Annotated in this window: 210 protein-coding genes, 1 CRISPR repeat array and 1 other annotated feature (1 of these 212 running past the window's edge); of the genes, 53 read left to right on the top strand and 157 right to left on the bottom strand. The window is 35.5% G+C overall.

The window, feature by feature from the left end; translation table 11 throughout:
• The first annotated feature begins 17 nt into the window (after positions 1-17).
• Positions 18-668 (top strand): DsbA family protein, encoded by a 651-nt coding sequence (locus A5821_RS17475; RefSeq protein WP_086312221.1) that lies wholly within the window; start codon positions 18-20, stop codon positions 666-668.
• A 122-nt stretch (positions 669-790) separates the two neighbouring features.
• Here A5821_RS17475 and pepF read toward each other — a convergent pair whose 3' ends face one another.
• The 4 genes from pepF to spxA all read right to left on the bottom strand — a co-directional run bounded on the left by pepF (position 791) and on the right by spxA (position 5,235).
• A complete protein-coding gene (gene pepF, locus A5821_RS17470) occupies positions 791-2,608 on the bottom strand; it encodes an oligoendopeptidase F (protein ID WP_086312220.1) in 1,818 nt (605 codons plus the stop codon).
• Positions 2,609-2,643: 35 nt separating this feature from the next.
• Entirely contained in the window at positions 2,644-3,834 is a 1,191-nt protein-coding gene (locus A5821_RS17465) for a competence protein CoiA (RefSeq protein ID WP_086312219.1), read from the bottom strand.
• Between the two features lie 93 nt (positions 3,835-3,927).
• Positions 3,928-4,578, bottom strand: a complete 651-nt coding sequence (locus A5821_RS17460) for an adaptor protein MecA (protein ID WP_086312218.1) — start codon at positions 4,576-4,578, stop codon at positions 3,928-3,930.
• Between the two features lie 258 nt (positions 4,579-4,836).
• The gene (gene spxA, locus A5821_RS17455; protein ID WP_010760718.1) at positions 4,837-5,235 is read right to left on the bottom strand and encodes a transcriptional regulator SpxA; all 399 of its coding nucleotides are present in this window, start codon (positions 5,233-5,235) and stop codon (positions 4,837-4,839) included.
• A 362-nt stretch (positions 5,236-5,597) separates the two neighbouring features.
• Between spxA and trpS the strand changes: the two genes are divergently transcribed.
• On the top strand, positions 5,598-6,614 hold the full coding sequence (gene trpS / locus A5821_RS17450) for a tryptophan--tRNA ligase (RefSeq protein ID WP_086312217.1): 1,017 nt from the start codon (positions 5,598-5,600) through the stop codon (positions 6,612-6,614).
• A gap of 35 nt (positions 6,615-6,649) precedes the next feature.
• Here trpS and A5821_RS17445 read toward each other — a convergent pair whose 3' ends face one another.
• The gene (locus A5821_RS17445; protein WP_086312216.1) at positions 6,650-8,365 is read right to left on the bottom strand and encodes an ABC transporter ATP-binding protein; all 1,716 of its coding nucleotides are present in this window, start codon (positions 8,363-8,365) and stop codon (positions 6,650-6,652) included.
• 282 nt (positions 8,366-8,647) lie between these two features.
• Between A5821_RS17445 and A5821_RS17440 the strand changes: the two genes are divergently transcribed.
• Positions 8,648-8,995 (top strand): hypothetical protein, encoded by a 348-nt coding sequence (locus A5821_RS17440; RefSeq protein WP_086312215.1) that lies wholly within the window; start codon positions 8,648-8,650, stop codon positions 8,993-8,995.
• A gap of 522 nt (positions 8,996-9,517) precedes the next feature.
• Complete coding sequence (locus A5821_RS17435; protein ID WP_086312214.1) at positions 9,518-10,228, top strand: HAD family hydrolase; 711 nt, start codon at positions 9,518-9,520, stop codon at positions 10,226-10,228.
• A gap of 56 nt (positions 10,229-10,284) precedes the next feature.
• On the opposite strand, the gene A5821_RS17430 is transcribed toward A5821_RS17435, so the two are convergent.
• From A5821_RS17430 to A5821_RS17415, 4 genes are all read right to left on the bottom strand, one after another.
• Complete coding sequence (locus A5821_RS17430; protein ID WP_086312213.1) at positions 10,285-13,482, bottom strand: DEAD/DEAH box helicase; 3,198 nt, start codon at positions 13,480-13,482, stop codon at positions 10,285-10,287.
• A gap of 23 nt (positions 13,483-13,505) precedes the next feature.
• The gene (locus A5821_RS17425) at positions 13,506-16,649 is read right to left on the bottom strand and encodes an AAA family ATPase (protein ID WP_086312212.1); all 3,144 of its coding nucleotides are present in this window, start codon (positions 16,647-16,649) and stop codon (positions 13,506-13,508) included.
• Position 16,650: 1 nt separating this feature from the next.
• On the bottom strand, positions 16,651-17,790 hold the full coding sequence (locus tag A5821_RS17420) for an exonuclease SbcCD subunit D (RefSeq protein ID WP_086312211.1): 1,140 nt from the start codon (positions 17,788-17,790) through the stop codon (positions 16,651-16,653).
• A 154-nt stretch (positions 17,791-17,944) separates the two neighbouring features.
• A complete protein-coding gene (locus A5821_RS17415) occupies positions 17,945-18,568 on the bottom strand; it encodes a lysophospholipid acyltransferase family protein (RefSeq protein ID WP_086312210.1) in 624 nt (207 codons plus the stop codon).
• A gap of 169 nt (positions 18,569-18,737) precedes the next feature.
• On the opposite strand from A5821_RS17415, the gene A5821_RS17410 reads away from it, so the two are divergent.
• Genes A5821_RS17410 through A5821_RS17395 form a run of 4 tightly spaced genes read left to right on the top strand, consistent with a single transcriptional unit; the run spans position 18,738 to position 20,635 of the window.
• Positions 18,738-19,154 carry a GNAT family N-acetyltransferase gene (locus A5821_RS17410; RefSeq protein ID WP_086312209.1) on the top strand — a complete coding sequence of 139 codons (417 nt, stop codon included), beginning with the start codon at positions 18,738-18,740 and terminating at the stop codon, positions 19,152-19,154.
• Between the two features lie 19 nt (positions 19,155-19,173).
• Positions 19,174-19,908, top strand: a complete 735-nt coding sequence (locus tag A5821_RS17405; RefSeq protein WP_086312208.1) for a tRNA1(Val) (adenine(37)-N6)-methyltransferase — start codon at positions 19,174-19,176, stop codon at positions 19,906-19,908.
• Complete coding sequence (locus tag A5821_RS17400) at positions 19,898-20,161, top strand: GIY-YIG nuclease family protein (protein WP_086312207.1); 264 nt, start codon at positions 19,898-19,900, stop codon at positions 20,159-20,161. Before A5821_RS17405 ends, A5821_RS17400 begins: the two co-directional genes overlap by 11 nt.
• Positions 20,162-20,635: a GNAT family N-acetyltransferase gene (locus tag A5821_RS17395; RefSeq protein WP_086312206.1), complete on the top strand. Its 474-nt coding sequence runs from the start codon at positions 20,162-20,164 to the stop codon at positions 20,633-20,635.
• Between the two features lie 108 nt (positions 20,636-20,743).
• Here the strand turns inward: A5821_RS17395 and A5821_RS17390 are convergent, their stop codons facing one another.
• The 6 genes from A5821_RS17390 to A5821_RS17365 all read right to left on the bottom strand — a co-directional run bounded on the left by A5821_RS17390 (position 20,744) and on the right by A5821_RS17365 (position 25,162).
• Positions 20,744-21,841: a low temperature requirement protein A gene (locus tag A5821_RS17390; protein ID WP_086312205.1), complete on the bottom strand. Its 1,098-nt coding sequence runs from the start codon at positions 21,839-21,841 to the stop codon at positions 20,744-20,746.
• A gap of 158 nt (positions 21,842-21,999) precedes the next feature.
• Positions 22,000-22,548, bottom strand: coding sequence for a cysteine hydrolase family protein (locus A5821_RS17385; RefSeq protein ID WP_086312204.1), 549 nt, complete (start codon positions 22,546-22,548; stop codon positions 22,000-22,002).
• A 31-nt stretch (positions 22,549-22,579) separates the two neighbouring features.
• Positions 22,580-23,272 (bottom strand): 5'-methylthioadenosine/adenosylhomocysteine nucleosidase, encoded by a 693-nt coding sequence (locus tag A5821_RS17380; protein WP_086312203.1) that lies wholly within the window; start codon positions 23,270-23,272, stop codon positions 22,580-22,582.
• Positions 23,273-23,288: 16 nt separating this feature from the next.
• Positions 23,289-23,585 carry a cell wall synthase accessory phosphoprotein MacP gene (gene macP, locus A5821_RS17375; RefSeq protein ID WP_086312202.1) on the bottom strand — a complete coding sequence of 99 codons (297 nt, stop codon included), beginning with the start codon at positions 23,583-23,585 and terminating at the stop codon, positions 23,289-23,291.
• The gene (locus A5821_RS17370) at positions 23,582-24,166 is read right to left on the bottom strand and encodes an NUDIX domain-containing protein (protein WP_086312201.1); all 585 of its coding nucleotides are present in this window, start codon (positions 24,164-24,166) and stop codon (positions 23,582-23,584) included. Before A5821_RS17370 ends, macP begins: the two co-directional genes overlap by 4 nt.
• 300 nt (positions 24,167-24,466) lie before the next feature.
• Positions 24,467-25,162, bottom strand: a complete 696-nt coding sequence (locus tag A5821_RS17365; RefSeq protein WP_086312200.1) for a hypothetical protein — start codon at positions 25,160-25,162, stop codon at positions 24,467-24,469.
• Positions 25,163-25,437: 275 nt separating this feature from the next.
• On the opposite strand from A5821_RS17365, the gene A5821_RS17360 reads away from it, so the two are divergent.
• Entirely contained in the window at positions 25,438-26,100 is a 663-nt protein-coding gene (locus A5821_RS17360; protein WP_086312199.1) for a 5-bromo-4-chloroindolyl phosphate hydrolysis family protein, read from the top strand.
• A gap of 125 nt (positions 26,101-26,225) precedes the next feature.
• A complete protein-coding gene (locus A5821_RS17355; RefSeq protein ID WP_086312198.1) occupies positions 26,226-27,413 on the top strand; it encodes a toxic anion resistance protein in 1,188 nt (395 codons plus the stop codon).
• Between the two features lie 110 nt (positions 27,414-27,523).
• Here the strand turns inward: A5821_RS17355 and A5821_RS17350 are convergent, their stop codons facing one another.
• From A5821_RS17350 to A5821_RS17325, 6 genes are all read right to left on the bottom strand, one after another.
• The gene (locus A5821_RS17350; protein WP_086312197.1) at positions 27,524-28,675 is read right to left on the bottom strand and encodes a mannitol-1-phosphate 5-dehydrogenase; all 1,152 of its coding nucleotides are present in this window, start codon (positions 28,673-28,675) and stop codon (positions 27,524-27,526) included.
• The gene (locus A5821_RS17345; protein ID WP_086312196.1) at positions 28,672-29,106 is read right to left on the bottom strand and encodes a PTS sugar transporter subunit IIA; all 435 of its coding nucleotides are present in this window, start codon (positions 29,104-29,106) and stop codon (positions 28,672-28,674) included. Before A5821_RS17345 ends, A5821_RS17350 begins: the two co-directional genes overlap by 4 nt.
• Position 29,107: 1 nt before the next feature.
• Positions 29,108-31,189: a BglG family transcription antiterminator gene (locus A5821_RS17340; RefSeq protein ID WP_086312195.1), complete on the bottom strand. Its 2,082-nt coding sequence runs from the start codon at positions 31,187-31,189 to the stop codon at positions 29,108-29,110.
• Between the two features lie 105 nt (positions 31,190-31,294).
• Positions 31,295-32,740, bottom strand: a complete 1,446-nt coding sequence (locus A5821_RS17335; protein WP_086312194.1) for a PTS mannitol transporter subunit IICB — start codon at positions 32,738-32,740, stop codon at positions 31,295-31,297.
• A 271-nt stretch (positions 32,741-33,011) separates the two neighbouring features.
• The gene (locus A5821_RS17330) at positions 33,012-33,257 is read right to left on the bottom strand and encodes a hypothetical protein (protein ID WP_249921850.1); all 246 of its coding nucleotides are present in this window, start codon (positions 33,255-33,257) and stop codon (positions 33,012-33,014) included.
• A 70-nt stretch (positions 33,258-33,327) separates the two neighbouring features.
• Complete coding sequence (locus A5821_RS17325) at positions 33,328-33,873, bottom strand: biotin transporter BioY (protein WP_086312192.1); 546 nt, start codon at positions 33,871-33,873, stop codon at positions 33,328-33,330.
• A gap of 281 nt (positions 33,874-34,154) precedes the next feature.
• On the opposite strand from A5821_RS17325, the gene A5821_RS17320 reads away from it, so the two are divergent.
• The gene (locus tag A5821_RS17320; RefSeq protein ID WP_086312191.1) at positions 34,155-34,982 is read left to right on the top strand and encodes an NUDIX domain-containing protein; all 828 of its coding nucleotides are present in this window, start codon (positions 34,155-34,157) and stop codon (positions 34,980-34,982) included.
• A 25-nt stretch (positions 34,983-35,007) separates the two neighbouring features.
• Positions 35,008-35,529 (top strand): GNAT family N-acetyltransferase, encoded by a 522-nt coding sequence (locus A5821_RS17315; RefSeq protein ID WP_086312190.1) that lies wholly within the window; start codon positions 35,008-35,010, stop codon positions 35,527-35,529.
• Positions 35,530-35,722: 193 nt separating this feature from the next.
• On the opposite strand, the gene A5821_RS17310 is transcribed toward A5821_RS17315, so the two are convergent.
• The 7 genes from A5821_RS17310 to ilvD all read right to left on the bottom strand — a co-directional run bounded on the left by A5821_RS17310 (position 35,723) and on the right by ilvD (position 44,915).
• A complete protein-coding gene (locus A5821_RS17310; RefSeq protein ID WP_086312189.1) occupies positions 35,723-36,124 on the bottom strand; it encodes a VOC family protein in 402 nt (133 codons plus the stop codon).
• 140 nt (positions 36,125-36,264) lie between these two features.
• Positions 36,265-38,133 carry an acyltransferase family protein gene (locus tag A5821_RS17305; RefSeq protein ID WP_086312188.1) on the bottom strand — a complete coding sequence of 623 codons (1,869 nt, stop codon included), beginning with the start codon at positions 38,131-38,133 and terminating at the stop codon, positions 36,265-36,267.
• A 505-nt stretch (positions 38,134-38,638) separates the two neighbouring features.
• Complete coding sequence (gene ilvA, locus A5821_RS17300) at positions 38,639-39,892, bottom strand: threonine ammonia-lyase IlvA (RefSeq protein WP_170922915.1); 1,254 nt, start codon at positions 39,890-39,892, stop codon at positions 38,639-38,641.
• Positions 39,893-39,981: 89 nt separating this feature from the next.
• Entirely contained in the window at positions 39,982-40,977 is a 996-nt protein-coding gene (ilvC, locus tag A5821_RS17295) for a ketol-acid reductoisomerase (RefSeq protein WP_086312186.1), read from the bottom strand.
• A 54-nt stretch (positions 40,978-41,031) separates the two neighbouring features.
• Complete coding sequence (gene ilvN, locus A5821_RS17290; RefSeq protein WP_086312185.1) at positions 41,032-41,514, bottom strand: acetolactate synthase small subunit; 483 nt, start codon at positions 41,512-41,514, stop codon at positions 41,032-41,034.
• A 1-nt stretch (position 41,515) separates the two neighbouring features.
• Entirely contained in the window at positions 41,516-43,210 is a 1,695-nt protein-coding gene (gene ilvB / locus A5821_RS17285) for a biosynthetic-type acetolactate synthase large subunit (RefSeq protein ID WP_086312184.1), read from the bottom strand.
• A gap of 13 nt (positions 43,211-43,223) precedes the next feature.
• Positions 43,224-44,915 (bottom strand): dihydroxy-acid dehydratase, encoded by a 1,692-nt coding sequence (gene ilvD / locus A5821_RS17280; RefSeq protein WP_086312183.1) that lies wholly within the window; start codon positions 44,913-44,915, stop codon positions 43,224-43,226.
• A 537-nt stretch (positions 44,916-45,452) separates the two neighbouring features.
• Here ilvD and A5821_RS17275 point away from each other — a divergent pair.
• Positions 45,453-46,202, top strand: a complete 750-nt coding sequence (locus A5821_RS17275; RefSeq protein ID WP_086312182.1) for a hypothetical protein — start codon at positions 45,453-45,455, stop codon at positions 46,200-46,202.
• Positions 46,203-46,259: 57 nt separating this feature from the next.
• Here A5821_RS17275 and A5821_RS17270 read toward each other — a convergent pair whose 3' ends face one another.
• Positions 46,260-46,775, bottom strand: coding sequence for a hypothetical protein (locus A5821_RS17270; RefSeq protein WP_086312181.1), 516 nt, complete (start codon positions 46,773-46,775; stop codon positions 46,260-46,262).
• 307 nt (positions 46,776-47,082) lie between these two features.
• Between A5821_RS17270 and clpP the strand changes: the two genes are divergently transcribed.
• Positions 47,083-47,679: an ATP-dependent Clp endopeptidase proteolytic subunit ClpP gene (clpP, locus tag A5821_RS17265; protein WP_010760682.1), complete on the top strand. Its 597-nt coding sequence runs from the start codon at positions 47,083-47,085 to the stop codon at positions 47,677-47,679.
• Between the two features lie 103 nt (positions 47,680-47,782).
• Entirely contained in the window at positions 47,783-48,304 is a 522-nt protein-coding gene (locus A5821_RS17260; protein ID WP_086312180.1) for a DsbA family protein, read from the top strand.
• A gap of 14 nt (positions 48,305-48,318) precedes the next feature.
• Here the strand turns inward: A5821_RS17260 and A5821_RS17255 are convergent, their stop codons facing one another.
• The 7 genes from A5821_RS17255 to uvrB form a co-directional block, all read right to left on the bottom strand.
• Complete coding sequence (locus A5821_RS17255) at positions 48,319-48,519, bottom strand: hypothetical protein (protein ID WP_086312179.1); 201 nt, start codon at positions 48,517-48,519, stop codon at positions 48,319-48,321.
• Between the two features lie 47 nt (positions 48,520-48,566).
• Entirely contained in the window at positions 48,567-49,502 is a 936-nt protein-coding gene (gene whiA / locus A5821_RS17250) for a DNA-binding protein WhiA (protein ID WP_086312178.1), read from the bottom strand.
• Between the two features lie 31 nt (positions 49,503-49,533).
• Positions 49,534-50,532 (bottom strand): gluconeogenesis factor YvcK family protein, encoded by a 999-nt coding sequence (locus A5821_RS17245; protein WP_170922914.1) that lies wholly within the window; start codon positions 50,530-50,532, stop codon positions 49,534-49,536.
• Complete coding sequence (gene rapZ, locus A5821_RS17240) at positions 50,529-51,413, bottom strand: RNase adapter RapZ (RefSeq protein WP_086312177.1); 885 nt, start codon at positions 51,411-51,413, stop codon at positions 50,529-50,531. Before rapZ ends, A5821_RS17245 begins: the two co-directional genes overlap by 4 nt.
• 373 nt (positions 51,414-51,786) lie before the next feature.
• Positions 51,787-51,993, bottom strand: a complete 207-nt coding sequence (locus A5821_RS17235; RefSeq protein WP_086312176.1) for a hypothetical protein — start codon at positions 51,991-51,993, stop codon at positions 51,787-51,789.
• 442 nt (positions 51,994-52,435) lie between these two features.
• Positions 52,436-55,252: an excinuclease ABC subunit UvrA gene (uvrA, locus tag A5821_RS17230; RefSeq protein WP_086312175.1), complete on the bottom strand. Its 2,817-nt coding sequence runs from the start codon at positions 55,250-55,252 to the stop codon at positions 52,436-52,438.
• A gap of 38 nt (positions 55,253-55,290) precedes the next feature.
• The gene (gene uvrB / locus A5821_RS17225; RefSeq protein ID WP_086312174.1) at positions 55,291-57,285 is read right to left on the bottom strand and encodes an excinuclease ABC subunit UvrB; all 1,995 of its coding nucleotides are present in this window, start codon (positions 57,283-57,285) and stop codon (positions 55,291-55,293) included.
• A 428-nt stretch (positions 57,286-57,713) separates the two neighbouring features.
• Here uvrB and A5821_RS17220 point away from each other — a divergent pair, with 428 nt between their 5' ends.
• The 3 genes from A5821_RS17220 (at position 57,714) to A5821_RS17210 (ending at position 61,857) form a co-directional block, all read left to right on the top strand.
• Positions 57,714-59,873 carry an amino acid ABC transporter substrate-binding protein/permease gene (locus tag A5821_RS17220; RefSeq protein ID WP_086312173.1) on the top strand — a complete coding sequence of 720 codons (2,160 nt, stop codon included), beginning with the start codon at positions 57,714-57,716 and terminating at the stop codon, positions 59,871-59,873.
• A gap of 1 nt (position 59,874) precedes the next feature.
• Positions 59,875-60,612 carry an amino acid ABC transporter ATP-binding protein gene (locus A5821_RS17215; RefSeq protein ID WP_010773153.1) on the top strand — a complete coding sequence of 246 codons (738 nt, stop codon included), beginning with the start codon at positions 59,875-59,877 and terminating at the stop codon, positions 60,610-60,612.
• 141 nt (positions 60,613-60,753) lie between these two features.
• Positions 60,754-61,857: an SLC13 family permease gene (locus A5821_RS17210; RefSeq protein WP_086312172.1), complete on the top strand. Its 1,104-nt coding sequence runs from the start codon at positions 60,754-60,756 to the stop codon at positions 61,855-61,857.
• 113 nt (positions 61,858-61,970) lie between these two features.
• Here A5821_RS17210 and A5821_RS17205 read toward each other — a convergent pair whose 3' ends face one another.
• The 16 genes from A5821_RS17205 to A5821_RS17130 all read right to left on the bottom strand — a co-directional run bounded on the left by A5821_RS17205 (position 61,971) and on the right by A5821_RS17130 (position 76,172).
• A complete protein-coding gene (locus tag A5821_RS17205) occupies positions 61,971-62,912 on the bottom strand; it encodes a rhodanese-related sulfurtransferase (RefSeq protein WP_086312171.1) in 942 nt (313 codons plus the stop codon).
• 207 nt (positions 62,913-63,119) lie between these two features.
• Entirely contained in the window at positions 63,120-63,491 is a 372-nt protein-coding gene (locus A5821_RS17200) for a VOC family protein (RefSeq protein WP_086312170.1), read from the bottom strand.
• A gap of 172 nt (positions 63,492-63,663) precedes the next feature.
• On the bottom strand, positions 63,664-65,055 hold the full coding sequence (locus A5821_RS17195; protein ID WP_086312169.1) for an L-cystine transporter: 1,392 nt from the start codon (positions 65,053-65,055) through the stop codon (positions 63,664-63,666).
• Positions 65,056-65,282: 227 nt separating this feature from the next.
• Entirely contained in the window at positions 65,283-65,669 is a 387-nt protein-coding gene (locus A5821_RS17190) for a DUF1149 family protein (RefSeq protein ID WP_086312168.1), read from the bottom strand.
• Between the two features lie 136 nt (positions 65,670-65,805).
• Positions 65,806-67,149 (bottom strand): PFL family protein, encoded by a 1,344-nt coding sequence (locus A5821_RS17185; protein ID WP_086312167.1) that lies wholly within the window; start codon positions 67,147-67,149, stop codon positions 65,806-65,808.
• A 168-nt stretch (positions 67,150-67,317) separates the two neighbouring features.
• Complete coding sequence (locus A5821_RS17180; RefSeq protein WP_010773160.1) at positions 67,318-67,587, bottom strand: ACT domain-containing protein; 270 nt, start codon at positions 67,585-67,587, stop codon at positions 67,318-67,320.
• Positions 67,588-68,100: 513 nt separating this feature from the next.
• A complete protein-coding gene (locus A5821_RS17175) occupies positions 68,101-68,532 on the bottom strand; it encodes a hypothetical protein (RefSeq protein WP_086312166.1) in 432 nt (143 codons plus the stop codon).
• Between the two features lie 83 nt (positions 68,533-68,615).
• Entirely contained in the window at positions 68,616-69,503 is an 888-nt protein-coding gene (locus A5821_RS17170; RefSeq protein WP_086312165.1) for a helix-turn-helix transcriptional regulator, read from the bottom strand.
• The gene (locus tag A5821_RS17165) at positions 69,496-69,897 is read right to left on the bottom strand and encodes a DUF3224 domain-containing protein (protein WP_086312164.1); all 402 of its coding nucleotides are present in this window, start codon (positions 69,895-69,897) and stop codon (positions 69,496-69,498) included. The genes A5821_RS17170 and A5821_RS17165 overlap by 8 nt, the downstream gene beginning before the upstream one ends.
• Before the next feature lie 190 nt (positions 69,898-70,087).
• Entirely contained in the window at positions 70,088-70,645 is a 558-nt protein-coding gene (locus A5821_RS17160) for a YdeI/OmpD-associated family protein (protein ID WP_086314272.1), read from the bottom strand.
• Positions 70,645-71,574 (bottom strand): alpha/beta fold hydrolase, encoded by a 930-nt coding sequence (locus A5821_RS17155; protein WP_086312163.1) that lies wholly within the window; start codon positions 71,572-71,574, stop codon positions 70,645-70,647. Before A5821_RS17155 ends, A5821_RS17160 begins: the two co-directional genes overlap by 1 nt.
• 312 nt (positions 71,575-71,886) lie before the next feature.
• Positions 71,887-72,417 (bottom strand): hypothetical protein, encoded by a 531-nt coding sequence (locus A5821_RS17150; RefSeq protein WP_086312162.1) that lies wholly within the window; start codon positions 72,415-72,417, stop codon positions 71,887-71,889.
• A 23-nt stretch (positions 72,418-72,440) separates the two neighbouring features.
• Positions 72,441-74,450 carry an ATP-binding cassette domain-containing protein gene (locus A5821_RS17145; RefSeq protein ID WP_086312161.1) on the bottom strand — a complete coding sequence of 670 codons (2,010 nt, stop codon included), beginning with the start codon at positions 74,448-74,450 and terminating at the stop codon, positions 72,441-72,443.
• Positions 74,451-74,460: 10 nt separating this feature from the next.
• Positions 74,461-75,126 (bottom strand): hypothetical protein, encoded by a 666-nt coding sequence (locus tag A5821_RS17140; protein ID WP_086312160.1) that lies wholly within the window; start codon positions 75,124-75,126, stop codon positions 74,461-74,463.
• The gene (locus A5821_RS17135) at positions 75,110-75,814 is read right to left on the bottom strand and encodes an ATP-binding cassette domain-containing protein (RefSeq protein WP_086312159.1); all 705 of its coding nucleotides are present in this window, start codon (positions 75,812-75,814) and stop codon (positions 75,110-75,112) included. Before A5821_RS17135 ends, A5821_RS17140 begins: the two co-directional genes overlap by 17 nt.
• Positions 75,807-76,172, bottom strand: a complete 366-nt coding sequence (locus A5821_RS17130) for a GntR family transcriptional regulator (RefSeq protein ID WP_249921807.1) — start codon at positions 76,170-76,172, stop codon at positions 75,807-75,809. Before A5821_RS17130 ends, A5821_RS17135 begins: the two co-directional genes overlap by 8 nt.
• Positions 76,173-76,472: 300 nt before the next feature.
• Between A5821_RS17130 and A5821_RS17125 the strand changes: the two genes are divergently transcribed.
• Complete coding sequence (locus A5821_RS17125) at positions 76,473-77,024, top strand: Crp/Fnr family transcriptional regulator (protein WP_170922913.1); 552 nt, start codon at positions 76,473-76,475, stop codon at positions 77,022-77,024.
• 76 nt (positions 77,025-77,100) lie between these two features.
• Here A5821_RS17125 and A5821_RS17120 read toward each other — a convergent pair whose 3' ends face one another.
• The 4 genes from A5821_RS17120 to A5821_RS17105 are packed head-to-tail and all read right to left on the bottom strand — an operon-like array spanning position 77,101 to position 79,616.
• A complete protein-coding gene (locus tag A5821_RS17120; protein ID WP_010773172.1) occupies positions 77,101-77,355 on the bottom strand; it encodes a metal-sensitive transcriptional regulator in 255 nt (84 codons plus the stop codon).
• Positions 77,345-77,650, bottom strand: a complete 306-nt coding sequence (locus tag A5821_RS17115; RefSeq protein WP_010773173.1) for a rhodanese-like domain-containing protein — start codon at positions 77,648-77,650, stop codon at positions 77,345-77,347. Before A5821_RS17115 ends, A5821_RS17120 begins: the two co-directional genes overlap by 11 nt.
• Positions 77,650-79,302: an FAD-dependent oxidoreductase gene (locus tag A5821_RS17110; protein WP_086312157.1), complete on the bottom strand. Its 1,653-nt coding sequence runs from the start codon at positions 79,300-79,302 to the stop codon at positions 77,650-77,652. Before A5821_RS17110 ends, A5821_RS17115 begins: the two co-directional genes overlap by 1 nt.
• Positions 79,302-79,616 carry a rhodanese-like domain-containing protein gene (locus A5821_RS17105; protein ID WP_086312156.1) on the bottom strand — a complete coding sequence of 105 codons (315 nt, stop codon included), beginning with the start codon at positions 79,614-79,616 and terminating at the stop codon, positions 79,302-79,304. The genes A5821_RS17110 and A5821_RS17105 overlap by 1 nt, the downstream gene beginning before the upstream one ends.
• 303 nt (positions 79,617-79,919) lie before the next feature.
• On the opposite strand from A5821_RS17105, the gene A5821_RS17100 reads away from it, so the two are divergent.
• The 5 genes from A5821_RS17100 (at position 79,920) to A5821_RS17080 (ending at position 85,956) form a co-directional block, all read left to right on the top strand.
• A complete protein-coding gene (locus A5821_RS17100) occupies positions 79,920-80,489 on the top strand; it encodes a glycoside hydrolase family 73 protein (protein WP_086312155.1) in 570 nt (189 codons plus the stop codon).
• Positions 80,490-80,554: 65 nt separating this feature from the next.
• On the top strand, positions 80,555-81,181 hold the full coding sequence (locus A5821_RS17095) for an FtsX-like permease family protein (protein ID WP_170922912.1): 627 nt from the start codon (positions 80,555-80,557) through the stop codon (positions 81,179-81,181).
• A gap of 14 nt (positions 81,182-81,195) precedes the next feature.
• Positions 81,196-81,840: a response regulator transcription factor gene (locus tag A5821_RS17090; RefSeq protein ID WP_086312153.1), complete on the top strand. Its 645-nt coding sequence runs from the start codon at positions 81,196-81,198 to the stop codon at positions 81,838-81,840.
• Positions 81,824-83,230 carry a sensor histidine kinase gene (locus A5821_RS17085; RefSeq protein ID WP_086312152.1) on the top strand — a complete coding sequence of 469 codons (1,407 nt, stop codon included), beginning with the start codon at positions 81,824-81,826 and terminating at the stop codon, positions 83,228-83,230. Before A5821_RS17090 ends, A5821_RS17085 begins: the two co-directional genes overlap by 17 nt.
• A gap of 389 nt (positions 83,231-83,619) precedes the next feature.
• Positions 83,620-85,956 carry a glycoside hydrolase gene (locus A5821_RS17080; RefSeq protein WP_086312151.1) on the top strand — a complete coding sequence of 779 codons (2,337 nt, stop codon included), beginning with the start codon at positions 83,620-83,622 and terminating at the stop codon, positions 85,954-85,956.
• 45 nt (positions 85,957-86,001) lie between these two features.
• Here the strand turns inward: A5821_RS17080 and A5821_RS17075 are convergent, their stop codons facing one another.
• From A5821_RS17075 to A5821_RS17055, 5 genes are all read right to left on the bottom strand, one after another.
• Positions 86,002-87,084, bottom strand: coding sequence for an endonuclease/exonuclease/phosphatase family protein (locus A5821_RS17075; protein ID WP_086312150.1), 1,083 nt, complete (start codon positions 87,082-87,084; stop codon positions 86,002-86,004).
• 15 nt (positions 87,085-87,099) lie between these two features.
• On the bottom strand, positions 87,100-87,552 hold the full coding sequence (locus A5821_RS17070; RefSeq protein ID WP_086312149.1) for a hypothetical protein: 453 nt from the start codon (positions 87,550-87,552) through the stop codon (positions 87,100-87,102).
• 239 nt (positions 87,553-87,791) lie between these two features.
• Positions 87,792-88,184: a MerR family transcriptional regulator gene (locus A5821_RS17065; RefSeq protein ID WP_086312148.1), complete on the bottom strand. Its 393-nt coding sequence runs from the start codon at positions 88,182-88,184 to the stop codon at positions 87,792-87,794.
• Positions 88,181-89,035 (bottom strand): SDR family oxidoreductase, encoded by an 855-nt coding sequence (locus A5821_RS17060; RefSeq protein ID WP_086312147.1) that lies wholly within the window; start codon positions 89,033-89,035, stop codon positions 88,181-88,183. The genes A5821_RS17065 and A5821_RS17060 overlap by 4 nt, the downstream gene beginning before the upstream one ends.
• An 85-nt stretch (positions 89,036-89,120) precedes the next feature.
• Positions 89,121-89,669, bottom strand: coding sequence for a DUF1697 domain-containing protein (locus A5821_RS17055; protein ID WP_086312146.1), 549 nt, complete (start codon positions 89,667-89,669; stop codon positions 89,121-89,123).
• Between the two features lie 114 nt (positions 89,670-89,783).
• On the opposite strand from A5821_RS17055, the gene A5821_RS17050 reads away from it, so the two are divergent.
• The 4 genes from A5821_RS17050 to A5821_RS17035 all read left to right on the top strand — a co-directional run bounded on the left by A5821_RS17050 (position 89,784) and on the right by A5821_RS17035 (position 93,371).
• Positions 89,784-90,155 (top strand): iron chaperone, encoded by a 372-nt coding sequence (locus tag A5821_RS17050; protein ID WP_086312145.1) that lies wholly within the window; start codon positions 89,784-89,786, stop codon positions 90,153-90,155.
• Between the two features lie 239 nt (positions 90,156-90,394).
• Entirely contained in the window at positions 90,395-91,000 is a 606-nt protein-coding gene (locus A5821_RS17045) for a TetR/AcrR family transcriptional regulator (protein ID WP_086312144.1), read from the top strand.
• 102 nt (positions 91,001-91,102) lie between these two features.
• Positions 91,103-91,816 (top strand): ABC transporter ATP-binding protein, encoded by a 714-nt coding sequence (locus tag A5821_RS17040; RefSeq protein ID WP_086312143.1) that lies wholly within the window; start codon positions 91,103-91,105, stop codon positions 91,814-91,816.
• A complete protein-coding gene (locus A5821_RS17035; RefSeq protein WP_086312142.1) occupies positions 91,809-93,371 on the top strand; it encodes a hypothetical protein in 1,563 nt (520 codons plus the stop codon). Before A5821_RS17040 ends, A5821_RS17035 begins: the two co-directional genes overlap by 8 nt.
• Before the next feature lie 1,440 nt (positions 93,372-94,811).
• Here A5821_RS17035 and A5821_RS17030 read toward each other — a convergent pair.
• The 3 genes from A5821_RS17030 to A5821_RS17020 all read right to left on the bottom strand — a co-directional run bounded on the left by A5821_RS17030 (position 94,812) and on the right by A5821_RS17020 (position 97,210).
• On the bottom strand, positions 94,812-95,390 hold the full coding sequence (locus A5821_RS17030; protein ID WP_086312140.1) for a GNAT family N-acetyltransferase: 579 nt from the start codon (positions 95,388-95,390) through the stop codon (positions 94,812-94,814).
• A gap of 128 nt (positions 95,391-95,518) precedes the next feature.
• Entirely contained in the window at positions 95,519-95,743 is a 225-nt protein-coding gene (locus tag A5821_RS17025) for a helix-turn-helix transcriptional regulator (RefSeq protein WP_086312139.1), read from the bottom strand.
• 267 nt (positions 95,744-96,010) lie between these two features.
• Positions 96,011-97,210 (bottom strand): MFS transporter, encoded by a 1,200-nt coding sequence (locus A5821_RS17020; protein ID WP_086312138.1) that lies wholly within the window; start codon positions 97,208-97,210, stop codon positions 96,011-96,013.
• A gap of 391 nt (positions 97,211-97,601) precedes the next feature.
• On the opposite strand from A5821_RS17020, the gene A5821_RS17015 reads away from it, so the two are divergent.
• Positions 97,602-97,970 carry a MerR family transcriptional regulator gene (locus A5821_RS17015; RefSeq protein WP_086312137.1) on the top strand — a complete coding sequence of 123 codons (369 nt, stop codon included), beginning with the start codon at positions 97,602-97,604 and terminating at the stop codon, positions 97,968-97,970.
• A 141-nt stretch (positions 97,971-98,111) separates the two neighbouring features.
• On the opposite strand, the gene A5821_RS17010 is transcribed toward A5821_RS17015, so the two are convergent.
• From A5821_RS17010 to A5821_RS16930, 17 genes are all read right to left on the bottom strand, one after another.
• Positions 98,112-99,242, bottom strand: a complete 1,131-nt coding sequence (locus A5821_RS17010) for a sensor histidine kinase (protein ID WP_086312136.1) — start codon at positions 99,240-99,242, stop codon at positions 98,112-98,114.
• A gap of 8 nt (positions 99,243-99,250) precedes the next feature.
• Positions 99,251-99,943, bottom strand: coding sequence for a response regulator transcription factor (locus tag A5821_RS17005; RefSeq protein ID WP_086312135.1), 693 nt, complete (start codon positions 99,941-99,943; stop codon positions 99,251-99,253).
• A 115-nt stretch (positions 99,944-100,058) separates the two neighbouring features.
• The gene (locus A5821_RS17000; protein ID WP_086312134.1) at positions 100,059-100,724 is read right to left on the bottom strand and encodes an ABC transporter ATP-binding protein; all 666 of its coding nucleotides are present in this window, start codon (positions 100,722-100,724) and stop codon (positions 100,059-100,061) included.
• Positions 100,725-100,741: 17 nt separating this feature from the next.
• A complete protein-coding gene (locus tag A5821_RS16995) occupies positions 100,742-102,127 on the bottom strand; it encodes an ABC transporter permease (RefSeq protein ID WP_086312133.1) in 1,386 nt (461 codons plus the stop codon).
• Positions 102,128-102,424: 297 nt separating this feature from the next.
• Positions 102,425-103,033, bottom strand: a complete 609-nt coding sequence (locus tag A5821_RS16990; protein ID WP_086312132.1) for a MucBP domain-containing protein — start codon at positions 103,031-103,033, stop codon at positions 102,425-102,427.
• A 55-nt stretch (positions 103,034-103,088) separates the two neighbouring features.
• Positions 103,089-104,231: a YdcF family protein gene (locus tag A5821_RS16985; protein ID WP_086314271.1), complete on the bottom strand. Its 1,143-nt coding sequence runs from the start codon at positions 104,229-104,231 to the stop codon at positions 103,089-103,091.
• A gap of 318 nt (positions 104,232-104,549) precedes the next feature.
• Positions 104,550-104,678: a hypothetical protein gene (locus A5821_RS16980; protein ID WP_010773187.1), complete on the bottom strand. Its 129-nt coding sequence runs from the start codon at positions 104,676-104,678 to the stop codon at positions 104,550-104,552.
• 1 nt (position 104,679) lies between these two features.
• The gene (gene rlmD / locus A5821_RS16975) at positions 104,680-106,050 is read right to left on the bottom strand and encodes a 23S rRNA (uracil(1939)-C(5))-methyltransferase RlmD (protein WP_086312131.1); all 1,371 of its coding nucleotides are present in this window, start codon (positions 106,048-106,050) and stop codon (positions 104,680-104,682) included.
• Between the two features lie 107 nt (positions 106,051-106,157).
• Positions 106,158-106,799, bottom strand: coding sequence for a deoxynucleoside kinase (locus tag A5821_RS16970; protein WP_086312130.1), 642 nt, complete (start codon positions 106,797-106,799; stop codon positions 106,158-106,160).
• A 15-nt stretch (positions 106,800-106,814) separates the two neighbouring features.
• On the bottom strand, positions 106,815-107,504 hold the full coding sequence (gene pnuC / locus A5821_RS16965; protein ID WP_170922911.1) for a nicotinamide riboside transporter PnuC: 690 nt from the start codon (positions 107,502-107,504) through the stop codon (positions 106,815-106,817).
• 267 nt (positions 107,505-107,771) lie between these two features.
• Complete coding sequence (locus A5821_RS16960) at positions 107,772-108,830, bottom strand: diacylglycerol kinase (protein ID WP_086314269.1); 1,059 nt, start codon at positions 108,828-108,830, stop codon at positions 107,772-107,774.
• 16 nt (positions 108,831-108,846) lie between these two features.
• The gene (gene gatB / locus A5821_RS16955; protein WP_086312129.1) at positions 108,847-110,277 is read right to left on the bottom strand and encodes an Asp-tRNA(Asn)/Glu-tRNA(Gln) amidotransferase subunit GatB; all 1,431 of its coding nucleotides are present in this window, start codon (positions 110,275-110,277) and stop codon (positions 108,847-108,849) included.
• Positions 110,277-111,746 carry an Asp-tRNA(Asn)/Glu-tRNA(Gln) amidotransferase subunit GatA gene (gene gatA, locus A5821_RS16950; protein ID WP_086312128.1) on the bottom strand — a complete coding sequence of 490 codons (1,470 nt, stop codon included), beginning with the start codon at positions 111,744-111,746 and terminating at the stop codon, positions 110,277-110,279. The genes gatB and gatA overlap by 1 nt, the downstream gene beginning before the upstream one ends.
• Positions 111,746-112,051, bottom strand: a complete 306-nt coding sequence (gene gatC / locus A5821_RS16945; RefSeq protein ID WP_086312127.1) for an Asp-tRNA(Asn)/Glu-tRNA(Gln) amidotransferase subunit GatC — start codon at positions 112,049-112,051, stop codon at positions 111,746-111,748. Before gatC ends, gatA begins: the two co-directional genes overlap by 1 nt.
• Positions 112,052-112,248: 197 nt before the next feature.
• Positions 112,249-114,294 carry an NAD-dependent DNA ligase LigA gene (ligA, locus tag A5821_RS16940; RefSeq protein WP_086312126.1) on the bottom strand — a complete coding sequence of 682 codons (2,046 nt, stop codon included), beginning with the start codon at positions 114,292-114,294 and terminating at the stop codon, positions 112,249-112,251.
• An 81-nt stretch (positions 114,295-114,375) separates the two neighbouring features.
• Entirely contained in the window at positions 114,376-116,616 is a 2,241-nt protein-coding gene (gene pcrA / locus A5821_RS16935; protein WP_086314268.1) for a DNA helicase PcrA, read from the bottom strand.
• Positions 116,617-117,346: 730 nt separating this feature from the next.
• Complete coding sequence (locus A5821_RS16930; RefSeq protein ID WP_086312125.1) at positions 117,347-118,843, bottom strand: alpha-amylase; 1,497 nt, start codon at positions 118,841-118,843, stop codon at positions 117,347-117,349.
• Positions 118,844-119,027: 184 nt separating this feature from the next.
• Here A5821_RS16930 and A5821_RS16925 point away from each other — a divergent pair, with 184 nt between their 5' ends.
• The 4 genes from A5821_RS16925 to A5821_RS16910 all read left to right on the top strand — a co-directional run bounded on the left by A5821_RS16925 (position 119,028) and on the right by A5821_RS16910 (position 123,667).
• Positions 119,028-119,780, top strand: coding sequence for a DeoR/GlpR family DNA-binding transcription regulator (locus tag A5821_RS16925; RefSeq protein ID WP_086312124.1), 753 nt, complete (start codon positions 119,028-119,030; stop codon positions 119,778-119,780).
• Complete coding sequence (gene pfkB, locus A5821_RS16920) at positions 119,777-120,691, top strand: 1-phosphofructokinase (RefSeq protein ID WP_086312123.1); 915 nt, start codon at positions 119,777-119,779, stop codon at positions 120,689-120,691. Before A5821_RS16925 ends, pfkB begins: the two co-directional genes overlap by 4 nt.
• A 46-nt stretch (positions 120,692-120,737) precedes the next feature.
• Positions 120,738-122,660 (top strand): PTS fructose transporter subunit IIABC, encoded by a 1,923-nt coding sequence (locus A5821_RS16915; protein WP_086312122.1) that lies wholly within the window; start codon positions 120,738-120,740, stop codon positions 122,658-122,660.
• A gap of 260 nt (positions 122,661-122,920) precedes the next feature.
• The gene (locus A5821_RS16910) at positions 122,921-123,667 is read left to right on the top strand and encodes an SDR family NAD(P)-dependent oxidoreductase (RefSeq protein ID WP_139844030.1); all 747 of its coding nucleotides are present in this window, start codon (positions 122,921-122,923) and stop codon (positions 123,665-123,667) included.
• Positions 123,668-123,898: 231 nt separating this feature from the next.
• On the opposite strand, the gene A5821_RS16905 is transcribed toward A5821_RS16910, so the two are convergent.
• From A5821_RS16905 to A5821_RS16875, 7 genes are all read right to left on the bottom strand, one after another.
• Positions 123,899-125,230, bottom strand: a complete 1,332-nt coding sequence (locus A5821_RS16905) for a hypothetical protein (protein ID WP_086312121.1) — start codon at positions 125,228-125,230, stop codon at positions 123,899-123,901.
• 169 nt (positions 125,231-125,399) lie between these two features.
• Positions 125,400-126,635 (bottom strand): MFS transporter, encoded by a 1,236-nt coding sequence (locus tag A5821_RS16900; RefSeq protein ID WP_086312120.1) that lies wholly within the window; start codon positions 126,633-126,635, stop codon positions 125,400-125,402.
• Positions 126,636-126,769: 134 nt separating this feature from the next.
• Positions 126,770-128,137, bottom strand: coding sequence for an allantoinase AllB (gene allB / locus A5821_RS16895; RefSeq protein WP_086312119.1), 1,368 nt, complete (start codon positions 128,135-128,137; stop codon positions 126,770-126,772).
• Between the two features lie 128 nt (positions 128,138-128,265).
• Positions 128,266-129,726, bottom strand: a complete 1,461-nt coding sequence (allW, locus tag A5821_RS16890; protein WP_086312118.1) for an allantoin permease — start codon at positions 129,724-129,726, stop codon at positions 128,266-128,268.
• A gap of 176 nt (positions 129,727-129,902) precedes the next feature.
• On the bottom strand, positions 129,903-131,123 hold the full coding sequence (locus tag A5821_RS16885) for a dicarboxylate/amino acid:cation symporter (protein WP_086312117.1): 1,221 nt from the start codon (positions 131,121-131,123) through the stop codon (positions 129,903-129,905).
• 69 nt (positions 131,124-131,192) lie between these two features.
• Complete coding sequence (locus A5821_RS16880) at positions 131,193-132,461, bottom strand: MFS transporter (RefSeq protein ID WP_086312116.1); 1,269 nt, start codon at positions 132,459-132,461, stop codon at positions 131,193-131,195.
• Positions 132,462-132,675: 214 nt separating this feature from the next.
• Entirely contained in the window at positions 132,676-133,884 is a 1,209-nt protein-coding gene (locus A5821_RS16875) for a pyridoxal-phosphate-dependent aminotransferase family protein (protein ID WP_086312115.1), read from the bottom strand.
• Positions 133,885-134,242: 358 nt separating this feature from the next.
• Between A5821_RS16875 and A5821_RS16870 the strand changes: the two genes are divergently transcribed.
• Entirely contained in the window at positions 134,243-135,883 is a 1,641-nt protein-coding gene (locus A5821_RS16870) for a PucR family transcriptional regulator (RefSeq protein WP_086312114.1), read from the top strand.
• A gap of 59 nt (positions 135,884-135,942) precedes the next feature.
• On the opposite strand, the gene arcC is transcribed toward A5821_RS16870, so the two are convergent.
• The 8 genes from arcC to allC form a co-directional block, all read right to left on the bottom strand.
• Positions 135,943-136,881: a carbamate kinase gene (arcC, locus tag A5821_RS16865; protein ID WP_086312113.1), complete on the bottom strand. Its 939-nt coding sequence runs from the start codon at positions 136,879-136,881 to the stop codon at positions 135,943-135,945.
• 12 nt (positions 136,882-136,893) lie between these two features.
• Positions 136,894-137,742: a DUF2877 domain-containing protein gene (locus A5821_RS16860; protein WP_249921805.1), complete on the bottom strand. Its 849-nt coding sequence runs from the start codon at positions 137,740-137,742 to the stop codon at positions 136,894-136,896.
• 3 nt (positions 137,743-137,745) lie between these two features.
• Positions 137,746-139,014, bottom strand: coding sequence for a DUF1116 domain-containing protein (locus A5821_RS16855; RefSeq protein WP_086312111.1), 1,269 nt, complete (start codon positions 139,012-139,014; stop codon positions 137,746-137,748).
• A 14-nt stretch (positions 139,015-139,028) separates the two neighbouring features.
• Positions 139,029-140,786 carry an acyl-CoA synthetase FdrA gene (fdrA, locus tag A5821_RS16850; RefSeq protein WP_086312110.1) on the bottom strand — a complete coding sequence of 586 codons (1,758 nt, stop codon included), beginning with the start codon at positions 140,784-140,786 and terminating at the stop codon, positions 139,029-139,031.
• A gap of 147 nt (positions 140,787-140,933) precedes the next feature.
• A complete protein-coding gene (gene allD, locus A5821_RS16845) occupies positions 140,934-141,983 on the bottom strand; it encodes an ureidoglycolate dehydrogenase (protein WP_086312109.1) in 1,050 nt (349 codons plus the stop codon).
• Positions 141,984-142,202: 219 nt separating this feature from the next.
• The gene (gene allD / locus A5821_RS16840) at positions 142,203-143,270 is read right to left on the bottom strand and encodes an ureidoglycolate dehydrogenase (protein WP_086312108.1); all 1,068 of its coding nucleotides are present in this window, start codon (positions 143,268-143,270) and stop codon (positions 142,203-142,205) included.
• Positions 143,271-143,293: 23 nt separating this feature from the next.
• Positions 143,294-144,079, bottom strand: coding sequence for a (S)-ureidoglycine aminohydrolase (gene allE, locus A5821_RS16835; protein ID WP_086312107.1), 786 nt, complete (start codon positions 144,077-144,079; stop codon positions 143,294-143,296).
• A 21-nt stretch (positions 144,080-144,100) separates the two neighbouring features.
• Positions 144,101-145,327: an allantoate deiminase gene (gene allC, locus A5821_RS16830; protein WP_086312106.1), complete on the bottom strand. Its 1,227-nt coding sequence runs from the start codon at positions 145,325-145,327 to the stop codon at positions 144,101-144,103.
• A gap of 288 nt (positions 145,328-145,615) precedes the next feature.
• Here allC and A5821_RS16825 point away from each other — a divergent pair, with 288 nt between their 5' ends.
• Complete coding sequence (locus tag A5821_RS16825; protein ID WP_086312105.1) at positions 145,616-146,479, top strand: alpha/beta hydrolase; 864 nt, start codon at positions 145,616-145,618, stop codon at positions 146,477-146,479.
• A 217-nt stretch (positions 146,480-146,696) separates the two neighbouring features.
• Here A5821_RS16825 and tig read toward each other — a convergent pair whose 3' ends face one another.
• The gene (tig, locus tag A5821_RS16820) at positions 146,697-147,980 is read right to left on the bottom strand and encodes a trigger factor (RefSeq protein WP_086312104.1); all 1,284 of its coding nucleotides are present in this window, start codon (positions 147,978-147,980) and stop codon (positions 146,697-146,699) included.
• A gap of 533 nt (positions 147,981-148,513) precedes the next feature.
• On the opposite strand from tig, the gene A5821_RS16815 reads away from it, so the two are divergent.
• Entirely contained in the window at positions 148,514-151,609 is a 3,096-nt protein-coding gene (locus A5821_RS16815) for a hypothetical protein (RefSeq protein ID WP_139844029.1), read from the top strand.
• Between the two features lie 219 nt (positions 151,610-151,828).
• Here the strand turns inward: A5821_RS16815 and A5821_RS16810 are convergent, their stop codons facing one another.
• Both A5821_RS16810 and A5821_RS16805 read right to left on the bottom strand, forming a co-directional pair.
• Entirely contained in the window at positions 151,829-152,089 is a 261-nt protein-coding gene (locus A5821_RS16810) for a hypothetical protein (RefSeq protein ID WP_249921804.1), read from the bottom strand.
• A gap of 74 nt (positions 152,090-152,163) precedes the next feature.
• Entirely contained in the window at positions 152,164-152,610 is a 447-nt protein-coding gene (locus tag A5821_RS16805; RefSeq protein ID WP_086312102.1) for a hypothetical protein, read from the bottom strand.
• 185 nt (positions 152,611-152,795) lie between these two features.
• Here A5821_RS16805 and A5821_RS16800 point away from each other — a divergent pair, with 185 nt between their 5' ends.
• From A5821_RS16800 to A5821_RS16785, 4 genes are all read left to right on the top strand, one after another.
• Positions 152,796-153,191 (top strand): hypothetical protein, encoded by a 396-nt coding sequence (locus tag A5821_RS16800; protein ID WP_249921803.1) that lies wholly within the window; start codon positions 152,796-152,798, stop codon positions 153,189-153,191.
• A 119-nt stretch (positions 153,192-153,310) separates the two neighbouring features.
• The gene (locus A5821_RS16795) at positions 153,311-154,255 is read left to right on the top strand and encodes a hypothetical protein (protein WP_086312101.1); all 945 of its coding nucleotides are present in this window, start codon (positions 153,311-153,313) and stop codon (positions 154,253-154,255) included.
• Positions 154,239-155,516: a hypothetical protein gene (locus A5821_RS16790; RefSeq protein ID WP_086312100.1), complete on the top strand. Its 1,278-nt coding sequence runs from the start codon at positions 154,239-154,241 to the stop codon at positions 155,514-155,516. Before A5821_RS16795 ends, A5821_RS16790 begins: the two co-directional genes overlap by 17 nt.
• A 15-nt stretch (positions 155,517-155,531) precedes the next feature.
• Positions 155,532-156,179: an ABC transporter ATP-binding protein gene (locus tag A5821_RS16785; RefSeq protein WP_249921802.1), complete on the top strand. Its 648-nt coding sequence runs from the start codon at positions 155,532-155,534 to the stop codon at positions 156,177-156,179.
• A gap of 286 nt (positions 156,180-156,465) precedes the next feature.
• Here A5821_RS16785 and A5821_RS16780 read toward each other — a convergent pair whose 3' ends face one another.
• From A5821_RS16780 to A5821_RS16765, 4 genes are all read right to left on the bottom strand, one after another.
• The gene (locus A5821_RS16780) at positions 156,466-157,434 is read right to left on the bottom strand and encodes a DUF1002 domain-containing protein (RefSeq protein ID WP_086312099.1); all 969 of its coding nucleotides are present in this window, start codon (positions 157,432-157,434) and stop codon (positions 156,466-156,468) included.
• A gap of 165 nt (positions 157,435-157,599) precedes the next feature.
• On the bottom strand, positions 157,600-159,327 hold the full coding sequence (gene ptsP / locus A5821_RS16775; protein WP_086312098.1) for a phosphoenolpyruvate--protein phosphotransferase: 1,728 nt from the start codon (positions 159,325-159,327) through the stop codon (positions 157,600-157,602).
• The gene (locus tag A5821_RS16770; RefSeq protein ID WP_010773230.1) at positions 159,327-159,593 is read right to left on the bottom strand and encodes a phosphocarrier protein HPr; all 267 of its coding nucleotides are present in this window, start codon (positions 159,591-159,593) and stop codon (positions 159,327-159,329) included. Before A5821_RS16770 ends, ptsP begins: the two co-directional genes overlap by 1 nt.
• Before the next feature lie 173 nt (positions 159,594-159,766).
• Positions 159,767-159,958: a hypothetical protein gene (locus A5821_RS16765; protein ID WP_086312097.1), complete on the bottom strand. Its 192-nt coding sequence runs from the start codon at positions 159,956-159,958 to the stop codon at positions 159,767-159,769.
• A gap of 332 nt (positions 159,959-160,290) precedes the next feature.
• Here A5821_RS16765 and A5821_RS16760 point away from each other — a divergent pair, with 332 nt between their 5' ends.
• Positions 160,291-162,543: an ATP-dependent Clp protease ATP-binding subunit gene (locus A5821_RS16760; RefSeq protein ID WP_170922909.1), complete on the top strand. Its 2,253-nt coding sequence runs from the start codon at positions 160,291-160,293 to the stop codon at positions 162,541-162,543.
• A gap of 208 nt (positions 162,544-162,751) precedes the next feature.
• Complete coding sequence (locus A5821_RS16755; protein ID WP_086312095.1) at positions 162,752-163,066, top strand: DUF1827 family protein; 315 nt, start codon at positions 162,752-162,754, stop codon at positions 163,064-163,066.
• 126 nt (positions 163,067-163,192) lie between these two features.
• Here the strand turns inward: A5821_RS16755 and A5821_RS16750 are convergent, their stop codons facing one another.
• The 3 genes from A5821_RS16750 to A5821_RS16740 form a co-directional block, all read right to left on the bottom strand.
• A complete protein-coding gene (locus A5821_RS16750; RefSeq protein ID WP_086312094.1) occupies positions 163,193-164,452 on the bottom strand; it encodes an MFS transporter in 1,260 nt (419 codons plus the stop codon).
• A gap of 343 nt (positions 164,453-164,795) precedes the next feature.
• Positions 164,796-165,455, bottom strand: coding sequence for a CatB-related O-acetyltransferase (locus A5821_RS16745; RefSeq protein WP_086312093.1), 660 nt, complete (start codon positions 165,453-165,455; stop codon positions 164,796-164,798).
• A gap of 220 nt (positions 165,456-165,675) precedes the next feature.
• Complete coding sequence (locus A5821_RS16740; protein ID WP_086312092.1) at positions 165,676-167,253, bottom strand: peptide chain release factor 3; 1,578 nt, start codon at positions 167,251-167,253, stop codon at positions 165,676-165,678.
• A 509-nt stretch (positions 167,254-167,762) separates the two neighbouring features.
• Between A5821_RS16740 and A5821_RS16735 the strand changes: the two genes are divergently transcribed.
• Entirely contained in the window at positions 167,763-169,253 is a 1,491-nt protein-coding gene (locus tag A5821_RS16735; RefSeq protein WP_086312091.1) for a helix-turn-helix domain-containing protein, read from the top strand.
• A gap of 54 nt (positions 169,254-169,307) precedes the next feature.
• Here the strand turns inward: A5821_RS16735 and A5821_RS16730 are convergent, their stop codons facing one another.
• The 3 genes from A5821_RS16730 to A5821_RS16720 form a co-directional block, all read right to left on the bottom strand.
• Positions 169,308-170,684, bottom strand: coding sequence for a hemolysin family protein (locus tag A5821_RS16730; RefSeq protein ID WP_086312090.1), 1,377 nt, complete (start codon positions 170,682-170,684; stop codon positions 169,308-169,310).
• A gap of 167 nt (positions 170,685-170,851) precedes the next feature.
• The gene (locus tag A5821_RS16725; RefSeq protein ID WP_086312089.1) at positions 170,852-171,988 is read right to left on the bottom strand and encodes an AI-2E family transporter; all 1,137 of its coding nucleotides are present in this window, start codon (positions 171,986-171,988) and stop codon (positions 170,852-170,854) included.
• Positions 171,989-172,237: 249 nt separating this feature from the next.
• The gene (locus tag A5821_RS16720; RefSeq protein ID WP_069633953.1) at positions 172,238-172,426 is read right to left on the bottom strand and encodes a hypothetical protein; all 189 of its coding nucleotides are present in this window, start codon (positions 172,424-172,426) and stop codon (positions 172,238-172,240) included.
• A 147-nt stretch (positions 172,427-172,573) separates the two neighbouring features.
• On the opposite strand from A5821_RS16720, the gene A5821_RS16715 reads away from it, so the two are divergent.
• On the top strand, positions 172,574-173,008 hold the full coding sequence (locus tag A5821_RS16715; protein ID WP_086312088.1) for a GNAT family N-acetyltransferase: 435 nt from the start codon (positions 172,574-172,576) through the stop codon (positions 173,006-173,008).
• Between the two features lie 84 nt (positions 173,009-173,092).
• On the opposite strand, the gene bph is transcribed toward A5821_RS16715, so the two are convergent.
• The 3 genes from bph to recX all read right to left on the bottom strand — a co-directional run bounded on the left by bph (position 173,093) and on the right by recX (position 176,807).
• A complete protein-coding gene (bph, locus tag A5821_RS16710; protein ID WP_010773241.1) occupies positions 173,093-173,626 on the bottom strand; it encodes a biofilm phosphatase Bph in 534 nt (177 codons plus the stop codon).
• Between the two features lie 273 nt (positions 173,627-173,899).
• Positions 173,900-174,676: direct repeats of the CRISPR family, unit length 33 nt; unit sequence ATTTCAATCCACTAGCTCTAAACAGAGCTAGAC.
• 165 nt (positions 174,677-174,841) lie between these two features.
• Positions 174,842-176,017: an A/G-specific adenine glycosylase gene (gene mutY, locus A5821_RS16705; RefSeq protein ID WP_086312087.1), complete on the bottom strand. Its 1,176-nt coding sequence runs from the start codon at positions 176,015-176,017 to the stop codon at positions 174,842-174,844.
• The gene (gene recX / locus A5821_RS16700; RefSeq protein WP_086312086.1) at positions 176,007-176,807 is read right to left on the bottom strand and encodes a recombination regulator RecX; all 801 of its coding nucleotides are present in this window, start codon (positions 176,805-176,807) and stop codon (positions 176,007-176,009) included. Before recX ends, mutY begins: the two co-directional genes overlap by 11 nt.
• Positions 176,808-176,944: 137 nt before the next feature.
• Between recX and rlmD (A5821_RS16695) the strand changes: the two genes are divergently transcribed.
• Positions 176,945-178,315: a 23S rRNA (uracil(1939)-C(5))-methyltransferase RlmD gene (gene rlmD / locus A5821_RS16695; RefSeq protein ID WP_086312085.1), complete on the top strand. Its 1,371-nt coding sequence runs from the start codon at positions 176,945-176,947 to the stop codon at positions 178,313-178,315.
• A gap of 31 nt (positions 178,316-178,346) precedes the next feature.
• Positions 178,347-178,751: a VOC family protein gene (locus tag A5821_RS16690; protein WP_086312084.1), complete on the top strand. Its 405-nt coding sequence runs from the start codon at positions 178,347-178,349 to the stop codon at positions 178,749-178,751.
• Between the two features lie 122 nt (positions 178,752-178,873).
• Here A5821_RS16690 and A5821_RS16685 read toward each other — a convergent pair whose 3' ends face one another.
• From A5821_RS16685 to A5821_RS16670, 4 genes are read right to left on the bottom strand one after another with little or no spacing between them, the layout of a single operon-like run.
• Complete coding sequence (locus tag A5821_RS16685; RefSeq protein ID WP_086312083.1) at positions 178,874-180,298, bottom strand: glycoside hydrolase family 1 protein; 1,425 nt, start codon at positions 180,296-180,298, stop codon at positions 178,874-178,876.
• Between the two features lie 22 nt (positions 180,299-180,320).
• A complete protein-coding gene (locus A5821_RS16680) occupies positions 180,321-180,662 on the bottom strand; it encodes a PTS lactose/cellobiose transporter subunit IIA (RefSeq protein ID WP_086312082.1) in 342 nt (113 codons plus the stop codon).
• Positions 180,663-180,665: 3 nt separating this feature from the next.
• The gene (locus tag A5821_RS16675; RefSeq protein ID WP_086312081.1) at positions 180,666-181,919 is read right to left on the bottom strand and encodes a PTS sugar transporter subunit IIC; all 1,254 of its coding nucleotides are present in this window, start codon (positions 181,917-181,919) and stop codon (positions 180,666-180,668) included.
• Between the two features lie 20 nt (positions 181,920-181,939).
• Complete coding sequence (locus tag A5821_RS16670; RefSeq protein WP_086312080.1) at positions 181,940-182,260, bottom strand: PTS sugar transporter subunit IIB; 321 nt, start codon at positions 182,258-182,260, stop codon at positions 181,940-181,942.
• A 194-nt stretch (positions 182,261-182,454) separates the two neighbouring features.
• Between A5821_RS16670 and A5821_RS16665 the strand changes: the two genes are divergently transcribed.
• On the top strand, positions 182,455-184,353 hold the full coding sequence (locus A5821_RS16665; protein WP_086312079.1) for a BglG family transcription antiterminator: 1,899 nt from the start codon (positions 182,455-182,457) through the stop codon (positions 184,351-184,353).
• Positions 184,354-184,483: 130 nt separating this feature from the next.
• On the opposite strand, the gene A5821_RS16660 is transcribed toward A5821_RS16665, so the two are convergent.
• The 7 genes from A5821_RS16660 to A5821_RS16630 all read right to left on the bottom strand — a co-directional run bounded on the left by A5821_RS16660 (position 184,484) and on the right by A5821_RS16630 (position 188,308).
• A complete protein-coding gene (locus A5821_RS16660; protein ID WP_010773250.1) occupies positions 184,484-184,726 on the bottom strand; it encodes a GlsB/YeaQ/YmgE family stress response membrane protein in 243 nt (80 codons plus the stop codon).
• A 131-nt stretch (positions 184,727-184,857) separates the two neighbouring features.
• Positions 184,858-185,121: a hypothetical protein gene (locus A5821_RS16655; RefSeq protein ID WP_086312078.1), complete on the bottom strand. Its 264-nt coding sequence runs from the start codon at positions 185,119-185,121 to the stop codon at positions 184,858-184,860.
• 152 nt (positions 185,122-185,273) lie between these two features.
• A complete protein-coding gene (rplL, locus tag A5821_RS16650) occupies positions 185,274-185,639 on the bottom strand; it encodes a 50S ribosomal protein L7/L12 (RefSeq protein WP_069633962.1) in 366 nt (121 codons plus the stop codon).
• A gap of 61 nt (positions 185,640-185,700) precedes the next feature.
• Positions 185,701-186,201: a 50S ribosomal protein L10 gene (gene rplJ / locus A5821_RS16645; RefSeq protein WP_086312077.1), complete on the bottom strand. Its 501-nt coding sequence runs from the start codon at positions 186,199-186,201 to the stop codon at positions 185,701-185,703.
• 112 nt (positions 186,202-186,313) lie between these two features.
• Positions 186,314-186,441 (bottom strand) — a sequence feature (ribosomal protein L10 leader region).
• A 79-nt stretch (positions 186,442-186,520) separates the two neighbouring features.
• Positions 186,521-187,210, bottom strand: coding sequence for a 50S ribosomal protein L1 (gene rplA, locus A5821_RS16640; protein WP_025872837.1), 690 nt, complete (start codon positions 187,208-187,210; stop codon positions 186,521-186,523).
• A 112-nt stretch (positions 187,211-187,322) separates the two neighbouring features.
• Positions 187,323-187,745, bottom strand: coding sequence for a 50S ribosomal protein L11 (gene rplK, locus A5821_RS16635; RefSeq protein WP_025872839.1), 423 nt, complete (start codon positions 187,743-187,745; stop codon positions 187,323-187,325).
• 254 nt (positions 187,746-187,999) lie between these two features.
• Positions 188,000-188,308: a hypothetical protein gene (locus A5821_RS16630; protein ID WP_086312076.1), complete on the bottom strand. Its 309-nt coding sequence runs from the start codon at positions 188,306-188,308 to the stop codon at positions 188,000-188,002.
• Between the two features lie 217 nt (positions 188,309-188,525).
• On the opposite strand from A5821_RS16630, the gene sdaAB reads away from it, so the two are divergent.
• Both sdaAB and sdaAA read left to right on the top strand, forming a co-directional pair.
• The gene (gene sdaAB / locus A5821_RS16625; protein WP_086312075.1) at positions 188,526-189,194 is read left to right on the top strand and encodes an L-serine ammonia-lyase, iron-sulfur-dependent subunit beta; all 669 of its coding nucleotides are present in this window, start codon (positions 188,526-188,528) and stop codon (positions 189,192-189,194) included.
• A 25-nt stretch (positions 189,195-189,219) separates the two neighbouring features.
• On the top strand, positions 189,220-190,110 hold the full coding sequence (gene sdaAA / locus A5821_RS16620; protein WP_086312074.1) for an L-serine ammonia-lyase, iron-sulfur-dependent, subunit alpha: 891 nt from the start codon (positions 189,220-189,222) through the stop codon (positions 190,108-190,110).
• Between the two features lie 49 nt (positions 190,111-190,159).
• On the opposite strand, the gene A5821_RS16615 is transcribed toward sdaAA, so the two are convergent.
• From A5821_RS16615 to rpmG, 11 genes are all read right to left on the bottom strand, one after another.
• Positions 190,160-190,606, bottom strand: coding sequence for a carboxymuconolactone decarboxylase family protein (locus A5821_RS16615; protein WP_086312073.1), 447 nt, complete (start codon positions 190,604-190,606; stop codon positions 190,160-190,162).
• A gap of 74 nt (positions 190,607-190,680) precedes the next feature.
• Positions 190,681-191,541, bottom strand: a complete 861-nt coding sequence (locus A5821_RS16610) for a sigma-70 family RNA polymerase sigma factor (RefSeq protein WP_086312072.1) — start codon at positions 191,539-191,541, stop codon at positions 190,681-190,683.
• Between the two features lie 171 nt (positions 191,542-191,712).
• The gene (rbsK, locus tag A5821_RS16605) at positions 191,713-192,612 is read right to left on the bottom strand and encodes a ribokinase (RefSeq protein ID WP_086312071.1); all 900 of its coding nucleotides are present in this window, start codon (positions 192,610-192,612) and stop codon (positions 191,713-191,715) included.
• Positions 192,613-192,628: 16 nt separating this feature from the next.
• A complete protein-coding gene (locus tag A5821_RS16600) occupies positions 192,629-193,096 on the bottom strand; it encodes a GNAT family N-acetyltransferase (protein WP_086312070.1) in 468 nt (155 codons plus the stop codon).
• A 35-nt stretch (positions 193,097-193,131) separates the two neighbouring features.
• Complete coding sequence (gene dcuC / locus A5821_RS16595; RefSeq protein ID WP_086312069.1) at positions 193,132-194,505, bottom strand: C4-dicarboxylate transporter DcuC; 1,374 nt, start codon at positions 194,503-194,505, stop codon at positions 193,132-193,134.
• A gap of 15 nt (positions 194,506-194,520) precedes the next feature.
• Positions 194,521-195,441 (bottom strand): ribonucleoside hydrolase RihC, encoded by a 921-nt coding sequence (gene rihC, locus A5821_RS16590; RefSeq protein ID WP_086312068.1) that lies wholly within the window; start codon positions 195,439-195,441, stop codon positions 194,521-194,523.
• Between the two features lie 144 nt (positions 195,442-195,585).
• A complete protein-coding gene (locus tag A5821_RS16585) occupies positions 195,586-196,602 on the bottom strand; it encodes a LacI family DNA-binding transcriptional regulator (protein WP_086312067.1) in 1,017 nt (338 codons plus the stop codon).
• A 30-nt stretch (positions 196,603-196,632) separates the two neighbouring features.
• Positions 196,633-197,502 (bottom strand): alpha/beta fold hydrolase, encoded by an 870-nt coding sequence (locus A5821_RS16580; protein ID WP_086312066.1) that lies wholly within the window; start codon positions 197,500-197,502, stop codon positions 196,633-196,635.
• Between the two features lie 112 nt (positions 197,503-197,614).
• The gene (nusG, locus tag A5821_RS16575; protein ID WP_010773265.1) at positions 197,615-198,157 is read right to left on the bottom strand and encodes a transcription termination/antitermination protein NusG; all 543 of its coding nucleotides are present in this window, start codon (positions 198,155-198,157) and stop codon (positions 197,615-197,617) included.
• A 174-nt stretch (positions 198,158-198,331) separates the two neighbouring features.
• Positions 198,332-198,502 carry a preprotein translocase subunit SecE gene (gene secE, locus A5821_RS16570; protein WP_086312065.1) on the bottom strand — a complete coding sequence of 57 codons (171 nt, stop codon included), beginning with the start codon at positions 198,500-198,502 and terminating at the stop codon, positions 198,332-198,334.
• A gap of 17 nt (positions 198,503-198,519) precedes the next feature.
• Positions 198,520-198,672: a 50S ribosomal protein L33 gene (gene rpmG, locus A5821_RS16565; RefSeq protein WP_010760564.1), complete on the bottom strand. Its 153-nt coding sequence runs from the start codon at positions 198,670-198,672 to the stop codon at positions 198,520-198,522.
• Positions 198,673-198,820: 148 nt separating this feature from the next.
• On the opposite strand from rpmG, the gene cbpA reads away from it, so the two are divergent.
• Positions 198,821-199,465 (top strand): cyclic di-AMP binding protein CbpA, encoded by a 645-nt coding sequence (gene cbpA, locus A5821_RS16560; protein ID WP_010773267.1) that lies wholly within the window; start codon positions 198,821-198,823, stop codon positions 199,463-199,465.
• A 42-nt stretch (positions 199,466-199,507) separates the two neighbouring features.
• Here the strand turns inward: cbpA and murB are convergent, their stop codons facing one another.
• The 3 genes from murB to A5821_RS16545 form a co-directional block, all read right to left on the bottom strand.
• Positions 199,508-200,410 carry a UDP-N-acetylmuramate dehydrogenase gene (murB, locus tag A5821_RS16555; protein WP_086312064.1) on the bottom strand — a complete coding sequence of 301 codons (903 nt, stop codon included), beginning with the start codon at positions 200,408-200,410 and terminating at the stop codon, positions 199,508-199,510.
• Positions 200,411-200,481: 71 nt separating this feature from the next.
• Positions 200,482-201,396 (bottom strand): Gfo/Idh/MocA family protein, encoded by a 915-nt coding sequence (locus tag A5821_RS16550; RefSeq protein WP_086312063.1) that lies wholly within the window; start codon positions 201,394-201,396, stop codon positions 200,482-200,484.
• Between the two features lie 30 nt (positions 201,397-201,426).
• Entirely contained in the window at positions 201,427-202,665 is a 1,239-nt protein-coding gene (locus A5821_RS16545; RefSeq protein WP_086312062.1) for a chloride channel protein, read from the bottom strand.
• A 221-nt stretch (positions 202,666-202,886) separates the two neighbouring features.
• On the opposite strand from A5821_RS16545, the gene A5821_RS16540 reads away from it, so the two are divergent.
• Together A5821_RS16540 and A5821_RS16535 are read left to right on the top strand one after the other, a co-directional pair.
• A complete protein-coding gene (locus A5821_RS16540; RefSeq protein WP_086312061.1) occupies positions 202,887-203,645 on the top strand; it encodes an exodeoxyribonuclease III in 759 nt (252 codons plus the stop codon).
• A 251-nt stretch (positions 203,646-203,896) separates the two neighbouring features.
• On the top strand, positions 203,897-204,430 hold the full coding sequence (locus A5821_RS16535) for a 3'-5' exonuclease (protein WP_086312060.1): 534 nt from the start codon (positions 203,897-203,899) through the stop codon (positions 204,428-204,430).
• 47 nt (positions 204,431-204,477) lie between these two features.
• On the opposite strand, the gene A5821_RS16530 is transcribed toward A5821_RS16535, so the two are convergent.
• From A5821_RS16530 to A5821_RS16435, 20 genes are all read right to left on the bottom strand, one after another.
• Positions 204,478-206,166 (bottom strand): FAD-dependent oxidoreductase, encoded by a 1,689-nt coding sequence (locus A5821_RS16530; protein ID WP_086312059.1) that lies wholly within the window; start codon positions 206,164-206,166, stop codon positions 204,478-204,480.
• Positions 206,167-206,262: 96 nt separating this feature from the next.
• Positions 206,263-206,826 (bottom strand): alkyl hydroperoxide reductase subunit C, encoded by a 564-nt coding sequence (ahpC, locus tag A5821_RS16525; protein WP_086312058.1) that lies wholly within the window; start codon positions 206,824-206,826, stop codon positions 206,263-206,265.
• A 365-nt stretch (positions 206,827-207,191) separates the two neighbouring features.
• Complete coding sequence (locus tag A5821_RS16520) at positions 207,192-207,971, bottom strand: alpha/beta hydrolase (RefSeq protein WP_249921801.1); 780 nt, start codon at positions 207,969-207,971, stop codon at positions 207,192-207,194.
• A 141-nt stretch (positions 207,972-208,112) separates the two neighbouring features.
• Positions 208,113-208,739: an endonuclease III domain-containing protein gene (locus A5821_RS16515; protein ID WP_086312056.1), complete on the bottom strand. Its 627-nt coding sequence runs from the start codon at positions 208,737-208,739 to the stop codon at positions 208,113-208,115.
• 75 nt (positions 208,740-208,814) lie between these two features.
• Entirely contained in the window at positions 208,815-209,495 is a 681-nt protein-coding gene (locus A5821_RS16510) for an O-methyltransferase (RefSeq protein ID WP_086312055.1), read from the bottom strand.
• An 86-nt stretch (positions 209,496-209,581) separates the two neighbouring features.
• Positions 209,582-209,944, bottom strand: a complete 363-nt coding sequence (locus A5821_RS16505) for a DUF1048 domain-containing protein (RefSeq protein ID WP_086314265.1) — start codon at positions 209,942-209,944, stop codon at positions 209,582-209,584.
• Positions 209,934-210,269, bottom strand: coding sequence for a PadR family transcriptional regulator (locus A5821_RS16500; RefSeq protein WP_086312054.1), 336 nt, complete (start codon positions 210,267-210,269; stop codon positions 209,934-209,936). Before A5821_RS16500 ends, A5821_RS16505 begins: the two co-directional genes overlap by 11 nt.
• Positions 210,270-210,470: 201 nt before the next feature.
• The gene (locus tag A5821_RS16495; protein WP_086312053.1) at positions 210,471-211,475 is read right to left on the bottom strand and encodes a lipoate--protein ligase; all 1,005 of its coding nucleotides are present in this window, start codon (positions 211,473-211,475) and stop codon (positions 210,471-210,473) included.
• A gap of 13 nt (positions 211,476-211,488) precedes the next feature.
• Entirely contained in the window at positions 211,489-212,229 is a 741-nt protein-coding gene (locus tag A5821_RS16490) for an MBL fold metallo-hydrolase (protein WP_086314264.1), read from the bottom strand.
• Positions 212,230-212,402: 173 nt separating this feature from the next.
• Positions 212,403-214,814 carry a MucBP domain-containing protein gene (locus tag A5821_RS16485; RefSeq protein ID WP_339098921.1) on the bottom strand — a complete coding sequence of 804 codons (2,412 nt, stop codon included), beginning with the start codon at positions 214,812-214,814 and terminating at the stop codon, positions 212,403-212,405.
• A gap of 228 nt (positions 214,815-215,042) precedes the next feature.
• Positions 215,043-215,840: a DUF975 family protein gene (locus A5821_RS16480; RefSeq protein WP_086312051.1), complete on the bottom strand. Its 798-nt coding sequence runs from the start codon at positions 215,838-215,840 to the stop codon at positions 215,043-215,045.
• Between the two features lie 20 nt (positions 215,841-215,860).
• A complete protein-coding gene (locus tag A5821_RS16475) occupies positions 215,861-216,943 on the bottom strand; it encodes a M42 family metallopeptidase (RefSeq protein ID WP_086312050.1) in 1,083 nt (360 codons plus the stop codon).
• A gap of 318 nt (positions 216,944-217,261) precedes the next feature.
• Positions 217,262-221,596, bottom strand: a complete 4,335-nt coding sequence (locus A5821_RS16470; RefSeq protein ID WP_086312049.1) for a SpaA isopeptide-forming pilin-related protein — start codon at positions 221,594-221,596, stop codon at positions 217,262-217,264.
• A gap of 146 nt (positions 221,597-221,742) precedes the next feature.
• On the bottom strand, positions 221,743-223,011 hold the full coding sequence (dltD, locus tag A5821_RS16465; RefSeq protein WP_086312048.1) for a D-alanyl-lipoteichoic acid biosynthesis protein DltD: 1,269 nt from the start codon (positions 223,009-223,011) through the stop codon (positions 221,743-221,745).
• Entirely contained in the window at positions 223,011-223,247 is a 237-nt protein-coding gene (gene dltC / locus A5821_RS16460; RefSeq protein ID WP_010760538.1) for a D-alanine--poly(phosphoribitol) ligase subunit DltC, read from the bottom strand. The genes dltD and dltC overlap by 1 nt, the downstream gene beginning before the upstream one ends.
• Positions 223,248-223,293: 46 nt before the next feature.
• Positions 223,294-224,499: a D-alanyl-lipoteichoic acid biosynthesis protein DltB gene (gene dltB / locus A5821_RS16455; protein ID WP_283936092.1), complete on the bottom strand. Its 1,206-nt coding sequence runs from the start codon at positions 224,497-224,499 to the stop codon at positions 223,294-223,296.
• Positions 224,496-226,013, bottom strand: a complete 1,518-nt coding sequence (dltA, locus tag A5821_RS16450; RefSeq protein WP_086312047.1) for a D-alanine--poly(phosphoribitol) ligase subunit DltA — start codon at positions 226,011-226,013, stop codon at positions 224,496-224,498. The genes dltB and dltA overlap by 4 nt, the downstream gene beginning before the upstream one ends.
• A gap of 14 nt (positions 226,014-226,027) precedes the next feature.
• Positions 226,028-226,177, bottom strand: a complete 150-nt coding sequence (locus A5821_RS16445) for a teichoic acid D-Ala incorporation-associated protein DltX (RefSeq protein ID WP_086312046.1) — start codon at positions 226,175-226,177, stop codon at positions 226,028-226,030.
• 266 nt (positions 226,178-226,443) lie between these two features.
• Positions 226,444-228,528, bottom strand: coding sequence for an ABC transporter permease (locus A5821_RS16440; RefSeq protein WP_086312045.1), 2,085 nt, complete (start codon positions 228,526-228,528; stop codon positions 226,444-226,446).
• Positions 228,518-229,285: an ABC transporter ATP-binding protein gene (locus A5821_RS16435; protein ID WP_086312044.1), complete on the bottom strand. Its 768-nt coding sequence runs from the start codon at positions 229,283-229,285 to the stop codon at positions 228,518-228,520. The genes A5821_RS16440 and A5821_RS16435 overlap by 11 nt, the downstream gene beginning before the upstream one ends.
• 309 nt (positions 229,286-229,594) lie before the next feature.
• On the opposite strand from A5821_RS16435, the gene nrdD reads away from it, so the two are divergent.
• Positions 229,595-230,686: the 5' portion of an anaerobic ribonucleoside-triphosphate reductase gene (gene nrdD / locus A5821_RS16430; protein WP_086312043.1), read on the top strand. It continues 1,101 nt past the right edge of the window; only the first 1,092 of its 2,193 coding nucleotides appear in the window; it begins with the start codon at positions 229,595-229,597; the stop codon falls past the right edge of the window.

Raw genomic sequence — 230,686 nt, 5'->3', positions numbered from 1 at the left:
AATTGGAGGAAGTATGAATGATTGAAATCTATCTGTTCGTTAATCCTTTGGGGGGCATTTGTCTCAACGTAGAAAAGGATATTTTGAAATTGGTTGAAACTGAAAATAAAAAAATTCAATTTCGTTTCATTCCGCTAGTTAATATGCGGACCGTAAATCACCTTATAAAGTTGTTCGATATTCCATCACATGATATTGAACGGCGCAATCAATTGTTTGAAGATGTTTATTCAGCAGCATTAGACTATAAAGCAGCACAACTACAAGGAAAGAAAAAAGGGCGCCATTTGCTTTTAGGCTTACAACAAGCTGTCGCAGTGGACAATCTTCCCTACTCTTTAGAGTTAGCTGAAAAACTAGTAGTGGAAGCTGGTGGGGATTTAGATATGTTTAAAGCTGATCGCCAGTCTGATTTTGTCAAAGAATCCTTTCAAACAGACCAACAAATTGCTCGCGAAATGGGTATTGTAAAACACCCTTCTGCAGTAGTTTACAATTACACATGTGATCGGGACTTTGGAGTACTCGTGGAAGATTGTGAATCCATGGATGAAATCAAAAAACTTTGTGAAACATCTGAAGATAATCTACAGTATTTTCATGAGCAATTTGAGTTAGATCATTTCAATGAGTCTCGCGTTCCACATGGGCACTTACATTTGCTGTAATTTCTAATCATAAAGAGAATGAAAAACAACTCTTTCAATTTATTTTGAAGGAGTTGTTTTTTGTCCTCATTTATAAGAGACAGGGACTAAAAATCAACTTTAGTCCCTGTCTCTTATATTTTTTATTGTTCTAAAGATGCAACAAGTGCTTCTAATTCTTCTAGTCTCATTTCAAAAACTTTCATAGCATCTTCTATATATTGAGGTTTTGTCATATCTACCCCAGCTTTTTTCATTACTTCTATTGGATAATCACTACTACCTGACTTCAAATAGGTCAAATAATTTTCCAAAGCAAGTGGTTCATTCGCTAATATTTTATTGGCTAATGCTGAAGCTGCCGAAAAACCTGTCGCATACTGATAAACATAATAATTGTAATAAAAATGAGGAATGCGTGACCATTCTAAGGAAATTTCAGGATCTTTCATCACTTCTGGACCATAGTACTTATGATTCAATTCGCCATAATAATCTCCTAAATATTCACTGGTTAATGGCGTTCCTTTCGCATCTTCAGTATGGATAAAATGTTCGAATTCAGCAAATTGTGTTTGTCGGAAAATAGTTCCTTTAAAACCATCCAAATAATGATTCAATACATATGCACGAATTCTAGGATCTGTTTCTGTTTCCAATAAATATTCTGTTAAAAGATTTTCATTTGTAGTCGAAGCAATTTCAGCCAAGAAAATCGAGTAATCACCGTAGACATATGGTTGGTTATTTCGAGTAAAGTAGCTATGCACACTATGCCCCATCTCATGGACCAATGTGTACAATTGGTCTAAACTATCGTGCCAGTTCATTAAGATATAAGGAGCTGTATCATATGCCCCAGATGAATAGGCGCCACTACGTTTCCCTTGGTTTTCGATAACATCGATCCAGCGGTCATCAAAAGCTGTTTTCACTATATTTAAATATTCTTCTCCCATTGGATTCAAAGCAGTAATAGCTTTTTCTTTTGCTTCTTCGTAAGAATATTTGATCGAAGCTTCACCTAAGATCGGTGTATACATATCATACATATGAAGTTCATCTAGTTTTAACAAACGTTTGCGTAAAGACACGTAACGGTGAAGTAAAGGCAGATTTTGATTTACCACATCAAGCAACGTATCATAAACGCTTTCAGGAATATGATTATTACTTAACGCTGCCTCTCTTGCAGATGAATAGTTTCGTACTTTTGCTTTATAATTATGTGCTTTAACATGCGAACTCAACGTTTGAGCAAAAGTATTTTTGAACTGATCATAAACAGTATATAACCCTTTAAATGCTTCTTCCCGAACATTTCTGTGGACATTTTCCATTAATTGACCATAAACACCATGAGTAAGTTGGATTTTTTCACCGTTTTCATCTTCAATTACTGGAAATTTCAAATCAGCATTATTCAAAATAGAAAAAGTATTGCTAGACGCTTCAAAAATCTCACCAGCTCCAGCTAATAATGCTTCTTGTTCAGCAGATAAGATATGCGGACGATCACTCAAGATATTTTCAATAAAATGACGATATACTTCTAATTTCGAATTTTCAGCGAAATACCCCCAGATCTTGTCATCGCTTAAGGACAATACCTCTGGTTCAAACCATGCCACGGCTTCACTTGCTTGAGCTAATAAAGCACTTGCTCTAGCATACAATGCTTGGTATGTTGTATTGGTTGTATCTTGATCATTTTTTAAATGTGCATAAACATAAATGACTTCGATTTTACGGTAAATACTCAATAACATTTCTATACTGCTTAAAAATGTATCGCTATTTTCTCCTAAGGTACCCTTGAATTGTTCAACTTTTTTTAATTCATCTGTTAAGGCTTGAAACGCCTCGTCAAATGCCTGATCATCTTTAAATATTTTCGTCAAATCCCATGTTTTTTCTATTGGTAAACTCGAACGTTCTGGTAATTGTTTTGCTTCACTCATAACATCGTCTCCTTTTTTAATTGTTCCTCATTGTTTTATCTTATCATATTTTTAAAAGGAGTAGCAGTGATTAGGCAATTATTTTCAATTCCCTTTAACCACTCCCTCACACTATCGATTTTTTGATCATTCACTCCGACAATAACTTTCCAACCTTCATCAATTTTAATTAAATGATTGCAAGCAATCAAATATGTGAGTAATTGATTCAAACAATACTGTTGAACTACTTTGTAAGGAATGTTTGGCAACTCATAAAACAGCGCCTTCGATTTTTCCAATTCTGCTTTTAATACATGAATCAATTCAACATGCTCAAAAACATTCTGATCAAAAAACTGTACCCATTTCCAAATTCGAGCTTTTAATAGTAAGTCTGATCCTCTACAACAAAAAATACGCAAACCAGGATAATAAAACCAATTCGGTAATTGAAGAATATGGAAACGATTGTTATATAATTCCATTTGGATAGTTCTTATTTGCCCATCCCGCCTAGATAATTTTTTGCTAAGATCTAAGTGGTACTCGCCTATAAGTTCTCCAATTTTAAATTTTCTTTGACTGTAAATTTTTGATTTATTTGGGAAATTTAGAATTTCTACTAAATAATCACTGTAAAATGACCAGCTTTTTGTTAAAGAGTACACTCTCTTTTTCCAATCTTCTTCGATGTGTAAATGGATGGTCAACTCTTCCATTTCCCAGTCAGCAGTCCATAAGTAAAAACCTATATCAGCAGAGTAATAACACAAATTTTTAGCTAATTCGCTTAAGCTTTGCCCTTTAGAAAATAGTTTTTTACCGCAGATCCAAACAGGAATATAGCCATGTTTTTGATAATTTCTGGTCCGTTCGACCAATCGCTGTGTGCTTAATGAACTACACTGAATCTCTAAAGCTAACTTTCCTATCAAAAGATCAGGGCGCTGATTCAACTCTGGTAGATATTTTTCTAGTTCATACTCAATAGATTCTTTCTCACACCACTTAGCAAATACTTCTTTCAAAGCTAAATGTTCTATCGTCTCACCTTCAGAATAAATACTGCACGTACTGTTATTGTAATGAGAAAAATGCGGCACCTTAACTTTGCCATTCTTAATTCTAACTGGATGATTACATGCCGGGCAATAGTACAGTTGATCTTTGAGTTCTTCGATTTCTTCTCTTGATAAGTGCAATAGTGTTACAATATCGTTGTCTTTTGAATAGGCATTCAACATATCACTCACCTCATAATTAAGGTACGCAAAAAAAAGAAACGTTCATCAAAAAAACTGAAACAAAGCATCATCGCTTTATTTCAGTTCTTTAATTTATTCAAAGTAATATCTTGTTAATTCCAATGCATTACGTTCCATGATGCATGTTCCGTATTCATTCAAAGTCTCTGGTGTAACTGTAGATAAATTAGTAAATTCCAACAACTGAGCTAATTCATTTTCTACATCAGCTTTTCCTAACTCATCTAATAAGAATATTACTTGGAGATAATACGTTCCTTTAAATGTATATAAATTCGCTATTACTGACTGTAAGAATACTTCATTTGCTAGCTGTACCATTGTGTCAAAATCATTAAGCTCAAACACTAAATTTTTCACCGTATTATCAGCAAATTCCTGTGTCTCATCAGCAAAATCTTCTTCAATTTGTTTACGAATTATATTACTGACTTCTTCTGAATTTAAATCATTAAAGCCTTCAAAATTAGATACTTCGTCAATCGATGCATTCTTACTAATAAATAGTTCTAAACCATCGCTTTTTGGCAGAACCTGAAAGGTAACAGCTTCACTGCCCTGAAATTCATCTTCCACATCAACTTCTTCTAAAATACTATAGAAAAAATTTTCTACTTCCTTGTGGTTGCCAAGTAAATCTAAAAAAGTGATCCCTCTGTCAGCCAGATCTTCATTACCAATCAACACACGTATGGTATTTTCATTGATATGTTCCATTTCCATGTCGCTACACCTCACTTTTGCTAATCAGGAAACTTATTCTTACGTACATTGTAGCGGAATCACGCCAAATGTAAAGGGAAAAGTAATAATATTCCTAAATAATCTGCTGTCTTAGTATAATCCTAAAATCTTGTTCTACCTACTTATATGTACTTTTTCTATAATTATTTATAAAAAAAGTGATAATCCACTTACTATGTAGAGATCAATATAAAAGAAAACCCTTGTCACAAGGACAAAGGTTCTCCTTTTTTCATTTTATAAACCTGCCATCAATTGCGCTTGACGTAATTCCAGTTGCCTAACTCCTCTTGGCAAGAAACGTCGAATTTCATCCTCATTAAAACCAACCTGTAATCTTTTTTCATCAATCATTATTGGTCGACGCAACAATCCAGGATTCTCTTTTACTAACTCTAGCAAGTCCTGCAACGGAAGTTCATCCAAATCCATATTAAGTTTTTGGAAAACCTTAGAACGAGTAGAGATAATCTCCTCTGTTCCATCTTCTGTCATTCGCAAAATTGCTTTCAATTCAGAAATATTCAATGGTTCTGAGAAGATATTTCTTTCTTTGAATGGAATCTCGTGTTCTTGCAACCATGCACGAGCCTTACGGCAGGACGTACAACTTGGGGAAGTATAAAGTGTCAACATGTGCATCACTCCTTTGTGTGACTTTCATCACTTTTTTGAAACAGGAAAATTTTCTGTTTTCCTATTTAATGTAAGTATACCCAATTTCTAATTAAAATACTAGCTCTTTTTTCAAAAAAAAACGTAGTTTTTCGTTATTTTACGTGTTTTTTTTAAATATTAAAATAAAGGACGTCTTTTTTGAATATAAAATTATAACGTTTTCAAAAACTTTAAAACTAATACAGCTTTAATAATCTGCTACAACTGTACTAGTCTAAAAATTCTGACATTTTATTTTTTCCATGTAATCCTGTTTTTTTTTTCTTTTAGCTGTATAATGATATCAGGACTTTTTATTAATTGATTAAGGTGGTTACTTTATGGAAACTATTTTTTCAGGCATCCAACCTAGTGGTATTCCGACAATCGGAAATTACATTGGTGCGATGAAACAATTTATTGAATTACAAAATCACTATAACTGTTATTTTTGTATAGTTGATGAACATGCGATCACAGTTCCTCAAGATCCTTTGAAACTACGTCAACAAACGCGTGGTTTAGCAGCTCTTTATCTGGCTGTAGGTCTTGATCCTGAGAAAGCAACGATTTTCATCCAATCTGAGGTATCAGCTCATGCGGAAGCAGCTTGGATCATTCAATGCAACACAACGATCGGTGAATTAGAGCGTATGACTCAATTTAAAGATAAATCACAAAAAAATGGTCGGACAGGCGTTAGCGCGGGACTGTTGACTTATCCCCCTTTAATGGTAGGAGATATTGTTTTGTACAACGCAAATCTTGTACCTGTCGGCGATGATCAAAAACAGCATTTAGAATTGACACGGGATTTTGTTGAGCGTTTTAATAAACGTTATGGACAAGCCAATCAAGAAATTTTGGTTCTTCCAGAGGTAAAAATCGCTGAACAAGGCGGTCGGGTAATGAGCTTACAAGACCCAACTAGTAAAATGAGTAAATCAGATTCAAATGCCAAAGGATTCATCTCTATGTTGGATGAGCCAAGTATCATCCGCAAAAAAATCAAGTCAGCCGTAACTGATTCAACAGGTATCATTGAATACGATCCAGAAAATAAACCAGGCATCTCTAATTTATTAAGTATCTTCTCTGCCTCTACTGGTCGCTCAATCGATGATATAGTTGCAGCTTATGAAGGAAAAGGATATGGCGAATTCAAAACAGATTTAGCTGAAGCAGTTGTCGATCTACTAAGTCCAATCCAAGAACGTTACCATGAGTTATTAGCTTCAGAAGAATTAGATGATATCCTTGATAGAGGAGCCGAGCAAGCTCGCCTTGTTGCCAATAAAACATTACAACGAATGAAGAATGCTATTGGTTTAGGAAGAAAGCCACGTAAAAGAACTTAATAAAAAGCCAAGCTGGCCAGCTTGGCTTTTTATTGTTAATCTCTAAATTGTGCATCGTGCAAACGACGATAATGTCCACCTTTTTCAAGTAGCTCTTCATGAGTTCCTTGTTCTAATATCCCTGATTCACTAACAACAATGATCCGTGTTGCGTGTTTGATCGTTGCTAAGCGATGAGCAATAATCATTGTTGTTCTACCTTCGGCTAAAGAATTTAATGATTCTTGAATTACTTGTTCTGTCTCTGTATCTAGAGCAGAAGTCGCTTCATCTAAAATCAAAATCGGCGGATTTTTTAGAAACATTCGAGCAATTGCCACTCGTTGCTTTTGTCCCCCAGAAAGTTTTACTCCCCGCTCACCGATCATTGTATCTAGACCGTCTGACATTTGATCCACTACTTTTTCCAAATGAGCCAGCTGGACGGCTTTTTGAATTTCTTCTTCAGTCGCATCTAGTTTTCCGTAAGCAATATTTTCCCGAATTGTTCCTGGAAATAAAAATACATCTTGTTGGACAATACCGATTTGACTTCTCAAAGAAGCTAGTGTCATGTCTTGAATATTGATATCGTCAATGGTAATTTGTCCATCTGTTACTTCATAAAATCTTGGTAGTAAGTTACATAATGTTGTTTTTCCTGAACCACTTTGGCCTACAAATGCTACTGTCTCGCCTGGTACAATCTGCAAATCGATATGATTTAACACTTTCGTAGAATCCGCATAGGAAAATGAAACGTCCTTATACACGATATCGCCATGTAAATGGTCCACAGATATTGCATCAAGTTTATCTTGAATTGCGGGCTTCTTATCAATCTCTTCGGTAAAACGTTTGAACCCAGCAATTCCTTTTGGATAACTTTCAATCATATTATTGACTTTTTCGATGGGACGAACAAAAACATTTGACAGCAAAATAAATCCAACAAATTGTCCATCTGTAATTTCACCGTTGATTGTATAATACGCACCAAAAATCAATGCAAACAAGTTGATTAGCCGAATTAAAAAGTAATTATACGCAGAACTAATTCCCATCACTTTATAAAAGGTAATCTTAGACTGACGGTACGCTTGATTCAATCCTTCAAAACGTTGACGTTCAAAAGGTTCATTAGCAAAAGATTGTGTTACCCGAATACCACTAACAGACGCTTCAACGCCTGCGTTAAAGTCTCCGAGGTTATCGTAAATTTTAGTATTGACTTTTGTCATCTTCTTATTGAAAAAGACTAGTGCAACCGTAATGAAAGGTAATACAATAAACGTTGCCAAAGCCAATTGCACGTGAATTCGTAACATCAAATAAAATGATCCAACCAAAGTCATCACTGTGATAAATACATCCTCTGGTCCATGATGTGCAACTTCAGATATTTCAAATAAATCTGTCGTTAAGCGACTCATCAATTTCCCAGTTTTTTGATTGTCATAATATTCAAATGGCTGCGTCTGTAAGTGCTCATATAGTTCACGACGCATATCCGTTTCAATATTTACTCCTAATTTATGACCAAAAAATACCACGATATATTGTAAAAAAGTGTTGAGTATATAAAATAAAAGCAGGCCCACGCAAGCTAGTCCGATTAATCGGAAGTTTCCTTTAGGCATGATTTTATCAATCACCTGATTTACAACAACTGGAAATGATAATTCCAGTAAACCAGCTAGGACGGCGCAACCAAAATCCAAAATAAATAAGTGCTTATATGGTCTATAATAACTAAAAAAACGTTTTAACATAAACTCCCCTTTCTCTTGACACTATGTCCATTATACGCAAATGAACAACAGTATGCAAAGTTTGAAAACTAGGATTCGTCTAAAAATTTTATAATAAAATGCAATAGATACTATCAATACTATTTCAAAAATCTAATTATTCATTCTAAAAAAACAAATAAAAAAAATATAATGATCACAAATGAATTTTCAGGTTGAAAAATTGTTATTTTAACTATATTATAGATGAGGTTATACGTTTACTTTATAACCACTATTTATTATTAATTAAGGAGTGTTTAAGTGAAAACAGCAAAATTAGTTATTGGCATTATCAGTATTATTTTATCATTATTAGTTTTATTTCAATCTTGCGTTGCTGGATTAGGGAACAGTATTAATAATAATGGTGAGGTTGGTGGAAGTGCCGGCATGCTTTTAGCCATCTGTTTATTAGTGGCTGGAATTGTTGCTATCGCAACACGTAATTCTTCTGGTAATGGCGGTTTTGTAGCTGCTGGCTTTTATATTGCAGGAGGGATCATCGCCTTCTTACTAGCAGGCGGATATGATGATTTATATCTTTGGTCTGTATTATCAATTATATTTGGTGCTACCTTCGTGATTGGGGATACGAAAAAAAGAAAATAATAATCAGATATTTGAGTACTGAACAACTAATAGTCAAACTGGAGGGAAGACATTCTCTCCGGTTTTTTATACATTTTGAGAAGCTCTATATACTGTTATGTCAATCACTTGAAAAGACCAAAACAATTTGGTAAATTATACGTATACATGTACATCATAAAAAACACCGATGAGTAGCTTATGTCTTGGGGAAGATAGGCCTGATCGGTGTTTCTGTTTTTTATTATACTAAATGTAGTTTTTTTTTACCACTTCAAAAATTTACTATCGATGTTACTTTTTTGAAGAATAAAATATCAAAATATGTTTTTTTATTCGCTTTCTGACTATGATATCGTTGCTTTCTATTATTTATTTTTACTAATTGATGATCAATTAGTAATCAGTCTTTCTATTTTTTATTATCCCTTACGTGTTAGTATTCTAATCAATTTCTTTCTGTTCTTTTGTGAAAAAGTTCGCTACAATGAAAGAGGATTTTGAAACTTTTTCTGAAAATAATTAAGGGGTGCAAATGTTTAAATGAAAACCATTGTTTTTGATGTGGATGATACGATTTATGACCAGCAACAACCTTTTAGAAACGCGATCAATTCAGTCTTTCCTTGTGTGAAGGCTGAAGATATGCATGCATTATATATTCGTTTCCGTTTTCATAGTGATGAAACCTTTCCAAAGGTCATGGCTAATGAATGGACACTGGAATATATGCGCTTTTATCGGATCAATGAATCATTAAAAGATCTGAATTATCCAAATGTTTCACAAGAAGATGGATTGACTTTCCAAAAAACATATGAAGATGAACTAGATAATATTGTCATGCATCCAGAAGTAAAAAAAGTGTTTGATTACTTAAAAGAGAAAAATATTCCTATGGGGATTATTACAAATGGACCTACGGATCATCAATTCAAGAAGGTCAAACAACTTCAGTTAGAGAATTGGGTTCCAACTGATAACATCATTATTTCTCAAAGTACTGGATTTCAAAAGCCAGAAAGGGAAATCTTTGACCTTGCTGCTAAAGAGTTTGGCATGGACTGCGAACGTACCTTATATGTAGGTGATAGTTTTGAAAACGATATTGCCGGTGCTAAAAATGGTGGCTGGAAATCGCTCTGGTTTAATCATCGTTTAAGAGAAATGCCTGCTGATGAAGAAGCTCATCACATTAAAGAAGTTACTTCATTTGAGGATTTATTCCCTACGATCCAATCGCTATTTTCATAGTAAAAAAGTACGATTTATACTCAGCGTTTTTCTGAGTATAAATCGTACTTTTAATTTTATTCTCCAATACTTAAAATCATTCGAATATCATCTTCAGTCATTTTTGCTAACTGTTCTTCATTTCCTTGAATCACTTTTTGGAATAATTCGCGTTTTTCCTGCTGTAAAGAATCCATCTTCTCTTCAACAGTTCCCTCTGCAATCATCCGCCACACTTCTACAACATTTTTTTGACCGATCCTATGTGCACGTCCTGCAGCTTGCTCTTCCACCGCTGGATTCCACCATAAATCATAAAGAATCACAGTATCAGCACCAGTTAAGTTCAAACCAGTTCCACCAGCTTTCAATGAAATTAAAAAGACATCTTTTTCGCCAGCATTGAATGCATCTGCCATAGCCATCCGTTCTTTAGGTTTGGTGCTCCCTCTTAAATAGAAAGTGGATAGCTCTAATTCATTTAATTCTTTTTCGATGATCGATAGCATACTAGTAAATTGAGAAAAAAGCAATACTCGTCGATTATTTTCTTTAGCTGCTACCAACAAATCTTTGACTTGCTCCAGTTTTCCAGAGCCGCCTGTATAATCATCAATAAATAGACTAGGATCACAGCAAATCTGACGCAGCCGAGTCAATCCAGCCAAGATACTCAAACGATTCTTCTTAAATGCATCTTGATCCATTTGACTAACATCTTCTTGCATTTGTTTCAGATAGGCTAAATAAACTGTTTTTTGTTCCTCTGTAAGAACGCTGTACAGATTACTTTCAATCTTGTCAGGTAAATCCGCCAATACCGTTTTCTTATCTCGTCTTAAAATAAATGGCTGGATCATTTTAGCGATTTCTTCTGGTTTCATTGATCTAAATAATGTTTTCGATGGAAATAATCCTGGTATGATCATCTGAAAAATCGACCATAACTCATCTAAATTGTTTTCGATCGGCGTACCGCTTAGAGCAAAACGTTGAGGAACCTTCAAACTTTTTAAAGCTTGTGCTGTTTTCGTTCCGCTATTTTTCACCATTTGTGCTTCATCTAAAATCAAGTAGCCTAAATTCAAGGCTTGATACATATCAATATCTTGTCTAAGACTAGCATATGATGTAATCAACACATCTAAATTCTCTTGATTAGCAAGCTTTTCTCGTTCTAATTTGTTTCCAGCTACGACTTCGGCTTGTAAATCTGGAGCAAATTTCTTCAATTCCGCTGCCCAGTTATAAATCAAACTAGCTGGTGCAACGATCAACGCTGCTCCTGTTTGTTTTTGTTCTTCTTTTTCAGATAATAAATAAGTAATCGTCTGAAGCGTTTTTCCAAGTCCCATTTCATCTGCTAAAATACCGCCAAATTGATAATAGCTAAGCATTTTTAACCATTTAAATCCATCGATTTGATAGCTTCTAAGCGTTGCTTGGATTTTTTCAGGTAATTGTGCTTCAAATTTTTCTGGATGGGTCAGATTTGAAACCATTTCTTTAAAAGAATCCGAAAAATGAGCCCGTGTATTGTTTTCCAGCATATTTTCGATCATTAACCCTTGGTTTCTCGGGACTTGAATTGTGCCCTGAACGTTTTTCATATTATTCCTCAACATCGTCAGAACTTCACTTGTCTGTTGAAACTCTTCTGAGTCTAGGGATAAAACTTCTCCTGTCTCCAAAGTATAAAAACGGTCGTTACGTAATAGACTAGCCAAAACAGCATCAATTTCCTGTTCGGCTATACCTGTTATATCAAAACGTACATCCAACCAAGAATCAGAGTCGGACACTTCGATCAGAGGTTGATGATGTGCAGCATCCAAATAGAGTTCTCGTAGTTTTTTCCCCATTCGAACTTCACCTAGACGTCTGAATGTCGGAACTTCCGCTTTAAAAAAGTAATACAAACGCTCACCAGCAGGTAGCGGTTTTTCATATCCGTCAGTGACTTTTTGATAACCAAACGCGGTTAATTGCTCTAAAATTTCTTGTTCTTTTTTACCGTCACGAACGACTTCTTGATTGGCACCAGAGGATACTGAATGCTCTTGATCCGTTGAAAAAATTACTTCTCCATAAGTAAAGTCGACACGAACTTTGATCATTCCTTTGATTTTCCGAAAAATAAAGATTGCTTCTAATTGATGATAGACCACTTCTTGAGCAACTTCTGTACTGACATTCACTGTTCCTAATTTTTTCAATAAGGGAATGACCCCGCCAAATAGATCAGATAACTCAGATTTTTCATAAATGATCTCAGGCTTTTCAACTCGTTTTAGTAACTGTAATAACGTTGTGTAGATTGCTTCTTGTTCCTGTGAAAAAATATAGACTTGATCTTTACTGAATCCCCACTGATAGTGGGATAAAAAGGTTGTTATCTGGTCATCGATCACCAGCTTATACTGATTATCTTTTTGTTTACTTATATCAAAAAAGATTGGTAATGATCCCGCTACAAAGGAAAGATGACGATACTTTTGCCCTTCATCGTTTAGTTGAAAATGAGGAAGTCTACTCATCTTTTCAAGTAACACTCGTCCTTGATCGATTGGTAAAACAAGATACCTTTTGTCCATTTTTCCTTTGACTTGCACCCCATTAGCGCCTAATAATTGACTTGTTTGATAAATTGCAGCCAACTGTTCTAATAATTCTTGATTTTCAATTGAAAAAGCTTCTTTCATTAAGTCAAAGTGATGCTGTTTATTGATCAAGAAAGTACCTTCTTTTTGGAATGACTGAAAGAACTCACCAATATTTTTAATAATATAAGTTTTAGGTTTGACCCCTTGATTTCCGAGACGTAATGAAACGCCTAAAACAGCTAACTCAGGATAATAACTGTTTGTTTCTATAACGTCAACGATATATTCAACAGTCAATGGCGTGATCTTATTTTTTTCTTCAGATTGATTTAATTTAGCGAATCCTTTGGTAAACATCTCTGAAATAGACAATGCTCGTTTTTCAAACTGGACTGGTTGGTCTGCTTTTATGATTCGGGAAGTTCCTTTTTGACGTAAATACAATTCAACTGCAACTGTATGCTTACAATAGCCATGATCTTTCCAATATGGGCATTCACAAATATCGTTTTCTTTTGCAGTTCCATCTAATTGTATGCGATAAAGTTCATTCCCTAGCACTTCTGCATGCCAAATTTTTCTCTCAGGATCTTGCACGACTGACAAAACTCTGCCTTCTTTCATATATTCCCTACCGCGCTCAACGATTCGTTCTGGTATACTCCACTTCATTTTCTCACCTCCTCATTTAAAGCCTAAGCCGTTTGATAGGTCACTTGACTTTGACCATTTCCATTTGTTTTGATTTGTAGTTGTTGGGGAATTCTTGCTTTTAATTCACTCACATGACTGATGATACCGATCATTCTTCCTTCATTTTCGATTGTTTCCAATGCCTCCATCGCCATTTCCAGGGCTTCTTCATCTAAAGAACCAAATCCTTCATCAATAAACAAGGCTTCAATCAAAACACCACCAGCTTGTTCCTGGATCACTTCGGCTAACGACAACGCCAACGCTAATGCCGCAATAAAACTTTCGCCACCAGATAATGTGTGAGCACTGCGCGTATTTCCAGCATTATCATCATACACATTGATTTCAAGTCCAGTTTGATTTTTATAACTTCCGGAATCTTGATTCAATTCAAATTGGTAACGATTATTTGTAAGTAAACTTAGACGCTGGTTTGCTACTTTTAAAACTTCCTCTAAATAGGTTTGCAAAACATATCTTTCCAAACTTGTTTTCCTTTGATTGTCGCCATTAATAGTCGTTGCCAATTGATGCAATGCAGTTACTTCTTCCCATTGATGTTCCACAGAAGCAATCAATTCTTTTACTTGCTGTTGAATTTTTTCATTGGATTGGATTTTTTCTTGTTGTTGATAATAATTTGCTTCTTTCGTTTGAAGTAAAACAGTCAATTGTTCGATCTCCTCTATTAAATTGCTTGTTTCTGGATGCTCTTTATTTTCTAGCTTTTTCTCTAGTTCAGTCAATTGAAACGCCAGTTGATCCTGTTTCTTATCAAACGTCGTTAGTTCTTCACTGATTGCTTCTAATCTAGGTACTTCCCTTAATAAAGCACGCATAACATTTCCGTCTAATTCAAAACTTGATTCTTGTATAGCTTTAGCCAATTGTTGTTCTAATGCTATTTTTTCTGCTAAATTCGCTGCTTGATCCTTTGCGAGATGTTCTTCACTATTTTTTAACAGCAACTGACTCTCTTTTACTTTTGCTAATTGTTCTTCGATTTCTTGTTGTTGTCTTTGCCACTGCATTATTTGTTGTTCAAGTTGTTGTTTTTTATCTGTTATTTCCACTAAAGAAAGTTGCCCATCCATCAATTGTTCCGAAATTGTTTTTAGTTTGGTTTGGCTTTCAGCTTGTTCCAGACGTTTCTCATTGACAAGCTTTTCTTGTTCTAGCACTTTTAATTGTTGCTCTTTTACTGTATTTTCCAGCTCAAGAATTTTTTCCTTAGCCGCTTCTATTCGTTCTAATTCATGTTCAAGTTTGTCAGCTTCCGTTTGAAAATTCGCTGTCACTAGGTCGATGTCTTTATCAGTTAAAGTTTCCTTTAATGTGATGATTTGCTTATCCTGTAACAGTTTGAATAACGATTCGACTTTATTTTTTTGCTGTTCTAATTCTTTTAGTAATTCTTGTTCAGCCTGTTTAGTCTGTGCGACTTGGGTTTGCAGTTTTGCAACCGTTGCTTCTTGTTTTTGAGCAATCAGTTCAATTTCATTGAGTTGTGTTTCGATAGACTGAACTTCCTCTAACGTAAACTCTTGGTGCTCGTTTTGATTTGGATGTTCAACTGAACCACACACTGGACAAGGATCACCTTCAACTAAAAATAAGCTCAAACGACTGATCTGCATCTTTGCCCATTGACTTTTTTTGTCAGCAACTTTTTTATAAATTTGCTCTTTCTCACTCTCGGCTTGTTTTCGTTCATCATCGGTGATAGACAATTGTTCTAGAATCGTTATTTTCTTTGTTTCAAGTTGTTGTTGTTGCTTCCAACTATCTAAAAAAGTCAGCCATTGCTCTTGATGTCGTTCCAATTCCAATTGTGCTTTTTCAATTTGGACTGTTCCTTCTATAACAGCTAGTTCTTTTTGGTACAATTGTTCAGCGTTGTCTTGTATTCCTTTTACCTCTGTTAGTTTTGTTGTTAAGTTTTCTATTTCCAAATGATTCGTTTCGATCATGCGTATAACTTTGTCTTTTTCTTCATACAAAGGAATTTGAAATTGAAGCTTTGTAGCTTGTTCTTTGGCTGCGTTCATTTCAGCTGATTGCTCAATAGTTTCTTGTTGTGTTTTTTCTAATTGCTGAATCAATTGACATTGTGTTTCTTGTTGGGATTGATTGTTCTTTAGCTCTTGCTCAAACATTGAAATCAACTTAGCTTTTTCATCGATTTTTTCAATCAAGCCTTGATGATTTTTTACCCATTGAAGTTGCTGAACTTCTGCTCGTAATTTTTCTATCATCTCAGCAGTTTGATCTAGCTCTTCTTTTTGTTTTTTGAGCTGACTTTGTTTTGTAAACTCATTTGCTAACTCTTCTAAAGAAAATTGTTCTTGTTCTTTTTGTTGTTTTTGTCTTTGTAATTCAGTCAATGCTGATTTATCTATATCCTGTTGTTTGAGCATTGCTTCTTGTTGTAGCTCTAAGGCAGCTAATTGTTGTTCTACAGTTTGCTCTTCTTGAGATTGCTCCTGCCAATATAGTTGATCTAATTTAGCTTGGATCATTTGTTGTGTCGTTTCAATCCCTTTATTGACCGTCTTTAATTGTGCCTTCAGTTGTTCATTTAACGTTTGATACAATTGGGTACCAAATAGATTTCGAAGAACTTTTTCTTTGTCGTTACTATTTGCAATCAAAAAGGTTCTAAACTCCCCTTGAGGTAAAAGTACGATCTGAGCAAATTGAGTTGCATCTAAGTGCAGTAGTTCTTGGATAAAACTGTCGACTTCACGGCGCTTTGTATACTCTCTAAGTTCCTTTCCAGAACGATCTTTGACGATCAAGGAAATCTTCGCACTTTGCGTTCGAGTACCGTCACCGCGTTTTTTATAAAGTTCTTGTTCTGGTTTTCTAGTAATTTCATAAAAATAGTCGCCATGAGAAAAAGTCAAGTGAACTTCAGTTGGTTCTGATGGGTCAGCAAATGTTGAACGCATCTCTTTTCCTTGCCGTAACTTTCCTGAACTTTCACCAAATAAAGCATAGCTCATGCCATCAAAAATCGTCGTTTTCCCTGAACCAGTCTTTCCGCTGATCAAAAATAAAGAAGAATCTTCAAACTTGTTAAAATGAATCGTTTCAGCAATATAAGGGCCAAAGTTTTTTAATGTCAGTGTTAATGGTTTCAACTTATTTCCCTCTTTCTGCTTGGTGAAGCTCTGCTAGATTGTCTTTGATCCAAACTCGCTGCTGTTGCGTCAATTCTTCTCCTGTCACTTCTGAAAAGAACTGACCTACTAGCTCAGTCGGCGCTAAAGCTTTGATTTCTTTTTTTGTCTCATTTCTCTTCTGTTGCAACTCTCTTCCAAATAATCGTTCGACACCGATCACTCGCGGGTAAATCTGTCGTAATTGATTCATCATATTAGGAATCACTGCACGATCCGTTAGTTGAATATGGACATAATTTTCACAATCGAAAGACTCATAAAACTGTTGAGCGGTCAACTCTTTAAAGCTACCTTCAATTTGTACAATATCTCTTAATGGCTGGATCTCTTTGAATTCAAATGCTGTTTCACCCACTTGGGTATCAACGATCCAAACCCCTTTTTTTTGATTCATTTCTGATAAAGAAAATTTTAATGGCGATCCGCTGTACCGTGCATTTTCGGCTTGTAACGCATTTTTCCCATGTAAGTGTCCTAATGCTACATAGTCGAATGATTCAAGCAAAGATAATGGCACAGTATCCAAGCCCCCCACCATTAATTTTGTTTCTGAATCAGACTTTTCACTACCCGCTACAAAAAAATGACTGACTAGAACATGAGCCATATCTGGTTTAAATTGTTTCTCCATTGCGGTGATTACTTCTTTCATCGCTTGTTCGATTGTTCGAATTTCTTCGTTATCAAAATATAAACGAGCTGAAATTGGTTCAAAATATGGTAATAAGAAAAATTGAGTATTTTCCATCTCCACTGGTTGAAACGCCTGATCCAATCGCGTATTCAAATGAAAATTCGATTGAATAAACCATGGACCACCCGTTTCTAAACGAGTACTACTGTCATGATTGCCTGAAATCGCCAATACTGGAAATTTTTCTTGTAAATTCATCTCTACGATCATTCGATTAAAAACCTCGATCGCCTCAACAGAGGGAACCGATCGATCATATAAATCGCCTGCAATGACTATAGCATCCACTTGTTCATCCTTAGCAATCGCCAGAATCTGCTTGAACGCATCCGTCTGCTCTTCTAATAAATCATACCCATGTAATTTTTTGCCGATATGCCAATCAGCTGTATGTAAAAAACGCATGATTTCACCACCTAAAAAAGTCCTTCTTACTATTATACCAAATTTACGGAGAAATATATGGTATAAGCATATAGAATTTTTTTGAAACAAAAAAACCTGAAATATAACTCTTCTAGTTATATCCAGGTTCTAATAGATGTAAATACATGTACCATTACTTTTCTTTCACTTCATATTTAAAATTGGGATCGATCTCTTGATCTAGGCTATCAAAAGTCGCTTGCATTCTGCGTTCAACTTCTGCAATCCCTTCTTTATCCATCTTAGCAATATCACTAACGTCGATTGGTTCACCAAAGCGAACTGTTACTCGACGACGTTTGAATAAGTCTTTCAAAGTCAATGGGCCTTGATAAACAGCAGGAACGATTTTGACTTTCGCCATTTTTGCAATCAATGCCACGCCGCCTTTCAACTCGGAGGAATGACGAGTTCCGCTTGGAAACATTACTAAGCTTAAATCCGTACTTTTTAAAGATTTTACAGGGGTTTTGATCGCACTAGGTCCTGGTTTTTCCCGATCGACAGGAAAAGCATTCGCATGCTTTAAAATAAAACTTAGAAATGGATTTTTAAATAATTCTTTTTTCGCCATAAAACTAAACTTTTTCGGTGATCCGCCCACAGCTAAATACAACGGTTCCCACCACGTTCTATGAGGGGCAACTAAAATATAATTTTCATTTTGAGGAATACGATCTTTCTTTTCATAGTGTGCATTGCCGTTTATAAGAAATAAAACAACCCGAACAACGCCACGCATAAATGTAAAAAACATGTTTTTCTTCCTTTCTTTTCACTAGCTATAAGTATGCCGAAAACTGATGCTTTTGACAAGTCTTTTTCACAGGTTTCTTCTAATCTTAATTGTAGTATAATATAAGGATATCATCTGTTCCATCAAAGAGCTTTGCTGTATAATTCAAGAAAACTGGAGGTCCATGTCGATGATCGAATATAAATCACTGAATCTGGAACAAAATGAAGCCCACTTGATTACATTACTTTCTAAAAATCAAGAAGAAGAAAAAAATATCCCTGCCGAACAGAATACCTCTTTTTCTTTGGCTTTATATGATAACGGACTTTATGTCGGCGGTATCACAGCGAATAAATGGATGAATGCCACTCATATTTCTTTATTAGCCATCAACAAATCTTATCGTGGTAAAGGCTATGGTAGTCAACTCCTTAAAAAAGCAGAAGCATTTGCCATTGAATCAGGATCTGCACTTATAACCATTAATACCCAAGATTATCAAGCAAAAACATTCTATGAAAAATATGGTTACCAAGTTTTTGGACACTTGACAGATACACCTTTTAGCGGCACAACAAAATATTATTTAGTAAAACGAATTTAAACTAAAGGAATGAGTATACATGTTATTACCAGGCGAACGAATCGATCAATTATTTGCGGATGATATTCAGATTATCCAAAGCAAAGAGGTTTTTTCTTTTTCAATAGATGCTGTCTTATTGGCAAATTTCCCTACATTTCCTAAAACCGGTACAATCGTTGATCTCTGTGCTGGAAATGGCGCTGTCGGTCTATTTGCTAGCCGTAAAACAAAAGCTAAAATCACACAAATCGAACTGCAAAAGCGCTTAGCTGATATGGGAAAAAGAAGTATTCAATTAAATCAATTGGAAAAACAGATGAACATGATCGAAATCGATTTAAAACTAGCAACAACGGTGGTAAAACCTGATTCTGTTGACTTGGTGTTATGTAATCCGCCTTATTTCAAAGAACTTCCAACAAGTCAAAAAAATCCTAATCCCCATCTAGCGATTGCTCGTCATGAAATACATACAACTTTGACTGAAGTCGTTGAAGTTTCTGCAAAACTATTAAAAACAAATGGACGTTTAGCAATGGTTCACCGACCTGATCGATTTTTAGATATTCTTCATGCAATGGAAGCTGCAAATATCGCACCTAAACGCGTTCGATTTGTTTACCCTAAAATTGGAAAAGAAGCGAACACATTATTGATTGAAGGGATCAAGCAAGGGAAAAAAGACGGATTTCGAGTTCTACCTCCACTGTTTACCTATGATGAACAAAACAATTACTTACCAGAAATGAAGGCGATGTTGTATGGCAACTGAACACTATTTTTATGTACTTCTTTGTAAAGACGATACATTTTACGGCGGCTATACAACCGACCCTGAACGTCGCTTAAAAGAACATAACAGCGGTACTGGAGCAAAGTATACCCGACTTCCCTCACGCTTACCTGTGAAAATGATCCATGTTGAAAAATTCAGCAATCGCAGTGATGCTACCAAAGCAGAGTATGCCTTTAAGAAATTAACAAGAAAACGTAAAATCGCTTATTTAAAAGAAGGGAGTAGGTAAATGAACCTAACGATTCGACCATTTTGCGTTGCTGATGCCACACAAATCGCCATTTTATTAAAAAGAATTTTTTTAGAAATAAACAGCAAAGATTATTCAATCGAGCAAATGGAACAGTTAGCTGCCGAATACACTCCTGAAAAAATTATTGAACAAGCCTCTTACGCTCATACCTATGTAGCTGAAAAAGCTGGTCATGTAATTGGTACAGGAACTATTTGCCCTTTTTGGGGCAGTCAAACAGAGAGTATTATTTTAAGTTTATTTGTCTTACCTGAATTTCACGGATATGGAATTGGTACAGCTATCATGAACTATTTAGAGCAGGACACATTTTATATCAGAGCCAATCGAATTGAGATTCCCGCTTCTAAAACTGCGGAACAGTTTTATTTACGTCTAGGCTATCAAGCAAAAAATAATGAACCAACTGAAGACGAAAATGGATATTTACGTATGGAGAAACGACGATGAAAAAATCTTATTCATTTAGGATAATCAAAATTCTAATAAACAGACTCTATTAACCGTTTCTTAAATCAAAAAACCTCAACCTAATGAATGGCTGAGGTTTATTTATGATTAAAGTTCTTGTTTCACCTTATAAAGTAAAAATAATAAAAACACTACATTTACAAGTAAGAATGGTACCATAAAATCTTGAATAAGCAAACTGATCACGATCCATGCTGCGAAATAAAGTATACTCTTACTAATAAAAGGAAGGTAATTATGTTCTTTTTTAGTATAAATAATCATATTAGCAATTGTTCCTCCTAAAAAACAGAGTAAACTAGCGGCTAAACATAAAATAAAGAACAGCGGTTGAATATCATTTTCTACATAGTTTTCATACAAAACGATCGATAGACCCAGTCCCACAAAGATAAAGTAATGAGAATGAATCAAAACCAACCCAGCGGTATCCTTTTGTCGATCGATTCCTGATTTGTACACCGCATTGTAAAATAAGAACATCACGACAACTAATAAAAAGAACAAAATACTGCCAATACTTATTTTATTAAAGATAATTGTACTGGCTACGGCAATTATTGCTTCACCGAATAATAATAGCGTAAACAAACTATAGCGCTCCGTCAAATGCCCAAAATTTGTAGGAAAATCCTCTAGTGCTTTTTTAATAATGATTGGGAAAAATGCTGTAATAAATATAGAAACGACATACACTCCAAAACGAATAGGATAAGTCCCCCAAGGTAAAATCGTCATAAAGCCGATCAATCCACTTACACATAAAACGATAATCAATTGATTACATAACTTCTTAACAATGTCCTCTTCCGTACTTCTCATCTTTAAATAGTACTGTAAAGCAATACTGAAAAATAAAATAGAGGTGGCTCCTGCAAAAGTAAAATGTGTTTTCTCAAAATCAACATTGATTGCTTGAGCTAAAACAATCACCCAGAACATATCAAAAAATAAAAACAGCGCACTTGTCTTATTCTTAATAGAAAAACGATTAGCAAAAACGGTTTGATAAGTCCAAATTGTCCAAAAGACGAGTGTCAACATAAAAAATTCACCAAGACTCTTGAAGGATAACTGTTGATCTGCACCAACAAATAAAATTGATGCAATGCGGCTGATCGCATAAGCAAAAATCAAATCATAAAACAGTTCGAACTCGGAAACCTCTTTTTTTAGCACCTGCATTCGATCACTTCCATTCTGATTGATAGTTAGTATGTTCCTTTTTATTATAATCTTGATCCTCTATTTATTACAAAAATAGTGACCCTTTTTAATACTTTTTGTTACAGAATAAAAAAAGAGAGACAAACTACAAAATAGTTTTGTCTCTCTTAATAGATTTATTCGATTACTTCTGCGCCTAAAGTTTGTTTAAAATGGTTTAATGCCCATTCATGTCCAACAGGATCAAAACTAGCAACTGCATTTTTATGAATCACGATTTTATAGCCTAAATTATAAGCATCCACGGCTGTATGCAACACACAAATATCTGTACAGACACCTACCAAATGAACTTCCGTAATCCCTCTTTCACGCAGACGAATATCTAAGTCTGTTCCACTAAAAGCTGAGTAATGACGCTTATCGATCCAATAACAAGTAGCTTGCGTTCGATTATCTTCATAAAATTCAGCAAGTTTGCCATACAGTTTTCGACCATTTGTCCCTGCAATATTATGAGGTGGAAATAAATTATTTTCAGGATGATATGGATCATTTAAATCGTGACGGTCAATTGCATAAACCACAAAGTCATTATTATCAATAAACTTTTTTGTTACTTCTACTAAAGATTCTTCAATTGCTTGCCCTGCACTTCCCGTAGTCAAAGCTCCCTTTGTTGCAACAAAATCATTTGTGTAATCAATTGAAATCAATGCTTTCATTTTAGAACCTCCATTTTAAAAGTAGAGCAAATTAAACCAGATGCTCCACAAAATTGATGACCATTTGCGCAGATTTTTCTCCTGCTTCTTCAATAAATTCATCAAACGTTTGAGAAGCTTCATGATCCGCTGTATCACTGATTGCTCTTACAACTAAAAATGGGATATTAAACTGCGCCGCTGCTTGAGCAATTGCTGCCCCTTCCATTTCACAAGCCAAAGCTTCTGGAAATTCAGCAATGATTGCTTTCACTTTTGTTTGATCATTAACAAAAGAATCTCCTGTTACGATCAAGCCGTGATGAATCGACATTCCTGTTTTCTCAGCTGCTTTTTTCATTTCAAGTTTTAAATAGTCGCTTGATTCATAATACAGAGGCATTCCTGGTAACTGTCCTGGTTTATAACCAAATCCAGTAACATCTACGTCAAAATAAGCTAGTTTATCCGCAATAACTACATCACCTACAGCAAGACCTTGACCAATACCACCTGCTGATCCTGTATTGATCACCATATTGACACCATATTGATGAATCAATAACGTAGTTGTGACAGCAGATAACACTTTTCCGATTCCAGAGCGTACAACGATCACTTCATGACGACCTAAAGAACCTGAAACAAACACGGCTCCAGCTCTTTCCCATGATCGAGTATCAGATAAGGCTTCTTTTAAGATTTTTACTTCTTGATCCATTGCACCGATAATTCCAATTTTCATTGTGACATCCTCTTCTCTATAAATTCAATACTATAAATATTACAATAGCCAACAAAATCGCTACAACAATGATTGCTTTGGTCAGCGTACTGCTGCGTTCGCGGATTTTGGTTTGCTCATTTGAACGTGATTGAGTGATTTCTTTTTGTTTCTTATGTTCTTTTCGGTAGAAATTCGAGATTTCTTTTTCTTTTTTACGGTATTCTTTATCCGCCTCTTTTTGCTCTTGCTCGAACAATTTCTGTGCGGCTTTTTCCTCTTCTTCTTTGCGTTTCCGTAATTCTGTCCGAGTGACCAGCGGACCTTTACTCATCGGTTATCCTCCTTCAGCAGCCTTTTTAGTTGCTGTAATTCCCAGTACTGCACAGCAAAAATTGTTTTTGCATCACAAATTAATCCACTCGCAATCTCTGCTTTCGCTTCGTCTAATGTTAATGTATATAATTCTAAAATTTCGTCATCATCTTGAGGACGGGGATTAGGAATTTTTTCTAACTCTTCAGCATAATAAATATGAAGAAGCTCATCAGCGAAACCAGGAGAAACATACATCGACGTCACAAAGGTGAATTTGTTGGCTCGGTAGCCTGTCTCTTCTTCCAATTCTCTTTCAGCAGTTTCTTTTGGGTGATCCTGTTCACCTGGATCAATTTTTCCAGCTGGAATTTCCAAGAGAACTTTTTCCATTGGTTTTCTAAATTGCTTGACCATAATCAATTTATTATCAGCTGTGACCGGAATGACCGCAACTGCTCCTGGATGGAAAACTAATTCACGTGTGCTCGTCTCGCCATTTGGCAAGCGGACTTCATCCAGAACAACGTCAATAATATGACCTTTAAATATTTCTTTTCTGGAAATCGTCTTTTCCTCAAACTCTTCAAAGTTCATCATGCATTTCACCAATCTTTCTATGGATATAATACCTTAATTTGGAAATTTTATCACTTATCGATCTTCTTGTGCATCTTTTCTTTGCTGTAAGTAGGGATTTTATACAATCTATTTCATTTATTAACAATTAATTAAGCAGTATGATAAAAGTTTTTTCCTACCTAATTATACCAGTAATTAAAATTTGAAACAGTCTCTTCGATGAATACTATAAAAACAAAGAGAGGCAAAACTAGGTTACTAGTCTTACTTCTCCTTTTAAAGATCGAACCTATTCATTTTGAATTTATTTGTATTCGACTATTTTTGCAATTCAGCCAGAGAGTTCATGATTTTAACCAAATCAGATTTGTTGCTCTCTTGTTTTTCAGCTAGAGTCCAACTGATGCACTGTAAATAATGATCCTTACTCTCCATCAAATCATAGATGTAGAAAACTTCAACACCATCTTTACTTGCAGTAAATGTGCGGCGTTCCCCTTTGAGATCATTGTATTTGACAGATTCTTTCTTTTCATCCGTCCTTTCGCCCAAATCAGACAAATCAACAGAATCTTTAAATGCAGCAAAATTGTCAAAATCTTTTTTACCTTCACTTAAAACCATATAGTATTCTTCTTTCGAAGCATTTTTTAAACTAACATCTGCATTGTCGCTCAGTTCTTTTGCTTCTACAGATTGCCAACCATCCGTTAATTCTACTTTGAAATTACCATTTTTAGTTTTGATAACTTCAACCTTACCTTTTGAATCATCGGTTTGTTCTTTTGTTTCTTCAGTTGCAGCTTTATTCTCGTCTGCTGAATCGCTCGTCTCAGACTTATCCCTAGGCTCATAAAATACTTCGTCATCACCATAAGAAGTCGATTCCTCTACACTAGAACTTGTTTCTTCTATATAAATGTCATCGTCAACCTCTTCTTCGACTTTACGCCCAGAACAGCCTGTGATCACTAATACTACCAGTAATATAGCTATGATTTTAAATTTTTTCACACTGTTTCTCCTTTTATCCTGATCATTACCTTCCATTATACATTAGGTTTCTCTATTTTTCTCATATTTCTTTTTGACTTTTTTGTGAACACTTTGGCCTTTTCTACATCTAAAGTAGTAAAAATCACTGTTTTCTCTTGTCATTTCTTACATTTTCTCTAAATATCAAAATCAACCTTTGGACTGATATTCTTTATGGAGCACAATGTGCTAAAATAACTTATATAGCGAAGGATAGTAACTTTCGATGGAATGAATGATTGGAGGGAATTTAAATGAGAAAAGGAAAGCTTATACAAGTAATTGCTTATTTATTTTTAGCAGGTTTAGTTCTGCGTTTTATTACTGGTGTACATCTACCAGCAGTTGTCGTGGTTCTTTTGATTCTATTAGTGCTACTTTTTACTGGTTCAAAGAAAAAAGGCGCAAAAAAGGAAGATCAATTGCCGAATCTCACAAAGTCTAAAGAAGAACACTATGAAACGATCGGAATGTCGGATCAAGAAATCGACTTTTTCCGTGATACAATGAATACAACTAAAAAACAAATCGTTCAATTACAAGAAAATATGAACGCTTCTACTAAATTAAGAGCAATTGACTTACGTAATGATACATTACGAGTATCAAAAGCCTTGTTTAAAGAATTAGTTAAAGATCCAAAGAAATTACACTTAGCAAACCACTTTCTTTATACCCACTTACCTAACCTAGTTGATTTAACTAGTAAGTATCTGGAAATAGACGATCATGAAATCAAAAACAAACAAACGTATGAAAAGTTGGAAGAAAGTGCTCAAATTATCGATCAAGTTTCAAAATTAATCAAAAAAGACTACGAACAGTTTGTCGCAGATGATTTAGAAGATTTAGATGTTGAGATATCCGTTGCTAAAAATAGTTTAAAAAGAGATAATGAGAGTAGTAATAATCAGTAAATATTTTCCCGAAAGATTACCCTTATAAGTTAACCTTTTGGGAAAATGAAACAAAGAACGGTGCAATTCTGAATTTCTAAAGGATCAACCAATTTGTTTCGCTTTTAAATTTAGGAGGAATCATAATGGAAAATGACCAAAAAGAGGTAACACCAGTAAATGATACACTGGATGATCTATTAAATAACCCGTTTTCAACACCTATCGATTCATTAACAACCACGCAGCAAAGTGAAATTTCTGCTTTACAGGATCAGCAAGTTGCTGCTCGTTTAGTCGATAAATTGCCAGCAGACAGACAAGTCCAAGCAAGAGAGCTTGCTTCAAAAATCGATGTCCAAGACTCACAAGCCGTGATCACTTACGGTTCTGCTGCTCAAACAAAATTAAGTGAGTTTTCACAGTCAATGCTAAATCATGTACAAGCTCAAGACATTGGTCCTGTCGGTGATTCATTGACTGATTTGATGTATCGCTTAAGTGAAGCTAACCCTGATCAGCTTCGAGCTGGTGAAGGGAATTTCTTCTCCAAAATGCTTGGCAAAGTGAAACAATCTGTTTTTGAAATCACCGCAAAATATCAAAAAATCGGTGCTCAAATCGATAAAATTTCAATCAAATTAGACCACGAAAAGAACGGTCTTTTAAAAGATAATTTAATGCTAGATCAATTATACAATAAAAATAAAGACTACTTTGATGCATTGAATATTTACATCGCAGCTGGTGAGTTGAAGATGGAAGAACTGCAAACTACGATCATCCCTGAAGCTATGAAAAAAGCGGAAGAATCAGGTGATCAAATGGATGTTCAAATCGCAAATGACTACACTCAATTTTTAGATCGTTTAGATAAACGAACCCATGATTTACGTTTAGCACGTCAAATCACGATTCAACAAGCACCACAAATTCGCTTGATCCAAAATACAAACCAAGCGCTAGCTGAGAAGATTCAAGCATCGATCAATACTGCGATTCCACTTTGGAAAAACCAAGTTGTGATTGCTTTGACCTTATTACGACAAAAAGATGCAGTTACTGCACAAAGACAAGTATCTGAAACAACCAATGATCTATTGAAGAAAAATTCTGAAATGCTTAAAATTTCAGCAATCGAGACTGCTAAAGAAAATGAGCGCGGTATTGTTGATATCGATACATTACAAAAAACTCAAAATGATTTAGTTGAGACAATTCAGGAAACCCTAAGAATCCAGCAAGAAGGTAAAGAAAAACGTCGTGCTGCAGAAATCGAATTAGGTCATATGGAAGAAGATTTAAAAAATAAATTATTGGAACTAACTCAATAATACTAAAAACCCGCACAATGCTTTTTATGCTTGTGTGGGTTTTTGAACTACCAAAGTATTTTATTCTTAAAGACAAATACAATCAAAATAACTTCTATTGCCGAGATTTTTTAAACTAATTCATGATAGGAAGTTCGAATTTTCTCAAATAATTTGGTATAAGGCTTAAGTCCCGTATATTGTTCAATCGCTTGATCCAATCCTTGTTCTTCAATAGCTTCTTGTAAAGCACAGGCTTCTGCATCTGTTGGTTCTTTAAACTTCATTGCGGCTGCAATCGCAATTGCTAATGCTTTGGGCGTCTCATTAAAGGCTTCCGCAAATTGTCTTGCAGGTTGAATAAATCGATCATTCTCACCTATTTTTCTAATTGGAGACCGTCCAACTCGTGTAACATAATCTGAAACATGTGGATTTTTAAAACGTTCAATGATCTTATCAATATACGCTTGATGTTCTTGATGAGGAAATTGAAATTTTTTCTCTAGCAAAGCTCCCGTTTCTTCCAATGCACTTCGTACAATAAACAAAACTTTTTCGTTATGGATTGCATCTTCGATCGACTCTATATTCCTCATATAGCCAAAATAAGCTGTGACAGCATGTCCAGTATTCACTGTAAATAATTTTCTCTCAATATAAGGTGTTAGATCAGATACATAGTTCAATCCCAAAATTTCTGGTGCCTGCTTTTCATTCGATGGTTTTTCTACCACCCATTCATAAAAAGGTTCTACTGTTACAGTTAGCGGGTTTTTATGTTCTTGATTTGGAACAATGCGATCAACAGCCGAATTAGGAAATGCTACAAACTCACGAGCATATTCTTGGGCTGAGACAGATAATAAGGGCAATACAGCAGCTTGAAGAATTTGAGAGGCCCCAATCATATTTTCACAAGCAATCACACTTAAGTAGCGCTTTGAATCCTTTCTTCGTTCAATCCCTTTTGCAAGGATTTCCGCTAACCTCGGTAAAATCGTAGGACCTACCGCAGTCGTAATGATTTCAGCTTCACTGATATACGCTAGTAAAGTTTCACTTTCAGTAGTACTGTTAACAGCTTTGATATTTTTAACTGTAAATGATTCTTGTTCAGCGTTTGCCAAAATGACTTCATACTGCTTTTGAGTGTTGATTTCCTCTACGATTTTTTCATCTACATCAGCAAAAATAACTTGATAACCTGATTGAACGAGTAACCAACCAATAAAGCCTCGACCAATATTCCCTGCACCAAAATGGACCGCCAGCTTTTTCATACACTCACCTCACCTTTAAATAGCTCAATGACTTTCGCTTCTGATTCAGCATTCAGCAATTGCTCCACATTCGCTATTTCAGAGCATACTAGGGCAATATTAGATAATAATTCTAAATGTTCATCCCCTACACCTGCAATACCAATGATCAATTTTACTTCATTACCGTCAAAATCCACACCTTCTGGTACTTGTAAAATAACGATTCCAGATCGATCGATCAAATGCTTTGAATCATCTGTTCCATGAGGAATTGCTACCATATTACCAATGTATGTTGTCGTTAAATTATCTCGTTCAAGCATTTTTTCAATATACTCCACAGCCACATATCCTTGCTGTGATAATTGTTTCCCTGCTGCTTCAATTGCTGCTTTTTTAGTAGAAAAGCGTTGATTTAAAACGATATCTTCCTTTTTTAATGTGAGCATATTACTTTTCCCTCTCTTCTATAAAAGTTAGTAATTTTTGAACAACATATGTCGTAATTTCTTCATTCATACCTTGTTCCAACTGCTGAATCATGTGTTGATCATTGACGAATAGCGTACTAATATAGCTAATAACTTCCAATCCTTCTTGTGAAAATTTTTCTGGAGCGAGTAGCAAAACAATCCGATCAATTGCTATTTTTGTTTGATCCATCGTTTCTATAAAGATAGGCTGTTCTAATGAAAATAACTGAAAAAATGGTTCTTTGATCGTTTCATTTCGAGCATGAAACATTCCAATTTTTGTACCTGGAATACCAAACGCTTTCCAATTTCCATCATATAAAAATGTCCTGACTAGCGCCTCAACATCTAATGCAGGTGCTTTTTCCAAAAGTTGCGTGCAAATGACACGAATCGTATCTTCCATTGTTCCTAGATTTTTATTCAAATTGGAATAGCTAAAATTTTTTAAAATCGTTAAAACGATTGATGTAAATAGTTGCCGTTGCTCTAAAAAATGAGTAGCTTCAAGTAACGTCAATTGCACCGCTTGCTCTTGTTCAGCAATTTGCTTGTGATACCCATTGTGTAAACTTTTTAAAAAAACACTAATTTGAGAAAGTTCTCTTTCCGTTAGAATAGGTGAAACTAAAAAATAATCAAAATCAACTGAACCTAAATCGATCGTAGAAATAATGATATTATAATGACCTTCAGCCTTTTTTCTTCCTAGTTCAAACAAAGAAACTGTTTCTAATTTTTTCAGTTGTGGAATCCTTTGACGTAATCGGGTAACTAACATTCTTGAGGTCCCAATGCCACTTGCACATACGACTAGTCCTGAAAAACTATTTTCGCTTTCTAGTTGTAAAAGTACGGCACCAAAATGCAAAACTAAATACCCAATTTCTTCATCCGGCGCTGAGTTTTTTTTGTAAACCTGATCAAATGCCCGCCTGACAACTTTGAATAAGTCTGCATAGTCTTGTTTGATCGAATGGATTAGTGGATTATATATTCGCATCCCTTGTTGTAATCGCCTTAACGTTGGCCGCAAATGAGCAATCAATCCTTTCGTCAAAAGTTCTTTTGGCAGTTCTTGTTTTAATTCAGATTCAACTCGCTCAATCAATTTGTTTACTAACAGCATCACTTCTAATTCGTCATTCTCTAATAAATGAATCGTACTTTCAGTTGTTTTTACACCTCTGAGATGTGTTGTAATGTATGCCGCTTCCCCAGCTGGTACAAACTCTGGTTCCATCTCTAAAATATCTGCTAACAATCCTTGTGCAGTGATAAATTCTGGATAGCTAGTCATTTCATCGCTACTTGTACAAGCTTGAATATAATTTCCTGCAATCATTCGTTCTACTGAAATAGAAATGTGTACAATTAAATTTGCATACGCTTCATCACTGATAGTCTCCAAATTGTTGTTGCGCCAGATTTTAATGGTCTGTTCCACTTTTTTCAATAACGGTTCACTGACCAAATCCAATAAACGACCTTCTATCCTCTCACTAGTAACTAAATCACGAGATTTGTCTTGAAAAAATTTTAGCAGTTGGTAATCGGGAAATTGCTGCCCAAAAAGCTCACTCATCAATCGCCTTTTTTGAGCTTCATCGGCTTTTAAAGATACACCAAATCCTCTTTTTCTTTCGATTTCAACGTTTTTTGGCAGTTGTTCTTCTATTTTAGTAAGATCGTTACCAATCGTTGAAACCGTGACATTCAAATCATTCGCTAACCCGACCAGTTTTAGACTTTCTTCTTTTAATAGCAATTTGAGAATTTTCTGCTGTCGTTCTTCTGGGCTGTATTCATTATAAGATAAGTCCATCAACTGCCAACGGAAGCGCTGTTTATCTGAATCATGTCCATTTAATAATAAAATTCCATGTTCTTTCACCAATTTAAGCTTGTAGGAATCAAGTACCTCTTCAACCTCTTTTAGATCACGTCGAATGCTTCGCTCACTAACACTTAAATCTTCTGCTAGTTCATTCATTAAAACGGAGCGCTTATTGATCAACAACTGTTCCAGGATCAACCGAGCTCGTGCTGAAAGATACATAGAATTCCTCCTTAGATTAAAAGCAAAACAGGCCCACTTGACTCCGTCTGAAAAATAGGAAATGATCACTGCGGAACATGCTTGGCTAGATAAGATCATTACTGTTTAGATAGATGTCATTACTGCTGATAATTTTTCAACTAATTCATCATATTTCACACTGCTTAGAAAATTATCAACAGATACATGATAAGCTTTAGGTAATTTTTCTTTTGCTCGTGAAGTTAGATCTTTATGTGTCACAACAATATCTGCATCATTTGGTAATTGAGATATCGCGGAATTGACTACTTCGATCGGTAAACCAGCTTTTTTTACTTTATTTCTTAAAACGGAGGCTCCCATAGCACTAGACCCCATTCCAGCATCACAAGCAAAAATAATTTTTTTCGTATTAGCAAGCGTCTCAACTGTATCACTCATTTTCTCAGCTGCCGAAAAGCTTGTTGCAACATCTGCTGTTCCAATTTTCCGTCCTTTTAATGCGCTGGACTTTTCAGTTGCCTCTTCAATTGTTGTCTCTGTTGTCTTTGATGCTTTTAAAACAACTGTCGAAATCGCAAATGATACTACCGTTGCCGCAATAATTCCCGCAAATACACCTAGATAACCATCTCGAGGTGTCATTGCTAAAATAGCAAAAATACTTCCAGGTGAAGCTGGAGCTACCAATCCTGCATTAAATAATGAAAATGTCATAACTCCCGACATCCCTCCACCAATTGCTGCAAGAATTAAAATAGGTTTCATTAAAATATAAGGAAAATAAATTTCATGGATTCCACCTAAAAAATGGATGATGATTGCACCAGGTGCTGTCTGTTTTGCACTACCTTGAGCAAAAACTGTATAAGCTAACAAAATCCCTAGTCCAGATCCAGGATTTGATTCTAGTAAAAACAAAACAGAACGACCTGTTTCTGCTGCTTGTTCAATTGCAATTGGACTAATTACGCCATGATTGATGGCATTGTTCAAAAATAGTACCTTTGCTGGTTCTACAAAAATACTTGCTAAGGGAAGAAGTCCATTATTTACTAATAAACCAACCCCTGTTGCCAAAATATTATTCAAGCCTTCAACAGCAGGACCCACGATTAAAAAGGCAATAATCGCTAAAGCCGAAGCTAAAATACCCGATGAAAAATTATTGACCAACATTTCAAAACCTGGTTTGATTTTTCCATCGACTAACTCGTCAAATTTTTTAATACAATATGCACCAGCAGGACCAACTATCATTGCACCAAGAAACATTGGAATATCAGCCCCCGTTATTACACCCATCGTGACCATTGCCCCAACGACTCCACCACGAATATCATAAACTAAACGGCCACCTGTAAAACCAATCAAAATTGGCAATAAATAAGTAATTGTCGGGCCCGTTATTTCATTTAATTGTTCATTAGGAAACCACCCCGTAGGAATAAATAAGGCTGTCAAAATCCCCCACGCTATAAATGCTCCAATATTCGGCATGATCATTCCACTAAGAAAACTACCAAATTGCTGAACTTTTACCTTTATATTTACTTGCGTTTGTTCCATCATTCTCCTCCTCTTTCTTAAAACAAGAAAAATACTGAATCTTTTGATCTGCGCAGATCACTCCTTTGACAAACCTTTCGTTGTCTTCTACATTGTAAACGCTCACTTATAAGGATTCAAGAAGATGAAAATGCAATTTTGTCCAACCCTTTCGGACAAAACTTGAAGAGCTACTTATCCTTTGCAGCCAGTTGTTTCGGTTCAATCGTGTACAACAAAAAAACTGAACGGAGCGAAAATGCTCCGTTCAGTTACTCTATATAATGTTCATCTAACTAAAATAGATAGAATCATGGATTGAACAGTTCGGGTTAAACGAATGCTTGCAATTCAAACATTCCGTCTGCGCCATGTATTCGGTAGCAGTCATTTCATGCTCACAGTTACCACAAAGAACAACTTTTGTGTCAGGGGCAATTGAAATTGGCCAAGGTAAAAAAATATGATTTTCCAATTTATTATGACAATGAAAACAAGCATAATATTTTTTACAAGAGTAACATTTGTTCGCAATCACATCAACTGGCGAATGATAATGCGTGCATCTCCCTTGCTCATCAATTATTGAGCCAAATATTTTCACCAACTCAATCTCTCCTTTTAGAAAGAGATTTTGAGATTCTCTTTGCTACAAAGGCTGTCATAAACGCTTTAATAGCATCTCCAGGAATAAACGCTAAGCTGCCTAGTAAACTTTTAGACAAAGAGACATTTGATAAAAGACTGACACCAATAGCACCACAAAAATCAATAAATAGAGCACCAAAAAGAAGTGTTATCCCAAAGCCATAGGCAATATTTTGATTATGTGGATTAAACTTTTCAGTCATCCAACCGATAAAAAATGTCGCAAACGGATAAGCTAAAAGATATCCCACGGTAATCCCGAAAAAGACTGTCATTCCTCCTCTTCCACCAGCTAATATTGGAAATCCTATCCCAACAAGAAGTAAAAAAAGGAGTGTGGCAATCGTTCCATTTTTCTTCCCAAGAAGTAATCCGCTAAGCATAAAACCAGCATTTTGAATAACGATCGGCACTGGCAAAAGACTAATCGGGATTGGCGGAAAAAAGCCTAAAACAATAATAATACTGATCATAATAGCTATTTGAGTGATATCCTTTGTTTTCATTCGTTCCCTCCAAAATATAAACACTATTTACATCATTAAAAATACTACTTCCATTTTCGTTTGTCAACCGAAAACAAAAATAAGTTAACTAAAAAACAAAAAATAAACACTTCGCTTGCAAATATGTCATGAAAGTACTTAATTTGATGCAAATGACTATTTCTTCCTCAGCACTCAACGACTTTTATTGAAAGAAAAACACGTCTTTAGTTGTTTTTCCTGATGAGAATGATACAATAAAGTAAAAATTACTTTTATCTAATTTAGAGAGGATGACTAACTTGACACACTTTAGTTCAAAGGAAGAAGAAAAGCAATACTACGAACAGCAAGCCGATGAAGCTGACTTTCTAAAATGGTACCATCAACAAGAACTTCCTGAATACGAAAAACCTTCTCTGACTGTGGATATTGTTTTGATGTGTTATAACAAAGAAGAAGATCAATTGAAAATACTATTAATTAAACGAAAAGGACATCCTTACAGAAACTCTTGGGCTTTGCCTGGTGGATTTGTAAATAGAAATGAATCCACCGGTGAAAGTGTTCTACGAGAAACAAAGGAAGAAACAGGCGTTGTTATTTCTAAAGACAATATAGAGCAACTTCACAGTTTCAGTAGACCTGATCGAGATCCTCGCGGTTGGGTAGTAACTATTAGTTATTTAGCATTTATCGGCGAAGAGCCGTTGATTGCTGGAGATGATGCAAAAGAAGTCCGATGGTTTACAATGGAACGTCAAAAAAATATGCTTTCTCTTACAAACGATGATGTAGAAATAATTTTAGACTTAAACTCAGGTGCATCAACTGGAAAGGATACATTGGCTTTTGACCATAGCGAAATTATTTTAAAAGCGTTCAATCGAGTAGCCAATAAAATGGAACATGATCCCCAAGTCCTTCAAGTTTTAGGCAAAGATTTTACTATTACTGAAGCTCGAAAAGTCTTTGCTAAGTTTTCCGGCACTGATTATAAAACAATTGATCACTCAAATTTTAAAAAAGCAATGCTTCATCATTTCGAAGAAATTGGCGAACGTCCTGTCGGGATCGGACGTCCTTCTAAAATCTATCAGCTAAAACCAGAAAACTCATACAAAAAATAAGGATCAATAAAGAAGGATAGAGAATATGGCTAGATATTTAAGAAAAGCTGTCCCAGAAGATTTAGGTAAAATCATGGAAATTATTGCTGCCGCAAGGCAAATGCTTCATGACCAAAAGATCCCTCAATGGCAACATGGTGAAGGGCCAAATGAAAAACAATTAGAACAAGACATTTTCCTACAGCAATGCTATGTTCTAATTATCGATCAAGAAATTGCAGGACTAGGAATCCTTTCAACCACTGCCGAATTGCCTTATGAGCAGATAAGAAATGGACAATGGCAACAAACCAATCAAAAATATGCAGTCATTCATCGAGTTGCTCTTGATCCTATGTATCAAGGGCAGGGTCTGGCCTTACTTTTAATGAATTATCTCATTACAACTGCTCGATTAAATGATTACCTAGATATTCGAATTGATACGCATCCAGATAATAAAACAATGCAACGTCTCATAAAAAAAGCTGGTTTTACCTATCAAGGAGAAATTTTATTACCTGTTTCTAACGGTGAACGAGTTGCGTATCAATTGGTGATATCCTAAATAAAATAAAACACATGACAAGAGCCTTTTAATTTTGAGCAATCTGACTCCGAATAAACAGTGGAAAAACCTGACTTTTTCACATCGTTTATTCGGATTTTTTGATGCCATTAAAAACACTCCAACTGTCTTGCCCCAGTCACAAGATAGTTGTTGGCTTTCGTACAAAGATTTTCTATTTTTTCATTCACTCTTAGTAATCCAGATTATCTCGAAACTCAATAATCGTTCCTTCAGGTGCTTCAATTTTGAACAATGAGCCATTTTCAACATGATAAATCTTTTGATTTTCTTTTGTTAAAAAAACTACATCGAATTGTTGAAATTTCATTTTTGCGGCTTCCAAGTCTTCTACATAAAAACAAATATGCACAGGACCTGTCGTCTCTTTGTCAAATGGCGCAACCTGCTTATTTTCTTTGCCAGTTTGAAGTTCTAAGTAAAAGTCAGACGATTTAAGCCAACTGTTGTATGCTCGACCATGAAAATTCTTTGTTTCCTTTACAAGGGCAAACCCAAGAACATCTGTATAAAATTCAAGACTTTCCTGATATGTATTTGTTTGAATGCACACGTGATGGATTTTTATATTCAACTTGCTCACTCCTTAAATCATTATATGTATTCCTCTTCTATTCATATTTATTCAATTATACACTGTAATTCTTCCTACTAACATAAAATAAGAAGATGAAACAAAACTTAAAAGCTGTTTTGTCTCATCTTCTTGAGTGATTATTTTACAATCTGCTTCGCTATAAAACTTGAATATTTCACTTGACCATCTACATTTGGATGAACGCGATCATCATAAAACCATTCATCATGTGCATTACTATAATTATACCAGTCAATAACTACTAAATTTTTATATTTCTTCTTCATCGTCTCTAGCATAGCATTTACTTCGTTTTGCCATCTGCGTGTAGGCACGCGAACATTGATCCAATAAACTTTACGTTTAGAACCGATTGCTGTCATAAACTCATCGAATTGAGCCTCTGTAAATGAGCCATTCGTCCCTAGTCCCACTAAAACATTATTTTTCAATAATTTTTCTTTGTCTAATTTTTCGATAATAGGTGTGCTGGTATACAACTGTCTGCCAACTTCGCCATCAACGATCATCTTAGGGAAAATTTCCTGTAAGCCTGCTGCAGCATCAAGAATGACTGAATCTCCAAAAGCGGTAATTTCCATTCCTTGTGCTTTCTTGACTTCTTCCTTAGTTAAATCAAAATTCCCCTCTGGTGCACTAGTTGACTCTTTTGCTGATTCTGTTGTTTTTCCTTCATTTTTAGCTTTTTCCTCTGCTTTTCTCTGATCTGCCTTCTTCTTATTGGCTTCAATGTTTTTTTGCAACTGTTGTTGATCCGCTGTAACTTCGTTAGAAGGTGCAACAGCAAACGCAAAAAGTGCAAAGCATGATAAAACGACGCTGATCAAAGCAGTAACCTTAGGCACTGTCACCCATGGTTTACGGAAGAAATCCTTAATTGCAAACCAAGTATATTGATAATAAAATTTGCCTAATGGTTTTTCAATAAAGCGATAGGAAAGTTCACTTATTCCTAGGATCAATACAATTTCAATCAGTGAGTGTAAGAATACATGATCACTTAAATTTTTGATTTTAGCTTCATAAAAAATCATAACTGGAAATTGATACAAATAGATACCATAGCTTCTTCTTCCAAACCAAGTAAATACTGGATTTGTCAGCCAGCGATTTAAATCAGCACCTGGATGCGCTGTGACTGCAACTAAAATCGTAGCAAAAATACTAACAATAAACATTCCTCCGTAATAGACAAAGGAAAAATGATCTGCTAAGAATAAAAATGAAATCAACAATACAACCAATGAAGCAATACCGACACCGTTCAATAGCGTTTTAGCTTTTATCGGAATTTCCTCTTTTAAACGGAAACTCGGCCAAACAAAAGCCAACGCACTCCCCATCAATATAGAAAACAGTCTTGTATCTGTTCCATAGTATACTCTCGTTGGATCAGATCCAGGAGTATATAGAACCGCCATCAAAATTCCAGAACCGACAGCTAATGCCATAATCAAACCAAAAATTTTACCACTATGCTTAACGTACCTTTTAAGAACAATAAATAACAACGGCCAAATCAAATAATTCTGGGCTTCAACCGCTAGTGACCAAATATGAGTAAATGGTGACTGAGTTGTAAAACGATCAAAATAAGAAAAACCTCTGAAAATCTGCCACCAATTATTATAGTAAAATACACTGCTGGCGACAACACTTCGTAAGTTATTCAATAAATCTCTTTGGAAAAATACAATGTAGGCTGATGCCGCCACAAGCATAGCTACTAAGCCAGGGTAAAGCCGTTTCATCCGCCGAATATAAAATCCTTTAACATCAATTGTTTCAGTTTGAAGCCATTCTTGTCTTAACAAATCGGTAATTAAGTATCCAGAAACTGCAAAAAAAATAGGGACGCCTAAATAGCCCCCACGCATTATATTAGGGAACAAGTGATAGAGAATCACGCCGACGACCGCAATAGTTCGAATCCCATCGAACCCGGTAATATAACGGCGATTTTCTAACCTTTTTTTATTATTCATTTATATTCCAACTTTACTTATATACTTTTTTATATTTCGAGTAATTTTTAACAAAGGAAACATGATTTAAAATTGACAGATGATAGAAAAAATAAGTCGTAGTTGACCCAAAAGGGGGTCTGTAGAAGTGTTAAAAAATTTCTATCGGGCTCATGCTCTTTGACGGTCGTTGTTTTTCTGACCGATTTAATGTAGTAAGTTTAATATACGTTCTTTCTGAACAAATGGCAAGAACTCTCTCTCTTTTTTTTTAACTTTTTAAGCAAATTTTAGATATTTTTATAAAAAAAAAGATTGGACAATATGCAAGAATTTGATTCCGCAGATTATCCAATCAACTAAACGATATATTAATGTTTTTTTATAGGGCATTTTATAGCGACCAGACAGTGTTTTCACTATAAAATTTTGTTCGGGTATACTTTTTTTGGGAACAAGATAAGACTTTTTATATGATCAAAATCTTCAAAACACTTTATCTTATTCTCTCATTGATTTATTCAGATTAAACTAACAATGCATATAATGACGGATTATCACTAAGATCGATAAACTTAGGATCAAACGTGGTCATCTTTTCTAGTAAATTTGGTAATTCCTCTTTATCTTTCAACAGTATCCCTAAAACCACAGGACCAGTGCCGCGATTAACTTTTTTGGTATACTCAAAACGTGTGATATCATCATCGGGACCTAAAATATCTGTTACAAACTCTCTTAATGCGCCTGGACGTTGCGGGAAATTGATGACAAAATAATGTTTTAGCCCTTCAAAAATCAATGAACGTTCTTCGATTTCTTCCATACGATTAATATCATTATTGCCACCGCTAATAATACAAACCACGTTTTTTCCAATAATGTCATCTTTGACCAACTCTAATGCTGAAACACTTAGGGCACCAGCGGGTTCTACAACGATTGCTTGTTTGGTGTATAGCTCTAAAATCGTTGAACACACTTGTCCTTCATCAACAGCTATCAGTTCATCAACATACTCAAGCGCGTGTTGATAAGTTAAATTCCCAACTTGCTTGACTGCTGCACCATCTACAAATTTTTCCACACTATCTAACATTACTGGTTTGCCTTCATCAAATGCGGCCCGCATTGATTGGGCTCCAAGTGGTTCTACGCCAATTACAGCTGTTGTAGGACTGACACTTTTGGTATAGGTTGAAACCCCACTAACTAATCCACCACCGCCAATTGCTGCCAATAAATAATCCACTTGGAATTCAGATTCTTTTGCTTCTTGAAATACTTCAACTGCCACTGTTCCTTGCCCAGCCATAATATTTAAATCATTAAAAGGATCAATAAATGCTTGGTTATTGGTTTGAGCATATTCTTTGGCAGCTTTTGCAGAAGCATCAAAAGTATCTCCAATCAATTTTACTGTTACTTCATCTCCTCCAAAAAATTTTACTTGAGAAATTTTTTGTTGAGGTGTCGTCGTTGGCATAAAAATCGTAGCAGCAACTTTCATTTCGTGACAGGTAAATGCCACTCCTTGAGCATGGTTTCCCGCGCTGGCACAAACAACACCATTTTTCAGCATATCATGAGGAGTTTGTTTAATCGCATAATACGCCCCTCTTAATTTGAATGAACGAACTTTTTGTAAATCTTCTCTTTTTAAATAAACGTTGCATTGATATTTTTGCGATAGATACAAATCGTACTGTAATGGTGTTTTCGTTACTACATCTTTTAACGTATCGTATGCTTCTTCAACTTTTGCTTTTGTTAGTTTCAACAAATTCTCCCCACCTTTATTATGTAATAAAAAAGAGACTGAGATGGAAGCATTCAGCTAGTTTCTCAGCCTCTTGTTTAGTATTTATTTTAGTCTTCTCTTGAAACGAACGGCATCATTTTACGCAATTCTGCTCCAACTTTTTCAATTGGGTGTCCAGCATTTTCTTTACGCATTTGATTGAATTCTTTAAAGCCATTTTTATTATCATCGATAAATCCTTTAGCAAATTTGCCGTTTTGGATATCTGTTAAAACGTCTTTCATATTCGCTTTTGCTTCTGCTGTAACAACGCGAGGTCCTGAAACGTAATCTCCGTATTCCGCAGTATTTGAGATAGAATTACGCATTTTCTCAAATCCTCCTTCATAAATAAGGTCAACGATCAATTTCAATTCATGACATACTTCAAAGTAAGCTAATTCTGGTTGGTAACCAGCTTCTGTTAACGTTTCAAAACCTGCCTCGATCAAGCTTGTAAGACCACCACATAATACTGCTTGCTCGCCGAATAAATCCGTTTCCGTTTCCTCTTTGAATGTAGTTTCTAATACACCAACACGAGTTGCGCCAATTCCTTTAGCGTATGATAAGGCTACATCACTTGCTTTGCCTGTTGCATCTTGATAAACCGCAAATAACGCTGGTACTGCAAATCCTTCTGTAAAGGTACGACGAACAAGGTGTCCTGGTCCTTTAGGAGCAACTAAGAAAACATCCACATCTTTTGGTGGGTTGATTACATCAAAATGAATATTGAAGCCATGTCCGAATGCTAACGCATTGCCTGCTTCTAAATTTGGTGCAATTTCATTGTCATAAAGATCTCCTTGAATTTCATCAGGAGCTAAAATCATGACTACATCTGCTTTTTTAGATGCTTCTTCAACTGATAATACATCAAAACCATCATTACGAGCAGCTTCTGCTGATTTTCCTTCACGAATTCCGATGATTACTTGATTGCCATTATCTCTAAGGTTTTGCGCATGTGCATGTCCTTGTGAACCGTAACCGATAATTGCGATTGTTTTTCCTTCTAATTGATTGTTTTCTACTGAGTTATCGTAATATACTTTTGCCATTCTTGAACCCTCCAAATTTTTTATGCTTATAAGCGTATGCTTTAAGACCCGTTTTTAGTTGTTGCCTCTAGTAAAACCTGTAACACCAGTTCGCGCTAGTTGTTTGATGCCATATGGTGCAACAACATCAACGAACGCACTGATTTTTTCGCTGGTACCTGTGACTTGGATCACGACAGAACGTGTACCGACATCGATAACATTCGCTCTAAATGGATCGATCACTGAGAATAGTTCAGCTCGAACAGCTGCTGGAGCATTGACTTTAACCAATGCTAATTCTCTTTCTAAATGTGGTTCATCCGTAATATCGGAGACCTTGATCACATCGATTTGTTTATTTAATTGTTTGGTCACTTGTTCACTTTCATTTAAATCTGCCACTTGGACAACGATCGTGATTCTTGAAACATTGTCTAATTCTGTCGGACCTACAGAGATGCTATCGATATTCACTTGTCTACGTGTCAACACACCACTAAAGCGATTTAAGACACCAGAATTATTATTGACAGTTGCTGTAATAATACGTCTCATTTTAGTCCACCCCCAGCATCTGATAGTTGGCTTTACCAGCTGGAACCATTGGCAGTACATGTTCCGTTGGCGATACCATAACTTCGATCAACAAAGGCCCTGTCTCTTTAAACGCTTCTGTCAATTCAGCTTCTACCGTTTCTGGATCTTCTATTCTGATCCCTTTGATATGATATGCTTCTGCCATCTTCACAAAATCCGGCTGTGTTTCAAAAACTGATTCAGAACGACGTTCACCGAAGAAACTTTCTTGCCATTGACGCACCATTCCTAGCGAGCGATTATTCAAGATTACGATTTTGATCGGAATATTGTATACATTCAAAATTGCTAATTCTTGGTTTGTCATTTGGAATCCGCCATCACCAACAAAAAGGACGACTTCTTTATCAGGACAGCCTAATTTTGCGCCGATTGCAGCTGGAACGCCGTAACCCATTGTTCCTAATCCACCACTTGTAACGAGTTGCTTTTCATTTTTAAATGGATAAAACTGAGCGGCCCACATTTGGTGCTGCCCTACGTCGGTTGCAACAATTGCCTCGCCTTTTGTCAATTCTCCAATAAACTCAATGACCTTTTGCGGTTTGATTTCTGCTTTTTGTTCTTTATCATATTTAAATGGATGCCGTTTTTTTCTTGAAAGATTAAGCTTTCTCCAATCTGTAGTATCTGCACATTCTACCTCGATTTTCAGCATTTCTTTCAGCGTTTCTTTGGCGTCTGCTACGATTGGGATTTGTGTTTCAATCGTCTTACCAATTTCAGCTGGATCGATATCAACATGAGCAATCAGTGCATTTGGCGCAAATTCTTTTGGTGCGCTAGCTAAACGATCATCAAAACGAGAACCTATATTGATCAAAAAATCGCAATCAGTCAATGCCATATTTGCTGCAAACGAGCCATGCATACCGCCCATTCCTAGAAAAAGCTCATTCGTTGTTGGAACTGCTCCTAGCCCTAATAACGAACTTAATGTTGGTATTTGATATTTATTGATAAATTCTACTAATTCTTTTCCAGCATCAGCATGTAAGACTCCTGCTCCAACCAGTACTAATGGTTTTTTTGCCGTAGTTAATGCATCCATTAATTTTTTTACTTGAAGTTTATTCGGTTTAACTGTTGGTTGATAGCTTGGTAAGTTCAGTTTAACCTCAATATCTGCATCGGTCTCCATTATCGTTATATCTTTTGGCAAATCGATCACAACGGGGCCTTTTCTACCAGTTGTTGCTATATGAAACGCTTCTTCAATGATCCTTGGTAATTCTTTTGTTTCCCGAACTTGATAATTATTTTTTGTAATTGGCATCGTAAGCCCAATAACATCGGCTTCTTGAAACGCATCTTTACCGATGCCATCAGTGAGGACTTGTCCAGTAAAAACAATCATTGGAATTGAATCACTCATCGCATCAGCAATACCAGTGATTGCATTTGTTGCACCTGGACCACTGGTTACGATGACAACTCCTGGTTTGCCAGTCGCTTTTGCATATCCTTCAGCCGCATGAACGGCACCTTGTTCATGTCTTGTCAAAATATGAGGAATGTCTCCGTCATACAACGCATCGTACAAAGGAAGGACTGCTCCACCAGGATATCCAAAAATCATCTCTACTTCTTGCTTCAACAACGCATCAATCAAAATCCTTGAACCATTTTTCATTTTTCTCTGTTGTTCTGCCATGAGCTTCCCTCCTCTAGTCTAGCAAATCATCTGGAATCTGCATGATTCCTCCTGTATGAGCTGATGTTACTAGTGCCGTATATCGAGCTAAGTATCCTGTTTTTACTTTTGCTTTGAATTTCGGCAATTGGTCGTTTCTTTTAGCCAACTCTTCATCTGAAACATGTAATTCTAATGTCCGATTTGTTAAATCAATTTCAATTTCATCGCCATCTCTAACTAGTGCAATCGGACCGCCTGCTGCTGCTTCTGGTGAAATATGACCTACAGCGATTCCGCGAGTCGCTCCTGAAAAACGACCATCGGTAATCAAAGCAACATCTTTTCCTAAGCCTCTTCCAACAATACTTGAAGTTGGTGCTAGCATTTCCGGCATTCCAGGACCGCCTTTTGGTCCTTCATAACGAATCACCACAACATGTCCTTTTTTTACAGTATGATCATCAATGGCTGCAACGGCTTCATCATGAGAACTAAAGCAAATCGCTTTCCCTACAAATTTTTTGATCGATGGATCCACTCCACCAACTTTGATTACACTGCCTTTTGGCGCAATGTTTCCATATAAAATAGATAAACCACCAACTGGGCTATATGGATTTTCTTTTGGATGGATAACTTCTTCATTTTTGATGACTGCATCTTGAACATTTTCACGAATCGTTTTTCCTGTAACTGTAATTCGATCTGGATGGATTGCATTTCCTAAATCGACTAACTCTTTCATGATTGCTGGAACCCCTCCTGCTTCATGAACATCGTGCATTGAGTACGCAGATGATGGCGCAATTTTAGATAAGTAAGGAACACGTTCAGCAATCGCATTAACTTCTTCTAAGTTGTAGTCGATCTCAGCTTCATTAGCAATTGCTAATGTATGCAAGACTGTATTGGTCGAACCGCCCATCGCCATGTCTAGTGCAAAAGCATCATCAATTGCTTCTTTTGTGATGATATCTCTTGGTTTCACTTGATTTTTGACTAAGTCCATTAAATGAAACGCTGATTTTCTAACGAGTTCTCTCCGTTCATCTGATACAGCTAAAATCGTTCCATTTCCTGGTAAGGCCATGCCTAAAACTTCCATCAAACAATTCATCGAATTCGCTGTAAACATCCCCGCACATGAACCGCAAGTCGGACAAGCATTTTGTTCCATAAAGTTAAATTCTTCTTCAGTCATCTTACCTTCTTTAAAGGTTCCGACTGCTTCAAACATGTTAGAAAGAGTGGTTGTATGTCCTCTAGGATCAACCCCGGCTTTCATTGGCCCACCTGAACAGAAGATTGCTGGGACATTCGTTCGAACACTTGCCATAAGCATTCCTGGAGTGATTTTGTCGCAGTTTGGAATATAAAAAACACCATCAAACCAATGGGCATTGATTACTGTCTCTGCTGCATCCGCAATGATCTCTCTACTAGGCAGTGAGTAGCGCATACCAATATGTCCCATGGCAATTCCATCATCTACCCCAATCGTATTGAATTCAAAAGGAATCCCTCCTGCTTCACGGATCGCCTCTTTGGCAACATCTGCTAACTCTCTTAAATGCACATGACCTGGTACAATATCAATATAAGAATTACAAATTGCTATAAACGGCTTCTGCATATCTTTGGCATTTTTCACTTGACCCGTCGCATAAAGTAAACTTCTAGCGGGTGCGGCTTCAATCCCTTTTTTTATTTGGTCACTACGCATTTTTCATCCACTCCAATTCAATTGTCTACAGAAGAACTTATATTTTATTCTCCTGATTCATTTTTGTATTTACTTCACTTGCTTCTCTACATCACTTTTTACAAAAAAAGACATCCCATCGATTAAATGGGATGTCTTAGTAAGAACCCCATCTACCAAAGACAAACAGGACTCAAACATCTGCGAAATTTCTCAGTGTTCTAAGTCCTACACGATAAAATAATGACTAATACGTGATTGTTGTTTGTCTTTTTCATGGCAATGGTCTCCTCTTTTAAAAAAATCTATAAAGATTAAAATAGCATGTGATAAATAAAAGCTTTTGTTAACTATATACCTAATAAATGAGAATGTCAATAAAATTTGATAAAAAGATTCAGAAAATTCTAAAAACATCAGCATATCCTTTCTTACTTATTGTTTGATAATACTAAAAAAAAAAACCTATATTGTTTGCCTCGATTATCTATGCTAAAGTATATGAGTTGAAAACGATTTTATTTTTAAACTTAATTAGAAAAGGAAGATGAGTTACGAATGAAAAAAGCAACAGCAATCATTATTTGCATGACGGGGATTTTGTTATTAGGGGGATGTACTAATTCAAAAACAAACAAAGAAACTAAAGCAAATCCAGAAGAAACACAAGCTCTTTTTGAAAAAGCAGATACAACTTTATCTAGTTTAGAAAAAGAGATAGATGCTAGCTATACAGATAACACAAAGGAAGCAATAAAAAAAGATATCACTCTAGCCAAAGTCAGCGAGTTTGAACAAGAGCTTAAAGATTTACCTAAAGATGATTTTACTTCTATTGAAGAAAAAGAAAAGGTTACAGCTTATACGACTCGTAAAAAAGAAGTAACGGAAGAACTTCCTGCATTGAGAGAAAAAATTACAAACCTATCCGCAAAAGACATTATTACTCGTTTTCAATCAGAGGGATTGACTGTTCACTACGTACAAGAAATGAAAAAACCGCAAGATTTTGGTGCTGCACCAACATATGCTAAATCTGCTTATATTTTTGGTGTAGAAGAAGATCCTTTCTACGCTGATAGTGAAGACTTAATGGATAAATACAAAAATGCTCGAGTGATGACATTTGAAAAAATCGACGATCTGAACAAAACCAAAAGCTATTATGATGAATTGGGGCAGCAATCAGGGATACTCTACTCCCATACATTTGGAAATGATGCACGCTTTTTCCTAATTCAAATGAATGGAGATATTCCGCAAGAAACATTTGACTTGTATAAGAATAGTTTAGCTGAATGGAAATAGTGGCAACATCATAAAAGAAAAACTGCTGACACCTTTTTATGGGTATCAGCAGTTTTTTTAGTTTCTTTGGAAATAATATAAAGGTTTATGTGTCAAACGCTTCATTTGTCTTTTTTTATCTTCAATAATCGAAAGTAGCTCTTCTGAGAAGCTTTCTAAAATAACTCGGCCGCCCTTATAAGTGCTTCCTCCCATTGAGATCACTTCATCAGGTGTTAAGATTACTTTTCGATGAGCAATTTTCTTAAAAAATTCTTCGATCAAATAAGTTGGCAAATAAAAATTATTTTGAGCCGAAAAAGATTCCAAATAAATGAAATCATCAATACTGATATAACAATCATCCATTGACATAAAATTCACAGATTTGTCTACATAAATGTCTCTTTTTTGTAGGATTTCATTAATCTTTTTGTTCAAAAGATTCAGTGTTTCTATTTCTTTGACAAAATTTTCTAGTTCTCGATAACGTACCGCTTTGCGTTCGTCGTATGTTACACGTAAAGCGACACCAACCGATACAATAACTGCGCCAATCAAAACGCCAGTTATTCCTGCAATAAAAACAACCATTCGGATTCCCTCACTCTTTTCATTCTTATTTTTTTAGTATAACATACTCTTTCACAAGCGTAAAAAAATAAGATGGAAATACAAAGGATTAAAAATAAATTTAATAGTAAGTCGTGATTCTTCTCAATACAGTATTTCTACTTATTTTTTATAGTAAAATAAAAATAGCTAGCGTGTTAGATTCTACTATTTTGTCAAAGCTTTAAAGTTGACCTTTATTGACCAATAAAGTATACTTTTTTTAAGCATTAAGGTATGCTTTGTGATAAAATGATTTGAAGAGTTTTTTATATAGGAGGAATATACTATGAATTTAATACCAACAGTCATTGAACAATCATCTCGTGGAGAAAGAGCATATGATATTTATTCACGATTATTAAAAGATAGAATCATCATGTTAAGTGGCCCAATCGATGATAATGTAGCAAACTCAGTTATTGCCCAATTACTATTTTTAGATGCCCAAGACTCTGAAAAAGATATCTACATTTACATCAATTCACCTGGGGGCAGTGTTTCTGCTGGATTGGCAATTTTCGATACAATGAATTTTGTTAAAGCAGATGTACAAACAATTGTTTTAGGAATGGCAGCATCTATGGGAAGTTTCCTATTAACTGCTGGTACAAAAGGCAAGCGTTTTGCCTTACCAAATGCTGAAATCATGATCCATCAACCACTAGGCGGCGCCCAAGGTCAAGCAACAGAGATCGAAATCGCAGCGAAACATATTCTTGATACACGCGATCGCTTAAATAAAATCTTAGCAGAACGTACTGGTCAACCACTTGAAGTCATTGAACGCGATACAGATCGTGATAACTTTATGACTGCTCAACAAGCAAAAGAATACGGTCTGATCGATGAAGTTATGGAAAATAGCAGTTCTTTAAGCAAATAATCACCTGCCCAAATTTTCTTTTGAAAATTTTGGGCATTTTTATTTAAACTAGGAACGAAAAGCGATACACTTAGATTAGAAGAAATGAAAGGATGATATTACAATGGATATTTCAGTTATTGATGCAACAAAAGTAACAACAAAAAATGGTTTGGCAATTGGACAAGACTCAGCACCAATAAAAATGGTGGAATTTATGAATGTTCGCTGTCCTTATTGTAAAAAATGGTTTGAAGAATCGTTTGATTTACTAAATGAGTATGTTAAAGCTGGCAAAGTTCAACGAATCATCAAACTATTTGATAAAGAGAAAGAAAGTTTGCAACGCGGCAATGTAATGCACCATCACATCAACTATGATTTACCTGAAAAAGGATTGACTGATTTAAAACAAATGTATGATACACAAGATCAGTGGGGAAATCTTTCTCTAGAAGATGTAGCAGTATTTGCTGAAGACAATTTGCAATTGTCTAAAAAAGAAGAACCAACCATTATCCAAGCAGTTATTGCAGAAGCAGAAGCCGCAAATATTAAATTTGTACCGACAATCGTGATTGGTGAGCATATCTTTGATGAATCAGTAACAAAAGAAGAATTGATCAGCTATTTAGAAGGCAAATAAAAAATAAGGCAAAGCTAATTAAGCTTTGTCTTATTTTTTTTAGCTACATCAGCTAATTTCTGTTTCTTTTCGAATGAAGAATCTTCAACTTCTTTTTCAGCATCCTCACCAAAACTCAAAATTTTGTCCACGTCTTCTTTTCCAAGAAACGTTCCTAAACCTTCTCCAAGTTGCTTGATCTGCCTCATAATAAAATCTTTATCTTCTACGCCCATTCTCTTCACCCAACTCTCTGCTCATTCATCCAGCAATCCATAAGAAGTTACGCACTTTTCTCTCTTAATTTATCAGCAAATTCATTGATTTTGCGAATACGGTGATTGATTCCTGATTTTGAAATCGCACCTGATGGAATCATCTCGCCTAATTCTTTCAAACTTACTTCCGGGTACTCTAAACGTAATTCTGCAATTTCCTGCAGTTTACCTGGCAATGCTGCCAAGCCTACAACACTTTCAATATACTGAATATTTTCAATTTGTTTTGATGCTGCATCAATCGTTTTATTAAGATTCGCTGTTTCACAATTGACTAAACGATTTACTGAATTCCGCATATCACGAACGATGCGGACATCTTCAAATTTTAGCATTGAGTTTGTCGCGCCGATCAATGTTAAAAAATCAGCAATCCGTTCAGCTCCTTTTAAATAGGAGATGTAGCCATTTCGCCGTTCCAACGTTCGTGCATTTAAATCGTAATAGTTCAACATCTGACAAATATCATCGTTATGTTCTTCATAAATAGAAAATATTTCCAAGTGATATCGACTTGTTTCCGGATTATTAACTGATCCAGATGCCATGAAAGCTCCTCTTAGATAGGATCTCATTTTTTGAGCATTTCCCATAATATCATCTGATACATGTGTATTGAACATCATACCATCTAAAATATCTAAATCAGCTAATACACTTTTTGTATCTTGTTTTAATCGTACGATATAAACATTATTCTTTTTTAATTTCATTTTTTTTCGAACTAATAATTCTGAGCGAACATCATAATGATCTTTTAAAAGAGAATAGATTCGTCTGGCAATCGCTGCATTTTCTGTTTGAACATTTAAAACAAACTGCTGATTCACAATGCTTAATGAACCATTCATCCGAATCAAAGCAGCTAATTCTGCTCTAGCATGTTCCCGATGAACTTCTAAAGTCGTCAGTTCTTTTTTTACATCTGCTGCAAAAGACAACCTACTTTCCTCCTCTCCAATTGTTTAAACCTTAATACCTCGCACCAAAAACAATACGGAATAATTCATCCACCACTTTGTCACCATCATGAAAAACTCCACCATCCCGCAGTTTTAAAAAGTCTGTAGAGATGACACGACAGCCTTCATCCCTTAACTTTTGAAAATCATGTTCTACTTGAACTAAATATTCATCATAGACTTCTGGATCCATGTATCCCTCAGGTACATTTTCAGTATTGACCAAAACAGTGTCAACAAATTTACTTTTAAGATGCTCATGTAATACACAAACATGGTCAGCATCGCTAAAATGTTCTGTTTCTCCTTTTTGGGTCATGATATTACAAATATAGACAACTTCCCCTTCGGCGTTAATGATCGCTTCTCCGATTTCATTGATCACTAAATTAGGTAATATACTCGTAAACATACTTCCAGGACCTAAAACAATCATATCTGCTTCTTCAATTGCTTTCACTACTTTTCTAGCAGCTTTTGGCTGCTCATCATCATTTGTGTTTGTCACAAAGACATGATCGATCGTTTTTCGATCAACAGCAATACTGGATTCACCAACGGCAGTCGAACCATCTTTAAAAACAGCATGCAAGGTCAGTGGTCTTTCTGACGAGGGATAAATATGCCCATCCACATGCATCATCTTTGAAAGTAACTGAATCGCTTCATACGTACTGCCGCGCATTTCTGAAACTGCGGCAATAATCAAATTGCCAATTGCATGATTAGCAAAGTATTTATCTGATTTATCAAAACGATACTGAAAAATATCTTCATACAGTTGAGGCATATCTGATAAAGCGACTAATACATTACGGAGATCCCCAGGCGGCGTCATATTCATCGATTCACGAATCTCACCGCTACTTCCTCCATCATCCGCAACCGTTACGACAGCTGTAATATCCGCACTTTGATTACGTAAGCTTTTTAAAATAACTGGCAGTCCTGTTCCTCCGCCAACAACAACGATTTTAGGTTTTCTAATACGATACGTTTTCATTTTCATGAGCGGTTTACCGTCTCTTTCCGCTTCCCTTTATCCCGATGCGTAATATTAACATGATAGTCTTGTTCTAATTCTTTACTTACTCGTTCTGTCAAAGCAACTGAACGGTGTTGTCCGCCAGTACAACCGATAGCGATTGTAACACTTGATTTGCCCTCTTTTTCATAGCCAGGCATTACATTTTTCAACAAATCAATAAATCGTGTATAGAAGCTTTCTGTTTCTGGGAAACTCATTACGTAATCGTAAACAGACTGATCTTGTCCTGTTAGCGGTCTTAACTCAGGGATGTAGTGCGGGTTCGGTAAAAAACGAACATCCATGACAATATCTGCATCGATCGGTAATCCATACTTAAAACCAAACGAAATAAGTTCAACACGAAATTCATGTGTATCTCGTGATTTAAATTCTTCGTTGATTCTTTCTCGTAATTGTCTAGGCGACAAATCAGTCGTATCGATAACGACTTGAGCATCTCCTCTGATTTCTTCAAGAATCGCCCGTTCTTTTCTAATTCCTTCTGTGATCAAACCATCCATCGCTAAGGGATGAGCACGACGAGTTTCTTTATAACGAGAAACTAACTCTTCATCAGTTGCATCTAAAAACATGATCGTTGTATCAATCAAATTAGTATTTTCCAGTTCAACTAACATATCTTGAATTTCTCTAAAGAAATTACGCGAGCGTAAATCGATCACTAACGCAATTTTAGTGACTTTTCCAGACTCTTTAATCAACTCCCAAAACTTAGGAATCAAACTTGGGGGCATATTATCGATACAAAAATACCCCATATCTTCAAAACTTTGAATGGCGACTGTCTTTCCTGCTCCGCTCATTCCAGTGATTATAACTAATTGTAAATTATCAGCCATTTTACAGCGCTCCTTTGGAAACATTTTACTAATTATAGCATCCCGGGCGTATCAAAGAAAGCTTTTCAACTAATTCTAGTTTTTCTTACAGAGTTTCTTAGGAATTGAAGACGTTGACTAGAAAATGAAAGTAAGACTGAAAATCTATTGTTTACCATCTTTTCGATAATATTAAACGTTCATTTCTTCATAATGAAATACTTTTAAAATAGATATAATTAATATTAACAAAAAATAAGAGAGTAAAGTGAACGTTGCAAGCCACTCTACTCTCTTACGATTATCTGCCAGTTTTTCTGACACTCTATATACTATATGATTGGGAAAATTTAGTTCGTTTGTGTTGGTGAACTTATATTCATAACTTCAAAAACTAAGCATCCTCAATGACATCAAAATAATTTAAATTCAAAATAGGATCATCACAATTTATGACTGGACGATCTGTAGGGTGACATTTGACAACTCTGACTTGCACATCTTCTTCTTTTTTGGAGATGGCCTCTCCTACAAAAAACCAAGAAAATTTCGATCCATGACAAACATAATGTGCGCCAATCTTTACTTCTCTCTTTTCCAAGAAAAAATCATCCTTTCATACTCTTTTGATAACTATAGAATATCATGATTTTCAAAAAAATATCATTCAACATACGTATAGATACTTTCTTTTTTTGACTTTTTTTAGATTAAAGTGATTAAAAAACACTTGTTTTTATTTATTTTATTATTTTTTTCTCATTTTTATTTTATCGATAGTCTATTTTATTTTTTTCCAATAAAATATAACTGATCGAAAACAAAAAAAGACAACTCTCTAATAATGAGAGTTGTGTTTTTCTTTTTTGAACGGATTATTTATAGAAGGAAAGATATATACCAATTCGGTTGAACAATATATCTATCTGACTGTGATTTTACTTCAAGAATCTAAAGAAATCAATACCAATAGACAATTTTTATCCAAACTTCAGATTTTCTTTAAAAACGGTGATAATACTTTCAAAATGGAGTATACCAATTTATAAAACACGCTTCAAATATTTTCCAGTGTAGCTATCTTTAACTTTTGCAATATCTTCTGGAGTTCCTGTTGCAACAATCGTTCCTCCGCCATCTCCACCTTCTGGACCTAAATCAATAACGTGATCCGCTGATTTAATGACATCTAGATTATGTTCAATAACCAGTACAGTGTTCCCTGCTTCAACAAGTCTTTCTAACACGACCAACAGACGAGCAATATCATCCGTGTGCAATCCAGTAGTTGGCTCATCTAAGATGTAGAAATTTTTACCATTTGAATTTTTATGGAGTTCACTTGCTAGTTTCATCCTTTGAGCTTCACCGCCGGATAATGTGGTAGCAGGCTGACCTAAAGTAACATAGCCTAATCCTACATCAACAATCGTTTGCAATTTACGATGTATTTTGGGAATATGTTTAAAGAACGCCACTGCATCCTCAACGGTTAAATCTAAGATATCGGAAATATTTTTTCCTTTATAGTGGACTTCTAATGTTTCAGAGTTGTAGCGTTTCCCATGACAAACTTCACAAGGAACATAAACATCTGGTAAAAAGTGCATTTCGATTTTAATGATTCCATCTCCACGACAAGCTTCACAACGACCGCCTTTGACATTGAAACTAAAGCGACCTTTTTTATACCCACGGACTTTTGCTTCATTGGTTTTTGCAAATAAATCACGAATATCATCAAAAACGCTTGTATAAGTTGCTGGGTTGCTTCGTGGTGTCCGGCCGATCGGACTTTGATCGATATCGATAATTTTTTCGATATGTTTATAGCCGGTAATACTTTTGTGCTTACCAGGTTTATTTGAGTTGCGATTGATTTTCTGTGCCAAAGCTTTTTTCAAAATTTGATTGACTAACGTACTTTTCCCTGATCCAGAAACCCCAGTCACTGCGACAAATTCTCCTAATGGGAATTCTACTGTGACATTTTTCAAATTATTCTCAGCTGCACCTGTTACTTTGATGCTTTTACCATTTCCTTTGCGACGCTCTTTAGGAACAGGGATTACTTTTTTACCAGATAAATACTGCCCGGTTAAAGAATTAGGATTTTTGGCTACTTCATCAGGTGTTCCCGAAGCAACGATCTCTCCACCCAAATGCCCAGCACCTGGTCCAACATCGATCAAGTAATCCGATGCACGCATGGTATCTTCATCATGCTCAACAACGATCAGTGTATTCCCTAGATCCCGCATTTTTTTAAGAGACTCGATCAAACGATCGTTATCTCGTTGGTGCAAGCCAATGGATGGCTCATCTAGAATATATAAAACACCAGATAAATTTGAACCAATCTGTGTGGCTAAACGTATCCTCTGTGCCTCTCCACCAGACAACGTTCCAGCTGCTCGGCTCAGTGTTAAATAATCCAATCCGACATTCTTCAAAAAGTTCAAACGATCTTTCACTTCTTTTAAAATTGGTTTGGCAATCATTTGTTCTTGTTCAGATAATGTCACTGTTTCAAAAAATTGTACTGCATTTTTGATTGCTAATTCACTGACTTGACCGATATTCGTGTTATCGATTTTGACGGATAAAGCTTGCGGATTCAAGCGATATCCCTTACATGTTCTACAAGTTAATTCAGTCATATATAAACGCATTTGATCGCGCGTAAAATCACTATTTGTTTCATGGTAGCGACGCTTGATATTCGTTAAAACACCTTCAAACGGCACTTCTACATCTCGTACTCCGCCAAAATCATTTTCGTAATGAAAATGGAATGGCTCACCATTTGATCCATTTAAAATAATATCTTGATGTTCCTCAGGCAGCTCGTTAAATGGCGTGTCCATATCGATATTAAAACTATCAGCAGCTTGTTCCAACATCTGTGGGTAATATTGAGAACTTATTGGATTCCAAGGTGTGATTGCTCCTTCACGTAATGTTTTAGTCGGATCTGGAATCACTAAGTCACGATCGACTTCTAATTTTATACCTAATCCATCACAATCAGAACATGCTCCAAATGGGGCATTAAACGAAAACAATCTTGGCTCCAATTCGCCTACTGTGAAACCGCAATACGGGCAAGCGTAATGTTCGCTAAACAGCATTTCTTCCCCATCAATCACATCAACCAAAGCATAACCATCGGCTAAACGTAATGCGGCTTCGAATGAATCAAACAAACGAGAGCGGATTCCTTCTTTTACCACGATTCGGTCAATTACGATTGCAATATCATGTTTTTTATTTTTTTCAAGTTCAGGTGCTTCTGTTACGTCATACGTTTCTCCATCGACACGCATCCGAACATAGCCCTCACGCTGAATCATCTCGAAGACTTTTTTGTGCTGCCCTTTTTTCTTAACGATCACTGGCGCTAATACTTGGAGTTTTGTCTTTTCTGGTAGCTCTAACACCTTGTCTACCATTTGTTCAACAGATTGACTGGTAATTTCAGTACCGTCGTTAGGACAAATCGGATGACCGACCCGAGCAAATAATAATCGTAAATAGTCATTGATTTCAGTGACCGTTCCGACAGTCGAACGTGGGTTTTTACTTGTGGTTTTTTGATCGATGGAAATAGCAGGGCTTAATCCATCGATACTGTCCACATCTGGTTTATCCATTTGACCTAAAAATTGTCTTGCATAAGCTGAAAGACTTTCCACATAGCGGCGCTGACCTTCAGCGTATAAAGTATCGAAAGCTAGTGAACTTTTCCCTGAACCAGATAATCCAGTCACTACAACCATTTTGTCACGAGGGATCGTAACATCTATATCTTTTAAATTATGTGCGCGTGCGCCATGAATGACGATTTTATCATTTGCCATTGTTTATCTCCTTTGTTGTAAAATACAGCGAGTATTCTTTAATCTCCAGCTTTTAACTCCAATATCGTATCTCTTAAAGTTGCAGCCGTTTCAAAGTCTAAGGCTTTAGCGGCATCCCGCATTTCTTTTTCTAATTTCATTAATAAATCAGCTTTTTCTTGGCGACTCAATTCATGATAAGACTTATCGATCTTGACTGTTTCGCCTTTCTCATTCGTCTTAGAAATTGAGATCAACTCACGGATTTCTTTAATGATTGTTTTTGGTGTAATACCATGTTCTTCATTATATTTTTCTTGGATGGAGCGACGACGTGCCGTTTCATCCATTGCTTTTTGCATAGAATCAGTAATCTTATCAGCGTACATGATTACTCTACCGTCAGAATTACGAGCTGCACGTCCAATGGTTTGAATCAACGAACGCTCACTTCGCAAGAACCCTTCTTTATCTGCATCCAAAATCGCGATCAAGGATACTTCTGGTACGTCTAACCCTTCACGAAGCAAGTTGATTCCAATCAACACATCAAATTCACCTAAACGTAAATCTCGAATGATTTCTGTTCGTTCTAATGTTTTGATATCACTATGAAGATACTTCACTTTGATTCCTAATTCTTTCAGATAATCTGTTAAATCCTCAGACATTTTCTTGGTCAATGTTGTAATAAAGACGCGCTGATCTTTTTCAACACGCTCATGGATTTCACCGACTAAATCATCGATTTGACCCATGATCGGACGAACTTCGATCAATGGATCTAACAAACCAGTTGGTCGAATAATTTGCGGAATCACGGTATCTGTTTGTTCATGCTCATATGGTCCCGGTGTTGCTGAAACATACACCACTTGATGAACATGCTCTTCAAATTCTTCAAGACGTAATGGTCGATTATCTAAAGCACTCGGCAAACGGAATCCATAGTCAACGAGCATTTGTTTTCTGGCACGGTCACCGTTATACATGCCACGAATTTGAGGCATCGATACATGGGATTCATCGATCACAAGTAGAAAATCATCTGGGAAGAAGTCAATCAGAGTGTAAGGCGGTTCACCTTCTGAACGACCATCCATATGACGAGAATAATTTTCGATACCTGATGTGTAGCCCATTTCTCTCATCATTTCAATATCATAATTCGTTCTTTGTTCTAATCTTTGGGCTTCTAATAATTTATTTTCATTACGCAATACAGTTAGACGAGCATCTAGTTCTTCTTGGATTTGGGAAATCGCATGTTCCATATGATCTTCGTTGGTTACGAAGTGAGTTGCTGGAAAAATCGCGACATGTTCTGTCTCGCCAATTACTTCACCTGTGAGAGCATCCACTTCTCTGATCCGTTCGATTTCATCACCAAAAAACTCAACTCTTAACGCATGATCGTCTCTGGAAGCTGGAAAAATTTCCACCACATCTCCTCGTACACGAAAACGTCCACGTTGAAAGTCGATATCATTTCGTTCAAACTGAATATTTACCAAATCAGTCAATAGCTTACTGCGATCCATCTCCATACCAACACGAATAGACACAACTTGTTCACTATACTCTTTGGGATCTCCTAAACCAAAGATACAGGAAACCGAAGCAATCACGATTACATCATTTCTTTCTAATAAAGAACTTGTTGCTGAATGTCGTAATTTATCGATTTCGTCATTGATACTGGCATCTTTTTCTATATATGTATCACTAGAAGGAACATATGCTTCTGGCTGATAATAATCATAATAACTAACAAAATACTCGACCGCGTTATTCGGGAAGAATTCTTTAAACTCTCCATAAAGCTGTCCAGCTAATGTTTTATTATGAGCAATAACCAATGTTGGCTTGTTGACTTCTTTGATGACATTGGAAATCGTAAATGTTTTACCTGTTCCGGTAGCTCCTAACAGAATTTGTGCCTTTTCGCCGCCTTCAATTCCTTCAACTAACCTTTTGATGGCTTCTGGCTGATCCCCATCCGGCTTATATTTTGAGACTAAGTCAAATGTATTGGAGGTCTCTCTTTCTATCATTTAACATCCTCCTTTTACTTCATTTAGTTTTGGTTTCTATTCAACTAGAATATCAGCAAATGATCTGATACACATCTCCTTAAATAGAAACAAAACGTCTCTTATCGAGTAGATGATACGCACTTTTTTGCTATTTTTAACTAGTGAAATTGAAAAGAAACTCCTGCAATTATTTTAACATACCGAACATATTTTCGCTAGTTATAGAATGCATTGCGTATACGCAATTTTCGCTAATTTACATTTTATTTAATCTTTTGTTTGCATCCTTTTACTTTATCCTTTGCTACTTACACCTAGATATGTAATGTTTTGTGACATCCGATGTAAGAAAATGAGTTTTTTTTAATTATATCACGTTGAATGACTTGTGTTTTTGCCTTTTTTTACTATATAATTATCCAATATGCAAATATAGGAGGTATTTTATGAAAAGGAAACACTTTTTACTTTCATTCATTGTAATGATGGCAAGTCTACTGACATTTACACTTGGGCAGAATGCTCAAGCTGAGGAAAAAACATATAATATAGGAACAGATTTGACTTTTGCCCCTTTTGAATTTCAAGACTCTAAAGGTGAATATGTCGGAATCGATGTGGATTTACTTCATGCAATAGCTAAAGATCAGAACTTCAAAGTAAACCTGAAACCACTTGGTTTTGACAGTGCCATTCAAGCTGTACAGTCAAAACAAGTTGACGGTATGATTGCCGGTATGAGTATTACAGATGAACGTAAGAAATCATTCGACTTTTCAGAACCTTATTTCGACAGCGGCTTACAAATGGCTGTCAAAAAAGGCAATGACAAAATCAAACGTTATGAAGACTTAAAAGGGAAAACGGCCGCAGCTAAAGTAGGAACTGAAAGTGCTACTTTCTTGGAGAAAAATCAAGAAAAATATGGCTATACTGTCAAAAATTTTGATGATGCAACAGGACTTTATCAAGCGCTAGAAAATGGCGAAGCAGATGCAATTTTTGATGACTATCCCGTTTTGGGCTATGCTGTAACAAATGGTCAAAACCTACAATTAGTTGGAAAAAAAGAAACAGGCAGTTCTTACGGTTTTGCTGTTAAAAAAGGACAAAACAAAGAATTGATCGAAAAGTTTAATGCTGGTTTGAAAGAACTGAAAAGTTCAGGTAAGTATGAGGATATTTTAGCTAAATATATTTCTACTGGAACTGAGACAAAAACTGACTCTGACTCTAAAATGAAGAAGATCCAACCCAAAAAAGAGTCTTACGTGATCGCAAGTGATTCGACTTTTGCTCCATTTGAATTCCAAAATTCAAACGGTAAGTATGAGGGAATCGATGTGGATTTAGTTAACCGCATTGCTGAATTACAAGACTTTACTATCGAGTTTAAATTTATCGGTTTTAGTTCTGCTGTTCAAGCAGTTGAATCTGGACAAGCAGACGCTATGATCGCTGGAATGACAATCACAGATGAACGTGAAAAATCATTTGACTTCTCTACTCCTTATTTTAACAGCGGCATTCAAATCGCTGTCAAAAAAGGCAATGATGATATTCACTCATACGAAGATTTAAAAGGCAAAAAAGTTGGTGCTAAAATTGGAACTGAAAGTGCTGATTTTCTTGAAGCTAATAAAAATAAATATGGCTACTCAGTCAAATATTTAGATACAACTGATGCATTGTATAGCGCGCTTGAAATTGGTGAAATCAATGCGATGATGGATGACTATCCAGTAATCGGTTATGGTGTCGCTCAAAAACAACCATTAGCAACACCGATTCCTCGTGAAGAAGGTGGAAAGTACGGTTTCGCAGTTAAAAAAGGCAAAAATCCTGAATTGGTTCAAATGTTCAATGAAGGTTTAGCTGAATTAAAACGTACTGGCGAGTATGACGAAATCATCGGAAAATACGTAAAAGATGGTTCTACTGAAAATAAAGTAGATGAATCAACCTTCACTGGTATGATTCAAAACAACTGGAAACGTCTGTTGAGCGGTTTATGGATGACTATTCAGTTAACACTGATTTCATTTATTTTAGCGTTGATCGTTGGAGTGATCTTTGGATTATTCAGTGCATCTCCTTCTAAAACGTTACGCGTGATCTCCACTATTTATGTTGATATCATTCGTGGTATTCCTTTAATGGTATTAGCCTTCTTCATCTACTTTGGCTTACCAGGGATTTTAGGTTTTAACATTCCTGTTTTTCTTGCAGGGATCATTACTCTAACATTAAATGCAAGTGCTTATATCTCTGAAATTGTCCGTGGTGGGATCAACGCAGTACCCGTTGGACAAATGGAAGCTTCTCGCAGTTTAGGACTTTCTTATAATCGAACCATGCAAAAAATCATTTTACCGCAAGCAATCAAAATCATGATACCTTCTTTCGTCAATCAATTTGTTATTTCTTTAAAAGATACAACGATTCTTTCTGCGATCGGTTTGATCGAACTACTGCAAACAGGTAAAATAATTGTTGCTAGAAACTTACAAAGTACTATGGTATACTTCGTGATCGCAATGATGTACTTGATCTTGATTACAGCCTTGACGAAATTAGCGAAAGTTTTAGAAAAGAAGGTGAATTAATATGGCTGAAAAAATTCTTGTAGAACATTTAGTAAAAAAATACGGCGATAATACCGTACTGAACGACATCAACGTTTCCATTCAAGAAGGCGATGTTGTTTGTGTCATTGGTCCTTCTGGGTCTGGCAAAAGTACTTTTCTTCGCTGTTTGAATCAGCTTGAAGAAGCCACTAGCGGTGATATTATCATCGATGGAGCAAATTTAACGGATAAAAATACGAATATCAACAAAGTGCGTCAGCATATTGGAATGGTTTTCCAACATTTTAATTTGTTTCCTCACTTATCAATCTTAGAAAATATTACTTTGGCACCAACGGATCTAGGCCGTTTGTCAAAGAAAGAAGCAGAAGAAAAAGCAATCAAGCTTTTAGATACTGTTGGTTTGGCCGATAAAAAAGATAGTTACCCAGAATCATTATCGGGCGGACAAAAGCAACGTGTAGCAATCGCTCGTGCCTTAGCAATGAATCCTGATATCATGCTATTCGATGAACCAACATCTGCACTTGATCCTGAAATGGTCGGTGATGTGTTGAATGTCATGAAAAAATTGGCAAAACAAGGAATGACGATGGTTATCGTAACTCACGAAATGGGCTTTGCAAAAGAAGTAGCCAATCGCGTCATGTTTATTGATGGCGGTAATTTCTTAGAAGATGGTACACCACAACAAATCTTTGAAAATCCGCAGAATGAACGGACGAAAGATTTCTTGGATAAAGTGCTTAATATTTAGAAATAAAGAATGGATCACTCTTCATATATGAGTGATCCATTTTTATATTGTTTGAACTTACTTTATACTTGATAATTATTCTTTTTTAAAGTAAATTTGAACAGTCTTCAGACTACAATACCTAAAAAAAGGAGCCTTGTAATGAAACGACTATATACTTTTTTTACCGAGGATTTATTATTTTCTCTGTCTTTTTTGATTGCCATTATTAGTTGTTATTTCGGTAAATTCTCGTTACAGTCAATTGATTTTAAAGTTATTTTTTGTTTACTTGGTTTGATGCTATTCATAAAAAATCTTGAAAAATTTGGTATTCTAACCTATTTTGCTGATAAAATGATTGATTTTTCTTCGACCTCTCGTGACCTAATCAGAAATATTGTCTTTTTATCGTTTTTCAGCTCTATGATCCTAACAAACGATGTTGCGATTCTTACATTGATGCCGATTTATCTCACGATCATCAAGAAGTTTCCAGAAATGGGCGACAAAATTTTTGGTGCCGTCCTGTTGATTGTTGCCGCAAATTTAGGTAGTAGTTTTTTTCCTTTTGGCAACCCACAAAACCTGTTCTTATTTTCTTATTATTCACTTTCAACTGTGACATTTTTTAAATGGTCCATCTTACTACTCATTTCTTCAATTATATTTTTATTGATTTCATTTCTATTCATAAAAAAAAGAGTACTTCCAAAACATCACACTCTGGTTCCCAAGATTGACAAAAGAAAAATACCATTTTTTAGTTTCATTGGCTGTTTCATTCTTTTAGGGATTTTTAACATACTCCCATATTATGTTGTAATTCCGATTGCCGTGATCATCCTAACCATTTATGATAAAAATGTACTTAGACAAATTGATTATAAACTGTTATGGACCTTTATCTTTTTCTTTATTGCTGTGGGTAATTTTGCTCAGATCGAACTGCTTTCGACTTTCATTAGAGAACAATTCACCACCAATACACAAACATTTTTTGGTAGTATTCTCGTTAGCCAAATCATCAGTAACGTTCCTGCTGCTATTTTGATTGCACCATTTACAGAACAATCTCAGGCACTCTTTTGGGGTGTTAATGTGGGAGGCTTAGGAACGATCATTGCTTCGTTAGCTAATTTGATTGGTTTTAAACTATATAAAGAGTACTATCCTAAACAATCAAAAGTTTTTCTTTGGCAGTTTACTGCCATAAACGTAGTATTTTTACTGTTCTTCATCATGCTTTTTGGCTTTATATTATAAAAAAGCAAGGCATAGTAATAATAAACTAAACCGACCTCCAAACGTTCAATCAGAAATTTGACGTTTGGAGGTCGGTGTTTTTATGGTGAAATATCGTTTTGGATTTAAATTAATTAATTTGCAATGGCTTCAAGTCTAGCCTTCACATCTTGTTCTGAAAGTTCATTTCTCATCACATAACGATTCGCAGGATGATGGCGACATTCATCTGAACAGCTACCAAGATACTTCGCTTCGTTTTCTTCTGATGCTAAAATTTGTTTATTACAGAATGGATTAGCACAATTGATGTAACGTTCGCAAGGCGTGCCATCAAACCAGTCTTTACCAATGATTTTTTTATCAACATGATTGATTTCAACACTGATTCGTTCATCAAAGACATACATTTTTCCATCCCATAGTTCGCCTCTTGTTTCAGGATCTTTTCCATAAACAGCGATGCCCCCATGAAGTTGAGCGACATCTTCAAAGCCTTCTTTGATCAACCAACCAGAAAATTTCTCACAACGAATGCCACCAGTACAGTAAGTAACAACTTTTTTGTCCATAAATTGTTCTTTGTTGTCTCTAATCCATTGTGGTAATTCTCTAAAGTTACGAATGTCAGGACGAACAGCCCCTCTGAAATGACCCAAGTCATATTCATAATCATTTCTAGCATCGATTACAACTGTATCTTCATCTAGCAATGCTTCTTTAAATTCCACCGGCTCTAAATATTTCCCAGTTAATTCTAATGGATTCACATCTTCTTCCAAGCTTAAAGAAACAAGTTCTTTTCTAGGACGAACGAACATTTTATGGAAAGCATTTTCTGCTACTTCATCGATCTTGAAATAGGTATCTTTGAAACGATCATCAGCTAACATCGCTTCCATATAAGCATCGGTATCCGCAATCGTTCCTGAAAGGGTGCCATTGATTCCTTCATTTGCTACTAAAATTCTTCCTTTTAAGTTCAACGACTTACAAAAAGCTAAATGCTCCTTTGCAAATTCTTCTGGGTTTTCAATTGTCGTGTATTTATAATAAAGTAATACGCGGTAATCCATTTTATCTTTCTCCTTTTTCTTAGAAACTGTTTTGCTATCTCCATAATAACTGTACAGTTCCCTTTTTCTATTCATACGTATTTAGTATATAAAAAAAGAAATAGGAAAAGCGAGCTATTTGCTTGTGTATAAATGCACAGATTGGAAAACAAAACAGCCTAGGCTTTTCAAAAAGAAAAGCCTAGGCTGTTCGTGTATGTTTCCTTCTTATTGTCCAGATACCGCAAAATAATTCTCATCATTATCCGCAAAATTGAACACTAATCCAGTTGGTAATTGAACTAATTCCCCGACACGTACACCAGCATCCTTCATGTTTTTGTATAAACTAATGACATCATCTGCAAAAAACATCAAGGACGGTGTATTGCCTGCAACTTCTGGTGAATGTTGTTGGATAAATTCTAGGTCGTATAACACAATCATTGTTTCAGCAGTTTCACTTGGTGCAATTTCTACAACTAATGTTCCGTCAACAGCATCTCGTTCCTTTTCTACAAAACCGATTTTTTGCCAGAATTTGCTTGATTCTTCTACATTCGTTACATATAGCATTATTTTGATTTGGTTGGTAAACATAGTTTCTCCCCTATTCTTACATCATTCTTTTCTATTATATACTTTCTATCATAGCGTATGCTAAGGTTTATGAAAATAAATTTGCTCTACTTAAACTAAAAAGTAAGATACGATCAATAATGATCATACCTTACTTTTTTTACTCTCTTGGGGAAGAGAAGTGAATCACTTTTTAAGCATTTTCTTCAATAACTAGACTACTATCATTCAGCACATCACGGTCTAACTCTTTAATTCGTGAACTAGTCACGATTCCCGCTACCATACTGTCACTAACGTTAACGGCCGTTCTAGCCATATCGATCAATGGTTCGACAGAAATAACCAATCCAACGATTGCCACAGGTAAGTTCATTGCACCTAACACGATCAATGAAGCAAATGTTGCCCCACCACCGACACCAGCAACACCGAATGAGCTGATTGTTACGATTGCGACTAACATTAAAATAAATTCTAAACTAAAGACATTGATTCCCACAGTTGGCGCAACGATTGTTGCCAACATCGCAGGATAAACCCCTGCACAGCCATTTTGTCCAATTGACATACCAAAACTTGCAGCAAAGTTTGCTGTAGCATCATCAACACCTAATGCTTTTGTTTGTGTTTCAATATTTAAAGGCATTGCTCCTGCACTCGATCTTGAAGTAAAAGCAAAACTCAACACTGGAAACGATTTTTTCAAATAGTTTACAGGATTTACTCTGACTGCCATCAAGATTAATAAGTGAACCAGCATTACAATGATCAATGCGGTGTAAGAAGCGAATACAAATTTTCCTAAGTTAAGGATCGCATTATAATCACTTGTCGCAACGACATTAGTCATCAACGCTAAAACTCCATAAGGTGTCAAGCGTAAAACCAATGTTACAATACGCATCGTGATTTTATAAAGACTGTCGATCAAGTTTGCAAAAAATTCTGCTTCTTTCGGCGCTTTTCTTTTAATACCTAAATAGGCAATCCCAACGAATGCAGCAAAAATCACCACGCCAATCGTACTAGTTGGACGAGTGCCAGCAAAATCTGCAAAAACATTTTTAGGAATAAAAGATAAAATTTGTTGAGGAATCGATAGGTTTTCAACGGTTTCCTGTCGTGTCGCAAGTTCTGCAATCCGTGCCGTTTCTGCCGTTCCTTCTGTAAATTTCGCACCTTGTAGTCCAAACAATAATGTTGTTCCAATTCCAACCAACGCTGCTATAGCCGTTGTTCCTAACAAGGTCGCTAGGACAGTAAAGCTAATTTTTCCAACTTGCTTGGATTCTTTCATCTTAGTAAATGCTCCTACGATAGAAACAAATACCAAGGGGATTACGAGCATTTGTAAAAACGCTACATATCCATTACCTACAATACCGATCCATTCCATTGCTTGCGTTGTGACTTTGTCTTGGGTACCGAATGCGAATTGAATAATTCCACCTAATACAATACCGACACCTAATGCGGCAAAAACACGAGTTGAAAACTTATAGTGTTTTGCTTGCATACGATAAAAGACGTATAACACTGCAAGAAATGCAAGGACCACTAAAACAGTGATGAGTGTTGTCATTTTTTTCCCTCCTAAATTTAAGTTAAATGACAAGTACATCAAAGGAAGTAAAGGTTCCCGGGGAGCATTCTTCAATGATCCGCCCTAAAAATAAATTTAATTCATTTTCAGTGATACATCCATTGTACCTGATTTAATAGGCCAAGGGGTATTATTTTGTTTCTAGAATGATAAAAAAAAGAGTTTGTGATAGTCAAAAACTATCGCAAACTCTTGAAGATAAACTTTTATTCAGCTGCTGATTGAAAGTTTAATTGGATACCTGGTTTATCTAAAGCAATTTCAGTGATTTCATAAGCCATACGCTGTACGATATCGAACAACGGACTAACCAATTCATCTACTTCTTCTTGTGAGATATCTTCTTGGGTTTCAATCTTATGGTTGATGATATGATTGATTTGACTAACTGAACCAGATAACAAATATTCCTCAAAAACTAAGCGAAACTCTAAACGAGCTGCGATGATCGAATTTTCTTTTGGATAGTTCTCATCAGTTGATTCAATTGGTGAAAAACCTACTCTAAGATCTGTCTCTACTTCTTCCATATCTTGTGTACGCATATCGTAATGAAAAGCTTCTACAACTTCTTGTTGACGTTTTATTTCCATGAATTAAAATCTCCCTTTTTTTAAGTTCAATAACTATTATTGAGACCGGATAAAGACTGGGCAAAACATAGTCTATCTATGCTTTTCATTATACCACACATCTTTTTATCACAAATACTCATAGACTCTTTTTAATCTAATTTTTAAATGAATGGATCGGCGCAGGAATTCGACCACCGCGGAGAATAAAGTCAGTGGAAGCATAATCGTTCACTTTCATAACTGGTGCTCGACCTAATAAACCGCCAAATTCGACCATATCACCAACTTTTGTGCCTTTAGCTGGTATAATTCTAACTGCTGTTGTTTTATGATTGATGACACCAATTGCCGCTTCATCAGCAATCATAGCAGCAATGGTCTCAGCCGATGTTTCACCTGGTATAGCAATCATGTCTAAACCAACCGAACAGATGGCTGTCATTGCTTCTAATTTTTCTAAATTAAGAGCACCATTATTAACTGCGTCGATCATTCCAGCATCTTCTGAAACAGGAATAAATGCGCCCGATAATCCGCCAACGTGGTTACAAGCCATTACGCCGCCTTTTTTCACAGCATCGTTCAACAGTGCTAACGCTGCCGTTGTACCATGTGTGCCTACACTTTCTAAGCCCATTTCTTCCAAAATGTAGGCAACGCTATCACCCACAGCTGGCGTTGGAGCCAATGATAGATCAACGATTCCAAAAGGAACATTTAAGCGCTCTGATGCTATTTTACCAACCAATTGTCCCATTCTGGTAATTTTAAATGCGGTCTGTTTTACTACTTCTGCCACAACATCAAACGGCTCACCTTTAACTTTTTCTAGCGCCCGTTTAACAACGCCTGGTCCACTAACCCCTACATTGATCACACAATCAGCTTCACCAACGCCATGAAAGGCACCGGCCATAAATGGATTATCTTCTACAGCATTTGCAAATACGACTAATTTCGCACAGCCCATATCAGATTTTGCAGCAGTTTCTTTGATTACATACCCCATGTGTCGAACAGCATCCATGTTGATTCCAGCTCTAGTTGAACCAATATTTACAGAAGAACAAACAAATTCTGTTTCTGCCAACGCTTGCGGAATTGAATTGATCAAGATTTCATCGCCATGTTGGTAGCCTTTTTCAACTAACGCACTGAATCCGCCGATAAAATTGACACCGACAGCTTGAGCTGCTCTATCTAAAGCTTTAGCATATTTTACATAATCCTTGTCTGGACTTGCAGCAGCAATAATTCCGATAGGCGTTACAGAGATTCGTTTATTAATGATGGGGATCCCATACTCAGATTCAATTTCTTCGCCAACTTTAACTAGGTTTTTCGCCAAGCGAGTGATTTTGTCGTAAATTTTTTGACAGGCTTGGTCACTGTCACTATCAATGCAATCTAGCAATGAGATACCCATTGTGATGGTTCTAATATCTAAATTTTCTTCTTCAATCATGCGGATTGTTTCCAAAATCTGATTTGTTTCCAAAAAGTTTCCTCCTAAATTTAAAAGCTGAAAGAGCTCGGTCAACCTTGACTGGAAATTAGGAAAAAAATGACTGAGACGTTCTTTGTCTCATTTATTTTTTTATCTTTTTCCAGAAAGATTAGCTCTTGAAGCTAAGTAATATAAAAACTAGTACCACAAAATTAATTCCTATAGTTTATGCATAACATTGAAGATTTCTTCATTTTGAATGCTGATTGTCACACCTAGTTGTTCTCCTAGAGTATTTAGCTCAGAGCGAATTGCTTCAAAATTATTATTGTCTTCAGAAATTTCCAATACCATCATCATCGTAAAATAACTATCCATAATCGTCTGGGAAACATCAATAATATTCATATTCAATTCAGCTAATTTTTGACTGACTCCTGCAATAATTCCTACCTTGTCTTTACCGATAACTGTCAATACTGCGCGCATATCGTTTCCTCCTAATTTAAATGATATTAACATTTTGATTTACCTCGATCAAAAAAAAATGAGGGTGGCTTTATCTACCACATTTTTTTCTGAGGAGCTAGCTGTGAAGCTAGATAATACAAAAGCTGAACAGGCTCGATGGGCTCCGACCGAAAAATAGGAAAAAATTAGGGTGGCGTTATTTGCCGCAATCCTTTTTTATCTTTTTTCCGAGGAGCTAGCCTGTGAAGCTAGATAATACAAAAGCTGAACAGGCTCAATTGGCTCCGACCGAAAAATAGGAAAAAATTAGGGTGGCGTTATTTGCCGCAATCCTTTTTTATCTTTTTTCCGAGGAGCTAGCCTGTGAAGCTAGATAATACAATCCTGAATAAGTTTTTCCTATTATATCATAATTTTTTCATTGAATAACAAAAAAACAGAACAAATAACTTTAGGAATGAATGATCGTTCGTTTTTCTTCCAAGCAAAAAAACTTCTGAGATCTACCAAATCTTCTCAGAAGTTCTTTACTCAAACTGTTTTATTAAATTGCTCTTTACAGGTTGAACAAGTAATCTTGATCAGCCCTTTTCCTTTAGGTGCTCGTAATTGTTGTTTACAATTTGGGCACTTAAAAAAAGCATACGTCTTACGCTTTTTGAATTTTTCTTTTGTCGTACTAAGTTTCTTTTTTAATTGTTGTACTTTTAAAACATAGCGGGTATTTTCATTTGAGCGTGGATAAATTCTTTTAGAGAAAAAACGATAATTTATCCATAGCAACAGTGCCGCCGCTATCCAAAAAGCAATCGATGTTGGTAAAAATAAATTAAGCAGTAATAAGACCAAACTCCCTTTCATTAGGGTATTGTTCAATTGATCCATTCGAGCATATCTTCCCACCAATAATTTTTGAATTTTTGCATTCCAGCGAAGCAATCGCTCAAGCCAAATTTGTCCCATAATGATCCCTCTTTTCTTTGCTATTATCTCAATCAATAGTCATTGTTTCAAGAGGAATCGTGAAAAAGACTTGAACAAACAAATCAAAAATAAATCTGATTGATTTTTGTAACCTCTTCTTTGATTTTTTCTTTTAATTCAACTGGCTTCACTACTTCAACAGAAGCACCAAACGATAATAAGTAAGATGTTAGCCAAGAACCTTCCGATTGCCAAGTCTTAACAATTGTATATTCTGAATCTTGCTCTATTTCGATATCTAGCAAGTCTTCTTTTACCTGATAAAATAGCTCATTTTTTATTTTAAACTCTACATATATCTTGGAAAATTCTGGTTGATAGTCTTTAACTAAATTGGCTTCATCAATATCATTTTCGGAAATTACCAGCTCAGTCATTCGTCTTAATTTAAATAACCGGGTCGTATTTCTAACACAACAGTAACCAGCTAAATACCAAGCATTTTGTTTAAAAATCAATTTATTCGGCATAGCTTCTCTTGTCGTCTTATTTCCTTTTCCGTTGGTGTAAGAAAAAATGATACACTTTTTTTTATTTTTAGCTTTGGTAATCAATCCGATCGTTTTGGCTTCATCTTCTCGTCCCCAAGTGGAAAAATCAATATCGATCCATTGTTCTACTTCTTTTTTGAATAAGGAGGATAGCTTATTGACTAAAGGAGTAACACTTTTTAAATTAGTCGCGGCTAAATTTTGCAGCGCTAAAATAATTTGGTCTTGCTCTTCATCATCCACAAAAGTAGCGGACAAATGGTGAGTTTCCAACAAGCGAATTCCACCATCCCGTCCGCTTTGAGCGTACACTGGAAAGCCTAACGCAGATAACGTATCAATATCTCGATAAATCGTGCGTGTCGATACTTCCAGTTGTTCTGCTAGTATTGTTGCCTTGGCTTTCTTGTGCATCGTCAGATAATGCATAATATAAAACAATCTTGATAGATTATTCATTGTCCTTAAAATCCAAAATCAGCTTACTATTTTCACCAACAAAGTCATATTGATAGGAACCAGTCAGTCCTTGTAACTCTCCAGTGCTTTTAATGATCATACCAGGAGAGTCAAGTGAGCCTTTATCAAAAATTCCTTTTTCAGCGGCTGTAAAGGTTCCTGTTTTTCCTTTATATTCACCTTCAAAGTGAAGAAATCCCGTGATTCTTGCTGTTGCTAGGTGTCCATCTTCTTTATTGCTTTCCAAATAATAGAGAAGATACTCCACCCAAGCTTTTCCTTGTAACTCACCTTCAAGTTCATACTCTGCCTGAACCCGATTCACTGGAAAATCAATCTTTGACTTATCTATTGGTTCTTCATCCCATTTTGTTACACTAAATGCTACACTCATACTTATCCCTCCTTATGAATACAGGATACCAAACATACGTTCTTTTTACAAGAGTGGATAGACAATTTATGTGCAAAAAAATAAAAGTATAAGAAAAATCCTTACTCTATAAAAATTCATTAGAGAAACAGCGAATGACATACTCTCTTATATACGATCATCTCAGTAGGAATAAAGCAAAGTGAAAATTCTAAGGTCTTAACCTCTTTCTCTCTTCCCATGAATCAATTAATCGTTCCAGTCTTCTTAGTCTGGTCTCTTCTTTTTTTGCACTCATTATCCACCAAATGGAATCTCTTCTATAAGAAGACGGAAGTTGATTAAAAAATTCCCAAGCACTTGGATTTTTTCTGATTTTATCCTCATATTCTTTCATTAGAATCATGTTTCTATGGGCTGCTGAATACCCTTTTTGATCTTTTCTTTGATTGAAAACAGCCAATCCTTCTGGTCTCATTTGATTGAGTTCTATCAGTTTATATACCTTTTGCACATTAACTCTACTCCAGAGACTATTAGACTTACGTGGAGTAAAACGAATTTTATAGCTGGCCTCATCAACTGTTTTCCGTATTCCATCAATCCAACCAAACGACAGTGCACAATCTACTGATTCAGACCAAGTAAGACTTGCTTTATTGGTCTTTTTCTTAAAGAAAACTACCCAAATTTCACGAGTTGTTTGATGATGAATAGCCAACCATTCAATAAATTCTGTTTGATTACTAAAAAATACGTCTTCACTCATTATTCCAGCCATTCCAAAATCATTTGATTAAGCTCAGCAGGTCTTTCTTCTTGGATCCAATGACCAGTGTTTAAACTCTTAACGTCTATATTAGGGACAAAATCTTTTATGTTTGGAAGTGGCGGGATACTATCTTTCTCGCCGTAAACCATCAATGTTGGCTGATGAATAATTGGAGAGACATCCGCTAATAAATGCCAATTGCGATTTAGGTTTCTGTACCAATTGATGCTTGGAGTGAAACCTGTCTTATTGAAACTTGAGATATAAACCGAAAGATCCTCATCACTCATAACAGCTTCACCTAAAGGCTTGGTTGCTTTGGCTAGATTAATCATTTCCATTCCATCACCAAGACCTTGTGCTGGAACATTCTTTCGATATAAGTTATGAAGAAATTGTGAGGCATTTTCGTCTAATATTGCATCTGCAACACCTGGTTGTTTGTTAAAATGAACAAAATAGTAATCATCACCAAACACTTCTTCCATAAAATCAAGCCAAGGTTTCTCACCTCGAATTTGGTAAGGCAAACATATGTTAATCATTTTACGAACACGCTCTGGATGCAATAAAGCCATGCTCCAAACAACACTTGCCCCCCAATCATGCCCCATAAAAATAGCATCTTTGTATTCATAATGATCCAATAAGGCTACAAGATCACCTGTTAGATGTTCAATATCATATGCTGTGACTTCTTTTGGACAAGAAGATTTCCCATACCCTCGTTGATTCGGAATAATTACGTGATAACCTGCTTCTACAAGAGGACTCACTTGATGTCTCCAAGAATAGGCATGCTCCGGCCATCCGTGGCAGAGAACGATAGGTCGTCCCAAATTTTGTTGACCAGCTTCAAAAACCTCTAGCTCTACTCCATTCACTGCGATAAGTGTTGGTGTTGGAAATTCATTATTATTTTTCATTTAAAATCCTCCTGATTTAGATAAAAGTGTCTTACAAGAACAATATTATCATGGAGGTTTGACAACAGTCTGTCAGCTTTGAGAAACGCACTTAATAATATTTTCAGCCATCAATTTAAGTTTGGCGGCCATTTTTTTGGCGCATTTCTTCTGGAGTTAAGATCTCTATGCGTTCTCAAAAACTAAATATGAGGGAGATTATCTTAATTCATACTGTTCTTAAAAAAAGAATTTTATGGAAATATTGGACTAGATTTCCATAAAATTCTACAGCGAAATAAAATTTAGTTTATTTTTCCTAACTCTTCTCTCTTAATACAACAAAAATTCTTTCATTTTTCTACTAAATACGGTGACATTTTCTGATTTAGATGCGGCAGTTGTCACGTCAAGATGTCCTGGATCTTTTGACCATGTACTTGAATCAGCGGTTAAATAAACACTTAATTTCTTTTCATTTTTATGTTTATTAATATAATCTAATGCAACTTTAGGAGGATCACTTGATTGAACTGTAGATAAGATGAGCACTTTGTCCCATTCTTCGATTCTGTTCTCTCCAACCTCTTCAACTGGTTTCACTTCCACATAGATATTTTCGTCCACTAGATTTTTTTTAAGTTCTTCGATTACTTGATTTTTAAATGCACGATCTTGGGTGTAAATAACAGCTCTATGGGCATCGGACCTTTCTTTTAGTGTCCCGTTGATTTCATAGCTTGAAATCACACCTTGAACTCTAGCCATTCGGTAATAGCCTAAAAATCCAGCTGCTCCTAATACGACTAAAACGATGCTAATCAATCCATATTTAAATAGCTTATTTTTCCATAATTTTTTCATTTATTTTTCCTACTTTCCTTCTTTTATTCATAGCGTAGAGCTGTTATTGGATCTAATTTTGCTGCTTTTGCCGCTGGATACAAAGCGAAAATCACGCCTAAGATTCCAGTAATAGTTAATGTAGCTAATGCATTAAGGGGGGCGATTTGAATAACTTGGTTAAAGCCTATATTGGATTCAATCAATGGATTTGCTATAAATTGGATTAGGTAAGCAAAAACGACTGAGATACCGTTAGATAAGAGCATAATATAGATTGCTTCCATCCTGAATAACCGTTTGATATATCCTTTTTTATAACCAATAGAGCGTAAAACACCAATTTCTTTGGTTCTTTCCACCACTCCGATATATAAAACAACTGCAATCATCACACCTGCAACGATCAGAGAAAGTCCAGCAATAAAGGCTAATAAGTAAACAATAATATCCGTAAATTGTTTGAACGTATCCAAGAATGAAGAGGCATTCGTAATTGCATAATTTTCATATTTGGGATCGTCTTTGTATTTTTCAATAAAAGCTTCTGCGGTTTCAGGATTTTCTGCAAATGCATCGACCGTATAAATTGGTTTTTCGATACCAATACATTTGACCATTTCATCAAACGTTTGGCTAGATGCCATAAAGCCTTGAACAAAGCCTTCTTCTTCTGGTGAAGTAATTCCTGTAATCACGGTCTCAATTTCTATCGGAGTATCCGCCATTCCTTGTTCTCTTCCTTGATAAACCAAAGTGATTGGTTTTGAGATCAAGTGTTTTACATTTTCTTCAGTTAACTCTGAATTTTTCAATCCGACTATTTCTCGTGCCCCAGAAGCAGGCAAAACGATTCCAGGTTTATCCGCTGTGATAAACGTCCCTGCTAATAGATAACCCTCTTCCACCGTATTTGTTTTGTATCTTTCTTTATTTAAATTTGCTTCATCCATTTGACTTGGTGCTAGTTTTTCGATCAATTGATCTTCATATTTAAAACGAATGCCCGTAAGATTGGCTCTCTCGTAAACTTCTGTAAGTCCTTCACTTGCATAGAATTCTTTCAGTTTTTTGATTTCTTCATTTTTCAATAATTCTGACGGTCTCGGCGGTCCGCCACGCTCAGGATCTTGATAGTACGAGGTGATTTGGTTTGGAGAATAGGCTGTTTGAAAAAAATCCCCCAGCACTCCTGTAATTCCATTGCCAATACCTAAGGCCAACAAAATGGCTGTAATACCAATTGATGTTCCAAAAGCAACTAACAAATTTCTCAAAATCCGACTAAAAAAGTTTTTACTCACAAGCTGTAAGGTAGCATCTAAAGAGAGTGAAACTCTTGATGAAACTTTTTTTTGCAACTGATTTTTACTACTATTCGGTTCTTTGATGCGATCGTCACTTAAGATACGACCATCTTTGACCCTTAAAATTTTAGTTGCATAGCTCATTAAACTTTCATCATGAGTCACTGTAATCACTAATGTTCCTTCATGGCTCAATTGTTTTAATAACGCAATAATTGAAGCTGCTGTGACTGAATCAAGAGCTCCTGTTGGTTCATCTGCAATGATCACTTTAGGATCATTGGCAAGGGCTCTAGCGATTGCTACACGCTGCTTTTGTCCTCCTGAAAGTTGACTAGGGTACTTATGCGCATGATTGGCTAATCCAACTTTGGTCAAAAGTTGAATTGCTCGATCTGTACGCTCAGAGGGACTTAGTGTTTTATCTAAATAAAGAGCGCTTTTGACATTTTCAAGTACCGATAAATGTGAAACTAGATTAAAGCTTTGAAAAACAAAACCGATTTCATTTTTATGGAAATCATCCATATTTTCTGTTTTCAAATTTTGCCCTTCATAAAGAATGTCTCCCTCGTAATCCGTATCCAACCCACTAATAATATTTAACAAGGTCGTCTTGCCACTACCGCTTGCACCTAATATCAAAGCAAAATCGCCAGCTTTAAATGTAGTTGTTATGTCATGTAAGACAGGTTCTTTTTTATTATCGATCGTAAAACTTTTCGATACTTTTTTCAGCTGATACATATTTCTCCCCCTATTCATTGTCTTTCAATTGGTTTTTGTCTAGCCAAAGATAAACAAATATAATGGCTACTGATAGACACGCATTTAGAATAAATGTACTTGGGTAAAACGCTCCATTATTAACTGGCAATGTAACATTCATGCTTTGAGGGAAATAATAACGTGCCACGTCATTCAATAAAACGATCATGATCCAAGCAATCGCTACTACAAATGTTTTGGAAAAGTTCGGCAACCACAATTTAGAAATAACACCTCTAAGTAAAATCAAATAACTAATCATACCTGCAAGATAAACAGCCAGCTCTACAGACAATAGCAGCAGCTCCCCTATTCCTAGAGAAATCGTTGTAAAATTAAACACTAAATTTATTGCACCGATCACAAGCACCTGAACATAAGAAAGTAAATATTTTGCACCGATTTTCTCAAGAGTTGACTGATTAGCCGTACTAGCCAACGTTCGATGATTCGATTGGATGTCTAATTGATTGATGCGCCAAGTTAAAATGACAGATGCCGCTACAGAGAGTAAAATCGGCAAACGTTCCCATTGAGATTCGGGTATCGTTAATTGAAAAACATATTTAGCAAAATAGCTGGTTAAGATCAAAAGCAAACTACTTAAAAAGAACTTCTTACTTTTTTCATGATAAAAATTAAATAAACGTATCATTGGCTTCCTCCTCATAGATTTCTTTTAGGGACAGACCTTTTCGTTCCCTCAGATCTTCCAAATTAATTACTTCGCAATAGCGATTGGGATTCATAAACAATACATCTGTAAATAAAGTATCCATCTCTTCAATAAAATTAGTCGAAACTAAAATTATCTTGTTTTCACCACTAGCTTTCCTTAACATTTTTTTCACTTGTATTCGGGAGGAATAATCTAAATAGGCAAAGGGTTCGTCCAATAGAAAAATGCTTGTTGCTTTAGCATATTCACACGCAATCTTTACTTTGACTTTACTGCCTTCTGAGAGTTCCTGCCATTTTTGTTTCGCTGAGATATGCCAGATTTCCAACTGCTCCACGGCTTTTTCTAACTGAAAACCTGGAAACAACAACGTATATTCAATCAATACTTGTCTAATCGTTTGCGAATCTTCAAAATAGTTTATCGTTGAAGCATAAGCTATGCTCGTTTTAAATACAGTACTAGTTTGTGGCTGGTCATTATATAGGATCATCCCTGTGCTGATTTGTTTTTGTCCAGAAATACAGTCTAATAGCGTTGTTTTCCCTGTACCGTTTTTTCCGAGAATGCCGAGAATTTGCCCTTCATTCAAGGTAAAAGACAACTCTTGAAAACTATTTGTTTGATATCGTTTGCCAATATTTTTTGCTTGTAGTTTATTCATTTGCACTCCTCACAATCCGTTCAATGATGTGCTCCCTTTCATTCTGTGTTAAATCAAGTTTTTGTAATTGAGTGATAAAAGCTTCTATATGTGCTTCAATCAATCGCAAACGTAACTCTGTTATCTTATCTATTTTTTCTGTCACGAATTTTCCAATCCCTCTCTGACTAATCAAAATTTCTTCTTGTTCTAAAACACTGTAAGCCCGTTGAACCGTTGTTGGGTTTACATCTAAATCTTCTGCCAATTGTCTGACAGATGGTACTTTTTCATTTGGTTGCCATTGATTACTAGCAATCCAATGTTCGACCTGCTCGATAATTTGTTGGTAGATGGGTCTATTCCCGTCATAATTCACCTACATCCTCCCTTTCCTAGTTGTATGCTGTATCATCTCAGCCACACACTCAGTTGGTAAATCCTATTTTAGAGGAAACAAAAAAAACAATTTATATCAATGATATAAATTGCCTACTCTTGACTTTTTATGGGATAAGCTCAAAAAAACTGTCCGTTTATGCTATACTTTTTATACTTAAAATTTTTAATTATTTTCACATAAAAGGAGGACTAAACAATCGAGTTATATAAAGATAATCTGAGCTTAATTGACTATTTAAAAAAAGATTTACAGAATAACTGGACAGAAAAAACTTATGTGAAAGACACTTTAATCATCGATGAGTATGAAAAAACTGAAAATATCTATTATGTTGTCGAAGGTGTTATTTGTGTTGAAATTCTTAATGATGGCAAACGTTATATTTCTTCTTTTATTTTTCAAAATGATTTTTTTGGCTTGGATAGTTTTTCTACTTTTAAACAAAAAGAACACAGCATTCGAGTGATTAGCGAACACGCTACGATTTTTTGCTTATCAAAAGAACGGCTTCTCCATTCATTAAATGAAGAACCGCTCTTTTATGAATTACTCCTATCTAATTTTTCTGATATCTTCCAACGGCATTATGGTTATTTCAATTTTCTTCATTTACCAACTACAGAACGAATTAAACATGCACTGACCTATTTGAGTGATCATATTGGTATCTTAACTGAGAACGAACAACTAGAATTACCAAAATTTATTACACAAGAAGTGTTATCAAAATTCTGCCGTACATCACAATCTAGAGTGTCAATTTCTTTAGGCGAACTGGAAAAAGAAGGCTGGTTATTAAAAAAGAAAGTTCCAATTACTTTAAAATAAAGAAGTCGAAAATCAGCAGCATACTGATTTTCGACTTCTTTATGAATAAAAGGCGGAAACAGCAGCAACCCTTTATTTATCTCGTTTTTACGATCATTTCTAGCGCTTTCGCCATATCCTCGCCAGCCAGATCGATATTTTCATCTTCCATACACTGCTTTAGATTTTCAGTTACGACAAGTCCAATAACTTTGTCGATACTTGAACGAACTGCCATCAATTGGGTTACAACTTCTCGGCAATCTTTTCCTTCATCCATCATTTTTAAAATCCCGCGAATTTGTCCTTCTGAACGTTTTAAGCGGTTCGCTAGTTTAGGATCACAAGCCATCCACAACTTCTCCTCTCCAGGCAGACATACCGCCCATCACATTAGTAACATCATACCCTAATGAAGCAAAATATTCACTTGCCATTTGTGAACGACCACCAGCATGACAGATAATATAGTAATGTTGGCTTTTATCCAACGATTCTGCCGTCTCTTGTAGCATGCTCAGTGGCATACTTTTTGCGCCTTTGATGTGTCCTGAAACGTATTCATCTTCTTCACGCACATCTATGATAGCTAGTTCATTTCTTTTCTCTAATTGCTCAAATTCATCGATCATGATTGATTTATACATTATTTAATAACCTCCTGAGGGTAAATTGCACTATATATTTGAAATGCTCCATCTAAATTTTTAACATTGAAACCATTATTCTTTAAAATACGTTCAGCTAAATAACTTCTTTGTCCACTTTGACAACTAACAATGATTTCTTTATCCGCTGGCAGATCCGCTAAATGCTCTCTTAATTCGTCCAATGGAATATTTTTAGCTTGAGATAATGAACCATTGTTCTTCAACTCTCCTGGATTTCTCACATCTAATAAAAAGGCTCCGTTCGCCAATGCTTCTTTTAATTCGTAGTATTGAATATTGTCAGAGAAACCTTCTACAATATTGGTTGCAGCATAACCGATCATATTAACAGGGTCTTTCGCTGATCCAAATGGCGGTGCATACGTAAATTCTAACTCTGGCAGATCCATAACGGTCATTCCTGCTTTGATCGCAGTCGCAATAATATCAATTCGCTTATCTACACCATCTTGTCCAATCGCTTGTGCTCCGTAAATTTTACCTGTTACAGGATGAAAAAGTAACTTCATCACAATTGGCTGACTTCCTGGAAAATACCCTGCATGGCTTTTTGATGTTGTATGAACAGCCTTATATTCTAGATTACTGTTGCGTAATTGACGCTCGCTTAATCCTGTGCTTGCTGCAGCAAGATCAAACACTCGAACGATTGCCGTCCCAATGCTTCCTTGGTTTTTCCGAGCAACGCCTGTGATCACGTCTGCTACTTGGCGCCCTTGGCGATTAGCTGGTGACGCAAGTGAAATCAACGCATCTTCTGCTGTGATTTGTTGTTTCACAACGATTGCATCGCCAACAGCATAAATATCTGGATCATTGGTTTGATAGGTTTCATCTACAATAATCCCCCCACGTAAGCCTGTATTCAAATCCGCTGCAACAGCTAAATCACTTGAAGGTTTAACACCGATCGATAGCACTGTGAAATCACTTGAAATTGTTTCACCTGAGCTTAACTCGATTGTTTGACCAGCCTCTTTAAAAGCTGTTGCCCCAGCTCCGGTATAGACAGTAATTCCTTTTGCCTTTAATTCTTTTTCAACAAAGGCAGCCATTTCCTCATCTAAAGGCGGTAAAATTTGTGGAGCTGCTTCTACGATCGTAACATCGATACCTAGGTGACTTAAATTCTCCGCCATCTCTAAGCCGATGAAGCCTGCACCAATCACAACGGCTTGTTTGGGTTGTTCATTTTTAACAGTCGCTACGATCTTATCGACATCGGGGACGTTTCTTAGGGTATAAACATTTGTTGCTTCATCCAGTCCTTCAATTGTTGGTATCACTGGTTGTGCCCCCGGTGAAAGAATCAGTTTATCATAACTGAACGTGTTCTCTTTACCGTTTGCATTCGTTAAAACTGTTTTATTTATTCGATCGATTTTAATTGCTTCTGTTTCTGGATAAACATCAATATTGAATCTTTTCTTCAATTGTTCTGGTGTTTGCAAAATCAGTTCTGAGCGTTCACTGATTTCTCCTGATACATAATAGGGTAATCCGCAGTTTGCAAATGAAACATAGGGTCCTTTTTCTAAAACGATAATCTCGATTTCTTCTGATAGTCTTCTTAATCTGGTTGCGGCTGACATGCCACCTGCTACACCACCAATAATCACTACACGCATTATAATTTTCCTCCTCTGACGACGCCACGCCAAGCACTCATTCCGCCTTTGACGTTGATCGCATCGATTCCTTTTGCTTTTAGTTTTTTGACTGCTTGTCTGCTTCTCATTCCAGATTGACAAATCACATAAACTGGTTGGTTTTCTTTTGATTGATAGGTTGAAATTTTACTTAATGGGACATTTTTAGCGTTCGGGATATGACCAGCAGTGAACTCACTCTTTTCGCGAACATCAATCATGATTGGTTTTGAATCTAGCATTTGCTGAAGGTCAGTAGTATTAATTGAATTTCCTTTTAAAAATGAAAACATATGCTCCTCCTTTATACCCTTAGGGGTATTTACAGAAGTTATCATAAATGATTTTTCTGATCTTGTAAAGGGGTTTGTTTGGAGCTGTGCAAAATGTTATTTCGTTCACAACAACAAAAAGAACACCTCAATCTTTCTTATCCGTCGTCTTTTTCTGGTTCTATCTTCCTTTGTGTCAGGCATCGACTTAATCAAACTGAAGCAATTCTTAAGAAAGCCAAACAAATATTAACTTCTTTGGCATATTTTTGTAACATTGAACCTCTATACTGAATGTAACACTAAAAGAAAAGAGGTTATTACATGAATCAAGGCATTCTAAAAAAACAAAATATTTTACCATTACTATTGATTCTACTTCTTTCATTTGCTAGCCTTTTCCTTATTTTTAATAAAGAAGAACAACCAATCCAAGATGAAGCAACTGCTTATCAGCAGATTTTTATTGATGAAATAGCATCTGAAGCGAAACTTTTACAAAAACAAACTCATTTATTCGCCAGTATCACCATTGCTCAAGCAATTTTAGAATCTGACTGGGGCCGTAGTGATTTAGCGGTAGAAGCGAAAAATCTATTTGGGATCAAAGGAGCTTTTAATGAACAGTCTAGTATCATGCCCACAGATGAGTTTATTGATGGTGAACGGATTACGATCGATGATTCGTTTAAAAAATATGAGACGGTTCAAGAATCAATGGTCGATCACATGGAATTTTTAAAAGGTAGCACATACGAAGGAATCAAAACCAGTAAGAATTATCAAGAAGCTGCTGTTGCTTTGCAAAATGGTGGTTATGCTACCGACCCAGACTATGCAGAAAAATTGATTCAATTAATTGAAGAATTTAAATTATACAAGTACGATAAATAAGTAAAGCATATTAAGAACAGTTTCGTATGTCATACTGTTATGCTTGTTGTTGGGAGATTGTTGAGATGAATAACTTTTACTATATTTTAAAAGATAGTGGCAATAGTCTCCTGCGAAGCAAGGGGGCTGCTTTTTTTAAAAGCATTTTTACTGTTCTTTATTTTTTTGTTTTGAGCGTTTTGCTCCATGGTTGGATCACCGCAGTTCATTTCGGAAGAATAGAGGAACAAAGAAGAATAGAAGAAATCGATTCACTAGACGCTTTTACTCAATCAAATGCTAGCGAAAATTTAATTACTTTATTGGAGAGTTTAAACATCGCGTTACTTATTTTCAGTATTGGTTTGTTTTTATTCGGCGTTTTTTATCTTTTCATCTCTTTTCAAAGAAGCATGATATTGGATAAAAAAGAACTGATTATCAAAAAAATGTTAGGTAGCACAGCTCTCCAAGTAACTAGTGAGCTTTTTATCGAACCTTTATTACTTATTATTCCCAGTAGTGTTTTAGGCTTGATTATAACAGAATATCTCTATACACTATTTTTTAAGCAATCCAATTCATGGTTTTCAGATATGTTGTATGCACCAAGCCATTTCGTCATGTTTGCAGATTTACCGTTGATCGGAATTTTTTCATTTTTACTACTGTGTCAATTTCTCTTACTCAAACAAAAAATAACGAAGCTGTAAAAGGAGTTTTGTACGTGAATATTTTAGTTGCAGATGATAGTCCAGAAATGGTACAAATCGTGAGTGCCTATTTAAAAAAAGATGGATTCACAGTATTTACCGCGCTAGATGGTGAAGCTGCTTTAGATATTTTTTATAAAGAAAAATTAGATTTAGCGATCATCGATTGGATGATGCCAAAAATGGATGGAATCGAAGTCATTAAAAAGTTCAAAGCTGAAAGTTCATTGAAAGTTCTCATGCTAACGGCAAAATCAACTGGTGAAGATGAATTTCTTTCTTTATCCAGCGGTGCTGATGACTACATCACAAAGCCATTTCATCCACAAGTACTATTACTGCGCGTCAAAAAATTGCTTGGTCTAACCCATTCATTTTATGTAAAAAACTTGCTGATCCAACCAACTAATTTAAACGTTTGGAAAGATGACCAACCATTGGATTTAACAAAAAAAGAATTTGATTTGTTGATGATGCTCATCAATAATCGCGGAAGTATTTTAACAAGAGAACAACTTTTAGTTGGCGTTTGGGGAATGGACTATGATGGTGTAGAACGAACGGTTGATACACATATTAGAAGACTTCGTGAAAAAATTGGCGATGAGATCATCACCACCAAAAGAGGAGTGGGCTATCTCATTGAAAAAGAAAACTAGAAAAATCAGTACCACACTCACTTTGACCTTTTCATCGATTATCATAGGGAGCTTTATCGTCATGTTTCTTTTAAATAGTCTGATTGTTCCCTATTACTATTTTTCAAAAATGGACCATAAAGTCACCTCGGTTATGACCGATATTCAACAACATGCTACTTCAGAACAACAACTAGCAGAATTGGAAGAAAGCAATCAAGTCACCATCATCACACGACAGTTAGATGGTACTTCACTTGATGATTTTAATGAGTCCTTGAATGTAGAATTAAATAGAAAAAAAGTCGCGTTGAATCGTTTTTGGGTTACACAAGAAACAGTAGATCAGCTCCAAAATAGCCCTAAACCGATTCAGCGAAATTTTGATCAAGGCAAACAGAAGTCTAGTTTTTTGGTTGAGATGCAAGTGATCGACGATACCTTTTATTTAGTTGGTGTCTCTACTGTGAATTTTTCTGAAACAGCCAATCTGATCAATACATTTAATTTTATTTCATTAAGCCTAACGTTGATTCTAATCATTGTACTGATTTATGTTTCTGTGCGGAAAATAACCGATCCTTTAGTCAACCTAAAGAAAGTAGCAGAAGAAATCACGACACTGACTTTTGTAACAACGGATGATATTCCAGCAAATGAAATCGGTGAATTAGCGCTCAGCATCAATAAAATGAGTTACGCCTTAGCAACCTATCAAAAGAACTTACTTGCTAAAAATGAACAGCTAAAACAATTTACAGCCGATTTAACGCATGAATTGAAGACACCTATCGCTCTAATCAAAGCATATGGTTCAGGTATTGAGGACGGCTTAGACGATGGAACTTATCTAGAAGTGATCTTACAACAAACCCAGCGTCTAAATGATATTGTCGATCAGATGTTAGATTATGCAAAATTAGAGCAACAACAACCGATCAATAAAGTCCCTATGCAATTATCAGATACTTGGAAGCAAACAGTTATGGAACTGACACCCACCCTAGAAAAAGAGGAAATTCTATTGTTGGAAGCAGATACAGACTCACCTCTTCCATTAATCGAAGCTGATCCAATTTTAATCAAGCGAGTGTTTGAAAACTTACTAACGAATGGTCTCAAATATACTACTGACAAAGAAATTCAAGCAAGTTGGCGGGAAACAGAAGCATTTATTGAGTTTACGATTAGTAATCAAACCTCTCTAACCACTGATTTTGATGTAAATAAACTTTGGGAAGCCTTTTACGTTCATGAAAAATCGCGGAATAAAAACTTGTCTGGAACAGGGTTAGGCTTATCCATCGTTCGATCGATTATGGATGAACACGGATTTACGATTGAAGCTAGATTAGTTCATCAGACATTGATCTTTGTTTTACAATTTTATAAACCGGAAAAACAAGTGTAGCATTTTGCGCTTGTTTTTTTGGTTGATTTTGGCATTTTTCTGTAACATTTGCTTGGTAGACTTGTTTTACATTATTGAGTTGAGCGATTCGGCTCTTCGGGAAAAAGGTAAACGAGCCCGCTCAGCTTTTATATTATCTAGCTTATCGGGCTTGTTCCTCGGAAAAAAGATGAAATATGAATGAGACAAAAAAATACCTCAGTCATATTTCCCTATTTTTCTGTCAGAACCAAACGAGCCCGTTCAGCTTTTATATTATCTAGCTTATCGAGCTTGTTCCTCGGAAAAAAGATGAAATATGAATGAGACAAAAAATACCTCAGTCATATTTCCCTATTTTTCTGTCAGAACCAAACGAGCCCGTTCAGCTTTTATATTAGGAGGAACTCATGAAAAAATTGTCTATCTACCTCGGCTTAGCCGCGATCACACTATCCTTATCAGGATGTAATGTCAATCAAACCAACGCAACAAACAAATCAGAAAAACTAATAGTCAACAATGAAATCGAGAAAAACAAAACCTATGCCAAAACTGATTTTTCTTTTGATGTTGATCCTGCAACATTCACTGTTTCTATTACTGAAAATGGCGAAACTGCAGAAGTTTCAAAACCTCAAGCTCCAAAAGAAGTCACCGATTTAAAAAAAAGCAAAGAAGAAGTCAGCTGGACTTACCCCAATGAACAACTTAAAGTAAAACTGAAAAGAGAAAAAAATCATATCGCTGTTGCTCTTACCAGTTTATCGAATGAAGATAACTCTTTTACCTGGCCTAAACTAGATGCTAAAAACTATGTACTACCCATTGCAGAAGGAAAAACGATTCCCAATGATCAAAAAGAATGGCTTGCCTATTTTAAACAAAATGAAGAATTATCAATGAGCGAAGCATTTTCAATGAGCTTTTTTACAACCAATCAAGAAACATTTGCCACAACTTTTGTAATGGATAACCCATTCAATAGTGATCTATTAACAAAGACAGAGCCTCACCTGACCTTGGAAGCTAGCCACAATTTTATTGGCTTCGACAAAAATAAAACAATGAATTACCGACTATATGTTACCGATAATGACCCTGTCGCAATCGCTAAAACGTATCAAATGGATCGCATCAATTTAGGTGAATTCAAAACACTAGATGAAAAGGAAAAAGAAAATCCTGAGATCAAAAAAATGCGTGGTGCCATCCAAGTTTACTTTTGGAATAGCCGTATCTTAACAACAGAAGATATCAAATGGGGGAAACTACCCTCTATGGTAGATGAGCCAATTTTTCAATGGATCGCTGAATTATTGACTCAATATGGTGAAGATGGTTCTGAAGAATATTTAAAAGCTTTAGAAGCATTTAAAAACAATGAAGGGTATAAATATGAAAAAAATACGTTCTTAACATCGATCAATTATGTACTACTATATCCGCAATTTTATAATAAAGACATCTTCAAAAATCCAGATGAACAAGCACAAAAATTGATTGATAAAGGGATCGATACACTTAGTGAACAAGAACGGTACACATTAAATAAACATCTTCTAGCTAGCGTGTTAGGTGAGTTGACTCCGCCTATTAAACAATGGGGACAAGCAACTTCTTCTGATGTTTTCAAAGAGATGAAAGCCTCAGGTGTTGAGAACGCTTGGATCGGTCTACCAAACTGGGCGAATGGACTGATGAATCCAGCAATGGTCAAAACCGCAGCGGATGAAGGCTATCTGATTGGTCCTTATGATTCTTATCAATCGATTCAAGAAAATGCTAGCATCGATTGGAATACTGCTTCTTTCCCTAACAAAAATCTATACGAAAATGCCACAGTTACGAAGAAAAATGGTGAAAAAGTTGCTGGTTTCTTAGGAAAAGGACGTAAACTTAACCCAACACAAATTTTTCCTGATGTAAAAGAACGTTTTACTGGCATCATGCAAAATAAAATTCCATTCAATTCTTGGTTTTTAGATACAGACGCCGCAGGTGAAATTTACAATGACTATAGTCCAGAACATCTGACAACACAAAGTGAAGACGTAGCAGGACGCTTGAAACGAATGGATTATTTCAATCAAAATGGTTTAGTTGTCGGGTCTGAAGGCGGGAATGATTTTGCGTCAAAAAATATGGTTTTTGCTCACGGAATCGAAACACCTGTCATTATGTGGTCCGATCCTGATATGCGTGAAAATAAAGAAAGTGAATACTATGTAGGAAGTTACGCTGCATTAGACGGTGGAATTCCAACAAAATACAAAAAAGTTGTACCGATCAAGGAAGAATATAAACCAATTTATACCGACCCTGTTTATTCTCTCCCTCTTTATAAACTTGTTTACAACCGTTCTGTCATCACTTCTCATCAATGGGAATGGGATAGTTATAAAATCAAAAATCAAGTTGGTGAACGTCGAATGAAAGAGTATTTATACAACACTCCACCAATGATGCATATCGACAAAGCCGCTTGGGAAGAACATAAACAAGATATCTCAGAAAATGCTAAACTCTGGAGTCCTTTCCAAAAAGCAGCATTGCAACATGAAATGACTGATTTTAACGTATTGACCGATGACCGTTTGGTTCAAAAAACGGAATTTGGTGAGAAATTGTCTGTCATTGCTAATTTCTCAAATACTGATTACGATGCAGATGGTGTCAAAGTTGCCAGCCATACTGCGCTAATTATGAATGATGGCAAAGAAACTGTCGTAAAAACGGAAGGTTAACTTAAAAAAAAGAAACGAAGCCCCTTGTTCTGGCTTCGTTTCTTTTTATTTATTTAACTTAAATGTCAGCTCAACTGGATTATGATCTGAATTTTTAAATGCACCATCAATCACTTTTCCACCGATATTTTCTACATTATCTGAAATAATAAACCCATCGATCAATGCTACAAATGACTCCCCTTTTTGATAAGGCTTATCTAAATTACGGACTGACGGTACAGGTGTTTCCGTCTCATTCAACGTTGCTACATGTAAATTTTTCGGCAGCTCTTTTTTAGGAAAAGGTTGCAACCAAGTATATTCCTCTTTTGTGTCATTTTTAAATGTCTCAGTCGAAGAATCTAGCAGATCATGATTAAAATCACCACCGCCAACTACATAATTCCCCTTTTTGTATTCATTTTCCATATGATCGAATAATTTATGAACTTGTTCTTTTTGAATTTTTTGGTCTTTAATATAGGCAGATAAATGAACATTGTACAGCATTAGATATTTGCCATTCTCAACTGGTATTCTGGACACCGTAAAGGCACGATCTAAATCAAAAAATTTATTGAAATTAGTTTCAATTGGTAAGCTATAGCGAGTAGCCTCTTCAATTTCACGATTACTCAACGTAAGAATACCTGATTGAGACTTACCAATTGGATCTAAAATAGGATACATTAGAAACGCTGAATCATAGTTGGTGGCAAATACACTTGAATAGTCATTAAACTGTTGCGTAATTTGAGTCACTTCATCCACACCGCGGCTACGAGTAGCCTTTTTATCAACTTCTTGGAATAAAGCAAAATCTGGATCGATCATTTTCGTTGTATCAATGACACCAGAGATATTTTCGACAACACTTGCTTTACTGACTGCTTTCGATTGTTTTCCACCGTCCATAAAGAATGTGTAATCTGGTGTATACGATCCATATCCGATATTAAAAGTTGTGATTTTGTATTCTTTGTTCGTTGAAACTTGTGTTGCTTTTGCCTTTTGAATCGTTTCTACAGATAAATTATCAGCGATTCTAGAATAACTGAAATAAACGTAGCCGACATAGGCTAGAATAATTGCGATAAAGAGGGTTAAAATGCCTAGACAGATTTTAAGCGCTTTTTTTAAGTTCATTATTTTCTCAACTTTCTACTGTGTACTTTCCATTCTACAATAAGAACAAACTGTTTCATTTGAAGGCATTGGTGCTCCGCAAAAATGACAGATTTTATTTCCTACTTTGATCGTTTTCTTCAGTGTTTCATTTTCTGTTTCTTTTTGAACCTCTTTTGTCACCGCAGATCGGGTGACCTTATGCTTATCCTCAACAGCTTGCTTTTTTGGTTCTGGCTCTCTATAAAACAGGCTTGTAACAGCTTCAAACAAACCAATCATGATAATTATATCGGAATCCCAATTGCTAAAGACAAAAATAAATAAAAAGAGTAAAATACCACCAGAAATGAAATCTCTGTTTAATATTCTAGGAATCCCCGTTGCACCTAGAAATAAAGTTAGAAAAAACGTATTTCTAGGTTTCATATTATACAACAAACCATCTCGTTTGATCATAAATAGATTATTTTTTATAAACTGCCACATTTTCTTTTCCCCCAACACATTTCCATCTTTTTAATGTAATATTCATTATAAGCATAAAATGGGTAAGATTCAATATAGCAAGAGAAGGTGGCTAGAAAAAACTCCTCGAAAATCCACAAAAAACCGTGCAATGCAGAAAAAGCACTGTACGGTTTTTTTATTCTATTACTAAATTTTTAACAACTTTTGTTATAACCTTATTTGGTGTTTTTTATTGAACTAACTTATTGTATCATTCTCTATTCACGATTCATTTTATCAATCATTGTTGTTGTTTTAGGCAATAGATCTTCGTAGTAATCTTCAATTTTTATATTTATTGTAGTTAATCTTTCCTGAAGTTCTTCGATTTTTGCTGTGATTCGTTCCTGTTCTTCTTCAAGCAAATTTTTCCTAGCTTCAATCGTGCTTTCACCTAGATTTGCGAGACGTACATACTCAATGATCATCTCCAACGTCATACCAGATGCTTTTAACTTTAAGATCGACTGGATCCATTCAAGATGAACTGCATCATAATCTCGAACGCCATGAATTGTTCTAGTGACTGTAGGTATCACACCAATTCTTTCATAATACCTTAATGTATCAGCAGAAACACCTACGAGTTCTGCCATTTCTTTGATAGTCATTTAGCTTCCTCTTTTTTTATATAATCTACTGACTCCGATAATTTTTTATATTTTTCTGTCATTAAGATTTTCTCGTTCGAGCGATTTAATGCCACTTCGTAAGCATCACTGCCGACCATTAATTCTAAAGGCGGTTCGTCCATTTCAACGATTTCCATGTATAACGCTGCGACTTTCTTAGGATCTCCTGCTTGATTGCCATTCATTGCTGCAACGAACCCTAGACGTTCCTCTACTGATTTTTTATAGGGATCACTGATTTTTTGAGACATCATATAGGAATCTTCTGACAAAAACTCTGTCCGTAAATATCCCGGTGCAACGTTGATGACATGAATGCCAAAAGGCTTGACTTCATCGGCAAATGCCTGCGTAATTCCATTAATAGCAAACTTAGTTCCTGCATAAGTTGACTCAAATGCGCCTGCATAAAGTCCTGAGATCGATGAAGTATTGAGAATATAGCCAGTTTCTTGCTGTCTCATGACGGGCATAACAGCTCTCATCATATTTAGCGTGCCGAATACATTGATATCAAAACACATTCTTACTTCCTGATCAGTTAAATCTTCTACAGCACCTGCTACCATATATCCTGCATTATTCACCAACACATCGATTCTACCAAATTTTTCTACTGCTGATTCCACCACTCGTTTGATATCTTTTTCATCTGTCAAAGACAAACTAACTGGTAAAAACGAGGCACTTTCTGAACCCACTTTTTGAATCAATGTTTCTTTATCTCTGCTCGTTGTGACAACTTGATGTCCATTATGAAGTAATGCTTTCGTCAAATCCAATCCTAACCCTTTTGAACCTCCTGTTATCAACCATACCTTTTTACTCATACTTATCCTTCCTCTCTTTTTGTTGTTTGATCGATCAACAAGGAAAGTATAAACCTTGGAGGTACCTCCAAGACAAGCATTTGTTTCAATTATTTTTTTGCACCAGCTCCGCCAGCTTATTTACAGTGTTAGCGTTTCTGATTGTAATTCGGCTATACATCTTAGTTCCAACGATTTTTGACCAACGGCTTCTGGAAAATGTTTTGATTGGTGCTGACCAGAAAATAACTCTTTCATGGTGGGCTACTTTTTCATATTCTGCTTTAGCTTCACCAACAGATGCGATCACTTCTTCAGTTGTCGTTGGTGGGATCACAAAAATGACATTGTGTTTTGATTCTTTATCTGTATTCCACCATTCTGGCATCTGTTCTAGCGCTGCTAACAAGTCAGTTCCTCGTACAATCGTAACTGTTATATCAAGCTCAAACTCTGATTTTATTAGCTTTTCGCAATCCTCTTTCAGTTGTAAATCATCGGTCTCTTCGCTAGAAAAAATGGCATTTCCACTATTCAAATAAGTACTCACATTTGTAAATCCATGCTGTTCAAAGCGCTCTTTTAAGGTTGCCATAACCACTCGATTTTTCCCGCCGACATTAACGCCGCGTAATAAAGCAATGTACGTTACCATATAAAATCCCTCCTACCTAATCTACTACTTTTACTTAAGGCAAATGTTTCCTTCCTCGTCACTCTTATATTATAATAAAGAAAACAATAACGAGAAAGAAAAGAGGAGAAAAAGATGAAAGATCTAAATGATTTTCTTTCAAAAATTAGTGAACCTGATCATCGGGAAAGATTGGAAGAACTTTTTGATTGGACTATAAAAACTTACCCACAATTTAGCGTTGTCATCAAATGGAACCAGCCTATGTTTACCGATCACGGGACTTTTATCATCGCATATAGCACTTCTAAAAAGCACCTTTCAATTGCGCCAGAAACTGTCACGATCTCAACATTCAAAGAGGATATTGAAAAATCAGGGTACCAACATACAGATAACATCATTAAAATCACTTGGGATCAGCCTATCGACTATTCCTTGCTGAAAAAAATCATTGATTACAACATTCAAGAGAAAATTGATTATACAAAATTTTGGCGAGAATAAGCTCTATAAAACGCCCTTTATTCAAAAAAGTTTTATCGATGAGAATTTATTGAAGTAGCGAAATTGGTTCAAATCTATTATTATTTAGACATAGAGAGTTACTTAATTATCTTCCCCAAAGATAAAATAAGAATTGATCCCATCTTAGTTAAGATGGGATTTTTTTGTTATTACGATAATCAAAAAACGATTGACAATTTGTCAGTACAGTTCTATACTACTTCCAAGGAGGTCTCATCATGCGCGATGTTAAAGAACCCGAAATTCGTAAGGCTGAAATTATGGACGTTGCAGGTCAACTGTTTATGGAAAAAGGCTACTTAAAAACTACTACGCAAGATATTATAGAACGCTTAAATATCTCTAGAGGACTACTTTATTATCATTTCAAAAATAAAGAAGATATACTCTATTGTTTAGTCGAACGTCAGACAACGCCTCTTTTAAAACAATTGAAGCAAATAACTTATAACACAAATTATTTAGCCATCGAAAAAACTCAAAAATTTATCGAAGCTACAATGATCAAATCAGAAAGTATTACTGAACAAATGGTTAGCCTTCAGCAATCTGTTGACTTAGAACAGAATCGCTATGTAACTGATCGTTTTTCACATAAACTAGTTACAGATGTTACTTTATTTTTTGAACACATCATTGTTCAAGGAAACGAAGAAAAGGTTTTTCACGTAAATCATCCTTTCGAAACGGCTGTTTTTCTGATGACAGGTTATGTCTTTGTCTCTAATGATATAAGAGAATCATCTGATCACGAAAATTATTTACATGCATTTCATGAGTGTTTAGAACGTGTATTACAGTCTAGCAAACCCATTTTTAATTAAACAGCCCCAACAATTCTAATGAGTTGTTGGGTAATTTTAAAGCTTAGACTGACACTTTGTCAGTCTAGCCAACTCAATATTAGATAAAAGGAGAATCACGATATGTTAACAATTAAAAATTTGACAAAAACCTACGAAAATAAGAAGAAAGCTGTAGCAAATCTAAATCTCACAATTAAAGCTGGTGATATTTTCGGATTTATTGGAGGAAACGGTGCGGGAAAAACAACAACTATTAAGTCTATTGTTGGAATCCATGATTTTGATTCTGGAGAAATAACTATAAATGGCACCTCAATCAAAGCTGACCCCATAGGTTGTAAAAAGAAGATGGCCTATATCCCAGATAACCCTGATTTATATGAGCATTTAACTGGTTTTCAATATATTAACTTTATTGCTGATTTATATGAGGTTTCAGAATCGTCACGAAAACAAAAGATACAGTATTATGGCGAATTATTTGAGATGTTGCCTAATCTTGGTCAAGTGATTACTTCTTACTCTCACGGAATGAAACAAAGAACTGCATTGATCGCAGCCTTTATTCATTCACCTGAATTACTGGTTTTAGATGAACCATTTGTTGGTCTTGATCCTAAAGCAACTTTTGTTTTGAAAAATCTTATGAAAGAATTAATCTCAAATGGTGGTGCAATCTTTTTTTCTACTCATGTACTAGATGTAGCAGAAAAGTTATGTAATAAAATCGCTGTGATCAAAAAAGGAGAATTGATTATTACTGGCAAGATACAAGAAGTCATTGGTGATCAATCGTTAGAAGCGTTATTTATGGAGGTCCAAGAACATGCGTAACACACTGATTTTGCTTAAAATTTTAGTCATCAATACGTTTTCGCTAAACGAACTGTTTCAAATAAAAAAAGGCAAAACAACTAAATTGATCAGCGCTCTAGGCATTTTCCTTTTGATTCTATTTTTTTGTTTTTATAATATTCAAACTGCCAAAACCTTGATTCAGATGAAGGAAGGAAAACTGATTCCAGCTTATATGGTGGCTATGTCAAGTTTTATTATGATGGTCATGACAGTCTTTCGCTCAAATGGAATTTTATTTGCAAGTAAAGATATTGAGCTATTATCTACTTTCCCAATAAAGAATCATGATATTATCCGAAGCAAATTTCTATTTATGTACCTTATCAACTTGCTGATTACGATCATTTTTATTTTCCCAAGTAGTATCGTTTGGTTTAATCTTATCCATGTGACTCCCTTGGCTTTATTTTTTTATCTTATGTCTATGCTTTTTATCCCTTTGATTCCAATGTGTTTTGCGGCAACGCTTGGAGCTTTAGTTGTTTTATTTTCGGCTTTTTTCAAAAAAAGAAATTTGTTTTCTCTATTATTTTCCTTTTTAATTTTATGCTTTTTTGGCTTCATCGGTTTTTCTAGTATGCAAACAAAAACTGGCGCTCAAAATATCGGTGCACTATTGGCAAAACAAGTAACTGGGTTATATCCTTTAGCACAATTTTTTTTATCGCAGAATACCTTTTATTTTGTTTATAGTATCTGCGGGTTTATCTTGATTTCTATGTTTGCCTTTGTCTTATTTATTCATTTTGTTTCAAAAAAATATGTATCTATAAATGAACTTATGTCAAAACCTTCATTAAGCCCCACTGCAAGCAATATAATATACACAAAGCAAAGTAAATTTCGTTCACTGTATCAAAAGGAACTACGTCGCTTTTTTTATTCTTCTATATATATTCTTAATACAAGTCTAGGTGTTTTACTTCTTTTCATTTTTAGTCTTTTTTTACTTTTAACTAGTCCACAACGCATATCGCACTTTTTAGGAATTGACATCAGCACGTCTTTACTTGGGCAGTACGCACCTATTTTCATTGCTGGACTGCTTTCTTTAAGTTGTACTACTGCAGCTTCTATTTCCTTGGAAGGGAAAAGCAGTTGGATCATTCAAAGTGCTCCTGCATCTATAAAAACCATTGTTGATAGTAAAATTGCGGTCAATTTGACACTCCATTTTGTCGGTTATATGCCAGCAGTTTTTTCCATACTAGTAAGGATTCATTTGACATGGATTCAATTAATCACCTTGGTGGGTATTCCAATTGTTTTTTCACTGTTCACAGCAATCTTAGGTATTTTTCTCAATAAAAAATGGCCAAATTACACCTGGGATAGTGAAATGTTTGTAGTCAAACAAAGTAGCCCTGTGATCATCACGAATATAACTAGTATGTTTCTAGTTTCACTTCCGCTTTTTTTAACACTTTTTTTGGGCTTACCATGGTTTCCAATCCTTTTAGGTATTTCATTTCTCATAATGCTCTTTTCTGCAATTTTATACCATTCATTATGTCATTCAATCTATATTTAAAAGAGGTGCTTTTGATGAAAAAAGATCTATTTGTTTTCTTGATAATTATTAGCTCTATTCTATTCATTTGTTTATTTTTACCAAGTGAGATTCCTGTGCATTTCAACTATCTGGGAAAAGCTGATCTTACTGTACACAAATATTATTTGCTGTTAGGATCGATTATTCTTTATTCCCTTTACTTGACATTTATCAAGAATAAAAAATAAATGTAACTAGTTCTAGTTACTGTTCACACAAGCGAACAAAAGGTTAAGAATTCCTTTAGAGAAAAATACGCTCATGCTTATAACACTGAACCTATTTTTTACTCACTCCGTTTATTTTTTACTATTTTAAAAAACGTATTGACGAAACTCCTATCTTTAAGTTAAGATAATATTACAAAATTAAATTAAAAAAGGCGCTCTGCAGGAGGACAGCAAATCATCCCGCAGAGCCCTGTATTATAAGCCAGAACTAATAATACAAGTTGCCTTCGTCAATAGTTTATTGACTATTCTCATTGTACTAAAAGTAAGAAAAGATTACTAGTCTTTTTTGCAAATTCAATGTGTTTAGTTCATATTTATTTAGCGAACGCTTCATGGTATTAGTTGCTGACTAATACCATTTTTTAGTTTTGTATCGATTATTAGATAATTAGAGCGAAAAACAAAATAAACAGGCACTCTGTAAGAAGACAGCAAATCCTCTCACAGAGCCCTGTATCGTCAGCCAGAACTGACAATACAAGTTGCCTGAGTCAATGTACATTGACTTATTTATTTTACCTAATTTTTGTAAGAAATACTAGTGTTTTTTACAGTTTTTAGTAATTTAAATAGTTGATGGTTATTCGTTGAACTCTTGCACGGTATTGGTTGGTGACCAATGCCGTATTTTTTTCGCTCTTTTTATAAATAGTAAACATCAAGTTCTCCTTTTTTCTTAACACTTTTTCATATTAATCGCTTGGTGTTTACGAACTGACATTGCTGGAATCATTCATTCACCATATTTTTCTATTTAGTCTAAAAAAGTTGCCGAGTCAATGCGTACAAAATAAATGATTAAAAAAAATAAACATGCAAACAAATAATTTCCTAGATCTACCAGACTAAGTAACAAAAGTAATGATTGATTTCCAGTACGTTAGTAGCAGTCAGATTCTGACTGGCGGAAGACAGAATCTGACTTTCAAGTAAAAAATAGCGGGAATGCAGAGCCCACTATTTCAAACAGCTGTTTATCCATGATGCTATTCCTTTTTAGTAAACAACCAACCCAACCATTTTACCAACATAGGATAAGCAGCTGTTTGTTTTTATTTGTCAGCTTCCATAAAACAATAGAGCTAGAAAAAAGCGCACATTTAATACAAATAACAAACCGCATTCTAAAATGAACTTCCTATTTCTGGTTCATTCTATCTTTATTTCTAATTACCAAATTGTTCTTTTATACTTTTTCCACGAAATGTTCAAGATATTTATCCCAATACTCTTTGTAAACTCTTTCTTGATTACCATCCAGATTTAACTGAAACATTCTAAAGGTTACCTCAATATCCTTAGGCTGCCATCGTTCTTTGTATGAATAGTTGTAGCGCATACCAAGCTTCTTCATGACTTTGCCACTTCCAACATTATGAATATCATGTGTAGCCGTAATATACGTCCATCCCTGAGATTTCAAAAAATTGATCGCTGCTTCACTTGCTTCTGTAATCAAACCATCTCCCCAATACTTTTTCTGCAGACCATATCCAAAATCATGGCTTTCACTACCACTCACTGCAATATAACCAATTGGATCATTGTCTTCTTTTAGGCAAATCACAAAATAATAACCATTTGATTTTTGGTAGTTAGATTCGATATATTCTTTGTAAAATTTCTTAGTGTCCTCGATAGTCTTTAATGGATACCACGGAAGATATTTATTTACCTCTTCATCAGATAATAGTTTGTATAATGCTGTTAGATCCGTTTGGGTTTCTTGTATATTTCGAAGAATTAATCTTTTCGTTTCTATCATTCGTAATCTCCTACTTTTCAATATCAAACATTCCATATTTATTTTTAATATAGCACTTCTCCCCACTAACTTCAAAACAAACTTTAGTTCATCGTTTCAGAACATGTATCGATCTTTTTATATTCATTTTAATCATTTGGCAATTTATCGAACGTAACAAGTTGTTCAATGTTTGTTCCTAGTTCTTCTGAAATAGCGTACATTAATAACAACGAGGGATTGTGCTTATTTTTTTCCAGATTAGCAATTGTTTGTTTTGCGACACCTACTTTGCTTGCAAGATCATCTAGTGACATGTCAAGATTTGTTCGATAATCACTTATATGTATATCTGTTATTTTGCTTTTAACCATTATGAACTCCTTTCTGATTGCTTTATGCTATGAAACAACTATTTCGTCCTTATCGTCCTACAACAAGCATGTATTTTTTACTATTTATAAGATAAAACCACCTTAATATTACCATATAAAACAAAAGTATGAAATAATTTCACTTTTATATACGTAAAATATTTAGCTTAGAAAAAAAGATTGAGCCAAAATGAATAAACAGTTTGGCTCACCCTTAGATTTGAACAGAGTAGCTATTAGACAAAGCCTTTCAGAATATCCACTCTACTATTCAAAGACTCTTCTATTTTTCATCAGTCCATTGCCACCTGCAACGACTGCCAATACCAACAAAATAATTGCCTCTGAAAAAAATGTTCCCCGTATCGTATTAAATCCTGACAGAGAATCTATCAACGCAATTCCATATGGTGAAAATGCTGAACCTATATTAAAACCGACTAAAAGAAGCGAAGTCCTAAATGCTGCCTGATGAGCCGAACCATCATTGATTTTATTAAATAGGTATGGAATAAACGTTCTAAAAGAAAAACCACAAATCAATGCACCGATCCCAGTTACTAAAACACTATTGGAATACCCAATTAAAACCATGGCACCACTCATCAGCAAAAAGGCCATCGGCAGTGTCCTCTCACGAGTGATATTAAATATAGGACCAAATGAAAATCCTGCAGCCATCGCTCCTAAACCAATCAACGACATAATATTACTCCCATCGGTGGCATCACCGTATCCTAAAGAAGTCATTAATAGCGTCCCTTTGATTGTGATCGACATATAAATACAGACAACCATTATCAATAAAATAACATATCCCATAAATTCAAGAGTACTAACTGTTGTCACTTGCTGTTTTTCTCCCGTTGTTTCATAACTTATTTCTTCGATAACACGAGATTGTCTAATATCTTGTTCAGAAACATTTGGTACGAATAAAGCAAACAGAATAAAGATAGGGATAACGATCAAATATACCCAAAATGAAGTTTGCCAACTAATTTTTAACAACTGCCCTACTGTAAAGGTCAATGTCATACCACCAATTCCCTCAAAAGCGCTTTGAAAACCAATTGTTGCTGCTCGTTCACTTCCCTGATAAAAATAACTGATCAAAGAAACCAATAAAGAATTGAACAGCCCAACACCAAAACCAAAACAAGCTCTAGAAATGAATATCAACAAAAAATTAGTGGTCAAAGCTGGGATAACACCTGATACTAAAACAATCCCCAAACCAATCAATACAGTCCTTTTATATCCTAAAAACTTAGCAACTGTAGTACTTAATAAAACAGCTGGAATAATAAATAAAGCTGGGATCGTCGTTAACATTTCTACCAAAGACAATGGAATATTTGAAAAGGTCTTAGCCATTTCTGGGATATTTGCCCCTATTGCTCCACCAGATACAACAACCAGTGATACCGCTAAAATTGATATTTTCTTCATTTTACTATGCTCCATTTGCTTTCCTCCTATATTATACCCTTTCATAAATGTACGTTTTCTTTGTATAGCGTAAGTATGTTCTAGATTGCCCCCATGATATAGTTAATTTATCAAATCAAAACAATTATCAGAGGAGGGAAAGCGATGATCGAATTTCTTTTGAATGCAGCTTACCAAATTACGATATGTAAATGGCTTGAAAAATCAACAAAGAAAAATCCTTAATCACTCAGTATCTTGTTAAAATTCCCTTATCGATTCTCTCATTACTATTTTTAGAATACCTCTTCTAGTGCACTCTAAGTCAAGTGAAAATCAAACAAATAAGCTTTATTTTCTTTTGTTTGACCTAGAGTGAACTCTAAGTGGTAAAATAAACATAATGAGAATTTGGGAGGGAATCAAGGTGACTTACAAAATTCATGAATTTTCAAAAATGACTGGTCTTACGCCTTATACTCTACGTTTTTATGAAAAAGAAGGGCTGATCACGGTAAAAAGAGATCAGAATAATATTCGGATTTATGACGACCGCAATAAAGAATGGATCGATTTTTTTATGCATTTAAAAAAAACTGGCATGACGATCGAAGATTTAAAACAATATCTAGCATGGTGGTATGAAGGGGATTCGACTAATCAAAATCGGTTGGATCTGTTGAAGAAACAAAAAGAGATTGCTTTACGCGAAATGAAGCACATTCAAGAGGGAATTGATATGCTTGATTATAAAATTGATGTTTACCAAAAAAGAGTAGATGATGGTCGATCCTAGAAACTATAACAAACTCCTTAGCAATAGATTTAAAAAATTAGTGGTTAAACCAAACACCCATAAGGGCTATCGCTCTCATGGGTGTTTGGTTTAATCTTTACTAAATAATTGTCTGATTTATTTCCTATGATAATTTAGTCCTTAAACATTCTGAATCGGGATAGAAAAACAAAAACACGCTGCTTTACTTTGGATACTACAAGAGACCTCTCCCGAATGGCTTTGTATGATTTTTTTTACTAAAGCTAAACCTAACCCATTTCCTATAGCTTGATTGTTAATTTTCTTTCCTCGATAAAAAGGTTCAAAAATACTCTCTAATTCTTCTTCTAGAATTTCTTGCCCATTATTCCTAACTTCAACAATAAGATTTTTCCCAAAAGTGTTCACTGTAACAGTCACAGATGATTCTTCATCACCGTATTTGATAGCATTCTCCACTAGATTTTTTACTGCTACTGCTAACATTGCTTGGTTTCCTTTAAACTGACTATTTTTGGCGCTTTTCTTTTGTAAATGTATTTGTTTTTCTGTGGCTTGCGTCTTTAATCCTATAAACACATCATGAATTAGCTCATCTATGTTGATTTGATCAGTCAATTGAAGAAGATTATCATTTGCCAGGATAAGTAATTGCTCTAACGTAATCGAAAACTTGTCACAGCTAGATAAGATTGCATCTGTCATTTTTTTACTTTCATAATCGTTTTCGTTTAAGTTCATTTGAAGTAACTGAGTGTAAGTAATAATCACAGCTAAAGGTGTTTTTAACTCATGAGCAGCATTATTCACAAAATTCTTCTGTTTAATAAATGATTCATCTAATCTTGCACTCATCTCATTAAAACTCAAACTTAGCTCCTTTACTTCTTGAGGTTGTTTTTGATTGATGTCGATTTGTTTTCCAATATTCCTAGTGCTTACATTAAGCATTGTCTTTTGCAGATTCACTAATGATCCTAGGCTCTTCCCGACTAACTTATAAGTGATGATCGTCCCTATAATGATAACAATCAGCCACACTAAAATTATTTTTGATGAAAAAGCCTTTCTCGCTTTTGCCAATGTGGCGCCTAGTTCGTTGCCTTCTTTGGGCGTTAGCTCAGATACAGTAGCCTCAGTACTCGAGTCAGCCATTTCAGGAGCAATATGCGTTAATCGCTCAAGAGAGAAATTTTTATTGGCACCTGAGACGGAAAATAACAACATGATCAACGACATTCCTACTAAGAGGCTACTAACCAACAAAGTGATTTGTTTTTGTAAGCTCATTGTTCTTACTATCCTCTCTCAATTGATGTACTAGCTAAGCAATATCCAACACCTCTAACGGTTTGAATCATCTCTGCTGTTGTTGGATTGATAGCCGCTATCTTTTTTCTTAATGAATACATATGATACTTAAATGTATTGGAGAATAAATCGACATCTCCATCCCAAACATGCTCCATTAACTTTTCAGCTGAAAAAACTTGTTCAGGATTTTTAATCAAGTATTCTAAGATCCCAAATTCTTTTCTTGTTAATTTTATGGGAACTTCCTCTATTCTCACAACCCTTTTTGCAGAGTCAAAATGGATTGGTCCATATGTGATGATCAATTCTTCTATGCTGATTTTTTGTCTTAATAAATTTCGGATTCTTGCTTCCAATTCAAAAAAATCGAAAGGTTTTGTTAAATAATCATTAGCTCCCATATCAAGTCCTTTTATTTTGTCTTCAACAAAACTTTTGGCTGACAGGATCAGAATCCGTATCTCCATATTTTGGGTCCGAATTATATCTAAAATTTCCCAACCACTCATTTTCGGCAAAGATAAATCTAAAATTATAACATCATATTCCGTTATTTCAACCATTTCAAGTGCTTGAAAACCATCTATTGCTTTATCAACGGCATACCCCTTTTTCCTTAACCCCATACATAATCCTTCACCTAATAAAATATCATCTTCAACTACAAGTATACGCATATCATAATCCTCCAACAATCTCATGTATAATTTAGACTAACACATTTTTTCAATAAAACTTTGAGGAGTTTATGAATAATATATAACTTTTTAGTCTATAGATGAAAAGTAAGTACTATAATAGACTTAAAGTGTTTTCTTTTAAAATAAGACTAATATCTGCTTGTTTTGCTATTTCCAAATCATGTGTCACCATGATTACACACTTTTTCTCAAGTAAGGCCAACTCTTTTAACATATCGATAATTCCTTTAGAAGTCACATGATCCAAATTCCCTGTTGGTTCATCAGCGAATATCAATGGCGAATCAGCTGATAATGCTCTTGCAACTGCAACTCTTTGCTGTTGTCCACCACTTAATTTCATTACATTTTTGTGCATCAATTCATTAGTGATACCCACTGACCTTAGTTTATCTGCCACATATTCATTGATGTTTTTAACATGCTGTTTTTTTATTTCCATTCCTACTTTAACATTTTGAAAAGCGGTCATATAAGGAATCAGATTATAGGACTGAAATATAATAGAAGTATATTTTTTTCGATATTTCGTGATTCCCATGTTATAGATATTTTCGCCTTGATAGTTAACACTTCCTCCAACAGGTGTCGTTAAACCAGAAGCAATTGATAATAATGTCGTCTTGCCAGCACCAGATGGTCCCATGATCGTATAGAAATTTCCTGCTTCAAATGTATAATTGATAGTATCCAACACTTTGTATTCTTGGATGCCTTCTTTGTATGAATAGGTGATATCTTTCAATTCCAAGTTCATAATTTTTACTTCTCCCTCTATTCTTTTTGTACAAACAGTTCTTTAGGATCTGTTCTAGCAATCATGACACTTGGTACAAGTGTTGTTATAATGATTAGTAAAAAGCCTAAACTTCCTGCTTGTGATACAACGGTTGCGTTTACTCGTAGCTCCATCTTATCAATAGGTTCTAAATTCTTATTTTTTTCTTGACCATAGTCATCATCTTGTTGCACAATAGGTCCCACTTGCTCAGCTTGTTTTGACAACATACTATTGGTTATTGTTTGTCCTGTTGCTTGAACAATCACTAAAGATAGACCAAAGGAAAGTAACCCAATTATTAAAATTTCCGCTACTAACTGCAAGATGACTTTCATTTTAGTTTCCCCTAATGAAAGTAAAATCCCTACTTCTTTTTTTCTATCACGAATGGATAATAAAGATAAGAAAGTTAAAATCAGCCCGCCTGCGATCACAATCACTTTAATCATAATAGAACTAAAAGCAGCCATTTTTTCAAGTGGACCAATCATTTGCTCGTACTGTTCAGTATAAGCATCTAATTTAAAGAAATTACTTTCACTTGGTAATTTTGCTTCTGCATCTTTTACAAAATCGCCTACTTGCAAAGGATCTTTTAGATAGAACATTGCATCATCGATATTTGCTTGCTTACTTGTTTTTAAAAAGCTATCAATATCCACGTAAATTTGATTTTCTGGTTGAGCCATTTCATACATTTGTTCTAACGTGGAAACTTCTTTTTCACTTTTATAAATCCCGCTAACTTTATATTCTTGAGCTTTTTCTTCTCCCTGTATCGAAAAGCCTTGAATCTTAAATGTATCTCCTAATTTCAATTGATTATTTTTAGCAAATGTTTGTTCCACAACTGCAGAATTTGATAAGGATTTTTCTGTGATAGGTTCTCCTTCTATTAATTTTGCATCATGGCTTTTAAAATCCGCTGTTTTTAGTAGATCATTCGTCCCATGTATTTTAAAAACTGGAACTTCTTGCCCTTGACTCATATTTGCCATATTAGAATTTATACTATTTTCTTCATTGCTTGCTCTTGGTGCAACAGATTGTAAGTCTCCTTTTGCTGCACCTGTTTCACCACTTATCAGCACACTTTTTACTTGAGGCAAGTGACTGATCTGATCTATCGTTTCTTTAGAAAGAGGTTTAATGGTTGATTTGCCGCTCAATACAGCCTCTCTGATTTTATCGTTATCTCTTTTTAAACGAACTTCAGCTCCTAATTGTTTTCGTGCGTCTATTTTACTCTTTTCAGCTGATTGTTTGATAGCAAAACCTGATAAAATCAGCAAAAAAACAATAAGAAATAAACCTAAAAATAAAGCGGTTCGTCCTTTTCTCTGCCAAATACTGATCAATGCTCTTTTAAAAAAACTCATATTGCTTCCTCCAATTTTTACTCTTGTTGTTTGTAAGCAAATGTATCTTAACAATTTTATGGTCAGATTATGGTTAGATTTTTTGTATAAGACTCTATAGAAAAAATGTTGATCAAAAAATAGAATACTTAGCTGACAACTCAGCCTGATTTGATCGATTAAAAGATGATTTGAAGTACTATACATCAAATAAAAAAGCTAATTAACTAGCCGATCGGCTAGTTAATTAGCTTTTACACGATTCACTTTTTCCTTTACCTTTTATAATAATAAAGAATAAATTTAGGTATCAATTATTTATCGGTGCTTTCTCTTTTCGAATTTAGAGATTGTTCCCATACACATTAAAATTATGATCAATAGGATTCCGTTGTATTTCAAGCTTCTATCTAAGAACTCACCAGTTCGCGGTAAATTAGCTTTCTTAGATGACACAGTTGTGTTTGTTGACTTGCCTGATTCTTTTGATTGCTCAGGTTCTGTGCGTCCTATTTTTCCATGTGATTCATCGGGTTCAATGGACTCTGTTGATTCTGAATGTTTTTCTGAGTCTTCCGGCTCTTTTGGCGTTATTGGTGTCTCCGATTCTGTTGGTTCTTCTGGTTCTATTGGTTCTGTTGGTTCTTCCAAATCATATAGGTAGATAACCGTTTGTTCCTCCAATGCAAACGTTCCTAGTGCATTAGCTGGTGTGTGGACGACACGATATCCATTGATCAGTTGCGCACTTGTTTCATAATTACTTCCAGGCACACCACTCATTCTAGATTCTCCAGCTAATTGACGGCCTTCAAGATCTTGATGTTTCACCACAACTGTCCCTTGTTCCTCGTCTCTAATTGTTTCATATAAATAGAGAACCTCTTGTGCTTCTTCTTGAAAAACACCTTTATGATTTAGTGGCATTTCGATTAATCTATAGTTTATTCAATAGCTATCCCATAAATAAAAAACAGTAAACTCACATATATCTATACAATAAATAGGATAAAACAATCATTCCGCTGATAATCAAGGCACTTACAATCACGTGTCTTCTTTTTTTCATCATAACTATAGCAATAAATTCTCTTAAAAAAGCGTTAGGTAAAAAATAAAAAGCAGTTTTTGCACCGATTCCATCGGCTTTTAAATGTGCCATTCGAGCAAATATCCCAGCACGAAACAAGTGATAATTATTCGTTGAAAAAATAGCTTGGTACTCTTTATTGTCAGAATGCTGATCCATAATTTTTTTAGAAAAAGTCATATTCTCTAACGTATTTCTTGATTCTGTTTCAACCAAAATGTCTGCTTCCGGAATTCCTTTTTCGATTGCAAAAAGTTTCATGGCTTCGCTTTCCGGCAAGGATTCATCAGTACCTTGTCCTCCAGACATCAATAAAAGCGGTGCCTTAGAAGTTTGTTTTAACTGTTCATGATAGAATTGGATTGCTTTTTCAATTCTTTTACCTAATAGAGGGGGAACTTGATTTCCATTAATTAAGCCAGAGCCTAATACGATAATATAATCTTGCTGATACTTAGGCTGATTGTATTGATAAAGAATAGAAATTGTTAAAAAATTATATAGGACGATAAAAAAATAGCCAATCACTAACAGCACGCTACTAAATAACGCTGCTCCCCAAAGTGGAAGTGACAATGAAAAATAAGAATAAAAACCTAAAAGTGCTGTTAGGCCCACTGCTAATAGAAAAGTCAATAAATTGGAAAGAGAATGGCTTTCTTTTTTAAACACAACCATTGCATTCCAATATAAAAAAGTAATCAGTCCATAACTGCCAAAAAATAGTAGCATTGTAAGTCCAGTCACCACAATTTCTAAAAGAAATAATAGCAATTGATCTCTAGTTTCAAGATATACAATCAACATAAGAATTCCTAAACTAAGTAAAAATAAATTAAATAATAATCCATTGATCAGTAAACGCTTTTCTAAAGAATAAACGAGCAAAAAGAGTCCTAAAAAAGCGAGTGGTATAAGAAAATAATATGTACCTATCATTACCTCTAGAAGAAATGTGTATATAAAAAAATAAGTACCTGTCCAGATAAAAAATAACGGACTAAAGAAAGCTTTTTTGTTTTTTTTAGCCCTCATTCCCAGTCCCAGTAAACTAATCAGGTAAACAACGATACAGTAATAATCTATTTGATTCAATTTTTTCTCCCCTTTTTATAGTAAATTTGAACGAATTCTATTCCTCATTTTCTACATTTTATTATAGCCAATTACGGATACATTTCAAAGAAAAGTCTATAAAATGACATTAATCCTTAAGTATGAGGATGGAACAACAAGCCCCTAACTTCTTTTTATCAGCGTCTATTTAAATTCTAAAAGGCTGGGATATAACTCTAAAAGTTATTCCCCAGCCCTTTATTTTTTAGTAAAGATTTTCGATCAAAAAAGTGATTCTTATTTATTATAGATCTTTGGACCTTTACGCATATTTTTACGGTCATTTTTAGGCGTCTCCATTTGTTTTGAGCGACCGCCGCCTTGTTTTTTCTTGATTAATTCTAACATTTTTTTCTTTGTATCCATTTTACACCGTCCTTGTTAGCAAAGTAACTGACTCGATATGAGTTGTTTGCGGGAAGTTATCCACTGGTTGAACTTCTTTGACCTCAAAGCCACCTTCAACAAGTAATGCAAGATCACGTGCTAATGTTGCCGGATTACAACTTACATACACAATACGATTTGGTTTCGTTTCGATCAAGGTCTCTACTAAACTTGCTTCTAATCCTTTACGCGGTGGATCAACAATCACAACATCTGGTTTGATGTCATTTTCGATCATTCTTGGCAATGTTTCTTCAGCTAAACCTGCGGTAAAGGTTGCATTCGTAATATTGTTCAACTTCGCATTGCTCTCAGCATTCTTGACTGCTTCTTCAATAACTTCTACACCATAGACATGCTTAGCATCTTTAGCAAGGGTTAAGCCAATCGTACCGATTCCACAATAAGCATCTACAACGATTTCTTCACCAGTTAACGCTGCATATTCTTTAACTTTATTGTACATTACTTCTGTTTGTTGTGGATTTACTTGATAGAATGAACGTGACGAGATTTCAAATTTCAAATCAAAAATCGTATCGATCATTTTGTCTTCACCATGTAAAAGAATCGTTTCATCTCCAAAGATCACATTCGTCTTTTTCGAATTGACATTTTGAACAATGCTGACAACTTCCGGCAATGCTTCTAAAATATCAGGAATGATTTTACTTGTCGGGAATAATTTTGGTGTTCTCGTAATTAGAACAATCATCATTTCACCAGTATGGTAACCACGACGAACAACAATATGACGTAAGTTTCCAGTGTTATCTGATTCATTGTAAGGTTTGATACTGTAACGTCTCATGATATCACGGATTATGATAACTGCTTCATCGATTTTTGGATCTTGAATATAGAAATGTTCTAATGGAATTAGATCATGGCTATTTTTTCTGAAAAAACCAGTTTGTAATTTGTTATCGATTTTTCTCACTGGAATTTGAGCTTTATTGCGGTATCCCCATGGATTGTTCATACCTAATGTATCTAAAACAGGAACATCTGGCAATTTTGCAACACGTTGCATTACATTTTTTACTTGGTCGGTTTTAAACGTCAATTGAGCACCATACGCTAAATGCTGTAATGGACTGATTCCAACTTTAGTAAAATTGGCATCTTTGACTGGTACACGGTCTTCGCTTGATTTTAGAATCGTTACAACTTTTCCATAACCAAAACTTTTACCGACTTTCAGTACTTTGATTTCCATTTTTTCACCTGGTAAAGCATTTTCTATAAAAAGCGGGTAGCCATCAACTTTGGCAACACCCATTCCTTCATGTGTCAGATCAATAATATCAACTTCGATTGTTTCATTTTTGTTCACGGGAAAATTATTCATAAGTCGCTCCTTCTTTAATGCACTTCTCTCATTCTAATGAAAAAATGCTAGAAAAGCAATAGAGAGATTGTTTCTAGGCTAAAAGAAGTAAAAATTAATCTTTCTATTTAATCAATTTCCGCTAGTTTATTTTCAATCAACTGGATCACTTGTTTTTTTGCTTCTTCATTTTCAATAAAATCATACTTGTCACCATCGATTTGAATTTTGGGACTTTCGTTGTATTCTTCAAACCATTTTTCATAACGACGATTCAATTCTTTATAATAATCGTACAATGCTGGGTCTTGTTCCACTTGCTCATAAGGACGTCCTCGTCTTTGAATGCGCTCTAACATTTTAGGAAAAGATATTTTAATGTGTACTAGTAAATCTGGACGTTTTTTATTCGCTGCATAAGGTAATTCTTCCAGCATATTTTCTAATAAAGAATCGTACACTTTTACTTCTGTCTCATTCGCTCTGCCTAAATCCGCATTTAAATGAAATAATAACGAATCTTCATATATTGAGCGATCTAATACATTATTTTCATGAGAAAGTGCTTGCTTAATACTATCAAATCGTTTGTTCAAAAAGTAAATTTGTAATAAAAAGGCATATTTTTTTGGATCTGCATAAAATAAAGGCAAGACTTCATTGTCATCAACTGATTCATAAAATGCATCTGATCCTAAGTGCTCTGAAATAATTTCTGTTAAACTTGATTTTCCTGCTCCAATTGTTCCTGCTAAAACGATCACTGCCATCGAACTCCCTACCTATTAATGATTATTTTTTTTTATTTTTAACCAATGGATCATACCGTAAATAGAATTGACTGTATACAGACAATACATGACGAACAACGCATAATCACCACCAGCATGCGTTCCTGCTCTAAACCACAATACTATAGAAAATAAATTTCCTAATAACCAAAAAACAAATTGTGACTGATATCTTTTGATCATCAACAACATGGCTGTTGCCGATACACTAAACGTTACGGCATCAAGCATTTGTTGAGCATCATTAACAAATCCCAAAATAAAATAAGCAACAACACCAATCCCAAACCAAACTAGTCCTGCATATAGCCATTGAATACCTTTCAGTATTTTTACCTCTGTTACATTTCCAGATCCATCCGTACTAACTTTTAGCCAAGTATATAGACCTGTAATATCCATTACAATATAGAAGCTTTGAAGGAGAACCTCAGCGTAGACACGTGTTTTAAACCCAAAATATCCTATGATTATTGCGCTTATAAATCCGAATATATAATTGCTAGCCTTTCCTTGGGCAATTAAGTTAACACAGATAATACCTGATAAACCGCCCACTAATGTAATCCAACTAGATGGATTACAAACAAAAGCAAATAATTGTACAAAAATCATCATAAATAAAAAAAGATAATTCTTTCTTTGCCAACCTTTAAAATCATTTATAACAAAATTTGACCCCATATCAAACAAACCTTTCACTTACCATATTTATCATTTTCTGCAGAGATGACGACTTATCTAATTTACCTTTGATTCAATCATAAGTCAATGAGAACTCTTCTCAATTATTGATTATGAGACTTTTTTTATACAAGATATTGTGTTTTTTAATTTTCAGAATCTATATATTGTATATAGATTGTTTTTTCATTCTTCCATTCATCTAGAAGGAAAAAAAAAAGTACCTAAGACAAACATGTCTTAGGTACTTTTTGTTGTTTTGAACAATCAACCAATTTTCCCATTATTATCAATGTCTTCATCAGTTAAACGTTCAACTTCTTTTACAAACTCTTTACTTGTTTCAAGATATTCATCTTCATCATCTGATTCACCATCATAATCATCCAAAACCGATCCCATGATCGCATTAGATGGAATCGCATCTGCATTGGCAAACATTTCAATATGCTGGTGCAAATTTGTGAATTCCATCGGTGCATCACCACCATACTCACCATCCAAGTTGATCATCATACGGCTATTTGGTTCAAGTGTTTCAGCGTGTAAATGACTGGTTTTTGTATAGATCAAACGATTATCTTCTATATGTTTACCACCATTGAGCATTAATGCTGCTAAATGTAAAATCTCAAAAACATTGGCTGTTTTCACAATTATTAGAGAAAACTTGCCATCATCTAGCTTTGCATCAGGTGCAATCTTTTCAAAACCACCCACAGAATTAGTCAATCCTAAGAAAAACATCGAAGCATTACCTTCGTAAACACCTTCATCATATTCCATTCGCATTTTGATTGGTTTCACTCTTGGCAGCATTTCTGCTCCTTTTGCTAAATAAGCGAGATAACCAAAGATGCTCTTTAATTCTGAAGGAACTTCATAGGTCAGTTCAGTTAAATGACCACCAGCTGCAATATTGATGAAATAACTATCTTTTGCTTTACCAATGTCCATTTTGACTGTTTGATTTTTTTTGATGACTTCTGCTGCTTTAACGATATTATCTCTAGGAATTTTTAAGGCTCTTGCATAATCATTGGTTGTTCCAGCAGGAATAATCGCCATAGACGGTCGTTTATCTAAAGGAGCAATACCATTTACGACTTCATTGATCGTTCCGTCGCCACCTGCTGCAACAATTAAGTCAAAACCTAATTCTGCAACACGGCGCGCTTCATTTTTCGCGGAATTTTCTTCTGGAGTTGTAGCAAAAGCACTCGTTTCATATCCACATTCTTCCACTATGGAAAGAATATCAGCTAGATTTTTTTTGACTAGCTCTTTACCTGAGGTTGGATTATAAATCACTCTTGCTTTTTTCATAATCATCTGCTGCTTTCTAGCGTTTTGCCAATTCTTCTTGTAACAGTTTATTTACAACACCTGGGTTGGCTTGGCCTTTCGTTGCTTTCATGATTTGACCTACTAAAAAGCCAACAGCACGGTCTTTTCCGTTTTTAAAGTCATCTACAGATTGTTGGTTATTATCCAACACTTCATTGATGATTGGTAGTAATTGTGATGGATCTGATAGTTGAACTAAACCTTTTGCTTCAACAACTTCTTTGGCATCTCCACCATTTTCAATTAATTCTTTAAAAACTTTTTTAGCGATTTTAGAACTGATTGTACCGTCTTCGATTAATGTGATCATACCTGCTAAGTTTTTAGGTGTTAATTTTGTATCTGGTAACTCGATTTTCTCACTATTCAAGTAAGCCGAAACTTCACCCATCAACCAGTTAGATACTTGTTTGGCATCTGCGCCTTCATTTAATGCAGCTTCAAAGAAATCAGACATTTCTTTTGTTAACGTTAAAACCATTGCATCGTATTCTGGTAAGCCTAGTTCTTTGATGTAGCGAGCACGACGAGAAGCCGGCATTTCAGGTAAACTGTGACGAACACGCTCGATCCACTCATCATCGATTGCAAAACGAGGCACATCAGGTTCTGGGAAGTAACGGTAGTCGCTTGAACCTTCTTTAACACGCATCAACAATGTTTTGTTGGTTGTTTCATCAAAACGGCGTGTTTCTTGTTGGATTTCTCCACCAGATAATAACACTTTCGCTTGACGTTTTTCTTCAAATGCAAGACCTTTTTTAACAAAACTCATTGAGTTCAAGTTTTTAAGCTCTGCTTTTGTTCCGAATTCTTCTTGACCATACGGACGTAAAGAAATGTTGGCATCACAACGCATTGAGCCTTCTTCCATTTTTACATCTGAAACGCCTGTAAATAGGATGATTGAACGGATTGCTTCTAAATAAGCATAGGCTTCTTCTGGTGAACGCATATCCGCTTCTGAAACGATTTCGATCAACGGTGTCCCTTGACGATTTAAATCAACATAAGAATAACCGCCATCACCATGGATATTTTTCCCAGCATCTTCTTCTAAATGCACACGTTCGATACGGATACGTTTTGTTTTACCTTCGACTTCGATATCGATCCAACCATCGTGACCGATTGGTTGATCGAATTGAGAAATTTGGTAAGCCTTGGGATTATCCGGATAGAAATAGTTTTTACGGTCAAAATGCGTATCTTTTGAGATTTCACAATTTAACGCAAGCGCTGCTTTCATTCCAAATTCAAGTGCTTGTTTATTCATTACAGGTAATACGCCTGGATAACCCCAGTCGATCACATTTGTATTGCTATTTGGTTCCGCACCAAAATGAGCCGGTGCAGGTGAAAAGATTTTAGAATTTGTTTTTAATTCTACGTGGACCTCAAGTCCAATGACAGTTTCAAAATTCATTAGTCATTCCCCCCTAAGATCACAGGTTTTTTCGTATGGAAATCAGTTGCTTGCTCAAATGCAAAGGCCGCTTTATACATCGTACTTTCATCGAAAGGTTTACCGATGATTTGCAAGCCAACTGGCAAGCCTTCTGAAAACCCTGCTGGTACTGACATACCAGGTAATCCAGCTAAGTTAACTGGAATCGTTAATAAATCGTTCATGTACATTGTGATTGGATCATTGATGTTTTCACCTAAGCCAAATGCAACAGTTGGTGAAGCAGGGCCAATGATGATATCGTAATTGGCAAAAACATTATCAAAGTCTTGTTTGATCAAGGTTCTAACTTGTCCTGCTTTTTTGAAGTGAGCATCATAATGTCCAGCACTTAAAGAGAATGTACCCAGCATAATACGACGTTTTACTTCTATACCAAATCCTTCAGAACGTGAATTTACATATACATCTTCAAGGTTTTTCACGTTTTCAGAACGATAGCCATAACGAATACCGTCAAAACGTTGTAGGTTTGAGCTTGCTTCTGATGAAGCGATAATATAATAAACAGCTACGCCGTATTTAGAATGAGGCAAGCTAACTTCTTCTACTGTTGCTCCTAAAGCTTTAAATGTTTCCGCCGCTTTAAGAACAGCTGCTTTAACACCAGCATCAACACCTTCACCTAAATATTCTTTAGGTAAAGCCACTTTCATGCCTTTGATATCGCCTGTTAAACCAGCAGTAAAATCAGGGACAGATGTTCCAGCCGAAGTGCCGTCTTTTTCATCAAAGCCACTGATTGCATTTAGCGCCAATGCGTTGTCTTTAACATTTCTTGTCAATGGACCGATTTGATCTAAACTAGATGAAAATGCGATCAATCCAAAACGAGATACACGCCCGTATGTTGGTTTCATACCAACGATTCCGTTAAATGATGCAGGTTGACGAATACTACCACCTGTATCAGTTCCTAAAGAAACAGGTACTTGACCTGCTGCTACAGCTGCGGCAGAACCACCAGAAGAACCTCCAGGAACCTTAGTATGATCCCATGCATTTTTTGTTTTCTTAAAGTAGGATGTTTCTGTACTTCCGCCCATCGCAAATTCATCCATGTTCAACTTTCCAACTGGAATCATATCTGCTTGATAGACTTTATCCATAACAGTTGCGTCATAAATAGGATTGAAATTGTGTAACATTTTTGATGCAGCAGTTGTTAAAATATCTTTCGTTACGATATTATCTTTGATCCCAATCGGAATGCCAGCTAATGGATTTGATTCAGTAATACCTTTAAGATCGATTGCTTTCGCTAATTCTAAGGCTTTTTCATCACTGATCGTAATAAATGAATCTACATCTTTTTCCGTTTCATTGATGCGCTTCAATGTTGCTTGCGTTAAATCAGTTGCCGTGATTTCTTTAGAGACAAGTAAATCATGCAGCTCTGTTAGTGACTTATCGTATAATTTTTCCATTATGCACCAGCCTCCCCATTGTCGATAATCGCTGGCACTTTAATGTAGCCATTCTCTGATTCTGGTACGTTTTTCATTAATTCATCGCGATCCATACCTGGTGTTACAACGTCTTCTCGCATCACATTGATGGATTGTGCAACATTAGAGGTGAATGGAACGCCCTCTGTATCGACTTCTTCTAATAATTCTACCATGTCGATGATTTTGCCTAATTGATCTGTAAAGTCTTTTAACTCCTCATTAGAAAAAGACAGTTTTGACAACTTGGCTACATGTTTTGCTTTTTCTTCACTAATTGCCATGGATACCCTTCTTTCCTTTAGAAAAACTCACTCAAGAGTTCACTAGTTCATTTTTATACTGTTAAACGACACTTTGCGTTAAAAAACAGCTTTTTTCTTATTCTATCATAAAATTCTAAGAATTTTTGGAAGAGATGGAAGAAAATAGTCTGAAAATGTAAAAATAACGCAGAAAATTCGATTTGTTTCACTTTAAGCTATTCATTTGCTTCTTTTGTATAGCTATTATCTAAAGCGGTCACCATTTGCTGTTCATCCCACACTTCGATACCAAGCTCTTGGGCTTTCGTCAATTTACTACCAGCATCTTCACCTGCAACAACAATATCTGTTTTCTTCGAAACACTGCCCGTTACTTTGCCGCCTAAATTTTCGATTTTTTCTTTTGCTTCTTCTCGGTTGTAATGTGTAAGCTTTCCTGTTAAAACGACTGTTTTATCTTTGAAAGGCGATTCCACAGCTTCCAATTGTGCCGTTCGGATCCCTTTATATTCAAAATTAACGCCAGCCTTGGTCAATTCATCCATCAATTCGTGTACTTCTTCATTTTCAAAATAAGTCACTAAACTATCTGCAATGATCTCACCCATTGAATCTAACGCCACAACTTCTTCTTTCGTTGCTTTACTGATCGTTCGAAGATCACCAAAGTGTTCTGCTAAAACTTTGGCTGCCTTAGAACCAACATGGCGAATCCCTAAACCGAAAATCAAGCGTTCAACGGAATTATCCCGACTTGCAGCAATCGCTTGATAAATATTATTTGCTGATTTTTCTTTGATTTTTTCCAAAGTCATCAACTGCTCTTCAGTTAAAAAGTAGAGATCAGCTACATCAGCGACTAGTTCTTTATCATACATCTGCTCTAAAACACGTGGGCCTAAGCCATCGATGTTCATCGCATTTCGAGAGACAAAATGATTCAGTCCTTCTTTGATTTGCGCAGGACATTTTGGATTGATACAACGCAAAGCAACTTCTTCATCTAGATGAACTAATTCACTATTACATACTGGACAATGGGTTGGAATTTCATATGGTCGGCTGTTTTCATCACGTTTTTCCGTCAAGACTTGAGCCACTTCTGGAATGATATCCCCAGCTTTATAGATAATCACTGTATCATTCAACCGAATATCTTTCATCGCAATGAAATCTGCATTATGCAAACTTGCGCGACTAACAGTTGTACCAGCCACACGAACAGGCTGCATCACAGCAGTTGGTGTTACGACACCCGTACGTCCAATCGTCCATTCGATTTCTTCGACGATCGTTTGTGCTTCTTCTGGCGGAAATTTATAAGCAATCGCCCAACGCGGTGCTTTAACAGTAAAACCTAATTCATCTTGGATCGTGAATTCATTAGTTTTAATTACGATTCCATCAATTTCATAAGGTAATTCTGAGCGTTTTTCATGATACTCTTCTATATAAGCCCAAACTTCATCGATATTTTGACATAGTTTTTTCTCAGGATTGGTTCTAAAACCGATGTCTGATAATTCATTTAGCGCATCGTACTGAGTTTGTGCCGTCATTGGACCAAAATCAGCGACTGTATATAAAAAGGTGCTGAGATTTCGTTTGGCAACCATACTTGTATCTAACTGACGTAAACTTCCAGCCGCCGCATTTCTTGGATTCGCAAAGACATCTTGTCCTGCTTCTTCTCGTTCTTTATTCAAATTGACGAATGATTGCTTTGGCATATAACATTCGCCACGAACTTCAACTGAAATTGGTTTTTTCAATTCTAAAGGAATTGATTTCACTGTCTTCAGATTCTCAGTGATATTTTCACCGACTGTGCCATCACCGCGTGTCGCACCTTGAACAAATTTGCCATTTTCATATCTTAATGAAATTGCTAGACCATCGATTTTTAGCTCGCAACAATAACTGACAGGTTTTCCCGCTAATTTTTGAACACGTTCATCAAAATCATAAATATCTTCTTTACTGAAACCGTCATTCAAGCTGTACATCTGCACTTCATGTGTGACTTTTTCAAAGCCTTGTAAAATCTTTCCACCAACACGCTGGGTTGGTGAATCAGAAGTAATCACATCCGGATATTCGGTTTCTATGTCTGATAATTCTTTATATAAGCGATCATACACATAGTCTTCTACGGTCGGTTTATCGGCAACGTAATATTCATGAGAATACTGATTCAACTGAGCTCGTAGTTCTTTTGCTTTGTCTGTTGCTTCGGCTAATGTTAACGGTGCTTGTGCCATGAATGATCCCTCCTAATAGTAAAAGCTTAGTAGGCTCGTTTAGCCTCATTAAAAATAGGATTTAGTCCTTTTTTAACACACTTATATTTTTTCAATCGGAGCAAATGCTGCTAATAAGCGCTTAATGCCTTTTTCTGGAAAAGCGACGTCTAGTTCTAAGTCTTTAGCGGTACCGCCAACTCGAACGACTGTGCCTGTTCCCCACGCTTTATGTCTGACTTTATCACCAGCTTGCCAAGCCATTGATTCTCCACCGCTTGCGACTTTATCTGTTACAGGCTGCTTCGTTGGTTGTGCATAAGCTGGTTTAAATACTTTTGGTTCAAACGTTCTTGCTGGTACTTTAGGTGAAGCGATCGAACCTTGTAAATCTAATAACTCTTCATCGATTTCGTCTAAGAATCGGCTTGGACGATTGTATTGTGTTTTCCCATATAGTGTTCTGGAGAAAGCGTTGGATATATACAATACTTCTTCAGCACGAGTGATCCCTACATACGCCAGACGACGCTCTTCTTCTAGCTCGCTTTCTTCTAACATTGCGCGAGATAGTGGGAAAACGCCCTCTTCTAATCCAATCAAGAACACTACAGGAAATTCAAGTCCTTTGGCTGCGTGTAACGTCATCAACGTCACTTGCGAAGTGCTTTCTTCTAAATTATCTAAGTCTGAAACGAGCGCTAAATCATTTAAGAATACAGCTAATTTTTCATCTGGCGCATCTGCTTCTTCAACATCTTGACGTTCATAACGTTTATCGAATTCTTGGGTAACGGTTAAAAATTCATCCAAGTTCTCTAGGCGAGCTTGAGATTCTAAGTTATTTTGTCTGACTAGTTCTTCACGATAACCACTGCGTTCTAAAACTTCCTTAACTAACTCCGTAATTGTTAAATATGGAATCATCTGGGTTAAATCTTGAATCATCATACCAAAGCTACCTAATTCTTTACCGGCTTTTCCTGAGATATTTGCTAGATCCACATTTTGTGAAGCCTCCAGTAATGACCAGCCATGCATCTGAGAGAAACTTCTTAATTTCTCAACAGAGCTTTTACCAATTCCACGTTTTGGTTCATTGACTACTCGTTCAAAACTAAGTGAATCCATTGGATTAGAGATGATATTTAAATAGCCTAAAATATCTTTGATTTCTTTACGATCGTAGAATTTATGTCCGCCGACCATGGTATAAGGAATATTTGATTTCAACAACATTTCTTCCATTACACGTGACTGGGCATTCGTACGATACAAAACTGCAAAATCTCCATAAATACGGTCTTTTTCGCGCATTTCTTTTTGGATTTGTCCCACGATAAACTGCGTTTCATCCCGTTCATTATCGCCACGATAGTAAACGATTTTTTCTCCGTCGTTATTTTCTGTCCATAATTGTTTATCACGACGATTACGGTTGTTTTTGATAACATTATTCGCTGCATCCAGAATTTTTTTGGTTGAGCGGTAATTTTGTTCCAACATGATAACAGAAGCATCTGGATAATCTTTTTCAAAATCTAAGATATTCTGCATATCTGCACCACGCCAACCGTAAATACTTTGGTCAGCATCTCCTACGACACATAGGTTTTTAAAACGTGCCGCCAGCATATTAACTAACGTATACTGAGCATGGTTGGTATCTTGATACTCGTCTACATGGATATAATGAAATTTATTTTGATAATACGTCAATGAGTCAGGATGTTCATTGAATAAACGAATCGTATTCATGATTAAATCATCGAAGTCCATGCATTGATTGTTTCTTAATTCTTTTTGATACAGCTTATAACATTTTGCGACAACTTGCTCATAAGGTGTTCCTTGCAATTCCTCCACTTTTTCAGGAGTTTGCAACTCATTTTTAGCATTACTGATCGTACCTAGAATCGAGCGAGGATCATATTTTTTCATATCAATATTCAGCTCATTTAAGATTCGTTTCATTAATGTCCGCTGTTCAGAAGTATCAATGATCGTAAAATTGCGATTGTAACCGATATGATCAACATCCCGACGTAAGATCCGCACACACATTGAGTGAAATGTGGAGACCCAAACATCGTTTCCGCCAACTTCTAATAATTTTCCAACCCGCTCTCTCATTTCTTTTGCGGCTTTATTGGTAAATGTGATTGCTAAAATATTCCATGGATTAACATCTTTTTCTTCAATTAAATAGGCAATACGGTGAGTTAAAACTCTTGTCTTCCCGCTGCCTGCACCCGCCATAACTAATAAAGGCCCTTCTGTATGTAGAACGGCTTCTTTTTGTCTCGGATTCATACCTTGGATCAAGGCGTTTTCTTGTGCCATCATCAACGTCCTCTCTCTTTTTTCAATCTTATATAGTATACCAAAAAAAACACAAAAGCTGAACAGATTGAACAAACCTTGAGCAATAACATACAAAATTTTTTTATGATTTTAATCACCTTGAATTTTTTTGTTTATTTTCAAAAGATTTTGGAGGGGAAATAAAAAAGCTCACTACGTGAAGAGTGAGACTTTACAAGCAACAAACAAGATTGGGAAACACCGCAAATTTCAATCCACTCACTCATAAAGAGTGAGACAGTCTTTATCAAAGTATCAATGAGCATTTCTTTAATTTCAATCCACTCACTCATAAAGAGTGAGACAGGTCTCTCCCCACTTTGTCAGCTTCCATCCGTAATATTTCAATCCACTCACTCATAAAGAGTGAGACCCGCTGCATTGTCTGGTGTAGCAATAGCTGAACATTTCAATCCACTCACTCATAAAGAGTGAGACTGTGAAAAAGAAACAAAAAACGAACATTTCCAGATTTTTTCCACTAACAAAGACCATCTGAAATGTGAATTTAATGAGAAAGACGCTAATTCCTCTCAATACCCACCTAAAATCTGGTGCGGATCCCCTAGTGATTTCATGTTCACTTAGGGTCCGCACCAAGTTTATAGTCTAATTATTGCTTATACATTTAGTATAATTATTCTTCCAACAGAAGTCACGCTTTATTTCTACACATGACTCACTGAAAATAATCACTACTTCACTTTAATCATTCATCCCTCAAAACCATACCTTCAATCCCACTACTCAATCTTGCCACAATTTCTTCATTTACGTAAACAGAAATTTCTCCTCCGTTTACTGGAAATGTCCCAGCACCTGTTTCATCCAACGTTACCTTTGCATCGTTATTTCCTAAAATATCAACAAATACTTTTCCTGCATGAATAGCACTGATCGTCATTGTTTTTTCGCCCGCTTGAGCGTTAGTCATTACCACAGCATACCCGGATTTTTCTCGATCAAAAGTTCCTGTTCTGATCCAGCCAATTACATTCGGATCATCAAAATAATCCATTTCACTTCCATAAGCTAAACGTTCTCGGATTTTTAATAATAATTCTAAATCTTTTCCCACTGCATTCACGTCTTGGGATGGGATACCAAATAGATCTCCCCAAAAAACAACTGGAGTTCCAGCTTTTCTCAATAAAATCAACGCATACGCATGAACTTTAAACCAACCATCCACCCAAGATTCCAAGCTTTGCCCTTTCTGTGTATCATGATTGTCAACGAAAGTCACTGCCCATTCTGATCGTTCTTTTGCTAATGTTCCTTCAAAGATATAACGCATGTCATAGCGGCCATCAGAATTTGCGGCTTCATAAAAATGATAATGTAAGGGAACATCAAATAATGAAATCAGCGTTCCCGAGCTGTCGATGTAATTCGTCAATTTCTCAAGTTCACCATTCCAATATTCACCCACTACAAACAAATCTTTTCCTTTTTCTTTTCTTCTATTTAATAGCCACTCTACAAAATAATTGAATTGAATGTGTTTCACAGCATCTAAACGATACCCGTCCATACCCGTCAATGCTTGATACCACTGCCCCCATTTATTTAGCTGGTCTACAGTTTCAGGATATTCCATATCCAGATTACATCCCATCAAATAATCATAATTGCCATTTTCATTATCAACTTCTTCATCCCAACTTTTACCTTCAAAGTTAAAAATCCCATGATCTTTCCTTCGATCATCAAAATCAACACCTGAGAAATTTTTCCAAGTCCAAATATAATCATTATACTTTTGATGTCTACCAGGGAAAGTGAATTTTGTCCAAGCAGAAATTTCTTCTTCACCACTAAGCGCTTCATTCCGATTATCTGGTCGATATTTTATAGCAGAAACGATCTCTTCCTCATCGGCTCCCATGAAATGATCAAAAACAATATCTCCATATACTTCCATCCCATTCTCTTTTAATTTCCTGATACAAATTAAATACTCTTCCAGAGTGCCGTATTTAGTTGGGATCGTTCCTTTTTGATCAAACTCTCCTAAATCGTACAAATCATAAGGTGCATACCCCACATCTTCTAGACCATTTGCACCTTTGTAGGCGGGCGGAAGCCAAACTCCGTTGATTCCTTTTTTATGTAATTCTTCAGCTAACTCAGTCAGACGTTTCCAATGTTGACCATCTGCTGGCAAGTACCATTCAAATCCTTGCAATATTGTACGATTATTCATACGTATCCCTCCGATTTATCCTAGCTTCATTAAGCCAAAGAACAAAGCTCTTTGTCAACTAATCGAATCGCCATTTTCTTGCTTTCATATGAACGTTTTAAAATATTTTTGATCGTTTATGACCGTTTTTGATTGCGTCGATAAATTAAATGTGCTATTATAATCATTGAAAAGAGGGTTGAAAATGCTTACAGAAGAAAGACACCAAGCTATTTTACGTTTATTAGACCAACAATCCGTCGTTAAATCACAGGAACTATCCACCCTTCTAAATGCATCTGAATCTACTATTCGTAGAGATTTACAAGAATTGGAAGATGCAGATTTATTAGAACGTATCCATGGCGGAGCAAAACGAATTATAAATTTAGGTTTTGAACAAGATATGACTGAAAAATCAGTCAAAAACACGCAAGAAAAACAAGCTATTGCATTCTTAGCTGCTCAATTGGTTCACGATGGCGACGTTATTTATCTAGACGCTGGATCGACCACTTTAGAAATGTTGCCGTTTCTAGCAGGAAAATCTATCACAGTGGTGACAAACTCCGTTCACCATGCCGCTAAACTAGGTGATTTGAGTATTAACACCATTATTCTTGGCGGATCACTAAAACTGTCTACCAAAGCAATCACTGGTTCCACTGGAATGGAGCAACTCAGACACTTCCGTTTCAATAAAGTATTTATGGGAATGAACGGCGCTCATCTTGAATTTGGTTTGACAACACCTGATCCTGAAGAAGCTGCATTAAAACGTTTGGCTATTGCGCAAGCAGAAGAGGCATATGTTTTGATTGACCAAACCAAACTAAATAAAGTCACCTTCACAAAAGTGACGGATCTTGAAAATGTAACACTTTTGATCAATCATTGTTCACCAGACATACTTGAACAATTTCAGAAAAAAACAACGATCAAGGAGGCAATACAATGATTTACACAGTGACACTAAACCCTTCAATTGACTATATTGTTCATGTAGACGGGCTTAAATTGGGCGATTTAAACCGAATGACCAAAGACTTTAAATTACCAGGAGGTAAAGGAATCAATGTTTCTAGAATTCTAAAAAGAATCGAGGCGGAATCAACAGCACTAGGATTTCTAGGGGGCTTTACCGGAAATTTTATTTCTGACTGGCTGCTAGCAGAACAGATCGAAACAAAATTTACGACCATCAGTGAAGATACACGAATCAATATTAAGTTAAAATCTGAAACTGAAACTGAGATCAATGGTTTGGGTCCTGCTATCAGCAATGAAGAAATGCAGGAATTGAAACAAGCCTTAAGTGCAATTTCAGCGAATGACATTGTTGTTTTATCAGGCAGTACACCAGCAACACTACGAGAAGGTTTTTATGAAGAACTGATTCAAATCATCAAAGACAAGGATGCGGAATTTGTCATTGATACAACTGGCAAAGATTTACTAAATGCTTTGCCTAATAAACCCTTACTCATCAAGCCAAACAATCATGAACTAGCTGAATTATTTGATGTAAAATTTGAATCTATGGAAGATATCTTGCCCTTTGGGGAACGTTTGTTAAAAGACGGTGCCCAACATGTGATCATCTCAATGGCGGGTGATGGTGCCTTGCTCTTCACTAAAGAAGGTACCTATCGTTCAAATGTACTGAAAAGACCATTAAAAAATTCTGTTGGTGCAGGAGACTCAATGATTGCTGGATTTGTAGGTAGATTTGCCAAAAATAATGATCCTGTTGAGGCATTCAAATGGGGAGTTGCTTGCGGTAGCGCAACTGCTTTTTCAGATGATTTGGCCTCTGGAAATCTAATCAATGAATTGATTTCCGAAGTTGAAATTGAAAAGATCAATTAACGTTATGTAGCGAAACGTCGTTACTTATCTATTAGGAGGAAAAAAAATGAACATCAAAGACTTACTGGTCAAAGACGTGATGATCATGGATTTGCAAGCAACCGATAAAAAAGGTGCAATCGATGAAATGGTTGAAAAAATGTATGATGGCGGTAGAATTTCTGACATCAAAACTTACAAAGATGGTATTTTAGCACGTGAAGCACAAACTTCAACTGGGCTTGGCGATGGAATCGCTATGCCTCATGCCAAAAATAGTGCTGTCAAAGAAGCTACTGTCCTATTCGCCAAAAGCAACAAAGGTGTTGATTACGAAGCGTTAGATGGACAACCAACTTACTTATTCTTTATGATTGCAGCACCAGAAGGGGCTAATGATACTCATTTACAAGCGTTAGCTGCCTTATCCCGCCTCTTAATCGACCCTGATTTTGTAGCAAAGTTAAAAGAAACAAAAACACCCGAAGATGTCCAAAACTTATTTCAAACTGCTGAAGAAGCAAAAGAAGCAGAAGAAAAACAAGAGCAACTAGAAGAAACAACTAAAAACACTCAAGACACAAGTCGTAAATTCATCGTTGCCGTCACGGCCTGTCCAACAGGGATTGCTCACACTTATATGGCTGAAGATGCATTAAAGAAAAAAGCCAAAGAAATGGGTATTGATATCAAGGTCGAAACAAATGGTTCTGAAGGTATCAAAAATCGTCTAACTGCAGAAGATATTGCTCGTGCCGATGGCGTGATTGTTGCAGCTGATAAAAAAGTAGAAATGAATCGGTTTGACGGTAAAGAATTAGTCAACCGCCCAGTTAGTGATGGGATTCGTAAAACAGAAGAATTGATTACACTTGCAACGAATGGGTCAGCACCCGTTTTCCATAGTTCTGAGTCAGACACAAGTGAAGAAGATAGTTCTGCTGATGGTTCTATTGGTTCAAGAATTTATAAAGACCTAATGAACGGTGTCTCTCATATGCTTCCGTTTGTTATTGGAGGCGGGATCGCCATTGCCCTTTCATTTATGATCGACCAATTTATTGGTGTTCCTCAAGATCAGTTAGGTATGCTTGGTAATTATAACGAAGCTGCTTCTTGGTTCAACCAAATCGGTAGTGCTGCATTCGGATTTATGCTGCCTGTTCTAGCAGGATTTATTGCTTCAAGTATCGCAGATCGTCCAGGTTTGATTGTAGGATTTGCTGCTGGTGCATTAGCTAATACTGGCGGAGCTGGGTTTTTGGGTGCTTTAGTCGGCGGTTTCCTAGCTGGGTACGTTATTATTTTCTTGAGAAAACTTTTCAAAGGATTGCCTAAATCACTTGATGGCATCAAAACAATTCTATTTTATCCAGTTTTTGGTTTGTTGATTACTGGCGGGTTAATGCTTTTAGTTAACATCCCAATGAAAGTTATCAATGATGGATTAAACAGTTTCTTACTAAGTTTAGATGGAACTAACGCTGCACTTTTAGGCGCTCTACTTGGCGGAATGATGGCGATCGACTTAGGTGGTCCAATCAATAAAGCCGCTTATGTGTTTGGTACAGCATCGATTGCCGCAACAGTAACAGAAGGTGGCAGCATTATCATGGCTTCTGTTATGGCAGGTGGTATGGTACCGCCATTAGCTATTTTTATTGCAACGTTGATCTTTAAAAATAAATTTACCCAAGACCAAAAAGATGCTGGTTTGACGAACCTAGTGATGGGATTGTCATTTGTTACCGAAGGAGCAATTCCATTTGCTGCAGCTGATCCATTACGTGTTATTCCAAGTTTCGTTGTTGGTTCTGCATTAGCCGGTGGCCTAGTTGGTGGCTTTGGCATTCGCTTATTGGCTCCTCACGGTGGTATATTTGTAGCACTTTTACTAAGTCATCCCATTTTATACTTGGCATTTATTGCAATCGGTGCAGTTGTATCTGCCCTCATTTTAGGTGTTGTAAAAAAAGCAGTGCCGCAATAGTTCGCCATTGAATAGATAGTTTTATCGATCCTCAAATGTTGAAGAGTTTCCTCTCTTCCATTTGAGGATTTTTTCGCTGAATAAGAAATTTGATATTTTCGGTTTATATCATTCGCTTTAAAAAAAATTCTATATTAAACTTATACATAAGAAATACCGATTTTTTACATATTAAAAATTGTTTACAGGCAACACAATCATTTTTTAGAATAATCAGAAAGGATAACTATAATGACTTTTCATTATAGCGGTTTTTTTATATGAACAGATTATTAGGTAAAATAATATTGATTACAGAATGCGACAGCAGTATTGGTAAAACAACTGCTAAGTTAGCTGCTAAAGAAGGCGCAATTGTTGTTTGTACGGGTAAACGCTTAGACAAACTTTCTGCCGTTATTTCGGATATAAGCCAAGCAGGTGGGACTTCAGTTGCTTTTCAACATGATGTTAGTTCTGCTGATAGTTGGCAAACCGTTATTTCGGATATAATTCTTCACTACGGAACTATCGATGTTTTAGTCAATAATGCCGGGATTGCTTCTCCAAAAATCATTTTGGATTTATCCACTGAGGATTGGAGTAAAATTCAAGGAATCGATATAAATAGTCTTGTATACGGCTTAAATGAAGTGATTCCACTTATGATACAAAATGGCGGCGGATCGATCATCAATGTTTCATCCTTAGAAGGGTTGGTTGGATTACCTGATAGTAACCCTTATGTGGCAGCAAAAGATGTGATTCGCTCTATTTCACTTGAAGCTGCATTCGAATATGCCAAACATAATATTCGAATAAATTCGATTTGTCCAGGTATCATTGAGACACCAATTATAGAGACAACATTCCCCGATATCAGACCTAATTATAAAAAATCTGTCCAATTTCCGTATTTGGGGAAAGCTGCTGATATTGCGAATGGAATTATTTATCTGGCATGTGACGAAGCTAGCTTTGTGACAGGTGCTGAATTGGTAATCGATGGTGAAAGAGTTGCTTTGTAACTGTAATCGAATGTTTTTCTTCATACCAGTTATTTAAATTCTAAGAGCCCGAGACAAAACTAAAAATCAGTTTTGTTTCGGGCTTTAAATCCGAATAAATGGCGAGAAAAAAGCAGCTCCTTCGGAAATAATCCGAAATTCACAAAAATTTGAAGAACAATTTCCGTGAATTCCTTCTTATTTCTCGGAGCTAAACACTTTTGTCTTGACCTCTATTTCTTTCTCAATCATCTATTCACTGGCATCGATCGTTTGATTCATCGTTTCTAAATAACTAGAATCTAAAAACACAACCCGTAGATGATTCTTAGATTTCTTCAAATCAAAACGTGTAGAAGCTTCTTTTTGCTTTAAATTGCTAATGTTCACATCAAATAACTTATCCCATAACGCTTCTAAAGGAAGCTGTTTCATTGCTTCTTTTGGTAGATAAAAGCGTAAAACAGAGGTAAAATCATCATACTTTTTATCCAAGACATCGATTTCTAAAAACTGTCGTATATAAAACTCGTACGCTGAAAGGCCCTCATCAATCGCCATTTCTGGATTCAATACACGGTAATTCATCATCTTGCGGCTCTTCTCATCTATCCATGGAAAATAGGCTTGCGCATTCAATATTCCTTTTGTCCGGTTTACTACATATTTTTGATGGAGCTTATCATAACTTCTAGTAACAAAATATGTCGCATTTTTCTTTTCAACAGGTTGATAGTAACTGTTTTGGTATTGAACCGTTTGTGTAACATCTTCGACAAAAGCATACTCAATATATGGAGGACGTAACACTCCAGTACCATTATTCCATGCGAGTTGATCGTAACCCATTTGATCTCTGAATAGGCGTTGATATTTTAGATTAACTGGCAAATCCCACTTAAATGGATCGTTGAATAGTGTCACTTTAATTACTTGATTATCAATTTCTTCTACAGCTTGAACTTGTTGTACTTCCAAAAAAATCGGTTTAGGAATTACTTGATAATATAAATTGGAATAATACATCTTCCAACATGAGGTTAAACACAACCCTTTAAAGTAAACATCATACCCAGCTAAATGATTACAATCTACAATTACTGCTTTATTGTTATTATACCGCTTTGGGAGTTTAGCAATTTCACTATCCGTTTCAAATGTTCGTTTCTCAATCGTTTCAACATTATTATATAAATAATCATCTAGTGAACGAATGTAGGCATAGAGGCCATTTCTAGCCATTCGGGTGTCACAATAATCTTCAATCATCACTTGATTCGCTAGAAAAATACTACCTTCTAGAATCGTTCGTTCATGAAGTGTTAACTTAGAAATATGAAGCTGAAATTCTCCACCTTGACTGTTCACTTTGATCCATAAATTTTCTTCTTCTGTAAGCTGTTGAATTCGCTGAACAATGGTCTGCACATCAAACGTTTGGATTTTTTCATCACCAAAACGATAACTTTCAGGTATTGTTACAATACGTAAAAAGCTTAGCCAATCCAAAACATCCCGTTTCAAGTCTTCTAAAGAAAAATCAGCCCGAGAAGCCACCATATATATTTTCTCAGTTTTTTTCATTTGCCCCACCTCGTTCCTTTAGATAAGTATAACGAAAATAAAGACAGACTTCATCTAATATACTTCCAGAATTTTAGAGTTGAAGTTAAACCGCAAAAAAAGACATCCTATTTCTTTCAATTCAGAAGAATTAGAAAGAAGTAAAATGCCTTTCTGATTTAAACTCTCACTAGGCTAACTTATTTTCATCCCCAATAATACGATTGATAACGTAAAATAATAAAGTACCTACCCCTATAATTAGGATCGCTAAATAAAATGCATAAAGTTTGGACCCAGTAATATCAGAAATTTTCCCGGTCAGCGATGGCACAATTACTGAGGCTGACATACCAAAGAAATTAAATACCCCATACATTGTTGCAATACTCCCTCTGGGTGCTGATTCTCCTAACCAGGAAATGATGATCGGCTCAACAGCTAACTTTCCAAAAAAACCATAAGCCATAATCCCTATAACTAAAATCGTTTGATTTGTTGTTGTCACTGTCAAAAACAACACACTAGCAGCTAAAATTTCAAGTAAGATAATGAGCTGAATTTTTTTCTTAGGAATACCATCTGCGATCCGACTAAAAATAAGTGCACCTGGTATTGCAGTAAAAAAGACCAATGAGGAAGCAAGTCCTACTGAAGTTCCTGAAAATCCTTTTTCCGTTTCTAAAAAATTAGGCAACCATGTATCGATCAAATAATAAGTATACAACGTTGAAAAATAAAGTATATACGCTGAAATCATCCTTGGTTTGAAAAGCGCTCTGATAGAAATTCTCTTTTTCATCTCTGGTTGCGTAATAACCGGCTTTTTTGGTTTTTCTAGTCGAATAAAACGTAAAAACATGACCACAGATAACAGAATCAATACGATCGTAGCAAAAATCAACGCTTGCCAAGGCAATACTCCAGTTCCAACTAGATAACTGGAAGAAATCAAGCCTAAGCCGCTACCAATTGCTGTACCACTATTGACAATCGCTGTTGACAGACTTCTTTTAGAAACAGGTACATATTCTGCAGTCAATGAATATGCTACCCCATAATAAGTACCGCAACCAAGTCCAGCTAAAACACTGCCAATAAAAACGACACCTATATTTTGTGCCACCCCGACAATCAATGCCCCTAAACCAAATAATAAAAAACCTGGAATCAAAATTTGCTTTTTCCCTAATTTATCTACTAACAATCCTGAAGGAATTTGCATACAAACATAACCCAAAAAATAAAAACTTGAAATCTGACCAAGTTGAGCATCCGTTGCACCGCCAAAATAATCACTAATAATTGGATAAATAGGGGTTAAAACTGTGCGATAAATCCAAATAACGATCCAGCCAATCGTCAATATATAGATAATTTGTTTCCAGTATGGCGTTTGTCGATTCAATCTTTTGTTCTCATTCATAGTTCACGCTCTCCTTTATTAGGCTAAATCGCTAAATGAGTCGCTTCTCTATTCTTTTTCGTAAAATGAAGAAAGATCAGACAATAAAAATGACTATTTTCATGTCTGATCACTCTATTACACTATTAACTTAGTTACTTCTTGATAAATGCACCCACGAAATCAGTTGAAACACCTTCTTCTTTCGAATAGATAACATGACCTCTTAAAACAGTTTGTACTACTTGAGCACCAATTTCTCGTCCGATATAAGGACTGATTTTATTACGGTATTCCAAATCCTCAGCTTTTAATGTATACGGTGCATTTGGCTTGATCAAAACAAAGTCAGCATCTTTTCCAACACTGATCCGCCCTTTTTGATCTAAATCATATCGATCAGCTGGATTTGTCGCAATAATATCTGCAAATTGTTTCAATGACATTCCTCTTTTTTGAACCCCTTCATCAAATAAAACATCTACATTATTTTGAACACCAGAGATTCCGCCCCATGCTTCAAATGCATTGTCTTTGTCTTTTAAATCAGGTGTACATGGAGAGTGATCAGACGTTACAAAGTCGATTTCTCCTGATAAAACTTTTTCCCACATCCCCTTTTGATTCTCTTTATCACGAATCGGCGGTGAACATTTTACAACAGGTCCGATTGCATCTAATTCATCTGTATCAAAGTATAGATAATGCGTACACGTTTCACACGTTACATCAACTCCAGCTCTTCTTGCTTTTGTTACTTCTTCTACACCTTCTGGGCAAGCAATATGGCAAATATGAATACGGCAACCTGTTTCTTTGGCAAATAAAATCGCTCTGCGAATTGGTTCAACCTCTGTAAAAACTGGACGAGTGGCAACATAGGCTTTCAATGTCGTTTCTCCGTTTTTATAGGCAATCTCTCCTAATTTATCTGTAATTGCTGCATTTTCTGCATGAATAGCCAAAACTTTTCCTGTTTTAGCGACTTGTTTCATTCCTTCATAAAGTGAGTAATCGTCAACATTCATAAAATCACCATCAATACTGCGGTCGCCGCAAGTTGCCATGAAGCACTTATACGCTGCTACACCACCATTATCTAACTCCTGAATTCCACCTTCAAGATTAAATGGTACCAATCCACCAAATGATCCAACATCTGATTTTAATTTCCCTTTGCCAGCATCATATTTGATGTCCAGCGACTTACCGTCGACCGTAGCTGGCACTTGATTTAATGGCATTTCCATAAATGATGTTACTCCGCCTTTAGCACAAGATGCTGTTCCAGTGACATAGCCTTCCCATTGATCACGATAACCGCCACCTGGATCAGTAATATGCACATGAGCATCCACCATGCCGGGACTAACAACTAAACCTGCTGCATCAATCTCTTTGTCCGCTTCACCAAGATCATCTCCAATTGCAACAATCACACCGTCTTTGACAGCAACATCTGTTTTGACTTCTCCCGACTCTAAAATAACTAACCCATTTTTGATCATTAAATCATAACTCATTTGCTTTCCTCCTAAATTTAAAAGCTAAACAGATCAACTGTGCAGCTTAATAATATACGATAACAACATTGTATTTTGTAACAAGTCTATTCATGCGATAAGGAGTCGCAAAAATAAGAAACACCAGTTTATTTTTTATCAAATAGTTTTCTTAACGCTAGATACAGCACAAACGCTGACACAAAGCCCGATATCCAAGAAATATCTGAAATCACTTTTAAAGCTGGAATGAAATTACCACTCAAACAAATAATCAATGCCACAATAGTTGCAACATAAGCTGGTTTATTTAAACCTTTGTAAATATTATGACTATTATCAGCTTTTTGATCCATGTACAATTGATTCAAGTCGATTTTCTGCTTTTGGACAAAATAATAGTTCGCAATCATCGTTCCTGCAACTGGTCCTAATACTGCACCGATTGTATTTAGGAAAATGAAAATACTAGCAGAATTCTCCATTAATTTCCAAGGCATAATTAGAAAACTAATCACACTGGCCAGTAAAACACCCTTTTTATAGTCAATCTTTTTAGGAAATAATGCGCATAGCTGATAAGCAGCTGGAATGATATTCCCTGTTGCATTTGTAGAGACTGTTGTCAATAAGAATACTAGCATCGCTATAATAATTGCAAATGAGTTATCCCAACGATCAACAATATTTAGAATATTCCATTCTTGGATTCCATAACGAATAGAACCACCTATTAGAATCACAACACTTGAAAAAGCAAAAATTCCGTATCCTACTAGGAAACTAGCCGTTTGACCAATCGTTTGATCTCTAGTTGATTTTGCATTTTGAGTGAAGTCTGACACACTTGCTCCAGGAGCTGCCCAAACAGCTAAAACAGAATTGATGATCATAAAGTAAACAAAGACTGGTGAAATATTATGAGCTGCTCCTGTAACATCATAAGATAAAATCGGGCCTAATCCACCAGCGGCTCTGATTGCCCAAATAGCCATTCCGCCAAATACAATATATATCAGCGGGCTTAAAATCGCCGTGAACTTATTTAGAATCTTCCCGCCACCAAAACCAATCAACATATTAATTGCCCAAAAAATCGTAAAAGCAATCAATCCTGGAATGGAGATCCCTAAAATCATCGTGTCCCCACCCAGAGTTAAAAAACCATGCCAAATTTTACCAATCAAAATCAGCAACGCTAAAGATCCAGTGTAATTCTGCAAGCCAAACCAAGCAATCGCTGCTACACAACCTCTAAGAAACCCAGGAAGTTTTGCGCCAATGTCTCCATATGTGGAGCGTAAATGAATGGCAAAAGGAATGCCGTATTTAGAGCCCGCCCGTCCATTAAATGTCATAAACAATGCAACTGCCAAAGCACTTATGACTAAAGCTAACATGATATTGATTGGAGAAAGACCTAAAAATAAAAATCCTCCGACAGCTGTATAATTGGGAATATTATGAACCGACCCCATCCATAGCGTAAAATAATTCATTTTTCCCATCATTCTTTTGGACAACGATTTTGGAAGTAAATCTTCACTATAGCCACGCTCTCTATATCGCTGAAGTTCTTCTTCCGTGATTTGATAATCTTGGTTTTCCATTATTTCGCCTCCTTTTAAGCGCTTACATATATATAGATCAATTTTAATTAAAAACATAACTAGCAGCAAGTATGAAGATTGGTTTGATAAATCAACCACTAGGGCAAAATAACCCTTGAAAATCAGGTAATCAATCCAATTTTCAAGGGTATATTTCATTTTCCAAGCTATCTTACTTATGCATTAAATATCTCATAATCTAGTTCTTTTTCATCTGCGGCAATGATTAAAGCTACAGTTGTGTCAGCATCCACATTTAGTAACGTTCGGAACATTCCGGAAAACCAGTCGATTCCTGCTAAAAGCGCTATGCTTTCTGTTGGCAAGCCTAACATTGGCATAACTGTCGCCAACGCCACTAAACCACCACCAGGCACAACCACCGTTCCTAAACAAGCAAGCGTTGATAATAACACTGCTTTGATAAGCTCGCCGATTCCCATTTGAATATTATAAAATTGGGAAAAGGTTACAATAGCCAATGATAAAAACATTGCCAAACCATTACTGTTTAACGTCATCCCTAGAGGCATGACTAATTTTGAAATACGATCACTAATACCTAATTTATCCCGACCATCTTCAATTTGTATTGGTAAAGTGATAGCCGATGACGTTGTTGTAAAAGCAACAATCGACATTCTCCACATATTTTGGGCTAGTTTTTTAACATTAACTTTACAGTATAATGCTGTTATCAATAACCAAACGATTAAGAATAATAATGCACTGATTGCTAATGTTAATAAAAATTTCATCAACGTTATCAAAACACCCGTACCAATAGTCCCTATCACAGGAGCTATCAAGCAAAAAATTCCGATTGGCGCAAGTTTCATAATCAACGTTATCATTTTTAAAATGACATTATTAAACGATGAAACAACATCAAGTAAAATTGAATTTTTGTCTTTATCTTTAATTAAGCTTAAAGCTAAACCAAATAATAAAGAAAAGATAATCACTTGTATCATGTTCGCTTGCGCCATTGCCTCGATGATATTTTTAGGAATAAAATCAACAATGATTTCTTGTAAGCTTTCTGTGCTAGCTTTAATTGTTCCCGCTTCAAAACCACTGACTTCCAGCCCTTTTCCTGGTTGTATCAATAAACCAAACAAAACACCTATAACTGCTGCCAAAACAGTTGAGCCCATAAACCATATAAATACTTTCAAACCAATTTTTCCAAGCTCTTTTGCTTCTAAACGTCCGACCGCTTCGATCACGGCGCCCATGATCAAAACAACCACTGACATTTGAATCAAACGTAGAAATAAGTCTCCTACGACTTTAAACGATTCGACTTTATCTTGAAAAATGATTCCCACTATAACTCCGAGTATAGTCGCTATCATTACCTGATTCGTCATACTTATATTACGAAAATTTTTCATGACTGGCTTCCTCACTTTAAGATACCAACTAACAACCTAATTATCTACTTATTAGAAAGGTGATTTAATTTATGCAGTTTTCTTCTTGTTTAGGTTAGCTAATAAAAACAGAACTGTTCCTACTACCAATAGGATGACTGAAATATAAAAGCCCATTACTTTTGAACCCGTCGCATCTGAAATTGAACCAGTTAATGTAGGTGCAATAACGGATGACATCATTCCGAAAAAGTTAAATACGCCAAGTGTTGTGCCGATTCCTATTTTAGGTGCATTTTCACCTAGCCATGAAATAATGATTGGCTCTACTGCAAGTTTTCCTAAGAAACCGTACATAATCAAGCTAATCAATAAAAATGTTGAATTCGTAGCTTGTACTGTAAACAGCAACATTGCTGCTGCAAGAAGCTCTAAAACCACGATAAATTGTACTTTTTTATGCATGTATTTATCAGCTAAACGACTGAAGAACAATGCTCCTGGGATCGATGCAAAAGCAACTAATGAAGCTGAAAATCCAATAGCAGCACCTTCAAATCCTCTTTCAGTACCTAAAAAGTTAGGCAACCATGTAACAGTCATATAATAGCCATAACAAGTTGCAAAATACAAAATATAAGCAAATAACATTTTTGGTGCAAATAATTTTTTAATTGACACATGTTCTTTTTCTACAGCTGGTGTTTCTTCTGTTACTTCAGGTGCTTCTGCTGCTTCTGATTGTGCTAAAAACTCAGCATCTTCTTTATTATTACGAATAATTGCAATAAAAGCTATCAACATTACAATAATCAATGCCACTGAGATATACATCATTGTTTGCCATGGGAACTGCAATTGAACAACTAAAAAACTAGATAAAATCAATCCTAAACCTGAACCAACTGCTGATCCACTGTTTACAATCGCAGTAGAAAAACTTCTTTTTTCTTTAGGAATATTTTGTGATGTTAGAGAATACGCTGAACCATAGAAAGAACCACAGCCTAATCCTGCTAAGACACTACCAAAATAAATCATTGAAATACTTGTTGCTTGAGAAATCAAGAACGCAGCAAGACCAAAAACAATAAATCCTGGAATCAATACTTTTTTCTTCCCAATTTTATCAACTAAAAATCCTGCTGGAATCTGCATTGCAACATACCCAAAGAAATAACAAGTTGAAATAAAACCTAACGCTGTATCGGATATATTACCGCCAAGTGACGCATTGATTTGTGGATACGCAGGTGATAAAGCTGAACGATATACCCATATCGTTACCCAACCAGCACATAACAAAATAACAATTTTTTTCCAATAATCCATTCCTGAACCCTTACTTTTTGCATCCATGTCTTTTCCTCCATATGTTATTTTTTATATGTGATAGCAATCAAAATGTTTGTGCATTTTTTTATTCCCCACATATAGATAAATAACTTCTTATTCATTTCAATTGTAAGCGGTAGCAAATTTTCACGCATCATTATTTTTCACAAACTTGTTAAAAAGTTTGTGCAAAGCGAACAATCACTTGTTCTTTCACACAAACAATTTAACGTTGCTCTTATTTTTGATAAATAGTTAAAGCAGCTTTTACCGCTTCTCCTTTGGAAATATCTGCTCCATAATAGTTAAGTGCCCCTTCAAGAGCAGATAATACATGAAGAACATTAGATTTTCTACTGCTATAGCCCATATTTCCAATACGCCAAACTTTCCCTTGTAGCGCGCCGAAAGAAGAAGCAATCTCTACAGCAAACTCATCCAACATAAGTGCACGAACCTTTTCTCCATCAATCCCTTTTGGAATCATAATAGGTGTAACTGTTGGCATTTTTGTTGTTAAATCACCATAAAATCCTAAGCCCATTGCTTTTATTCCAGCAACGATTGCTTGATCATTTAGCGCATGTCTTGCATAGACATTCTCCATACCTTCTTTGATCATCATTCTAAGGCCTTCATGAAGGCCGTAAATCATGCTAGTTGCTTCAGTATGATGATTGATTCGTTCTTCACTCCAATAACGCTGTAATTGGCTTAAATCAAGGTAATTGCTGCTGATGTGATTTGCGTTACGAATATCTTTGCTTAACCCTAATTCTTTTTGGTAACGACTAGTAAGCACCTTTTCTACTCGATCATTATAAGTGATGAGAGACAAACCTGACGGAACGCTCACACATTTTTGCGTTCCAGCAATAGCGAAATCTACACCCCATTCATCAACTTCAAGAGGTACTCCGCCATATGTCGCAACCATATCTACGACAAAGAAAATATCATTTGCTTTACAATGTTGACCGATTTTCTCCATTGCTTGCATTTGTCCATTAGCTGTTTCACCATGAACCATCGCAACTATTTTTGGTTGAAATTTTTTAATTTCTTCGATGACTGTTTCTTGATCAAATGGCGCATCCCATTCTTTTTCAAGATAATGAATCTCTGCCTTAGCACGTTCACAAATTTCTCCTAAAAGATAGGCAAAACGGCCGTACACTGGAATTAAAACTTTATCTCCTGGCTCGATCAACGCAATCAAAGCTGCTTCTAAACCAGAACGAGAAGTTCCATCGATCGCAAATGCTTGTTCATTTTTGGTGCCAAAAGGAATCTTGATCATTTCTTTTACTTCATCCATGATTTGTAAAAAGGCTGGATCAAATTGCCCTAAGATAGACGCAGACATTGCTCTTAATGCTACAGGATGCGCTTCAACTGGTCCTGGCGTCATGATTGTTCTGCTTGGTACAGATATTTCTGAAAACATAACTATTTCCTCTTTTCCGTTTTAATTTCATCCTACCCTTATATACAAAAAAGTCATTGTCACTTTTGAATAAAAAATTAGAATTTTCGGTTATTATATACAAACCTTTCTTGAATCTGCATGCGCTATCATTTAGAATAGGAATAGAGTAGAATATATAACAAAGTTAGCATTGATGTTGAGTGACATCAACTAAGATGAATTGAAAAGTTATTGTTGTGTATTTTTTTAGCTTCACAGGCATGTTTTTTGAAAAAATAAAATTTGATTGTGGCAAAAAACGCCACCTTTATATTTTTCTATTTTCCTGTCAAGGCTGAACGTGCTCTTTCAGCTTTTAAATTTAGGAGGGAATCCATTGACTACTTTAGAAGATTTATTAAAAATACCAAGATTTTCCGATCTAAAATTATTAACACATCCAACAAAAGCCAACACGATTGTTGAAAGTATTGAAATTTCTGAAACTCCTGACGTGGCAGACTTTATTCCAAAAAAGATTTTTCTCTTAACAACTGCGATGGTTTACAAAGATAATCAAAAAGATTTGATCACCTTGATCGATTCTTTAAAAGAACAAGAAGCTGCTGGAATCGGTATAAAAGTTGGGCGTTTTATTGAAGCTATAGATCCAGAGATAGTAGCTTATGCAGATAAGATCGATTTTCCGCTTGTCCAAATCCCTAGCACTCAACCTTTAGGTGCATTACTACATCAGCTATTAAATTATTTATGGGATACTAAAACTGAGCAACTTAGCTATGCTTTGGACATACAAAAACGTTTCTCTGATTTATTGATACATGATGTAAGTATCGCACGTTTTATCGCTGATTTTGGTAAAATGATCAATACGCCTGTGATCTTGTTAAGCCCATACCGCAAAGTAATCGCTCATTCAAAACATTTTACTCAAACATCAAAACCGGCGGAGTATTATGTTGAGCAACTAGTCAGCAAATATGAACGTTGGACCGAAGACAGCCATGCATCATTTATGATCAAAGACTTAAATCAAACACCATTGCAAATCGCAGGGTTTTCAGTTACGGTAAATAGCTATTTTCCACATTATTTATTGATTTTAAATCCAGAACAAGTACCCTATCCAATGTCTGAATTCGCAGTAGAGCAAGCATGTCTCGTTTTATCATTCATGTTGTACAAAAATCAAAAGGTCCAAGAATCTCTGGATTTTCTTAAAAGTGATTTTTTAGGTCAATTGGTTGAATATCAGCAAACCCCTCATCAAACCCGTCGAGATTGGCTCGATCTTGGTACAAATTATGGCTTAAAGAAAAGCACTCAGTATCAAATTGTGTATGCTGTTTGCAGCCAAACAACTGAAACAGCAACAAAAATCAAATACCAACAAGAAGAAAGTGATGTTGCCTTTCAATGGTTGCAAGAAACTTTACCACTACGAATCAAAGATATTAGCATTTTTAAAGTAAAAAACACAGATCACTTGGCCATATTAATCCAAAGCCGAGTGGATGATTTAGATAAAATTTTAGCTGAATTGTCCTTGGAATTATCTAAAAAACTTCCAATTACGTTAACTTTTGCTTTAGGGAATTTATATGAAACTATCGAACAAATTGCTAGCTCCTTTATCGAAGCTAAAACGGCGTATGAAGAAATGTTAACGATGACAAACAGTACACTGACACATCGCTATCATCCTAAAGGAATGAAAAGCTTATTTGAAAAAATGAGCCTAGAGGATATTCATTATTTCTGTGAAACAACTTTAAAAGAACTTGCTTATCCTATTGAAGATTCATTTATTGAGCTTCGAAAAACCTTACAGTGCTATTTAAGCTTTCAATGTGAAATTTCTAAAACAGCTAAAGAAATGTATCTACATCGAAATACAATAAAATACAGAATCGATCATTGTGCTAAATTACTCGGAAAAAGTATTCAAGATCCAACAAATAGTTTGAATTTTCGTTTGGCTTTAGAGTTATCTGAACGATCGAACCAACATCAATAAATGAAATAGAAGTTGAAAGAAGAACTAATTGCTTCTTTCAACTTCTATTTTTATGTTTATTAACCTGTGATTCTTGTTCCGGCTCTACCTAATAACGCTTGATCCGCTTCTTCTAATGAACAAATGATTGCAGTCTTACCTTGTGCAGCAAATCCAATTGCAGCTTCCATCTTAGGACCCATACTGCCGTCAGCAAAGTGACCTTCATCCATATATTGTTGTGCTTGTTTTACAGAAATCGTTTCTAATTTTTCTTGGTTTTCTTTACCATAATTGATATAAACGTTGCTTACATCCGTTAACATCATAAAAACATTCGCATCGATTTGTTCCGCTAGTTTTTTACCTGTACGGTCTTTATCGATAACGGCTTCGATTCCTTTTAATAAACCATTTTGATCACGAACGACAGGAATTCCGCCGCCGCCACCTGCGATTACGATAGTATTTCTGCTTAATAAATTAACCATGGCATCCACACCATGAATCGCTTTAGGTTGTGGTGAAGGCACCACACGACGGTAACCACGACCAGCGTCTTCCATCATCACCCAATTTTTTTCTTGTTCCATTTGTTTTGCTTCTTCTTCTGAATAGAAAATTCCAATTGGTTTGTTTGGTTTATCAAAGGCTTCATCTTCAGCTGAAACTTCGGTTTGAGTAAGTAACGTAATAACGTTACTTGTTAACCCTTTCTCTTCCAGAGAATTTTTCAAACTTTGTTCTAACATATACCCAATAAATCCTTGTGATTCCGCATTACATACATCTAAAGGAAACGGTGGAACTACATCTTTTGCTTCCTCATTTTGTCTTAAAATATTCCCAACTTGGGGACCATTCCCATGTGTTAAAACGATTTCATAATCAATTTCTTCTATCTTTGCCACTAGCTCAGCGCTAGCTTTGACATTCCCTAATTGTACCTCTAGTGTTGCTTCTTGGTTTGGTTTTAAAATTGCATTGCCTCCCAATGCGATTACGACACGATTTGCCATAAAAATCCTCCTTCAACTAAGTAATTTGATTGTAGTTATTAAGCCTGCCAATAAATCAACACCAGATGTGTGTCCTACTGAAATGACCATTTTTACGATTTCTTCGATTTCTTTTTCACTGCTATTTGTCGTTAATGCTTCTATTAATTTAAGAACTGGTTCACTGAATCGTCCTGATAATGCGCATAACAAATAATGCTTGCTGATATCTGTCGTCACAGCGTGTTCTGATGACAGTTCAGTAAGTAATAGATTCGTTAGTATGGAGCTTTCTTGATTCAATAGCCGTCTTGCCGCAAGATGTCCAACGATCATATCATCGCCAGAAGGGGTCAAGCCCAAACCTCTACCTAAAAGAAAATCAAGTCCTGCTTTTTGCTGTAACTGATCTTCACAACATAATCGATCAACAGCTTCTTTAAATGGATGTACTTCTTCTAAAAATTGATACAAAGAATGCTTACTTCCAGTTTCTTTTACAATTGAATTTGCATATGAAAACAGGCTTTCTCGACTTTTCTCCACCAGATCTCCTATTATCTCAACGTCTGAGGAATAGTGTTTTCCATGCGTTAGTAATAGATGATTTTTAGAAAAATGCAAACACTTTTGTTTCCAATTAATTAATTCACCCGTTTCAATTGTTGCTAATAGTTGGGTAAAATCATTAGACTCCAAATAAATACCATTCGGCATAAAAGGATAGTTAGTGGTCGTGATGACCACTAACTGTTGTTTCCTTTCATCTTGAATATTGAAACTATTCTTATATTTGCTATGAACAAACCATTTTTGTTCTTCAAATTCATTCTTTAAAAGAATCTGATCAATAAAACAAGCATTAACAAACAATATCTTCACCTTTTATTCTGTAAAACCTAATTTTTTTGCATAAGCTAAAACAGCTTTTTCAAAGCAGTCGATCGGTGGTGTTACTGTTCCTGCACCAATTTGACCTAAACCAGCTTTTTTATTTGCGATTCCTGTATTGATTACTGGAAGAATACCCGTTTCTACAACTTTTCTTGCGTCAATTCCTAGACAAATTCCTTTAAAGTCCCAAGTTGGAACTGGGAAATTAGGGTTCGTGTCAATACAAATTTCCGTCATTTCATTACTTGTATTCAAGGCATCATAGAAACCACCTGAACCAACGAAACGAGTTACTGCAGGTGCTGCGATCATTGCCATACCACCAACACCAAATGTTTCAGTGATAGCACTATCTCCCATATCAGGTGCAGCATCGGCTTCACTAAATCCTGAGAAGTATAGTCCTTGAGGTGTATTAACTGGTCCTGTGAACCATTCGTCTCCCATTCCAGCAATACGGATACCAAACTCATGACCATTTCTACACATAGCTGTAACAATTGTTCCTTCTTGGATTTGTCTAGCTCCGTCCATAACAGCTTTCGCTGAGGCCATCATGATATTTAGGAAAAATTGATCCGTATCTGCCAAGAATTGAACAACCTCTTCGCGTTTTGTTTGGTCGATTTCAGTTAATCCAACGATAATCGGTGCCATTTCCTTTAAGAAAGCTAGGGATGCAGCAATATTACGTTGGTGGAACTCATCCCCCATAGCGATTGCTTTTGCCACTAAAACATTGATATTTAAGCCATCTTCTTTGGTTTTCAATGCAGCACTTAAAACAGGTGCTAGCGTATCTCTCATCCATCTTAAACGAGTGATTACTTCATCAGAATAAGCACCAAAACGTAACACTGCACCAATTCCTTCGTTCATCGTACAGAAAGCGCGATTGCCGTCTGTTTTATTTTCAACGACTAAAACAGCCATATTAGCAGAAGTAATTCCTCCCATTGGTCCAACAGCGTTCACGTGGTGACACGGAATTAATTTTACTTCGCCAGACTCTAGCATCTTTCTTGCTTCTTCTTCGGTTTCACACCATTCTTCAAATAATGCTGCACCTACACACGCTCCTTGAATTGGATCAACCATTTTATCGTAAGTGATCGGAGGTCCTGCATGTAGTAGGACTTTCCCTTCATTTAATTCTTTGATTACTGATTTTGCTGAAACTACGTCTAATAAGAAAGGAGAGCCAGCAACAATTTTTGCGGCCACAGCCTGATTTGCTTCATCGATAGTTTTGTATGACATTTTGATACTCCCCCTTATTTACCTAATTCCACTTTATTTAAGAACTGTAATGCTTTTTGAAGCGTGATATTTCCACCTGCAACTGGTTGCCAGTCATATTGAACAACTTTACCGCCATGATTAATGATGGCTTCAGAAAAACTACGTAGACCAACATTGATAAATCCTTGATTTGTCAACAGTGCCAACATTTCTTCTGTCGGTTCAATTGCAACTGGAGTCACTGCAGGTGCTGCTTCGATTGCTTTATCTGTTTGAGTTAATGGATGATCTAAAATAGCTAACGCTAAACGAACGGCTTGTGCGTTACTATCGCAAAGAATCACACCAGCATCTTTCATGATTGTTTCTTGCTCATGGATATTTTGAGGATCTTCATCTGTTCCAACAATCGTACCAATCACAAATAATTCTCTGCCATCAGCAGCTGCATTTGCTTTGATATCTTTGATTGTCGGAGCTAATTCTTGCGCCATATTCGCATGAGATCCATAGCCTAGCACAACATCTAACAAAATAATCGCTGTTTCAGGATCTTTTCCTGCTTCTTCTAGCATTTCTTTACGCTTCGTTGGATCGATCATTGGATGTGGTTTGCCTTGTGTATATACATCATCACCTAAGTCAATAATTTCATGTCCATGATTTTTTAAGATAAAGCCTTCTGGCGCGTGTTCATCACCTGTTAAGGCTAAACCTTCTTTGATCAACATTGCTGCTTCATAAGCAAGAGTTCCACCAGAATATAATCCCTTAACATATTTTTGTTCAGGTTTGAAAGAATGAGCTGGAACTGTTAATGTTTCTTTCACAGCTTTAACAGCTTCTTTATTCAATAATTGAACGGCTGTTTGTGCTGCTTCTTCTAGTGTATAAGCACGATAAAGATTTTCTTCATGAGAAGTTGGTTTTTCACCTAAGAAAATTGTTACAGCTGGTTTAGAGACACTTCTCAACAAGTTTAATACTTCGTCGCGAACTTCTGGTGCAGGTGGTTTAGAGATAACAACAATCACTTCTGTATTAGGATCTTTCTCTAACGTCATAATGCTATCTTTTAATGTGATTCCACCAATTTCAGCTTTTAAGTCACGTCCGCCAGTACCAATAGCGTTTGTTACCCCACCACCTAATTTGTGGATGATCGTTGTCACTTCCTGAATACCTGTTCCTGAAGCTCCGACAACACCGATTTTCCCTTTACGAACTGCATTTGTAAATGCAACAGGAATACCGTTGATGATACCAGTACCACAGTCAGGTCCCATTAATAACAAACCTGCATCATGTGCTTTTTCTTTTAGACGTTTTTCATCTTCGATTGCAACATTATCACTAAAACAGAAAACATGTTTGCCTTCATCTAACGCTTTTTCAATTTCAAGTGCTGCATGCGTACCAGGAATAGAGAAAACAACTACGCCAGCATCTTTGCCAAGTTCAAATGCTTTATCCCACGTTTTTACGACTTCTTCACCAGTAGTATCGCCGCCGCCTTTTGTTTGCTCTTCCAAAAATACATCGATTTCTGTTAAAACTTGATCGATCAATGAATCATCTTCGATATCTAAAACGATCACCATATCATTTGATGATGCTTTTTCTAATTCATCTGTGTACAATCCACCTGTTTTAAAGATATCTTTGTTGGCAGGTGTCCCCATCATTACTGAAACATTTTGAACGCCATCGATTGTATTTAATTTGTTCGTCAATAACATCAAGACAATAGAATCTTGATAGCTATTCGCTTTGATAATTGTATGCAGCATTAAAATTCCTCCATCTGTTTAAAAGTTTAGCGGTCTCATTCATTCTTAAAAGAAAACGATGCTTATGATACTTTTGGTTGTAAACATCGTTTATCTTTCTTCCGAATAACTAGCCCGCAAAGCTAGATAATTTAGTTTACAAAATGATTATTCTGCAAACTTATTTTTGTGATCGTAACGATCAAAATGAATATCGTCACTGATCAAATATTCGTAGATATCATCTACGATTTCAATCCCGTTTTCTTCATAGTTTTTCTCACGAGCTCGTCCTCGCTCTCCAGGATAATTAACTTCTGTAAATCCTGGACTTGGACTGATTTCTTTTAGCTCATCCAACATTTTTGAAATGTTCTTTTTGAATGTATCAATTCCAATAAAGAACTCTGGATTGATCACGATATGAAGCTGACCTAATTCACGACCTTTAGATAAATCATGATACATGGAAGAAACATGTTTGCCAAATGGCACGCCTAGTAAAATACCAGATAAAATGTCGACCATCATCATTAAACCATACCCTTTTGGTCCTGCAATCGGCAACAACGCATTAACGGCTGTCGAATCCGTGGTTGGATTTCCTTTAGCATCGACTGCCCAAGTATCTGGAATCGCTTCTTTTTTGGAACGCGCATGTAAAATTTTCCCCCATGCTTGAACTGTAGTCGCCATATCAAAGGTAATCACTCGATCATCATTACTTGGTGCTGCAAAAGCAATTGGGTTTGTACCAAAGTAAGGTTCACTACCTCCAAATGGTACAACCATTGGGTCAGATTGGCAAACAGAAAGGGCTACCATATCTTGTTCAGCCGCTCTTTCCACATAGTAAGCAAGCGCTCCACTATGAGAGATATTGCGGACTCCAACAACAGCTACACCATTTTTCTTTGCCATTTCGATTGCTAGATCCATGGCTTTTTCTGCTGCAACAAAACCAGAACCATTATCGCCTTCAAACATACCACAACTTGGAGCTGTTTGTTTAAAAGAAAATGTAGGATCGTTGGTGATGCCGCCTTTGGCAATTCGTTCTGAATAATATTCCACACGCATCGCACCGTGAGAATGAATTCCTCGTGCATCTGCAAATGTCAAAACATCACTTACGATTCCTGCATGTTCCTCTGACAAACCAGCTTTTTGTATTTTATCTTTGATCAGTTGATGTAAATCCGCTTTTTTTACTCTCATTTTAAAACGCCTCCTTATTTTAAAGCGTAGCGGGTTCGTTCAGTCTCGACTGGAAAACAGGAAATTATGACTGAGGTGTTTTTTGCCTCATTCATAATTTATCTTTTTCCCGAGAGACTAGCCCGCATAGCTAGATGATATACGGTAACAACGTTACGCTTCGCTAATACGTATATAAACCAACAACATTTTTTGATGCATCTTAGTTCCGAACAAATCTTATTTCTTCTCACCAAAAGCATTTGTATTTTCATATCGATCATAGTGAAGTGTGTCACTCTTTAGATAATCATAAATGTCTTTAACAATGTCGATGCCGTCAGTTAATGATTTTTCATAATTGATTTGATTGATTTCTCCTGGATAATATACTTGCTCAAATCCATCTGCTGCTGGAATCGCATGTAACTCTTCTACCATGCCGTCAACTGATTCTTTAAACAACTCTAAATCAGTGAAGCGTTTTGGATCGATCAAAATATACATTTGACCAACATTTCGCCCTTTACTTATATCGTCATACATAGAAGAAACATGTTTCCCAAATGGTAATCCTAAAAGCATACCCGATAAAATATCGACCATCATCATCAAGCCGTAGCCTTTGGGTCCTGCAATCGGTAATAATCCATTGACTTTATGAGGGTCAGTTGTAGGTTTTCCTTCTTTATCAACTGCCCAAGTATCAGGGATCTCTTTATTTTTAGAACGTGCATCCAACACTTTTCCCCAAGCTTGAACAGTCGTTGCCATGTCAAAAACAACTGGCTCATGCCCTTTTCTTGGTGCGGCAAACGCAATCGGATTTGTCCCAAAATAATTTTCTTTACCACCAAATGGTACGACCATTGGATCAGATTGACACATAGCAATTGCGATTAAATCTTGTTGAGCTGCTTTTTTTACATAATAGGATAACGCCCCACTATGGCTGATTTTAGAAATCCCAACCGCAGCAACTCCTGATTTTTTTGCCATATCAATCGCATAACCTAATCCAACATCTGCGACGAATTGTCCTGCTCCGTTTTTACCATGAACGATTCCCGAACTTGGTCCAGTCTCTTCAAATTCGATTTTTGGATCAAGCGTTACGCCGCCTTTATCGATTTGTTCTGCATAATATTCTACTCTAACGGCACCATGTGAGTGGATACCACACGCATCCGCAAATACCAAATGTGTCGCCACTTCATCTGCATGTTCTGGTTTTAAACCAGCTTTTGTTAATTTTTTTTCAATCAGGTCATGCAACTCTTCTGGTTTCACTACAACAGTTTCATTCATTCTTAAACTTCCTCTTCATTAAATTAAATTTCTGGATCACGGTTACAGTCTTTTGAATAAACGTACATCAATGGTTCATCACGTCCCACAGCATAGGCTGCTTGTTGAACATATGAACTCATAAAGATATAGTCTCCCTTTTCGACTGGCATCCATTCATTGTCTAAGTTATACATACCTTGCCCAGAAAGTAAGTAAGCACCATGTTCTTGATAGTGTGTTTCAATATAACCATGACTAGCTCCTGGTTCAAATGAAAGAATATGGAAGTTCATATCAAAACCTAAGTCTTTAGGTAAAAAGTCCCATAAAAGAACATCTTTCATGCCTTCATATTCGATTGGTTCCATATCGTTTACATTACCGACAACTTTATGTGCTTCATAACCTTCTAGTGGTTGATAACGTTTTTTGTATAAGAAAATTTCTGTATCGTCCTCTTGACCATTTTCCAAATACATCAATGTGCTTGCTGGTAAATAGACATAGCCGCCTTTGGTCAGTTCATGAGTTTCTTTACCATCGTTAACTTTTAAAGCGCCATCGATCACATAAACAATCGTTTCCACACCTTCGCCACCGAACCCACGTTGGTTTTTACCGTCTTTGTGCATTGTAATGATATAGTCAACAAAATTTGCGCCCAATTGTTTAGAACCCAAAATCGAACAATCACAATTTTCAAAACCTGGAATCACATTATTTACTAATCCATCATGAGGAATCAATGCATAGTTATTTTTTTTGATCACAGCTCTAGATGATAACAAACCATCTAGATAACCTGTTTGATTATTTTTATAGCCCATTTTTATTTTTCCTACTTTCTTTTATTTATACGCTAACTCATACAATGCGCTAGCTAATACTTTGACACCGTTAACTAAGTCATCGATATCTGTCGCTTCTGCTGGATTATGACTGATACCATTAATACTTGGTACAAAAATCATAGCCGTTGGGAAATGTGGTGCAATGATTTGAGAATCATGCCCTGCTCCACTATGCATTACTTTATATTTCATGTTTTCAGCAATAGCAGCTGTCTCAATTGCTGTGACGATCTCTTCATTCATTGGTACTGGTGCTTCATCCATCCATAAATCAATATCGATTTCTAGACCATGTTCAGCGGCAATTTTTTTCATTAATTCTTCAATTTCTTGCGTAAACGCATGCAACTCTTCGCTATCAGTATGACGACAGTCCATTGTAAATAAAACTTCACCTGGCACTACGTTTACAGTGTTTGGCTTAGGTTCAACTTTCCCAAAAGTCAATACTAGCGGATCCCCCACTTCTAAGGCACGATCGATTGCTTCGGAACAGATTTTAGCAAAACCATAAACGGCATCTTTACGGTAGCCCATCGGAGTCGTTCCAGCATGATTAGCTTCACCTTTTAGAACGATCGTATAGCGTCTTTGTCCCGCAATATTATTTACAACACCAATTTGCAAGTGTTCTTTCTCAAGAACAGTTCCTTGTTCGATATGAATTTCCACAAATGCTTTGATATCATCTCTAGCCGCTTTACTTTCATCTCTAAAGTCAAAGCCATGACGTTGCATTTCTTCAACAAACTTTAATCCCTCAAAATCAGCGATTTCGATAACATCTTCTTTTTTCGCTTCACCAACGAAATTTTTACTACCCCAGAACACAGTTGGAAAACGACTGCCTTCTTCTTCTGCCATCGAGATGACTTCTAATGAACGTTTTGGTTTGCCGTGTGTTTCTAATAAATATTGGATTGCCACATAAGCTGCGATCACACCAAATTGACCATCTAAGTTTCCACCATTGACAACTGTATCAATGTGAGAACCTGATAAAATCGTTTCTTCCGGATGCTCTGTTCCTTCTACTCTACCAAATAGATTGCCGATTTCATCAAATGAAGCAGTCATACCAATCGCTTCCAATTTTTCTTTCACAGTTTTTTGCGCTTCCAACCAAGAATCAGAATACAGTAAACGTGTCATGCCGCCTGTAGGATCGTTACCAATATTAGAAATTTGATCAATATTTTCTTGCAAAACTTTTTTTAAATCCATTAGATACATCTCCCTCTTTTATTATCATAACCATTGTAAGCGGTTGCCAGTTTTCACACACTATACACTTTTCACAAATTAACTCCTATCTTTGTGCGCATTAAACATAAAGGCTAGGTTTATTTGAGTTAAAATAGAAATAAGTTAGTGAAATTGTCTATACTCTAAGATAACTTTTCAGAAAAATGATAAAATAAACCTGCAACTAAAATGAATTACATTCAATATTTTTACTTTCCACATCAAAACTATTTGTACCTAGTCAACTTTAATTTAGGAGGACTTTTTATGATAAAACAAGAATTTTGTTACAGCAAGCTAGATGAGACAGATTTATCTATGACTTTTTACTCAAAACAACGCACATCTCCCAGCAAAGCCACACTCATTTATTTACATGGTGGTGGACTTCTTTATGGAACTCGGGATGATTTGCCAGAAGCATACTGTGAGCTTTTAGTTGAGAACGATTATAATTTATTGACTGTCGATTATCCTTTAGCACCTGAAGTTAAACTTCCAACTATTTATACTTACTTAACAGATGCCATTGATTGGTTCTTGCAAAATCATCAAACAACTTTGGGCTTGGAAAATTCAAATTATTTCTTATTTGGTCGTTCGGCAGGCGGTTTCCTTAGCTATTTGTTGTCTGCCCGTTATCCTCGTCAGGAGCAGAAAGGACTAATTAGTTTTTATGGCTATTATGATTTGACTAGCGCTTCTTTCAACCAACCAAGTAGTTATTATAATCAATTTCCTAAAATAGCTCCTTTAAATGCTCAAGCACTGATCCGTTCTAAACCGATTGCTGAAGTTTCTATTAATGAACGCTTTTCACTTTATTTATCTGGACGACAATTTGGTAACTGGTTAAGTTACCTTGTTAACACTCCTAGTGAAAAAGAAACATTTAGTCTAACAGACGCAGAGCTAGCTGAATTGCCTCCTACATTTTTAGCTCACAGTTCAGCTGATCAAGATGTGCCTGTTGAATCATCTCGTATTGCCAATACAAAAATCGCCAACGTTACTTATGAAGAAGTTGAAAAGCTCCCACATGATTTCGACGGTGATCTTACTAAAAACGAAGGCCTTCAAGCTTATCATGCTTTGATCCAGTGGCTGGACAAGACATTGGCTACAACTTGATTTTAACATAACTGCTTCTTTATTTAGCCTAAAAAGAGCCTGAAACAAAACTAAAAATCAGTTTTGTTCCAGGCTCTAAATCCGAATAAACGGTTGGATCAGAAGCAACCCCTTCGGAAATAAGTTGAAATTCACAAAAATTTGAAGAGCAATATTCGTGAATCCAATCTTATTTCTCAGGGTTAAACACTTCTGACCCAACCTCTTTTAATTCTATCTATTTTTCAGTTGCCGTTTCAGTAATCACTTCTACTGCACGTTTCATGCGGATATCATGTTTTAACATATCTTCTGTCAAGACTTTTTTCACTTGATCGATCGGCATGTTGTATTGTTCTGATAATTCTTTAATTTCATTGTCCATATCTTCTTGAGATACTTCGATGTCTTCCGCTTTAGCAATCGCTTCGATCACAAGGTTTGTTTTCGTGCGAACTTCTGCTTCTGCTTCAAATTGTTTGTGCAAGTCAGCTTCTGTTGTTCCAGTTAATTGATAGTACATATCTGGAGCAATTCCTTGACGTTGCATGTTGTTTAAGAATTCATCCATTGAACGGTGAACTTCGTCATGTACCATTACATGTGGAAGGTCAACGATTTCAGCGTTGTCAACAGCTTGACGGATAGCAGCTTCGTCTTTTGCTTCTGTTGCAGCAGTTTCTTTAGATTCTGTTAATTCTTTACGATATTTTTCTTTTAATTCGTCTAATGATTCAACTGAATCGTCAACGTCTTTCGCAAATTCATCATCTAATGTTGGTAATTCTTTTGCTTTTACTTCGTGAACTTTTACTTGGAAAACAGCTTCTTTACCAGCTAAATCTTCTGCTTGGTAGTCTTCTGGGAATGTTACTTTTACTTCAACATCTTCTCCAGCTTTTTTACCAACTAATTGTTCTTCAAAACCTGGGATGAAAGAGTTTGAACCTAATTCAAGTGAATAGTTTTCGCCTTTTCCACCTTCAAATGCTTCTCCATCTTTAAATCCTTCAAAGTCGATTACGACAGTATCGCCATCAACAGATGCTTCGTCTTCTTTGATTACAAGTTCAGCTTGTGATTCTAATTCACGTTGGATGCGCGCATCAACGTCTTCGTCTGTCACTTCACGGTCTTGTTTTTCAACTGTTAAGTTTTTGTATTCCCCTAATTTAACTTCAGGTTTTACAGTTACTTCAGCAGTTACGACCCAATCTTCACCTTTGTTCATGCTTTCAACATCGATTTTAGGTTGAGATACTGGATCGATTCCAGCTTCTTTGATAGCCGCTTCATATACTTCTGGTAAAACTGCGTTCAAAGCATCTTCATATAATGCTTCTTCGCCGTACATACGGTTGAATACTTGACGTGACACTTTTCCTTTACGGAATCCTGGAACGTTAAGATTTTTTTTGACTTTATCGAATGCTTGTTTCAAGCCTTTTTCAATTAGAGTTTGATCAACTGAAAAAGTTAACACACCATCATTGGTGCCTTTTTTTTCCCATTTCGCAGACATTTGTTTCCCTCCGAATAACTTAATTTTATACATGAATTTATGTTATGCATACCTTTAAATAGTACACTATCACTGAATAAATGTAAACATTTTAGGTGATAAGAAGCGAAATAAAAAATAAATTCTTGAAGTAACCATACGTTAACCTTTTAAAAAACATTTTTAGCAACTATCGTTCCCATAAATTATTACTAAATCAAAATTCTTGTTTTTTAATTTCCACACACTTCTATAATTATAATTATTTTCTATTTATAAAATTTTGATTACCTTAAGTAACAAATACACAATATTATTGTTGACTTTAAACGATTGGATTCTTTATACTAAAACTATGAAGATGCAACTAACTAAATACGCTATAAAAGCTATTCGAATTTCTCATATTTTCCAACAAGAGATAACGTTCTATTCCGCTATTTTTCCACTCAATTCAAGTCCGTAGATTCTCTACTATCTGCATTCGAATACTGACTACTTGATTTAGTATACTGATCTTCATGATTTTAAAGAAAGATAGGAGTCGTTCATTGGTGAAAAAGCTGAGATGGAATTATCTCTTTGCAGGAATTATTGGTGTAATTGTCATTGGATCAACCATTATGATTCTTAATACCAATACTAATATTGAAGCGAAGAAGGAAGAAAATAACAGTACTATTATTATTGATAAAGATACTGATACACCATTAAGTATACCGAAAATTTCTACTCGATTACACGAAGCAGAATTAAAAAATAATTTAAATTATCACGATTTTGTTCAAAATAATTTGGCAACTAGAACTTTGAATAAAGGAGATATCAATCTATGGTCGAATAAAGATAGAGCTATCACGCCTATAGCAACCCAAAAGTTAGATAACGGAAACTATCTAATTGCATTACGTGGAACACAAAAATCAAGAGGAGGTTCAATTACTTTTGTAGAAGTTGATGAAAATGGAGCTGTTCAGAATTCTTATGATGAAATAGATCCTGGTCTACAAGGCTACAGCAGATTGAATGGGATGTTAGAAAAAACCCCAACTGGTACCTACCTTTCCTATGGTTTTAAAACGCCACGTAATGCTCCTAGAGCTGAGCTTTTTTTTGAAATAGACTTAACAAAAACTGCTAACGGACAGTTATCCGTGACCAGTCATCCAGCTACTCAACTCGTAAAAGAATTTGGTACACCACATGAAATTAGATTCTTTGGTAAAGATAGTCATAATGGGGATATTTTCATTGGGGGCTTTGTCAGTGATACAAAACCTGGTACTCTTTCACCCTTTAAAATACCAGTAGGTACATTTAATATTGAAAGCAGAATAGCAACGTACGATCTTTCTTTAGATAATAATACTCCAAATGAAATCATGGATTATTATAAAGAAAAAGGAAGATCACTAACTAACTTATCCCACATCATCCCGATGGATATTATAAAATTAGCCAACGGAGATTATTTTTCAATCATCAATTACTACGATCATTTTGTTAACATTGATACTTCATTAGTCAGTACTATTCAAATATTTGATGCTTCCGGGGCCAGAAAAAAAACGATATTACCTGATCAAATTGCCAAAGGAAACTCAACTGGATATGATGAAGGGTATGTCATTAAAGTGGAAGATTCTTTTGTTTATTATTTTATAAAAGATGGCGCAAAAAGTTATATAAAACAATATAATTTTGACACTGAAACAACTAAAACAATTAGAACTTTTCCAAAAGAAACTTATTTGAAGATAGCTGTCAATGATGATAATTCAGTTAGTTTCTATGGATACGCATCATCATTATTAGAAGATGATTTTAAAGGTTTTTATGATGTATCAGGTAATTTCATTGTGTTCGGCGTAATGAAAGGAATAAACTCAGAAGAAAGTTTCAAAATTGAAAATTTAACACCAAATCCAGTCAATAAAAATGTATTGATTAATTACGTTGATCGAGTAGATCGGGATAAATATTTTATATCTGGTTCTACAACAGCAACTAATTTTGGTATACCTACACTACCATCTAATCCTAGTTACAGTCCCTATTTTATGGGTCTATACGGCAGTGTTATTCATAAAGAAGATTTTTCACCTGCTATCTTTGCCAAAGGAAACGTTACTCTGAATATTGACGTCCCAGATTTAAGCGACCAGAAAGTTCTTGATAATTGGCTATTAACAGGTTCAAAAAATGGAAATATTTCAGATCCACAAGCTATAAAAGTAACAGATACTACCGATTTAAAAAATCCGATTTTAGGAGAGACAGTCCAAGAACGACAGGTCTGGTTGAATAAACGAATCAACAAAAACTTTGAGAACTTGGATTTACCAATTGACTGGTCAGCTCTAGGTGTTGACTTGGTTAACGCAGGACCACAATCAGTAACTTATTTTATTGGAGACAGTCAAAAGCAGTTAAGCTCAGCTTCTCGATGGGTTGATGCTATTACTGACCAAACTATTAAAGACAATGAAATTTATCTAGATGCACAAAATTTCAGTATCCCTTTGAAAAGTGTCAAAAATGACATCCCTTCTGAAAATATCTTCAAAGAGCTGGCTCAAACTAAGATTTGGAATCAAGTCACACATGAAATTTATGAAGATGGAAAAAACAAAAAGTTCTCAGAAAAAGTCACTGTAAATCCAGAACAACTAAAGACTTTACAAGAAGCAACAGAAGCAAAACCATATCCTGTTGATGTTACAATCGAAATTGTATCAAATTCTGGTTCTACAGGTGGGCCTAACGGTTCTAAGCCAGGAGAAAATGATGATGACGACTTAGATCCTGGTGGTAGTGGGATTGGTGGAGGTAACTGGGTTGGATTGGGAAATGAACCAACCAAAGTCACTAATCGAGTATGGGTATTTGTAACAACAAAAAATACCGTAGTGGATACAGCAACAGGGATTGTAATTTATGCAGATGATTACAAATTACCATTACAATCAGCGAAAAACGAAAGCATGAGTACTGTATATGAGCATGCCAATATAAAAGTCTATGACTATTATGATAATAGCCACGAAACAGTCTCGCCATTACCGACAATTGCAGATAGCAGCAAGACTGAAGGTCTTACTATTAAAAATTTGAGCGTAATCACAGATGCACAAAAACCAAGTATTGTGAATCCTGAAATCTCTTACACTTGGGATAAAGGGGAGTCATTTGCTACACCTGATGTAACACTTTATGCAGAGTTACTACTACACACAAAGCAAGTTGTTCTTAACGAATCTGAAGATCTTCCTATCCCGAACAAGGGCTATTTAAGGTTGATGTATGGAAAAACTCATGAAGTCAATGTAACATCTACTTCAGACATTGAAAAAAATAATCCAGCCTATGTAACCCGTACGATAGATTTCAATCATGTTCTTTCTGGTAATGAAATCAATTTTTCTTTATTGGTTCCAGAATATTATTCATACAAAGGATATACTGCTAGTCATGAAGATACCCCACATCATTCGTCAAATTTAATCGCGCAAAACTTTCAGTATAGTTTAACGAATGATGCTTACGAAATTTGGTTGACACTGTATATCGAGCCTACTAAAATGGGGATTCCTAAACCTTATAGTTGGGATTATCAAAAAAATAAATTTGGGAAAATAACTATAGAATAAATGAAAAGAAGAATAAAGTATCGCTTTAAAGTTAGCTTTAGCACATTAACGCACTTTAAAACGGTGCTTTATTCACATTTAATCGTATAACAAATCAGCTATTAGTCTTTTTTCGTCTCAAATAATAAATAGGCAAACAGATAATCAATTTCCTTTGAAATCAAGCCTACCAAAACCTTGATTTCTGAGTGGTTATTAACATACAGCAGCAGAATTTTTTCATAACTTTGAATAAATTCTTTTTTGCTCTGGTTCACTTTTTTCCAGTAAATACTCCAAACTACTTTGGTCATAGGTTTTTAGAAGTGATTCTGTTTCCGAAAAAGTGACCTCTTGGTTTTCAGTCGGTAAATAGTTGGGTAAAGAATGCAAAGTGATTAGAATTTGTACTTTATCATGATTTAATGTAAAGCTTTCTGCAGTAATGATCTTGATTAAGTTTTTTAATCCCCCTACCTTGCCTTTGATGGTTAAAATCATCTATCTCCTAAATAAACACATTTTATTATACGCTCATTTTCTTTTGATTGAAGATACAACTTTCAAAACCTTATCTACCTCATAAATTGCTTGATCATTCGTAAATGAAACTTCCCCATCATTGTATAAATAATCAATTTTGTGCTAGTTGACCGTCCACCATATCTTGATCTATGCGAGCTAACTTGTGCTTTTATATTTGTAATTTGCCCTTTATTAATAAGTATTTCTTCTTTATTTATCCAAAGTTTTATGAAACCCTGACCAGATAAAATTCTACCTTTATTAGAAAATAGTTTTTTATACAGCGTTTCAAATAAATAACTAAAAACAAACCAACTTATTATAAAGCTTATTACAAACTCAAATGGTTCGTATTCTGTATCTAAAACACGATTTGCTGTAATAATGATTAACATGAAGTAACTGACTAGGAAAAAAACAATGACCGTCATTTTCACAGCACTGTACCTAAAATAATTAAAATCAGCTTCTAAAAGAATTCTTGTAAGTTTGCCCATTTAAAATTTTCCTCCTACTTCTTACATAGTATAAAAATATTTACGTGAATTCTAGATAAAGCCAACAATGGCATAACGAATTGGTTAATTATATATCGATAAAAAGTCAGAATATTCAAACAAAATTGACATTAAAACCTTTTTGTTATATTATTCTTATATAAAATAAGAAAGCATGTTTTCTCGTGAAAAAGTTTATTTTATCGTTTGTTGTTGTTGCTTCCATTGGCCTTACTTTTATTCCCATATCGGCAAATGCTGAAGAAGTTGGTGGTTGGTCAGAAGAAGATGGTAACTATTTAAATCCTAATGTCATTCTACCTCGTGCCGCTGTTAATCACAGAGGCAAAAGAGAATCTAAAGTCATATCTGGAAACACTGCGTACAGAGCTCATGGCTGGACAACCTGGAAAGGGGTTTACCACTATACTACTGCTCGAATGGAAAAACACCGTGGTGGGACTGTTTTAACAACTTCAAATCGAAAATACGGTTGGAATGGAACTGAAGCTGCTTCACCTTGGTACAGAATTTCAAATGGTGAAGATACAGCTGCTGCAAGAACTTACTATGGAAGGTAAAATTCTTATCACTATCATTTAGATATCTTCAAAAGAGCTATTGATGTTAGGGTAGTTATTTTCCCTAACACAATAGCTTTTACCATAATTATTATTAACTAGCACGAGTGAGGTGGCAAATGAAAAAGCAAAGATTCTTAGTCTCAAATTTATTAATCCTTTGTATTTATTTATTGCTTATATTTGTCAGCGAATATCAGAGACAACAGGATAAATTATTTTTTGAGAGCAATGATTTGTATTCAACAGATCATCTATTCGTACAAGAGACATTCCAAACAATAGTTAAAGATAAATTCAAAACCTCAGCTGATCTTAGTGTGTTTATTCCTCTAGAAAGTAAAAATAACGACGAAATACGAGGGTACTTTTCAAAAAATTATTCTGATGCTCATTTTCCAATAAAAAACGGCTCTTTTTTTTCCAACTCTAATTCTAAAGAAGCTTTAGTTGGAAAAGATGTTGATACTGTTTCGGAAAATGATTGCACATATTATGAGTACAACAACGAAAAATATAAAGTTATTGGCTATTTAGGAATTACGAATCCTAGTTTTTTAGATGATTCTGTATTGATTAACGATTCCTCTCTTTTCAACATACCAACAACTTACTTAACGATTGATGGGAAAAAAATTAATACTGTTTACCAAAATAGATTCGGTAAAAACAATTCCTACCAAAATAATATGGGATTAGATAGAAAAGTAAATAGCGATTATTTTTCTCCTCTTATTTACGCACTGACACTATTTATAGCAATTATGTGCACAGTTTTGATTGCGTATCTTATTTTTACTGATTTAAAAAAGGAAAACTGTATCAAGTATATCCTGGGTACATCTACATTCACAAAATATAAATCGAACCTGTTTTATTTACTGTCTACTTGCATCATTCCTGTACTTTTTTGTTTACTTATTTTACCTTTGTTTAAAATCATTTCCATTCATTATTTCTTTATTTTCAAACTTTTTTTAATTCAACTTTTACTAATGTGTTTTAGCTTCACAGGCTTCTTTATTAAAGAAGAAAGGAGCAATTTACATGGAGTTATTCTATAACCTTAAAAAAAACGGTTTCCTTATTTTATTAAAAAGCACTATTCTTGCTGTCTTTTTCGTTCTCATCTATTTATTTTTATTGTTTGCTGTAAACATGAATATAGAGCTAAACAGCAACCTTAATGAGGCTTCCAATAAAGAACTATTTACATTAACCGATACACTGACAGAACCTGATGCTTTTTATAACTTTAGGCAATCAAAAAAATTGTTAACTACTGTGAAATCATTCTATGAAAAGTTAAATACAAATGAAAACATAAATTTTGTTTCCTCCTTTGATCAGCCTCTACAAATTGAAAACTTTAAAGGAAAAATGGAATTCAATGAAGCATACGGGACTGATATGGAAGTCATTGGTAATTATATTGATCCGATGACTAAAAAAGAGGTTTTTGACGCCAAATGCTTTCAAGTCAGTAAAAATTTTTTTGATTACTATAAGCTTGAAACGGACAATAATGCTTTATTTCCTTGGGATGACATAAATATAGAGAATCATACATTACCGATATTGTTAGGTTCAAATTATAAAAACAGTTACAGTTTAGGGGAAACCATTAAAGGCAGTTTCTATTTGAAGTCCTTTGATTTTAAAATAATCGGTTTCTTAAAAGAAAATACCTCCGTATTTTACAAAAATGACCTGAACAAATACTTAGATGACTATATTATTGTTCCTTATCCTGAAAAGCTAAGTAATGTATCTAATGAGAATCAGGAATTTGTTGGAATGCTATATTTTGCTATGTTAAATGGCGATGTTATTATAGAGCAAAACAAGGGCTTAGACTACTTAAGCAAACAACTCTCTAATGCCGCAAAAGAGACAGGATTTTATGATTACACTCTGCTAGGTGTTCCTACATTCACTCTGCAATACAGTAGAATGTATGAGTTAATCAATTATAATAAAACATTATTGATTTCAATATTTCTATGTATCACTATTTGTCTTTTGGCAATCGTCAGTTTTCTAAACTACAAGTTATATCTGAACAGAAGAAGTAGATACTATCTATCCTATTTTAACGGTGATTCGATTAAACAATTAAATACTTTAATAATTACTGATCTATCTATTGGAAATGCTTTACTGCTGATTTTCTTCGTTCTTTTTTACTTACTGTTTCCTATTCAAAATAACTTATTTCTGCTTAATACAGTTTTAGGTATACTCCTATTTTCACTGTTGGACATTGCTTTAATGAAACGTTTCCTAAATAAAGATATACACTCTAGCTTTAATGATTTCTATTGATAGGAGTTGATTTATTTGATTCATTTATATGATATTCAAAAGAAAATACCAAAAACAAATACAATGCTTTTTGACAATTTGAGCTTTGCTTTAAACAATCATCAATCCGTTGCTATTCAAGGAAGAAGTGGTTCTGGAAAAACAACTTTATTAAAAATATTAGCTGGCTTCGATACCCGATATAACGGCATTTATGAATTTAATGGTAAAACGGTCAGTAAAGATACTAAAAAAAATATAAAGTTTAGAAAAGATAATATTGGCATTATCACGCAAAACTACAATTTACTGGATGACAGAACTGTTCAAGCCAATATTCAACTTGGATTAAAAGAAAAGTCTAAGAATCAAAAAGAAGAAATTGAAGACATCTTAAGTCTGGTAGGACTTTCAGGTTATGGTGCTAAAAAAATAGCAGAAATCTCTGGCGGAGAAGCTCAAAGAGTCGTTATAGCTAGAGCTCTTATCAAAAAACCTAAAATTTTATTAGCGGACGAACCTACAGGAGCATTAGATGAAAAAACCGAGTTGGATATATTGAATTTATTTGAGGAAATTCAACGTTTTGGAACAAGACTGATCATCGTCACTCACAGTGATGCTGTAGCCGATGTTTGTGCTGGAAAATATGTACTGAAAAACAAAAAATTAGTATTACAATAAAAAACTTCACATAATTTGATACAATTCTATTAATGAATAAACTAAGCACTGTTTAATAATCAACTTTTAAATTAAAGTCATTGAGCTTAGGAAGAAAAGTATTTTTCTAATTTTAATGACTTTACTATTTTTCTCTCTTCTATCATTCTAATAGGCATGATTAATTCGATAGTTTGACAATTAATCACAAAAAAGTAGAAGAGCTAAAACTAATAACTGGTTTTAGCTCTTCTACTTTTTCATATACATCTAATCAAAACTTATCTATCTTTTTGAATCAATCAACTTATTTCCCAGTAATCGAATCCCAAAGTCCACTAAAGAATCCTTTAATATTCTCCCATAGTCCTTTAGATTTTTCTTGAATTTGTTCTTTCGTTTTAGACAAATCTAATTGATTTACAAAATCTTGAAAAATATTTTTATCTTTCATATCGCTCATCAACGTCGTTAATTCTTTGACCTGATCTGTTGACATTACATCCTTGATTCCTTGACTCTGTAACGCACTTTCAACAGTTTTTTGGATATCTGCTTGAGTTAAGTTTTTGCCATCGGCAGTTTTTGCAGCGAGTTCTTTTTTCGCTTGTTCTTGAGCCGCATTTAAGGCTTCGTCGGAATAACCCTTTTTGTCTTTATTTTCTTCTGTGATTTTTGAGAGTACATCCATTTCATCTTGTGCTACGCCTACACGATCTCTATTGATGATTCCGCCAGATTCTTCCACGATTTTATAAACACCTGCTAAAGCGCCGGAACCATCGATCGGGACAGCTGATGCAACAGTTAACTTGGCATCTGTAATACCCGCAGTCAATGCCGCATTTTGATACTGAGCTTCTGTGATTTTCGTAATATTTTTAGGCGTTGCGATATCTACAGAGATTCCTGCACCTTTTTTCTGTGTCTCCATCCGAACAGAGCTGTAAACGGCCCATTCTGGTGTGAAGCCACCATCAGGAATAAAACTCATGAGGTCTTTTCCAGTTGTTGTATATTGAGGTGTTTCACCTTTGATTCCTAACTCTTTTAAGGTAAAGTCCTTTTGTTCTTGGGTCAGTGCGTTACCTAAGGCAACTGCGTTGATTTGTAGATTCTTCACAGAACTTTGAGTTGTTTCTGCATTACTAGAACTTATTGAAGTACTTTCTGCTGTACTACCTTGTGTTGCCAATGCTGTTTTTCCAGTGTATAAACCTGTAGAGATCAACAATACTGTCATCGCTACAGCGAGTTTTTTTTGTTTGTTTTTCATAGAAGCCTCCTAAATAGTTACTTGTCCATTACTATACAATAATACTCTTTTTTATTCCTTAAGTACGCTCAGTTTTAAGAAAATTTTATTGAATTTAACTACTAACAAAAAAAGCGTTCACTAGTCAGAAAATATTCTGATTAGTGAACGCTTTTGCTTATTGTTTTATTTCGTATAATCCTTAACCAAGTCAATAACTTCTTCCATTGTATCGCAGTCATTCAACGCACGATCCGCAAGTTCAGCCATTTTCTTAGTGTCTAGACGTTTCATCAAGCTACGCGTTTGAAGAATAGATGTCGCACTCATTGAGAACTCATCTAAGCCCATTCCTACCAATAATGGTACAGCCATTTGATCGCCACCCATTTCTCCACACATACCAGTCCATTTACCCTCAGCATGAGATGCGTCAATCACGTTTTTGATCAAACGTAAAATTGATGGGTTATATGGTTGGTACAAGTAAGAAACACGTTCGTTCATACGGTCTGCTGCCATTGTGTATTGAATCAAGTCATTTGTTCCAATACTGAAGAAATCAACTTCTTTGGCGAATTTATCAGCAATTACAGCTGCTGCAGGAATTTCGATCATGATACCGACTTGAATCGTATCAGAAACTTTAGTTCCTTCAGAAACTAATTTTGCTTTTTCTTCTTCAAAGATTTTCTTCGCTGCTCTAAATTCTTTTAACGTTGCAACCATCGGGAACATGATACGTAAGTTACCGTGAACAGAAGCACGTAATAATGCGCGCATTTGTGTACGGAACATTTCGTCGCCACGTTCAGATAAGCTGATACGTAATGCACGATACCCTAAGAATGGGTTCATTTCATGCGGTAATTGAAGATAAGGTAATTCTTTATCTCCACCGATATCCATTGTACGAACCACGACAGGTTTACCGTTCATGCCTTCAAGTACTGCAGTATAAGCTGTATATTGTTCATCTTCTGTTGGGAAATCAGGAGAATCCATGTAAAGGAATTCTGTACGATATAAACCAACAGCTTCAGCACCATTGTTGTGTACGCCTTCTAAATCTTTAGGTGTACCAATGTTAGCAGCTAACTCGATGTGTTTACCATCAGCAGTCACTGTTTCAGCATGTTTTAATTTTTCCCACTCAACTTTAAGGTCAGCGTATTCTTTGCCTTTTGCTTCAAAATCAGCTTTTTCAGCGTCTGTTGGGTGAACGATAACATCGCCATCGATTCCGTTAACAGCTAAAATATCGCCTTCTTTGACTTTGGCAGTGATTTCTTTTGTTCCTACAATTGCAGGAATTTCTAGAGAACGAGCCATAATCGCTGAATGAGACGTACGTCCGCCAATATCTGTTACGAATGCCTTTACATACGTACGGTCTAATTGAGCGGTATCACTTGGTGTTAAGTCATGGGCAACCACAACTACCTCTTCGTTGATCATTGAAGGATTTGGAAGAGTAACACCTAATAAATGAGCCAAAATACGTTTTGCAACGTCGCGAATATCAGCAGCGCGTTCTTGCATGTATGCATTATCATCCATTGCTTCGAACATACCGATATACATATCTGTTACTTCTTTTAACGCAGATTCAGCATTTACTTTGTTATCTTGAATGTTTTGTTTGATTTGACCGATCATTTCCGGATCTGATAAAACCATCAAATGAGCATCAAATACTTGAGCTTCTTCTTCACCAAGGCTTTGCGCTGCTTTTTCTCTGATTGCTTGCAATTCAGTCGTAGATTTTGCTAAAGCATCATCTAAACGACTTTCTTCAGCAGATGTATCATCTACAGATTTTTTATCGAAAGACAAATCAGGTTGAACTAACAGGTAAGCTTTAGCGATAGCAACACCATCACTTGCGGCAATTCCTTTTAGCATTTCAGACATTATTCTGACAATCCTTCTTTTTTCATAGTGTCTACGATTGCTGCTAATGCATCAGCTTCGTCTACACCATCAACAGAGATAGTTACGTCTGAACCTTGGCCAACGCCTAAAGACATAACGCCCATGATTGATTTAAGGTTAACAGATTTACCTTTGTATTCTAAGTTAATATCTGAGTTAAATTTACTTGCAGTTTGTACTAATAATGTAGCTGGACGAGCGTGAATCCCTGTTTCTGCTACGATGTGAAATTCTTTCTTTTCCATATAAATCGGTCTCCTTCGTAAGTAAAATAATTTTTTATGTTAGGGTTTTCCTTTCCCTGTACGTTTCAAGTGAAACTAGAATCTGGATAATACCCTTTCAATTTTTAAGATTACCATTTTTTGTGAGTAGTTACAACACTTTTCACCTTTTTTTTATCAATCAAAATGATCAATTATTTTTCTTCTTTCATATAATGATATATAATTCGTCCATTTAATCCAGCTTCCCCAACAATTGACATTCTATCTGGCAAATTTTTCCAAACCTCTCTAAAGGCTGTAAAGTCTTTTGGTTCTATGATAAGTTCGGAAATGGTTCCTTCTTTTAAGGCATTGATTTGTTCTTCAAAGGGATTTTCATACATTGATTGATCACAGCTTTCACTTTTATTTTTAGACTGAAGATATTGTATGACAAAAATAGATATTTGTCTAAATTATCCCTACAATTCATATAAACAAATCTTAATAAGTTTATAAAAATAGAATAAATTCTACTAACTCAATAAAATAAATAATTTATCGCTAAGTTTTTATCCCATATCTATCAGGCTAATACAAAGTTCAATTGCTTGATTCTTGCTAAAAAGATGCTATAATATTCTCAAAGGTCAAAAATGGTCAGCAGACTATTTGACTTTATCACAATGACTTTGATACATGATTAGTCTTATTACGAAAGGACGTGTTTTATCCTATGATCTGTCAAAATTGTCAACAAAATCCAGCAACGATCCACTTATATGCGAATGTTAATGGTCAAAGAAAACAATTAGACTATTGCCAAAGTTGCTATCAAAAATTAAAAGCACAAGCAAATGATAATCAACCAACAATGTCTCAACAAGATCCATTTGGTTTTGGAAGTTTAGATGATTTATATCGCTCCTTGTCTCGACAAATGCAAGAACAACAAGGGAATCCTAATGGTCAAACACCCCCAACTCAATTTGGGGACGGAAATGGCTTTAATGGAGGCCAACCACCTAGAGGAAACGCAAATCAAGCTAACGGCTTACTAGGTGAGTACGGCATCAATATTACACAAGCCGCAAGAAATGGCGATGTTGATCCCGTTGTCGGTCGTGATGACGAAATCAAACGCGTGATTGAAATTCTAAATCGCCGGACTAAAAATAATCCAGTTCTGATCGGTGAACCTGGTGTTGGTAAAACAGCAGTTGTTGAAGGACTGGCACAAAAAATCGTCGATGGCGATGTACCACAAAAATTATTGGATAAAGAGGTTATCCGTTTAGATGTTGTTTCACTCGTTCAAGGCACAGGTATCCGCGGTCAATTTGAGGAGCGTATGCAAAAATTGATCGATGAAATCAAACAAGCGGAAAATATCATCTTATTCATCGACGAAGTTCATGAAATCGTTGGTGCAGGTGCTGCTGGTGACGGCAACATGGATGCAGGTAATATTTTAAAACCAGCGCTTGCTCGTGGTGAGTTGCAAATGGTTGGCGCAACAACATTAAATGAATACCGCATCATTGAAAAAGATGCCGCTTTAGAACGTCGGATGCAACCAGTTCGTGTAGACGAACCAACCGTTGATGAAACCATTGCGATTTTGAAAGGCTTGCAAAAACGATATGAAGATTATCATCATGTAAAATACACTAATGAAGCAATCAAAGCGGCTGCAACTTTATCAAATCGCTACATCCAAGACCGTTTCTTACCAGATAAAGCAATCGATTTATTAGATGAATCTGGTTCTAAAATGAATTTGACGATTCAAATCGTCGATCCTAAAACGATTGAAAAGAAACTGGCAGATGCTGAACAACAAAAACAACAAGCTTCTGCAGAAGAAGATTTTGAAAAAGCAGCGTACTACCGTGATCAAATCAACAAATTACAAACAATGAAAGACAAACAAATCAGCGATGAAGAAACACCTTTGATCGATGAAAATAATATTGAAGCCATCGTCGAACAAAAAACGGGTATCCCCGTTGGTGATTTAAAAGAAAAAGAACAAACGCAGTTGAAAAACTTAGCAGTTGATTTAAAAGCTCACGTTGTAGGTCAAGACGATGCTGTCGATAAAGTTTCAAAAGCAATCCGTCGTAACCGTGTAGGTTTAGGCAAACAAAATCGCCCAATCGGCTCCTTCTTATTTGTTGGACCAACTGGTGTAGGTAAAACAGAATTAGCGAAGCAATTAGCTTATGAATTATTTGGTTCAGAAGATTCTATGATTCGCTTCGACATGAGTGAGTATATGGAAAAACACAGCGTATCTAAATTGATTGGCTCACCTCCTGGCTATGTTGGTTATGATGAAGCAGGACAACTAACTGAAAAAGTTCGTCGTAATCCATACAGCTTGATTTTATTAGATGAAATCGAAAAAGCCCATCCAGATGTATTGCATATGTTCCTACAAATTTTAGATGATGGACGTCTAACAGATGCCCAAGGTAGAACAGTCAGCTTCAAAGATACGATCATTATCATGACAAGTAATGCTGGAACAGGTAATGTAGAAGCAAACGTAGGCTTCGGTGCTGCGCGTGATGGTGTGACTAAGTCTGTTTTAGGACAATTAAATAATTTCTTCACTCCTGAATTCTTGAACCGTTTTGATGGTATCATTGAATTCAAAGCGTTAAGTAAAGAAAACTTGATGAACATCGTTAGTTTGATGTTAGACGAAGTTAATGGCTTACTCGCTCATCAAAAAATCCATATTGAAGTATCAACGGATGTCAAAGAAAAATTAGTCGATTTGGGCTATGATCCTTCGATGGGCGCCCGTCCATTACGTCGGACAATCCAAGAACAAATAGAAGATGGCATTGCTGAGTTCTTCTTAGATCATCCAGAAGAACATGAATTGATTGCCAAACTAGATGAAGATGGAAAAATTATCGTTACAGGGGAAACAGCTATAGAACCTACGGATATAAGTACAGACACTTCAGAAGAATAAAAAAAGAAGTCAATCAGTTTGCCTGATTGACTTTTTTGTGTTTTTTGAGACAAATTTCTTTTTATTTAAGTCAAAAAAAATTATAATTAAGCTGTATAGATTTTATATCAATTTTAGAGAAGACTATTCCAGCTTTCTTCAAATCTGTGGATACTCTGTTTTTTATTATCAACGTCAAAAAATTAAGCATTAAATTGAGGTGAAAAAAATGAAATTAGTCAATGTAACCAACAGCTACAAACAGTTAGTCAATAAACAACTAGAAAATACCGATGCATACTTTGTCAAAGTTTATTCAGCGGGTAACACGACCGTTGTTTATACAGAAGCTGCTCAACATGTTGAAATATTGATCGTCAATAAAAAACGTGCTGTTCGAAAAACTGAAATCAACGAGATTCTAGCCTATGTCTTGAAACGTATTCCAAAAGAAAAGTATGACCGAGATCAGATTTCGATCATTGAATTAAAAGATGTTATAGAAATTTCGATTCCTATGACTTCTAGTCTAGTGGAAAGTTGAATAAATTTAATAAAAAAAGAGCTGAGCAAAATGAACGTTCATTTTGCTCAGCTCTTTAAATGCATGACTTTCTTTAATTAGTAGTTTTGAATACAGAGTCAGACTTCCTTATCCTCTTTTTTATTCTTAACTACCACTTACCTCACCAATTTCAGTATCCGTTGAATTTCTAAATAGGTACCAGCAAAGTCCTGAGACTAACAACACTGATACAGAAACAATCATCACCTGAAAGAATACATTCGTTGTGGTTGTTTTAAATAACAAGCCAATTATGATTTGACCGATTGGAACTGCACATTGAGAAACAGCCATAATCGTGGCCATTACTTTGCCAAGATTTTCTTTTGGGGTTATTCTTTGCACCATCGAAATTAAGTAAATGGAGATCATACTCATCATCATTCCAATTGGAATTCCCGTTATCAAAAATGCTGTAAAACCAATTGTATTTCCTAATGGATTTCCTGCAAACATTAAGCCAATATTCATTAGAATCAATAACAGACCGGACAAAGTAAATATCTTATAGAGATTGTTTATTCGTAATCTCTTTGTAAAAAAGCCGGTAAATATCGCTCCAAGAATTGTGGACAAACTAATCACCGACAAGCCGATACCATAAACTGCATCACTTGCCTGCAAAACAACTCTTAATACAATAGGAACTCCTACAATAAAAAATGCCGATAACGTAAAGTTGATAAGTGCTGCAATCAAAATAGCATTGAAAATAATACGATTGTTACGGACCTCTTTAAAACCATCCTTTAAATCACCTGTCAACGTGACTAAAATACCAGATTCCATTGGACGTCTTTCAAAAGGAATCCGTAAAAAGGTTTCTATAATTGCCGCCAGAATAAAAAATACTGCACTCCCTATAATCAGTTTTTGAGCACCTAATATACTATATAGAATGCCTCCAATAATAGGCGCAACTACATTTGACATGGATAGAACCCCATTAACTAAACCATTTATTTGTTCTAATTGATCTTTTTTTACTAATAGAGGGATACTCGCAGTAACTACAGGTGTATCAAAGCTACCAACAATTGATAGTAAAAATAATAGTAAACCAATCATAACAATTGAATCAGTAAAACCTAATATAAAAAATAATACTATCGCTAAAGCTGCATTCATAATATCCATTAAAACCATTAACAAACGCCGATCAAATCGATCTGCAATTGCCCCACCAATTGGAGCAAATAAGACAGGAATACTTGAAATGGCTAGAATCGTTGCAAATATATCCGCCCGTCCCGTTTTGTCCAATACATAAAGCGATAAAGCAAATCTTAAAATCGCTCCACCAAAAACTGATATTACCTGTCCTAATACCAAATATAAAATATTTTTATTCACTTTCCCCATCATTTTTTCTCCCCATATCTTATTTTATCAAGGCTAAAATACTTTGATACCTAAGTTTACCATTCTGACTTTATACAATACTCGGGCTAAAGTCTTGTATTCACTCGGACTATCGCCCTATCTTAGACTGAGAATACTATAATTAAAATTAATATGTATATATAAAAAGAGTTTAAGAAATACCTTATAGGGTTATTCCTTAAACTCTTTATATTCAAGTAAAAGATAAAAGTAAACGCAACTACTACGTTACACTTCGATCACATCAAATTCTAAGTGCTAAAGCACTACGTTTTGAACGCTTCGGAAATAAACTGAAATTGCGATAAACACTTTTTTTCGATCTCTATTTTAAAATATACTTTTTATAATACGCATAAAGCTCTTTGATAGAGTCACTCATCAAAATATCTTTCACTGATTCCACCTGCTTTGCCGTCCAATCAAACCATCTCAGTTCTAAAAGTAATTTAATTTCCTCATCTGAAAATCTCTGTTTGATCACTCTGGCAGGATTCCCACCAACAATCGTATATGGCGGAACATCTTTTACAACCATTGAACCTGCTGCAACTACAGCTCCCTCACCAATTGTAACTCCTGGCATGATCATCGCATTCATCCCGATCCAAGCATCACTTTTGATAACTGTATCGCCTTTTGGTTCGTAAGATTTCTGTACGTGACTAGCAAATGGATAGACAGTGATCCAGTCCGGATGGTGATTGTGATTACCGCCCATTAAAATCGTAGCACCACCTGCAATACAAACATAATTTCCAATAATCAATTTATCTAGATGCCAGCCCATATCTTCTACAGGGTTAAAAGCTGACTTTGTCAGTGGATCGCCCCATAAATAGCGAACACAACCATCCTCAAAATTCTGATTGCCATAGTAACCAGAATAATAAGAGTACTCACCAACCTCTATCAACGGATTTGTCACCAACTCTTTTAAGTAGACTGTATCGGACCATTTTTCAAAATTATTATTGTTTTTCATTATTTTTCCTCGCTTCTAAGTTAGTTTACTTTTTATGACTTAGAAGCGTGCTACCACTGAAACATTTTTTAATCGTCTTAAACGCCGACTCATACTTATCACTCCAATAATGTTTTTGATTATACGTACATATTTCTTTAATGTCAACTAATGAAAAAACCATTTTTATCAACTTGAAGTCGATAAAAATGGCTGATTATTCACTTATTCAGAAAAAATCTTACATCAAGCTCTTCAATTCAACATCAGGATATTTATCTGCAAACCAACGCATTGCGAATTGATTTTCAAATAAGAATAATGGTTGATCAAAACGGTCACGAGCTAAAATATTACGGCTAGAACTCATTCGTTCATCTAAATCAGCTGGATCGATCCAACGAGCAATTTTTGAACCCATTGGAGTCATGACCACTTCGGCATTATATTCATTGAGCATACGATGCTGGAACACTTCAAATTGCAGCTGTCCTACAGCTCCAATAATATATTCTTCTGTTAGATACGTTTTGTATAGTTGGATCGCACCTTCTTGAACTAACTGATAAATGCCTTTATGGAATGATTTTTGTTTCATAACATTTTTAGCACTGACTTTCATAAATAGTTCTGGTGTGAATGAAGGTAATTCTTCATATTGAATTTTTAGTTTCCCTTCAAACAACGTATCACCGATTTGATAGTTTCCTGTATCATAAATCCCGATGATATCTCCCGCTACCGCTTCTTCCACATTCTCACGTGAATCAGCCATAAATTGGGTCACATTACTTAACTTGATTTTCTTACCTGTTCTTCCAAGAGTCACATCCATACCGCGCTCAAATGTTCCTGAACAAATACGGACGAAAGCAATACGATCTCGATGAGCTGGATTCATATTCGCTTGGATTTTAAAGACAAAACCAGAAAACTCTTCTTCATAAGGACTAACTTCTTGTCCCTCTTCTGTCTTATGACCATAAGGTGATGGCGCAAATTGTAAGAAGGTTTCTAACATCGTCTGCACACCAAAGTTTGTTAATGCTGAACCAAAGAAGACAGGTGTTTGATCCCCTCGAGCAATTTTCTCTGTGTCAAACTCGTCGCCTGCTTCAACTAATAATTCAACTTCTTCCAATACTTGTTGGTAAACACTATCTTTGTGCAACGGCAAATCGCTTGGAATATCGCCATCCACCAATGGAATGAAACGTTCGCCATTATTTTTTTCTGGACGGTATAATTCTACACGCTTGTTGTAGATATCATATAAGCCTTCCAAACCTTTTCCCATACCGATCGGCCAGTTCATCGGGTATGATTCGATATCAAGTAAGTCTTCTAGCTCTTCTAATAACTCTAGAGGTTCACGACCATCTCGATCTAATTTATTGATAAACGTAAAAATCGGGATGCCACGTTTCTTAACAACTTGGAATAATTTCTTTGTTTGCGCTTCGATCCCTTTGGCACTGTCAATCACCATGACAGCACTATCTACGGCCATCAACGTCCGATACGTATCTTCAGAAAAGTCCTCATGTCCAGGTGTATCCAAAATATTGACACGTTTTCCATCGTAATCAAATTGCATCACTGAACTCGTTACAGAGATCCCTCTTTGCTTTTCGATTTCCATCCAGTCAGATTTTGCAAAGTTTCCTGTTTTCTTTCCTTTAACTGTTCCAGCTTGGCGGATTGCTCCACCAAATAATAAAAGTTGTTCTGTAATCGTTGTTTTCCCAGCATCTGGATGGGAAATAATTGCAAACGTACGGCGGCTATCTACTTGTTCTTTTAAATGTGGATTATTCATTCGTTACTCCAATCTATCTTTTTTTCTTGAAAAAGGCTCTATTTATTTAAAGGATATTTTTACATCGGAAAGGTCTCCTACTCTTTATTCTTCAACTAGTGTAGTATATCATGGAATTACCCTAGTTTTCAAAGCCTTTAGTTAAGTTTCAAAAAAAATCGAAGAGACCAAAACAAAACTCAATGAATTTTGTCTTGATCTCTATTAATTGGGGAAGAAATAGATCTTAATAATTAATTTGTCAAAAAACTAGCATTATTACTAAGATTTGTTTTACACTTAACTAAATCAAGTATAAAGTCAGCTGCTTAATAGTGCAAATGTCTAAAATTTACAACTAAAGCAGAATCAAATACCTTTATACTGTTATTTATAAAAGAAATAATACCTATATAAAAACTTTTTTATTGTTAATTGATATTATTAAATAATCGATTATTTTTCGAATTATTCAAATTAAGACCATACTTTTTACTTTATTGGCAAATTTACGTTATAGGAGGAAGAACATGTTAGAAGCAATGATGTTGGAAGACACTGCTAAACGAAAATTGACTCTATTTAAATTATTAGTTACATTTTCTACTAAGAAACATAGCATCAATTTTTTTGAAAATAGGCTAGATTATTCTTATAGTCGCGTCGTTTATCTGCTTGAACTAATCCAACAAGATCTCACTAAAATGACTGGCGAGTCAGCAGAAATTCTGCAAGAAAATGGTGTTCAATATGAGCAATATGTTTCATATGATATGTACTATCAGTTTTTAATTACTCAAAGTGTTCCCTACCAACTATTGATCTCGATTCTCTTTTATCCAGAAGATAGTCTGGCTGAATTTTGTGAGAAAAATTACCATAGCAGAACCACCGTTGTACGAAAATCCAAATTATTAAGCAACTACTTTAAACAATTCCACATCAAAATGAATACTTCTCAATTAAAGCTCTATGGTGATGAGCGTGTCATTCGAATAACGTTGTACACTCTGATTTGGCTAGCTTCCCAAGGTACAAACTTACCCGAAATCAAGAATAATCCAATCGATTATGAGACGGTTACTAAAATAATCAGTCCATATTTCCCTGATAGTTACAGTTATTCTGCTCATAAACAAATCGCCTTAATATTGGACATCGTTTATCTACGAGTAAGATCTGGTGATGTATTGACAGAACAAACAGTGATCGATCCCTATATTCCCACAAGCAAAACGCACGCAGAAACCTTCTTTGGAAATTTGATCAAAGAAACAACAATTTGGGAAGCAGAAGCACAATTTGCAGCTTATTTATTGATTTCTACTCCAAATTTTTTCAGAAATAATGACCATCGATTATCTTTGTTGAAAACCTATTTAGAGGATCAGACAAATTCAGCAACTAAGTTATTGGAAGAAGTTTGTGGGTTATTTAGTGAAGAATTCGCTCCCGAAGGCTTTTCTTGGGATAATGAACCTATTTTGTTTGGAAATGTAGCTAATATTATTTTCTCTACAACAATTATTGAAAAACCTTTTCCTACACTATTTCATTTGATCAATCATTCTCTTTACTCAAAAAATGAATACTACTACCAATTGTTTACCCATTTTAAAGCATTATTTCAAAAAATTTCTAAAAGAAAGAATTTTGACTGGCTCAAAGGTAACATCGAACAATTATCTGATACATTGGCAGCTTTACTAGTTCCTCTTTATGAATCTTTCCAAACCGATAATATTATTCGTATTGCCTTAATTGCAGAATCTAATTATTTACTTGTCCAACCTCTCACAAAATTTATTGAAGAATTACCTTTTGTTCAATTAGTAGCTTATAAATATGGACAGTTTACTTCTTTTGATTTTATTGTGGCTACTTCCTCTTATTTAATTCCTGAAGAAAGCCACCTGCCATCATTTGTTTTTCGTTTTTCTGCCGATAATGACGAGCAATATATCGGTCTTTACCAAGCAATCAAAGCTGTTCATAATAAAAAAGGGATTAATCTAGGATAATGTAAAGAGGACAACCCAACTAAAAAATAGTTTTAGGCTGTCCTCTTTGATTTTTTATCTTCTAGGTTCGTCATCTTCCAATTCTTTACGGAAAAAGCGGCGATTTTCTTCTGGTTCTTCATCAACCGTTTCTTCGTCATGGAAAACAACTTTTAATGCTAAAACCCGTGTTCCTTCCATCTCTTCAGAAGTTAGTGTGAGATTGCCAACATCAAATGACAATTTCTCTCCTTCATCAGGAATCGTCCCCAATGCGGTGATCAAGTACCCTGCCATTGTGTCAACATCACTCATATGCAAATCTGTTCCAAATGCTTCATTGAATTCATCGATCAGCATTCTGCCTTGAACCAGATACTCATGATCATTGATCTTGGCATATAAATTTTCTACTTCATCCGTCTCATCGTCTATTTCACCAACGATTTCCTCTAATAAATCTTCTAATGTAGCTAAACCAACCACGCCACCATATTCATCTAATAAAATAGCCATCTGGTTCTGAGTTCTTTTTAGCTCATATAATAAATCGTCAATAAAAATCGTTTCTGGAACGAATAGTGGTTCTTGTATGATATTTTTTAATTGAATTTTGTCAAAGCCCAGTTTATGAGCTGCTTTTAATAAATTTTTAGTGTGAAGAACTCCAATGATTTTATCTTTATCTTCGTTATAAACGGGAATTCTTGAATAGTTTTCAGATAAAACTGCATCAATATTTTTTTGAATATCATCTTCGATATCGATCATAAAAGCGTCCGTTCGTGGAACCATTACTTCACGGGCAACTTTTGTATCTAAAGAAAAAACGCCTTGAAGCATTTCCAATTCATCGTTATCTAAAACACCTTCTGATTCTAACATATAACGCATTTCATCACGTGTCATTTTGGAATCAGCATCATCAAATTTCATAGGTGTAAGTTTTGAAAGTAAGTCTGTTGAAGCAGATAATAACCACACAAATGGTCTAGCAATCACACCTAGTATACGCACAAATCCAGACGTTGCTTGGGCTACCTCTTCTGATTTGTTCATTGCGATTCGTTTAGGATATAACTCCCCAAAAACAATAGAAACGTAAGTCAACATTGCTAAAATAATAATATTAGCAATACTTTTTGCAGCGGCTCCGCCACCAAGAACAGGTGCTAATCTTGCTGATAAAGTATCAGCTAGTGAAGCCCCAGACAAGATATTAACTAAAGTAATACCAACTTGGATCGTTGATAAAAAGCTTGTCGGATCTTTTAGAATCTTTAGTAGCTTTTTAGCTTTTGCGTCTCCTTCTTCTGCTTTTTGTTCGATACGATTCTTATTTACTGAAACAACTGCTATCTCCGCTGCAGCAAGAAACGCATTGATCAATGTTAAAACGATCAATAATAAAATTTGCGCGATAAGCGACTGACTCTCGGGGTCAGCATTCATAATGTGCACTCTCTCCTCTTAAAAGTTATTCGAAAAACGTTGTAATTCGTTTTCCAATTCCATTTAGTAACAAACTGTTTACTAGTTTATTTGATAAAAAACGTGACTACTTATAGTAGTCACGTTAAAATCCTATCACAAACAGCCATTAATTTCAATAATCGATGTCATTTTTCTTTCATCAACGTCTCATTTCCCTCACTAGTCAATACAATTTTTTCACTTCTGCTTTCCCGAATCATTCCTATCACATGAATGACAATCGTTTTAACGATCGCATAAAATGGAACACCTAGGAAAATACCTAATAATCCAGCAATATTTCCGGCTACGAGTAAAACAATAATAATTGTCAACGGATGGATCTGTAGTGATTTTCCAATTACATTTGGATAAATGATATTTCCGTCGATTTGCTGTACTACTAAAACAACAATACAGCAGAATACAGCTTTGATTGGTTCATCAAAAACCGTAACAAAAACAGCAGGAGCCAAACCTAGGTAGGGTCCAAGATAAGGAATCAAATTAGTAAAACCTGCGATTACACCGAACAAAAAGGCGTAGCGGACACCTATCAACGAGTAACCGATTGCTGTAAACGTGCCGACAAACAAGCACTCGATCGCTTGGCCACTTATATAATTAGCTAGAGTTTTGTTGATCTTGTTCAATAATTCAGCAATGCTGGCTTGTCGTTTTTCTGGTAAAAAACGTTCGATTGCTGGAACTAATCGATCTCCATCTTTTAACATGTAAAATAAGATAAACGGTGCTGTAAAAATAACGATCGTAGTCGAAGCAACTGTCGACACAACTGAACCTAAGCTATTGGATAGACCACTTAAAAATTGCTGAATAATCATTCCATAGGAAATATCTAATTTCTCTATATAACTTGTTAAATCAACTTCTTTAAACAAAGGCAGTTCAGCCATTCTATAAACCCATGCTTCTATGTTACTGAACACGGTTGGCATATTTGACGCTAAACTGGCTAACTGAGAAGCTAATTTAGGAATAACACTAACAAGGATTAAAACAATAGCAACTACTAAAATCAGTAGAACCAATAGTACCGCATAGATCCGTTTCATTTTAGTTTTCATTAGTAGGTTGACGATTGGATTTAAAATATAATAAAGAAATCCAGCCACTAAAACAGGTGCAAATAACGTCGAGAAAAATGTGCCAATAGGTGTAAACAGAAAATTGATTTTCGTTGACACAAAAATCAAAGTTGCAATAACTAATAATTCCGCTGACCAAAAAAATAATTTTGATTGTCTTAATTTTTCAAACAAAGATAATCCTCCTTCATCGCTAATAACAATAATTGTTCGTTAATAGATTTTAGCATAACCTGCCTTAAATAAGATAGCAATATTTCTTTCTATTTATTTTTATTTCTACTTTTCTCTTTAATCAATACAAAAAGAGCATGGACAAGACTAAAATCAGTTCTGCTCCACACTCTATATCCGAATAAACGGAGTAAATAAAGCTTTCGTTTTCTAACAAACACATCTATTTCGAAGTTGTCATTGATAGACTTATTTTTTGAAGAAACCTTTCACCTTATCCGCTAATCCACCAGCATCAATGTCAGGAATCATCCCTTTTAATTTCTCATATTGTTCGCCAATCTCATCTTTGTGTTCTTCAAGAAACTGTTTAGCTTTTTCAAAGTTCCCTTCGCCAATCAAGTCTTTGACTTTTTGTACAATTTCATCTGTATTCATTCTGCACCCAACCTTTCGTTTTTTGTTATTTATAATGTACACTGCTTGTACTTTTTTTACAAAAGATATACACCGAATCATACCAAAGTTCTACTGTTCCATTTTTTGAGGTATAATAGGAAAAAATAACTATAACAGAGGTGTAAAATGAAAATAGCACACACAAAAGATACTATGAGTGATATTTACTTAGATGCTGTTAAAATTCGTCAGCAAGTTTTTATGCTAGAACAAGGAGTTCCTAGCGAAATTGAAATTGATAAATACGAAGCGGCTTGTATTCATTTTGTTTTATATGCTGATGAGAACGAAGCCATTGCAACTTGCCGTTTATTACCGCTTGAAGATGGCCTAATGAAATTACAGCGTATGGCTGTGCAAAAAGAGTATCGAGGTAAAGATTACGGTCGGTTGATCGTAGAAAGTGCTGAGCAATTTTCTAAAGAACAAGGATATAATACCATGACTTTAGGCGCCCAAATCACAGCTCTTGGTTTTTATGAAAGAATGGGTTATGTCAAAGAAGGCGAAATGTTCTTGGATGCAAATATTGAGCATTATCAAATGAAAAAAAGATTCTAATTTTTTTGATAATTAAAAAGAAACTGATACAAAACTTGATTAAGCTTTGTATCAGTTTCTTTTTCACTTAACATCTTACAATGGCTATTTCTTTGATAACTCTTGGTAACGTTGATACCAAATATCTACATAAGCTTCTGAGAAAGGGCCTTTTTCGTTATTAATCCAATCTACCAACGTCTTAACATTCTCTTTTAGAATAAAATCAATATCTTCTGGATAATCCATAATTTTACTGTGGAATTCATATTCATCCACATCTAATAAACGTTTTTCTCCGTCAGGAAAAACTTTGATATCCAAATCATAATCGATATACTTCAACGCTTCATCATCTAAAAGATACGGTGACGCCAAATTGCAGTAATAAGAAACTCCCTTCTCTCTAATCATCGCTATTATGTTGAACCAGTATTTTTTATGGAAATAAACGATAGCTGGTTCCCGAGTAACCCAACGACGCCCATCAGACTCTGTTACCAAAGTATGATCGTTGACACCGATCAAAGAATACTCGCTTGTTTTTAATACCATAGTATCTCGCCATGTTCGATGCAAATGCCCATCGTGTTTGTAACTTTGGATCGTTACAAATTCACCTTCTTTTGGAATTGCCATAGTCCCCCAACTTTCCCTAGTACGAAAAATCACTTCTAAAAGCTGATTGCTCTTCGTTTGGGTGTTCATTACACCGATATCAATACAATTATATCATAATTTTCAGCTTTGCATACTAAGGAGTTTGGTTTCTTATAGGAATGAGAATTATCTATTAAAATAAATAGATTGATTTTAGTTTTTTTGATGTCAAAGTTTGGATATTTTTGAAGCAATGTCTAGCTCTAAACAGAGCTAGACGTTTTTGTCAAAGCTTCCTGTAAAGCAGTAAATATTTCAATCCACTAGCTCTAAACAGAGCTAGACTTATAAGCAGTTAGTTCCCCATTTACTCGTTTGATATTTCAATCCACTAGCTCTAAACAGAGCTAGACGATGAACTAGATGAGCTTGTCTATTTAGTACAACAATTTCAATCCACTAGCTCTAAACAGAGCTAGACCTCGACTAAGATGGAGGCAAACGAAGCACAGATTATTTCAATCCACTAGCTCTAAACAGAGCTAGACTTGGCTGGAACTCTAATGGTGTTGGTAAAAAAAATTTCAATCCACTAGCTCTAAACAGAGCTAGACCTTAGCTGCATTGATGCCCCTGTAGCGTTCGCTATTTCAATCCACTAGCTCTAAACAGAGCTAGACTAATCCCTGTAATATCAATATTATTTCCTAAAAGCATTTCAATCCACTAGCTCTAAACAGAGCTAGACTTTTTCATTAAAACACTCCTAAGTAATTGTTATAATTTCAATCCACTAGCTCTAAACAGAGCTAGACAGATATACCCTTTATCTTTCGCCAGTCCGAAGAAAATTTCAATCCACTAGCTCTAAACAGAGCTAGACTTTAACATCAGCTAAAGTACAAAATGCAATCTTAAATTTCAATCCACTAGCTCTAAACAGAGCTAGACGTAGAAGCGACTAGAGGACGAAATCCTAGACGTGCTATTTCAATCCACTAGCTCTAAACAGAGCTAGACGCAGCAAACAGTCTCCTACACGAACTGAAGGAGAAGATTTCAATCCACTAGCTCTAAACAGAGCTAGACTGTGAAATTGGCAAAAATACACAACCTATCTTCGCCATTTCAACACTAAAACTAATATAACATTAAATTAAAATGAGAAAAAGAGTTATTCCTCTGCTAATTTCAGCAAAATTTTGGTGCGGATCTCTTAGTGATTTTATGTGCACTGAGGGTTCGCACCAAAAATTATTCTTCTATTTTAAATTCTTTTTTATACAGTTCCAACATTTTTTGTTGAGGTTTTGGAAACACATAGCTGGAAAATTCGTCTTTTATTGCCCACTCTTGATTTTCATCCAGAGCCGTTACGCCTGTTTGTCGGCCATAAAACACAAGAATATGCCATTTTAGATGGCTGAAAATATGGGTTACCTCTCCTAAAGTTCGCTTTTGCCAAACTACATGAGAGTATTTTTCAAAAATTTCTGGTTTTTCTTCCGCAACTAATAATGGTTCTTCAAAATCAAAGGATAACTGCTGATCCTCTTTCACCCACATTTTTTGTAGAAATTCAAAACGTTCTTTACTGACTTCTTCTATTGGAAACAGCCACATATTTGCCAGTAAGCCCTTAGCATCTCGTTGCTCTAATAAGAATTCTTGTTGATTATTTTCAATAATTCCGCCAATATAATAAACATCTTTTGGTTTCTGCTTTTTAGACTTAACTGGAAAATTCGTCATTGTATTATGTTCATAGCTTAAACAATACGATTGAATCGGACACTCTTCACACTTCGGCGATGTTGGTGTACAAGTCCCAGAACCTAGATCCATCATTGCTTGATTAAAATCACCAGGGCGTTGTTGGTCGATGATTTTAGACATCGCTTCTTCAAAAACTTTGCGACTACTAGGTTTGGCAATATCATCACTGATCTCAAACAAGCGGCTGACTACCCGCATCACATTACCATCGATTGCAGGTTCTGGAATCTTGAAAGCAATACTTCCAATTGCTCCAGCTGTATAAGGTCCAATCCCTTTTAATTGTCGAATTTCTTCAATCGTTTCAGGCATCTGACTATTAAATTCTGTCATGATTTGTTGGGCTGCAACTTTTAAATTTCGAGCTCTCGAATAATAGCCTAAGCCTTCCCATGCTTTTAGTAGCTTATCATCTGGTGCTTCGGCTAAATCTTTGATTGTCGGAAACCATTCCATAAAACGGTAATAATAATCGATTACCGTATCAACGCGCGTTTGCTGCAACATAATCTCTGAGATCCAAATACGATATGGATCTAAATTAACTCGCCAAGGTAAATTTCGTTTTTCCTTTTCATACCAATCAATAAACTCTTCTTGAAATGACTCAAGTTTTTCTGCGCTCCAAGTTTCCCAATATTTCTCATTCTTCATTCTCTAATTCCTTTTCATCAAAATATTGCTGAATCAAGTCTGAATCAAAACGTTTTTGAAACAGTCCTTGTTTAACTTTCATCAGGCGTTTATAAGGATCTAATTTGCGATGTTTTTCCCATAATTTGTCGCCTTCTTTTCTGATTACATCTAACTCTTGGTCTTCGTCCTTTTCAAAAGAAAGTTCTTCAAGAGCCAAATCAATGACTTCTCGATTAAAGCCTTTTTGCATCAAATGCATTTGGACTTTTTGGAGTGCATCTTTAAAGCTTTTTGTCCGGTAACGTCTCATCGCTTTTTCAGCAGTCGCTTTTGCTACTTCTACCTGTTCATCCATTGTATAAAAAGTTAACCCATGTTGAATGTCTTCGTCATTCAAGCCTTTTCGTTTTAGTTGTTGTTCGATCATTTTGGGTCCTTTATCACTTGTTCGCATTAAAGTACGGACATAACTTTCACTAAATATTTTGTCGTCTAAAAGGTTCATTTCTTCTAAGCGGATCACGATGCTTTTTCGATCTTCCGGTAAAATTTCCTTTTCTTTCAAATAATCTAAAATTTCTTTTTTTGAACGTAACTGATAACTTAGATAATTTAAAGACATCTGCAAGCCTACATCATAAGACCCAGCTTTTTTTATTTTTTCGACCATTTCATCTGATAATTCTTGTCCTTTTAATAAACGTTGTCGGACCAGAGTATCCTCAGAGACACGTAATTTTTCTCCAGAAGACAGCCAGATAAGATAAAATTGACCTTTGTCTTTTGTAATTTTCGTGATTGTTTCCATCTTTCTCCGCCTTTCTAGTGAGAACATATATTCTACTATAACATACATTTGGCAGAAGCTAAACTAGCTAAATTGTGCTAAAATAAGAACTATCGATGTACTTGATTAACCGATCTACGGATCAAAAGGATGGAATTATGACCACACAACTATTAAAAGAAGGACAAACGATTCCTTTAAAAATAAAACGTTTAGGCATCAATGGCGAGGGAATTGGCTATTACAAAAAGACAATCGTTTTCGTACCTGGTGCTTTACCTAAAGAGGATGTCTCTGTAGAAATCACAAACATAGCTCCACGTTTTGTGGAAGGACAACTGAAAAAAATTGTGAAAGCAGCACCTGAAAGAGTCGTGCCGCCTTGTCCTGTTTATGAAGCATGTGGCGGCTGTCAGCTGCAGCACTTAGCTTATCCTGCTCAACTGCACTTTAAAAAAGATTTATTAAAACAGTCGCTCAATAAATTTAGACCGAGAAACTTTGACAATTATCAACTACCTAAAACTATCGGCATGAAAAATCCATGGAATTATCGTAATAAAGCGCAATTTCAGTTACGTAAGATTGATGGTGAAATCGAAGCGGGACTTTACCAAGCTGATTCTCATCGCTTAGTTCCAATCTCTGATTGTCTCGTTCAGCAACCAGCTACAACCAAAGTAATGAATGTTTTAGTGGAATTATTAAACAAATATCAATTACCGATTTATAATGAACGAAAAAACAGCGGCATCTTCCGAACATTAATGGTTCGTGTCGGAGTTAAAACGAATGAAGTTCAAGTTGTTTTTATTACGCAATCCGTAAAATTTCCGCAGAAAAAAGCGTTGATCGAAGAAATCACCCAGCAGCTTCCTGAAGTTGTTTCTATCATGCAAAACGTTCAAAACAAAAGAACCTCAATCGTTATGGGTGATGAAACGATTCACGTCTGGGGCAAAGAAAGTATTGAAGAACAAATCAATGAAGTCACCTTTGATTTGTCACCTAGAGCTTTTTTCCAGCTAAACCCAGAACAAACCGAAGTTTTGTACGATGAAGCATTGAAAGCTTTAGATTTACAGCCCAATGAAACAGTCGTTGATGCTTATTGTGGTGTCGGAACTATTGGTTTAAGTATCGCTAAACAAGCAAAAGAAGTTCGAGGAATGGATATTATTCCAGCAGCCATCGAAGATGCTAAGATGAATGCTGAGCGCTTAGGCGTTACGAATACTCATTATGAAGTAGGAACAGCAGAAGAATTGCTCCCTAAATGGCTTCAGAGCGGTTTTAAACCCGATGCAATCATTGTTGACCCACCTAGAACCGGGTTGGATCAAAAACTGCTGAGAGCCATTTTAAAGCAACCTCCTAAAAAGATGGTCTATATCTCTTGTAATGTCTCCACACTGGCTAAAGATTTAGTCGATCTAGCTAAAGTTTTTGATGTAAAATATTTACAGTCAGTGGATATGTTTCCACAAACAGCACGATGCGAAGTTGTCGTGAAGTTGACTAAACGATAAAATCTAAGACAAATAGAACGGAGGATTTGTAATGCCAATTGCAACTTATATTACATTTGAAGATCAGTCGAAAGATGCTATCGCATTTTATGAACAAGTCTTTGAAACAAATTGCCTTGATTTAGTCACTTATGCTACTTTAGGAATGCCTGATTTAGACGAGAAAAGCCAAACATTAGTCATGAATGCTAGCCTTAAAATTGAAGGGCATACCATTATGTTCTCAGACACACCTAGTTTTATGAATAAAATTCCTTATGGTAGAAATGTTGGCCTAGTCATAGAAATAACTGATCCTGAGAAATTGACAAATTATTTCACAAAGCTATCAATTGGCGCTACCCATGTGATGCCTTTACAAAAAACGGATTGGTCAGATTTATTCGGTCAATTAACAGATCAATTTGGTATTAGTTGGTCATTCAATTTAGTCTAATCTTTAAAGTGAATGTAATAGAAAAAAATCCCCGCGTAATGCAGGGATTTTTTTAATGATAATTGTACTAAACACTTGTATATAATCGAAAGCGCTATTCATGTATACCAATAAAACTGATATTATAGTTTTTCGCCATTACTAGTAATTACCTGTTTCATCCAGTGGTAACTATCTTTCAAATAACGTTTTTGGCTTCCTTTCCCATAATCATCTTGATCCACATAAATGAATCCATATCTTTTACTCATTTCAGAAGAAGAACAACTAATAATATCGATCGGTCCCCAAGCACAATAGCCTCTGAGATCCACACCATCCTTAATTGCTTCTTTCATTTGCTCAATATGAGCTTTGTAATAATCAATACGATAGTCATCATGAACACTACCATTTTTTTCTAACTGATCATAACAGCCGATACCATTCTCTGTGATGTAAATCGGACATTGATAACGATCATAAAAAGAATTCAGTAATGTTCTAAGTCCAATAGGATCAATTGTCCAGCCCCATGGATTTGCCGGTAATGCTTTATTTCGATATGGTTCAATATGTTTCGCATCACAAATTTGTGTATAGTAATAAGAAAACGAGAGGTAATCAGCTGTATTTTTCAGAATCTCTTCATCCTTTTCAGCAAATTCCAGATTAATATCATGTTCTTCAAAATATCGAAACGCATAGCCTGGATAGTAACCTCTTATTAACACATCCGCAAAGAAATACTGCATTTGATTGATTCTCAACGTTGCTAGGACATCTTCCGGCTCGCAAGTAGCCGCATATTCCGGACCGCCACAAAGCATCATCCCAACTTCATAATTTTCATCAACTTGATGCGCATATTCCGTAGCTAAAGCAGAAGCAACCATCATATGATGTACCCCTTGATATTTAGCTTCCAGCAGATTGTCTACTTTATCTTCTGCAATTCCTAAATGGTTAAATGATTCATGACCGATCAAATTGATCTGATTGATCACGATCCAATATTTTACTTTTCCTTGATATCGGTCAAAAACAACCTTACAGTAACGAACAAAGAAATCTACAACTTCTCTTGAATACCACCCTTTATAGTTCAATGTAAGGTTTAGAGGCATTTCATAATGGGACAATGTAATCATAGGCTCCATCCCATTAGCGATAATTTCATCAATCAGCTTATCATAAAAAAGTAAACCAGCTTCATTTGGCTCAAGATCATCACCATTTGGAAAAATCCTAGACCAATCGATCGATGTTCTAAACAAATTGAGTCCCAGATCTCCTAATAATTTTAAATCATCAGGATACGTTTCTTTAAAATTGATGCCCCATCTTTTTGGAAAAACGCCTGTTTTATTTTTTAGCGCTTCTTCGATATAAGTAGTAGAAATTTCAGCGTTCGATCTTTTTTCTAAAGGGAGATCTGCTCTAAACTCGTTGATATCTGCTACACTTGTACCTTTGCCTTGATAGTCAAAAGCCCCCTCACATTGATTGGCAGCAACAGCTCCCCCCCATAAAAAATCTTTTGGAAATCCAGTTGGTACTTGATGCATGTGTTTGACCTCTTTTCTTTTATTATTTTTCAAGCAATGTTAGACGTTCATCGATTCCTTCAGCTATTTTAATTAAATGATTAGCCAAATTGATTTCGCTGTAGATCGTCATCAATGTATCTTGAGCATGTGTGAATAACAATGAATGATCAGGTGAGTTTCTTTCTTCTCCCATTTCACTTTGTATTGCTTTAGTTTGTATTTTATGAGCTTCAGTAATATTGGTTTTAGCAACTTTCATTTCTGTTTTAGCTACTTCAAAGTCATTTTTTTCAACTGCAATAAGAGCATTTTTACAATTGACTCTAGCATCTCCGGCGAATAAAATAATTTTCATAGCTTGCTGTGACAGTATATCGTCCATCTATTAAGCCTCCTTCAACAATTGATTTTCTGCTTTCGTTTCTTGGTCGTCATACGCTTTAAAGAATGGATACCAAATAGCTGTAGATAATACAAATATGACAAGCATCAAGATAAGACCTGTGATCGTTCCTGTCGTAAACCAAGTAGCAAATGGAAACGGACAATACCAGAGTTCAAATTGAACTTTAGGAATTGGTGCAAACGGAATTACTTTCGTAAAAATATAAATCACGATTGGTAAAATAATTCCCTGCAGCCACATCGGAATCATCAACAAAGGATTCCAAGCGACAGCTCCAAAAATCACTGGTTCATTGATATTAAAAATCGAAGGGACGATACACGCTTTCCCTAAGGCACTGATTTTTTTTGATCGAGCCCGCATCATCATCAAAACCAAAGGCATTGTACAGCCAATTCCACCGATCCAAAGATAAGCTGAATATAGAGTACTGCTTGTAACTAAATTCAACGTTTCAACAGAAGCCGTGCCATTTTGAACAAGTGCGATATTTTCAGCAATAGCTTTCAATAAGACTGGTTGAACCACGGGTGTTAAAACCCAAGTGGAAATCCCCATCGAATAAAGGAAGCAAATCAAAAACATCATGCCCACAAAACCACCAGGAGATTCCATAAAGCTAGATAAAGGCATAAATATACTTAAAACAATATTATATAAATCCACTTTCATGATCAAAACCACGACCCAGCCAAAGATAACAATGATTCCAATCGGCAGCATAGAATCAAACCAAGCTCTGACAAAATCAGGAATCACTGATTCTTCTTTGAAGAACGTGAACTTTCCTAATGTAACTAATACAAAACCAGCAATCAATCCGGCAACGATTGCAACAAACATTCCGCCTGCACCTAATGCATCATGTCCAAAGCCAACAACACCATCTTTTTCGATTTGTGGTGAAATGATCATCAAAAATAAAACTAACCCACTCATCCCTGCAACGATTCTTTGCTTGCGCAGTCTCTTTTTTTCCATCAAGTTAAACGGAATCAAAAATGCTACAAATAAGGAAATTTTCCCCATCGTCCAGCCGAATGGTATCCAAAAGCTTGGCAAGGCTGGAAAATATTCATTTAAAATCGCTAGCATCGAGAAAATCGATCCTAAGAAAATAAATGGCAATGTCTGCATGATCGAATCTTTGATACTAACGATCCAAGGATTATTATTCACCTTGTTCATTTTAGGCGAGAAACTATTTTCCAACCAAAAAATCAATTTATTCATATTTTCGTCTCCTTTTTAAGCTATTCATTTTCTTTTAGCGAACTTAACAAATGCTCAATAGCAGCGTCTCCATCCAGTGTTGCGTAATACTCTTTTTTCATTAGAATAACTTTTACCGGAAAACCATGAATGATCTCATCAATTTCGTCAATGATATATTCAAGATGAGGTCCAACCATCAACGCATCGATTTCTTCAATATAATTCTCAATTTCAGATTCGCTTCTTGCTACAATACTCATGTCTAATTTTTTTGTTTTGGCTGCCTTACGCATATTCGCTGCCATAAAACCGCTACTGGCTCCCGATCCGCAAACTAGTAATACATTTAATTCACTCATTTTTATCTCCTCCAAATTTTAAAAGTGTAGTAAGTTTGCCTGCTTTCTACACTCCTATCATCTACATTTTGAAACCCTTTATCAAATATGATTTTTTCCTAATCCTACCACTATGGCGGAAACAACTGTACTTGATTTGCTACTTAAAAGAACGAATAATAAGAAATATAAAAAAGTAGAGGAGCGGATATATTGTGTCCTTAAATAAAAAAGAAGCAGCACTGGTAAAATTATTGCTCCAACATCATAACTGGTTATCTGCATCTTTTCTGGCTGGAGCGTTATCTACGTCAACAAGAACGATCCGCAATTACGTAGCTCGAATCAATCAACGTACTCCTTTGGAAATGATTCAATCGTCTAAACAAGGGTATAAGATCGATAGAGGCTTTCGGATCGAAGATTTCATTTCTAAAGATAAACAAGAATTGAATACACCTATCGACCGTATGAATTACTTGATGAATTTATTGATAAAACATAAAAATGTCGACTACTTTGATGTAGCAGAATCATTATTTGTCAGTATTCCAACACTCGAAAAAGACACCCTTCGACTTCGAAAAAAATTGAATAAATACCATTTAAAAATTGTTAAACATGGGCATTGTTTAAGTCTGGAAGGGGATGAGTCAAACTTTAGAAAACTTGCTAGTGATATGTTGCAAGATGAAGCACTAAAAAATTTTCAATCTGTCGATCATCTTCAGACGATCTTCCCGGATATTTCAATCGAGATGATTCAAAAAATCGTGATCGATCGTTTAAGCAATCAGCATCTCTATATAAATGGTTACGCTATTAACAGTTTATTGCTACATATCGCTATCGCCATCAATCGGCTTTTTCATCATCAGCGCTCTGATATGGACCTTATTCCCGAACTTTTCTCTAAAGATCAAATTGAATATCAGCTTGCTATTGCGATTGGAAAAGATATCGATCAAGCTTTTGCTGTTGAAATGGACCTTTATGAAATCAACAATCTGACCCTTTTATTAATGACTAAAATCTCACCCTCAAACGATGCTTTTTTAAAAGATTATATGGAAACCTCTGTTTATACATTTATCTCAAACATGATGGAAACAGTCGCTGAAAAATATTTTATCAGCCATATTTCTGATAAACTCATATTGAATCTAGCCTTACATGTTTCTAATTTGATTTCACGAGCCAAAAGCGGAAAACAAGTCTACAATCCGTTATCAGAAGAAATCAAACAGTCATACGCTTTTATTTACGAAGTCGCTGTTTTTATTGCCAAACAAATTCAAGAACAAATCAATATTCCTATTTCAGATGATGAAATTACGTTTATCGCTCTTCATATCGGCTCATACTTTGAAGAAAAATTTGAGACAGAGAATAAATTAAGTTGTGTGATCTATACTCCAGAATATTATGATATGCATAAACGTTTAGTCTATAAAATTGGCGATACATTCAAATCTAGTTTAAATATTTTAGGAACTTTTTACCGACTAGACTATGAAAGTTTAACTAAAATGAAGAATGCGGATCTAGTTGTATCTACAATCGAAATAAAAGAGTTGACGGGTCTGGTTCAGATTTCTCCGTTTTTATCAGGAAAAGATAGCGAAAAAATCCTGCAAAGGATTCAGCTTGTGAAACAGGAGAAATTATTGAATACACTAAAAGAAAGCGTTCAAACTTACCTCACACCAGAACGGTTTGAACGAAACGTTTATTTAAAATCACCCAATTTGTATATTGAGCATCTAGGTGAGCAATTAGTCAAAAAAAAATATATCAATCCTCACTTTATTGACTTGATCAAAGAGAGGGAAAAAATGTCCGCCACGTCATTCAATAATTCCGTCGCCTTACCACATGCAATTGAGATGAGCGCAAAAAAAACTGGAATCTCTATTATTTTGAACGACCGGCCTGTAAAATGGGGAAATCATTATGTTCAAGTAATCATTATGATCGTTATGAATCAAGATGATATGAAGAAGTTTAGGCAATTATTCGATTTTATGATCGATACATTTTCAAATCAAAAAAAGTTGAATAAACTGTTAGATATGAAAAATTATGAAGAATTTATTGATGGATTATTTGAATAAAAACATAAAATCAGAATATAAAAAAAGTGAGTAGACGATAACTCTTCGAGTCATAGCCTACTCACTTAAAATCCAGAAAAACGATGGGTTCAGAATTAAGCTTCTGTCCCATCCTTTTCTATGAATCTGTCTAATTTTTACCTACAAAAAAGGATACCACAGCTACTAAAATCACAGCGCCGATAATTGAAGGAATCAATGCCATTCCCGCAACTTGAGGTCCCCAACTTCCTAGAAGTGCTTGACCGATCGATGAACCGACAAGACCTGCAATGATGTTGAAGATCCAGCCCATTGACTTTCCTTTACTTGTGATTGCTCCGGCAATTGCTCCGATAACACCACCTACGATTAAAACCCATAACCAATGCATACATGTGACCTCCTTTACAAATAGAATAAATGTTAAAAATGATTACTTTATTATGCTAACAGATTATTTCATTTCTTGCGAAAGAAATACACTTAAATTTTATTTTATATCATTTATTTATCATTTTCATTTCATCTCATCTCATCTGTTAAGTAGACGGTCACATGATTTTTAGTCTTACAATTTTTACAGTAGTAGTATAGATTTATTTCATCATCCGCTAAATTATCATTACAAGTTAATTCAAGTTCGTTTTCCGAAAGGGTCAATTCCCCCAAAGGGATATTTACTCTTTGATGATCTTGTTTATCCGTTCTAGTATTTAATAAAAATTTCCCAGTCATTTGTTTTTGACAATTTTTACATGTTACTTCAACAGTGATTTCTCTTTCCATTGGAAGCTCTCCCCCTTGTTCTTCTAATTAGTATATGTATAATTTTAAACGGCTCTAATCAAAATTTCGATTGATATGCTTTTTATCTGACTTAATCAAAAAAAAAGCTAGAACCCAAAAGGATTCTAGCTTAAAATTTAATCTGAAAAAGATTATTTTACTGTTACTGCAGCGCCAACTTCTTCTAAAGCAGCTTTTAAAGCTTCTGCTTCATCTTTAGAAACGCCTTCTTTAACTGGTGCAGGAGCGCCATCAACTACAGCTTTAGCTTCTTTCAAGCCAAGACCAGTTGCTTCACGAACTGCTTTGATAACTTTAACTTTTTGATCGCCTGCAGAAGTTAATTCTACAGTGAATTCAGTTTGTTCTTCGCCAGCAGCTGCTGGTCCTGCTGCTGCTGCTACTGGAGCTGCTGCAGATACGTCAAATTTTTCTTCAATAGCTTTTACTAAATCGTTTAATTCTAAAATAGTTGCGCCTTCTAATTCTGCAACAATGTTTTCAATGTTCAATGCCATTATGGTTTCCTCCGTTTTAATAATTCATTATTTTTTAGTTTAGTTTGTTACTAGGCTGCAATTATGCAACTTCGTCTTCTTTTTCTGCCACTGCTTTGACAGCGTAAGCCACTTGTCTGACTGGCGCTTGTAATACAGATAATAGCATAGAAAGTAGTCCATCGCGACTTGGAAGTTTTGCTAAAGATGTCATTTCTTCTACTGAAGATACTTTACCTTCAATAACGCCACCTTTGATTTCCAATGCTTTGGCAGTACTTGCGAATTCGTCGATGATTTTAGCAGGTGCTACTACATCTTCGTTACTAAAAGCGATTGCTGTAGGTCCTGTAAATACTTCGTCCAAGCCTTCTAGTCCAGCTTTTTTAGCTGCACGTGAAAGGATAGAGTTTTTGATAACTTTCATTTCAACATTTGCATCACGCAATTGTTTACGTAAGTTAGTCACTTCTTCTACAGTTAAACCACGGTAGTCAACAATGACTACAGAAGCTGCTGCTTGAAACTTAGCTGTTGCTTCTTCGACTAGGGTTTCTTTTTTAGCGATTGCTGCTTCACTCATTTATTTTCACCTCCTGATTATTGATGGAGAAGTTTAGATTGGTTTACAGAATGAAACTTCGCTCACTTTGTTCGCCAAGTATTGTTTTACATCGTTTTTTTTTCAAAAAGGCGTGTAAAACAACAAAACTCCATGCCACCGTTGACATAGAGGGACGTAATTGTATGTATCAACAATTGTCCTCGGTAGGAAATTAAGACTTGCGTCACCTACTGTCTTCGGTACAGTTAATTATTAACCTCAACTACCTTACCATGGGAAAGGTAGTTGAGTCAAGTATAAATTCTAATTCTCTATCTTCATAAATTAGTTTTTCTAATTAAAATGAAGCTTGGTCAACGTGGATTCCAGGTCCAAATGTAGTTGTTACTGAAATGTTTTTGATATATTGACCTTTTGCTGCTGATGGTTTAGCTTTCAACAATACATCGTTGATTGTATTGAAGTTTTCTAGTAATTTTTCATTATCAAATGAAACTTTACCGATTGGTACGTGGATGTTTCCAGCTTTGTCAACACGGTAAGTTACTTTACCAGCTTTTACTTCGTTAACAGCTTTTGTTACGTCCATTGTTACAGTACCAGTTTTAGGGTTAGGCATAAGACCTTTAGGACCTAAGACACGACCTAATTTACCAACTTCAGCCATCATGTCTGGAGTTGCTACTACTACGTCAAAGTCAAACCATCCACCTTGGATTTTTTGAACCATGTCAGCGTCACCTACGTAATCAGCACCAGCTGCTTCAGCTTCTTTTGCTTTGTCGCCTTTAGCAAAAACTAAAACGCTTTGTGTTTTACCAGTTCCGTTAGGTAATACTACCGCACCACGGATTTGTTGGTCTGCTTTTTTAGGATCTACATTTAAACGGTAAGCAACTTCAACAGTTGCGTCGAATTTTGCGATATTTGTATCTTTAGCCAAAGCGATTGCTTCTGCTACAGGGTAAACTTTTGTTGCTTCAACTTTTTTTAATGCATCTTGCATTTTTTTGCTTTTTTTAGCCATTTTGTTTCCTCCTTGATTGTGGTTATAACGGTCGAACCTCCCACGTAGTTCATATCTTTGAATATGAAATAAACTGAGAAGCTACTTCTTTGAGAGACTTAGAATAAAAAAATTATCCTACAGTGATTCCCATGCTTCTTGCAGTTCCTTCAACCATGCGCATAGCCGCTTCAACGTCTGCTGCGTTTAGGTCTGCCATTTTAAGTTCAGCGATTTCTTTCACTTGATCTTTAGTAACATTCGCTACTTTATTTTTGTTTGGCTCACCAGAACCTTTTTCGATTTTTGCAGCTTTTTTAAGTAATACTGCAGCTGGTGGTGTTTTTGTAATAAATGTAAATGAACGGTCTTCATATACAGAAATTACAACTGGAATAATCAAACCAGCTTGATCAGCTGTACGAGCGTTGAATTCTTTTGTGAATCCCATAATGTTGATACCCGCTTGACCTAATGCTGGACCTACTGGTGGAGCTGGTGTTGCTTTACCTGCAGGAATTTGCAATTTAACTAATTTTTCTACTTTTTTTGCCACGAGACATACCTCCTTGAGTCCGTGATGTGGTTAATTGGAGATGAAGATTTCTCCTCCCACGTCATTCTTTGACGAATCAAAGAAAACCTGTATGCAAAAATGCACACTTAATTAGTATACTCTCTCTTTATCATTTTTTCAAGTACTCTGATAAGAAATAGTAGCTCATTCTCTAAAAAGCTAGTTAGATCCTGACTTTAATAAACAAAGCCCAGAGAGATGTACCTCCTCTGGGCTTTGTTTATTGATGACATTTATTGAATATGACCACTATATTTTGCGTACCATTCAATAGAATTAGGTAATTTATAGTATTCTTTTCTAGTGAGAAATCCTGTCTTTCCGCCTTTAGTATGACGAATAATCAGAGGTGGAACCCCACTCGTTTTCGTTTCATGAATCACAAATTCCGGTTCTTTGTTGCCGCTTGCCCAACCAGGAATTTCGATTGATCCTTCTAGATCAATGATATTCCATTTACTCGCTGCCTGTGCTGTTTTTGGTAATCCATATAAGCTTACTAATGTAGCTCCTACAAATAATGTTCCAATTATTTTTTTCATAATAAAGTCTCCTTCTTATTTTTGATTATTTTATTCTAACATATTGTAAATGATTAATCAATTTATTCCATCTAATCACCTGTTATATCTTTTATTATGATTTCACAAAAAAATATTTTTAAGATTAATCATGCTGATGGACTTTTCTGTAGTTTCTTGTATTTAATTGTGATAGACTTTTGTTAGTTTCAAATAAGAAGATAGGTGAAATAAAATAATGGAAAATTTACGTTATAAAAGTGTTTTTGACATCATTGGCCCAGTCATGATCGGACCTAGTAGTTCCCATACTGCTGGCGCTGCTCGAATTGGGAAAATCGTTCGGAGTATTTTTGGTGAACAGCCAGATACTGTAGATATTTACTTATACGAATCATTTGCAAAAACGTATCGTGGGCACGGAACAGATATTGCGTTAGTCGGTGGATTATTGAATATGGAACCTGATGACGAGCGTCTTGCTGATTCTTTAAAAATTGCGCATGAGCGGGAAATGGAAGTTTTATTCGTTCCGTTAAAAGAAAAAGCTGAACACCCGAATTCCGTCAAATTACTTGTCTCTAAAGGTGATCGAAAACTTTCTGTCACAGGAATCTCGATTGGCGGCGGTAATATTCAAATTTCAGAACTTAATGGCTTTAAAATTTCTCTAACAATGGGGACACCAACGTTTATTATTGTCCATCAAGATGTGCCTGGTATGATTGCTCAAGTAACTAATCTACTGTCTGATACAAATATCAACATTGGAACAATGACGGTCACACGTGAATCAAAAGACGAAAAAGCCATTATGATCATTGAAATCGATCATGCTGACATTGGGGATATTACGATGAAGTTAGTTCAAATCCCGCACATTTATAGTGTAAATTATTTTGATTAATTTAAATTAAAGGAGCAAACTTTTTATGTTTCTATCTATAGAAGAATTAGTGAATCAGGCTGCAGATTTCCCATCCGTTGCTGAATTGATGATTGCAACGGAGATAGAGAACCACGGTCATAGCCGTGAACGAATCATTGAAACAATGGAACGTAATCTTGCTGTGATGAAACAATCTATCGAAGAAGGTGTGGATGGTGTAACATCAGTAACTGGAATTACTGGTGGTGATGCAACTCGCCTAAACGAATATATTCAATCTGGAAATTTTTTAAGTGGTGAAACCATTTTAACAGCAGTCAGAAATGCTGTTGCAGTCAATGAAGTCAACGCGAATATGGGCTTGATTTGTGCTACACCAACTGCCGGAAGTGCTGGTGTTGTACCTGGTGTTTTAATGGCTGCCATCGAAAAATTACAGTTGTCGCATGAACAACAGTTAGATTTCTTATTTACTGCTGGTGCTTTTGGTTTAGTAATCGCTAATAATTCATCGATCAGTGGTGCTGAAGGTGGTTGTCAGGCCGAAGTTGGTTCAGCGAGCGCAATGGCCAGTGCCGCTTTAGTATGTGCCGCTGGCGGCTCAGCTGATCAAGCCGCACAAGCAATTGCCATTACTTTAAAAAATATGATGGGCTTGATTTGTGATCCTGTCGCAGGTCTGGTAGAAGTACCTTGCGTGAAACGTAACGCTCTAGGTTCTTCCCAAGCTTTTATATCTGCTGATATGGCCTTAGCTGGCATTCGCAGCGTAATTCCGCCAGATGAAGTAGTTGCCGCGATGTATCAAGTTGGTCGGCAAATGCCACAGATATTTAAAGAAACTGCTGAAGGTGGGCTTGCAGTAACACCAACTGCCCAACGCTTAGCAAAAGAAATTCTGGATAACCAAACAGATAAACCAAATAACGGTTAAATAAAAGGTAGCAGTCAAAACAAGTTGAGTTTGACTACTACCTTTTTTATTAATCCATTTTTGGTTGTAATCGTGTCGTCACACCAATACGATTATAAATGTTGATCGTTCCCACTAATACAAGTAACTCTCCGATTTCCTTTTCACTGTAATGTTTTTGCAATTCATGATAGGTTTCATCACTTACTCCACCTTGTTGGATCAACGTGACTTCCTTTGTAAATGCGAGTACTGCACGTTCTTCTAGCGTATAAAAAGATGCTTCTTCCCAGGCAGTTAATCCAATGATTCTTTGTAGTTTTTCACCTTTAGCTAAAGCATCTTTTGAGTGCTTATCGATACAAAAGACACAGCCATTTAATTGAGAAGCATAGATTTTGATCAATTCTTGTACTTTTTCATTAATACTACTGGATTTGCCGATTTGATCCAGTTCTGCAATTTTTTGATATGCTGTCTTGTTTTCTTTTGGTAATAAGAATCTTGTGCTAGTCATTATAATATCCCCTTTGATTATTATTTGTTGTTACACTTATTAAGACCAGCGAACCTAATAAAACGTGACAGCTTTTAAGAAATATTTTTTAATTTATCTGGATTATTAATCATAAAAATATGTTGAACCTTGTTTTTTTCTAGATTTAGTCCTAAAAATAAAATACTTTTCAGTTGATTTTTCTCTTTAATAACCAAGCACGGTTGCTGATAAATTTCAGTTACAAAACGTTCATCTCCAAAAAAGTCGTGTGGCATAACTCCTTTTAAAAAAGTAAAAATCCGAGTTGATTTCACCAGTGTTCTAAGTGGTGCACGACGTTTTTGCCCTCCATCGATCGACATTTTTGCTTCGGTCGTTAGATAACTTAGTAATGGAGTTAGATCCCCTTTTTCTATACTTGCATTAAACAAATCGATAAATCGTTGATTTTCTGAATTACTAGATCTATCAACCGAAATATTGGCTTCTTTAATCGTTTTTTTTGATCGACTCAATAATTTCCGAGAATTTTCAGGGCTTATATCCAGTAACTGACTGATTTCTTGGTGAGAATAATCAAAAATATCTTTCAGCAAAAAAACAACGCGTTCTTGCGGATTTAAGGATTCCATAACGACTAGTAAAGCATATGTAATTTTTTCTTTTCCAATTATTGGCTCTTCAACATACTCTATTTCTGGCTCTGGAATCCATGGTCCATAATAGTCTACACGTTGAACTCGTGCAGAATTCAAATAGTTGATCGAACGATTCACAACAAGCTTTGATAAAAAGGCTTTGGGATTATCGATTGAATCAATTGGTTGCTCTAACCATTTCAACTGAACCTCTTGTAAAATATCTTCTGCTTCTTCTCGTGAATGACAGATTCTATATGCAATCGAGTATAATAACGATTTAAAGTTGTTAAAAATTAAAATAGCTTCTTCCATGATTTATCCTCATTTCTACTCATCACTTACTAACACAGCCCATTAAAAACTCATTATAATTGCTATTACAGTCTGATACAATGCCGAAACGATTTTTAGACTTTGTTTTCGTCAAAAAACACTGTTATTCATTTGATATAATGAATAACAGTGTCCATTTTATTTCAATAATTAAAACGCCTCTATCTCAGCCAAAGTCGGCATGCCTGTCTGCGCCCCGAGTTTGGTAATGGATAGTGTAGCTCCTTTTCCAGAAAGCTTGATTGCTTCTGAGGTCGACATTCCTTTAGCCAAACAAGCAGCTAAAATCCCATTAAACGTATCCCCCGCACCCGTTGTGTCCACAATCGTCACTTTTTCAGCAGGGACAGTCACAACCTCATTTTTAGTTGTATAAGAAATGCCTTCCCCTCCTCTAGTCACGATCAGCTGAGTATCATTGGCTTTTGACCAAGTCAACATCTCTTGTTCAAATTGATCCGCATCTGGAATTCTGTGTCCTAATAGACCTTCAAATTCTGTTTCATTTGGCGTAATGATATCCACAAACGGCAGCATATCTGTGACCTGATCGTTATACGGCGCTGGATTTAAAATAGTGATAGCACCTTTGCTCTTAGCAAGTTGCAACCCTTTTTTCACAGTATCAACTGGTATCTCTAACTGTGTCAAAAGAACATCTTTGGCCGTTATTCTTTCGTTTAATTCACTATCGATATTCGTCAACAACATGTTTGCACCAGGTAAAACTACGATTGCATTATCTTCTTTTAGTTTAAAAATAGACGCAACACCTGTAAAAATATTTTTTTCAGATATGACAGCACTCACATCGATGTGTTCATTTTCTAAGTGCTTATAAACCTTAGAACCGAATGTATCATCGCCGATTTTTCCAATTAAAGAAACCTCAGCACCCACTCTGGAAGCAGCAACAGCTTGATTAGCGCCTTTACCCCCAACGTAATAATCAATCGTCTCTCCTAATAGTGTTTCTCCAATTTTGGGTAGTCGGTCTGTTTCCATGACCATATCCATATTGATACTTCCTAAAACTATTACTTTGTTCATCGCGGACTCTCCTTACTTATATTTTCTTCAAATACTTATAGAAAGAACCCAGATGCTCTCTTTCAATTTCAGTGTACTCTGAAATTTTTTCAAAACCATGCTTCTTAAAAAAATGCTGCATGCTGCGATTGGAATGATTTGTACTTGAATAAATATGCTTTCCATTTTTTTCTTTTACTCTATTTATTATATCATTTAGTAAACTCGATGCATAACCATTAGATATATAATCTGGATTCGTTGCGATACGTCTTAAACTATAGATATTTTGATCTAACTTATCTACAGTAGCTACCGCAACAATGTGATGCTCTTCAACTAATTTGTATAAAGATCGCTCATAAATATCATGCTGAACGATGTGTTCATTCGGATAAAACTTGGTCCATTGATGCACATTCGTTTGATCCATATATTTTTTTGCTGATTCAAACAAATCGTTGATTTCTTTGAAGTCTTTTAGTTCTGCTAACGTTATTTCCATTTATACTCATCTCCGCAAAAGGTCAGCTCCTTAGATTAATAAGGAAGTAAAAGAATCGATAATACAACGACGCAAATAATCCCTACAATCGTCGGAACACTTGTCCGTTTTAAAATACGAACTGGGCTTACACCAACAGTTGATGCAACGATCATCACAACTGCGGCTACTGGTGAAATCGTTCTTGCTAAGTTTGCAATCATTTGCATTGGTAATGAAATCAAAATGCCATCAATTCCAGCTTTAGAGGCAATATCTGGAATCAATTCGATCACTGCATAAAACATAGCCAACCCACCACCACTTAGAATACCAAATAAAGTAGTAGCACCACTGAAAATCAATGTTGTAACTAATCCAGCTGATGCCGAAGATTCAACAGATGCCATTAAATTATCAATAATTCCTAGCGATTGAACTGCCGTCGTAAACAAAGAACCCCCAACAACCAGCATGACAACTTGGCTAAATCCTTGGCCCATCCCTTTAAACATTTCTGCTGCAGAATCTTGAATTTTTTTATACGATCTATGTCTGATTGTTTCAAACGCTACAGCTATAAAAAATGAAATGAATGTCAAAACAAATATATCCATTTGAATCCCTTTTACAAACATACTTGTGATTCCAACGACTAAAATCAAAATCAACGGTAATAATGGTAACAGCGCATAAATTTTCGGTGTATCAAACTCTTCTTGCTTCGCGAGTCCATCATTTTCGATTGCAACAAAAGCAGCAGCGCCTTCTTTTTTATCACAATATTTTTGCCAAAAATAATGTACAACCGCCATAATCAGCAAAGTAGGAATTGAAATTTTAGCATTCCATGCAACATACGTCAGCAAATCATAATCTAATGTTTGAGCTGCAATAACATTATCAGCTCCGAGTGGTGTTGGCATAATTGTCGCAGTCATAGCGATTACACCTGCTGCAGTCAAAGAAGAAATGCCCATACTTGCTAACATCGGATATAAAATCGCCATCAAAATAATTGCTAAACTAGAAGCACTTGGCACAACCAAAGACATTAAATTACCAACTAAGAAAACAAGTGGCACGAATAATGCTTTTGATTTTATTTTTTGTAGCGGTTTCACTAAAATATTCACGGCTACTTGATTAGCTCCAATTACGTTCATATAGCCTGAATAACCAAATAAAATCATGATCACGATTCCCGCTGAACTAACTTGGGCGATGATCGTATCTTTAAATTTCAAGAAAATATCAAAGAATGCTAAACCTGTTCCTTCATCAGCTGGATACAGTGGATGCCCCAATAAAACAGCGAACAATAACAAAATCAATGCCCCACTGATCAAACTTAGAGCAGGATGATAATTCTTAATGATCAAATAAGCAACAAGAGCTAAAACAACTAACACTAACAATGACTCAATCATAGTATGACTCCTTTTTTAATTTATTTTTTCTAAATTTGATACTACCCATTTTTGGAATGCTGGAATATCGATATCTAAACACGCCGTTGCATTCGTTGAATCATGGTACTTCATTTTTAAATCTGCCACTGTTGCCCCTGCGGCTGGACCGTCTAAAGCGATTTCAATAAAGGTTTCTTGAACTGTGAACAGATCTGGATCAGTTAAGTAGGCAATGGCACAAACATCGTGCATTTTTAATCCCGTCTGTAAACTACCACCACGATAATGTTGGAATAATGAGTAAAACATATTGCCCACTTTCCCAAAAGCTTTGATTTTTTCTGTTTCATTTTTTGTCAATACAGCTGTACTAGTTACATCTAAACCAACCATTACGATGGGAATACCTGATTGGAAAACGATTTGTGCGGCATGCGGATCAACATAGGTGTTGAATTCTGCACTCGTATTGGTATTTCCTCTTGATAGCGAACCACCCATCATCACGATTTCTTTGATATTTTGTTTTGTTTCTGGATACATACTTAAAAGCAACGCAATATTTGTTAAAGCTGCAATTGGAACTAACGTGATTGGTTCTGAGCTGGAAAGGATGCAGTCTTTCATTGCTTCTACAGCATGAATATCCAGAGCTTTGGCCGTGGCTTTAGGAAAATCATATCCATCCATTCCACTTTCTCCGTGAATTTCTGCCGAATCTTCTAGCTGGATCAACAATGGTTTATCACAGCCTTTCGCAACAGGGACTTGTTTTTCGAAAAACGATACTAGTTTTAATGTGTTTTCAGTCGTTTTGTGTACGTTTACATTTCCAGCAACAGTTGTTAATAGTTTGACATCTAATTCTGGATGATTAAGGGCGATCGATAAAGCTACTGCGTCGTCAATTCCTGGGTCTGTGTCAATGATGATCGGTCTTTTTTCTTTTATCATAAATCCTTCCTCCTTCTTAGGTTAAGCGCATTACCTAAATGGTATAAAAAAATACCTTTTGAATAATCAAAAAAGCATTTTTTAGATTAACCGCTTAATCTATCTGGTTCTTATGATAGCGTTTTATTTTTGGTTAGTCAATAACTATTTTATTTTTTTGACACTTTTCCCTTTAAATAAGCTTGGCTGCAAAATAATCGTCGTGGCTTTCAGTTGTTTCTTTGTAAGTTTCTTTTTTAAAAGGGAGACTGCTTGTTCTGTTAAGGAAGAAATGTTTTGTTCTACTGTTGCTAAGGAAGTCCCTAGAATATCTGCTATTTCTAAACGGTCGTAGCCAATGACCGAAAGCTCTTCTGGAATCTTCTTTCCACTGTTTAAAGCTTGCTTTAAAACACCAAAAGCTACCATATCATTAGAGGTTATCACGGCTGTGACATCTGTTAATTTGAACAGTTCATTTGCTTTTTCGATTCCACAATTAAAGCGATAACCCGTTTCAATGATGTAGTCTTCTTTTACGTTTATATCATAGCTTTGCAAGGCTTTTCTGTATCCCTTGATTCGCTCAAGTGTACTTGGCACCTTAAAATCTCCTGTCATGAAAGCAATATTTCGATGACCATTTTCCAGAAGATATTCTGTTGAAAGCTTACCGCCTTCTTGACTGTCAAAATAGACTTGATTGACGTCTTTTATGGAAACCTGTCTATCCACTAAAACAAACGGTGCATCGATTTCTTTCAAAAAATCTTCTTGTTCTTTTTTGCACGAAAAAGACTCATTCGACAACGCAATGATCAACCCATCAACACCTCGATTCAACAGCATTTGAATCAGATTTTTTTCCACGGTAAAATCATCATTGGAATTGACGATAATTGTCAAATAGCCCATTGCTCTAAAACGCTCTTCTAATTGTTTACAGAGTTTTGAAAAGAACGGATTCTCAATATCAGGAATGACAACGCCAATTGTTTGAGAAGCTTTTTTGGCGAGGCTTTGAGCTGCGATATTGGGAATGTAATTTAACTCTTTTGCGATGGTTTTTATTTCTTGTTTCTTTTTTTCGGAGATTCTGGAAGGTTTATCATTTAAAACTAAAGAAACCGCAGCTTCAGATACATTGGCCATTTTTGCAATATCTTTCATTCTGATTTTCATGGCTTTCTCCTTTATTGATACAATTGTTTTTTATTGTTTCCATAAAAAATCTGCAACAAGTTGATCTACTTCTGTATTTTCGTGTAGCTGGCTGTGTTGGGCTGATTTCCCGTAAAAGACTTGCTCTTTTACATTATTTCCGTGTTTATTAAGCAATGAAACAACACTTAATGCATCAGCGACAGGAACGGCTTCATCACTTAAGCTACCGTCTTTCACATCTCCTGCGATGATCATCACGTTCAAATCTTTAGGTACTCTTTCAATTCCATTGACATAATCAGCATAACGTTCACTTTGAATTGTGGGTCCATTGTTGATAACATCCTCTAGTGTTTCGCCGTTAGACAATTCCACAAAATTATTGAATGGTGCTGCTATACCAATAAATTTTTTGACCTTAGGTAAATTTTCATTATCGCCATAAGTCGTTAAATAACGTAAAGAACTAGCACCGCCCATGGAATGCCCTACTAGATTTACTTCTGTAACACTATAATGCTCCTGTATATAGGTCAAACAATTTTTGATCCACTCTGCCTGATTCCATTCATTATTTTTGTTATCTTTAAAAAGAACTTGGATACTAGGATTATTTTTCTTCCCGGACAAATTGCCTTTTGCTTGTACTTCTCCTTCAGGGCTAACGGTTAAAATCAACTCTTTCTTGGTCTGATCGCTTGCTTCCATTCGTTTGATCATTCTTCCAAAAGACCCACTACCTCCGCTATATCCATGAATGAACAATGTAGGAATTGTTGATTTTTGGGTTGTTTCACTCGTCGCCGAATTTTTGGTAACTGGTTGATTTTCGTCTTTAGCTGTTTTCTTACTGATGCAGCCAGTAAAAAGTAGTAAAAGACAGCTAGCTACTAATAAATAATACTTCTTCTTTTTCATTTTATCACCTTTTCAGTTATGACTATAGTAAGAAGAGAGCAGGACAAAACTATACTTAGTTTTGCTCCACTCTCTCTATGCCAAAACAAATATGTCTCAGCTCTTTAGTTATTTAAATTGAATCTACTTGTTCAAAGTCTAGCTCAGTACTTGTTTCACGACCAAACATGTCGATATTCACTTTTAGTTTTTGACGTTCTTCATCAACTTCTGTAACTTCACCTTCAAGACCAGAAAAAGCACCTTCGATGATACGAACAGTATCGCCTAATGCAACATCTAAATCAGATTGACGTGTGCTCATGCCAATTGAACGCAAAATGTGATTGATTTCTTCTTGTAATAATGGCGCTGGCTTGCTTCCGGCACCATGTGAACCAACAAATCCAGTAACGCCTGGTGTATTACGTACGACATACCAAGAATCATCTGTCATTGTCATTTCCACTAAGACATATCCAGGGAATGTTTTATGAACGATCTCTTTTGATTTGCCATTTTTTACTTCTGTTTCTGTTTCTTCTGGAACAACTACACGGAAAATGAAATCTCCCATGCCCATGCTTTGTGCACGTGATTCAATGTTTGCTTTTACTTTGTTTTCGTAACCTGAGTATGTATGTAATACATACCAATTCTTTTCAAATGATTCCATTTCTGATTCGGCTCCTTTTGGTTTAATAGTTGGTAGAACAATAAATTAAAAGTAACAAGCAATTTCTTGTAACTCATCTTCTTTTTTTCATGTGAAAATAAAAAAACCTCAGTTCCCCGAAGTTTTTCCTCACTTGCTATTATAGCACTATTTGTGCTGAAATACTAGTTTGAATTATTTAAGAATCAACGCAAAAGCTTTTTGGATCACTGTATCCATTACAAAGAATAACGCCGCAAAAATAATTGATGTTTCGATAACAACCAACGTATCTTTTCGTAATTGTTTTTTTGATGGCCAAGTAACTTGCTTCATCTCATCTTTAACACTACGTAAAAATTTCATTTGAACTCCTCCATTTTCTATTTCGTCTCTTTATGTAACGTGTATTTTTGACAGTATTTACAGAATTTTTTGATTTCTAACCGCTCTCCACGTTTTCCTTCACTGACGGCTTTAGAATAGTTTCTGGAGCCACAATCTGAACAAGCAAGTGCTGATTTTTTTGTTGCCATTGTTCAACCTCCTCTATTCACAAATTTACTCAATAACATTATCATTCTTTCAGCAAAATGTCAATGGATACTCAATAAACTATGGTTTTCTTTCAAATTATGTTATCATTAGCTTGTCAGATGAATTTAACCTACGGGGGGTCAAAATATGTTATTAAAATCCGTTGTTATCAAAAAGAAAAATCTTACAACAGTCAATGAATCTTGCACTTTAGAAGAGGCTTTGAAAATCCTTGAAGATTCAGGTTATCGTTGTGTACCGATCTTAGATGAGTCGGAAAAGATTTTTAGAGGAAATATTTATAAAATGCACATCTACCGCCACAAAGCAAATGGTGGAGACATGAATTTACCAGTTACTTATTTATTAAAAAACGCGACAAAATTTATTTTCGTCAACACATCATTCTTCAAAGTATTCTTTACGATCAAAGAATTGCCTTACATCGCAGTGTTGGATGAGAATAACTATTTTTATGGCATTTTAACGCATAGTACGTTATTGAATATCCTTGCTCAGTCTTGGAATATTCAACGTGGTAGTTATGTTTTGACAATTGCTACAACGGGTAAACAAGGAGATCTAGCCGCTATGACGAAGATTATTGCTAAACATAGCAGTATTGCCAGCTGCATTACGCTGGATATCGGTGAAGATGAATTTATCCGTCGTACCTTAATCACTTTACCTGCTGAAACAACTGAAGAAACTTGTGCAGTGATTGTTGAGAATTTAGAGCGTAAAAATCTTAAAGTCGTTGAGATCGAAGATTTACAAGCGAATGCTGAATAAAATATTAAAAAAAGAAGCCCTTCAATTGAAAGGCTTCTTTTTTTAACGCTCTTCACCAATAATCCGGACTTCTGTCTCCAATACAACATCAAATTTTTCTTTGATCACTTGCTGGATATGAGCAATCAATTCTACATAATCTGTCGCTGTAGCCTGATCGATATTCACGATAAAACCAGCATGTTTTTCTGAAATTTGAGCGCCGCCCCATTTCAATCCTTGCAAGCCAGCATCTTGAATCAGTTTGCCAGTAAAATGTCCTTCTGGTCGTTTAAAGACGCTACCACAAGATGGATATTCTAATGGTTGTTTTGACTCTCTAAGTTCAGTTAACTCAGCCATTTGACTCTTGATTACGCTATTTTCTCCTTTTTCTAAAGAAAATGTTGCTTCTAACACAATACAATGCCTCTCTTGAATCCCGCTGTGACGATAAGAAAAATCCATCTCTTCATTTGTAAAGGTCTGGATCGTTCCATCATCCAACAATACATCAGCACTGGTGAAAACATCTTTGATCTCGCCACCGTAAGCACCCGCATTCATATAAACAGCTCCACCGATGCTGCCTGGAATACCGCACGCAAATTCAAAACCTGTTAAATCATGCTCTAAGGCAACGTAGGTTGTATCGATCAATTTTGCGCCTGCCTCCACAATGATCTGATTTTTAGAAACCGTGATTTGCTTCATATTTTCCAACATGATCACCATTCCTCGAATACCGCCATCTCGTACAATTAAATTACTGGCATTGCCTAAAACAAGCCAAGGGATTTCATGATTTCTGCAGTATTCCACTAAAGTAACCACTTCAGCTTTAGATTTTGGAAAAGCCAAAACATCTACAGGTCCGCCCGTTTTAGTAAAAGTAAAATTCATCAAAGGTTCATCAAAAAGCAAAGTTATATCCGTTAATTCATTCATCATTTCAATTTTATTCATCGAAAGTCGTTCCTTTCTTTCAAACATCCTATTTATTCTAGCATGCCTAGGGGAAACTTTCTAGTCTGAGTCTATAAAATATGTTCTTGATGTTTATGTAACATCTGTGCACATAATTCATGACTAGTGAAAACTTTTTCTTGTTTTAAATGCGTACCGTCATTTGTCTGAACGGCTTTAATAAATGTTTCTACCATTTGCTGGAAGCCGCGTTTTTCTAAAGTTGTTGACCAATCACCAAAGCTTTTTTGCTGAGTTGATTGTTGACTTTTGATTGTTAAGTCCGTTAGATTCTCTAAAACCAAAGTTCCCTCTGGACTAGTCAGCTGATACGTTTCAGTATTTGCCCCAGCGTAAAGATTCATTGAAGCGATTGCTGTTGTGGTTTCCGTCTCTACTTGAAGAATTGCTCTTTTCAGGAGATTGTTTTCCTCGATGATTTTTGTTTGAACTTGTCGAATGTCATCATCAAGCAGGTAAACAAGTATGTCTGCTACATGTAAAAATAAATCGTAGATTACAAAATTAGCGGTAGACTCTGAAGCCACTCGATTTTTTTGGATCAACAGCATATTTTTATTTTCAACTGCTTTTAATTCTTCTACAAAGGGGGCAAAGCGACGGTTAAAGCCTACCATCAACAGAAGATTTTTTTCAGCTGCTAGCGTTTGGATTTCTTTAACTTCTGATAGATTTTCGCTTAAAGGTTTGTCGACGAAAACGTGGATGCCTGCTTCTAATAGTTGTTTTACAAGTTGACCATGAACGTTGGTTGCAGCATGGACGAAACAGGCAGATATGCCAGTTTCAATCAACTCCTCTGTAGAGGTAACCATTTCGTTGAAGCCATATTTTTCACTGATTTCTTTTCGAGTTTGTTCATTTCTAGTGGATAATACAAAAGTTGCCTGGTCTCTTAGTTGAGAGTATACAGGTAGATACGCTTTTTGTGCGATATTGCCTAAACCGATGATTCCGATTTTCATAAAAATCCTCCTAGTTCGATATATAATATTTTATCCATTTTTTTTACCGACTATCTTCTTTTGGATTAATTGGTTTGATATCTTTTTGACCAAAAATAAAATAGCTGCTACTGCTAAAATGATTGGGCTTAAATTTAGTGGGAAAAACAACATCATAAACACTCCAACTGCAAATGGCGACTTTATGATTGCAATTGCAATACTCGTACTCACGATTGCAACAATCAATAAGCGATCCGTTTGAGGAAATAATTGTGATACAGCAAATCCTTGAATGATCGCAGAAAATACAATCGGAAAGATATCACCACCAACCCATCCTGTGTTCAAACAAATTTGTAAAAACAATAATTTGATCAAGGCAATCATCGTCAATACTAAAAATGAAGCTTGGCTTCCAACAAATGGAGCAAGTGAAAGGGATAACTGTCCTGAAAAAAGTAAGTTAGGCAAAAAAATACCTATCAAAAAGATTGCGATAGATCCTATCAACGCTTTACGAGTGGGAAATTCTTGCCAAACATCTAGTCGTTTCTCTAAAAATTTAGTAAAAAGACTATAACATTTTCCAACTATTGCCCCGAATATAATCAGTGGCAGAGCTATCCACAGATCTCTCCATATCCAATTAGATTCACCCATTTTAGAAACAAAAGATGGTTGTCCTGTCAGTTTCATCAATAGAACAAAAGTGATTAAACCGTTAATAATAAACAGTAGATAAAAAAACTTTTTTCTCGACTTCTGGTGTCCTTTCACAGCTTTATTTTCATCATACGTCAACAAATAGCTTTTAGGGTTTAACAAACGTGCGGAACGCTCTTGTATTGATAAACCTCTCAACTCTTTATAGTTAAAATAATAATAACGTAGTTTATCTGCCTGCCAAACGGATAAATAAATAACGGCACTTAGCAGTCCTGCTTCAGGTCCCACACCTGCACCAAAGATCAATACGATCAGCGCAATCAACAAACTACGGAAAACACTACTATGATCTAATGTTTTTGTTTGCTTTAATTCTGTCACTGAATCATGAACTGTATGAGGTAAATTCCCCCACCTTGCTCGAAAAAATCCCAGTAAGATCCCACCAGTTAAAGTAATGCCTAAAATATATAACACTCGCCAGCGGTTGCCAGGTGAAACTAAATTCCAAAGTAATTCGGAACCTATTCCTTCTAGTCTTAAAAATATAAAAGATATAACACCGATAACGCTACTTAGTATAATCCCATAAATTAATAACCCTATCTCTTTTGTATTCAATTTGATAGATCCTTTCAGTTCAGAATAATTAGATAGTTGTCCACTACTTCGCCTATAACTTTATCACAAATCCAAATACCTGGATACAAAAATGATACGCCTAAATTTGAATCAAAAAATTGACACATAATACCAAAATTCAGATTATGTATGTTAAACTATTCTAAAGTCTTGCTTACAAGAATCAATAAATGATATCAATTTTGAAAGAGGTCCTCAAAATGAAATGTATTTCATGGAATGTCAACGGTCTGCGTGCTGTTGTTAAAAAGAACTTTATGGAAGTTTTCAATGAATTAGATGCCGATTTTTTCTGCTTACAAGAAACAAAACTGCAAGAAGGGCAAATCGATTTAGACTTACCTGGCTACTACCAATACTGGAATTACGCTGAGAAAAAAGGCTATTCTGGTACTGCGATTTTTGCCAAAGAAGAAGCTTTAAGCGTTCGTTATGGCATGGGACTTGAAGAACATGACCAAGAAGGTCGTTTGATCACTTTGGAATATCCAAACTTTTTCATGATTACTTGTTACACACCAAATTCACAAAATGAGTTGAAGCGATTAGATTACCGAATGACGTGGGAAGATGCTTTTCGTGAATATTTGAATGAACTAAGTAAAGAAAAACCAGTTATCCTTTGTGGCGATTTAAATGTTGCACATCAAAATATCGATTTAAAAAATTGGAAAACCAATCAAAAAAATGCTGGCTTTACACCAGAAGAGCGGGCAAAATTCACTGATTTACTCGATAGTGGCTTTATAGATACCTATCGCCATTTCTATCCTGATCAAGAAGGCGTTTATTCTTGGTGGAGCTATCGTTTTAATGCTCGGAAAAATAACGCTGGGTGGAGAATCGATTATTTTGTCGTTTCAGATGACTTGAAAGACGCTTTGACGAGTGCGAAGATCCACACAGAAATTACTGGAAGTGATCATTGTCCAGTTGAAGTTGACTTGACTATTGCTTAGTGATTGTGACATAACTCTTCGAGTCATATCCCAATCACGTGGAATCCAGATAAACGGTGGGAGCAGAAGCAATCTTATCGGAAATAAGCTGATTTTGCACAGTACCTACTTGGTTATCAGGATCAAACACTTCTGTCCCAACCTCTTTTTATTTAGTTTCTGTTAATATTTTTCAATTAGGGTTACTATACGTTACTCATTTTGTTATACTACATGTATGAATTAATTTTGAACTGAAAGGGATAATGAACATGAATTTTTATTCCATAGACTTTGAAACAGCTAGTTATGCTAAGCATAGTGCCTGTTCTGTCGCATTAGTAAAAGTAGAAAACAACAAAATCGTTGATGAATATTATTCCTTGATTAAACCAGAAACAGATTTTTTTTGGAAAAATATTCAAGTTCACGGGATCAAACCAGAAGATGTAGCTGATGCACCTAAATTTCCAGAAGTTTGGAAACAAATTCAAGGCTGCTTTAAAGCCAATAGCTTAGTAGTTGCTCATAATGCTCCTTTTGACTGTGGTGTTTTAGCTGGATGTTTAGATTATTATGGCATCGATCAGCCAAATTACCTTTCGCTATGTACTGTGAAAACCAGTCGTAAGTTATTTCCAGAAATGCCAAATCATAAATTAAACACCGTTTGTGAGAATCTAGATATTCAATTGAATAATCACCACGATGCTTTAGAAGATAGCCGAGCCTGTGCTGAAATTCTATTGTATCAGGAGAAACATTTTGGTGTCGAGCCTTTGAAAAAATTAGTTACAATAAAATAAAGAAAAGCCGAATCAAGAACAAGCTGTTCTTTTGATCCGGCTTTTCTTTATTTTTCTAAAATCTCAACGATCTCATCCATATTTTTAGAACCAAAAACAATTTCTTTATCATCAATGATCATTGCTGGAACACTCATGATTTTTTTCTCTGTCTTCAACTCTGGGAAAACACCGATATCGATCATTTCAGCTTCAACATTATGGTTGATTGAAGCAATTCGCTGACAAGCAGCGACCACATCTGGACAATAATGACAAGTCAATGAAACGAAAATCTGTACTTTCTTCTTAGGTAGTTCTTTGATTTTATTAACGACCGGCTCTTCTATTGGCTGACCAGCGCTTCCGACATTATAAACAGCTAACACGATCGAGTTGACTTCATGTCCACTTGGAATACCACTAAACTTGATACCCGTGTATTCACCTTGGTCATTTAAAACAACTACACTCGGTAATTTATCAATGCCGTATTTCGCTTCTATATCAGAATCAGCACCTTTTTGAACAGTTTCCAGCAAGATTTTGTCGCTTAATGAGGCAAATTCTGTTAGGAATGAATTTAATTCAAGTGATTTTTCTTCACTGCTGTCCATAACTTGTAACAAGGTTACATTCTTCGTCAATTTACCGAAAATACCGCCCAATTGCTCTCTCATTGCATCAGGGAACCATGTGTTATTACCACTTGTTGCTTTAGCTGGTTTCTTCTCTGCTTTTGGTTGGGTTTCTTTATTTTCAGCATGTTGCTTCGCTAAACGTTTTTCCATACGTTCATTGACGATCGGCAAACCAGCTTTTGTTTTTTCTTCTGTGATATATTTTTGTGCATTTGTTGCAGCGATTGCACCATCTGCAACAGCAGTAACGATTTGACGTAATTCTTTGATACGTAAATCTCCAGCTGCATAGACACCCGGTACATTGGTTTCCATATTTTCATTTGTTGGAACATAGCCGCGATCTAATTCGACTTTCCCTTCAAAAATCTCTGTACTTGGTTTGTTCCCTGCAAAAACAAACATACCAAATGTACTATCTGCTGGCGCTTCATATGTTGTTTCTTCACCCGTTTCATTATTAACAAAAACAGCTTTACGAACAAAGTCATCGCCAGTGATTTCTTTGACTTCTGTATTGTAAACAATTTTGATATTTGGGTGTTGTTTAGCTGCTTCTGCTGTTAGTTTTGCACAAGTAAAATCAGGTTCACGAATGATCATCGTCACTGATTTACCGTAACGAGTTAAGTAAACCGCTTCTTCTGCCGCGGCATATCCGCCACCCAGTACGAAAATATCTAATCCTTGGAAAAATTCACCATCACATGTTGAACAATACGCAATCCCACGACCAGTAAATTCAACTTCACCTGGGAAACCGATTTTACGTGCTGAAGCGCCTGTTGCGATGATCACAGCGTAAGCTTGATAGGTTTTAGTTGCCGATTTCACTGTTTTGACAGTTTGGCTTAAATCAACATCAATGATTTCATCTGTCGTAAATTCAACACCGAAATCTAGTGCCTGTAAACGCATATCTTCCATCAGTTCAGGCCCAGTTGTTGCTCGAATCGCTGGATAATTCACGATTTCAGAAGTTGTCGTAACTTGCCCACCAATCTTATCTTTTTCAATAATTAATGTGTCTAACATTGCACGTCCAGCATAAATACCAGCTGATAAAGCTGCTGAACCGCCGCCGATCACGATCAAATCATAAATTTCTTGACTCATATCTGTTCTCCTTTTATAAAATTCATTGTTTTCAGTCTGAAAATTTTAAGAAAGACTCCCCAAATAAGGAAGTCTCATCGTTGTCTATTAAAATGTTTAGATTTTACCAACTAAGTCTAAACTTGGTGCAATTGTTTCTTCACCTGGTTTCCAGTTAGCTGGACAAACTTTATCGCCATGTTCAGCTACAAATTGAGAAGCTTCTAATTTACGAACTAGCTCTTCTGCATTACGGCCGATTCCCATATCGTTGATTTCATATGATTTGATTTCGCCTTCTGGGCTCACAATAAATGTTCCACGGTATGCTTGACCTAAGTCTTCATTTAAAACACCGAAGAAACGAGCAATTTTACCATTCGGATCAGCTAACATTGGGTATTTGATTTTACCGATCGTATCCGTCGCATCCGCCCATGCTTTATGAACAAAGTGGCTATCTTCAGATACAGAATAAACTTCACAATTCAGCTCTTTTAAGTGATCGTAGTGATCTTGCATGTCCCCTAATTCTGTTGGACAAACAAATGAAAAGTCAGCTGGATAGAAGAAGAAAATACTCCATTTACCTAATACGTCTGCCGTTGATACTTTGATAAACTCACCATCTTGGTATGCATCACATTCAAAGTCTAATAGTTTCGTGTTGATTAAGTTCATTTAATTATTCCTCCTAAAATTTAAAAGCGTAATGAGCTCACTTAGTCTAAACTGAGAAGCAGGAAAATATGAATGAGATGTTTTCTATCTCAATCCTATTTTATCTTTTTTCGGAAAGACTAGCCCATGTAGCTAAATATTTTTCTACACTCTTAGCGTATCAATTTAAAATTATTATGTCAATAGAATTATTATAGTTAAGTTATTTTATTTTTGGTATTTTTGTCTTTTATTTGAGAAAATAGCTCTTTCATTCTCAATAACATAAAAAATCAACGTTTATTGTTTGTCTGATCATAATCACACAATAAAATAAAAACAGGACACAGACAGCAGCCTCTATCCTATTATTTCTTTACTTTATTTTACCCAAAAAATTTCTTCAACAATTGAATGACTTCCTGGTTTTCCACTAGTTCACTGTGACTTGTATTTACACCTTTAATCAATACTTCTTGATACTCAGCTACTTGATCGTAGTAAATGTACCTTCCAGAAAAAACACTTTGCACAGGTACTGTGTTGTCAGATGCTGTCTCTTCAACTTCTCCAGCAATATTCAACATCTTGATCGTATCGGGAATATTTTCTTGCTTCGCTAAATAACCTTTTAGTAAATCACTCGTTTCCTTTACTTGTGTAAATGAAGTCACTGCATCATTGTATTTTTTTGATGTATCATTGTAGGGTGTGCCTAAGGTTATTAGTTTAGCTAATTTAGGATCTGACGCTTGCTGAAATTCTTCAAGGTAAGACGTGATCACTAGTCCGCCATTAGAATGACCTAGATAGTTGTACGTTTCGAATGAGTATTTTTTTTGAATATAACTCAGTGCTAGTTGATACCATTTTCCTTGGATCGCTAAGGTTTCATCACTGCTATCTTGAAACGCAATCACAATGATAGGATGTTTTGTTGAATTTTTCAGCTTGCCTTTAGAAGATACAGTACCATCTGTCGCTACAGTAACTTTCAACACATCAGCTTTAGGCTCTATCATTTTGATCAACCCATTGAAGCGATTTACAGTTCCATTTGTTCCAGGAACCAAAATCGTTGGAATGTTAATTTCCACAGGTTCACTCGTTTGTGTAAATTTTTCTGCAAATGCAGTAAAGCTTTTTTGAAATAATAGAAAGAGCATTATAACAACACCTACTATCAAAAATATTTTGTGACACTTTCTTTTTATCCTGTTATTGTTCTTCATGGCGTTCTCCTCCAATAGAGAGAGAGTCTACGCCTTGAAACTTAAATGAAAATTAAACATAAAATAAACGCTCGGTTAAGAACATAAAAATGTTTCATCCATATTTTTGTCTTTATTAAAATGCTTTCCATGAACGTCAATTGCTGCATGCCATTCTTTACATAAATCATGAGGGATTGATTCCGTCAAATGCATAAAATCTTTGCGCATTTCTTCATAGGTTTTATATGGTCCAAAACCTAAACGGTTAAATAAACGAATCGCATATTGATCCGCGATAAACACATTTCGCTCAAAAATATAAAGCAGCATCGCATCTGCTGTTTCTGAACCTACACCTTTAATCGTTAAAAGTTCTTTTCTAAGCGCATCTGTCGAATATGTACGGAATTTATCAAAATCACTATCATGAGAAATAAACCAATCGATCAATGCTTTAATATAGCTACTTTTTTGTTTAAAAAATCCTGCTGGCCGAATTAGTTCTTGCAAAGTCTCCAATTCAATTTCCAGAAGACTTTCTACAGTTAAATATGGCCCCAAATTTCCTAATGCTTTGTGGGCATTTTTTTCTGTCGTTTGCTGAATCAAGATCATCGATACCCAATCAGATAAACGATTCTCATCTTCCCACCAATACTGAAACCCATAATGTTCAACTAAGTTATTTAGCACTTGAAGCTTGTCTCTATCTGTTTTCATTTTTTCCCCTCCTCTATGGCTATGTAAAAAAACTTAGGTCAAAATAATTACATCCTGACCCAAGCCGTATAATGGTTATTCGGTTATTTCTTTTTCTTTTGTGATCATGATTACACCATCGCCTAATGGTAGTAACGTCGAAGTCAAATCTGGATGGGTCATCACAGTATCTAAAAATTGATTCAACTTTCTATGGATCGTTCTTTGGCTACGTGGAATTTCCTCAATTGGATCTAAAATTGTTCCTGCTTGGAAAACATCATCCACCATTAGAACACCACCAACGCGTAGCAAACGTAAACATTCTGGTAAAAATTCAATATATTTGGATTTCGCACTGTCCATAAAAATAAAGTCATAAGGACCCGTTAATGTCGGTAAAACTTCTGCCGCTTGACCTTCTAATAAAGTTACTTTATCTGTCAATCCTAGGCGTTCATAGGTTACTTTCGCTTTTTTGATCATTACATCAAATCGATCGATTGTTGTCACATGTCCGTCATCTCCGACGTATTGTGCCATTAAACTAGAAGAAAAACCGATTGCTGTTCCAATTTCTAAAATATTCTTGGGTTTGATTTGATCTAAGAAAAATTGTAGAAACACAACGGTTTCATGAGGGATGATCGGCACCCCTGCCGCGTGGGCTTCCTCTTCGATAACGCCAAGTTCACCTTGGATCTTTTTTTGTTTATTACGCATAAAATCAACGAGTTCTTTTTTTACAACTGGTCGATGCATCATTTCATTTCGCATACTATCGCTCCTTTTCGCTTCTTTATTATACGAATTGAAGGATATGATGTCAAAAAATAATTTTCATCTGTTTCACTTATACTGTTCTATTCTTTACTGATTTTTTTAGCGATTCGTTCATTCATTTTTCTTTTTAGTTCATTGATCCGTGTTTTAGCCTGCATTTCATGAAGTGTATTTTCAGCAAAAGATCCAACATCTTCTCCAACTAATTGTAAAACAGGTATATTATTTGCAGCGCCTTCTTCAAAAAAGTCTAGTAATTCCAGCATTGGCGGAAGCATGTCCATCCCATCACCTGCGGTAAATTCCCATAAAAATTTTTGAACTTCTTTATAAACAATTTGATAATCAGAAGGAAGCTCCTTTAGGCGTGCCATTTGCCTGTTGTATTCTACCTTATCCGCATGAACTTGTTTGAAATAATTGATGACGTTTTTATTTTTCATCATCTGTTCCCTCCTTTAATCGTTCGATTTGACCTGAAATAAAGGTCCAGCGTTGCCAAAATAATGCGAGTTCTTTCTGACCTGCATCATTTAAAGAATAAAATTTGCGCATCGGTCCAACCGTTGATTTTTTCTTTGTAACTGTGACTAAATTCTTTTTTTCCAAGCGTAAAAGAATCGTATAAACCGTTCCTTCAACAATATCTTCAAACCCATATTCTTGTAAATTATTGGTTATTTCATAACCATACGTTTCATGCCGATTGATAATTTCCAAAATGACACCCTCTAAGACACCTTTGAGCATTTCTGTTATCCCGTTCATAATGTTCATCACCCGTTCTTTCTTTTGATACTTTAGGTTCTTTTATCCTTAAACTACTAAGTAGTGCTAAGTACAGGTATATAGTATAACTTAGTAGGATGTTTGTCAACTACTTTGTTTTACTAAGTAGTTGACTATAAGAAAAGCACTTGTAGTAAAACTATTCTCTAGTTTTACTACAAGTACCTTATTTTCTATTTCTTAATAAAGCAAACCAACCAAATCATCTTTTTCAATATTACCAAAATATTTTTTAAGATCAATCTGATCGACAGCCGCTTCAATTGCTGATTTTTCATATTTTGTGCCTGTCAATATCTCTTCAACATCCTTGATTTCACCTAATCCAAAGAAATCGCCAAAGATTTTGATTTCTTTGATTTCTCCATCTTCTACATTCATTTGCGCATCAATGGAACCAATTGGGAAGCGTTGATGACGTTCTAAGTTGAAGGCTGGTGATTTCCCATAATTCCAATCCCAGTTACGATAATATTCGTCTGAAATCTTGTTGATTTTTTCCCAATCTTCATCCGTTAACTCATATGTTTTCACTTGATCGACAGAGTCAACACCAAAGATTTTCAATAAGATATCTTCACGAAATTCTTCTGTCGTCATATCTTGTTTGTCTGCTGGTAGAAATGGTTTGATATTCGTTACCCGAGAACGAACGGATTTGATTCCTTTAGATTCGATTTTATCTTTGCGAACTTTTAAGGTGTTTACTACTTCATCAATATTACTATCAAACATCAACGTGCCATGAGCAAACATTCTTCCTGCTGTTGCATACATCGCATTTCCAGAAAATTTCATACCATCGATCACTAAATCGTTGCGCCCTTTTAATTCAGCACCAGAAACACCTAGTTCATGCAACGCTTGAATAATTGGTTGTGTTACTTTCGCAAAATCACGAAAAGAATTACCATCATCTGGCATGATAAAACTGAAATTCAAGTTCCCATGATCATGATAAACAGCACCTCCACCGCTTAAACGACGAACCACATGAATTCCATGTTCATCCACATATTCTTTGTTGATTTCTTCAATCGTATTTTGGTTACGACCAATAATAATCGAGGGATCATTAATATAAAATAATAAAATCGGCTCATCTAAAGGTTTTTCTTTTAATAAATACGTCTCGATCGCTAAGTTGACTCTTGGGTCATTGTTTTCATTTGGTACAAAAATCACAGTTCACCACTCCTTAAATTTCAATCACTAAATTTTTCTCTGCTAAACTAACGGACACTTGACTACCAGCAGCATTTTCAGCTTGTTTTTTCAATTCTGCTAATGAACCATGTTGGGGTAAATGAGTCAGGATCAGTTTTTTGACATGAGCCGCTTTAGCGATTTCGCCTGATTCTTTTGAAGTAAAATGGGCATGATGCTGTTCATTTCCTTCAAATAGATAAGTATCAGCTAAAAAGACATCCGCATCTTTGGCAAAATCAACAAAGCTTTCCAAATAACCTGAATCACCTGTGAAAACGAATACCTTCCCTGTTTTTTCTTCTACAAAACGCATTGCATAACATGGAACAGGATGAATTGTTTTCATAAACGTCACAAGAAAAGGCCCTAATTTTAATTCTTCTGCTTCAAAATAGGGAACTGCTTTTGACACGTTTGGCATATTTAAAGACTCAAAATGAACAGGATCATCTGTATGTCCGTAAATAGGTAATATAGGCGTTGGTTCCATCACTGGGTATAGCTGACGATAATATTGTAACACTCCCAGATCAGCAATATGATCATAATGGTAGTGTGACAATATCACAGCATCTAAGGTTAATGGATCAATATGCTCTTCTAAATTAATTAAGGTTGTACTCCCAGCATCTAGTAATAGCTTAAAACCATCTGATTCTAGCAAGTAAGAACTGGTTCCTTCTCCTTTATAAGGATAAGCACCTAAACAGCCTAAAACGGTTATCTTCAACTTCATCGACCTCCTTGATTAGTTTTCACTTAATGGTACCACAAAAAAGGAAATCATTGATAAAAACAGACATGATTGAACAAAAAAAGACTAAAAATAACTTAAACAGTCATTTTTTAGTCTATAAATTTCCATAACATGATTTCAATCAGCGGCGTTGAATCAGCTATCTTTTATTTTCTTTTTTTCAAAAGATATAGAACACCACACAAAACTATAATTCCTCCACCCATGAGCATCAGAGATTTTTTGTTACTCTCTCCCGCTAAAGGCAATTGTTCTTTAATCTGCGTATTCTTTTGGTTATTTTTCATTTCTTTATTCTGGCTATAAACATATGTTACTGTATGGTTTTGTTTTTCAACTATACCTTTTGCATTTTTAGGTAATTTGTTTTCATTTAGTGTATAACCATCTATTATAGGTTTATAATTTGCTATGGAAACATCATATGATGTACCGATATTACCACTAATCGTTTTAGAATCATGGATTTTTTTACCAGCTTCATCTACGTAGTTTATCGTGATCGTCCCTATTTTTGCTGGATTTTTTTTATAAACATACTCTACTGTTATTGGCTTATCACTCAATACTCCTGTCATATGTTCAGGTAACTTGCTTTCATCTAGTGTGTAGCCGTCTAGTGTAAGCTTATACTCGGCACTTGTCGCATCATAGATTTCGCCAATATTTCCACTAATTGATTGAGCGGTGCGGATTTCTGCTCCTGTTTCATCTACATACGTTACAGTGACATCCGCTGCTTTTACTGGATTTTTTGTATAGTTGTACACAACGGTTTGGGCTGTTTCACTTAATGTTCCTTTGGCATTTTCTGGCAAGTTGCTTTCATCTAGTGTGTAGCCGTCTAGTGTAAGCTTATACTCAGCACTTCTCGCATCATAGGTTTCGCCAATATTTCCACTAATTGATTGAGCGGTGCGGATTTCTGCTCCTGTTTCATCTACATACGTTACAGTGACATCCGCTGCTTTTACTGGATTTTTTGTATAATTGTACACAACGGTTTGGGCTGTTTCACTTAATGTTCCTTTGGCATTTTCTGGCAGGTTGCTTTCATCTAGTGTATAACCGTCGAGTGTAAGCTTATACTCGGCACTTGTCGCATCATAGGTTTCGCCAATACTTCCACTAATTGATTGAGCGGTGTGGATTTCTGCTCCTGTTTCATCTACATATGTTACCGTTACATCCGCTGCTTTTACTGGATTTTTTGTATAGTTGTACACAACGGTTTGGGCTGTTTCACTTAATGTTCCTTTGGCATTTTCTGGCAGGTTGCTTTCATCTAGTGTGTAGCCGTCGAGTGTAAGCTTATACTCAGCACTTGTCGCATCATAGGTTTCGCCAATATTTCCACTAATTGATTGAGCGGTGTGGATTTCTGCTCCTGTTTCATCTACATATGTTACAGTGACATCCGCTGCAACTCTAGTGACAGGCTGCCAAACGTACGTATCATTTTTTGGAGCAAGATCAAAATCACTCATCAATTCTCGACTTGTCCAGATATCTGCACCATTAGGATTACCACTTGTACCATCACCAATGTTCTGCCACATTCCAGTATACATATCATTTATAGGAACCAGCGGTAATTCAGGATTAGTACTTGAATTACTGCCTATAAATCTAAAACTTGAACTAAGCTTTAATTCTTTTAATGCGGTAGTATTTTGGAAAAACCTTGATGTTGAGTAGGCATTATTGGAAGATAACCTAGTCATGTCAAATCCAGATAAATCTAAAGACTCTAATGAACTATCCCCCATAAAGACTCCTTGCGCTGAATACATCGGTGACAGATTCCAATTCGATAAGTTTAATGCCTTCAATTTTGTCATGTTTGCAAATGCATAGGTTATTGCAGTTATACTTTGTGTGTTCCATGTTGAAATATCTAGATTCTCCATATTCACACATCCATAAAAAAGAGAAAAAATATCTTGTACTTTAGATGTATCCCAACTCGTTAAGTCTAATGAAACTAGACTGGTACAATCAGCAAAAGTACGCTGCATATTGACTGTATTTGAAGTATCTAGGTAGGAAATATTTTCAATTTCAGTCACATTAGATAGGCCTTCAAACAAGCGTTCCATAATGGCTGATGCTACAACAGGTCCTTCGAAAACAATCTTATTTATGGAATTTCTATAATCAAACCAAGGACTTTGACGATAAAAACCAATTTCCGGGGTATCATCAAATTCACCTTGCTGAATATGAAGTACACCTGTGTCATCTATAGACCAATCACTTGTTCCAAAGGTACCTGCCGCAATATCAGTCGTAGATACATCAAATGTGGAAACTTCTCTTTCACTAGTTTCTTGTGAAACGGTAAAATCAATTGTATCCCGACTATTCGACAATTCAGTTGGATTACTTGTCCCACTGGATTCTGAAGAAACGGTTTCTTCACTTGAAACTTCTACTGCTTCTTTTGAATCATTACTAATCTTAGGGGAACTGCTATCTATTGTTTCGGCTAAAATAATGCTAGGTTGCCAAATACTTATTAATAAAATAAAAAGCAATGTAAAACTCGTTTTTTTCACAACTATTCTCCTATCATATTTTGATGTTAAACCATATTAATCGAAAACGTTCGTTATGTATAGTAAAAGCGTTCTTCTATCTCTATTATATTTATGTTTTTAAATTTTTTTAATATAATAGTTTTACACAACAAAAAATCTCTCTTATTTGACCTTTTAGTAACGAAGAGCAAACAAAAGAGATTTTATTATATAGTGTATTACATATGATTAAAATTTTTCAATTCATTATTCTACACTAATCGGTGCACCTTTTTCTTCACGAGCTGTATCATAAAAACTTGCGATAGCGACATTATGATAAGGAATCACCCATAACAAACCAATCCCAAATGTTAATACACCGATGAAAAACCAACCAATGAAAGATAATTGTAATAAGAAATACTGTCCAAAACGTCCTTTCATCAAAGACAACGCATATTTGATCGTATCTCCTACTGGCAATTTATTATCATCGATTTTTACCCAAACAGCAAATTGGAAAACACCACTCACAAAAACACCTATGAAAGCTGCTAATATAGTAAATAGAAGAATCATTAATGCAACAGTCACATCCCCCGTTGCTTCTCCTTGAATTTCTTTCAATGGAATTTTATTGACCATCATACTAAAGTATAAAACCACTCCTGAAGTTAAAAGGATCGGTAATAATATAATTAAATTCAGTATTGCACCAATAATTGCTTGAATAAGATTGATCAATAACATAGGAATATAAAATTTTCCTTGAAACATAATCCCAAGCATACTTGCATCAGCTTTTCTTCCTCTCAATACTTCCAAGGCACAATAATATGTTGCATAGGTAAGTGCAAAGAAAATGAAGTTATTCAATAAGAATGTGATAACATTACCTGTTGCGCTATCTTCTGGTGCTCTTACAATCATCGATACCACTGCACCGATCAGCATAGTAATCAATGCTGCTAAAAAAGTAATCCAAGCCATCGTTCCCCACTGATCTTTTAATGATATTCGAGCTTGCTCTCGATGCATTGCATTTGTAATCTGACTTTTCATTTGAAACATCTCCTTCTGGTTTAATAACTGCGAAGCTTATCTACCGTTTCTTGATCTAAGCGTTTAACGACTTCTGTCACTAATTTAACTGTATTTAAATAATCATCTTCATGAATCATAGATGTATGAGAATGTAAATAACGAACTGGAACTGTAATTGCCAATGACGGTACACCGTTTCTAGATAAGTGCATTCTGCCGGCATCAGTACCGCCACCTGTGATTACAGTATATTGGAAAGGAATATTATTTTCTTCTGCCACTTGGATCACAAAGTCACGCAATTTTTTATGCGGAATCATTGAAGCGTCGAAAATCAAGATTTGCGGTCCTTTTCCTAATTCAGAGTCCGCTTCTTTAGGCGTCATTCCTGGAGTATCTCCGGCGGTTCCAGTATCTAATGCAAAAGCAATATCTGGATCAACTAGATGAGTACTTGTTTGAGCACCACGTAAGCCAACTTCTTCTTGTACATCGCTTCCAGCAAATAAAATATTAGGATGCCCTTCTGTCGCTAAATTTTCCAAAACTCTTAAAGAAACGGCTGTACCGATACGATTATCCCAAGCTTTAGCCAACATAAACTTAGTATTGTTCATTCGGCGATATTCAATGTAAGGCGTGATCATGTCTCCAGGTTTAATGCCCCACTCAGCCACTTGTTTATCACTAGAAGCACCGATATCTATAAACATGTCTGCTACATCATAAGGTTGTTTTCTAGCTTCTGCCGTTAAAACATGAGGTGGTTTTGAACCAATCACGCCATGAAACAAGTCGCCTTTTCCCGTTTTGATTTGCACTTGTTGCGCCAGCATAACCTGTCCCCACCAACCCCCAAGTGTTTGGAATTTGATAAAACCTTTTTCTGTAATTTGAGTGACCATAAAACCAACTTCATCTAGGTGTCCTGAAAAGAACACTTTAGGGCCTTCTTTATCACCAACACGCTTGGCAATAATACTCCCTAACCCGTCATACATGATTTTATCTGCAAATGGTTCTGCATATTTTTTAAATATCTCTCTGACTTCTCCTTCATTGCCTGGTACTCCTTTAGCATTGGTTAAGTCTATTAATAAACGTTCTTCTTTTTGATCCAAAATATTCCCTCCTAAATTTAAAAGCTGAAAGAACTCGTTCAGCCTTGATAGGAAAATAGAAAAAATTCACTGAGACGCTTTTCGCCCTATGCTATTTTTATCTTTTTTCCCAAAATCTTCAATTTCTAGAACTTTAGCTCTTAGATGTTGATGAGATCGAAGCAATGTCTAATGCTACTCAATTCTCGCTAATCGTATTATATCACTTATTAGCACTCTTGAAAAATCAACTGTATATTAAAAATAGAAAATAAAAAGTGATAGAAGTACCCCTAAAAATAGGCACTTTCTATCACTTTCTTTGCCATCTACATGAAATTAATTGTTGTCTATTTCTTTTTTTCTAAAGTAATAAATAACATAATACCCCAGTAGGCTGACAATCAAACTATTCCCTAATAAAACATACCAGTTTTCGACCTGTTCATTAGTTCTTGGTAACTTTTTCTTGGCAAGTGTCGTTGTGTTCGGTAACTTATTTTTGTTTGCTTGCGTTGTCGTTTTTTCTTTTGGTACTTGCGGATCAACGATAGGCGGAACTGATTCTTTTTCGTATACATAGATTATTTTTTGTGGTGCTTCTGTAAACATCACTTCATCTATTCTGGCTAACTGATCCATCTTATTCCTTAATTGAGGCGTTGCTTTTTGTACTTCTTTAAAACGGAAGCCAGCAATTTCTTTTGGTTTAACTGTTTGTTTTGTGCCAACTTTTCCTGTTAATACATCATCATCATCAATTTTATTTCCTTTTGTATCTACATGTTGAAATAGAATTTCTCCTGTTATATGCTCGTTTTCTATAGTTAATTCATGATTTAGGTGCTCAGGATCGATCGTGATTTCTTCCTTATAATCTTTCAGATGATAACCAACTGGCGCTTTTGTTTCAGTGAGTGTATACGTACCTTGAGAGATTTTGTCAACCTCAGCGATACCATTCTCATCTGTTGTCAATTTGAGTTGCCTTGTTGGATCATTTTTAGAAACCAGCGTAAATTCAGCCCCGCTCAGAACTTGCTTCGTTTCTTGATCGATTTTTTTCACACGGACCGTTCCAGTTAGTAGTTGGTTGACTTTGGTTCCTGTGACCGCTGTTTCTGATTCGATCAACTCTTTCGTCAATGTTAATGCAACTGGTTCTTTATCTAATTCGTAACCGCTAGGTGCTTCTACTTCTGTAAAGGCATATTCACCCTCTGACAGGTCAGAAACTGTAACCAAGCCTTGTTCATTTGAATTGAATATGTGGGCTAATTTTTGATCCTCCGTCCAACTAGGCTGTCCTTGTTCATCTATCTGGTAGTATTTTTTTTCTGGATTACTATGAGATAAAATGAACTTAGCATCTGGTAACGCATCACCTTTTGGATCTTCTTTTTTCAACTCTAGAGTTCCTGTTGTGATGATTGGTTGGTTTTCAACAACAGTTATATAAGTTGGATCATCAATATCCTCATCAGATTTTGTTGATAAAAGTACACCTTTTTGATACTCGTCAGATAATTTATACCCATCTGGCGCTGTAATTTCTTTGATTAAATACTCACCTTCGGCCACTGATTTAAAGGTAGCATTCCCTTCTTGATCAGACGTTACCTTTAGTCCTAATGATTGATTGCTTTCTTTATCAAACAGTTCAAAAACGGCTCCTTTTAAAGGTTCTTGTGTACGTGCATCAACTTTTTTCAATGGAATCTGACCGACGCCTTTTCCAGAACCAGAACCACTTGTGACCGTATGATTTACTGTTGCCCAATCTGTTTTGATTGCATTATCATTTGAAAACACAGCTGTATTAAGTACATTTGCTGATTTTGTCGTAACTGTTTGATAATCGACAGAAACTCCTCGAGTTTCTTTTTTAAAAGTGATTTTAAAATAATTCGTCTCATAATTTTTCAAAAGTGCGCCTGCCGCACTTTGATTCGGATCGTAAGTGAAGGTAATTTCATAGTCTTCACCTAAGCTGAGAACCTTATTAGTGACTAAATCTCTAACAACAAACGCATCATTCCCTATCACAAAGTTAGTATTTTCAGCTTTCGATAAATCACTTAGTGTGAAGCTATCTTCTAAAACTAAATTTTTATACGGACGGTTTTCCGGCATAGTATTCGTTTGAATATGCCAATTAGCAAGTTTGTTATCCGCTAGCGAAATTCTTCCATACTTATAAGTATTGATCCCCAAAGCAACTGTTTCTTCCGCTTTAAGCTCGTGTTGATAGTCATTTTCATCGCTGATTTTAGCGATATTCGTAAATTTAGTGTAGTAATCGGAAACAGGTGCTGTAGCTGGTGCTGTTTTATATCGAATTGCTACTTTTTTGTTGCCAATAGCTGAAAATTCTAAATGAATGTGATTGTCTTTGATTTCCATAACAGTTGGATAACGGGGATCTCCTGGTTGGATTGCTGCTCCTGTCAGAACAACTTCTTTACCATCTTCATTGACAATCTTGTCTAGTTCGAGAATCTCGATCGAGTCCTTATCTAATTTTTGAATCGATTCTATTTCATCATCTAAAATAAGATTTTTATATTTATGACGCTCTTCATTAATCCCAATCGTCCAAGTAAATAATCCAGCCGTATTCGCATACGTAACATTTTTCTTACCACCCTCAACTAAAAAGTTAGGAATATTAAATGTCACTGAAGCTTCCATCGGAATATTTCCATTACCTGCCAGAGAGACCTTATTACTTAGTTCGTCGCCTACTTTAACATCTGTATTGTCAAATTTGCTTGTATATGTCAAAACATATTTATTTGTTGTGACACCACTATGAACACCCAACATGTCCACTGTAAAACCAGAATTCGTTTTTTGGATCGTATAATCTTGTCCTGCAACTAATGGGTGCTTTGTTTTATCGTCCCCTTTAGCATAATAGTAAAAATCAGCTGAACCGTCCACTAGCTCTTTTACTCGCTCGCCAAACTCATCAATCATTTTATTGAACTGCATTCCCCAATGTTTATTATTAACAATGATCGACCAGTCTACTGTACCAGCTGTCATATCTAGAGAATCTTCTTCTAGTATTTTAGAAATATTTGATGGGGCTAGATTGATCTTTGCAGTGTCACTTCCTAACGTATCTGAAGCTTCATTTTCAATCACACGGGGGCTAGGATTTTGAACCGCTGTTTCATAGACAAACCGATACGCCTGAGTTGAAGGTGTGCTTGGGTTATTGTTATACGTGTAATCCGTTGTATATTGACCAAAACCACTTGTATCCCAAAGATTTGATGAAACAAAACCACCTTGGCTGATTGAATTGGTACCATAAACATATAAATAATAAATTTTTAGGTTTGAAAAAGTTAAATCATTAGCAACTTCATCCTTGATGATGTCTGTAAACTTGCTTCCTTGCATTAGCTCTGTATTGTCCAAATTATAATCGATTGTCCAAACGATTGTATTTGTTTTGACATTGTACTCACCTTTTTTGGTTATATGAGGATTGTGATTATATTGGAAATATACATAGTTTGTAAGAGCTGTTCCATAAATAGTAGCCTGAGTTCTCAGATAATATAGTTCTTCATTCACGATCGAATTTTCTTCAATAACTGATTCATACGTCAGGATTACCGCTTTATTTGTTTCTTTATTTAAGGTAACTTCCAAATTTGCATCGTTTTGTTGAAGTGTATACTCGCCACTCCCTAACAAAACAGGTTCGCCAATCAACTTGCCCCCCATTGAAACGTCTTGTTCAAAGACTTTCACATTCTTGATATTGATATAAGCAGATGCATCTTCTATCTGACTCGAACCGTTTTTATTGATCATGTTTTTGACCACTATTTTTTGATTTGGCTGGATAGTTTCTCGATTAATATTGGTTTTTATTTCTGTCGATACTATATCTGTATTAAATTTTTTATTTTTATTCAGAGTAATGCTTCCTTCACCTGAAAGTTTAAATAAAATATCGTATTGTTTTGCCTGGTTGTTCGCTAATGGAAAAACAATCGTTTTAAGTAAGTCACTATCATCGCTATATGGAATAAAGCTTGTTTCAATATCGATTTGATATTTTCCATTAACTACTGTTTCATTAAAAACGATGGTAAGTTTTCCGGTTGTGTCGATAGTCCAGTTTCCGACTGTTGCTAATTTTCCGGATATGTTGTTTGAAATCGCAATATCTGCTGGCAATTGATACTCATATGTTCCAGCTTGGATTGTTTGATTTTCGGCCCCAACTTGTAAGGTTAACTTCAATGGTGCTTGTCTTTGAGGTCGATTCGTCGTGGTGTTGAATTCTGCTCCTTTTGAATCCGTCAAGGTAACATTTGTGATTAGATTCTCAGTTTGTTTTACTTTTGCTTGGCTTGGCTCCATCCGAGCCTCAGCAGACGAGCTTTCTACTGATTCTCCTGGTACATCTATGCTTTCAGATATTTCTTTCGATTCAGTCGAATTTTCCGTTGTAGCATCTGTTGAAACTTCACTTGGAGCTGCGCTTTCTGATGAAGCTTCATTGTTCAATGTCTCACTTGTTGGATTATTCATCGAAGTTTCAGAAGTTTCTTCTGGTACCAAAGTTTCAGCAAGACTAACAACAGGAATCAAACAGTTTGCAATCATAAAAAACAATACCATTATTATCCAAAATTTCTGTTTTTTCATTTGTGCCCTCTCCTCTATTTAATAAAAAAAATATAACTATCATTATCTTACCATAAATTTTAAATATTTATAGTTAAAATCACAAAATTTTTTAATTTAAATAGAAATAAAAAAACATAACTGCTTAAAACAGTTATGTTTTTTTATTATTTTATATTAGTAGGTTCTTTCTGTTGCCACTCTTTTGAATAGAATGATGGATCGAGTTTATAAGTTATTTTTTTGGATGAATCTTTTTCAAGGAATGGCTGAATTCGTTGATCAGCAGCAAGCCAACCTCTCCAGCCTAAATGAATCGTATCAGCCATAAAATATTGAGTATCACAATCTTTAGTAAAATCTGCAATATTGGTAAATCCTTGACTGGTTAATTGATACTTGACCTTTTTGGCGAATTCTTGCAACATCTCTTGGGAAAGTCCTGTAAAATCTGACCAATGCTTATTCACTGGCGGAATAATAAACAATACTTCTGCATTGTCTTGTGCCAATTGACTTAGTACTAACTGTAAATCAGAAAATTCCGGTGAAAAACGATAATCCAATTGTTTTTGTGCGTTCTCTAAACGATTTAGTTTCTTTTTCAGGCGTTTTTCATAAAATTGATTAGAAATCTCAAATGAATTATTACTAGTCGCTTTCTGCCCTATTTCAGCTGCAAGTTGATCTAATTTATTCACATTATAAAGATTTGGTAAAGGTTTTTTTGCTTTTTCAATTGCTTTTTCTTTGCTTACCATCCCAATTTTACTAAATAGTTCATCTTCTCGAGAAAACATATTGATCATCAAATCAATGTACTGCTTATCTGATTCACTCGGTAATTGTCCGGAGATAATATCTTTTAAAGCATGGTCTAATCGCTTATCTTCTTTTACTTTTGGAAAGTCCATTAAGCGTTTCGCTAGATAAACATCGTCTGCTGTTACCTGCTTTAAATCACTAACCCACTGATAAGTCTGCAACTCAGAATAGTAGGCATTGAAATAATCATTCGTTACGCCATCTTTCACAAACCACTGTGGTGAAATAATAAAGACCACCTTTTTATGAGAAAGATTTTCTCCCATAGATTGCATCATTAAAGCCTGTGTTAAGGACTGTGTACCCGGCGCTCCTAATAAGAAGGGACGATAGTTTCGATCGTATTTTTCTGCTAAAACCGAAGGATGAAACGGACTGATTCGACTCAGCTCAGAAGAACCAAAAAATGGAATGTATTCCTTAGAATCAATTGCTTTATTTTTAATGGCATTTCCTCTAAGCACATTAGTTGCCATAGAAGTGGACGCATCTGCTAAAACATTTTTGCTATCCATATCCATTTTAAAGGGTGCAAAGAAAAAAATGACTAGTAGAACCGCTGAAATCAAGATTGGTCCAAAAATCCCAAAGAGCTTTTTCTTCATGCTCATTATTGTAATGCTTTCACTTGTTCGATAACTTTATTTGGTGTGTTCCATAAATCGCGGTCAAATTCTGAAACTGGTACTTGTACACCTAATTGTCCATCGATTTCAACTAGTAGCTGAACAGTTGCTAGTGAATCCATCAAGCCTTCTTCAAATAAATCGACATCTCTATTTTCTTTCACTTCATCTGTCCCAGCAATTTCTTCTAAAATATCTAAAACTGTTTCTTCTATGTTCATGTGTAGTTCTCCTCTATTCGTACAGTTTTTCGCTGTATGTTATTTTTTATTTAAAGAATAATGTATCCAAAAATCCTGAAAAAATCAAGAAACTAAAGCAAACTGCATTAAAAGTTAAGAAAATCGCAAAAGCATGTGTGAATTTATTTGATGGGATTTGCTCTTTATGTTTTTTCTTGAAACGCAACCAAGCATCTGTCAAACAAATCAATGCTGCATGATAAAATCCGTAAGCTAGATAATACCATGTTAATCCATGCCAAACGCCCATCAATAAGAACAAGGCAAAATAGCCAACGTTTGAAGCTACGATTCTACTCTTAAATACTTTTTTCTTGATCAAAGTAAACATCAAACGCATATAAACATAATCCCGAAACCAAAACGATAGTGTCATATGCCAACGATTCCAGAACTCTTTGATATTCCAGCTCAAGAAAGGTTTATTAAAGTTGATCGGTGTATCATATCCCATTAAATAGCTAGTTCCTACTGCAAATAAACTATAACCAGCAAAATCAAAGAATAAATACATACTATAAATATACATATATGCAACTAATTCCCAAGAAAAACCACCTGTTTTAACAGCCATCTTAGCCACAACCGGCATCAACACTTGTCCAAAATAATACCCAATAATAAATTTATATAAGAATCCTAGGAAAAAATTATGAATTCCTTTTCCTAAAAAATCAACGTATTTTTCAGGTGTGGGCGGATTTTCAACATCTTTTTCAAAACGGCGATAACGATCGATCGGTCCAGATGAAATCGTTGGAAAGAACAACAGAAATTCAATATAACGGAATATATTGTATTCTTTGATCGAACCATCACGCATTTCCATAATGATTTGTACAGATTTGAAAGTTAAATACGAGATTCCTAGAAATCCTAACAATGAGGCGTGTCCTGAAACAAAAGGCACAACCTTCACTAAAACCAACGGTAAAATGGCCAAAAATACAGCTAAGTAAAAAATTATACTTGTATTTTTCTTTTGACGATAATGAAAATAGAACCAAACTAAAATCGTTTGCCAGATAACATAAACGATCAATGCTACACCTTGTTTCCAGTCTTCACCACCAAAACTCATATACAAGAATAAGACTGTAACTAAAACCTGATACCACGACCAACGCTTTCCTTTGATCAATAGTGTGAGGATCATTGGCGTAAGTGCAATTAGTAAATAAATAAAGTAAATTGGATTCGCATAAGGAATCATATGAGGAAAGTCGATCACGTTGCATTCACCTCATTCATCAACCCTTTACGGTCGATCTTTCCATTGGCTGTCAGGGGCAATTGATCCACATAAATGAATTTTTGAGGAATCATATAATCCATCACTGACGAGCTTAACTCTTCTTTGATTGCTTTTGTTAATTTAAATTCTTTTTCAAAATCATGAGGATGAGCGACTACAAAAGCGACGAGTTGCTGAACCTTATGATTTTGGTATTTTGGAACAACGGCTGCCTGTTTTACATAAGAAACACTCGCTAAATGATGATCGATGTCTTCAAGCTCTATTCGGTAACCATGAAGTTTTATCTGAAAATCCATTCGTCCATCATAAATCAGCATACCATTTTTTAATTTTCCAGCATCACCTGTACGATAAGCAGGTTGTCCTTTATACTCAAAAAAGGCATCTGCTGTTTTTTCAGGATTGTGCAGGTATCCTTTAGAAACACTCGGACCTGCAATCACGATTTCACCAACTTCATCTTCTTGAAGTTCCAAGTCTTCGTTCATGATATAAACATCGGTGTCCTCTTTAACATACCCAATTGGAACGCGGCTATATTCATCTAAAAGCTCTTGTGTGATTTCTACACCAGAAATAGCTACAGTTGCCTCTGTTGGTCCATAGGTATTAAAAATACGTGCTTTTGGGAATCTTTCCAATAATTTCTGCGCTGTAGCTTTAGGTAGCTCTTCTCCGCAAAATAGAAAAATCTTCAAACTATCAACATGTTCTCCATCAAATGTCGGTTCCATCAAACAAATATCCATAAATGATGGCGTTGAAACCCAAACTTCTATTTCTAGACTTGGCAGCACAGTAAATAGTGTTTTAAAGTCATTGATTACATCCTTGCGCATTGGTGTTAAAGAACCACCAGAAGTCAAGGCCGGGTAAACATCCATAACTGATAAATCAAATGAGTATGGGGCTTGAGATAAAAAGCGCATGCCTTCTGTGATCCCAAAATCCGTCAATTCCCAATTAACAAAACTTAAAAGATTTGTATGACTTATTTGAACACCTTTAGGTACACCAGTAGTGCCTGAGGTAAAAATAACATAGTACGTTTCTGATTCAACAACTGGTTCAAAGGACAGGTCTGAACTCACAGCCTTCGTACAAATATCTTGAATTTTTTCTAATGAAACTATTTCAGCATTTGTTTCAAGTCCATTCCATTCTTTAACAGAAAAAATCATTGCTGGATCCGCTACAGCTAAAATCATTTCAACTCTTTCTTTCGGAGTATGTGCTTCAATTGGTATATAAGCATGTCCAGCTTTTGAGGCACCTAAAAAACAAGCCAACATCTCAAACTCTAACTCTCCATAAACAACGATTGGTCGAGAGCGTTCTATGTTTTTCTGCAAATAAGCAGCAATTGCGTCGGAGTCTTTCTTCAACTCTCCATAAGTATATGTTCGATTGCTTTCAATATAAACGGGACGGTTTGGCTCCTTTATCCCCCAACGATCGATTGCTTCAATAATATTTAAAATCGTCATGAAATAGTTCCTCCCTAAAACTCATTATAAATAAATGAGCCGCCATCAATATTTTTATAATGATATAAATAAATCAACATTAACAGTATTCCAAAATAAAAAACTGTTTTTCCAATGATTTTCCCCCAATACTGTACATTAGGTTTGTCAAAAAATTGTTTCATTTTAATTTATGCCTCCAAAATTACAGTTATTCACATTTTCGTACTGCTATTGTAATCAAAAGCGCGGGGAAAAGAAACTTAATTCGTAAATAAAAAATTTTTTTCCACTAACAATTTTGTCACTTCTGCATAAAAAAAGGCGGGACAAAAAATGAAAAAGATTGTTCCACCCCTTTTATAGTAAAAAAATACAAGAAAAACTATTTTTTAAAATCATTTTTTTTGATTGAAAGATGTATTCAATCACTTAACAAAAAATTAAGCAATTATTGATCTCTTCTGTGGATGATACGCGAATAAATCGCAGAAGTTAAGAAATAATAAGCAAGATAAACCAAAATCAACAGACCACAAGAAAGATAGGCCAACCAATAACCAGAACTTGATATATATTTACTAAACACATAAATTGCAAAAGAGGCATGTAAAACACCAATGATCATAGGCGGAAAAAAGATGATACTATTTTGCTGATAAACAAGTTTGGTGATTTCCTTCTTAGGAATACCAATCTTCTTTAATAAATCATAACTTTCTTTTTCTCGCTCAGCCTCTGAAAATTGTTGCAGCATCAAAATACTACCCGTGATAATCAAAGCTAAGATGCCCAAAAACATGGCTACATAAATGAATAACCCCATCACTCTTCGCTGATATCTCAAATCCGAAAAACGACTAGTGTAGTTTAACTGCCAATATTCCTGTTCATCATCCTCAGAAAATTCATGGTCATTTTTTTTCTCAGGCTCCCGGCTAGTTTTGTCGGTATAGCCTATCAATTGATTGTTCCTCCACTGATACTTGTAATAAACAGGAGTCTCCCATTTAGGTTTTACGGTCTCAGATAACCTATTTGCAAGTACTTCTTCATCTTTTGCATTAATGTTAAAAGCCATTAGTTTATATGTTATCCCTGAATTTACTGCTTCAAACTGTTCGTCTGATACAACGACTGTTGTAAAACTATATCTCATTAATTCTTGACCTAAGTAATCCGGCCTTATCTCAGATACATGGAGTTTTATTCCATCAGGTAAATTGAAAGTAGAGCCATAACGAATAAATCCACTTAAAATATTTTGAATACTATCTAAAACAACGATATCTTGATCATTTTTCAATTCAATATCTTTTAAATAAGGGTTTATTCTTTGAAATTCCTGATAATTTGAAAGTGACAATAGGTTTATTGGACTTACTGTATTTTGATTTTCTTCCTGTCCAATTTTAAGATGAAATTGACTACCCGTCAACTTATAATTTAATGTGACTAGAGAATCGATTGTTGTATCCGGTTCCTTTTCGATTATTTGCGTGACTTTTTTAAAATCATTCTCAGCTACCATAAAATCGGTTGGTGTCGTTACATTTACTGAATTCATACCGATTGTATAGACAGAAGCTGCACCACCGATCATTCCTAAAGCAATCGCAATAAAAACTGTCACCGCAGATAATGTATTTCCACCTCTTTTTATATGAAGCTTTGTATTTCCCACTGCCAGCATATTTAAATTTCGATAATAATTGAATTTACTCTTACCAAATAAAAAGGCAATCAGATACATCGTGTATTTAAAAAATAAATATGTTCCTACGATACAAATAACCATAATTACCAGTGGCGCAATGAAAAAACCAGCAAAACCAAATCTCGTATGCATTAAAATAGTGCCAAAACGAATAACATTATACGATAAAAAGTACCCTGTGAAAATAAATAGAATGCCTAGAATACCTAAAAAAATCTTCAATATAGGTAGTTTCTTTGAATTCTCCATACTTTTCTCAATTGGCTTAAACAAATTTGTCACTTGATAGCGATATACTAACCAACTGCTTCGTAGTGAAACCATTAACAACATAAAAAGAAATGCTAGACTTGTTTGGATCATAGATGGAATCGAAACAAAAAACAGACTCTCTACTTGTAAAAACATTGCTTTTGCTAAAATCATAGAAAACAATTTAGAAAAAACAATGCCCAAAAGAATCCCCGTAACTAACGATAATGCCCCTAAGATCAGTGTTTCCACAAAAAACAAAAAAGATATCTGTCCTTTTCGCATACCAATTAAATGATACAGACCAATTTCTTTTCCCCTTTTTAATAAGAAGAAATGATTTGCTGCAAACATAAAACCTAAAATCATGATCACAACCAAAATGCCACCCAAATTCATCGCACCATTGATGTGAACCTCTTGCCCAACTCTATTAGCTAATGTTCTGTTGTAGGTGATTGCACTAAAACAGTAGTAAACAACTACCGCAAAAGTCATACTGACAAAATAAACTAAGTAGTTGAGAAATTGACCTTTAAAATTTTTCCAAGACAAGTTAAAAATCATTGGCACGCCCACCTCCGCCAATCGTTGCCTGCATATCGATCAATCGGTTAAAGAATTCCTTTCTTGAGCCTTGACGAACGACTTCTGAAAAAATCACACCATCTTTGATAAATAAAATACGATTACAATAACTCGCAGTATAAGGATCATGGGTGACCATCATGATTGTTGCATCATCTTGTAAGTTCATATTGGTCATATATTGAAGCAACTCAGCCGCTGATTTTGAATCTAACGATCCAGTAGGTTCATCTGCAAAAATGATCTTAGGTTTGGTGATCAATGCTCGTGCTGCAGCTACACGTTGTTTTTGACCAACTGAAATCATATTTGGATAAGCGTTCAACAATTGATCGATTCCCAAAACGCTTGTAACATGGCTTAAACGCTGCTCCATCTCAACCAACGGCATCCGATCTACAGCTAAAGGCAGCAAGATATTATCTTTGACAGTCAGTGTATCCATTAAATTAAAGTTTTGAAAAATAAACCCTAATTTTTTTCGGCGAAAATCACTGATTTGATTATCTCGCATTTTCAAAATATCTTGACCATCGATTTGGACACTCCCAGTTGTTGGTAGTGCGATGGTTGATATTGTACTCAATAATGTTGACTTCCCCGCCCCACTTGGACCCATGATACCAACAAATTCGCCTTGTTCAACAGAAAAGGAAATATTATTTAAAACTTGTACTCGATTACTTCGGTAGCCATACAATTTACTTAAATGATTCACTTCTAAAATTTTTTTCATAGATTTCGCTCCAGTTTATTCATTGTCCTTATTCTACCAATATTTAGTGCAACTGAACATCGTTTCCTCTTACAATTAAGTAATAATAAAAATTTTTTTAGTAATAACTTATTTTTCTAAGTTAAATGTTGTGACAATTTCCACAAACCTTTTAGGGAGTTGTTTTCACTTTATTTTCATTTCTCATAAACACTATATGTAGTTGCTATACAGGAATATAAATTAAATTTCACACTATATATAGTTGAAAGATTCAATGAATTGTTTTATGATAAGGAAGGAATAAATCTATGAGGAGATGGGTAGCAAATGATGGAGATAAAGCAAGCTAATAATGAAGTGAGTTCTACTAATTCCACCTTGAGCACGATGAAAATCGTCAAAAGAGATGGACGGTTGGTTGATTTTGATGATCAAAAAATTTATGATGCCTTGATCAAAGCTGAACAAAAAATCCGAGGTTCTTTGGATCCACTTGCTCATGAGCGCATTCAAGAAATCGTCGAACGAATTGATCAAGAAATTTCAGATCGCTTCTCAGATAATGTCAAAATTTATGAAATTCAAAATATCGTCGAACATATATTACTTACGAAAAATGAATATGAACTGGCAGAAGAATACATCAACTATCGCACACGTCGTGATTTTGAGCGTAGTAAAGCCACTGACATCAATTTCACAATTAGTAAATTGATCAACAAAGACCAGTCTGTGGTAAATGAGAATGCGAATAAAGATAGTGATGTTTTTAATACACAACGTGATTTGACTGCCGGCATCGTAGGTAAATCAATTGGTTTGAAAATGCTGCCTCCTCATGTTGCAAATGCACACCAAAAAGGCGACATCCATTATCATGATTTAGATTATCATCCATATACCCCAATGACAAACTGCTGTTTGATTGATTTTAAAGGGATGCTAAATAATGGATTCAAGATCGGCAATGCTGAAGTCGAATCACCTAAGTCGATTCAAACGGCTACAGCCCAAATTTCTCAAATCATAGCAAACGTAGCTTCTAGTCAATATGGTGGTTGTTCTGCTGACCGTGTGGATGAATTATTAGCTCCATTTGCTGAATTAAATTATCAAAAACATTTAGATGATGCCAGAGAATGGATCGATGGTTCTGCGCGCCAAGAAGAATATGCCAAAGCAAAAACACAAAAAGATATTTATGACGCCATGCAAAGCTTAGAATACGAAATCAATACATTGTTCACATCTAATGGACAAACACCCTTCACTTCTTTAGGTTTCGGATTAGGATTAAGCTGGTTTGAACGCGAGATTCAACGAGCGATTTTACAAATTAGAATCAATGGTTTAGGTAGTGAAAAAAGAACGGCGATTTTTCCTAAATTGATTTTTACTTTAAAACGCGGTGTAAACTTA

Origin of the sequence: Enterococcus sp. 7F3_DIV0205, assembly GCF_002141365.2 — a bacterium.
Taxonomy (GTDB): Bacteria; Bacillota; Bacilli; order Lactobacillales; family Enterococcaceae; genus Enterococcus_L; species Enterococcus_L palustris.
Note: the sequence above shows the minus strand (reverse complement) of the source record. Positions and strands in the feature narration are given on the sequence as shown.

Coding starts and splice junctions, on each gene's coding strand:
- A5821_RS17475 (WP_086312221.1), top strand. CDS start 18: ATGATTGAAATCTATCTGTTCGTTAATCCTTTGGGGGGCATTTGTCTC.
- pepF (WP_086312220.1), bottom strand. CDS start 2,608: ATGAGTGAAGCAAAACAATTACCAGAACGTTCGAGTTTACCAATAGAA.
- A5821_RS17465 (WP_086312219.1), bottom strand. CDS start 3,834: ATGTTGAATGCCTATTCAAAAGACAACGATATTGTAACACTATTGCAC.
- A5821_RS17460 (WP_086312218.1), bottom strand. CDS start 4,578: ATGGAAATGGAACATATCAATGAAAATACCATACGTGTGTTGATTGGT.
- spxA (WP_010760718.1), bottom strand. CDS start 5,235: ATGTTGACACTTTATACTTCCCCAAGTTGTACGTCCTGCCGTAAGGCT.
- trpS (WP_086312217.1), top strand. CDS start 5,598: ATGGAAACTATTTTTTCAGGCATCCAACCTAGTGGTATTCCGACAATC.
- A5821_RS17445 (WP_086312216.1), bottom strand. CDS start 8,365: ATGTTAAAACGTTTTTTTAGTTATTATAGACCATATAAGCACTTATTT.
- A5821_RS17435 (WP_086312214.1), top strand. CDS start 9,518: ATGAAAACCATTGTTTTTGATGTGGATGATACGATTTATGACCAGCAA.
- A5821_RS17430 (WP_086312213.1), bottom strand. CDS start 13,482: ATGAAGTGGAGTATACCAGAACGAATCGTTGAGCGCGGTAGGGAATAT.
- A5821_RS17420 (WP_086312211.1), bottom strand. CDS start 17,790: ATGCGTTTTTTACATACAGCTGATTGGCATATCGGCAAAAAATTACAT.
- A5821_RS17415 (WP_086312210.1), bottom strand. CDS start 18,568: ATGTTTTTTACATTTATGCGTGGCGTTGTTCGGGTTGTTTTATTTCTT.
- A5821_RS17410 (WP_086312209.1), top strand. CDS start 18,738: ATGATCGAATATAAATCACTGAATCTGGAACAAAATGAAGCCCACTTG.
- A5821_RS17405 (WP_086312208.1), top strand. CDS start 19,174: ATGTTATTACCAGGCGAACGAATCGATCAATTATTTGCGGATGATATT.
- A5821_RS17400 (WP_086312207.1), top strand. CDS start 19,898: ATGGCAACTGAACACTATTTTTATGTACTTCTTTGTAAAGACGATACA.
- A5821_RS17395 (WP_086312206.1), top strand. CDS start 20,162: ATGAACCTAACGATTCGACCATTTTGCGTTGCTGATGCCACACAAATC.
- A5821_RS17390 (WP_086312205.1), bottom strand. CDS start 21,841: ATGCAGGTGCTAAAAAAAGAGGTTTCCGAGTTCGAACTGTTTTATGAT.
- A5821_RS17385 (WP_086312204.1), bottom strand. CDS start 22,548: ATGAAAGCATTGATTTCAATTGATTACACAAATGATTTTGTTGCAACA.
- A5821_RS17380 (WP_086312203.1), bottom strand. CDS start 23,272: ATGAAAATTGGAATTATCGGTGCAATGGATCAAGAAGTAAAAATCTTA.
- macP (WP_086312202.1), bottom strand. CDS start 23,585: ATGAGTAAAGGTCCGCTGGTCACTCGGACAGAATTACGGAAACGCAAA.
- A5821_RS17370 (WP_086312201.1), bottom strand. CDS start 24,166: ATGATGAACTTTGAAGAGTTTGAGGAAAAGACGATTTCCAGAAAAGAA.
- A5821_RS17360 (WP_086312199.1), top strand. CDS start 25,438: ATGAGAAAAGGAAAGCTTATACAAGTAATTGCTTATTTATTTTTAGCA.
- A5821_RS17355 (WP_086312198.1), top strand. CDS start 26,226: ATGGAAAATGACCAAAAAGAGGTAACACCAGTAAATGATACACTGGAT.
- A5821_RS17350 (WP_086312197.1), bottom strand. CDS start 28,675: ATGAAAAAGCTGGCGGTCCATTTTGGTGCAGGGAATATTGGTCGAGGC.
- A5821_RS17345 (WP_086312196.1), bottom strand. CDS start 29,106: ATGCTCACATTAAAAAAGGAAGATATCGTTTTAAATCAACGCTTTTCT.
- A5821_RS17340 (WP_086312195.1), bottom strand. CDS start 31,189: ATGTATCTTTCAGCACGAGCTCGGTTGATCCTGGAACAGTTGTTGATC.
- A5821_RS17335 (WP_086312194.1), bottom strand. CDS start 32,740: ATGGAACAAACGCAAGTAAATATAAAGGTAAAAGTTCAGCAATTTGGT.
- A5821_RS17325 (WP_086312192.1), bottom strand. CDS start 33,873: ATGAAAACAAAGGATATCACTCAAATAGCTATTATGATCAGTATTATT.
- A5821_RS17315 (WP_086312190.1), top strand. CDS start 35,008: ATGGCTAGATATTTAAGAAAAGCTGTCCCAGAAGATTTAGGTAAAATC.
- A5821_RS17305 (WP_086312188.1), bottom strand. CDS start 38,133: ATGAATAATAAAAAAAGGTTAGAAAATCGCCGTTATATTACCGGGTTC.
- ilvC (WP_086312186.1), bottom strand. CDS start 40,977: ATGGCAAAAGTATATTACGATAACTCAGTAGAAAACAATCAATTAGAA.
- ilvN (WP_086312185.1), bottom strand. CDS start 41,514: ATGAGACGTATTATTACAGCAACTGTCAATAATAATTCTGGTGTCTTA.
- ilvB (WP_086312184.1), bottom strand. CDS start 43,210: ATGGCAGAACAACAGAGAAAAATGAAAAATGGTTCAAGGATTTTGATT.
- ilvD (WP_086312183.1), bottom strand. CDS start 44,915: ATGCGTAGTGACCAAATAAAAAAAGGGATTGAAGCCGCACCCGCTAGA.
- A5821_RS17275 (WP_086312182.1), top strand. CDS start 45,453: ATGAAAAAAGCAACAGCAATCATTATTTGCATGACGGGGATTTTGTTA.
- A5821_RS17270 (WP_086312181.1), bottom strand. CDS start 46,775: ATGGTTGTTTTTATTGCAGGAATAACTGGCGTTTTGATTGGCGCAGTT.
- clpP (WP_010760682.1), top strand. CDS start 47,083: ATGAATTTAATACCAACAGTCATTGAACAATCATCTCGTGGAGAAAGA.
- A5821_RS17260 (WP_086312180.1), top strand. CDS start 47,783: ATGGATATTTCAGTTATTGATGCAACAAAAGTAACAACAAAAAATGGT.
- A5821_RS17255 (WP_086312179.1), bottom strand. CDS start 48,519: ATGGGCGTAGAAGATAAAGATTTTATTATGAGGCAGATCAAGCAACTT.
- A5821_RS17245 (WP_170922914.1), bottom strand. CDS start 50,532: ATGAAAATGAAAACGTATCGTATTAGAAAACCTAAAATCGTTGTTGTT.
- rapZ (WP_086312177.1), bottom strand. CDS start 51,413: ATGGCTGATAATTTACAATTAGTTATAATCACTGGAATGAGCGGAGCA.
- uvrA (WP_086312175.1), bottom strand. CDS start 55,252: ATGGCAAATGATAAAATCGTCATTCATGGCGCACGCGCACATAATTTA.
- uvrB (WP_086312174.1), bottom strand. CDS start 57,285: ATGATAGAAAGAGAGACCTCCAATACATTTGACTTAGTCTCAAAATAT.
- A5821_RS17220 (WP_086312173.1), top strand. CDS start 57,714: ATGAAAAGGAAACACTTTTTACTTTCATTCATTGTAATGATGGCAAGT.
- A5821_RS17215 (WP_010773153.1), top strand. CDS start 59,875: ATGGCTGAAAAAATTCTTGTAGAACATTTAGTAAAAAAATACGGCGAT.
- A5821_RS17210 (WP_086312172.1), top strand. CDS start 60,754: ATGAAACGACTATATACTTTTTTTACCGAGGATTTATTATTTTCTCTG.
- A5821_RS17205 (WP_086312171.1), bottom strand. CDS start 62,912: ATGGATTACCGCGTATTACTTTATTATAAATACACGACAATTGAAAAC.
- A5821_RS17200 (WP_086312170.1), bottom strand. CDS start 63,491: ATGTTTACCAACCAAATCAAAATAATGCTATATGTAACGAATGTAGAA.
- A5821_RS17195 (WP_086312169.1), bottom strand. CDS start 65,055: ATGACAACACTCATCACTGTTTTAGTGGTCCTTGCATTTCTTGCAGTG.
- A5821_RS17190 (WP_086312168.1), bottom strand. CDS start 65,669: ATGGAAATAAAACGTCAACAAGAAGTTGTAGAAGCTTTTCATTACGAT.
- A5821_RS17180 (WP_010773160.1), bottom strand. CDS start 67,587: ATGCGCGCAGTATTGACAGTTATCGGTAAAGACAAGGTAGGAATTATT.
- A5821_RS17175 (WP_086312166.1), bottom strand. CDS start 68,532: ATGGGACAAATTTGGCTTGAGCGATTGCTTCGCTGGAATGCAAAAATT.
- A5821_RS17170 (WP_086312165.1), bottom strand. CDS start 69,503: ATGAATAATCTATCAAGATTGTTTTATATTATGCATTATCTGACGATG.
- A5821_RS17165 (WP_086312164.1), bottom strand. CDS start 69,897: ATGAGTGTAGCATTTAGTGTAACAAAATGGGATGAAGAACCAATAGAT.
- A5821_RS17160 (WP_086314272.1), bottom strand. CDS start 70,645: ATGAGTGAAGACGTATTTTTTAGTAATCAAACAGAATTTATTGAATGG.
- A5821_RS17155 (WP_086312163.1), bottom strand. CDS start 71,574: ATGAAAAATAATAATGAATTTCCAACACCAACACTTATCGCAGTGAAT.
- A5821_RS17150 (WP_086312162.1), bottom strand. CDS start 72,417: ATGAAAAAATTATGGAAAAATAAGCTATTTAAATATGGATTGATTAGC.
- A5821_RS17145 (WP_086312161.1), bottom strand. CDS start 74,450: ATGTATCAGCTGAAAAAAGTATCGAAAAGTTTTACGATCGATAATAAA.
- A5821_RS17140 (WP_086312160.1), bottom strand. CDS start 75,126: ATGATACGTTTATTTAATTTTTATCATGAAAAAAGTAAGAAGTTCTTT.
- A5821_RS17135 (WP_086312159.1), bottom strand. CDS start 75,814: ATGAATAAACTACAAGCAAAAAATATTGGCAAACGATATCAAACAAAT.
- A5821_RS17120 (WP_010773172.1), bottom strand. CDS start 77,355: ATGGCTTGTGATCCTAAACTAGCGAACCGCTTAAAACGTTCAGAAGGA.
- A5821_RS17115 (WP_010773173.1), bottom strand. CDS start 77,650: ATGTATAAATCAATCATGATCGATGAATTTGAGCAATTAGAGAAAAGA.
- A5821_RS17110 (WP_086312157.1), bottom strand. CDS start 79,302: ATGCGTGTAGTGATTATTGGTGGTGTAGCAGGTGGCATGTCAGCCGCA.
- A5821_RS17105 (WP_086312156.1), bottom strand. CDS start 79,616: ATGTTTTCATTTTTAAAAGGAAATTCAATTAATACTACTGACCTTCAG.
- A5821_RS17100 (WP_086312155.1), top strand. CDS start 79,920: ATGAATCAAGGCATTCTAAAAAAACAAAATATTTTACCATTACTATTG.
- A5821_RS17095 (WP_170922912.1), top strand. CDS start 80,555: ATGAATAACTTTTACTATATTTTAAAAGATAGTGGCAATAGTCTCCTG.
- A5821_RS17080 (WP_086312151.1), top strand. CDS start 83,620: ATGAAAAAATTGTCTATCTACCTCGGCTTAGCCGCGATCACACTATCC.
- A5821_RS17075 (WP_086312150.1), bottom strand. CDS start 87,084: ATGAACTTAAAAAAAGCGCTTAAAATCTGTCTAGGCATTTTAACCCTC.
- A5821_RS17070 (WP_086312149.1), bottom strand. CDS start 87,552: ATGTGGCAGTTTATAAAAAATAATCTATTTATGATCAAACGAGATGGT.
- A5821_RS17065 (WP_086312148.1), bottom strand. CDS start 88,184: ATGACTATCAAAGAAATGGCAGAACTCGTAGGTGTTTCTGCTGATACA.
- A5821_RS17060 (WP_086312147.1), bottom strand. CDS start 89,035: ATGAGTAAAAAGGTATGGTTGATAACAGGAGGTTCAAAAGGGTTAGGA.
- A5821_RS17055 (WP_086312146.1), bottom strand. CDS start 89,669: ATGGTAACGTACATTGCTTTATTACGCGGCGTTAATGTCGGCGGGAAA.
- A5821_RS17050 (WP_086312145.1), top strand. CDS start 89,784: ATGAAAGATCTAAATGATTTTCTTTCAAAAATTAGTGAACCTGATCAT.
- A5821_RS17045 (WP_086312144.1), top strand. CDS start 90,395: ATGCGCGATGTTAAAGAACCCGAAATTCGTAAGGCTGAAATTATGGAC.
- A5821_RS17040 (WP_086312143.1), top strand. CDS start 91,103: ATGTTAACAATTAAAAATTTGACAAAAACCTACGAAAATAAGAAGAAA.
- A5821_RS17035 (WP_086312142.1), top strand. CDS start 91,809: ATGCGTAACACACTGATTTTGCTTAAAATTTTAGTCATCAATACGTTT.
- A5821_RS17030 (WP_086312140.1), bottom strand. CDS start 95,390: ATGATAGAAACGAAAAGATTAATTCTTCGAAATATACAAGAAACCCAA.
- A5821_RS17025 (WP_086312139.1), bottom strand. CDS start 95,743: ATGGTTAAAAGCAAAATAACAGATATACATATAAGTGATTATCGAACA.
- A5821_RS17020 (WP_086312138.1), bottom strand. CDS start 97,210: ATGGAGCATAGTAAAATGAAGAAAATATCAATTTTAGCGGTATCACTG.
- A5821_RS17010 (WP_086312136.1), bottom strand. CDS start 99,242: ATGAGCTTACAAAAACAAATCACTTTGTTGGTTAGTAGCCTCTTAGTA.
- A5821_RS17005 (WP_086312135.1), bottom strand. CDS start 99,943: ATGCGTATACTTGTAGTTGAAGATGATATTTTATTAGGTGAAGGATTA.
- A5821_RS17000 (WP_086312134.1), bottom strand. CDS start 100,724: ATGAACTTGGAATTGAAAGATATCACCTATTCATACAAAGAAGGCATC.
- A5821_RS16995 (WP_086312133.1), bottom strand. CDS start 102,127: ATGAGTTTTTTTAAAAGAGCATTGATCAGTATTTGGCAGAGAAAAGGA.
- A5821_RS16990 (WP_086312132.1), bottom strand. CDS start 103,033: ATGCCACTAAATCATAAAGGTGTTTTTCAAGAAGAAGCACAAGAGGTT.
- A5821_RS16985 (WP_086314271.1), bottom strand. CDS start 104,231: ATGAGGGCTAAAAAAAACAAAAAAGCTTTCTTTAGTCCGTTATTTTTT.
- A5821_RS16980 (WP_010773187.1), bottom strand. CDS start 104,678: ATGGATACAAAGAAAAAAATGTTAGAATTAATCAAGAAAAAACAAGGC.
- rlmD (WP_086312131.1), bottom strand. CDS start 106,050: ATGAATAATTTTCCCGTGAACAAAAATGAAACAATCGAAGTTGATATT.
- A5821_RS16970 (WP_086312130.1), bottom strand. CDS start 106,799: ATGGCAGTGATCGTTTTAGCAGGAACAATTGGAGCAGGAAAATCAAGT.
- pnuC (WP_170922911.1), bottom strand. CDS start 107,504: ATGGGGTCAAATTTTGTTATAAATGATTTTAAAGGTTGGCAAAGAAAG.
- A5821_RS16960 (WP_086314269.1), bottom strand. CDS start 108,830: ATGAAAAAAGCAAGAGTGATTTATAATCCAACCTCAGGTAAAGAGCTA.
- gatB (WP_086312129.1), bottom strand. CDS start 110,277: ATGAATTTTGAAACTGTCATTGGACTTGAGGTCCACGTAGAATTAAAA.
- gatA (WP_086312128.1), bottom strand. CDS start 111,746: ATGGAAAAATTATACGATAAGTCACTAACAGAGCTGCATGATTTACTT.
- gatC (WP_086312127.1), bottom strand. CDS start 112,051: ATGGCAATTAGTGAAGAAAAAGCAAAACATGTAGCCAAGTTGTCAAAA.
- ligA (WP_086312126.1), bottom strand. CDS start 114,294: ATGGCACAAGCACCGTTAACATTAGCCGAAGCAACAGACAAAGCAAAA.
- pcrA (WP_086314268.1), bottom strand. CDS start 116,616: ATGGCACAAGAAAACGCCTTGATCCAAGGTATGAATCCGAGACAAAAA.
- A5821_RS16930 (WP_086312125.1), bottom strand. CDS start 118,843: ATGAATAATCGTACAATATTGCAAGGATTTGAATGGTACTTGCCAGCA.
- A5821_RS16925 (WP_086312124.1), top strand. CDS start 119,028: ATGCTTACAGAAGAAAGACACCAAGCTATTTTACGTTTATTAGACCAA.
- pfkB (WP_086312123.1), top strand. CDS start 119,777: ATGATTTACACAGTGACACTAAACCCTTCAATTGACTATATTGTTCAT.
- A5821_RS16915 (WP_086312122.1), top strand. CDS start 120,738: ATGAACATCAAAGACTTACTGGTCAAAGACGTGATGATCATGGATTTG.
- A5821_RS16910 (WP_139844030.1), top strand. CDS start 122,921: ATGAACAGATTATTAGGTAAAATAATATTGATTACAGAATGCGACAGC.
- A5821_RS16905 (WP_086312121.1), bottom strand. CDS start 125,230: ATGAAAAAAACTGAGAAAATATATATGGTGGCTTCTCGGGCTGATTTT.
- A5821_RS16900 (WP_086312120.1), bottom strand. CDS start 126,635: ATGAATGAGAACAAAAGATTGAATCGACAAACGCCATACTGGAAACAA.
- allB (WP_086312119.1), bottom strand. CDS start 128,137: ATGAGTTATGATTTAATGATCAAAAATGGGTTAGTTATTTTAGAGTCG.
- allW (WP_086312118.1), bottom strand. CDS start 129,726: ATGGAAAACCAAGATTATCAAATCACGGAAGAAGAACTTCAGCGATAT.
- A5821_RS16885 (WP_086312117.1), bottom strand. CDS start 131,123: ATGAAAAATTTTCGTAATATAAGTATGACGAATCAGGTAATGATAGCG.
- A5821_RS16880 (WP_086312116.1), bottom strand. CDS start 132,461: ATGGATGCAAAAAGTAAGGGTTCAGGAATGGATTATTGGAAAAAAATT.
- A5821_RS16875 (WP_086312115.1), bottom strand. CDS start 133,884: ATGTTTTCAGAAATATCTGTACCAAGCAGAACAATCATGACGCCAGGA.
- arcC (WP_086312113.1), bottom strand. CDS start 136,881: ATGGCAAATCGTGTCGTAATCGCATTGGGAGGCAATGCAATTTTAAAA.
- A5821_RS16855 (WP_086312111.1), bottom strand. CDS start 139,014: ATGTCATACAAAACTATCGATGAAGCAAATCAGGCTGTGGCCGCAAAA.
- fdrA (WP_086312110.1), bottom strand. CDS start 140,786: ATGCTGCATACAATTATCAAAGCGAATAGCTATCAAGATTCTATTGTC.
- allD (WP_086312109.1), bottom strand. CDS start 141,983: ATGAGAGTAAAAAAAGCGGATTTACATCAACTGATCAAAGATAAAATA.
- allD (WP_086312108.1), bottom strand. CDS start 143,270: ATGAATGAAACTGTTGTAGTGAAACCAGAAGAGTTGCATGACCTGATT.
- allE (WP_086312107.1), bottom strand. CDS start 144,079: ATGGGCTATAAAAATAATCAAACAGGTTATCTAGATGGTTTGTTATCA.
- allC (WP_086312106.1), bottom strand. CDS start 145,327: ATGGATTTAAAAAAAGTTTTGCAAGAAAATATTGATCAAATTTCTAAT.
- A5821_RS16825 (WP_086312105.1), top strand. CDS start 145,616: ATGATAAAACAAGAATTTTGTTACAGCAAGCTAGATGAGACAGATTTA.
- tig (WP_086312104.1), bottom strand. CDS start 147,980: ATGTCTGCGAAATGGGAAAAAAAAGGCACCAATGATGGTGTGTTAACT.
- A5821_RS16810 (WP_249921804.1), bottom strand. CDS start 152,089: ATGATTTTAACCATCAAAGGCAAGGTAGGGGGATTAAAAAACTTAATC.
- A5821_RS16805 (WP_086312102.1), bottom strand. CDS start 152,610: ATGGGCAAACTTACAAGAATTCTTTTAGAAGCTGATTTTAATTATTTT.
- A5821_RS16795 (WP_086312101.1), top strand. CDS start 153,311: ATGAAAAAGCAAAGATTCTTAGTCTCAAATTTATTAATCCTTTGTATT.
- A5821_RS16790 (WP_086312100.1), top strand. CDS start 154,239: ATGGAGTTATTCTATAACCTTAAAAAAAACGGTTTCCTTATTTTATTA.
- A5821_RS16780 (WP_086312099.1), bottom strand. CDS start 157,434: ATGAAAAACAAACAAAAAAAACTCGCTGTAGCGATGACAGTATTGTTG.
- ptsP (WP_086312098.1), bottom strand. CDS start 159,327: ATGTCTGAAATGCTAAAAGGAATTGCCGCAAGTGATGGTGTTGCTATC.
- A5821_RS16770 (WP_010773230.1), bottom strand. CDS start 159,593: ATGGAAAAGAAAGAATTTCACATCGTAGCAGAAACAGGGATTCACGCT.
- A5821_RS16765 (WP_086312097.1), bottom strand. CDS start 159,958: ATGTATGAAAATCCCTTTGAAGAACAAATCAATGCCTTAAAAGAAGGA.
- A5821_RS16760 (WP_170922909.1), top strand. CDS start 160,291: ATGATCTGTCAAAATTGTCAACAAAATCCAGCAACGATCCACTTATAT.
- A5821_RS16755 (WP_086312095.1), top strand. CDS start 162,752: ATGAAATTAGTCAATGTAACCAACAGCTACAAACAGTTAGTCAATAAA.
- A5821_RS16750 (WP_086312094.1), bottom strand. CDS start 164,452: ATGATGGGGAAAGTGAATAAAAATATTTTATATTTGGTATTAGGACAG.
- A5821_RS16745 (WP_086312093.1), bottom strand. CDS start 165,455: ATGAAAAACAATAATAATTTTGAAAAATGGTCCGATACAGTCTACTTA.
- A5821_RS16740 (WP_086312092.1), bottom strand. CDS start 167,253: ATGAATAATCCACATTTAAAAGAACAAGTAGATAGCCGCCGTACGTTT.
- A5821_RS16735 (WP_086312091.1), top strand. CDS start 167,763: ATGTTAGAAGCAATGATGTTGGAAGACACTGCTAAACGAAAATTGACT.
- A5821_RS16730 (WP_086312090.1), bottom strand. CDS start 170,684: ATGAATGCTGACCCCGAGAGTCAGTCGCTTATCGCGCAAATTTTATTA.
- A5821_RS16720 (WP_069633953.1), bottom strand. CDS start 172,426: ATGAATACAGATGAAATTGTACAAAAAGTCAAAGACTTGATTGGCGAA.
- A5821_RS16715 (WP_086312088.1), top strand. CDS start 172,574: ATGAAAATAGCACACACAAAAGATACTATGAGTGATATTTACTTAGAT.
- bph (WP_010773241.1), bottom strand. CDS start 173,626: ATGGCAATTCCAAAAGAAGGTGAATTTGTAACGATCCAAAGTTACAAA.
- mutY (WP_086312087.1), bottom strand. CDS start 176,017: ATGAAGAATGAGAAATATTGGGAAACTTGGAGCGCAGAAAAACTTGAG.
- recX (WP_086312086.1), bottom strand. CDS start 176,807: ATGGAAACAATCACGAAAATTACAAAAGACAAAGGTCAATTTTATCTT.
- rlmD (WP_086312085.1), top strand. CDS start 176,945: ATGACCACACAACTATTAAAAGAAGGACAAACGATTCCTTTAAAAATA.
- A5821_RS16690 (WP_086312084.1), top strand. CDS start 178,347: ATGCCAATTGCAACTTATATTACATTTGAAGATCAGTCGAAAGATGCT.
- A5821_RS16685 (WP_086312083.1), bottom strand. CDS start 180,298: ATGCATCAAGTACCAACTGGATTTCCAAAAGATTTTTTATGGGGGGGA.
- A5821_RS16680 (WP_086312082.1), bottom strand. CDS start 180,662: ATGGACGATATACTGTCACAGCAAGCTATGAAAATTATTTTATTCGCC.
- A5821_RS16675 (WP_086312081.1), bottom strand. CDS start 181,919: ATGAATAAATTGATTTTTTGGTTGGAAAATAGTTTCTCGCCTAAAATG.
- A5821_RS16670 (WP_086312080.1), bottom strand. CDS start 182,260: ATGAGTGAATTAAATGTATTACTAGTTTGCGGATCGGGAGCCAGTAGC.
- A5821_RS16660 (WP_010773250.1), bottom strand. CDS start 184,726: ATGCATTGGTTATGGGTTTTAATCGTAGGTGGTGTTATCGGAGCAATT.
- A5821_RS16655 (WP_086312078.1), bottom strand. CDS start 185,121: ATGGAAAGAGAAATCACTGTTGAAGTAACATGTAAAAATTGTCAAAAA.
- rplL (WP_069633962.1), bottom strand. CDS start 185,639: ATGGCATTGAACATTGAAAACATTGTTGCAGAATTAGAAGGCGCAACT.
- rplJ (WP_086312077.1), bottom strand. CDS start 186,201: ATGAGTGAAGCAGCAATCGCTAAAAAAGAAACCCTAGTCGAAGAAGCA.
- rplA (WP_025872837.1), bottom strand. CDS start 187,210: ATGGCTAAAAAAAGCAAAAAAATGCAAGATGCATTAAAAAAAGTTGAA.
- A5821_RS16630 (WP_086312076.1), bottom strand. CDS start 188,308: ATGAAAAAAATAATTGGAACATTATTTGTAGGAGCTACATTAGTAAGC.
- sdaAB (WP_086312075.1), top strand. CDS start 188,526: ATGGAAAATTTACGTTATAAAAGTGTTTTTGACATCATTGGCCCAGTC.
- sdaAA (WP_086312074.1), top strand. CDS start 189,220: ATGTTTCTATCTATAGAAGAATTAGTGAATCAGGCTGCAGATTTCCCA.
- A5821_RS16615 (WP_086312073.1), bottom strand. CDS start 190,606: ATGACTAGCACAAGATTCTTATTACCAAAAGAAAACAAGACAGCATAT.
- A5821_RS16610 (WP_086312072.1), bottom strand. CDS start 191,541: ATGGAAGAAGCTATTTTAATTTTTAACAACTTTAAATCGTTATTATAC.
- rbsK (WP_086312071.1), bottom strand. CDS start 192,612: ATGAACAAAGTAATAGTTTTAGGAAGTATCAATATGGATATGGTCATG.
- A5821_RS16600 (WP_086312070.1), bottom strand. CDS start 193,096: ATGGAAATAACGTTAGCAGAACTAAAAGACTTCAAAGAAATCAACGAT.
- dcuC (WP_086312069.1), bottom strand. CDS start 194,505: ATGATTGAGTCATTGTTAGTGTTAGTTGTTTTAGCTCTTGTTGCTTAT.
- rihC (WP_086312068.1), bottom strand. CDS start 195,441: ATGATAAAAGAAAAAAGACCGATCATCATTGACACAGACCCAGGAATT.
- A5821_RS16585 (WP_086312067.1), bottom strand. CDS start 196,602: ATGAAAATCAGAATGAAAGATATTGCAAAAATGGCCAATGTATCTGAA.
- A5821_RS16580 (WP_086312066.1), bottom strand. CDS start 197,502: ATGAAAAAGAAGAAGTATTATTTATTAGTAGCTAGCTGTCTTTTACTA.
- nusG (WP_010773265.1), bottom strand. CDS start 198,157: ATGGAATCATTTGAAAAGAATTGGTATGTATTACATACATACTCAGGT.
- secE (WP_086312065.1), bottom strand. CDS start 198,502: ATGAAATTTTTACGTAGTGTTAAAGATGAGATGAAGCAAGTTACTTGG.
- rpmG (WP_010760564.1), bottom strand. CDS start 198,672: ATGGCAACAAAAAAATCAGCACTTGCTTGTTCAGATTGTGGCTCCAGA.
- cbpA (WP_010773267.1), top strand. CDS start 198,821: ATGTTATTAAAATCCGTTGTTATCAAAAAGAAAAATCTTACAACAGTC.
- murB (WP_086312064.1), bottom strand. CDS start 200,410: ATGAATAAAATTGAAATGATGAATGAATTAACGGATATAACTTTGCTT.
- A5821_RS16550 (WP_086312063.1), bottom strand. CDS start 201,396: ATGAAAATCGGAATCATCGGTTTAGGCAATATCGCACAAAAAGCGTAT.
- A5821_RS16540 (WP_086312061.1), top strand. CDS start 202,887: ATGAAATGTATTTCATGGAATGTCAACGGTCTGCGTGCTGTTGTTAAA.
- A5821_RS16535 (WP_086312060.1), top strand. CDS start 203,897: ATGAATTTTTATTCCATAGACTTTGAAACAGCTAGTTATGCTAAGCAT.
- A5821_RS16530 (WP_086312059.1), bottom strand. CDS start 206,166: ATGAGTCAAGAAATTTATGATTTGATCGTGATCGGCGGCGGTTCAGCA.
- ahpC (WP_086312058.1), bottom strand. CDS start 206,826: ATGAACTTAATCAACACGAAACTATTAGACTTTGAATGTGATGCATAC.
- A5821_RS16520 (WP_249921801.1), bottom strand. CDS start 207,971: ATGCTCTTTCTATTATTTCAAAAAAGCTTTACTGCATTTGCAGAAAAA.
- A5821_RS16515 (WP_086312056.1), bottom strand. CDS start 208,739: ATGAAAACAGATAGAGACAAGCTTCAAGTGCTAAATAACTTAGTTGAA.
- A5821_RS16510 (WP_086312055.1), bottom strand. CDS start 209,495: ATGCGAAATGAAATGATGCATCGACCAGTTGTAAAAAAAGAACTCGTT.
- A5821_RS16505 (WP_086314265.1), bottom strand. CDS start 209,944: ATGAAAAATAAAAACGTCATCAATTATTTCAAACAAGTTCATGCGGAT.
- A5821_RS16500 (WP_086312054.1), bottom strand. CDS start 210,269: ATGAACGGGATAACAGAAATGCTCAAAGGTGTCTTAGAGGGTGTCATT.
- A5821_RS16480 (WP_086312051.1), bottom strand. CDS start 215,840: ATGAAAAGTCAGATTACAAATGCAATGCATCGAGAGCAAGCTCGAATA.
- A5821_RS16470 (WP_086312049.1), bottom strand. CDS start 221,596: ATGAAAAAACAGAAATTTTGGATAATAATGGTATTGTTTTTTATGATT.
- dltD (WP_086312048.1), bottom strand. CDS start 223,011: ATGAGCATGAAGAAAAAGCTCTTTGGGATTTTTGGACCAATCTTGATT.
- dltC (WP_010760538.1), bottom strand. CDS start 223,247: ATGAACATAGAAGAAACAGTTTTAGATATTTTAGAAGAAATTGCTGGG.
- dltA (WP_086312047.1), bottom strand. CDS start 226,013: ATGACGATTTTAAATATTATTGAAGCAATCGATCGTTGGGGGATAAAG.
- A5821_RS16445 (WP_086312046.1), bottom strand. CDS start 226,177: ATGAAACAATTTTTTGACAAACCTAATGTACAGTATTGGGGGAAAATC.
- A5821_RS16440 (WP_086312045.1), bottom strand. CDS start 228,528: ATGATTTTTAACTTGTCTTGGAAAAATTTTAAAGGTCAATTTCTCAAC.
- A5821_RS16435 (WP_086312044.1), bottom strand. CDS start 229,285: ATGAAAAAAATTTTAGAAGTGAATCATTTAAGTAAATTGTATGGCTAC.